At 45.5% G+C, this 230686-nt stretch carries 191 protein-coding genes, 2 tRNA genes and 1 riboswitch (1 of these 194 cut by a window edge); of the genes, 114 read left to right on the plus strand and 79 right to left on the minus strand.

All coding sequences use genetic code 11. From position 1 onward, the window contains the following. The 8 genes from VJL_RS14280 to luxS all read left to right on the plus strand — a co-directional run. A partial coding sequence (locus tag VJL_RS14280) for a pyruvate carboxylase subunit B (protein ID WP_038878893.1) occupies window positions 1-1262 on the plus strand: 1262 nt, incomplete at its 5' end. A gap of 9 nt (window positions 1263-1271) precedes the next feature. Then, window positions 1272-2402 carry a sodium ion-translocating decarboxylase subunit beta gene (locus tag VJL_RS14285; RefSeq protein ID WP_038870452.1) on the plus strand — a complete coding sequence of 377 codons (1131 nt, stop codon included), beginning with the start codon at window positions 1272-1274 and terminating at the stop codon, window positions 2400-2402. Window positions 2403-2548: 146 nt separating this feature from the next. Next, complete coding sequence (locus VJL_RS14290; RefSeq protein WP_038878895.1) at window positions 2549-3499, plus strand: NADP-dependent oxidoreductase; 951 nt, start codon at window positions 2549-2551, stop codon at window positions 3497-3499. Beyond that, window positions 3493-3954: a YqaA family protein gene (locus VJL_RS14295; RefSeq protein ID WP_038870456.1), complete on the plus strand. Its 462-nt coding sequence runs from the start codon at window positions 3493-3495 to the stop codon at window positions 3952-3954. Before VJL_RS14290 ends, VJL_RS14295 begins: the two co-directional genes overlap by 7 nt. Before the next feature lie 9 nt (window positions 3955-3963). Then, complete coding sequence (locus VJL_RS14300; RefSeq protein ID WP_038870458.1) at window positions 3964-6807, plus strand: M16 family metallopeptidase; 2844 nt, start codon at window positions 3964-3966, stop codon at window positions 6805-6807. A gap of 163 nt (window positions 6808-6970) precedes the next feature. Beyond that, entirely contained in the window at window positions 6971-8539 is a 1569-nt protein-coding gene (gene gshA / locus VJL_RS14305; protein WP_038878898.1) for a glutamate--cysteine ligase, read from the plus strand. A 19-nt stretch (window positions 8540-8558) separates the two neighbouring features. Beyond that, complete coding sequence (locus VJL_RS14310; RefSeq protein WP_164492027.1) at window positions 8559-9164, plus strand: transglycosylase SLT domain-containing protein; 606 nt, start codon at window positions 8559-8561, stop codon at window positions 9162-9164. A 90-nt stretch (window positions 9165-9254) separates the two neighbouring features. Continuing rightward, window positions 9255-9773 carry an S-ribosylhomocysteine lyase gene (luxS, locus tag VJL_RS14315; protein WP_038870464.1) on the plus strand — a complete coding sequence of 173 codons (519 nt, stop codon included), beginning with the start codon at window positions 9255-9257 and terminating at the stop codon, window positions 9771-9773. Between the two features lie 93 nt (window positions 9774-9866). On the opposite strand, the gene VJL_RS14320 is transcribed toward luxS, so the two are convergent. Next, window positions 9867-11141 (minus strand): HlyC/CorC family transporter, encoded by a 1275-nt coding sequence (locus VJL_RS14320; RefSeq protein ID WP_038870466.1) that lies wholly within the window; start codon window positions 11139-11141, stop codon window positions 9867-9869. 154 nt (window positions 11142-11295) lie between these two features. Next, window positions 11296-12090, minus strand: coding sequence for a cytochrome C assembly family protein (locus tag VJL_RS14325; protein ID WP_038870467.1), 795 nt, complete (start codon window positions 12088-12090; stop codon window positions 11296-11298). A 213-nt stretch (window positions 12091-12303) separates the two neighbouring features. On the opposite strand from VJL_RS14325, the gene ffh reads away from it, so the two are divergent. The 5 genes from ffh (at window position 12304) to rplS (ending at window position 15889) form a co-directional block, all read left to right on the plus strand. Then, window positions 12304-13689: a signal recognition particle protein gene (gene ffh / locus VJL_RS14330; RefSeq protein ID WP_038870469.1), complete on the plus strand. Its 1386-nt coding sequence runs from the start codon at window positions 12304-12306 to the stop codon at window positions 13687-13689. Window positions 13690-13899: 210 nt separating this feature from the next. Then, a complete protein-coding gene (gene rpsP / locus VJL_RS14335) occupies window positions 13900-14148 on the plus strand; it encodes a 30S ribosomal protein S16 (RefSeq protein ID WP_005438039.1) in 249 nt (82 codons plus the stop codon). A 26-nt stretch (window positions 14149-14174) separates the two neighbouring features. Continuing rightward, window positions 14175-14723, plus strand: coding sequence for a ribosome maturation factor RimM (gene rimM, locus VJL_RS14340; RefSeq protein WP_038870471.1), 549 nt, complete (start codon window positions 14175-14177; stop codon window positions 14721-14723). Between the two features lie 27 nt (window positions 14724-14750). Then, entirely contained in the window at window positions 14751-15494 is a 744-nt protein-coding gene (trmD, locus tag VJL_RS14345; protein ID WP_038870473.1) for a tRNA (guanosine(37)-N1)-methyltransferase TrmD, read from the plus strand. A gap of 41 nt (window positions 15495-15535) precedes the next feature. After that, window positions 15536-15889, plus strand: a complete 354-nt coding sequence (rplS, locus tag VJL_RS14350; RefSeq protein ID WP_038870475.1) for a 50S ribosomal protein L19 — start codon at window positions 15536-15538, stop codon at window positions 15887-15889. A 325-nt stretch (window positions 15890-16214) separates the two neighbouring features. Here rplS and yacG read toward each other — a convergent pair whose 3' ends face one another. The 8 genes from yacG to nadC form a co-directional block, all read right to left on the minus strand. Beyond that, on the minus strand, window positions 16215-16409 hold the full coding sequence (yacG, locus tag VJL_RS14355; RefSeq protein ID WP_038870477.1) for a DNA gyrase inhibitor YacG: 195 nt from the start codon (window positions 16407-16409) through the stop codon (window positions 16215-16217). Window positions 16410-16473: 64 nt separating this feature from the next. Further along, complete coding sequence (gene zapD, locus VJL_RS14360) at window positions 16474-17214, minus strand: cell division protein ZapD (protein ID WP_038870479.1); 741 nt, start codon at window positions 17212-17214, stop codon at window positions 16474-16476. 27 nt (window positions 17215-17241) lie between these two features. Next, the gene (gene coaE / locus VJL_RS14365) at window positions 17242-17856 is read right to left on the minus strand and encodes a dephospho-CoA kinase (RefSeq protein WP_038870481.1); all 615 of its coding nucleotides are present in this window, start codon (window positions 17854-17856) and stop codon (window positions 17242-17244) included. After that, window positions 17857-18726 (minus strand): prepilin peptidase, encoded by an 870-nt coding sequence (locus VJL_RS14370; protein ID WP_038870483.1) that lies wholly within the window; start codon window positions 18724-18726, stop codon window positions 17857-17859. It abuts the gene before it with no gap. Window positions 18727-18797: 71 nt separating this feature from the next. Continuing rightward, window positions 18798-20021 (minus strand): type II secretion system F family protein, encoded by a 1224-nt coding sequence (locus tag VJL_RS14375; RefSeq protein ID WP_038878900.1) that lies wholly within the window; start codon window positions 20019-20021, stop codon window positions 18798-18800. A 31-nt stretch (window positions 20022-20052) separates the two neighbouring features. Further along, entirely contained in the window at window positions 20053-21738 is a 1686-nt protein-coding gene (pilB, locus tag VJL_RS14380) for a type IV-A pilus assembly ATPase PilB (RefSeq protein WP_038878901.1), read from the minus strand. Beyond that, the gene (locus tag VJL_RS14385) at window positions 21738-22142 is read right to left on the minus strand and encodes a pilin (protein ID WP_038878904.1); all 405 of its coding nucleotides are present in this window, start codon (window positions 22140-22142) and stop codon (window positions 21738-21740) included. Before VJL_RS14385 ends, pilB begins: the two co-directional genes overlap by 1 nt. Window positions 22143-22406: 264 nt before the next feature. Continuing rightward, the gene (gene nadC / locus VJL_RS14390; RefSeq protein WP_038878907.1) at window positions 22407-23294 is read right to left on the minus strand and encodes a carboxylating nicotinate-nucleotide diphosphorylase; all 888 of its coding nucleotides are present in this window, start codon (window positions 23292-23294) and stop codon (window positions 22407-22409) included. Window positions 23295-23386: 92 nt separating this feature from the next. Here nadC and ampD point away from each other — a divergent pair, with 92 nt between their 5' ends. The 5 genes from ampD (at window position 23387) to lpdA (ending at window position 31446) form a co-directional block, all read left to right on the plus strand. Further along, a complete protein-coding gene (gene ampD / locus VJL_RS14395) occupies window positions 23387-23938 on the plus strand; it encodes a 1,6-anhydro-N-acetylmuramyl-L-alanine amidase AmpD (protein WP_038870491.1) in 552 nt (183 codons plus the stop codon). 403 nt (window positions 23939-24341) lie between these two features. Next, a complete protein-coding gene (gene pdhR, locus VJL_RS14400; protein ID WP_038870493.1) occupies window positions 24342-25109 on the plus strand; it encodes a pyruvate dehydrogenase complex transcriptional repressor PdhR in 768 nt (255 codons plus the stop codon). A gap of 55 nt (window positions 25110-25164) precedes the next feature. Next, window positions 25165-27828, plus strand: a complete 2664-nt coding sequence (gene aceE / locus VJL_RS14405) for a pyruvate dehydrogenase (acetyl-transferring), homodimeric type (protein WP_038870495.1) — start codon at window positions 25165-25167, stop codon at window positions 27826-27828. 30 nt (window positions 27829-27858) lie between these two features. Continuing rightward, entirely contained in the window at window positions 27859-29772 is a 1914-nt protein-coding gene (gene aceF, locus VJL_RS14410) for a pyruvate dehydrogenase complex dihydrolipoyllysine-residue acetyltransferase (protein ID WP_038878909.1), read from the plus strand. Between the two features lie 243 nt (window positions 29773-30015). Further along, window positions 30016-31446 (plus strand): dihydrolipoyl dehydrogenase, encoded by a 1431-nt coding sequence (gene lpdA / locus VJL_RS14415; RefSeq protein ID WP_038878912.1) that lies wholly within the window; start codon window positions 30016-30018, stop codon window positions 31444-31446. Window positions 31447-31737: 291 nt separating this feature from the next. Here the strand turns inward: lpdA and opaR are convergent, their stop codons facing one another. Further along, window positions 31738-32355 carry a transcriptional regulator OpaR gene (opaR, locus tag VJL_RS14420; RefSeq protein ID WP_038870500.1) on the minus strand — a complete coding sequence of 206 codons (618 nt, stop codon included), beginning with the start codon at window positions 32353-32355 and terminating at the stop codon, window positions 31738-31740. Between the two features lie 320 nt (window positions 32356-32675). On the opposite strand from opaR, the gene hpt reads away from it, so the two are divergent. Beyond that, window positions 32676-33206: a hypoxanthine phosphoribosyltransferase gene (gene hpt / locus VJL_RS14425; protein WP_038870502.1), complete on the plus strand. Its 531-nt coding sequence runs from the start codon at window positions 32676-32678 to the stop codon at window positions 33204-33206. Between the two features lie 87 nt (window positions 33207-33293). On the opposite strand, the gene can is transcribed toward hpt, so the two are convergent. Continuing rightward, window positions 33294-33965, minus strand: coding sequence for a carbonate dehydratase (gene can / locus VJL_RS14430; protein WP_038870504.1), 672 nt, complete (start codon window positions 33963-33965; stop codon window positions 33294-33296). A 281-nt stretch (window positions 33966-34246) separates the two neighbouring features. Here can and VJL_RS14435 point away from each other — a divergent pair, with 281 nt between their 5' ends. The 4 genes from VJL_RS14435 to VJL_RS14450 all read left to right on the plus strand — a co-directional run bounded on the left by VJL_RS14435 (window position 34247) and on the right by VJL_RS14450 (window position 38931). Beyond that, window positions 34247-35917 carry a SulP family inorganic anion transporter gene (locus VJL_RS14435; RefSeq protein WP_038870506.1) on the plus strand — a complete coding sequence of 557 codons (1671 nt, stop codon included), beginning with the start codon at window positions 34247-34249 and terminating at the stop codon, window positions 35915-35917. A 253-nt stretch (window positions 35918-36170) separates the two neighbouring features. Continuing rightward, a complete protein-coding gene (locus VJL_RS14440) occupies window positions 36171-37088 on the plus strand; it encodes an ABC transporter ATP-binding protein (protein ID WP_038879226.1) in 918 nt (305 codons plus the stop codon). Next, window positions 37088-37858, plus strand: a complete 771-nt coding sequence (locus tag VJL_RS14445) for an ABC transporter permease (RefSeq protein WP_038870509.1) — start codon at window positions 37088-37090, stop codon at window positions 37856-37858. Before VJL_RS14440 ends, VJL_RS14445 begins: the two co-directional genes overlap by 1 nt. Before the next feature lie 143 nt (window positions 37859-38001). Continuing rightward, window positions 38002-38931, plus strand: a complete 930-nt coding sequence (locus tag VJL_RS14450) for a Kdo(2)-lipid IV(A) acyltransferase (protein ID WP_038878915.1) — start codon at window positions 38002-38004, stop codon at window positions 38929-38931. Window positions 38932-38985: 54 nt separating this feature from the next. Here the strand turns inward: VJL_RS14450 and panC are convergent, their stop codons facing one another. The 7 genes from panC to sfsA all read right to left on the minus strand — a co-directional run bounded on the left by panC (window position 38986) and on the right by sfsA (window position 44921). Further along, a complete protein-coding gene (panC, locus tag VJL_RS14455; RefSeq protein ID WP_038870512.1) occupies window positions 38986-39888 on the minus strand; it encodes a pantoate--beta-alanine ligase in 903 nt (300 codons plus the stop codon). A gap of 11 nt (window positions 39889-39899) precedes the next feature. Beyond that, window positions 39900-40694 (minus strand): 3-methyl-2-oxobutanoate hydroxymethyltransferase, encoded by a 795-nt coding sequence (gene panB / locus VJL_RS14460; protein WP_038878919.1) that lies wholly within the window; start codon window positions 40692-40694, stop codon window positions 39900-39902. A 24-nt stretch (window positions 40695-40718) separates the two neighbouring features. After that, window positions 40719-41204, minus strand: a complete 486-nt coding sequence (folK, locus tag VJL_RS14465; protein ID WP_038870514.1) for a 2-amino-4-hydroxy-6-hydroxymethyldihydropteridine diphosphokinase — start codon at window positions 41202-41204, stop codon at window positions 40719-40721. After that, window positions 41201-42568: a polynucleotide adenylyltransferase PcnB gene (gene pcnB / locus VJL_RS14470; RefSeq protein ID WP_038870516.1), complete on the minus strand. Its 1368-nt coding sequence runs from the start codon at window positions 42566-42568 to the stop codon at window positions 41201-41203. The genes folK and pcnB overlap by 4 nt, the downstream gene beginning before the upstream one ends. Before the next feature lie 101 nt (window positions 42569-42669). Next, window positions 42670-43533, minus strand: a complete 864-nt coding sequence (gluQRS, locus tag VJL_RS14475; RefSeq protein ID WP_038878922.1) for a tRNA glutamyl-Q(34) synthetase GluQRS — start codon at window positions 43531-43533, stop codon at window positions 42670-42672. Between the two features lie 88 nt (window positions 43534-43621). Next, window positions 43622-44068: an RNA polymerase-binding protein DksA gene (gene dksA / locus VJL_RS14480; RefSeq protein WP_010450149.1), complete on the minus strand. Its 447-nt coding sequence runs from the start codon at window positions 44066-44068 to the stop codon at window positions 43622-43624. Window positions 44069-44204: 136 nt separating this feature from the next. Continuing rightward, the gene (gene sfsA / locus VJL_RS14485; protein ID WP_038870521.1) at window positions 44205-44921 is read right to left on the minus strand and encodes a DNA/RNA nuclease SfsA; all 717 of its coding nucleotides are present in this window, start codon (window positions 44919-44921) and stop codon (window positions 44205-44207) included. 67 nt (window positions 44922-44988) lie between these two features. Between sfsA and hrpB the strand changes: the two genes are divergently transcribed. From hrpB to VJL_RS14535, 10 genes are all read left to right on the plus strand, one after another. Then, entirely contained in the window at window positions 44989-47457 is a 2469-nt protein-coding gene (gene hrpB / locus VJL_RS14490; RefSeq protein WP_038878923.1) for an ATP-dependent helicase HrpB, read from the plus strand. After that, window positions 47450-49840, plus strand: a complete 2391-nt coding sequence (gene mrcB, locus VJL_RS14495; RefSeq protein ID WP_038878924.1) for a penicillin-binding protein 1B — start codon at window positions 47450-47452, stop codon at window positions 49838-49840. The genes hrpB and mrcB overlap by 8 nt, the downstream gene beginning before the upstream one ends. Before the next feature lie 87 nt (window positions 49841-49927). Continuing rightward, window positions 49928-52243, plus strand: a complete 2316-nt coding sequence (locus VJL_RS14500; RefSeq protein ID WP_038878927.1) for a patatin-like phospholipase family protein — start codon at window positions 49928-49930, stop codon at window positions 52241-52243. A 269-nt stretch (window positions 52244-52512) separates the two neighbouring features. Continuing rightward, entirely contained in the window at window positions 52513-55101 is a 2589-nt protein-coding gene (gene acnB / locus VJL_RS14505; RefSeq protein WP_038870528.1) for a bifunctional aconitate hydratase 2/2-methylisocitrate dehydratase, read from the plus strand. 305 nt (window positions 55102-55406) lie between these two features. Next, window positions 55407-55775 carry a YacL family protein gene (locus VJL_RS14510; protein ID WP_038865812.1) on the plus strand — a complete coding sequence of 123 codons (369 nt, stop codon included), beginning with the start codon at window positions 55407-55409 and terminating at the stop codon, window positions 55773-55775. Window positions 55776-55963: 188 nt separating this feature from the next. Next, the gene (locus tag VJL_RS14515) at window positions 55964-56302 is read left to right on the plus strand and encodes a P-II family nitrogen regulator (RefSeq protein ID WP_005439398.1); all 339 of its coding nucleotides are present in this window, start codon (window positions 55964-55966) and stop codon (window positions 56300-56302) included. Between the two features lie 25 nt (window positions 56303-56327). Continuing rightward, a complete protein-coding gene (locus tag VJL_RS14520; RefSeq protein ID WP_038878929.1) occupies window positions 56328-57557 on the plus strand; it encodes an ammonium transporter in 1230 nt (409 codons plus the stop codon). 151 nt (window positions 57558-57708) lie between these two features. Then, window positions 57709-58722 (plus strand): Fe(3+) ABC transporter substrate-binding protein, encoded by a 1014-nt coding sequence (locus VJL_RS14525; RefSeq protein ID WP_038878931.1) that lies wholly within the window; start codon window positions 57709-57711, stop codon window positions 58720-58722. A 99-nt stretch (window positions 58723-58821) separates the two neighbouring features. Continuing rightward, window positions 58822-60447, plus strand: coding sequence for an ABC transporter permease (locus tag VJL_RS14530; protein ID WP_038878933.1), 1626 nt, complete (start codon window positions 58822-58824; stop codon window positions 60445-60447). Beyond that, a complete protein-coding gene (locus VJL_RS14535) occupies window positions 60447-61478 on the plus strand; it encodes an ABC transporter ATP-binding protein (protein ID WP_038878935.1) in 1032 nt (343 codons plus the stop codon). Before VJL_RS14530 ends, VJL_RS14535 begins: the two co-directional genes overlap by 1 nt. Before the next feature lie 93 nt (window positions 61479-61571). Here VJL_RS14535 and VJL_RS14540 read toward each other — a convergent pair whose 3' ends face one another. From VJL_RS14540 to hemL, 14 genes are all read right to left on the minus strand, one after another. Then, complete coding sequence (locus VJL_RS14540) at window positions 61572-62984, minus strand: phosphoglucomutase/phosphomannomutase family protein (RefSeq protein WP_038878937.1); 1413 nt, start codon at window positions 62982-62984, stop codon at window positions 61572-61574. A gap of 126 nt (window positions 62985-63110) precedes the next feature. Next, on the minus strand, window positions 63111-65519 hold the full coding sequence (locus VJL_RS14545) for a glycoside hydrolase family 94 protein (protein WP_038878940.1): 2409 nt from the start codon (window positions 65517-65519) through the stop codon (window positions 63111-63113). 84 nt (window positions 65520-65603) lie between these two features. Further along, the gene (locus VJL_RS14550; RefSeq protein ID WP_038878942.1) at window positions 65604-67523 is read right to left on the minus strand and encodes a beta-N-acetylhexosaminidase; all 1920 of its coding nucleotides are present in this window, start codon (window positions 67521-67523) and stop codon (window positions 65604-65606) included. Between the two features lie 8 nt (window positions 67524-67531). Next, window positions 67532-68422: a glucosamine kinase nucleotide-binding domain-containing protein gene (locus tag VJL_RS14555; protein ID WP_038878943.1), complete on the minus strand. Its 891-nt coding sequence runs from the start codon at window positions 68420-68422 to the stop codon at window positions 67532-67534. Between the two features lie 2 nt (window positions 68423-68424). Next, complete coding sequence (locus tag VJL_RS14560) at window positions 68425-70164, minus strand: glycoside hydrolase family 9 protein (RefSeq protein ID WP_038878945.1); 1740 nt, start codon at window positions 70162-70164, stop codon at window positions 68425-68427. 72 nt (window positions 70165-70236) lie between these two features. Further along, a complete protein-coding gene (locus VJL_RS14565; RefSeq protein ID WP_038878947.1) occupies window positions 70237-71232 on the minus strand; it encodes an ABC transporter ATP-binding protein in 996 nt (331 codons plus the stop codon). A 49-nt stretch (window positions 71233-71281) separates the two neighbouring features. After that, a complete protein-coding gene (locus tag VJL_RS14570; protein ID WP_005386550.1) occupies window positions 71282-72265 on the minus strand; it encodes an ABC transporter ATP-binding protein in 984 nt (327 codons plus the stop codon). A 2-nt stretch (window positions 72266-72267) separates the two neighbouring features. Next, a complete protein-coding gene (locus VJL_RS14575; protein WP_038878949.1) occupies window positions 72268-73293 on the minus strand; it encodes an ABC transporter permease in 1026 nt (341 codons plus the stop codon). 2 nt (window positions 73294-73295) lie between these two features. Further along, complete coding sequence (locus VJL_RS14580; RefSeq protein WP_038865841.1) at window positions 73296-74282, minus strand: ABC transporter permease; 987 nt, start codon at window positions 74280-74282, stop codon at window positions 73296-73298. A 170-nt stretch (window positions 74283-74452) separates the two neighbouring features. Next, the gene (locus VJL_RS14585) at window positions 74453-76135 is read right to left on the minus strand and encodes an ABC transporter substrate-binding protein (protein WP_038865843.1); all 1683 of its coding nucleotides are present in this window, start codon (window positions 76133-76135) and stop codon (window positions 74453-74455) included. Window positions 76136-76952: 817 nt separating this feature from the next. After that, on the minus strand, window positions 76953-80339 hold the full coding sequence (locus VJL_RS14590; RefSeq protein WP_038878951.1) for a response regulator: 3387 nt from the start codon (window positions 80337-80339) through the stop codon (window positions 76953-76955). Window positions 80340-80568: 229 nt separating this feature from the next. Beyond that, window positions 80569-81594 carry a 16S rRNA (guanine(1207)-N(2))-methyltransferase RsmC gene (rsmC, locus tag VJL_RS14595; protein WP_038878952.1) on the minus strand — a complete coding sequence of 342 codons (1026 nt, stop codon included), beginning with the start codon at window positions 81592-81594 and terminating at the stop codon, window positions 80569-80571. A 76-nt stretch (window positions 81595-81670) separates the two neighbouring features. Then, window positions 81671-82756 carry an AI-2E family transporter gene (locus tag VJL_RS14600; protein ID WP_038865847.1) on the minus strand — a complete coding sequence of 362 codons (1086 nt, stop codon included), beginning with the start codon at window positions 82754-82756 and terminating at the stop codon, window positions 81671-81673. A 359-nt stretch (window positions 82757-83115) separates the two neighbouring features. After that, the gene (gene hemL, locus VJL_RS14605) at window positions 83116-84411 is read right to left on the minus strand and encodes a glutamate-1-semialdehyde 2,1-aminomutase (RefSeq protein ID WP_038865849.1); all 1296 of its coding nucleotides are present in this window, start codon (window positions 84409-84411) and stop codon (window positions 83116-83118) included. A 246-nt stretch (window positions 84412-84657) separates the two neighbouring features. Between hemL and erpA the strand changes: the two genes are divergently transcribed. The 3 genes from erpA (at window position 84658) to VJL_RS14620 (ending at window position 89373) form a co-directional block, all read left to right on the plus strand. Then, the gene (erpA, locus tag VJL_RS14610) at window positions 84658-84999 is read left to right on the plus strand and encodes an iron-sulfur cluster insertion protein ErpA (RefSeq protein ID WP_005439421.1); all 342 of its coding nucleotides are present in this window, start codon (window positions 84658-84660) and stop codon (window positions 84997-84999) included. Window positions 85000-85113: 114 nt separating this feature from the next. After that, window positions 85114-86229 carry an efflux RND transporter periplasmic adaptor subunit gene (locus tag VJL_RS14615; protein ID WP_038878953.1) on the plus strand — a complete coding sequence of 372 codons (1116 nt, stop codon included), beginning with the start codon at window positions 85114-85116 and terminating at the stop codon, window positions 86227-86229. 9 nt (window positions 86230-86238) lie between these two features. After that, the gene (locus VJL_RS14620; protein WP_038878954.1) at window positions 86239-89373 is read left to right on the plus strand and encodes an efflux RND transporter permease subunit; all 3135 of its coding nucleotides are present in this window, start codon (window positions 86239-86241) and stop codon (window positions 89371-89373) included. Between the two features lie 42 nt (window positions 89374-89415). On the opposite strand, the gene shyC is transcribed toward VJL_RS14620, so the two are convergent. Beyond that, window positions 89416-90705, minus strand: coding sequence for a peptidoglycan DD-endopeptidase ShyC (shyC, locus tag VJL_RS14625; protein WP_038878955.1), 1290 nt, complete (start codon window positions 90703-90705; stop codon window positions 89416-89418). A gap of 130 nt (window positions 90706-90835) precedes the next feature. On the opposite strand from shyC, the gene tyrS reads away from it, so the two are divergent. Then, window positions 90836-92023, plus strand: a complete 1188-nt coding sequence (tyrS, locus tag VJL_RS14630) for a tyrosine--tRNA ligase (RefSeq protein WP_038865855.1) — start codon at window positions 90836-90838, stop codon at window positions 92021-92023. 421 nt (window positions 92024-92444) lie between these two features. Beyond that, window positions 92445-93290 carry a magnesium transporter gene (locus VJL_RS14635; RefSeq protein WP_038878956.1) on the plus strand — a complete coding sequence of 282 codons (846 nt, stop codon included), beginning with the start codon at window positions 92445-92447 and terminating at the stop codon, window positions 93288-93290. On the opposite strand, the gene dacB is transcribed toward VJL_RS14635, so the two are convergent. After that, window positions 93269-94693, minus strand: a complete 1425-nt coding sequence (gene dacB, locus VJL_RS14640) for a serine-type D-Ala-D-Ala carboxypeptidase (protein ID WP_038878957.1) — start codon at window positions 94691-94693, stop codon at window positions 93269-93271. The two genes, VJL_RS14635 and dacB, sit on opposite strands and share 22 nt — an antisense overlap. A 117-nt stretch (window positions 94694-94810) precedes the next feature. Continuing rightward, a complete protein-coding gene (locus VJL_RS14645) occupies window positions 94811-95815 on the minus strand; it encodes a porin (protein WP_038865862.1) in 1005 nt (334 codons plus the stop codon). A gap of 535 nt (window positions 95816-96350) precedes the next feature. On the opposite strand from VJL_RS14645, the gene greA reads away from it, so the two are divergent. After that, a complete protein-coding gene (gene greA / locus VJL_RS14650) occupies window positions 96351-96824 on the plus strand; it encodes a transcription elongation factor GreA (RefSeq protein WP_038865864.1) in 474 nt (157 codons plus the stop codon). Window positions 96825-96903: 79 nt separating this feature from the next. Here the strand turns inward: greA and yhbY are convergent, their stop codons facing one another. Continuing rightward, window positions 96904-97200 carry a ribosome assembly RNA-binding protein YhbY gene (yhbY, locus tag VJL_RS14655; protein ID WP_005380066.1) on the minus strand — a complete coding sequence of 99 codons (297 nt, stop codon included), beginning with the start codon at window positions 97198-97200 and terminating at the stop codon, window positions 96904-96906. A 138-nt stretch (window positions 97201-97338) separates the two neighbouring features. Between yhbY and rlmE the strand changes: the two genes are divergently transcribed. From rlmE to vmrA, 17 genes are all read left to right on the plus strand, one after another. Further along, window positions 97339-97968, plus strand: a complete 630-nt coding sequence (gene rlmE / locus VJL_RS14660; protein WP_038878958.1) for a 23S rRNA (uridine(2552)-2'-O)-methyltransferase RlmE — start codon at window positions 97339-97341, stop codon at window positions 97966-97968. Between the two features lie 108 nt (window positions 97969-98076). Continuing rightward, a complete protein-coding gene (ftsH, locus tag VJL_RS14665; protein ID WP_038865868.1) occupies window positions 98077-100056 on the plus strand; it encodes an ATP-dependent zinc metalloprotease FtsH in 1980 nt (659 codons plus the stop codon). A gap of 69 nt (window positions 100057-100125) precedes the next feature. Next, window positions 100126-100956 (plus strand): dihydropteroate synthase, encoded by an 831-nt coding sequence (gene folP / locus VJL_RS14670; RefSeq protein WP_038878960.1) that lies wholly within the window; start codon window positions 100126-100128, stop codon window positions 100954-100956. A gap of 19 nt (window positions 100957-100975) precedes the next feature. Continuing rightward, window positions 100976-102316, plus strand: a complete 1341-nt coding sequence (gene glmM, locus VJL_RS14675; RefSeq protein ID WP_038878962.1) for a phosphoglucosamine mutase — start codon at window positions 100976-100978, stop codon at window positions 102314-102316. A 223-nt stretch (window positions 102317-102539) separates the two neighbouring features. Further along, the gene (secG, locus tag VJL_RS14680; protein ID WP_010649836.1) at window positions 102540-102878 is read left to right on the plus strand and encodes a preprotein translocase subunit SecG; all 339 of its coding nucleotides are present in this window, start codon (window positions 102540-102542) and stop codon (window positions 102876-102878) included. Window positions 102879-102895: 17 nt separating this feature from the next. Then, window positions 102896-102979, plus strand: a tRNA-Leu gene (locus tag VJL_RS14685). A gap of 56 nt (window positions 102980-103035) precedes the next feature. Beyond that, a tRNA-Met gene (locus VJL_RS14690) sits at window positions 103036-103112 on the plus strand. Window positions 103113-103339: 227 nt separating this feature from the next. Beyond that, window positions 103340-103795, plus strand: coding sequence for a ribosome maturation factor RimP (rimP, locus tag VJL_RS14695; RefSeq protein ID WP_038865875.1), 456 nt, complete (start codon window positions 103340-103342; stop codon window positions 103793-103795). A gap of 36 nt (window positions 103796-103831) precedes the next feature. Beyond that, window positions 103832-105319 carry a transcription termination factor NusA gene (gene nusA / locus VJL_RS14700; RefSeq protein WP_038865878.1) on the plus strand — a complete coding sequence of 496 codons (1488 nt, stop codon included), beginning with the start codon at window positions 103832-103834 and terminating at the stop codon, window positions 105317-105319. Window positions 105320-105340: 21 nt separating this feature from the next. Continuing rightward, the gene (infB, locus tag VJL_RS14705; RefSeq protein WP_038865880.1) at window positions 105341-108025 is read left to right on the plus strand and encodes a translation initiation factor IF-2; all 2685 of its coding nucleotides are present in this window, start codon (window positions 105341-105343) and stop codon (window positions 108023-108025) included. 109 nt (window positions 108026-108134) lie between these two features. Beyond that, complete coding sequence (gene rbfA / locus VJL_RS14710; protein ID WP_005449148.1) at window positions 108135-108542, plus strand: 30S ribosome-binding factor RbfA; 408 nt, start codon at window positions 108135-108137, stop codon at window positions 108540-108542. Further along, a complete protein-coding gene (truB, locus tag VJL_RS14715; RefSeq protein ID WP_038878964.1) occupies window positions 108542-109486 on the plus strand; it encodes a tRNA pseudouridine(55) synthase TruB in 945 nt (314 codons plus the stop codon). Before rbfA ends, truB begins: the two co-directional genes overlap by 1 nt. 150 nt (window positions 109487-109636) lie before the next feature. Beyond that, window positions 109637-109906, plus strand: coding sequence for a 30S ribosomal protein S15 (gene rpsO / locus VJL_RS14720; protein WP_005380094.1), 270 nt, complete (start codon window positions 109637-109639; stop codon window positions 109904-109906). A gap of 319 nt (window positions 109907-110225) precedes the next feature. After that, window positions 110226-112358 (plus strand): polyribonucleotide nucleotidyltransferase, encoded by a 2133-nt coding sequence (gene pnp / locus VJL_RS14725; protein WP_038865885.1) that lies wholly within the window; start codon window positions 110226-110228, stop codon window positions 112356-112358. A gap of 184 nt (window positions 112359-112542) precedes the next feature. Further along, the gene (gene nlpI / locus VJL_RS14730; RefSeq protein ID WP_038878965.1) at window positions 112543-113466 is read left to right on the plus strand and encodes a lipoprotein NlpI; all 924 of its coding nucleotides are present in this window, start codon (window positions 112543-112545) and stop codon (window positions 113464-113466) included. Between the two features lie 97 nt (window positions 113467-113563). After that, window positions 113564-113977, plus strand: a complete 414-nt coding sequence (locus VJL_RS14735; protein WP_038865889.1) for a MarR family winged helix-turn-helix transcriptional regulator — start codon at window positions 113564-113566, stop codon at window positions 113975-113977. A 57-nt stretch (window positions 113978-114034) separates the two neighbouring features. Further along, window positions 114035-115381, plus strand: coding sequence for a sodium-coupled multidrug efflux MATE transporter VmrA (vmrA, locus tag VJL_RS14740; protein WP_038878966.1), 1347 nt, complete (start codon window positions 114035-114037; stop codon window positions 115379-115381). A gap of 71 nt (window positions 115382-115452) precedes the next feature. Here the strand turns inward: vmrA and VJL_RS14745 are convergent, their stop codons facing one another. From VJL_RS14745 to VJL_RS14755, 3 genes are all read right to left on the minus strand, one after another. Continuing rightward, the gene (locus VJL_RS14745) at window positions 115453-116331 is read right to left on the minus strand and encodes a U32 family peptidase (protein ID WP_038866052.1); all 879 of its coding nucleotides are present in this window, start codon (window positions 116329-116331) and stop codon (window positions 115453-115455) included. A gap of 20 nt (window positions 116332-116351) precedes the next feature. Beyond that, complete coding sequence (ubiU, locus tag VJL_RS14750) at window positions 116352-117365, minus strand: ubiquinone anaerobic biosynthesis protein UbiU (protein ID WP_038878968.1); 1014 nt, start codon at window positions 117363-117365, stop codon at window positions 116352-116354. 149 nt (window positions 117366-117514) lie between these two features. Further along, a complete protein-coding gene (locus VJL_RS14755; RefSeq protein WP_038865896.1) occupies window positions 117515-119554 on the minus strand; it encodes a sensor domain-containing protein in 2040 nt (679 codons plus the stop codon). 266 nt (window positions 119555-119820) lie between these two features. Here VJL_RS14755 and ubiT point away from each other — a divergent pair, with 266 nt between their 5' ends. Together ubiT and VJL_RS14765 are read left to right on the plus strand one after the other, a co-directional pair. Beyond that, window positions 119821-120348 carry a ubiquinone anaerobic biosynthesis accessory factor UbiT gene (gene ubiT / locus VJL_RS14760; protein WP_005431915.1) on the plus strand — a complete coding sequence of 176 codons (528 nt, stop codon included), beginning with the start codon at window positions 119821-119823 and terminating at the stop codon, window positions 120346-120348. After that, window positions 120332-120835, plus strand: coding sequence for a GNAT family N-acetyltransferase (locus VJL_RS14765; RefSeq protein WP_038878970.1), 504 nt, complete (start codon window positions 120332-120334; stop codon window positions 120833-120835). The genes ubiT and VJL_RS14765 overlap by 17 nt, the downstream gene beginning before the upstream one ends. An 86-nt stretch (window positions 120836-120921) precedes the next feature. On the opposite strand, the gene VJL_RS14770 is transcribed toward VJL_RS14765, so the two are convergent. After that, window positions 120922-121374 (minus strand): DUF2541 family protein, encoded by a 453-nt coding sequence (locus VJL_RS14770; RefSeq protein WP_038865900.1) that lies wholly within the window; start codon window positions 121372-121374, stop codon window positions 120922-120924. Between the two features lie 63 nt (window positions 121375-121437). On the opposite strand from VJL_RS14770, the gene VJL_RS14775 reads away from it, so the two are divergent. From VJL_RS14775 to deoD, 10 genes are all read left to right on the plus strand, one after another. Then, entirely contained in the window at window positions 121438-121836 is a 399-nt protein-coding gene (locus tag VJL_RS14775) for a DNA polymerase III subunit psi (protein ID WP_038878972.1), read from the plus strand. Between the two features lie 12 nt (window positions 121837-121848). Then, window positions 121849-122304: a ribosomal protein S18-alanine N-acetyltransferase gene (gene rimI, locus VJL_RS14780; protein WP_038878974.1), complete on the plus strand. Its 456-nt coding sequence runs from the start codon at window positions 121849-121851 to the stop codon at window positions 122302-122304. Between the two features lie 303 nt (window positions 122305-122607). Beyond that, complete coding sequence (gene prfC / locus VJL_RS14785; RefSeq protein WP_038865904.1) at window positions 122608-124197, plus strand: peptide chain release factor 3; 1590 nt, start codon at window positions 122608-122610, stop codon at window positions 124195-124197. Window positions 124198-124317: 120 nt separating this feature from the next. Next, window positions 124318-124485, plus strand: a complete 168-nt coding sequence (locus VJL_RS29525) for a DUF5363 family protein (RefSeq protein ID WP_158001440.1) — start codon at window positions 124318-124320, stop codon at window positions 124483-124485. Next, entirely contained in the window at window positions 124472-125245 is a 774-nt protein-coding gene (locus VJL_RS14790; protein WP_038878976.1) for a TatD family hydrolase, read from the plus strand. The genes VJL_RS29525 and VJL_RS14790 overlap by 14 nt, the downstream gene beginning before the upstream one ends. A 204-nt stretch (window positions 125246-125449) precedes the next feature. Next, window positions 125450-126733 (plus strand): NupC/NupG family nucleoside CNT transporter, encoded by a 1284-nt coding sequence (locus VJL_RS14795; RefSeq protein WP_038865906.1) that lies wholly within the window; start codon window positions 125450-125452, stop codon window positions 126731-126733. Window positions 126734-127313: 580 nt separating this feature from the next. Then, entirely contained in the window at window positions 127314-128090 is a 777-nt protein-coding gene (gene deoC, locus VJL_RS14800; RefSeq protein WP_038865907.1) for a deoxyribose-phosphate aldolase, read from the plus strand. Window positions 128091-128189: 99 nt separating this feature from the next. Beyond that, on the plus strand, window positions 128190-129518 hold the full coding sequence (gene deoA, locus VJL_RS14805; RefSeq protein WP_038865909.1) for a thymidine phosphorylase: 1329 nt from the start codon (window positions 128190-128192) through the stop codon (window positions 129516-129518). A gap of 68 nt (window positions 129519-129586) precedes the next feature. Beyond that, window positions 129587-130807 carry a phosphopentomutase gene (locus VJL_RS14810; protein ID WP_038878980.1) on the plus strand — a complete coding sequence of 407 codons (1221 nt, stop codon included), beginning with the start codon at window positions 129587-129589 and terminating at the stop codon, window positions 130805-130807. 145 nt (window positions 130808-130952) lie between these two features. Next, on the plus strand, window positions 130953-131672 hold the full coding sequence (gene deoD / locus VJL_RS14815; protein WP_038865914.1) for a purine-nucleoside phosphorylase: 720 nt from the start codon (window positions 130953-130955) through the stop codon (window positions 131670-131672). A gap of 90 nt (window positions 131673-131762) precedes the next feature. On the opposite strand, the gene VJL_RS14820 is transcribed toward deoD, so the two are convergent. Beyond that, the gene (locus VJL_RS14820) at window positions 131763-132368 is read right to left on the minus strand and encodes a YtjB family periplasmic protein (protein WP_038878983.1); all 606 of its coding nucleotides are present in this window, start codon (window positions 132366-132368) and stop codon (window positions 131763-131765) included. Window positions 132369-132459: 91 nt separating this feature from the next. Between VJL_RS14820 and serB the strand changes: the two genes are divergently transcribed. Further along, window positions 132460-133440 carry a phosphoserine phosphatase gene (gene serB, locus VJL_RS14825; RefSeq protein ID WP_038865916.1) on the plus strand — a complete coding sequence of 327 codons (981 nt, stop codon included), beginning with the start codon at window positions 132460-132462 and terminating at the stop codon, window positions 133438-133440. A 56-nt stretch (window positions 133441-133496) separates the two neighbouring features. On the opposite strand, the gene VJL_RS14830 is transcribed toward serB, so the two are convergent. Continuing rightward, the gene (locus tag VJL_RS14830; protein ID WP_038865919.1) at window positions 133497-135845 is read right to left on the minus strand and encodes a PilZ domain-containing protein; all 2349 of its coding nucleotides are present in this window, start codon (window positions 135843-135845) and stop codon (window positions 133497-133499) included. Window positions 135846-135996: 151 nt separating this feature from the next. Between VJL_RS14830 and radA the strand changes: the two genes are divergently transcribed. Continuing rightward, window positions 135997-137376, plus strand: coding sequence for a DNA repair protein RadA (gene radA / locus VJL_RS14835; protein ID WP_038865921.1), 1380 nt, complete (start codon window positions 135997-135999; stop codon window positions 137374-137376). A 217-nt stretch (window positions 137377-137593) separates the two neighbouring features. Beyond that, a complete protein-coding gene (gene fusA, locus VJL_RS14840; RefSeq protein ID WP_038878985.1) occupies window positions 137594-139681 on the plus strand; it encodes an elongation factor G in 2088 nt (695 codons plus the stop codon). Window positions 139682-139798: 117 nt separating this feature from the next. Here fusA and VJL_RS14845 read toward each other — a convergent pair whose 3' ends face one another. Further along, on the minus strand, window positions 139799-140725 hold the full coding sequence (locus VJL_RS14845; RefSeq protein ID WP_038878988.1) for a LysR substrate-binding domain-containing protein: 927 nt from the start codon (window positions 140723-140725) through the stop codon (window positions 139799-139801). 97 nt (window positions 140726-140822) lie between these two features. On the opposite strand from VJL_RS14845, the gene VJL_RS14850 reads away from it, so the two are divergent. Beyond that, complete coding sequence (locus VJL_RS14850) at window positions 140823-141032, plus strand: DUF1127 domain-containing protein (RefSeq protein ID WP_038878990.1); 210 nt, start codon at window positions 140823-140825, stop codon at window positions 141030-141032. 63 nt (window positions 141033-141095) lie between these two features. Here VJL_RS14850 and VJL_RS14855 read toward each other — a convergent pair whose 3' ends face one another. The 8 genes from VJL_RS14855 to VJL_RS14890 form a co-directional block, all read right to left on the minus strand. Then, window positions 141096-141947: a hypothetical protein gene (locus tag VJL_RS14855; RefSeq protein ID WP_038865928.1), complete on the minus strand. Its 852-nt coding sequence runs from the start codon at window positions 141945-141947 to the stop codon at window positions 141096-141098. Between the two features lie 3 nt (window positions 141948-141950). Next, a complete protein-coding gene (locus VJL_RS14860) occupies window positions 141951-144341 on the minus strand; it encodes a fimbria/pilus outer membrane usher protein (RefSeq protein ID WP_038878992.1) in 2391 nt (796 codons plus the stop codon). A gap of 10 nt (window positions 144342-144351) precedes the next feature. Then, window positions 144352-145035: a fimbrial biogenesis chaperone gene (locus tag VJL_RS14865; RefSeq protein ID WP_038878994.1), complete on the minus strand. Its 684-nt coding sequence runs from the start codon at window positions 145033-145035 to the stop codon at window positions 144352-144354. Window positions 145036-145130: 95 nt separating this feature from the next. Beyond that, the gene (locus VJL_RS14870; protein WP_038865931.1) at window positions 145131-145724 is read right to left on the minus strand and encodes a hypothetical protein; all 594 of its coding nucleotides are present in this window, start codon (window positions 145722-145724) and stop codon (window positions 145131-145133) included. Between the two features lie 206 nt (window positions 145725-145930). Next, on the minus strand, window positions 145931-146566 hold the full coding sequence (locus VJL_RS14875) for a response regulator transcription factor (RefSeq protein ID WP_038865932.1): 636 nt from the start codon (window positions 146564-146566) through the stop codon (window positions 145931-145933). 332 nt (window positions 146567-146898) lie between these two features. Then, the gene (locus VJL_RS14880) at window positions 146899-148590 is read right to left on the minus strand and encodes an AMP-binding protein (RefSeq protein WP_038865934.1); all 1692 of its coding nucleotides are present in this window, start codon (window positions 148588-148590) and stop codon (window positions 146899-146901) included. Window positions 148591-148743: 153 nt separating this feature from the next. Beyond that, entirely contained in the window at window positions 148744-149559 is an 816-nt protein-coding gene (locus tag VJL_RS14885; RefSeq protein ID WP_038878997.1) for a transglycosylase SLT domain-containing protein, read from the minus strand. An 11-nt stretch (window positions 149560-149570) separates the two neighbouring features. Further along, window positions 149571-150434, minus strand: a complete 864-nt coding sequence (locus VJL_RS14890; protein WP_038878998.1) for a LysR family transcriptional regulator — start codon at window positions 150432-150434, stop codon at window positions 149571-149573. Window positions 150435-150766: 332 nt separating this feature from the next. Here VJL_RS14890 and VJL_RS14895 point away from each other — a divergent pair, with 332 nt between their 5' ends. From VJL_RS14895 to VJL_RS14960, 14 genes are read left to right on the plus strand one after another with little or no spacing between them, the layout of a single operon-like run. After that, window positions 150767-150970, plus strand: a complete 204-nt coding sequence (locus tag VJL_RS14895) for a Flp family type IVb pilin (protein WP_038879001.1) — start codon at window positions 150767-150769, stop codon at window positions 150968-150970. Between the two features lie 18 nt (window positions 150971-150988). Continuing rightward, window positions 150989-151432 (plus strand): A24 family peptidase, encoded by a 444-nt coding sequence (locus VJL_RS14900; protein ID WP_038879004.1) that lies wholly within the window; start codon window positions 150989-150991, stop codon window positions 151430-151432. Between the two features lie 16 nt (window positions 151433-151448). After that, the gene (cpaB, locus tag VJL_RS14905) at window positions 151449-152294 is read left to right on the plus strand and encodes a Flp pilus assembly protein CpaB (RefSeq protein WP_038865943.1); all 846 of its coding nucleotides are present in this window, start codon (window positions 151449-151451) and stop codon (window positions 152292-152294) included. Next, window positions 152294-153643 (plus strand): type II and III secretion system protein family protein, encoded by a 1350-nt coding sequence (locus tag VJL_RS14910; RefSeq protein WP_050568850.1) that lies wholly within the window; start codon window positions 152294-152296, stop codon window positions 153641-153643. The genes cpaB and VJL_RS14910 overlap by 1 nt, the downstream gene beginning before the upstream one ends. Next, on the plus strand, window positions 153640-154116 hold the full coding sequence (locus tag VJL_RS14915; RefSeq protein ID WP_038865944.1) for a hypothetical protein: 477 nt from the start codon (window positions 153640-153642) through the stop codon (window positions 154114-154116). Before VJL_RS14910 ends, VJL_RS14915 begins: the two co-directional genes overlap by 4 nt. Then, window positions 154116-155351, plus strand: coding sequence for a CpaE/TadZ family protein (locus VJL_RS14920; RefSeq protein WP_038879007.1), 1236 nt, complete (start codon window positions 154116-154118; stop codon window positions 155349-155351). Before VJL_RS14915 ends, VJL_RS14920 begins: the two co-directional genes overlap by 1 nt. Next, window positions 155348-156625, plus strand: coding sequence for a TadA family conjugal transfer-associated ATPase (locus tag VJL_RS14925; protein ID WP_038879009.1), 1278 nt, complete (start codon window positions 155348-155350; stop codon window positions 156623-156625). The genes VJL_RS14920 and VJL_RS14925 overlap by 4 nt, the downstream gene beginning before the upstream one ends. Then, a complete protein-coding gene (locus tag VJL_RS14930) occupies window positions 156625-157527 on the plus strand; it encodes a type II secretion system F family protein (protein WP_038879232.1) in 903 nt (300 codons plus the stop codon). The genes VJL_RS14925 and VJL_RS14930 overlap by 1 nt, the downstream gene beginning before the upstream one ends. Continuing rightward, window positions 157524-158384, plus strand: a complete 861-nt coding sequence (locus VJL_RS14935) for a type II secretion system F family protein (RefSeq protein WP_038879011.1) — start codon at window positions 157524-157526, stop codon at window positions 158382-158384. Before VJL_RS14930 ends, VJL_RS14935 begins: the two co-directional genes overlap by 4 nt. Next, window positions 158384-159082: a tetratricopeptide repeat protein gene (locus tag VJL_RS14940; RefSeq protein ID WP_038879013.1), complete on the plus strand. Its 699-nt coding sequence runs from the start codon at window positions 158384-158386 to the stop codon at window positions 159080-159082. The genes VJL_RS14935 and VJL_RS14940 overlap by 1 nt, the downstream gene beginning before the upstream one ends. A gap of 14 nt (window positions 159083-159096) precedes the next feature. After that, the gene (locus VJL_RS14945; protein ID WP_038879016.1) at window positions 159097-159582 is read left to right on the plus strand and encodes a TadE family protein; all 486 of its coding nucleotides are present in this window, start codon (window positions 159097-159099) and stop codon (window positions 159580-159582) included. After that, the gene (tadF, locus tag VJL_RS14950; RefSeq protein ID WP_038865953.1) at window positions 159582-160106 is read left to right on the plus strand and encodes a tight adherence pilus pseudopilin TadF; all 525 of its coding nucleotides are present in this window, start codon (window positions 159582-159584) and stop codon (window positions 160104-160106) included. Before VJL_RS14945 ends, tadF begins: the two co-directional genes overlap by 1 nt. A gap of 2 nt (window positions 160107-160108) precedes the next feature. Beyond that, the gene (locus tag VJL_RS14955; protein ID WP_050568851.1) at window positions 160109-161617 is read left to right on the plus strand and encodes a pilus assembly protein; all 1509 of its coding nucleotides are present in this window, start codon (window positions 160109-160111) and stop codon (window positions 161615-161617) included. Between the two features lie 5 nt (window positions 161618-161622). Further along, entirely contained in the window at window positions 161623-162306 is a 684-nt protein-coding gene (locus VJL_RS14960) for an OmpA family protein (RefSeq protein ID WP_038879019.1), read from the plus strand. 88 nt (window positions 162307-162394) lie between these two features. On the opposite strand, the gene chrA is transcribed toward VJL_RS14960, so the two are convergent. After that, window positions 162395-163534, minus strand: coding sequence for a chromate efflux transporter (gene chrA, locus VJL_RS14965; RefSeq protein WP_038879022.1), 1140 nt, complete (start codon window positions 163532-163534; stop codon window positions 162395-162397). Between the two features lie 112 nt (window positions 163535-163646). On the opposite strand from chrA, the gene VJL_RS14970 reads away from it, so the two are divergent. Then, on the plus strand, window positions 163647-164564 hold the full coding sequence (locus VJL_RS14970; RefSeq protein ID WP_038879238.1) for a LysR family transcriptional regulator: 918 nt from the start codon (window positions 163647-163649) through the stop codon (window positions 164562-164564). A 52-nt stretch (window positions 164565-164616) separates the two neighbouring features. Here the strand turns inward: VJL_RS14970 and VJL_RS14975 are convergent, their stop codons facing one another. The 5 genes from VJL_RS14975 to mrdA form a co-directional block, all read right to left on the minus strand. Next, a complete protein-coding gene (locus tag VJL_RS14975) occupies window positions 164617-166059 on the minus strand; it encodes an amino acid permease (protein WP_038879024.1) in 1443 nt (480 codons plus the stop codon). A gap of 203 nt (window positions 166060-166262) precedes the next feature. After that, a complete protein-coding gene (locus VJL_RS14980; RefSeq protein WP_009707487.1) occupies window positions 166263-166712 on the minus strand; it encodes a beta-galactosidase subunit beta in 450 nt (149 codons plus the stop codon). Between the two features lie 3 nt (window positions 166713-166715). Continuing rightward, on the minus strand, window positions 166716-169814 hold the full coding sequence (gene ebgA, locus VJL_RS14985; RefSeq protein WP_038879027.1) for a beta-galactosidase subunit alpha: 3099 nt from the start codon (window positions 169812-169814) through the stop codon (window positions 166716-166718). Window positions 169815-170155: 341 nt separating this feature from the next. Next, window positions 170156-171142 carry a transcriptional regulator EbgR gene (ebgR, locus tag VJL_RS14990; protein ID WP_038879030.1) on the minus strand — a complete coding sequence of 329 codons (987 nt, stop codon included), beginning with the start codon at window positions 171140-171142 and terminating at the stop codon, window positions 170156-170158. 241 nt (window positions 171143-171383) lie between these two features. Beyond that, window positions 171384-173282 carry a penicillin-binding protein 2 gene (mrdA, locus tag VJL_RS14995; RefSeq protein ID WP_038879032.1) on the minus strand — a complete coding sequence of 633 codons (1899 nt, stop codon included), beginning with the start codon at window positions 173280-173282 and terminating at the stop codon, window positions 171384-171386. A gap of 456 nt (window positions 173283-173738) precedes the next feature. Between mrdA and galE the strand changes: the two genes are divergently transcribed. From galE to galM, 4 genes are all read left to right on the plus strand, one after another. Next, window positions 173739-174758: a UDP-glucose 4-epimerase GalE gene (gene galE, locus VJL_RS15000; RefSeq protein WP_038879035.1), complete on the plus strand. Its 1020-nt coding sequence runs from the start codon at window positions 173739-173741 to the stop codon at window positions 174756-174758. 95 nt (window positions 174759-174853) lie between these two features. After that, window positions 174854-175906 carry a UDP-glucose--hexose-1-phosphate uridylyltransferase gene (locus VJL_RS15005; RefSeq protein WP_038879038.1) on the plus strand — a complete coding sequence of 351 codons (1053 nt, stop codon included), beginning with the start codon at window positions 174854-174856 and terminating at the stop codon, window positions 175904-175906. A gap of 228 nt (window positions 175907-176134) precedes the next feature. Then, a complete protein-coding gene (gene galK, locus VJL_RS15010) occupies window positions 176135-177295 on the plus strand; it encodes a galactokinase (protein ID WP_038879040.1) in 1161 nt (386 codons plus the stop codon). A 52-nt stretch (window positions 177296-177347) separates the two neighbouring features. Then, a complete protein-coding gene (gene galM / locus VJL_RS15015; protein WP_038879042.1) occupies window positions 177348-178406 on the plus strand; it encodes a galactose-1-epimerase in 1059 nt (352 codons plus the stop codon). 182 nt (window positions 178407-178588) lie between these two features. On the opposite strand, the gene VJL_RS15020 is transcribed toward galM, so the two are convergent. Then, window positions 178589-179587 (minus strand): substrate-binding domain-containing protein, encoded by a 999-nt coding sequence (locus tag VJL_RS15020; RefSeq protein WP_005427398.1) that lies wholly within the window; start codon window positions 179585-179587, stop codon window positions 178589-178591. A 259-nt stretch (window positions 179588-179846) separates the two neighbouring features. Next, complete coding sequence (gene ptsG / locus VJL_RS15025; RefSeq protein WP_038879045.1) at window positions 179847-181256, minus strand: PTS glucose transporter subunit IIBC; 1410 nt, start codon at window positions 181254-181256, stop codon at window positions 179847-179849. 380 nt (window positions 181257-181636) lie between these two features. Between ptsG and VJL_RS15030 the strand changes: the two genes are divergently transcribed. The 3 genes from VJL_RS15030 (at window position 181637) to VJL_RS15040 (ending at window position 184602) form a co-directional block, all read left to right on the plus strand. Further along, window positions 181637-183406 (plus strand): SgrR family transcriptional regulator, encoded by a 1770-nt coding sequence (locus VJL_RS15030; RefSeq protein WP_038879048.1) that lies wholly within the window; start codon window positions 181637-181639, stop codon window positions 183404-183406. Window positions 183407-183527: 121 nt separating this feature from the next. Beyond that, complete coding sequence (locus VJL_RS15035) at window positions 183528-183860, plus strand: tRNA-binding protein (RefSeq protein WP_005436572.1); 333 nt, start codon at window positions 183528-183530, stop codon at window positions 183858-183860. Window positions 183861-184005: 145 nt separating this feature from the next. Beyond that, complete coding sequence (locus VJL_RS15040; protein ID WP_005436574.1) at window positions 184006-184602, plus strand: outer membrane beta-barrel protein; 597 nt, start codon at window positions 184006-184008, stop codon at window positions 184600-184602. 40 nt (window positions 184603-184642) lie between these two features. On the opposite strand, the gene VJL_RS15045 is transcribed toward VJL_RS15040, so the two are convergent. Beyond that, window positions 184643-185194 (minus strand): gamma-glutamylcyclotransferase family protein, encoded by a 552-nt coding sequence (locus VJL_RS15045; protein WP_038879051.1) that lies wholly within the window; start codon window positions 185192-185194, stop codon window positions 184643-184645. A 200-nt stretch (window positions 185195-185394) separates the two neighbouring features. Between VJL_RS15045 and VJL_RS15050 the strand changes: the two genes are divergently transcribed. Beyond that, entirely contained in the window at window positions 185395-186579 is a 1185-nt protein-coding gene (locus VJL_RS15050; RefSeq protein WP_038879240.1) for an NnrS family protein, read from the plus strand. A 320-nt stretch (window positions 186580-186899) separates the two neighbouring features. Here the strand turns inward: VJL_RS15050 and mltC are convergent, their stop codons facing one another. The 5 genes from mltC to VJL_RS15075 form a co-directional block, all read right to left on the minus strand. Further along, window positions 186900-188012, minus strand: coding sequence for a membrane-bound lytic murein transglycosylase MltC (mltC, locus tag VJL_RS15055; protein ID WP_038879054.1), 1113 nt, complete (start codon window positions 188010-188012; stop codon window positions 186900-186902). Window positions 188013-188190: 178 nt separating this feature from the next. Then, window positions 188191-189750, minus strand: a complete 1560-nt coding sequence (gene glpD, locus VJL_RS15060; RefSeq protein WP_038879056.1) for a glycerol-3-phosphate dehydrogenase — start codon at window positions 189748-189750, stop codon at window positions 188191-188193. A 179-nt stretch (window positions 189751-189929) separates the two neighbouring features. After that, window positions 189930-190721, minus strand: coding sequence for a DeoR/GlpR family transcriptional regulator (locus tag VJL_RS15065; RefSeq protein ID WP_038879059.1), 792 nt, complete (start codon window positions 190719-190721; stop codon window positions 189930-189932). A gap of 190 nt (window positions 190722-190911) precedes the next feature. Further along, window positions 190912-192429: a glycerol kinase GlpK gene (glpK, locus tag VJL_RS15070; protein WP_038879061.1), complete on the minus strand. Its 1518-nt coding sequence runs from the start codon at window positions 192427-192429 to the stop codon at window positions 190912-190914. Between the two features lie 58 nt (window positions 192430-192487). Beyond that, the gene (locus tag VJL_RS15075) at window positions 192488-193342 is read right to left on the minus strand and encodes an MIP/aquaporin family protein (RefSeq protein WP_005436583.1); all 855 of its coding nucleotides are present in this window, start codon (window positions 193340-193342) and stop codon (window positions 192488-192490) included. 869 nt (window positions 193343-194211) lie between these two features. On the opposite strand from VJL_RS15075, the gene glpT reads away from it, so the two are divergent. The 4 genes from glpT (at window position 194212) to VJL_RS15095 (ending at window position 198086) form a co-directional block, all read left to right on the plus strand. Then, the gene (glpT, locus tag VJL_RS15080) at window positions 194212-195579 is read left to right on the plus strand and encodes a glycerol-3-phosphate transporter (RefSeq protein WP_038879065.1); all 1368 of its coding nucleotides are present in this window, start codon (window positions 194212-194214) and stop codon (window positions 195577-195579) included. Between the two features lie 53 nt (window positions 195580-195632). Continuing rightward, window positions 195633-196688: a glycerophosphodiester phosphodiesterase gene (gene glpQ / locus VJL_RS15085; RefSeq protein WP_038879068.1), complete on the plus strand. Its 1056-nt coding sequence runs from the start codon at window positions 195633-195635 to the stop codon at window positions 196686-196688. A gap of 483 nt (window positions 196689-197171) precedes the next feature. Further along, window positions 197172-197438, plus strand: coding sequence for a YqaE/Pmp3 family membrane protein (locus VJL_RS15090; protein ID WP_038879070.1), 267 nt, complete (start codon window positions 197172-197174; stop codon window positions 197436-197438). Next, window positions 197439-198086, plus strand: coding sequence for a hypothetical protein (locus VJL_RS15095; RefSeq protein ID WP_038879072.1), 648 nt, complete (start codon window positions 197439-197441; stop codon window positions 198084-198086). A 238-nt stretch (window positions 198087-198324) separates the two neighbouring features. Here the strand turns inward: VJL_RS15095 and dapD are convergent, their stop codons facing one another. The 5 genes from dapD to VJL_RS15120 form a co-directional block, all read right to left on the minus strand. Then, on the minus strand, window positions 198325-199356 hold the full coding sequence (gene dapD / locus VJL_RS15100; RefSeq protein WP_005391708.1) for a 2,3,4,5-tetrahydropyridine-2,6-dicarboxylate N-succinyltransferase: 1032 nt from the start codon (window positions 199354-199356) through the stop codon (window positions 198325-198327). A 289-nt stretch (window positions 199357-199645) separates the two neighbouring features. Beyond that, window positions 199646-200629: a GGGtGRT protein gene (locus VJL_RS15105; RefSeq protein WP_038879079.1), complete on the minus strand. Its 984-nt coding sequence runs from the start codon at window positions 200627-200629 to the stop codon at window positions 199646-199648. 23 nt (window positions 200630-200652) lie between these two features. Next, window positions 200653-201345, minus strand: coding sequence for an iron-sulfur cluster assembly scaffold protein (locus VJL_RS15110; protein ID WP_005386501.1), 693 nt, complete (start codon window positions 201343-201345; stop codon window positions 200653-200655). Window positions 201346-201605: 260 nt separating this feature from the next. Next, window positions 201606-201680, minus strand: a riboswitch (Fluoride riboswitch). A gap of 156 nt (window positions 201681-201836) precedes the next feature. Beyond that, window positions 201837-202136: a YebG family protein gene (locus VJL_RS15115; RefSeq protein WP_038879081.1), complete on the minus strand. Its 300-nt coding sequence runs from the start codon at window positions 202134-202136 to the stop codon at window positions 201837-201839. A 165-nt stretch (window positions 202137-202301) separates the two neighbouring features. Further along, window positions 202302-203219, minus strand: coding sequence for a LysR family transcriptional regulator (locus VJL_RS15120; protein WP_005427361.1), 918 nt, complete (start codon window positions 203217-203219; stop codon window positions 202302-202304). Window positions 203220-203331: 112 nt separating this feature from the next. Here VJL_RS15120 and VJL_RS15125 point away from each other — a divergent pair, with 112 nt between their 5' ends. The 7 genes from VJL_RS15125 to VJL_RS15150 all read left to right on the plus strand — a co-directional run bounded on the left by VJL_RS15125 (window position 203332) and on the right by VJL_RS15150 (window position 215543). Further along, the gene (locus VJL_RS15125) at window positions 203332-204306 is read left to right on the plus strand and encodes a TDT family transporter (protein ID WP_038879083.1); all 975 of its coding nucleotides are present in this window, start codon (window positions 203332-203334) and stop codon (window positions 204304-204306) included. Between the two features lie 348 nt (window positions 204307-204654). Further along, window positions 204655-204903, plus strand: coding sequence for a GlsB/YeaQ/YmgE family stress response membrane protein (locus tag VJL_RS15130; RefSeq protein WP_005436595.1), 249 nt, complete (start codon window positions 204655-204657; stop codon window positions 204901-204903). Window positions 204904-204925: 22 nt separating this feature from the next. Then, window positions 204926-205204 (plus strand): hypothetical protein, encoded by a 279-nt coding sequence (locus VJL_RS29075; RefSeq protein WP_146075866.1) that lies wholly within the window; start codon window positions 204926-204928, stop codon window positions 205202-205204. A 232-nt stretch (window positions 205205-205436) separates the two neighbouring features. After that, the gene (recC, locus tag VJL_RS15135) at window positions 205437-208910 is read left to right on the plus strand and encodes an exodeoxyribonuclease V subunit gamma (protein WP_038879242.1); all 3474 of its coding nucleotides are present in this window, start codon (window positions 205437-205439) and stop codon (window positions 208908-208910) included. A gap of 290 nt (window positions 208911-209200) precedes the next feature. Continuing rightward, window positions 209201-212839 (plus strand): exodeoxyribonuclease V subunit beta, encoded by a 3639-nt coding sequence (recB, locus tag VJL_RS15140; protein ID WP_038879086.1) that lies wholly within the window; start codon window positions 209201-209203, stop codon window positions 212837-212839. Continuing rightward, on the plus strand, window positions 212839-214998 hold the full coding sequence (gene recD, locus VJL_RS15145; protein ID WP_038879089.1) for an exodeoxyribonuclease V subunit alpha: 2160 nt from the start codon (window positions 212839-212841) through the stop codon (window positions 214996-214998). The genes recB and recD overlap by 1 nt, the downstream gene beginning before the upstream one ends. A gap of 161 nt (window positions 214999-215159) precedes the next feature. Further along, window positions 215160-215543, plus strand: a complete 384-nt coding sequence (locus VJL_RS15150; protein ID WP_038879092.1) for a hypothetical protein — start codon at window positions 215160-215162, stop codon at window positions 215541-215543. 436 nt (window positions 215544-215979) lie between these two features. On the opposite strand, the gene VJL_RS15160 is transcribed toward VJL_RS15150, so the two are convergent. Both VJL_RS15160 and argA read right to left on the minus strand, forming a co-directional pair. Then, entirely contained in the window at window positions 215980-216165 is a 186-nt protein-coding gene (locus VJL_RS15160) for a hypothetical protein (protein WP_005427310.1), read from the minus strand. Between the two features lie 253 nt (window positions 216166-216418). Then, window positions 216419-217756, minus strand: a complete 1338-nt coding sequence (gene argA, locus VJL_RS15165; RefSeq protein ID WP_038864618.1) for an amino-acid N-acetyltransferase — start codon at window positions 217754-217756, stop codon at window positions 216419-216421. Window positions 217757-217920: 164 nt separating this feature from the next. On the opposite strand from argA, the gene VJL_RS15170 reads away from it, so the two are divergent. From VJL_RS15170 to csdE, 4 genes are all read left to right on the plus strand, one after another. After that, window positions 217921-218376 carry a DUF2850 domain-containing protein gene (locus VJL_RS15170; RefSeq protein WP_038864621.1) on the plus strand — a complete coding sequence of 152 codons (456 nt, stop codon included), beginning with the start codon at window positions 217921-217923 and terminating at the stop codon, window positions 218374-218376. A 283-nt stretch (window positions 218377-218659) separates the two neighbouring features. Continuing rightward, the gene (gene mltA, locus VJL_RS15175) at window positions 218660-219772 is read left to right on the plus strand and encodes a murein transglycosylase A (protein WP_038879096.1); all 1113 of its coding nucleotides are present in this window, start codon (window positions 218660-218662) and stop codon (window positions 219770-219772) included. Between the two features lie 102 nt (window positions 219773-219874). Then, a complete protein-coding gene (gene tcdA, locus VJL_RS15180; protein ID WP_038879098.1) occupies window positions 219875-220684 on the plus strand; it encodes a tRNA cyclic N6-threonylcarbamoyladenosine(37) synthase TcdA in 810 nt (269 codons plus the stop codon). Window positions 220685-220704: 20 nt separating this feature from the next. Then, on the plus strand, window positions 220705-221133 hold the full coding sequence (csdE, locus tag VJL_RS15185) for a cysteine desulfurase sulfur acceptor subunit CsdE (RefSeq protein WP_038879100.1): 429 nt from the start codon (window positions 220705-220707) through the stop codon (window positions 221131-221133). 366 nt (window positions 221134-221499) lie between these two features. Here csdE and csdA read toward each other — a convergent pair whose 3' ends face one another. From csdA to VJL_RS15205, 4 genes are all read right to left on the minus strand, one after another. Then, window positions 221500-222711, minus strand: coding sequence for a cysteine desulfurase CsdA (csdA, locus tag VJL_RS15190; RefSeq protein ID WP_038879102.1), 1212 nt, complete (start codon window positions 222709-222711; stop codon window positions 221500-221502). Beyond that, window positions 222711-223310, minus strand: a complete 600-nt coding sequence (locus tag VJL_RS15195; protein WP_005436618.1) for a DJ-1 family glyoxalase III — start codon at window positions 223308-223310, stop codon at window positions 222711-222713. The genes csdA and VJL_RS15195 overlap by 1 nt, the downstream gene beginning before the upstream one ends. Continuing rightward, entirely contained in the window at window positions 223307-224197 is an 891-nt protein-coding gene (panE, locus tag VJL_RS15200; RefSeq protein ID WP_038879104.1) for a 2-dehydropantoate 2-reductase, read from the minus strand. Before panE ends, VJL_RS15195 begins: the two co-directional genes overlap by 4 nt. Before the next feature lie 107 nt (window positions 224198-224304). Next, window positions 224305-225102 (minus strand): nucleoside-specific channel-forming Tsx family protein, encoded by a 798-nt coding sequence (locus VJL_RS15205; protein WP_038864630.1) that lies wholly within the window; start codon window positions 225100-225102, stop codon window positions 224305-224307. Between the two features lie 323 nt (window positions 225103-225425). Here VJL_RS15205 and VJL_RS15210 point away from each other — a divergent pair, with 323 nt between their 5' ends. From VJL_RS15210 to VJL_RS15225, 4 genes are read left to right on the plus strand one after another with little or no spacing between them, the layout of a single operon-like run. Next, on the plus strand, window positions 225426-226022 hold the full coding sequence (locus VJL_RS15210) for an LON peptidase substrate-binding domain-containing protein (RefSeq protein WP_038864631.1): 597 nt from the start codon (window positions 225426-225428) through the stop codon (window positions 226020-226022). Further along, window positions 226019-227377: a DUF4397 domain-containing protein gene (locus VJL_RS15215; RefSeq protein ID WP_038879106.1), complete on the plus strand. Its 1359-nt coding sequence runs from the start codon at window positions 226019-226021 to the stop codon at window positions 227375-227377. The genes VJL_RS15210 and VJL_RS15215 overlap by 4 nt, the downstream gene beginning before the upstream one ends. Before the next feature lie 46 nt (window positions 227378-227423). Continuing rightward, window positions 227424-228008, plus strand: a complete 585-nt coding sequence (locus VJL_RS15220; RefSeq protein ID WP_038864633.1) for an RNA polymerase sigma factor — start codon at window positions 227424-227426, stop codon at window positions 228006-228008. Then, window positions 228005-228667 carry a ChrR family anti-sigma-E factor gene (locus VJL_RS15225; protein ID WP_038864634.1) on the plus strand — a complete coding sequence of 221 codons (663 nt, stop codon included), beginning with the start codon at window positions 228005-228007 and terminating at the stop codon, window positions 228665-228667. Before VJL_RS15220 ends, VJL_RS15225 begins: the two co-directional genes overlap by 4 nt. A gap of 63 nt (window positions 228668-228730) precedes the next feature. Here the strand turns inward: VJL_RS15225 and VJL_RS15230 are convergent, their stop codons facing one another. Both VJL_RS15230 and VJL_RS15235 read right to left on the minus strand, forming a co-directional pair. Further along, window positions 228731-230083 (minus strand): AmpG family muropeptide MFS transporter, encoded by a 1353-nt coding sequence (locus VJL_RS15230; RefSeq protein ID WP_038879109.1) that lies wholly within the window; start codon window positions 230081-230083, stop codon window positions 228731-228733. Between the two features lie 71 nt (window positions 230084-230154). Further along, window positions 230155-230686 carry the 3' portion of a peptidylprolyl isomerase gene (locus VJL_RS15235; protein WP_038864639.1) on the minus strand. 14 nt of this gene lie beyond the right edge of the window, so 532 of the gene's 546 nt are visible here — the last part of the coding sequence; the start codon falls outside the window, past its right edge — the gene reads right to left on this strand; the stop codon is at window positions 230155-230157.

Below are 230686 nucleotides of genomic sequence, written 5' to 3' on the forward strand. Positions count from 1 at the left end.
TGTCTGGTTTGCTCAAGCCTTATGAAGCAGAAGAGCTGATCACTCGCATCAAAGCATCCTGTGATGTGCCACTAGCGCTTCACTGTCATGCAACGACGGGGTTATCAACCGCGACTGCTGTGAAGGCCGTAGAAGCCGGAATTGATATCCTTGATACCGCGATCTCTTCAATGAGTTGTACTTATGGCCATACGCCGACAGAAACTGTGGTAGCGATGTTGCAAGGTACAGAGCGTGATACCAACTTAAAACTGGACCAAATTGAGCCTATTGCGGCTTACTTCCGTGAAGTGCGCAAGAAGTACGCGAAATGGGAAGGGCAATTGAAAGGGGTGGATTCTCGTATCCTCATTGCTCAGGTTCCTGGTGGCATGTTAACCAACATGGAAGGCCAACTTAAAGAACAAGGGGCGGCAGACCGTCTTGATGAAGTTCTGGAAGAGATCCCACGCGTGCGTGAAGATCTTGGCTTTATTCCCCTAGTAACACCAACCTCACAGATTGTCGGCACCCAAGCCGTTATTAACGTGCTGACAGGTGAACGTTATAAGAGCATCACGAAAGAAACCGCAGGCTTATTAAAAGGTGAATACGGTGCAGCACCTGCCGCATTGAACGCCGATCTGCAAGCAAAAGTTCTTGATGGAAAAGAGGCGATCACGTGTCGTCCTGCTGATCTATTGAAACCTGAAATGGAGACGCTTACTGTCGATTTGATGGAGAAAGCACAGTCTGATGGTATCAAGTTGGCAAGTGAGCGTGTGGATGACGTATTGACGTATGCTTTGTTCCCTCAAGTTGGTCTCAAATTCCTTAAGAACCGTGACAACCCAGATGCGTTTGAACCTGCTCCAACGCTAGAGTCAGCGAAACCAGCAGCTCCGGTAACTCCAGTAGCAACCGGTGGTGTTGAGACTTATAGCGTTCGTGTGGATGGCCAAGTGTACGAAGTGGAAGTCGGCCCACAAGGACAGCTGGCGTCTGTTACTCCAAATGTTTCAGCAGCTCCAGTACAACCAAGTGCTCCCGTAGCTCCAGTAAATACTTCTGCGGAAGCAGTACCGGCACCGCTTGCCGGTAACATCTTTAAAGTGAATGTTCAGCCAGGCGCTGAAGTTTCTGAAGGGGATGTTCTGCTTATCTTAGAAGCGATGAAGATGGAAACCGAAGTTCGCGCGGCTCGTGGTGGCGTAGTGCAAGAGCTGAATGTGAAAGAAGGTGATGCCGTTACTGTTGGTTCACCGCTTCTGAGCTTAGCATAAGGGAGTATCATGGACGGATTGATGACCTTATGGTCAGAAACAGGGATCGCGAACTTTGAGTTCGGCCAAATCTGTATGATGTTGGTTGGTTGTGCACTGCTGTTTTTGGCGATCAAAAAAGGCTTTGAGCCATTGTTGCTATTGCCTATTGGTTTTGGTGCCATCTTGGCTAACATTCCAAATGCAGGCTTTACTGACCCAGGTGGCTTGCTTTACTACGTGTATTACATCGGGATCGAATCAGGTGTCTTCCCACTCTTGATCTTCATGGGTGTCGGTGCGATGACGGACTTTGGTGCCTTAATTGCGAACCCGAAAACGTTGTGGTTAGGGGCCGCTGCTCAGTTTGGTATTTTTGCGACACTATTTGGCGCGATTTTACTTAACTACGTTCCTGGTATGGAATTCTCCATGGCTGATGCATCGTCTATCGCCATCATTGGTGGTGCAGATGGACCTACGGCGATTTTCTTAGCAAGTAAACTGTCTCCGGACCTACTTGGTGCGATCGCCGTTGCGGCATACAGCTACATGGCGTTGGTGCCGATTATTCAGCCTCCGATCATGAAAGCACTTACGACCAAAGAAGAGCGTCAAATTAAAATGGCTCAACTGCGTCATGTCGGTAAGTGGGAAAAAGTACTGTTCCCACTTGCTGTGTTGCTGATGACAATTCTATTCCTGCCATCGGCTACACCTTTGGTTGGTATGTTCTGTTTAGGCAATTTGATGCGCGAAGCGGGTGTAGTGGATCGTTTATCCAAAACCGCTCAAAACGAGCTGATCAACATCGTGACCATCTTCTTAGGTCTTGGTGTCGGCTCTAAACTGCAAGCTGAACAGTTTTTGAATCTAGAAACACTTGGCATTCTGGGTTTAGGCGCAGTGGCATTCAGTATAGGTACTGGTGCAGGTGTTCTGATGGCGAAGCTTCTCAACAAGTTCTCGAAAGAAGACATCAACCCACTTATCGGTGCTGCGGGTGTTTCTGCGGTACCAATGGCAGCTCGTGTTGTGAACAAAGTTGGCTTAGAAGCGAACCCACAAAACTTCCTGTTGATGCATGCGATGGGGCCAAACGTAGCCGGTGTACTTGGTTCCGCAGTCGCGGCTGGTATCTTGTTAGCGCTAGTAGGCTAATCGTCTTGTTCGATTTTTGGTGGATACGCTACGACATAGAATTATCCACCAATTTACAAATTGACGATTAACTTCGGTAAACAAAATGGTTTATAGTCAAAGGGATGCTTTCGCATCCCTTTTTGTTTTCTCGCAGGGAATGGGCTATGGAACACAAACAGATAGTGATTACTAAGTTTGGCGATGCAGACGTTCTCGCCATTCAAACCGCACCAACACCCTCACCTCAAAAGGGTGAAATCCTCATAAAAGTCGCCTATTCAGGCATTAATCCTATCGACGTGAAAACGCGCGCGGGGTTAGGTTGGGCGGCCGCACAAAATAAAGATAACCTTCCTTGGGTTCCGGGGTATGACGTTTCTGGCAAAGTGGCGTCTTGTGGGAAAGGGACATCACGTTTTGAAGTCGGGGACGAGGTTGCTGGTTTCATTGGATTTCCAGCTCGTGGTGGTGGTTACAGCCAATACCTTTGTGTTCCTGAGTCAGCTCTCAGCCGTATTCCCAATTCAGTGACTTTAGAAGCTGCGGCTGCACTTCCTCTGGCAGGGCAAACGGCGGCTCAAGCATTAAGCAAGGCTAATGTTACTGAAGGCGACCGAGTGTTGATTCTCGCTGGTGCAGGTGGTGTTGGCCACATAGCGGTACAAATCGCCGTAGCAACCAAAGCCGAAGTCTTTACCACCTGCAGTGAGCGGAATTTAGACTACCTCGCGACGCTGGGAGCACATGCAGTGAACTATCAATTTGCGCCAGTGTCAGAACGTGTTGAAGATGTGGATGTGTTGATCGATCTTGTCGGTGGTGACGCCGCTTTAGATGCTCTGAAATGTTTGACTGATAACGCCCGAGTGATCACCGTTCCGACCATAACGGCTGAGTTGATTTGTGAGAAAGCAAAACTGCTTGGTTTTGATGCTAGTGGCATGCTGGTGGAGCCGGATCGTGAGCAGCTCGACACCTTACTTTATATGGTGGGGGTTGGTCTGCTAAAAACAGAAATTCAACATGTTTATCCGATGGACGAGGTTGTGGATGCCCACCGACAAGTTGAATCCGGACGGACACGAGGCAAGGTATTGCTTGATATGACATGCTAGAGGCATTTAATGCAGCCTTTGAAAATTTAGCACTATGGTTTTCTGACTCCGCATTATGGGTGTTGTTCATTACTGGATTTCTTAGCGCTACCCTCTTGCCGGGGGGCTCTGAAGCTGGATTGATCGCGACCCTCTCGTTAAACCAGTATTCCGCTACTTCCATCATTATTGTCGCCACGATTGGTAACACGCTTGGTGGATTGACCAACTATTGGCTTGGGCTTTGGATTCCAAATAAGACAAAAGATGAAAAACACGGCCATACGGCACTTAAATGGCTGTCCAAGTATGGATATTGGGGATTGTTCTTTAGCTGGTTACCAGTGATTGGTGACCCGCTATGTTTAGCGGCAGGATGGTTAAGGATGAAATTTCTGCCGTGTATGGTTTTGATATTTTTAGGCAAAGCAGCAAGGTACTCCTTGTTAGCCGCCATCTATCTCGGTTTATTTTAAGGAAAGCGCATGAGAATGTTTTGGGTAAGCGCGTGCTCACTGTTGGTGATCACGGGCTGTGCATCAAACGCCCCAGTATCATCATTGCCTGATGGGGTTACTTTCGTCGAAGCGTCGAAAGCAGAAGAAGGCAAAGTTAAAATTCCATACCAGAAGTATCAACTAGACAACGGTTTAACGGTGATTCTGGCACCAGAGGATTCCGATCCACTTGTGCACGTTGATGTGACATACCATGTTGGTTCTGCACGAGAAGAAATTGGTAAATCTGGTTTTGCTCACTTCTTCGAACACATGATGTTTCAAGGTTCAGAGAACGTTGGTGACCAGCAACACTTTAAGATCATTACTGAAGCGGGTGGTACTTTAAATGGTACAACTAACCGTGATCGCACTAACTACTTTGAAACTGTCCCAGCTAACCAACTTGAGAAAATGCTGTGGTTAGAATCGGACCGCATGGGCTTTTTGCTTGATGCCGTTTCGCAACACAAGTTCGAGATCCAGCGCTCAACAGTAAAAAATGAACGAGCCCAGCGCTACGACAACCGTCCGTATGGTTTGATTTGGGAGCGTATGGCTGAAGCGCTTTATCCTGAAGGTCATCCATATTCATGGCAAACCATTGGCTATGTGGAAGATCTCGATCGTGTTGACGTGAACGATCTGAAAGCCTTCTTCTTGCGTTGGTACGGTCCAAACAATGCTGTGGTGACGATTGGTGGCGATATTGATGTTGAACAGACGCTTGAGTGGGTGAACAAATACTTTGGCTCTATCCCTCGCGGCCCTGAGGTCGATAATGCGCCGAAACAACCAGCGAAGCTGGCAGAGAGTAAGTTCATCACGCTGGAGGACCGAATCCAACAGCCAATGGTAATGATTGCTTGGCCAACCACTTACAGCGGTGAAGCAAGCCAAACTTCGTTAGACACACTTTCTAGCGTATTAGGCAGCGGCACCAACAGTGTGCTCTACCAAGATTTAGTGAAGACACAAAAAGCAGTGGATGCGGGTGCATTCCATGATTGTGCTGAGCTGTCTTGTAACTTCTATGTTTACGCGATGGGCGATTCTGGTGACAAAGGGGACCTGTCAAAGCTTTATGATGAATTAATGGTATCGCTGAACAAGTTTGCGAAAGATGGCGTGACAAAAGACCGTCTTGACCAACTAAAAGGTCAAGAAGAAGCGAATGCGATCTTTGCACTGGAAAGCGTTAAAGGCAAGGTGACGCAACTTGCTTCCAACCAAACGTTCTTTGGCCAGCCTGATTTGATTGAGAAACAGCTTGAGCAGATCCGTGCAGTAACACCAGAATCAGTAGAAAAAGCTTACAGCGACTTTATCCAAGGGAAGAACAAAGTTACTTTGAGTGTGGTGCCAAGAGGGAAAACAGAATTGGCAGTGAAACCTGCTACATTTGTCACCCCAAAACGCACATTACCTGAATACCAAAAGATCACGGATGACCAGTTAGCCTACCGTCGTGCGACTGACAACTTCGATCGTTCTGTTCAGCCTCCGGTTGGTGCTCCAGTCGAAGCAACCATGCCCAAGCTTTACGACATCCATTTCAATAATGGTTCAGAGTTACTTGGTACGGTGAGCAATGAAACGCCAACTATGATGATGCAGTTCAGTCTCCCGGCAGGGACGCGTTTTGTTGAAGAAGGCAAGGAAGGTCTGGCACAGCTGACCGCTGCGATGCTGCAAGAAGGCACAACGCAACACAGTGTGGAAGAGATTCAAGCTGAGCTTGATAAATTAGGTAGTGTTATCTCTGTTGATGCGACGGGCTATACGACTGACATCAGTGTGTCCACACTAGAGAAAAACCTAGCACCAACGCTCAAGATTGTTGAAGAGATGTTGTTGTCGCCTGCATTTAAAGAAGAAGACTTTGAACGAGTGAAAATGCAAGCGTTAGAAGGCTTAGTTTACGAACATCAAAAACCAAGCTGGATGGCCGCGCAAGCCAGCCGCCAAGTTTTGTACGGTGATTCAACTTTTGCTCGTCCAAAAGAAGGCACCAAGGCCGGAGTAAAGGCGCTAACACTAGACGATGTTCGAGACTTCTACGCGAAGCACTATACACCGCAAGGAGCGCAGATCATTGCGGTGGGCGATATCGATAAAGCAGACGTAGAAAAACAACTGACGTTTTGGTCTAACTGGAAAGCAGAAGCAGCACCGTTGTATTCTCCGCAAAAAGTAAACCCTTTGGGTAAGCAACAAATTCACCTAGTGGATAAGCCTGGAGCGCCACAAAGTGTCGTGATGCTCGTACGCCAAGGTATGCCTTACGATGCGACTGGTGATTTTTACCTAGGTCAGCTAGCGAACTTTAATTTGGCGGGTAACTTCAATAGCCGTATCAACCAAAACCTTCGTGAAGACAAAGGCTACACTTATGGTGCTTATGGTTATTTCTCCGGTAATGCGGAAACTGGCTCGGTTGTTTTCACTGCACAAGTGCGTGCGGATTCAACGGTTGCGTCTATTATCGAGATGGAGAATGAGTTGAACGAGTTCTCACAATCGGGCATGACTGACGATGAATTGAAATTTATGCGCCAAGCGGTCGGTCAAAAAGATGCGCTGAAATATGAGACGCCAACACAGAAAGCGAAACTCATCAGTGATATTTTGAAATACGACTTGGATAAAGACTATTTACAGCAACGAAACGCTATTGTTGAGAAAGTTGATAAGCAGACTCTCAACGCTCTAGCCGAAAAATGGTTTGACCCGAACGACTATCAAATCGTGGTTGTCGGGGATGCAAAATCCCTTCGCCCTCAACTAGAAAAGTTAGGGAAAGACGTGGAAGAGCTTGAAATCATTCGATAGAGTACACATTTAATAGCGGAGAGGAGACTCTCCGCTATTCGTTTCTAACTAGATAAATGACTTTTTGATGGGTTATTTATCTAGATGGATTATATATCAATAACTTAGCTTTCACTTGCCACGCTTGGCGAGTGTCCTGCTCCCAATATAAGCGAACCTCATTTTGACTGATTTTGCTGCGCGACTAAAACAAGTTGCATCAAACCCAGAAGTATTTAAGCAGTTTGGACGCGGTGTTGAGCGAGAAACTTTGCGCTATCGTCAGGATGGACACCTAGCAACAACACCTCATCCAGAGGGTTTGGGCTCAGCGTTCACAAACAAATGGATCACGACAGACTTTTCAGAATCTCTACTGGAATTCATTACGCCTGTATCACATGATATCCCTGAATTGATCGGGCAGTTGAAAGACATCCATCACTTCACTCAAACCAAAATGGGTGAAGAGAAAATGTGGCCACTTTCGATGCCATGTTATGTAGGCACTGAAGATGATATTCAGCTAGCTCAATATGGCTCATCAAACTCAGCAAAAATGAAAACGCTTTACCGTGAAGGTTTAAAACGCCGCTACGGTAGCTTAATGCAAATTATCTCGGGGGTGCACTTCAACTTCTCTTTCCCTGAATCGTTCTGGGATGCACTACATGGAGAGCAAGATGAAGAAGCTCGCCAAGAAACGAAATCCGCAGCGTACTTTGCTCTAATCCGTAACTACTACCGTTTTGGTTGGATGATCCCGTACTTCTTTGGAGCGTCACCAGCATTGTGTGGCTCGTTCATTCAAGGACGTGAAACTGATCTGCCATTTGAGAAAATTGGCGGGACGCTTTTCTTACCAAAAGCAACCTCTCTGCGTCTGAGTGATCTCGGTTACACCAACAGCGCGCAAAGCGTGCTTAAGATTGGCTTTAACAGCATTGAACAGTATCTTGAAGGCTTAAGTGACGCTATTCGTCGTCCATCGGATGAGTTTGCAGAGATTGGTGTGAAAGTGGATGGCGAATACCGTCAATTGAACTCAAACATTCTGCAAATTGAGAACGAGCTATACGCTCCAATTCGTCCTAAGCGTGTCACGCAAAGTGGTGAAAAACCATCTGAAGCTCTGACACGAGCGGGTGTTGAATACATTGAAGTCCGTTCTTTAGACGTAAACCCATTCAGTGCGGTTGGCGTGAGTGAGGAACAAGTTCGATTCTTGGACCTATTCCTAACATGGGCAGCGCTTTCTGACTCTGACCCTATGGATAACTGCGAGCTTGAATGCTGGCGTGATAACTGGAACAAAGTTATTGTTTCTGGTCGTGAGAAAGGTTTGATGCTGCAAATCGGTTGCCAAGGCGAGCGTTTATCTCTGCAAGATTGGGCGCACAGTGTATTCGCTGATCTTCGTCAGATTGCGGTTGAAATGGACACCGCGACTGGTGGTAATGCGTACCAAGCGGTTTGCGACAAACTGGAGTCTTGGATTGACGAGCCTGAGCTTACTATCTCTGGTCAATTGCTTGAGCTGACCAAAGAGCACGGCGGTTTGGGTAAAGTGGGTTGTGCGCTTGGTATGAAGTTCCGCGAAGAAAATCTAGCACATAGCTATGAGCAATACTCGGCAGATGCGATGGAAACTGAAGTCGCGACATCGGTAGAGAAACAAAAACAAGCAGAGCAAAGTGACACGTTATCCTTTGATGACTTCTTAGAAGATTACTTTGCTTATCTAAAACAATAATCAGCAGTAAGGGCAGGGATTGGACATTAAGCCGTTAGTGGTGTCTGTGCTTGGAAGCGTAATGTTAGCCGGTTGTGCGACAGCGCCCCCAAAGCAACAAGACAACCTATGTGAAATATTCCGAGAAAAATCTGGTTGGTATGAAGATGCCAAAGACATGGAAGAAGAGTGGGGTACGCCGATAAACGTGGCGATGGCGATCATCAAGCAAGAAAGTAGCTTTCGTCATGACGCTCGACCACCAAAGGATTACGTTCTCGGCTTTATTCCATGGGGGCGCGTAAGTAGCGCTTACGGTTATGCTCAAGCTCAAGACCCTGCTTGGGAAGATTTTCAAGATGCGACGGGTCAAGGTGGTTCACGTACTAACTTCGACGACTCAATGATGTTTGTCGGTTGGTATACCCATGAGACTCGTCGTCAATTAGGCATCTCATTGTGGGATCCTTACAAGCAGTACCTTGCTTATCATGAAGGACGTGGTGGATATAAGCGCGGAACCTATAATAGCAAGCCAAGCTTGTTAAAGGTTGCAAGACGCGTTGAGCAAACCGCAAAGACTTATGGCTGGCAGCTGAAGCAATGTCGTCAGGAACTAGAAGACAACAGCAGCTGGTTCTTTTAACCCCCTAACGAATTCATTTGGACTGGGGGAATGAATAGAAATCAATGCCAATACTCTTGAGTATTGGTCGTTACAATCAGGAGAGATGTAATGCCTTTATTAGACAGTTTTACCGTAGACCACACTCGCATGAATGCACCTGCAGTACGAGTGGCTAAAACGATGCAAACCCCTAAAGGGGATACCATCACGGTATTCGACTTGCGCTTTACTGCCCCGAACAAAGACATCCTTTCTGAGCGAGGAATTCACACGCTAGAGCACTTGTATGCGGGCTTTATGCGCAATCATCTAAATGGTGAAAGTGTTGAGATTATTGATATTTCACCAATGGGCTGTCGTACAGGTTTTTACATGAGTCTAATCGGTACGCCTTCAGAGCAGCAAGTGGCTGACGCTTGGATTGCAGCAATGGAAGACGTATTGAAAGTAGAAAACCAAAACAAGATTCCTGAGCTGAACGAGTACCAATGTGGTACAGCGGCAATGCACTCTCTGGATGAAGCGAAGCAAATTGCAAAGAACATTCTAGAAGCGGGGGTTGCGGTGAATAAGAATGATGAGCTGGCACTACCAGAATCAATGCTGAAAGAGCTACGTATCGACTAACTTAGCTTTTCGTTCAGATAGCTGAAAACATAAGAGCCTGACAGTGTCAGGCTCTTTTTCTTTGCGATTTAAGGCGTGATATTTTGTTCACACTTAGCTGTTTTTCTTCAGCTTTGGATACACTTTTACAAGCTTGATACGGTTCTCTTCTACTTGAACAATTTCCATTGGGTGCCCAGAAACTTGCACACTCAAATGGCTTTGAGGAATATCTTCCAGATGTTCAAGGATCAAGCCATTGAGGGTTCTTGGTCCGTCAGTTGGCAGTTTCCACTTCAAACCTTTGTTGATGTCTCGAATATTTGCACTGCCCTCAATTAAGAAGCTACCATCACCTTGCGGTGTGATCTCTTCGGACAAGCTCGGTGCGATTGATGTGGTAAACTCACCAACGATCTCTTCCAGAATATCTTCTAACGTCACTAGTCCGTTAATGTCGCCATACTCATCGACAATCAAACCGATACGCTGTTTATTACGTTGAAACTTCAACATCTGTACGTTCAGTGGCGTGCCTTCAGGAATGTAGTACACCTCATCGGCTGCGCGTAGCAGTGTCTCTTTGTTGAACTCGTTCTTCTCTAGCATTAAGCGATAAGCTTCACGCAGACGCAGCATACCAACCACTTCATCAATCTGGTCACGGTACAGCACAATACGGCCATGAGGAGAGTGAGTCAGCTGACGAACGATAGATTTCCAATCGTCATTGATGTCGATGCCAGTGATCTCATTACGAGGCACCATGATGTCATTCACTGTGACGTGCTCTAGGTCCAAAATAGACACCAGCATGTCTTGGTGACGACGAGGAATGAGGCCGCCAGCTTCATTTACCACGGTACGCAACTCTTCTGAGCTAAGGTGGTCTTCTGTGGTGTGATCGGCTTTTACGCCGAGTAAACGGATAAAGCCGTTAGTAATAAAGTTCACCAACATGACGAGTGGTGACAGTACCTTCATTAAAATAGTAAGAAGGATGCTGCTCGCATAAGAGACGCGCTCCGGATAGAGCGATGCGATCGTTTTCGGTGTCACCTCTGCAAAAACCAGCACCACCATAGTGAGAGCACCAGTTGCAATTGCGACCCCTAAATCGCCATACAAACGCATACCTAAAATGGTTGCGATAGCGGAAGCGAGGATATTAACGAGGTTGTTGCCGATAAGGATCAGGCCAATAAGGCGATCTGGGCGGTCGAGAAGCTTTTCGACTCGCTTCGCCCCTTTATGCCCATTATTGGCTAAGTGCTTTAAGCGGTAACGGTTCAAAGACATCATCCCTGTTTCTGAACCGGAGAAATAACCTGATATGACGATAAGACACGCGAGTAGCGCAAATAAGATACCCGTAGATATGTCGTCCAAAACGCAGCAGTTCCTTTTATGTGTTTGGTTAATTTATGACCGAGCTAGGTCATGAAGTCAATGGAATAAGGGGTACTCTATTTTATTTGCTCGGCAATATAAAGGATAAGGAGCACAAGGCTCCTTATTAATTGCATTTAATCGATGGAAAGTATCAACTTAAGATGATCTCTTTCACGAAGCGACTACCAAAGTACGCCAAGGTCAACAAAGTCGCACCTGCAACCGCAAACCAAGTCACTTTTTTGCCTCGCCACCCTTTACGGTAGTGACCCCAAAGCAGAATTGAGTACACAATCCAAGCGATGAAAGAAAGGATTCCCTTGTGGGCTTTACCTTGAGCAAACATATCTTGTACAAACACAAAACCAGTAATCAGCGTTGCCGTGAGCAACAAGTTACCAATCAAGATAATTTTGAATAGCTGACGCTCTACCATCATGAGTGGCGGTAAGTTTGGATTGATTGCGAGTGATTTTTTCGTTTTAAGTTTGTGATCAAGCCAAGCTAACTGGAGTGCGTAGAGTGCACCAATGGTCAACGTGGCGTAAGAGAAGAGTGCGAACGATATGTGAATAAGTAACTTAGGATCATTTTCTAAATGTCTAATAAATGTGCTTGGTAAAAACGTTGCTGCAGATAAATTGATAGCAGCAAAACTGTATACCACAGGCAACAAGAACCATAAGCGATTCTTAAGCATTGCCACACTCATGACCAAAGAAATAATAAAACTTATTAGCGAAGCAACATTAAGAATACTGAGGTTTTGCCCTGAGCCGTCAAATATCAGGTCACTCAGAATCCAAGCATGAAAAACAAGCGCACATGCCGCACTGGCAAATACGGTTTTGACTTTGATTCCTGACTGCTGAGAGAGTCCAGGTATGATGGTCGCTATCGCCAAAACGTAAAGTATGGCGGCCGCGATGGCAATTAAGCTATCCATGAATCCTAAGAGTTATTGTGCACGATGCTAAAAATTATACCTTGCATTACTCTTTGGGGCTACGGTAGATCCTTCATCAATCACGAGAGATGAGATATTGAAATTAACAAGTTAGCCCTCAAGTTAATGATAAGAGCAGTGTTCGGGTATGACTGTGACGTTGGCTAAGGTATACTCACACTAATTAATCGCCATTTTAGCGAAGAGACAAAGATGTTTGAGAATTTAACGGATCGATTATCCAAAACGCTGAAAAATATCAGTGGCAAAGGTCGTCTGACCGAAGACAACATTAAAGAAACCCTACGTGAAGTGCGCATGGCGCTTTTGGAAGCGGACGTTGCCCTTCCTGTTGTGCGTGAGTTTGTTAACCGCGTTAAAGAAAAAGCGGTGGGCGTAGAAGTTTCTAAATCGCTGACTCCGGGTCAGGAATTCATCAAGATCGTTCAAGCAGAGCTTGAAGGTGTAATGGGTGAATCTAACGAAGCCCTAAATCTAGCAGCGCAGCCGCCAGCCGTTCTTTTAATGGCGGGCCTACAAGGTGCGGGTAAAACCACATCGGTAGGTAAGCTTTCTAAGCTTCTAAAAGAGCGTGATAAGAAGAAAGTCTTGGTTGTGTCGGCCGACGTTTACCGTCCTGCGGCAATCAAACAGCTAGAAACTCTAGCATCAGACATCGGCGTCGACTTCTTCCCATCGTCACCAGATCAAAAACCACTTGATATTGCGAATGCCGCGATCGACCACGCGAAGAAGAAATTCTATGACGTGCTTATTGTCGATACCGCAGGTCGTTTGGCTATCGATGAAGAAATGATGGGTGAGATTAAAGATCTTCACTCTGCTATTAACCCGGTCGAGACACTGTTCGTTGTTGATGCAATGACAGGTCAAGATGCGGCGAACACAGCGAAAGCATTCGGTGATGCGCTACCGCTAACCGGTGTGATTCTGACTAAAGTGGATGGTGATGCACGTGGTGGTGCGGCGCTATCGGTTCGTCATATCACGGGTAAGCCAATTAAATTCCTCGGTGTGGGTGAAAAGACTGACGCACTAGAACCATTCCACCCAGATCGTATTGCATCGCGTATTCTAGGCATGGGTGATGTACTGTCTCTGATTGAAGACCTACAACGCAATGTCGACCAAGACAAAGCAGAAAAACTAGCGAAAAAGTTCAAAGAGAAGAAAGGTTTTGACCTTGAAGACTTCCGTGAGCAGCTAGGTCAAATGCAAAACATGGGTGGCATGATGGGCATGCTAGACAAATTGCCAGGTATGTCTCAATTGCCGTCAGACGTGAAAGACAAAGTTGATGACAAGATGTTCAAGCAAATGGAAGCGATCATCAGCTCAATGACAATGAAAGAACGTCAACGCCCGGAAATCATCAAAGGCTCACGTAAAAAACGTATCGCAGCAGGCTCGGGTGTTCAGGTACAAGACGTTAACCGTCTGCTTAAGCAGTTTACCCAAATGCAAAAGATGATGAAGAAAATGCAAAAGGGCGGCATGAAAGGCATGATGCGCAACATGCAAGGCATGATGGGCGGCGGTATGGGTGGAGGCGGTGGCTTCAATCCATTTGGTCGTTAAACGATTGCCTAGACTTTAGTTTCAGGGTGTTAGCTACATCACAAACTTGAATTTCAATTTATGTTGGTGAAAAAGTAACTAAATACCTTGCATTGCTTCGGGATAAGAGTAAAATTCCGGAGCTTTATTTTGGCACGAGACCCCAGATTGTTCAGTTTTATGGATGATTATTGGGGTTAATTTTATTTTTGAGAAAGCAAAGAGGACGACATGGTAACCATTCGTTTGGCACGTCACGGCGCTAAAAAGCGTCCATTTTATCAAATCGTAGTAGCGGACAGCCGCAACGCTGCAACTGGCCGTTTCATCGAGAAAGTTGGTTTCTTCAACCCAACTGCTAAAGGTCAAGAAGAAGGTCTACGTCTAGACCTAGACCGCGTTAACCATTGGGTTGGTCAAGGCGCGTCTCTATCTGACCGCGTTGCTAAGCTAGTTAAAGACGCTCAAAAAGCGGCTTAATTCTTTTAAGAAGTAGAAACTAGTTTATGTCGATGAAAGGTAAAGAAACGATGAGCAACGAGAAGATTGTTGTAGGCAAGTTTGGTGCTACTTACGGCATTCGTGGTTGGCTTAAAGTTTTTTCCTACACAGACAATGCTGAAAGCATTTTCGATTACAGCCCTTGGTTTGTTAACCAAAAGGGTACGTGGGTTGAGTACAAAGTAGAAAGCTGGAAGCGTCATGGTCAAGGCTATGTATGCAAGCTAGCAGGGTTGGACGTTCGCGAAGACGCGCAGCTGATGACCAACTTTGAAATTGCTATTGACCCTGCGGTACTACCTGAATTGTCAGAAGAAGAATTCTACTGGCGTGAATTGTTTGGGATGCAAGTGGTAACCACTAAAGGTTACGATCTGGGTGTCGTTAATGACATTCTAGAAACTGGCTCAAACGATGTTCTGGTTGTTAAAGCAAATCTAAAAGATGCTTTCGGGCAGAAGGAACGATTAATCCCGTTCCTTGAAGAGCAAGTGATCATTAAAGTTGATCGCACAGCTCAACGGATCGAAGTTGACTGGGATCCTGGATTCTAATCTCCAAAACTACAGAGCGAGATAAACATGTGGGTTGGCGTTATTAGCCTTTTTCCTGAAATGTTCCGTTCTGTTACTGAATTTGGAGTAACAGGTCAAGCGGTTAAAAAAGGTCTTTTGTCAATTGAGACTTGGAATCCTCGCGATTTCACTCACGACAAACATCGCACTGTCGATGACCGACCTTACGGTGGTGGTCCTGGTATGTTAATGATGGTTCAGCCTTTGCGCGATGCCATTCATACCGCGAAAGCAGCCTCACCGGGTAAGACGAAAGTCATTTACCTTTCTCCTCAAGGTCGCAAGCTCGACCAAAAGGGAGTGGAAGAACTGGCAACGAATGAGAATTTACTTCTGATTTGTGGCCGTTACGAAGGGGTAGATGAGCGTATCATTCAATCTGAAGTCGACGAAGAATGGTCGATTGGAGATTTTGTGATGACGGGTGGTGAAATACCAGCCATGACACTGATCGATTCAGTCTCTCGGTTTGTTCCGGGTGTACTAGGCGATTTTGCGTCAGCAGAAGAAGATTCTTTTGCAAATGGTTTGTTAGATTGCCCTCACTATACGCGTCCTGAAATGTTGGATGATAAAGAAGTGCCAGCGGTACTGATGTCAGGCAACCATAAGGATATTCGTCAATGGCGACTAAAACAGTCGCTGGGCCGAACTTGGCTAAGAAGACCAGAGCTCCTGGAAAACCTAGCTCTGACTGACGAACAGGAACAATTACTTGCTGAGTTCATTACTGAACATAACGCAAAGTAACCTAATTTATTTAGTATCAGTTTATTCTAGGAATTTAAAAAATGAGTAACATCATCAAAGCTCTTGAAGAAGAGCAAATGAAATCAGACCTGCCTAAATTTGCACCAGGTGACACTGTTGTAGTTCAGGTTAAAGTTAAAGAAGGTGAGCGTGAGCGTCTACAGGCTTTCGAAGGCGTTGTAATCGCAATCCGTAACCGTGGTCTACACTCTGCTTTCACTGTACGTAAGATCTCTAACGGTGAAGGTGTTGAGCGTACGTTCCAAACACACTCTCCAATCGTTGATAGCATCGAAGTTAAACGCCGTGGTGCAGTACGTCGTGCCAAGTTGTACTACCTACGTGAGCGTTCTGGTAAGTCTGCTCGTATCAAAGAGAAACTTGCTAAGAAGTAATGCTATAACTAGCGTTCTCATAGTAAACGGAGCCCAATTGGGCTCCGTTTTTTTATGCGAGGAAAAAGACGCTGGGTTTAGGGAGTGGACGTTGTCCTTCGAGAATCGGGAACGCTACGAGATTCGAGAGCTTCTCGCTTTAGGAACTGAGAGGTGTAGCTAGTGCAAGAAGTATGGCCTCGAAAGGTTGTTGGCAGAGCTTGTCCTTAGAAAGACAAAATGAACCGAATCCCGAAAAATAAAAAGGGCTGATGTTCCACATCAACCCCTCTCTCTATTCTCGAAGTGTAGAGTTTTCGTTTCTCGACTCTAGCCTCTCAATTCTTTAGTACTGGTCTTCAGACCATCCATCGCTGTCCGACATATCCGGTGCGCCAGCAATGGCGTTTTCTTCGTCAGCCCATTCGCCAAAATCAATCATTTGGCATTTCTTGCTACAAAAAGGGCGGTGAGGGCTTTGCTCTCCCCATTCTACGTCTGCACCGCATTGTGGGCATGGCACGATAGTAATTTTAGACATGATTAAAGAGTCCCATTATGTTGAGGTGTCAAAGGGGGTATAGAAATAATAGTGTGCGTTGGTTTTAGCTACAAACCGCGAGTTCAAACTCAACGTCTTGCGTGCAAGCTTGTCCGCTTTCAAACGACATAAACTTAATCGCGAAGCGGTTCTTATGGCCTGAAATCATCGGATAGACGCCATATTCCATAGGGATGTGTAAACGAAGGATATTCGCTTCATCAGCGTCGCTTTGGAAGAAGCCTGCACGAGCGATTTGTGCTTTGAAGTGGCCTGTTTCGCGAGTCAGTTTTAGCCATAAAGCGAGTGCATCGGACAACGGCTTTAAGCTCTCTTGCCATTGGGCTGCATCGTGCTTTTTGCGTTCGATAGGAAGGTGTAACCAATAATGCAAGGCTGGCAAATCAAAACAGCAAGAACCACCAGGAAGATTAAAGCGCTGGCGAATTGAGCTTAAAAAACGATCTTCTTTCAACGCTTGGCCGAAACGTTCAGCAGTCATCAGTTGGCTATGAACCACATCGATCTCTTTTAGTAGCTCACTTAACGCTTGCTGATCGACGCCTTCAACGTTCAGCCAATTTCGGTAGGCTAAACGTTGTTTCTCAAGATCTTTTGCCAACTCACTTTTCAATTGAATCTGCTCAAAGATTTCAACCATGTCGAAAAGCGCACGGAAGAACAACTGATATTGGTGATTATCGGCAAAACCAGAGGCTAGGTGAGCCTGACGCAGCAAAGACTCAACTCTCAGATAGATGCGAGTTTTCTCATTTAACGGATGTTCAAATTTGTGCGTGGTCATCGACATAAGCCTTGGTGAGTTTCATTCCTATTTTCGCAGATTTTTCTTACACATGGCTAGGTACTTTTCGTGTAAATCTGTGATTTGAAGCAAAAGATCAGGGTCGTTTGGGTTATTTCTCACCACATCATTCGCAATCGCGAGTCTTTGCGCTTGTGTTGCTTGTGAGGCTAAGATCGCACGAGCTTGATCTTCACTTACATTATCACGTTTTACCGTTCTTGCGATTTGAGTTTCCGGTTCAACATCAACCACAAGGACTCGATCACACAGGCTATCAAGCTTGTTTTCGATTAAGAGCGGAACAACCAGTAGCGCATACTCGGACTCCACTTGCTCTAAATCTTCGATCATTTTTTCGCGGATCATCGGATGTAGTAGGGCGTTTAGCCACGCTTTCTCGTCCGGATTAGAGAAAATTTGCTCTCTTAATTTTGCTCTATCAAGTGTCTGATCATCGCGAACAATATCCGCACCAAAGTGTTCAACGATGGCATTAAGTCCGGGAGTTCCCGGCTCAACAACTTCGCGAGCCACGATATCAGCATCGACAATATCAATTTTGAACTGCTGTTTGAATAAGTTTGCAACGGTGGTTTTACCGCTTGCAATGCCGCCTGTTAGGCCAATAACAAAAGCCATTTACACTCCTAGAATCGACGTGAAGTACCAGTTCAGAATCTGGTTACCCCAAATAAGGCTCACCCAACCTGCAATCGCAAGGTAAGGGCCAAAGGGGAACGCTTTTTCGATACCCTGTTTTTGTAAACGCAGTTGTATCAGGCCGAAAATAACGCCCACAACCGACGACAGTAAAATGATCATCGGCAGTGATTGCCAGCCTAACCATGCACCAAGGGCAGCAAGCAGTTTGAAGTCACCATAGCCCATGCCCTCTTTGCCAGTCAGAAGCTTAAATACCCAGTAAACACTCCAAAGACACAAGTAACCAGCCATCGCGCCAATGATGGCGTCTTGCAGGTTAACAGGACTAACGCCAGACAATGCAAGTGCAATACCTGCCCACATTAATGGCAGCGTTAGTTGGTCTGGTAGCAACATAGTATCGAGGTCGATAAACGTGGCGGCAATCAATACAAAGGTAAAGAAAACCAGCGCAACAGTGAAGTAACTAAAACCGAAGTGAAACGCGATAAAACCCGAACCAAAAGCAGTAAGCAATTCGATGAGAGGGTAGCGAGCACTAATCGAGGATTTACAGTTATGGCATTTTCCTTTCAGAAGCAGCCAGCTAATGACAGGAATGTTGTCACGAATGCGGATCGGCGTTCCGCACTGTTGGCAGGAAGAACGAGGGACACTTAAGGTCAGTGTTTCCTTCGGTGCTTCAATTTTGTATTCAGGGAATGATTCAGCGCACTCGCGTCGCCATTCTAGTTCCATGATCTTGGGTAAGCGGTAAATAACCACGTTGAGGAAACTACCCACGATCAAACCAAAAATTGTGGCAAATACAACGAATAGCCATGGGTAGTACTGGAATACTTCCATATCTGTCTCTTGAACGATGAATCAAATAGCAAAGTGCTGTTTTGATGGGATTAATTTGCTAAAGCAACATTCTATCCCAATACGCTCATTAAGTTAAAGATTGGTAAGTACATTGCTGTGACCAATCCGCCAACGACGACCCCAAGAAAAACAATGATCAACGGCTCTAAAATTTTACTCAGATTGTCGACGGTGTTATCCACTTCAAACTCATAGATCGCGGCAATTTTGTTGAGCATATCGTCTAAACGTCCGGATTCTTCACCGATCATTACCATTTGCAGCACCAATTCTGGGAATACGTTGCAATTGCGCATTGCGATGTACATTGGCATACCCGCTGCGGTATCTCGGTAGACCTCTTCGATGGCAAGTTGATAATGCATATTACCGGATGTTTTAGAGGTGGTTTTTAAGCTTGTCAAAATGGGGATACCGGCGGTAAAACTGGTTGCAAGAGTACGGCTGAATTTCGCAATCGCCGCTTTGGATAAGACGGGGCCGAGTATAGGAAATCTTAAGCTCGATCGAGCCAACAATAATCGGAAAGAATCCGAACGTTTAGCCATGATACGGGAGGAAATAAATAAGCTTAATGCACTGAGCCCAATAAAAGGCCCCCAATTTTGTGTCCATGCCGAAAGATTTAAGACCATTTGAGTAAATGCAGGCAGGTCGGCGCCAAAGCCAACAAACATCTTTTCGAACTCAGGTATCACTTTGGTGAGCATGAGGTAGGAGACCCCTAGCGCGACCAAAACTACCATCGCCGGATAGATGAGTGCTTTGATAACTTTTGCTTTCAATTGTTCGCTTTTTTCTCGGTAAGTCGCCAGACGTTCAAATACCTGAGGTAAGTTACCTGACTGCTCACCGGTTGCGATTAAATCAGTATAGAGTGGGTCAAAATGCGTGCTGGCGGTGCGCATGGCTTTGGACATTGGCGTACCTGCTTCTACTGCTCGTGTTACGCTCATCAGTATTGATTTCATCTCAGCTTTTCTATGGTTTTCTGAGACAAGCTTCAGAGCTTGAACGATGGGAACGCCGGTCATTAACATGGTAGCGATTTGACGGGTAAATACCGTAATGTCTTTGCCTTTGACTTGATGACTCAGTTTCGTGATAAAAGAAATACTGCCTTTCTTAAGCTTCTTAATTTTAATGTGTTGAGCATCCAGGCGTTCTCGCACTTCAATTTCTGTCATGGCTAACACTTGTCCGGAGGTTTTCTTCCCTGAGCTGTTCGTGCCTTTCCAGCGGAAACTTTTAAGTTGTGGGGCGTTAGTTTTCATAGAGTCGATGATTGCCTAATAAACGTAAAGATCAGAAGTAGAGAACGCGTTGCAATTCGCTAAAGCTGGTGATGCCTTGTTTGAGTTTTTCTATACCGGACATTTGTAAGGTGTGCATGCCGTTTTTGATAGCAAGTTTTTCTAATTCATGAACGGATGCGCCTTTGATTAGTGCTTCGGAAAGCGTCTCGTCAAAGCGCATCACTTCATAAATGCCGGTTCGACCAGAATAACCTTGGGTACATTCGTTACAGCCATCTGGGTTCGCTTGAAAGATGTTTTCCGTGGAGTGGATGCCAATATGTTGCAGTTGTGCATTCGGCTCTTGAGGTTGTTTGCACTGAGGGCATAGCTTTCTTGCCAAGCGTTGAGCGATGATCAAGCTCAATGATGAAGCAAGGTTAAAGCTCTCAACCCCCATATTGGATAAGCGAATCACGGTTTCAGCGGCAGAGTTGGTGTGCAGAGTAGACAGAACTAAGTGGCCAGTTTGTGAGGCTTTAATAGCGATTTCTGCCGTGTCTAGATCGCGGATCTCACCCACCATGACCACATCAGGATCCTGACGTAAGAAAGAACGAAGTGCTTCAGAAAAACCAAAGCCAATTTTGGGCTGGACTTGCACTTGGTTGATGCCAGGCAGGTTAATTTCAACGGGGTCTTCCGCTGTAGAGATATTGATCTCTGTTTTGTTTAGAAGACTTAAGCCTGTATAGAGCGAGACGGTTTTGCCACTTCCCGTCGGGCCTGTCATTAAAATCATGCCTTGTGGCCGTTTTAGCGCATCCAGATAAAGTTGCTTCTGCTCATCGCTGTAACCCAAGCGGTCAATATTTAGTGAGGCGGAGCTGCTGTCGAGCAAACGCAGTACTATTTTTTCGCCGAATAGCGTTGGTAGTGTCGATACGCGCATATCAATTGCAGTATCTTGGTTTAGCTTAAGCTTGATACGACCATCTTGCGGTAAGCGTCGCTCGGCGATATCGAGTTTGGATAAGATTTTAATACGCGCCGATAAACGGCGACTTAAATGACTCGGTGGTTGTTGGCTTTCAACGAGAATACCATCACAACGTAAGCGCACGCGATACATGTTTTCGTAGGGTTCAAAGTGAATATCCGAAGCGCCTTTACGCACGGCATCCAACAAAATCTGATTAATGTAACGACTGACAGGTGCTTCGTCTTGGCTGAGGTCTTCGATGTTGTCGATTTCATCTGCACCAATATCAACCAGACCTGCCAGTTCATCTTGGTTGATCTCTTTTAATCCGGACTTTTCTTGTCCTAGTGCTCGACCATATAAGCGCCTAATTGCCGCACTGAGTTCACGAAAATCCGCAAGAACAAGCTCAACCTGTAGTCCTGTCGCAAAACGAAAGTCATCTTCAGCCTGAAGATTAGTCGGATCAGCCACCGCCAATATCAAAGTAGAAGAACTGCGATTAAGTGGCAGAGCATTATGGCGAGTGATCAGATCACGTAAGCCCAGCGTTTGGCATAACGAAGCGTATTCGTATTGATTGAGAGAGGTGCAAGAAAGCCCAAAAACAGAGCTTAGGTGCTCCGTCAATTCATGAGATTGGAAAAAACCAGAATTGAGCAAAGCCTCCGGCATTGAAATGCCAGAAGCTTTAGCTTGCTCAAGTAACGATTCTTCTTGGGAGAAGGTTAGTATTCCCGCTTGACGAAGAACCGTTGAGAGGTTGGTTAGCACTATTTACAGCCAGTTACTAAGTCTGCAGCGTCACCTGTAGCATCACAGATCCAACCAGCATTCGCGTCTCTAGTTATTGTAATTTTAGCGCCACTAATGTTTGTTAATGACAACTCAATTTGTCCTGCTTTTGGTGCAAGTGTCCCCAAACTTGTTGAGCCAGAGGATATTCCCAAGTCTCCTAAGTTAGTCGAGGTTGTGATATCCCCATTTTCTTGGTAGTAAAGCTCTGCTGGTGTAATTAAAGACTTCATTGTTGCAACGGCAGATGCGACTTCGCTTTTCTTTACATAATCTTTATATGCAGGGATAGCTACAGCTGACAAAACACCAATAATTGCTACCACAATCATCAATTCAATCAGCGTAAAACCTTGCTGCTTCTTCTGTTTATTCGTTTTCATTTTGTTTCCTTAAGAGAAATTTAGTTAATGCTTATGCATGGAGCAGAAGAGTAAAAAGAGTAGAAACAAGTGGAAACTAGCAAGGGGATGCCTTCCGAGTGAGGTAAAAATCTTTAGGTTGAAGTTGCATATTGCATGCAAGGTTTTGCGAGGGGTGTTATTTTTTTAGTGGATAAAAATAAAGAGCCTTGCGGCCCTCTATTTAGTGAATCAGATTACAACATGCTGACTTTTCGGAAGTTAATATTGTTGTCGGTACTCTATTTACTTAAAGCGCATCGAAAGGTCCATCGCTTTTAGGTGCTTAGTCAAAGCACCCACCGAGATGTAATCTACGCCAGTTTCTGCGTATTCAGCGATGGTTTCTAAGGTTACATTACCTGAGTTTTCTAATGCCGCACGACCTGCGTTGATGTCTACCGCTTCACGCATCATGTCGGTAGTGAAGTTGTCTAGCATGATGATGTCGGCACCTGCTTCAATTGCTTCATTTAGCTCATCCAAGCTTTCGGTTTCTACTTCAACTGGTTTACCAGGGTTCAACTCTTTTGCTGTCGTGATCGCTTGAGTAATACCACCACAAGCAATGATGTGGTTTTCTTTAATTAGGTAAGCATCGAATACACCAATACGATGGTTGAAACCGCCACCACAAGCTACTGCGTATTTAAGCGCGCTACGTAAACCTGGAATCGTTTTACGTGTATCTAATAGACGGCACTCTGTATGAGCAACTTTTTCTGCGTACTCAGCGGTAATGGTCGCGCAACCTGAAAGGGTTTGAATAAAGTTCATTGCGTTGCGCTCGCCAGTGAGCAAATCACGAGCAGGGCCAGTCAATGTACACAGTGTCTGATTTGGTTCTACCTTGTCACCATCTTTGACATGCCATTCGATGGTCACTTTGCTACCCAGTTGTTTGAATACTTCATCTGCCCACGCTTGGCCACAAAACACACCGTGTTCACGAGTGATGATGGTTGCAGTGTTAATCGCGTCAGCTGGGATAAGCGATGCGGTGATGTCTTTATCGACATCCAATGTACCACCTAGATCTTCTTTTAGGGTATCGGCTACAGCGCGAGTGATTTCTAATGGAAGTTGTTGCTTAAGATATTCTAGGCGTTCTTGGCTGTTGTGTGTGTTCTTCATCGCAAATCTAGTCTTGAAAGGGAGATGGCAACGAATGATACTCTCCGGTGTCAATAATTTCAGCAGTTAATTTGCAAAGTAGAGAGGTTGATATGTGCCTAAAAATCGAGAATGGTTGGTTGACGCAAGCGAAGCATGTCCCTTCGCCATTTTTTGATGCTCGTTCAGACAAAGAAGATATCTCTCTGCTGGTGGTGCACAACATCAGCTTGCCTCCGGGTCAATTTGGTGGATGTTATATAGAGGACTTTTTTACCGGTAATCTTGACCCCAATGCCCATCCATTTTTTGAAGTAATTCACAAAATGGGCGTTTCGGCACATTGTTTAATTAAGCGTGATGGCGAGATTGTTCAGTTTGTTTCTTTTTTAGACAGAGCTTGGCATGCCGGACAATCTAGCTTCGCTGGCCGTGAACGTTGTAATGACTATTCAATTGGTATTGAGTTGGAAGGCACCGAGTTTGTTGCGTACACAGAAGAGCAATATCAATCACTTACTGCATTGACCCAATCCGTTATGCATTCCTACCCAAAAATTACCTTGCCGAGAATTACGGGGCATCAGTATATCGCTCCCTTGAGAAAAGCCGATCCTGGGCTAAGCTTTGACTGGGCCAAGTTCAGACAACAAGTACAAAGTTAACTTGTAGCAAAAGTGTAAATTCAAAAAACAGAAATAAATAAGGCATACACTCAGGTATGCCTTTTTTTGATACAAGAAATATGAAGGCTTGTTAAAAGTTAACGACATTTTGGGGCGTTAAAACGGTTCGTGACGAAAAAATGACCCGGTTTTTTTGTCATTTTTGTTTTTGTTGATCAAATTTACTGGCACGAAGACTTCCCATCTGTTTTGTTTATGTAATTGGTCATACCAATTTTATTGCTGTTTTAATGGTCGATTGTTATCAAAGTGTTGGTTGTAAGTCCGTTCTATGATTTAGGTCAACTTTTGGCTGGACAGTCACGTTTTAATTATGTTAATTTCTGCACCAACTTAAAATTGGTATTACCAATTACCTGCAAGAGTAGAAGAACAATAAATTATGGCTTATCAAAGGATTCGTCAGCCAAAACTCTCTGATGTTATTGAACAAGAGTTAGAAAGGTTGATTGTGGAAGGAACACTCTCTCCGGGGCAGCAATTGCCACCAGAGCGCGAACTCGCAAAGCAGTTCGATGTGTCTCGTCCATCTGTCCGTGAAGCCATTCAGCGTTTGGAAGCGAAACGTCTGCTTACTCGTCGTCAAGGCGGTGGCACATTCGTAAGTGAAAACATCTGGAAGAGTTTCTCAGACCCTTTGCTGAATTTGTTATCTACCCACTCAGAGACGCAATTGGACTTGCTTGAATCGCGCCATGCGATGGAAGGCATTTCAGCGTACTTTGCAGCATTACGTGGTACCGATGAAGATTTTGCTCGTATTCAGGCATGCTTGAATCAAATCAGCGAAGAGCAAAAGGGCGGCAACGTTGAAGCAGAAGCGGCAGCAGTAATGCAATTTTTGATTGCATTAACCGAAGCAGCGCATAACGTCGTTCTCCTTCATATTGTTCGTAGCCTTGCGCCTTTGCTTGAGCAGAATGTTCTACAGAATCTAAAGCTCTTACATCGCCGCGATGAAGTGGTCGATAAAGTAAGTAAACACAGAGCTAATATCGTGGATGCGATTGTTTCTGGTCAGCCTGAAAAGGCGCGTGAAATGTCTCACTCACATTTAGCTTATATCGAAGAAACATTGTTGGATTTGACTCGAGAAGAGTCTCGACGAGAGCGTTCTCTGCGTCGAATTCAGCAAGGTAACGATTCTTAATACAAGAACCGCTTACTTAAATAAGTAGATCCAACCAACAGAAGGATAGATCGCCATGTCTGACATGAAGCATGACGTAGATGCACTGGAAACTCAAGATTGGCTACAAGCCCTTGAATCAGTTGTTCGTGAAGAAGGTGTAGAACGTGCACAGTTTCTACTAGAAACCGTTCTAGAAAAAGCACGTCTAGACGGCGTTGATATGCCAACTGGCATCAACACAAACTACATCAACACTATTCCAGCAGCACAAGAACCAGCTTACCCTGGTGATGTAACTCTTGAGCGTCGTATTCGTTCGATTATTCGCTGGAACGCAATCATGATCGTATTGCGTGCTTCTAAGAAAGACCTAGACCTTGGTGGTCACATGGCTTCTTACCAGTCAGCAGCAGCATTCTACGAAGTTTGTTTCAACCACTTCTTCCGTGCTCCAAACGAGACGGACGGTGGCGATCTAGTTTACTACCAAGGCCACATCTCACCGGGCATCTACTCTCGTGCGTTCGTTGAAGGCCGTCTAACTGAAGAGCAGCTAGACAACTTCCGTCAAGAAGTAGACGGTAAAGGTGTACCTTCATACCCACACCCTAAGTTGATGCCTGAGTTCTGGCAATTCCCAACAGTATCTATGGGTCTAGGTCCAATCTCTGCTATTTACCAAGCACGTTTCCTTAAGTACCTGAACGGCCGTGGCCTTAAAGATACTTCTGCTCAACGTGTATACGCTTTCCTAGGCGACGGTGAGATGGATGAGCCAGAATCACGTGGTGCAATTTCTTTCGCTGCGCGTGAGAAGCTAGACAACCTATGTTTCCTAATCAACTGTAACCTTCAGCGTCTAGATGGCCCTGTAATGGGTAACGGTAAGATCATTCAAGAACTTGAAGGTCTATTCAAAGGCGCAGGTTGGAACGTAGTTAAAGTTATCTGGGGTAACAACTGGGATGCACTACTAGCTAAAGATACGACTGGTAAGCTACTACAGCTTATGAACGAAACGATCGATGGCGACTACCAAACATTCAAATCTAAAGATGGCGCATACGTACGTGAGCACTTCTTTGGTAAGTACCCTGAGACTGCTGCACTAGTTGCAGACATGACTGATGACCAAATCTTCGAACTGAAGCGTGGTGGTCACGATTCTTCTAAACTGTTTGCTGCATTCAACAATGCAAAAGAGACAGGTGGTAAGCCAACGGTAATCCTAGCTAAGACTGTTAAAGGTTACGGCATGGGTGAAGCGGCTGAAGGTAAGAACATCGCTCACGGTGTTAAGAAGATGGACATGACTCACGTACAATACCTACGTGATCGTCTAGGTCTACAAGACATCCTTTCTGATGAGAAAGTAGCTGAACTGCCTTACCTAAAACTGGAAGAAGGTTCTGCTGAGTACGAATACCTACATGCTCGTCGTAAAGCACTGAAAGGTTACACGCCACAGCGTCTACCTAAGTTCACACAAGAGTTCAAAGTACCAGAGCTAGAAGAGTTTGCTCCTCTACTTGGTGCTCAGAAGCGTGAAATCTCAACGACTATGGCTTACGTACGTACGTTGAACATCCTGCTTAAAGACAAGAACATCGGTAAGAACATCGTTCCTATCATCTGTGATGAAGCGCGTACGTTCGGTATGGAAGGTCTATTCCGTCAAGTGGGTATCTACAACCCAGACGGTCAAGAATACACACCTGAAGATAAAGGCATCGTTTCTTACTACAAAGAAGCAACGTCAGGTCAAGTTCTTCAAGAAGGTATCAACGAACTAGGTTCAATGGCATCTTGGGTTGCTGCTGCTACTTCTTACAGCACAAACGATCTGCCAATGATCCCGTTCTACATCTACTACTCAATGTTCGGTTTCCAACGTATTGGTGACATGGCATGGCTAGCAGGTGACCAACAAGCTCGTGGCTTCCTACTAGGTGCTACAGCTGGTCGTACAACACTGAACGGTGAAGGTCTACAGCACGAAGATGGTCACTCGCACATTCAAGCGAACACTATCCCGAACTGTATCTCTTACGACCCAACATTCGCTTACGAGCTAGCAGTAATCATGCAAGATGGTATCCGTCGTATGTACGGTCCTGAGCAAGAAAACATTTACTACTACCTAACAGTAATGAATGAAAACTACGCAATGCCAGCAATGCCAGAAGGCGCTGAAGAAGGCATCCGTAAAGGTATTTACAAGCTTGAGTCTCACGAAGGTGCTAAGGGTAAAGTTCAGCTAATGAGCTCTGGTACTATCATGAACGAAGTACGTAAAGCAGCGACTATCCTAAGTGAAGAGTACGGCGTAGCATCTGACGTGTTCTCTGTAACTTCATTCAACGAGCTAACTCGTGATGGTCAAAATGCAGAGCGTTACAACATGCTTCACCCAGAAGCTGAAGCGAAAGTACCTTACATCACTACTGTTCTTGGTAACGAACCAGCAATCGCTGCGACGGATTACATGAAGAACTACGCTGAGCAAGTGCGTGCGTTCATGCCAACTGAGTCATACAAAGTTCTTGGTACTGACGGCTTCGGTCGTTCAGACAGCCGTGAGAACCTACGTCGTCACTTCGAAGTTAACGCGGGCTACGTAGTAGTTGCTGCACTAACTGAACTAGCGAAACGTGGTGATGTTGAGAAGTCTGTTGTTGCTGAAGCAATTGCTAAGTTCAACATCGACACTGAAAAAACAAACCCACTTTACGCTTAATACAGCGCTTAACTAGAAGGTAAATAAGCAATGGCAATCGAAATTAATGTACCTGACATCGGTGCGGATGAGGTTGAAGTTACTGAGATTCTTGTAAGCGTTGGCGACAAGGTTGAAGAAGAACAGTCTCTGATCACTGTTGAAGGCGACAAAGCTTCTATGGAAGTTCCAGCGTCTCAAGCAGGTATTGTAAAAGAAATCAAAGTTGCAGAAGGCGATTCAGTAACAACTGGTTCTCTTATCATGATTTTCGAAGCCGAGGGTGCAGCTGACGCTGCACCTGCTCCTGCGGCAGAAGCGGCTCCAGCAGCAGCTCCAGCTCCAGCAGCAGCGGCAGCAGAACTAAAAGAAGTTCACGTTCCTGATATCGGTGGCGACGAAGTAGAAGTTACTGAGATCATGGTTAAAGTGGGCGATGCAGTAGAAGAAGAGCAATCACTTCTAACTGTAGAAGGCGACAAAGCTTCTATGGAAGTACCAGCACCATTTGCAGGTACGGTTAAAGAGATCAAGATTGCTGAAGGCGATTCAGTAACAACTGGCTCTCTTGTGATGGTATTTGAGGTAGCTGGCTCAGGCGCAGCGGCTCCAGCTCCTGCAGCGGTTGAAGCGCCAGCAGCACCTGCGGCGGCTCCTGCGGTAGCAGCGGACAAAGAAGTTAACGTTCCAGATATCGGCGGTGACGAAGTAGAAGTTACTGAGATCATGGTTAAAGTTGGCGATACAGTAGAAGAAGAGCAATCTCTAATTACTGTAGAAGGCGACAAAGCTTCTATGGAAGTACCTGCACCATTCGCAGGTACAGTTAAAGAGATCAAGATTGCTGAAGGCGATTCAGTAACGACTGGCTCTCTAATCATGACTTTCGTTGTGGCCGGCACCCCGGTTGAAGGCGCAGCACCTGCTCCTGCTCAAGCGGCGGCACCTGTAGCTGCAGCTCCTGCGGCAGCATCTGCTCCAGCAGTAAAAGCTGAAGCTCCTGCAGCAAATGATTTCCAAGAGAACGGTGACTACGCACACGCATCTCCAGTTGTTCGTCGTCTAGCTCGTGAATTTGGCGTTAACCTATCTAAGGTTAAAGGTACTGGTCGTAAGAGCCGTATCCTGAAAGAAGACGTTCAAGCTTACGTTAAAGATGCGCTTAAGCGTCTTGAGTCTGGCGCAGGTGCAGCAGCATCTGGTAAAGGCGACGGCGCTGCACTTGGTCTACTTCCTTGGCCAAAAGTTGACTTCAGCAAGTTCGGCGAAACTGAAGTTCAGAAGCTTTCTAAGATCAAGAAGATCTCTGGTGCAAACCTACACCGTAACTGGGTAATGATCCCTCACGTTACACAGTGGGATAACGCAGACATCACTGAGCTAGAAGCATTCCGTAAAGAACAGAACGCAATCGAAGCGAAGAAAGACACTGGTATGAAGATCACTCCTCTTGTGTTCATCATGAAAGCGGTAGCGAAAGCACTAGAAGCATTCCCAGCGTTTAACTCTTCACTTTCTGAAGATGGCGAAAGCATCATTCTTAAGAAGTACGTGAACGTAGGTATCGCAGTCGATACGCCAAACGGCCTTGTTGTTCCTGTATTTAAAGACGTGAACAAGAAAGGCATCTACGAGCTATCTGAAGAATTGATGGTAGTATCGAAGAAAGCACGTGCTGGTAAGCTAACTGCAGCTGATATGCAAGGCGGTTGTTTCACAATCTCTAGCCTTGGCGGTATCGGCGGTACAGCGTTTACACCAATCGTAAACGCGCCAGAAGTTGGTATCCTAGGTGTATCTAAATCTGAAATGAAGCCAGTGTGGAACGGTAAAGAGTTCGAACCACGTCTACAGCTTCCACTGTCTCTATCATACGACCACCGTGTGATCGATGGTGCGGAAGGTGCACGCTTCATTACTTTCTTAAACGGTGCACTATCAGACATTCGTCGTCTAGTACTGTAATTGAGAAAGTAATAGTTAAGGTGACTTTCGGGTCACCTTAATTCTTTATATAAAAGACTATTTTTAGACGACAATTTCTTCCATCGTTCAGAAACTGAAAGATGAATTGTTGTCTAGCTCACAGGCTAACTTAAAGCTGCTTTCACACTGTTAACATCTCTGTAAAATATTGACCGTTTGAAAGCCTAATAATTTAAGAACATCTACTCAGCCTGTTAGGGATAATGACTACAAGAGGTCACAATGAGCAAAGAAATTAAAGCCCAAGTTGTTGTACTTGGTTCTGGTCCTGCTGGTTACTCAGCTGCATTCCGTTGTGCGGATTTAGGTCTAGAAACAGTACTAGTTGAACGTTACAGCACTCTTGGCGGTGTATGTCTAAACGTTGGTTGTATTCCATCTAAAGCACTTCTTCACGTTTCAAAAGTTATCGAAGAAGCGAAAGCGATGGCTGAGCACGGTGTTGTGTTTGGCGAACCACAAACAGACATCAGCAAAATCCGTATCTGGAAAGAGAAAGTTGTAAACCAACTGACAGGTGGTCTTAGCGGTATGGCTAAGATGCGTAACGTAACGGTTGTTAACGGTTTCGGTAAGTTCACTGGTCCTAACAGCATCCTAGTTGAAGGCGAAGGTGAAGCAACAACAGTTAACTTCGACAACGCAATCATCGCTGCGGGTTCTCGTCCAATCAAACTGCCATTCATCCCTCATGAAGACCCACGTATTTGGGATTCAACGGATGCGCTAGAGCTGAAAGAAGTACCAGAAAAACTGCTTATCATGGGCGGTGGTATCATCGGTCTAGAAATGGGTACGGTTTACCACTCTCTAGGTTCTAAAGTAGATGTAGTAGAGATGTTTGACCAAGTTATCCCAGCGGCGGATAAAGACATCGTTAAAGTCTTCACTAAGCGTATTAAAGACAAGTTCAAGCTAATGCTTGAGACTAAAGTAACCGCAGTTGAAGCGAAAGAAGACGGTATCTACGTTTCAATGGAAGGCAAAAAAGCGCCAGCAGAAGCTGAGCGTTACGATGCAGTTCTTGTGGCTATCGGTCGTGTACCAAACGGTGCACTTATCGATGCTGAAAAAGCAGGTATTGAAGTGGACGAGCGCGGCTTTATCAACGTTGATAAGCAAATGCGTACTAACGTTCCTCACATCCACGCGATCGGTGACGTTGTTGGTCAACCAATGCTTGCTCACAAAGGTGTGCATGAAGGCCACGTAGCCGCAGAAGTTATCTCTGGTAAGAAGCACTACTTCGATCCTAAAGTTATTCCTTCAATCGCTTACACTGAGCCAGAAGTGGCATGGGTTGGTAAGACTGAGAAAGAAGCGAAATCAGAAGGCATCAACTACGAAGTGGCGACATTCCCATGGGCAGCATCAGGTCGTGCAATCGCGTCTGACTGTGCAGACGGTATGACTAAGCTAATCTTCGATAAAGAAACTCACCGCGTAATCGGTGGTGCTATCGTTGGTACTAACGGTGGTGAACTACTTGGTGAAATCGGCCTAGCGATCGAGATGGGTTGTGATGCGGAAGATATCGCACTTACTATCCACGCTCACCCAACTCTACACGAGTCTGTGGGTCTAGCTGCTGAAGTATTTGAAGGTTCAATCACTGACCTGCCAAACAAAAAAGCAGTTAAAAAGAAAAAATAATTTTTCTTGAATGCTGAATGATAAAAACCGCTGATTCGTCAGCGGTTTTTTTGTGCGCGGAGCTTGAGAGGCGAGAACGGGCTGTTCTATGTAACGCTGCGCTTCGAGAGTCGCGAACGCTTCGCTCTAAAAATCGAGAGGTGTTCGTTGGAAGGTTAATCGAAGGCAATTGTATCTAAACCGAGTTGGCAGAGTTTGTTCCCAGAAAGACAAAATATTTCCCGTTTCCCGAAAACGAAAAAAGGCCAATACCTAAGTATCAGCCTTTGCTTTTTTAAGCCTAATTATTTTTTAGTGATGTTCACGGTTGTAGATGCATAGCATATCTAAATATGCGCTTACTAGGTTCGTTAGCTCTGCTTCGCTCTTAGAGCGGTTTGCTTGAACGAAAATAGAGTAACAAATACCGTGGAACAGATTCGCCAAGTGTTCCGGTTCATGTTGGTCACAAACTTCCCCACGTTCAATTGCTTTAATGAACATGTTTTGCACCAACAGTTGGTTAGTGCGGTTAGTTGTCACGAACAATGGCCATACTTCATCACGTGTTGATGCGCTCCATTCGAACCATACTTTTAGCCAGTGGCAATCTTGGCTAACAAGTTCGATCATTGCGTTTGTGATGTTGGCGATGTTTTCACGTGCGTGAAGGTCTAAGTCGATGTTATCCGATAGGAAGTTTGAGAACTGACGTACAACGTGGTTCAGTACTTCATCAACCAAATCTTCACGAGTTGGGAAGTAATTAAATACTGTTGCAACAGAAACTTGTGCAATCTCAGCAATGTCTGCGTGACCACCACGGCCAATGCCGCGACGAGCAAACACTTCAAGAGCGATTTCCATTAGTTGCTGTTTACGTTTTAAAGGGGAAAGCCTAGTGCGAGGTCTCTTAGCTATTGAGTCCATATTCTTTTCCTTGCCATTGAGTTGATATTATTTGGGGGTAACCCCCTAATTGATTATTTTAATAGTTGCTTAAAGCATTGATGAGTGTAATGGTGCATATGTGCAAGGTCAACATCTGATGCCCAATTTATAGACAGTAATGTCATTATTGATGATTCATTCAACTAGATAAATCCGAAAACTAAGACTTTCATCCAAGAATTCAATGGAATGGGATGCGACTTTCCACCTACTGAGTGGGGTGTTACACTACACGCCGCAAGATAAGGTGATCGTTTGCGTACGACCAACCTCAACCCACAAAGAAAATTGAGCACAGTATGAAACATACAATAGAAGTGATGATTTCTGAGCAAGAAGTTCAGGATCGAATTCGTGAATTAGGTAAGCAAATTACAGAACATTACCAAGGCAGTGAAGATCTGGTATTGGTTGGTTTGCTACGTGGTTCATTTGTATTTATGGCTGACTTAGCACGTGCTATCGAACTGACTCACCAAGTCGATTTTATGACCGCTTCTAGCTACGGTAACACGATGGAAAGCTCACGTGATGTACGTATCTTGAAAGACCTTGATGACGACATTAAAGGCAAAGATGTACTGATCGTAGAAGACATCATTGATACAGGTAACACGTTAAACAAAATCAGTGAAATCCTGTCTCTACGTGAACCAAAATCTATCGCTATCTGTACGCTGCTTGATAAGCCATCTCGCCGTGAAGTAGAAGTTCCGGTTGATTGGGCTGGTTTCTCTATTCCAGATGAGTTTGTTGTTGGTGTTGGTATTGATTACGCTCAGAAATATCGTCACCTACCATTTATTGGTAAAGTGGTTCCGCAGGAATAATTTCTGTCGCCAGTTTTAGAATTAAAAAAAACGCCCATCTGAAATGGGCGTTTTTTATTTATCTTGTTGACGATTTATTTGTGACGATTAATCACGACATAACAATTTGTTGTCATCGTTAAGAATGGTCGAGAGCGCTTTTTGGTAAGACGCTTCCACGGTCTCTTTTGAATTTGAACGAATACCTAAGTACTCAAGACGACCATCTTCAATGCCGTACACCACTCCATGAATTTCAACATCCTGACCGCGTTCCCATGCGTTTTGCATGATGGTTGAGTTACCCAAGTTATATACTTGCTCGGCTACGTTGATTTCACCTAGTTTATCGGCGCGATCGTCAAGAGGCATTTGGTCAAGGTAAGCGCGGTGCTTAAAGTAAAGGTCACGGATGTGAAGTAACCAGTTGTTGATAAGGCCGAGTTGAGGGTTATCAATTGCGGCATTCACGCCACCACAACCATAATGACCACAAACGATGATGTGCTTTACTTTGAGTACGTCAACGGCGTATTGCACGACAGAGAGGCAGTTTAGGTCGGTGTGGATGACCTGGTTAGCAACGTTTCGGTGAACAAATAACTCGCCTGAGAAAAGTCCCGTTAGTCGCTCTGCTGGAACGCGACTGTCTGAACAACCAATCCAAAGAAAGTCTGGTTTCTGACCTTCCGCTAGTTTTGCGAAATATTCTGGACGATCAGATTTTATTTCTTCTGACCATTTCGAGTTATTTTCGAATAATTGTTTAATTTCCGGCATCTGACATCTACTTCCCTAAAATTAAAAAAACCAACCACTCCCTAGTGCTTACTAAGCGATCAGCGCTGTAACTATACACAATGTTACAATTTCGATCCCGTTAAATATTCATTCAAGATGACTCATCTGACTAGTTCTCGCTGTGAAAATCATAAAATATGCAGCCATCATTCAGTAAGCAAATAAGCCCAATTTGGTCGTGGCTTTTTTTCGTTTATTTCTTTAGCGAAATATTTGTTAGATTGATGGCATTTTGTCTTTTTAATGCAGGGAGCAAATTCGTGTTCGGTAGTCGCTTTAAGGATATCAACCTCAAAGGGGATCTGTTTGGTGGTGTCACAACGGCCATCATTTCACTTCCTCTCGCATTAGCATTTGGTGTGGCTTCAGGAGCTGGTGCAGAAGCTGGTTTATGGGGCGCGATCATGGTGGGGTTATTTGCTTCACTGTTTGGTGGTTCCAATACACTTATTTCTGAGCCAACCGGTCCCATGACGGTGATCATGACAGCGGTATTAACCAGTATGATGGCCAAATACCCAGAAACGGGCATGGCCATGACCTTTACCGTGGTGATGATGGCGGGCGCGTTCCAAATTGTGCTCGGTACATTAAAGCTTGGTAAATACGTAACGTTAATGCCATACAGTGTTATCTCCGGCTTTATGTCGGGTATTGGTGTTATTCTCATTATCTTGCAGTTGTCGCCTTTACTTGGCCATGCTGCGCCATCTGGCGGTGTGATAGGGACACTATCGGCTCTGCCAGATACGATTTCTAATCTTAAGTTCAGCGAACTGTTTTTAGGTTTGTTGACGTTGGGTATTTTGTTCTTCTTCCCTAAGCAATATCGCAGATACGTGCCAGCGCAGCTGGTGGCTCTTGTGGCGGTAACGTTACTTTCTGTCCTTGTCTTTGATGCCGATGATATTCGCCGAATTGGTGAAATCCCAGCAGGTTTACCTTCTTTGGTGGTGCCACATATCGATCCTGCGATGTTTACCGAAATGGTCATCGATGCATTGGTATTGGGTACGTTAGGTTGTATTGATACCTTATTGACAGCGGTTATTGGTGACTCACTCACGCGTAAAGAGCATGATTCAGACAAGGAACTGCGTGGCCAAGGTTTGGCGAACATGATTTCTGGGCTGTTTGGCGCTCTGCCAGGTGCGGGGGCGACGATGGGAACGGTGACCAACATCCAAGTTGGCGCTCGCTCACCGTTATCCGGTGTGATTCGTGCGCTGATTCTCGCGCTGGTGGTGTTGGTCGCTAGCGGTTTGACTGAACCCATTCCGATGGCTGTATTAGCCGGTATTGCGGTTTATGTTGGCTTTAATATTCTGGATTGGAGCTTTATCCAACGTGCCCATAAGGTGAGCTTTCCGGGGATGGCGGTCATGTATGGCGTCATGCTGCTGACAGTATTTGTCGATTTGATTGTGGCTGTAGGGCTAGGGGTATTTATTTCTAATATCATCATCATTGAACGCTTGAGTCGTGAGCAAGCACGCCAAGTTAAAGCCATCAGTGATGCTGATGAAGACGATGTACCACTGACCGATAGCGAAAGAGGCTTGTTGGACAGAGCTAATGGTAAAGTGTTGTTCTTCTATCTGTCCGGTCCGATGATCTTTAGTGTTTCTAAAGCGATCTCTCGTCAACACTCGAGCATTTCTGACTATGAAGTCATGATCCTCGACTTAACAGATGTCCCTATGATTGATGTGACGGTCGGCTTGGCTTTGGAAAACGCCATTAAAGATGCTTTAGACGCGAACTGTGAAGTGTACTTGTTGTGTCCTAACCAACGTACTCGTGAGCAACTAGAGAAATTCCATGTGATTGATTTAGTGCCGGATGCGAATACATACAAGTTCCGCTATGAAGCGCTCAATGCGGCTATCAGGCATGTTGAAACTGATGAGCATCAAATGCTGACGCTTTAATCAACAGTCTCTTTTAACTAAGCGCTGCTGGGGTTCTGGGAGCGCTTTTTTATTGTTTTTAGATTGAGTGATTAAGAATCATAAAAGATAGGTATTTCTAATTTTATAGAAAGGTTTATTTGTATTCATCGTTATTCAACGATAAACTAATTCAACTTTAGTGCAATACCGATAGTCGGTTATGACGCCGACAGCAGTTTCCCCATTTGGTATTGGCATTCACGATTCATCAACAGATGGCAAGTATTACGCAATGTACGCATTAGAAATTGAACAGCTTCGCAAGACCTATGCGGGCGGATTTGAAGCGTTGAAGGGCATCAGCTTACAAGTAAAGAAAGGTGACTTTTACGCACTTCTTGGGCCGAATGGGGCTGGTAAATCAACCACCATTGGCATTATCTCTTCTTTAGTCAACAAGACATCTGGCACCACCAAGGTGTTTGGGTATGACATTGATACACATCTTGAATTGGCGAAGCAAAACCTAGGTTTGGTTCCTCAAGAATTCAACTTCAACCAATTTGAAACTGTTGAACAGATTGTCATGCAGCAAGCGGGTTATTATGGGGTTTCAAAAGCGCTAGCTAAAGAGCGTGCGGAAAAGTACCTGACCAAACTCGACTTATGGGAGAAACGTAAGGAACGTGCGCGTAACTTGTCTGGTGGTATGAAGCGTCGTTTGATGATTGCGCGAGCTCTAATGCACGAGCCTCAATTGCTGATCCTTGATGAACCAACTGCAGGGGTGGATATTGAACTGCGTCGTTCAATGTGGGACTTCTTAAAGGAGATCAACCAAGAGCAGGGCATTACCATCATATTGACTACGCATTACTTGGAAGAAGCAGAAATGCTGTGTCGTAATATCGGTATCATTAACAAAGGTGAACTGATTGAAAATACGACCATGAAGGCGTTGTTGGGTAAATTGACGGTAGAAACTTTTATCCTAGATATTGAGTTCGACGGTGAAGTGCCAGCACTTCAAGGGGTAAGTAGCCAATCGATGGTCAATGGTTCATTGGAAATCGAATTAGATAAGAGCCAAGGGTTGAACTCGGTGTTTAACCAATTATCTGATCTAGGCGTAAAAGTGCTGTCTATGCGCAACAAAGCGAACCGTTTGGAAGAGCTGTTTGTCAGTATCGTACGTGGAGGTAACCAATAATGTACCAATTGTATTGGACGGCTTTTTGTAGCCTAGTTACAAAAGAAGTGAACCGTTTTACGCGTATTTGGGTGCAAACTTTGGTACCACCTGCGATTACGATGACGTTGTATTTCATTATTTTCGGTAACTTGATTGGCTCTCGCATCGGTGACATGAACGGCTTTAGTTATATGGAATACATTGTTCCGGGTTTGATCATGATGTCGGTGATCACGAACTCATACTCGAATGTGGCTTCCTCTTTCTTTAGTTCCAAATTCCAAAGAAACATCGAGGAATTGTTAGTGGCGCCAGTGCCGAACTACATCATCATTCTCGGCTTTGTGATGGGCGGCGTCGTACGTGGCCTATTAGTCGGAACGATTGTCACGTTTGTTTCGCTCTTCTTTGTTGATTTGCAAGTCGATCACTGGGGCATCATCATTGCGACCGTCTTTATGACGTCAGTGGTATTTTCACTTGGTGGCTTAATTAATGCGGTTTATGCGAAAACGTTTGATGATATCTCGATTATCCCTACGTTCGTTCTGACTCCGCTGACTTATCTTGGCGGTGTGTTTTACTCCATCAGTCTATTACCTGAATTTTGGCAAGGGGTGTCTAAGCTGAATCCAATCGTCTACATGGTGAACGCTTTCCGTTATGGTTTCCTTGGTGTGTCTGATGTGGGTATCGTTACGTCGTTTAGCGTATTGATCGTCTTTGTGGTTGCGCTCTACGCTGTGGCTCACTATCTAGTGACTAAGGGGATTGGGTTAAGAAGTTAACCTTAACAACACATTCAAAGGGCAGCCATGAGAGCTGCCCTTTCTTAATGCACACCAATACATTCCCATACAATTTTTCGACTTTTAACATGCTAGGTTTGATTCATTTGTTGTAAATGCATTTGCTGTAAATGAGTGAAGCCATGAATATTGTCCCCTCTCCATCTTTCTCTTTTAAATTGCTTGTTCCTAAATATTGGTCTGTTTGGTTCGCCTTTGGTCTGTTGGCGCTGATTGTCAATCTGCTTCCATACTCAGCCTTACGTTTGTTAGGTAGGGGCATTGGTTCGCTTGCGATGCTGGCCATGAAGCGCCGTAAAGGCATTGCAAAGCAAAATTTAAAACTCTGCTTTCCCGAATACAGCGCTCAAGAATGCGATGAACTGGTAAAGACAAACTTTAAATACACAGGGATGGCGCTGATCGAGACCGGAATGGCTTGGTTTTGGCCTGAGTGGCGAGTGAAGCGTCTAGCCAAAGTGGTTGGAAAAGAGCGTTTACTGGAACAAGAGAAAAATGGGCGTGGTGTACTGGTGGTTTGCAGTCATCACCTAAATTTGGAAATGACGGCGCGTATTTTTAGTCAATTTGCCAAAGGCTATGGTGTTTATCGACCGAATTCAAACCCTGTTTATGAGTTTGTTCAGCATCGAGGACGCACGCGTTGCGGCCATCAAATGATTGATCGGAAAGACGTTAAATCAATGCTTAAAGTGCTGAAAAACGGTCAGCGACTGTGGTATTTACCTGACCATGATTACGGAGTTAAAAATTCGGTCTTCGCCCCGTTTTTCGCTGTTGAGCAAGCCGCGAGTACTGCAGGATCGAGTGTGCTTATTGATGCGACAAAATGTGCAGTGATGTCAGGGGTTACGGTCAGTGAACATTCTCACTACACGCTCTATATTGGTGAAGATCTCAGTGGACGTTTCGAGCGCCGTAATCCAGTCAAAGCGGCAAGTATCTTAAATCAAGAACTTGAAGGCATGATAAGAAGAGACGTGCCAGCTTGGATGTGGCTGCATAAGCGGTTTAAAACTCGTCCGGAAGGTTTGAGTGGCGTTTATGCGTAAGAGGGATACAAAAAAGGTCGGCTTAGTGCTGACCTTTTTATTTGCGAATTTCGTTTATTCAGCGTTTGCTGAATTCGCTTCGCTAGATTCTTCTTCTTTAGCTTCTACCGCCATATCAACAGTTTGGTTGTCGATGAGGCGTGCTTTACCTAAGAAGGCAGACATCAGGATCACGGCTTGAGTGGTCTCTGTTGTGATTGCTTGAAGTGTGCGAGCATCACGAATGAAGATTTCATCTGGCTGCAAACCGGCAGCGCGTAATTGATCATTCGCATCTTCAATCACTGAAGCGTAATCGTCACGACCACCACGCATCGCGCTACTGATCCAGCGCATAGTACGTGCTAAAACAGGTGCGCGTTGACGCTCATCAATCGTTAGCAGGCCATTGCGAGAGCTCATTGCAAGGCCGTCCATTTCACGAACGGTTGCGACACCTACGATTTCGATGTCCATTGCTAGATCATCAACCATCTTACGAATAACAGCAAGCTGTTGGAAATCTTTCTCACCAAAGCAAGCTACATCAGGTTGAACGATGTTGAATAACTTATTTACGATAGTCGTCACGCCACGGAAATGGCCCGGACGAGAAGCGCCTTCAAGAATCGTAGAAAGCCCAGGCACATCGACAAAAGTCTGTTTATCTAAGCCTTCAGGGTAAATGGTCTCTGGTGTCGGTGTGAATACCAACTCGACGCCTTCGCCGCTTAGCTTGCTAAGATCTTCTTCAAGTGTACGAGGGTAGTTATTTAAATCGTCTGCACGTTCAAACTGCATCGGGTTGACAAAGATGCTTACCACAACGACATCGGCGTACTCGCGTGCTTTACGAACCAGTGTTAGATGGCCTTCGTGTAGGTTGCCCATGGTTGGGACAAACGCAACTTTACGACCTTCACGTTTGAACGTCTTGATCTGTTCACGAATGGCTGAGATTTCTGCAAAAGTGTGCATGCATTTATCCTCTAGGCAATAGTATGAGCGTCGTCTGGGAACACTGCGCTTTCAACGTCTTCCATGTATTTTGCCACAGCTGTACGCATATCGCCTGTTTCAGCAAGGAAGTTTTTTGAGAACTTTGGCATGTAGTTCGCCGAAATTCCGAACATATCGTGCATAACTAGGATTTGACCGTCCGTTACGTTACCTGCACCGATGCCAATTACTGGTACATCAAGTACTTGAGTAATACGAGCTGCCAATTCAGCTGGAACACACTCGAGTAAAACAATTTGAGCGCCGGCTTCTTGCAGTGCTAATGCATCTTTTACCATACGATCGGCTTTTTCTTGATCGCGACCTTGCACTTTGTAACCACCAAAGATGTTTACAGATTGTGGTGTTAGGCCCAAGTGTGCACAGACTGGTACCGCGCGTTCCGTTAGCATTTTTACGGTATCTACTAACCAGTCGCCGCCTTCAATTTTTACCATATTTGCGCCAGCACGCATGAGTACTGCTGCGTTCTCACACGCTTGCTCTGGCGTTGCGTAGCTCATGAATGGCATATCAGCCATCAAAAGACAATTCGGGCTACCAGCGCGTACACAGCGAGTGTGATAAGCAATATCTTCAACAGTAACAGGTAACGTGTCAGTCTTACCTTGCAGAACCATGCCTAGAGAGTCACCTACCAGTAAAACTGGCATTTCTTGGCTTTCGAAAAGTTGGGCAAAGCTTGCATCGTATGCAGTTGAAGTAGCAAATTTACGACCTTCTTGCTTCCACTTAATCAGGTCGTTAATGGTCATTTTTTTCATTGTTTTATCCTCACTAGGAGTTGGCTATGACTGCCAAATATTGAGGCCGTTGCGATCTACTTTTTCAAGTAGTGACGACACCTCGATCCCGTCTGGGAGTTGTAAACTTGGTGCAATTTCCGCAAGAGGGTAGAGTACGAACTCGCGCTCTCTCATTCCATAATGTGGAACTGTCAGTCTTTCGGAATCAATCACCTCATTGCCGTATAACACGATGTCGAGATCCAAGGTTCTTGGTCCCCAACGCTCGTCTTTACGGACACGCCCTTGCTCTTGCTCTATTGCTTGGGTGCAATCGAGCAGTTCAAGTGGCGTCAAATTGGTTTTAATTGCCACAACCGCATTGATGTAATCCGGCTGGTTTTGCGGACCCATTGGTGTGCTGCTGTATAGCGAAGAAGCTTGAATAAACTCTGTTTTAGGCAGGGTCTTCAGTGCTTCAATCGCTAATTTAGCTTGGCTGACGGGATCAGCCAAGTTACTGCCTACCGCAATGTACGCTGTGATCATGAGTTTGGTTTACTCTTTTTCTTGCGATAGGTTTTACGACGTCGTTGGCCTGTTTTTGGTGCTTGGCCATCTAGGTCTGCAGCCATGGCTTGGCGCATTTCTCGGCCAGCATTTTGGAAAGTTTCCCACCACTTAGCAAGCTTCTGAGTGTCGCCGCCTTCAATTTCACCGCGCATTTCAAGAAAATCAAAGCCAGCTCTAAATTTATTGAGCTCCATCAGGCGGAAAGCACGTTTACCATTGCGACGTGGAAGACGTAATTGCAGCTGCCAAATCTCGCGTATGGTCGCGGTATGACGGCGCGGAATGGCGATTGAACGTACTTGGTCATCAAGAATGATGTTGCTTGCTTCCATGATGGCATCGTAATGGCACAGATTACGCTGTTCCATGAGTTTGTCTGCCATTGCACACAGTGGGTACCACAGCATTGCAGCAAACATAAAGGCAGGGTTAATACGCTTACCTTCTTCGATGCGCATATCGGTTGAATCTAACACTAAATCAAGCATTTGCTCAGTGTGAGATTCATAATCTTCAGTGAAGTGCTCTGAAATTGCAGGGAACAACTGTTGGAATAAGTTGTATTCACGCAATAAATGGTAGGTTTCTAGCCCATACCCAGACTGAAGCAGTTTCAGTGATTCCTCGAACAGACGTGCCGATGGAATATCACGTAGTAGTGGTGCCATCTCTTCGATTGGTGCCGCGGTATCTTCTTCGATATCGAAGTCCAATTTCACCGCAAAGCGAACTGCACGCAGCATACGTACTGGGTCTTCGCGGTAACGGGTTTCTGGGTCACCAATCAGGCGAATAAGGCGATCTTCTAGATCTTCAATACCACGCGCATAATCGTGAATTGAGTAGTCTGCGATGTTGTAGTACATCGAGTTAATCGTGAAGTCGCGACGTTCGGCATCTTCATCTACGGTGCCGTATACGTTGTCGCGAAGTAGCATCCCTTCTTTCGATTGCTGGGAGATACTTTTGTTCTGTTGCTCTTGGTGGTGACCACGGAACGTTGCAACTTCGATGATGTCTCGACCAAACATAATGTGTGCGAGACGGAAGCGACGACCGATCAAACGGCAGTTTCTAAATAACTGTTTGATCTGCTCTGGTGTCGCGTTCGTTGCAATATCAAAGTCTTTTGGTTTTTGTCCAAGCAGTAAGTCTCGAACCCCGCCACCTACAAGATAAGCATCGAAACCGGCACCGTTCAGTCGGTATAGCACTTTCAGTGCATTGTCACTGATATGCTTACGCGAGATGTTGTGCTCTTCACGAGTAATTACATTAAGAGCGAGTTCTGGGATCATGGCAGATTCGCTTGGTGTATAGTCGTTTGTATTCATGTGCATCTGGCAATAACTGGGTTTAATCCAATCTTGCTTTGGTTAGTTTCTACGCCTCGAGGGCCAATTTTGCGGCTAATGATAGCCTACGCAGTGCCATTTGAGAATCACGGTGTGATCTCGATCTCTGCTGGAAGCTGTTCTAAGTGCCAATTTTCGCAACCCCAACGCAGTATTTCTTCAAGGTTTGCGCCTTTTACATCGTCAGGTATATCAAAGCCTAAAAATGTCATGGCATGCAGCAGAGCTGGCTTCGGATTGTCGACATCAATAGCCGTCGCATGGTTTTGTTTTGACAGCTTATTACCGTTTGAATCCATCGCTAACGGTAAGTGTAAATAGCTTACTTCTGGTTGCCCAAGTATTTGGTATAAGCTGATTTGACGACCTGTGGGCTCAATTAAATCCGCACCACGAACGACTTCGGTAACCCCTTGGTCGATGTCATCTAATACTACCGCAAGATTATAGGCAAATAATCCATCTCGACGCTTAATAATGAAATCTTCATTTACTAGAGCTTCTGGAATCGTCATGGTGCCTTGTTTCTTATCGAGAAAATCAGCGATAGGTTTGGTCATTTTTAGGCGAATCGCGCCTTCTTTCAAGCCTTTATCTCGACATGTTCCCGGATAATAGCCGCCGTGTTCTTTAATTTGCTTGCGAGTACATTGGCAATAATAAGCGTCGCCATTCTTTAACCAAGCATCGATTTGTGTTTGGTATAAGTGATGACGTTCGCTTTGGTATACGACGTTGCCGTCCCAGTGCAAATGGTAAGCGCGTAGTGCACTTAGAATCTCGTCAGAAGCTCCCGGCATTTCTCTGGGTGGATCAAGGTCTTCGATACGTACCAACCAATCTCCGTGATTGGCTTTCGCTTGAAAGTAGCTGCCGAGCGCAGCTACTAACGATCCAAAATGTAATGGCCCAGAAGGGGATGGTGCGAATCGACCTACATAGCGTGTCATGCGTGTATCTCGAAATTATTCTAATAAAGCTAAGCCAAAACAAAAAGGGAGCCTGAGCTCCCTTTCAATAATCATCATGCTTGGTTGATTAACCTTGCATTTGTTTCTCTTTGATCTCTGCAAGTGTTTTACAGTCGATACAAAGGTCTGCGGTTGGACGCGCTTCAAGGCGACGAACACCAATTTCAACACCACATGATTCACAGAAGCCGAAATCTTCTTCAGTGATTTTATCTAGTGTTTTTTCGATCTTCTTGATCAGGCGACGCTCACGGTCACGGTTACGCAGTTCTAAGCTGAACTCTTCCTCTTGAGAAGCACGGTCAACTGGATCTGGGAAGTTTGCTGCTTCGTCCTGCATATGGTGTACAGTGCGATCGACTTCTTCCCTGAGCTGATTACGCCAAGCTGTTAAGATTTTCGTAAAGTGTTCAACCTGTTCTGGTGACATGTACTCTTCACCAGGCTTTTCCTGATATGGCTCCACACCGGCAATGGCTAGGATGCCTATCGTTTTCTTCTTTGATTCTGGCATACAGCATCTCCTACTTACACCTAGTCAACTGCTTTGCAGTCAATTTAAGGCGGGTATCTATAGCAAAAAGAGGCGGTGCAGGCAATTACTGAATTGCAAACTTATCGTCATTGTGAAGATGACATCATTTTTTCTCTTAATTGATAAATTCAATAGCAGAGATTAGCTTGACTTCAGTATTGCTCAGTTCAGCTTTGTAGCAGAGAACTTCCACTCCAGCGTCTTGTGCTTGTTTTAGTAAAGTTGAATATTTCGCGTCTATATGGTGCGCCGCAGATACTTTTTCAATACCTGAATGTAAAACAGTGAATAAAAGTATGGCTCTACTTCCAGTTTGTGCCATTTCTGTGAGCTCTCGCAGGTGCTTTTGTCCTCGAGTAGTCACGGCATCAGGGAAATAGCCTTGGCCGGATGCGCTTTCTTCATCCAACAGCGTGACGCTTTTCACTTCTATATAACACTTTGATTTGTCACTTGCGCTGAGCAAGATATCAATTCGACTATTTTCATTGCCATATTTCACTTCAGTTTGAAGTTTGTCATACCCACACAGTTCTGAAATGACATTATTTTCAATTGCTTCTACGGCAAGTTGGTTAGCTCGAGCGGTGTTAATACAGATTTTATGGCCCTGTTGTGTTTCACTGAGCTCCCAACTATTGGGATATTTGCGCTTAGGGTTATCAGAAGTGGAGTACCAAACTTTGTTGCCTGGTGTGGCGCAGCCTGTCATTGCACCAGTATTGGCACAGTGGATAGTGCGAACTTCGCCGTTATCCAATTCGATATCGGCAAGAAAGCGTTTGTAGCGTTTGAGCAGAGTCGCTGACTCTAGAGTAGGTTCGAAATGCATTTTGCTTCTTTAGGGGGGACTGTTTTTATGTACAATGTTGCCAACATTACAACACAAGGTATTTCCTTTGTCACAATTGCCGATTGAAGCCGTGATGCCGCAATTACTTGCTGCGGTTAATCATCAACATCAAGTGATCTTAAAAGCTGCGCCGGGTGCCGGTAAGTCGACATTCTTTCCTCTAAAGCTTCTTCAAAGCCAAACCGTCACGGGCAAAATCATCATGCTAGAACCAAGACGTTTAGCGGCTCGTAATATTGCGCGTTATCTAGCACAGCAGTTGGGGGAACAAGTTGGAGATCGAGTTGGTTATCGTGTACGTGGTGAGACGAAGGTAAGTAAAAATACGCAACTTGAAATTGTAACGGAAGGGATCATGACTCGGATGATCCAAAATGACCCAGAGTTAGATGGCATCGACCTGCTGATCTTTGATGAGTTTCATGAGCGAAGTATTCATGCTGATACGGCATTGGCCTTTAGTTTAGAGGTTCAAGAAGCGTTGAGAGACGACCTCAAGCTGGTAGTGATGTCAGCTACGCTTGACCAAGATGCCTTACAAAGCTTGTTGCCAGAGGCTGAATATATTGAGTCTGAAGGGCGAAGTTTTGAGGTGGAAACACGTTATTTACCTCTGGGTACAAATGATCATTTGCCCACATCAATGGCAAGGACGATTGAAAGTCTAATTCAGAAAGAAACAGGGTCGTTGCTCGCTTTTCTGCCCGGCGTTGGGGCAATTAAGCAGGTCGCGGAACGTCTGTCACATCTTCCTAATTCTGTGGAAGTTTGCCCTTTATATGGTCAATTGAGCTTTGCCGAGCAACAAAAAGCCATTGCTCCCGCTTCTGGAGGTAAACGCAAAGTCGTGCTCGCGACTAACATTGCTGAAACTTCTTTGACCATTGAAGGCATTCGATTGGTCGTCGATTCTGGATTAGAACGTGTGGCGCGTTTTGATTTGAAGAATGGACTTACGCGCTTGGAGCAAGTGCGAGTGGCACAATCGTCTGCGATTCAACGTGCTGGTCGTGCAGGGCGTATTGAAGAGGGCATTTGCGTCCGATTGTATTCGGAAAGCCAATTCAAGCAGCAACCGCAAGTTCCCCAACCAGAAATCCTGCACTCAGATTTAGCAAGCTTGGTCATGGAACTATCATTCTGGGGAGCAGGGGATATCGCAGAACTTAAATGGTTGAATATTCCTTCTTCAGCATCGCTTGCTCAGGCTAAACAGCTGTTGATTTCTTTAGGGTTACTTACCGAGCAAGGCCAACTCACTTCTGCAGGTAAAACGGCCCACGCTCTTGGTGTAGAGCCGCGCTCAGCAGCAATGATGATTCAAGCACAGCAGTGCAGTGAAAAAATGCTAAATACCGCTTTGGCTGCGGTCGCCCTAATTGAAGAGCCCGAGCGCAATGTGACTAACATCGCGCATAGCCTACATCGCTGGGTAAGTGGTACACATGCAAAGAAAGCTATATTGCACAAGCGATCTCAAGCGCTGGCGCACAAACTGGATACAGTATTCAGCCTACCTGATGTTGATGAGCGAGTGCTAGCGTTAGTATTGAGCTTAGCTTTCCCCGATCGCATTGCGCAGCAGCGTGTTAACCAATATGGTCGTTTTACTTTGTCGAACGGGCATGGTGCTGAGTGTCGACCAGAAGAGACACTCGGTGGTTGTGATTACTTAGTTGCGATTGATTTGATGCGCTCGCATTCTAACTCAAGCCAAATTAACCTAGCTTGTGACTTAGATATCAACGCATTACAAGAAACGTTCGAGCACCTTTTCACGACGGCTGAGCTGGTTGATTGGGATGAGAAAAAAGGCCGTTTGATTGCCGAACGCCAAATCAAACTTGGTCAACTGGTGATTAAGCGTGAAGCCTTGCCGAGTCCGGGTAAAGAAAAAATGACACAAGCTTTACTCACTTATGTCCGCCGTCAGGGCTTACAGAGTCTAAACTGGACGTCGGCAGCGGAAAATTTGTTAGAACGTATTCGCTGCGCAGTGGAATGGTTACCTGAGCAAGCTTGGCCAAGTTTTGATGAGACCAGTTTGCTTAATGGCCTAGAAGAGTGGCTAGAGCCGTACATGAGCACGGTTTCATCGGCGAAAAATTTGGCGAAAGTGAACCTAGTGGAAGCGTTGAACGCTCGATTAGGTTGGCCGTTGAATCAACAGATTGATGAGTGGTTGCCAGAAGATTATCGCTTACCAACAGGTTCGAAAAAGCGCATTCGTTACCAATTTGGTCATGAGCCTGTGCTGTCAGTGCGTATGCAAGAAGTGTTTGGAGAGAGCACTTCTCCAACGGTGGCACAAGGTCGCAAGCGATTGGTGTTAGAGTTACTTTCTCCAGCACAACGGCCTCTTCAGGTGACAACGGATTTAGCTGCCTTTTGGGCAGGAAGCTACAAAGAAGTGCAAAAAGAGATGAAAGGCCGATATCCAAAACACGTTTGGCCTGATGATCCTGCCACTCATGTAGCGACAACAAAAACAAAAAGACAATTGAATAATGACTGATACAAAAAAGCCCGGTGCAAAAAGAGCACCAGCGAAGAAAACAACGTCAAGTAAAACGACTGCCACTAAGAAAAGCGGTGCGAAGCGACCGAGAAAACCGCCATCGAAGAAGCCAAGTAATGGCAAGCGGTCTTGGCTTAAAATCATTTGGTCATTCAGTTGGAAGGCGGGTATTGCGTTGGCCGCAGTATTGCTTTTCGTCGGGATTTATTTAGATAGTGTGGTGAAAGATCGTTTCGATGGGCAGTTATTTGATTTGCCAACGGTCGTGTACGCTCGCATTCTCAATTTGAATCCGGGTGAAAACATAACCATCAAAGAAATGCGTAACGAGCTAGATGTTTTGAATTACCGTAAGGTTAGTCAACCGCGTTATCCTGGCGAATACTCTTCCTCTTCCACTCGTATTGAGCTCATCCGTCGTCCTTTTGAATTTGCTGATGGCCCTGAGCCTGATCGTCACGTGATGTTGCATTTCTCAAGCAGCGGCTTAACGCGCATTCAATCTCTCGAATCAAAAGGAGATTTAGGTTACTTGCGTATTGAACCTAAGATGTTGGGTATGCTGGAGAAAGATCAAAACGAACAACGATTGTTCCTACGTCGTGATCAATTCCCTGAAATTCTTGTCGATGCACTTCTTGCGACCGAAGATCGTGATTTCTACCAGCATGATGGAGTCTCTCCTTTGGCGATTGGTCGTGCACTTGTTGCCAACATCAAGGCAGGCCGTACCGTACAAGGTGGCAGTACGCTGACCCAGCAGTTAGCAAAAAACTTATTCTTAACTCGTGATAAAACGTTATGGCGTAAAGTTCGTGAAGCGTATATCGCACTGATTTTGGATTATCGATACAGCAAAGATCGAATTCTTGAGGCTTACCTCAACGAAGTTTATCTCGGTCAAAGTGGCGGGGATGCGATTCATGGCTTTGCTTTGGCATCACGATACTACTTTGGACAACCAATCCAGGAGCTTCGTATCGACCAACTTGCGATGCTGGTGGGTATGGTTAAAGGGCCATCTTACTACAATCCAATTCGTTACCCTGAGCGCACGAAAACACGTCGTGATCTAGTTTTACGCCTCTTGATGCAACAAGACATGCTGACTTCTGAACAGTATGAACAAGCAGTCAATCGTCCGTTAGATACGCAAAGTAAACCTCGTATAGCAAGCCGTCAGCCCGCTTATTTCCAGCAACTGAATATTGAGCTGAAAGAAAAAGTGGGTGATAACTTCAAAGCTGAAACGGGGTTACGTTTGTTTACGTCTCTCGATCCTGTTTCGCAAAGTAAGCTAGAACAAGCGATTGCGAAAAAGGTACCTGAGTTGGCTAAGCGAGCAGGTAAAGAACTTGAAGCTGCAGCGGTTGCGGTTGACCGTCATAGTGGCGAGATTCGTGCCATGGTTGGTGGTAAGCGTGTCGGCTACGAGGGCTTTAACCGAGCATTGAATGCGAGTCGTCCAATTGGTTCGTTAGTGAAGCCTGCAATTTACTTGACGGCATTAGAGCAACCAGAGAAATACAACCTCGCTACCACACTTCACGATACGCCGTTAAGTTTGAAAGGCAGTAAGGGTAGCGTTTGGTCGCCACGTAATTTCGACCGTAAATTCCGTGGTGATGTGCCTCTATACCTAGCACTAGCGAAATCTCTTAATGTGCCAACCGTTCGTTTGGGGATGGAACTCGGTATTCCTGAGGTTTCTGATACGCTAGAACGTCTCGGCGTTGATAAAAATGAGATCCGCCCAGTGCCATCTATGTTCTTAGGTTCTTTCTCTCTGACGCCATTTGAAGTCGCACAGATGTACCAGACGGTAACAAACTCGGGTAAACGCGCGAAACTGTCAGCATTGCGTTCGGTTATCGATATGGATGGTAATGTGATTTATCAATCACTGCCTCGTTCGGCTCAGGCTGTTGATCAGCAAGCGGCATGGCTAACTACATACGCAATGAAGCAAGGTGTTGCACAAGGAACTGGCCGTTTCTTACAAAGCCAATTCTCATGGGCGGCGTTAGCAGGTAAAACGGGCACCAGTAATGACAGCCGTGATAGTTGGTTTGTCGGTGTTGATGGTCGGGAAGTGACAACCGTTTGGCTGGGGCGCGATGATAATAAATCTACCAAGTTGACGGGTTCAAGCGGTGCTCTGCGTGTTTACGCTGAATATTTGCAGCAACGTATTCCTGAGCGACTGGAATTGCCATGGCCAAAAGAAGTGACGACATTGGGTTTCCAAAAAGCGGCGAATGGTGCGTTGGAACTGAACTGTCGTAGCGAATATAAGTTGCCAGTGTGGGATAAAACAGGCCAAATAAAACAGCAGTGCGAGAAAAAATCGAACTGGTTGAATAATTTATTTGATTGGTAAGGCTACCAAAAACGCTATCACTGACTTGTTTCATTGGTCGATTCTTAGTAAAAGTAGTTGATCAATATTCAGTAAAGGAAGATGTGAATGTTCAAAAAGATGTCCAATAGCCCGTTAGTGCATGGTTTTGCGCTTTGGGTCTGCTCCTTTTTGATTGCCACACCTTCCTTTGCTAAACATCTCGAAGAGGACGGCTCTCGTCCTAAAATTGCGGTGGTTCTCGCTGGTGGTGGTGCGAAAGGCGCTGCGCATATTGGTGTGCTTAAAGCCCTTGAAGAGATGAACATTCCCGTTGATATCATTACCGGCACAAGCATGGGCGCTTATGTCGGTGGTTTGTACGCGACGGGTATGAGTGCTGATGAAATTGAGAGTTTTATCTACAGCGTGGATTGGAACAGCGGTTACCGAGATCGCGTTGATCGCAGCCAACGTCGCGTTCGCGACAAAGAATACGAAGACCGCTACCAAATAACGACAGATCTTGGTCTGAGGTTTGGTGAGGTGCGTTCCCCAACTGGTGTTGTGCAAGGGCAGAACATGTTGCGCATTCTGCGCGAAACGACGGGCAATCTAGGACGCTTTGACTCTTTTGACCAACTTGCTATCCCTTATCGTTCTGTCGCGACTGACATCGTCGAGCTTGATGAAGTCGTGCTCGATAACGGTTACTTAGTTGATGCGATGATGGCGAGCATGTCGGTACCGGGCGCGCTTCCTCCATACGAGCTCAACGGTCATATGCTGGTGGATGGTGGCGTTGTCAATAACATGCCTGTCGACGTAGCGCGCGCGATGGGAGCGGATATAGTCATTGCGGTCGACATCAGTACAGATTATAAAAACAAAGAAGACTTCACCGGCTTGTTTGCGGTTGCGGATCAGTTGTCGAATTATTTGGTGCGTCGTAGCACTCAAGAGCAAGCGGAAACTCTGAAAGATGATGATGTTTACATTCGTCCAGATGTTGGGCAAATGGAAACCGTAGAATTTGAAAAGATGCCGAGTGCATTTCAAGCTGGCTACGACATCACTAAAAAACTCAAATCCAAGCTTGAATCCTTGAGTGTCTCTAACGCGGAATACCAAAAATATATCGAGCACAAACAAGACGTTCGTAAAGGATTAGAATATGGTGATGAGCGGGTTGTTGATCAAATTGTTATTGTCAATAACACCCACTACAGTGATGTCTTACTGACCAACCGACTCGAGCTTGATACTGGTCGTCCTCTCAAAACGGCTGAAATCGAAAAAGCAGTCGAAAATCTTTATGCCTTAGATCGCTTTGAACTGATTACTTACCATTTCGAAGAGATTGAAGGTGTTAACCTACTTGTCTTTGAAGTGAATGAGAAGTCTTGGGGACCAAACTACCTGAACTTCCGCTTTTTCTTAGAAGATGACTTTAATACTGACAGCCAATATGGCATTGGTATCTCGTCGAACTTCACTAATCTAAATTCACATGGTGCCGAGCTAACGCTGAATGTTGACATGGGTACGGATAAGTTGATTGAAGCCGAGCTTTATTCACCGGTATTGTCGAGTCAGGAGTTGTTTGTTTCGGGTAAATTGAATTACAACAACGAAAACCGAAACTGGCCTTTTAGTGATTTAGAAAACCCAGATATAGGTTCGGTTTACGATTTTCTTCCCGTCTCGTATACCGAGTTCATAACGGAACTTGCTGCGGGTGTACAACCGACGTTATGGCAAGAGTTCCGTGTTGGTGGGCGTTATACCAAAGGGCAAATAGAGGCCTCAACGCTCGCATCTGCCGGGACTTTTGATTACGAGCGTTTGGGGGTGTTTGCTAACTACCGTCTAGATACCTTAGACGACTTTGCTTTTCCCACGCATGGTATGTTGATTGATTTGGATTACCTGGTGTCTCATGACAAGAGCCCTGAGGATTTTCGTCAAACCAATACTAATGGTGATATCGAAGATACTGTGTATGAGATCACGGCACGTTTCAAAGGCGCAGTGACGCACAGTCGTCATACTTTAGTCGGACAGGCGGAATACAGCTTTGTAGAAAGCAAAAACTCCTCGATCCCGTTAGACCCACGTGAACTTGGTGGTTTCTTGAATCTATCTGGTATCCCACGTAATAGCCTGATTGGGCAGAACTTATTCTATACCAGCTTGGTGTATCGTTATAAATGGATGGATAACGACTTCGGGCTGTTTGAAGCGCCAGTGTACCTAGGCGCATCACTTGAACACGGTGGTGTTTGGTCAGATAACGATCTGAAGCTTAATGAAGCGCCACTGTATAATGCCGCATCGATTTTCTTTGGTGTTGATTCACCAGTAGGACCAATCATGTTGGCATACGGTCGTACAGAGCAAGATTTAGATGCTGTGTACCTGATCGTTGGAACATCATTTAAATAACCGGGAAAAGGACAGCAATATCTCCGCATATTTAGCCAAAATAAACAGGACTTTAGTCGTAAGTTGCTATGTTGGTCAAAATGATGAGATTTTAATTTAAGGTTAAATTTGCTATCCTTTCGCCCACAGTTTGGCCTCTGCGGCGCTGTTTCTCAATCAAGAATTGAATGAAAACAAGGGCAATGGAGAGCCAAGTTTCCAAGGATGTTCACTCCTTTACTTTTAAAAACAGTAATAAGAAGGAGGAACCGCAATGAGAGGAAAAAGTCGTGCTTGAAGCCTACCGTAAACACGTCGAAGAGCGTGCTGCCGAAGGAGTTGTTCCTAAACCGCTAGACGCAGAACAAGTTGCTGGACTTGTTGAACTTCTGAAAAATCCCCCGCAAGGTGAAGAAGCCTTTATTCTTGACCTGCTAGAGAACCGTATCCCACCGGGCGTAGACGAAGCGGCTTATGTTAAAGCTGGCTTTTTGACTGCGGTTGCTAAAGGCGAAGTATCGTCTCCACTTGTTAGCCGTGAAAAGGCAGCAGAATTACTAGGTACGATGCAAGGTGGTTATAACATCGCTCCGCTCGTCGAGTTTTTAGATGATGATGTTCTTGCGGCTATCGCAGCAAAAGCACTGTCTCATACCCTGTTAATGTTTGATGCTTTCTATGATGTTGAAGAAAAAGCGAAAGCGGGCAACACGTTCGCTCAACAAGTCCTTCAATCTTGGGCGGAAGCCGAGTGGTTTACAACGAAAGAGAAAGTAGCGGAAAAAATCACGGTTAAAGTCTTTAAGGTAACCGGTGAAACTAACACCGATGACCTGTCTCCAGCTCCAGATGCTTGGTCTCGTCCAGATATTCCAGTGCACGCGAAAGCGATGCTCAAGATGGAACGTGATGGCATCAACCCGGATCAACCTGGCAGCGTTGGTCCAATCAACCAAATTGAAGAACTGCAAAAAGACGGCATTCCACTAGCATACGTAGGTGATGTTGTTGGTACGGGTTCTTCGCGTAAATCAGCGACCAACTCAGTATTATGGTTTATGGGCGAAGATATCCCATTTGTACCAAACAAGCGTACTGGTGGTATCTGTCTAGGCGGTAAGATTGCGCCTATCTTCTACAATACGATGGAAGATTCAGGAGCGTTACCAATTGAACTAAACGTACAAGACATGAATATGGGCGATGTGATCGACATTTACCCGTACGAAGGTGTGGTTCGTAAAGAAGGTTCTGAGATCTCAAGCTTTGAACTGAGTAAAGTGCTGCTTGATGAGGTACGTGCTGGTGGTCGTATTCCATTGATCATCGGTCGTGGTCTAACGAGCCGTGCTCGAGTAGCTCTTGGTCTTGAAGAGACAGATTTGTTTGCTAAACCCGTTGATCCAACTGCTTCTGACAAAGGTTATACATTAGCTCAGAAGATGGTCGGTAAAGCATGTGGCGTAGAAGGTGTGCGTGCTGGTCAATATTGTGAGCCTAAGATGACAACGGTAGGTTCTCAGGATACGACTGGCCCTATGACGCGTGATGAGCTAAAAGATCTTGCGTGTCTTGGTTTCTCAGCGGATCTCGTGATGCAGTCATTCTGTCATACGTCAGCATATCCGAAACCAGTCGACGTGAACACGCACCACACACTACCTGATTTCATTATGAACCGTGGCGGTGTATCGCTTCGTCCAGGCGATGGTGTTATCCACTCATGGCTGAACCGTATGCTTCTGCCAGATACTGTTGGTACTGGTGGTGATTCGCATACTCGTTTCCCTCTGGGTATTTCATTCCCAGCAGGTTCAGGTCTAGTGGCATTTGCAGCAGCAACAGGCGTTATGCCTCTTGATATGCCTGAATCAATCTTGGTGCGCTTTAAGGGTGAAATGCAGCCAGGTATCACGCTACGTGATCTTGTACACGCCATTCCTCTATACGGTATCAAACAAGGTCTGCTAACAGTAGAGAAAGCGGGTAAGATCAACGAATTCTCAGGCCGTGTCCTAGAAATTGAAGGTGTTGAGCACTTATCTGTGGAACAAGCATTTGAACTTTCAGATGCATCGGCAGAGCGCTCAGCAGCGGGTTGTACTGTGAAGCTTTCTCAAGAGTCGATTGATGAATACCTAAACTCGAACATCACTATGCTGAAATGGATGATTTCGGAAGGTTACGGTGACCGTCGTACAATCGAACGTCGTATTACTGCGATGGAAGAGTGGTTAGCAAACCCAGAGTTGATGGAAGCAGATTCAGACGCTGAATACGCACATGTGATTGAAATCGATCTAGCGGAAATCAACGAACCAATTCTTTGTGCACCTAACGATCCAGATGATGCGCGTCTTCTGTCTGACGTTCAGGGTACTCAGATTGATGAAGTATTTATCGGTTCTTGTATGACGAACATTGGTCACTTCCGTGCAGCAGGTAAATTGCTCGACAAGTTTAACGGCCAGCTTGATACTCGCTTATGGGTAGCACCACCAACCAAGATGGACCGTGACCAACTAACTGAAGAAGGTTACTACGGTATTTATGGCCGTGCCGGCGTTCGTATTGAAACGCCAGGGTGCTCGCTATGTATGGGTAACCAGGCTCGTGTTGCGGATAAAGCAACGGTAATGTCGACGTCTACTCGTAACTTCCCGAATCGTCTAGGTACTGGTGCGAACGTTTATCTATCCTCGGCTGAACTTGCAGCGGTTGGTGCGATTCTAGGTAAGATTCCAACTAAGGAAGAATACCTGTCTTACATGGACCAGATTGATGCGACAGCAGCAGACACATACCGCTACTTGAATTTCCACAAGATGGAACAGTACACCAAGAAAGCAGATGATGTGATCTTCCAAGAGCCTGCATAATCTTAGCAAGTTTTGTTAATACTTGAATAAGCGCTCACCGATTGGTGGGCGCTTTTTTTGTGGAACGCTGCGCTTCGAAAAGAGAGAATGCTTCGCTCTAGGAATCGGGAAGTAAGCGCTAGAATATTAAAGATAAACGTGTGAGCTCAAAACACGTTGATAGTCTTTGTCCCTCAAAAGATAAAATGAAACCGTCTCTCGTCTCTCGTCTCTCGTCTCTCGTCTCTCGTCTCTCGTCTCTCGCTTCTCCCATCCAACATCTCCCTGTATACTCCGCACCAAATTGATACGAAAAGGCGATCACGATGGAATTTGAATTCATCCGCAACACATTGATGGGCGAATACTATGTCAAATGCAGCATGGGGCATGAGATTGTGGGTCGTTGGTTGCAAGAAGAAATAGGCAAAGACCCAGCAAAAATTGCTCAGGTAGAAGCTTTAATTAATCAGGCATTTTCTTCGCCATCTCAAGAGCATAGATTAACCGGTGCAGAGATCAGTTTGATGATCCACGGTGATGAGGTGCTAGTGCAAGAAAACGCGCTTGGCCATGAGTATGAAGTGGAAATGGAAAGCGAGTTTGATTTCTACGATGCAGAGAGTACAGCCAGCTGTGGTATAGAAGATTTTTGTGCCTTGATAGAGCAATGGAAAGACTTTTTGAACATTTAATGCACAGTTTTGGGTAGTCTAATTAGGATTGCCTTATATTTGTGAAAAGGGTGCACCGATATGGTGCGCCCTTTTTGTTTATAAGTTTGTTAATTTCACTAATTCTATAAAAATCAATGGGATAAAAAGTTGGCACGCCGCTTGGATTAATATGAATGTTTCAGGATGAAAGCTGCGGAGAAGATTCAATGAAAATCATTAATGCCATTATAAAACCTTTTAAGTTAGACGATGTACGCGAAGCATTGGCTGATGTCGGTATTGAAGGGATGACAGTATCAGAGGTTAAAGGTTTTGGTCGTCAGAAAGGCCACACGGAGCTATACCGTGGCGCCGAGTATCAAGTCGACTTTCTACCAAAAGTAAAACTAGAAATCGCTACCCATGCAGACAATGTGGAGCGCGTGGTAGAAGCCATCACTAAAGCGGCGCAAACCGGCAAGATTGGTGACGGTAAGATTTTTGTCTACGACTTAAACCAAGCGGTGCGTATACGTACTGGCGAAATGGACGCAGAAGCACTTTAAGAATTCAAGGGATTGGAGAACTATCATGGAATTAACAACAACGGTAACTGAATTACGTTACGCACTCGACACCTTTTTCTTCCTCATTTCCGGTGCGTTGGTCATGTGGATGGCAGCAGGTTTTGCCATGCTAGAAGCGGGCTTAGTTCGCTCTAAAAATACAACAGAAATTCTAACTAAAAACATCTGTCTTTACGCGATCGCTTGTACCATGTTCCTATTGGTTGGCTACAACATTATGTATGTCGATAACGGTGAAGGCGGTTGGTTACCATCATTTGGTGCACTAATTGGCACACAAGGTGAAGGTGCTGACCACTCTCTAGAATCGGACTTCTTCTTCCAGGTCGTATTTGTAGCAACAGCAATGTCAGTGGTTTCTGGCGCGGTTGCAGAGCGTATGAAGCTTTGGTCTTTCCTAATTTTCTCAGCGGTACTGACTGCATTTATTTACCCAATGGAAGGTTACTGGACTTGGGGTGGTGGCTTCCTATCAGAAGCAGGCTTTAGTGACTTTGCGGGATCAGGTATCGTACACATGGCGGGTGCTTCAGCAGCATTAGCTGGCGTACTATTACTGGGTGCACGTAAAGGTAAATACGGTAAAAATGGCGAAATCTACCCAATCCCAGGTTCAAACATGCCTCTTGCTACATTGGGTACGTTTATCCTTTGGTTCGGTTGGTTCGGTTTCAACGGCGGTTCTCAACTTATGGTTTCGGATTTTGAGAACGCGACTGCAGTTGGTCAAATTTTCCTAAACACCAACGCTGCAGCTGCAGCAGGTGCAATTGCCGCACTATTTGTATGTAAAACAACTTGGGGTAAAGCAGACCTAACGATGATTTTGAACGGTGCGTTAGCTGGTCTTGTTGCTATCACGGCTGACCCTCTATCTCCATCACCGCTTTATGCTGTGGCGATTGGTGCGGTATCAGGCGCGCTAGTAGTATTCAGCATCATCGGTTTGGATAAGATTAAGATTGATGATCCAGTAGGTGCTATCTCAGTTCACGGTGTGTGTGGTTTCTTCGGCCTAATGGTTGTGCCACTGAGCAACGGTGATGCAACGTTTGGTGTACAGCTTCTAGGTGCGGCAGTTATCTTTGCTTGGGTATTTGGTGCAAGCCTAGTGGTATGGGCAATCCTGAAAGCGACAGTCGGTATCCGCGTATCGGAAGACGAAGAGTTAGAAGGTATGGATATGCACGACTGTGGTGTTGGTGCTTACCCAGAATTCGTGACTGTGAAATAACACTCACAATGTAATAAATAGTTACAAACTTAACATTAAAAAACCTGCTCCAATGAGCAGGTTTTTTTATTGATTAATTGTTTTCTTATTGAACATGCATATAATAACGCAACTGATAAACGTTATCATTAGCATGGTAAAGGATTAAACAATGAAAAAACTGCTAACTCTTTCAGCGATTACTTGCGCTACTCTGGCTCCAACGGCAATGGCTGCTGAAGAAGTGAACGTGTACTCTTACCGTCAACCTTTCCTAGTTGAACCTATGTTCAACGAGTTCACTAAAGAAACTGGCATTAAAGTAAACGTGAAGTTTGCGAAAAAAGGTCTAGCAGAGAAGTTGGCTCAAGAAGGCGAATACAGCCCAGCTGACGTAATCCTTACTACAGATATCAGCCGTCTAGCTGAACTGACAAACAAAGGTCTGGTTCAAAAGGTAGACAGCAAAATCATCGAAGAAAACGTACCAGCACAGTACCAAGACAAAGAAAACGAGTGGTTTGCTCTGACTCTACGTACTCGTAACGTTTACTCTTCACGTGACCGTGTTGGCAAACTAGGTGACGACTTCAACTACGCTGACCTAGCAAAGCCTGAGTTCAAAGGCAAAATCTGTACTCGTAGCGGTAAGCACCCTTACAACGTATCTCTAGTATCTTCTATGATCGCTCACCACGGTGAAGCTGAGACTAAAGAGTGGCTAGAAGGCGTAAAAGCGAACCTAGCTCGTAAGCCTCAAGGTAACGACCGTGCTCAAGTTAAAGCAATCAAAGAAGGTCTATGTGACGTTTCTCTAGGTAACAGCTACTACCTAGGTAAGATGGTTAACGACAAAGAGCAAAAAGCTTGGGCAGACGCGGTATACATCAACTTCCCTAACCAAGAGACAACAGGTACGCACGTGAACATCTCTGGTATGGCGATGGCGAAGTTCTCTCCAAACAAAGACAACGCTGTGAAGCTTATGGAGTTCCTAACGGGTGACAAAGCGCAGCAAATGTACGCAGAAGTAAACTACGAGTACCCAGTGAAGGAAGGTGTTAAGCGTTCTGAGCTTGTGGAATCTTGGGGTGACTACAAAGCAGATACGATTTCTCTAGATGATATTGCTTCTCACCATGAAGCAGCAATCAAGCTACTAGATGAAGTGAAATTTGACCTTTAATTCCATGTGGGGGTATAACTGTACCCCCATTTAATTAAAGGATATGAGATGTATTTGCAGCTGCATTTGTATTTCATACAGCCTTGCAGTATTTAGGCAATGAAGAATAAATATTCTCTATGGAAAACCAGTAGTGGGGCTATCACCTTGTTACTGGTTTTGCCGATCTTAGCGATCTTCTATACCGCCATTGGCGAAACGGATGACCTGTTCACACACTTGATGTCGACGGTCATGCCTACCTACATCTATAACACCGTAGTTTTGACTGCTGGTGTGATGCTCCTTTCTTTGATTCTCGGTATTCCAAGTGCTTGGTTTATGGCGATGTGTAAGCTACCAACCGAGAAATGGTTACAGTGGGCCTTAGTTCTACCACTTGCGATGCCGGGTTATATCATTGGTTACATTTTTACGGACTGGTTCGATTTTGCTGGGCCAATTCAAATCTTCTTACGTGATATAACGGGATGGGGCCCAGGTGAGTATTGGTTCCCTGATATTCGGACCTTAGGTGGTGCGACCTTCGTTCTTTCTCTTGTTCTTTACCCATACGTTTACTTGCTTTGTCGTGCTGCATTTATGGAGCAGAACGTTTCCCTACTGCAGAGTGCTCGCTTGTTAAAATGCTCCCCTTGGGAAAGCTTTTGGCGTATCTCTTTACCGCTTGTAAGACCCTCTATCGCTGTTGGTTTGTCTCTGGTCGCGATGGAAACCATCGGTGACTTCGGAACCGTCAGCTATTTTGCAGTGAACACGCTTACTACGGCGGTTTACGATACTTGGCTTGGGTATTCGAACCTCAATGCAGCGGCGAAAATCTCAGCAATGATGTTGATGATTGTAGTGTTGTTATTGAGTGCAGAGCGCTACAGCCGTCGTAAGCAGAAGCTGTTCCAAAGTCAGTTTAATAGCCATGAAGACTTTCGTTATGAGCTACGAGGTTGGCGAAAGTGGGGCGCATTAATTTGGTGTTGGGGCTTGGTGGCAATCGCGTTTATCTTCCCATTGCTACAGTTACTTGATTACGCCATCACTTACTTTGCACAAAGTTGGACGCCGGAGTTTCGTGAATACGCATGGAACAGTTTGGTGGTGTCAGTCGTGGCTGCAATCATTGGTGTTGCGATTGCGTTGACTGTGAACTTCAGTCAACGCGTAAATGGCGGCCGCTCTAGCTTGGCGTTTATGCGTTTGTCTTCGTTGGGCTATGCCGTCCCCGGTACGGTACTGGCTATCGGTGTGATGGTTGCTGTGTTGTTTATGGATCACCGTGTTAACGATATTGCGAAAGCGATGGAATGGGGTAGACCTGGGCTTATTTTCTCTGGTTCTATGTTTGCGCTGATTTTCGCGATGGTTGTACGTTTCTCGGCTGTTGCAATTGGCAGTGTGGAAAGTAACTTAAATAAGATCTCTCCATCGTTGGATATGGCTTCCCGTACCATGGGCTGTACGCCAAATACCATGCTTTGGCGAGTGCATTTCCCGTTGGTTAAACGTGGTGCCCTAATTGCTGGTTTGTTGGTGTTTATTGAGTCAATGAAAGAGCTCAATGCTGCATTACTATTGCGACCATTTAACTTTGAAACCTTAGCGACGTATGTATACAACTTCGCTTCGGATGAGCATTTAGAACTTGCTGCTCTGCCAGCAGTACTACTGGTCCTTGTTGGGTTAATCCCGCTTGTAGTTGTTAACCGTTCACTGGAGCAAAGTCACTGATGAGCTGCGCATTATCCATTAAAAACCTAACTTGTCAGTATGACGACCAGACTGTCCTTGAATCACTTTCTCTCGAAGTTGAGCAAGGTGAGATTGTCTGCCTACTTGGCGCGAGTGGCTGCGGTAAGACAACGCTTTTGAAAGCGATTGCTGGCCTGCTTCCTTTGAGTTCAGGTCAAATGAGTTTGAACTGTCTTACGATTGATGACGGTAAAAACTGGCTACCACCAGAGCAGCGTAATATCGGTATGATCTTCCAAGATTACGCTTTGTTCCCGCACCTGACAGTCGCTGAGAACATTGCTTTTGGTTTGAAGAACGAATCGGCGCAGCAAAAGCTGATGAAAGTCGAAGAGATGCTCAGCTTGATTCACCTTAAAGGTTACGGTGACCGTTATCCTCACCAACTTTCTGGCGGCCAACAGCAACGTGTGGCGATTGCTCGTTCATTGGCTTACAAACCAGACCTTCTGTTGTTGGATGAACCGTTTTCCAATATTGATACCCAAGTTCGTCATGAACTGATCCGTGAGATCCGTAAAATCTTCAAAGAACAGGGGGTTACCGCGATTTTTGTCACCCATAGCCGTGAAGAAGCTTTTGCTTTTGCCGATAAGATGGCAGTGATGAACCATGGTGTGATTGAGCAGTACGGCACGGCATCTGAACTTTACTACCAGCCTTCGAGCAAATTTGTTGCGGACTTCTTAGGTGGTGGTAGCTACCTTGTTGCGAAGAGAATTTCCGACAATGAATATCAAACCCACCTAGGTGTGGTGGAAGCCAATGCTCAGCAGGAAATCCAAGTAGATGATGAGTGTGCATTACTGCTTCGTCCTCAACATGTTCAAATTACTGCGGATGAAGAGAGTGCAATCAAAGTACTTGAACAGCACTTTATGGGGGATCACTGTCGCTACGTGATAGATGTCAATGGTGACCGACTGTTGGCTACTTCAGCTCAGGCGTTGAATGTCGGGGATAGTGTGATAGTAAAAGTTGAAACCCAAGGTGTATTAGCTTTCGCGTAATGTTTACATCTATAAAATAAAAAGGCCCGGCGCTGATGCCGGGCAAGTGTTCTTCACCTATAGGATTGTGCTCAAAGCGAGCACAAGGTTCAGTTATAAAGACAAGAAGTCCTTAAACTGTTGAAGAACACGTTCTGCAGTGTCCTTATCTTGCATTTCTGCAAAAATTCGTAGTAGTGGCTCAGTACCTGAGAAGCGAGCAATAATCCAACCGCCGTTCTTGAAGTACACTTTCGCACCGTCTTCGTAGCTGACTTTCTCGATCTCAAATTCAAACTCAGGCAACTGCTTCTCAACATAAATCTTGTTGAATAGCACTTCTTTTTGCGCAGGTTTGAACTTGCAATCGCCTTCTGCCATGTAGGCATATCCGTATTTGCCGTAGATTTCATCCAGTAACTCAGACAGTTTCTTACCAGTGACTGAAATCATTTCTACTAATAGGCTTGATGCAAATACACCATCTTTGCCTTTAATATGGCCACGAATAGTTAAGCCGCCAGAGCTTTCACCGCCAATTAGTGAGTCGTCAGCTTCCATTTGAGAGCTGATGTGCTTAAAGCCTACAGGTACTTCAAAGCACTTCTCACCGTGGTCTTCCGCAACTTTGTCTAACAAGTGTGTTGTTGCGATATTACGCACTACTGAACCGGTCCAACCTTTGTATTCGAGCAAGTAGTAGTAAAGCAGTAGTAGCACTTCATTCGGGTGAATAAAGTTGCCTTTCTCGTCGATAATACCAAGACGGTCCGCATCACCATCGGTACCAATACCGATGTCATAGCCTTCTTGCTCGACAAGGTGCATCAAGCGGTAAAGGGTTGCTGCACTTGGTGATGGCATTAAGCCGCCAAAGTCAGGGTTCTTACCGTCGTTGATTACGTCTACTTCACAGCGGCCATTAATCAATACGGTTTGCAGCGCATTTTTAGCAACACCAAACATCGGGTCGACCAAAACGCGAAGGTTCGCTTTTTTGATGGCTTCAATGTCGATAAAGTCGATGATCGAATCGACGAACTCGTTCATCGGGTTAATAATATCAATCAGTTTGTCTTGTACTGCCTGATCAAAATCGACGCTTTTCACATCTTGTGCTGTAAGCGTTGCGATTTGAGACTCAATTTTTTCTGTGATGATTTCATCGGCATCACGCCCACCTTCGATGAAGACTTTGATGCCGTTATAATCCGCAGGGTTGTGTGAGGCTGTAATACACGCAGAGTATGCACAGCCCATCTCTTTTGCTTTAAACATCACGATAGGCGTCGGCACGAACTTATCGATAAAGCTAACTACGATGCCATTTGCCGCCAAAACTTCAGCAAACCAGCGACCAGCTTTATCAGAAAGAAAACGGCGGTCATAACCGATAATAAAGCCGCGATCAGCAACGGACTCAGCGTTGGTAATGTTTGCGACTGCTTGAGCAACCAAACGTACATTATCTTTAGTGAACTCCTCACCGATAAATGCACGCCAGCCGCCTGTACCAAATTTGATCATGATTCGATCCTCGATAAGAGCGGCGTCCCACCGCTTCTTAAATCTTTGCTAGCGAACCGATGCACTTATCGAATTCAAGTGCATCGGATAAATCAAAAGGGGAGAAGCTCTCCCCCAAAGAGATGATTAACCTAGAGTAACGATAACTTCGTTTACTGAACCTTCCGCTTGAACTGGTACAGAGGCACCATTTACTGCTTCACCGTTCACAGTAATCGACTTAACGCCTTTGCTTACTGAGTCTGGGTTAACGACTTTGATGTTGTACGTTGCACCTAGCCATTGGCGAGTCACTTCGAAACCTGGCCAGTTCGTTGGGATACATGGATCGATAGTCAGACCATCAAAGCCTGTTCGCACACCAAGGATAAAGTTGGTAACTGCGAAGTATGCCCAGCCAGATGTACCTGTTAACCATGGGTGGTTTGCACGACCGTGGTCTTGGTGGTCACGACCCATGATGAACTGCACGTATGAGTAAGGTTCTGCAATACGTTTTTCGATGATGTCGTTTTGGTTGTATGGGTTAAGTGCATCGTAGAATTTCATTGCACGATCACCACGACCCAGTTTCGCTTCAGCTACCCAAGCCCATGGGTTTGGATGCGAGAAGATTGCACCGTTCTCTTTTACGCCTTGGTAAACACGAGTCACGAAACCGATGTCATCGTTCGGCGTTGCAAATGATGGTGAGTTTAGATGCAGGCCGTACTCAGAGAACAGGTTCTCATCGACTGCGTCCATCGCTTTTTCACCGCGCTCTTGAGAAACCGCACCAGAAAGTACAGCAAGCGTGTTTGACTCGAGGTGCACTCGGCCTTCCGCTTGTTGCGCTGTACCGATCTTGTCACCATTCTTCGTCAGACCACGGATGTACCAACCGCCTTCGTCGTCCCAAAGATGTGTTTCACACGCTTCACGTACGTTTGCCGCCATTTCCGTGTATTTCTCAACATCCGTTTCTTTGCCTAGGTATTTCGCTAGGTCGATAAACTCTTGCAATGCCCAGAAGTGAAGGAACGATACCATTGAAGATTCGCCACCACCGAGGTTCAGACAGTCGTTCCAGTCTGCGCGCAGACCTTTACAGATACCCGTTTGACCGACGTATTCAGCCGAGAAGTCTAGTGCTGCTTTCATATGGTCATAAACGCTTGCATCGCCGCCATCTGCGTAAGGGATCACCTCGTCGAAGAAGCTGTGCTCACCCGTTTCCATCACGTACTTACAGATGGTTGGAACTAGCCATAGGTGATCATCTGAACACGTGTCTTCGATGCCGTGGATCTTGTCTTCATCAGAAGGCGTTGGAACGACGGTTGGAGATTTAGATGGCTTAACATCAGCTTTCTCAGGATCGAACCAGTCTGGATCGAACAGGTGCAGACCGTAACCTGCTTTCACTTGGCCACGAAGTAGGTCAACAAGACGCTTGCGGGTCATTGCTGGGTTGGCGTGAGGAACAGAAATCGCATCTTGCGCTGTATCGCGGTAGCCAAGACCAGTACGACCACCCACTTCGATGAACGAAGCAAAGCGAGACCACACCACACAAGTTTCTGCTTGGTATAGGGTCCAAGCGTTGATCATGGTATCTAGACCTTCGTTTGGTGATTTCACTTGGAATTTATTACAACGCTCATCCCAGTGTGCTTTGATGCCCGCAAATGCATTGTCTACTTCAGCGAGATCTTGGTATTTAGCGCGAAGGCGGTCGCCATTGCCTTTACCGATACCTAGAATGTATGCGAAACGAACTTCTTCACCTGGTTGGATAGTAAATTGCTTGTGTAGAGAGCCACAGTGGTTGTAACACGTTTGTGCGGTGTTAAAACATTTACCTTGTTCTACTGCTAGCGGGTTTGCTTCGTCGCGGTATAGACCTAGGAAGCTGTCACGTTGGCCGTCGTATGAATCTGGGTCAAACGTTGAAGCTAGGTAGTAGAAACCTTCGAAATCGTTGGTGTTATAGTACAAGTCGTATTCAATCACACCTTCATTGTAAGACGTGCCTGCAGAGTACAGAGACATCTGGTGGTTTTGGTTGTCTGATTGAATATGGCTGAACGAAAATTCTACAAACGAGAATGCACTGATTGTGCGCGGCTTGTCTGAAGTGTTCTTGATAACCACATCCCAAACTTCAGCGTCTTCGCCTTTTGGTACGAATAGGGTTTTCGTTGCTGTAATACCGTTGTATTCACATTTGAACTTAGAGTAAGACAAGCCATGGCGAACTTCGTAGTTTGCTTCGTCTAGGCTTTTCGCAACTGGTTGCCAAGAGATTGACCAGTAATCACCTGTCTCATCATCACGTAAGTAAACGTAGTGCCCAGGACGATCGAATGTCGCGTTTGGACGGAATTTAGTAACACGGTTGTATTCTGGAGAGTTATAGAACGAGTAGCCGCCTGCGTTGTGCGAGATAACGGTACAGAACTTCTCAGTACCGAGGTAGTTAGTCCATGGCGCTGGTACGTCAGGGCGAGTGATGACGTATTCGCGATTCTCGTTATCGAAATAGCCGTATTTCATTTGTGTATTTCCTTTTTACAATACTGCGTTTGCAGTCAAATTTAATAATTCTTTAAGCAAGATGTATTGTCATCTAGCTTGGTATTACTTCCACGGTTTACGGTAATTCACTCCCTGCAAATCAAGCAGAGGAAGGTGCCCTTTCAAACGTGATAAATAGTCGGTCCAATCGCGGTGTTGTTTTTCAGTCCAACATGCTTCTGCCATGGCTGTTAAGCGAGGGAAAATCATGTAGTCCATACGCGATGGGTTGTTGATGATTTCGCACCACAAGGCAGTTTGAATGCCCCAAATGCGCTTTCTGATTGGGTCATCAGCAGGGACTTCTGCTAATGGCTCATAGTTGTATGCTTTCTCTAATGGCAATGGGTTTGCCCAGTCAACACCTGGCTCTTCTGGTGCATAGTCTTGGGTCATGTCGAGGTAGGTGGTTTGTGCTGGTTGCAGCACTACATCAAAACCTTGGCGAGCGCAGTTCAATGCAGCTTCTTCGCTTAGCCATGAGTAGATCACTGTATCTTTACTCACTTTGTTGCCGTGTTGGGCTTCTTCCCAACCTACCATTCGTTTGCCTAATTTTCGTAGCTTGTCTTCTGCATGACGTAAGAAGTGCCCTTGTAGCTCTTTGTAATCGGTATAACCCAATTGCTCCATAAGAGCTTGGCAAGAAGGGCTCTTAGACCACACGCCATTAGGAACTTCGTCTGCCCCAATATGGACATAAGGCGCTGGGAATAGAGCTGCTACTTCTTCAAGTACTTTGTCGATAAACTCGTAACTACCCGGCAGAGCAGGGTTGATGACATTATCGTTATAGTGCTGAATGCTGCGATATTCGGTTTTGTCTTCCGCTTCAACAAGTAGGTGTGGCAGAGATTTGATTGCTGCGCGGCAATGCCCAGGAACGTCAATCTCAGGGATGATAGTGATGCCACGCTGTGCTGCAAAAGCCACCACGTCTTTAATTTGCTCTTGAGTGTAGAAACCGCCGTAACGCTGAGTTAAATGGGTGTATTGCGGTTCGATGGTTTCATCGATACCACGCCAAGCGCCAATGTCTGTTAGTTGAGGTAAGGACTTAATCTCGATACGCCAACCTTCATCGTCCGTTAGGTGCCAATGGAAGGTATTGAATTTGTAATGTGCCAACAAATTGATGAGGCGTTTTACTTGTTCTACCGAGTGGAAATGACGAGCGCAGTCCAACATCATGCCACGGTAGCGAAAGCGAGGACTGTCTTTGATAGAGCAGCACACCACTTCCATAGTGTTGGCACTCTCGTCTCGTTTTAGTAGTTGCAATAAGGTCGCACAAGCATGGGTAAAGCCAGACGAAGACCCAGCCTCAATCTTGATCGACTCTTCAGATACTTTAAGTCTGTAAGTACCTTCGTCCAGTGTTGGGTTACTTTTGAATAAGATTTTCCCACTGTTAGAAGAAGACAATTTGAATTGGTGAATGCGTTCAAGCTCTTCCAGCAACCATGCTTTTGCTGAATTCGCTAAATCTGTGTATATCGCGACACCAACTTGCTCATCGAAGCTAAACGACAGGTCACTCACTTCAATATGGTTGGGCTTTGGTAATAAAGGCTGTGCATGCGTTAAGCTTGCTGGAATATCACTGCGTTCGCGATAAGGTGAGGCCAAAACGATAGGAGTAACATCAACTTGTGCGCGTTGTGGATTTCCGTCAACGACAAAGTCAATCATGGCTTCATTAAATCCATCCGAGTAATAACGGAATGGGTTTGAACCAATACTGAATTCACAGTAATAGTGATGGTTGGCAGCCAGTACCATACCTTCCGGTTTAAGTGTGCAAAAGCTACCAATTTGAGTCAGTTGACCATTTGAAACGCTGTCTGGAAGAATATAGCGGTCGAAAGCGAAAGTCAGGCTCCAATTGTTTAGGTCTTGGTCGCTCAAATTGTGAAAGGTGAGCCCAAAACGGCAGTTTTGTTTTTGCTCAGAAAGGACCACTAGATCAACACGATATTCCATGCTCACTCCTACTCAACACTCACGGCGTAAAGGTTATGCTCTGGTTTACCAGCAAACATAATAGCGCCTTCAATCGCATCAAATTGAGGCTCTACCACCCATTGTTGAACGGGCGGTGACAGCCAATGCAGGATGCGTTCAGCAATACTGCCCATTAAGCAAATACGAGTCGCCCCGCGTTTGTTTAACGCAACCAGAAACATCTCAATATCGGCAGCGGTCTGCTTAAGCATTTCAATCGCTAGTGCATCACCTTGTTCTGCATGTTGGAAAATTGCTGGAGAAAATTGACCGTAATCGCGAGGTAGAGCTTGTTTAGACCATGCCACTACGTTGTCGATGTCATTTTCAAAATGAGCCATGACATGCGCTGCTAGAGGTGTTTTTTCACGGATGCCATCTTCTGCTAGCAAGACTTGTTGAATCAGGCGTAATCCCATTACTGCGCCGCCGCCTTGGTCGGAGATCGGGAACTCACGTCCACCAACAACGTGCTGCTCAAGGCCTTTCAGGAAAATACCGCAAGAACCGGTTCCAGCAATCATGATTGCGCCATCTTTACCGCTGTGCGCGCCAATACAAGCACCGTAAGCATCAGTGTTGAGTGTCATACTGGCAAATGGGTGTTCCAAAGCCATGAATGCTTGCCAAGAGGTTTTGTGTTCAGCTCCCGCAAGAGCTAAGCCAACGTGCATAGAGGCAAAGTCTTGCTGAGTTAGGCCGCCTTGCTGCGCTGCTGAAGCTATTGATTCAAGAATGGATGCCATTGCGACTTCCGCTCCCAGCATGATGTTTGCACTGCCGCTTTTCGCTTCACCAATGAAGTTACCTTGCGCGTCTTTGATACGGGCTCGGCATGAAGTGCCGCCGCCGTCAATACCTACAAAATACATCCCCATGGTTATTGCTCCTTAATTTCTTGAGAGTTCGCTAAAGTCGAAATGTGCTGAGCCTGACTCATTACTGCGAGTAGGTACCAAGCGCCATGCGGGATCCATTGTTCTCCCCAACGCCAGTTCTGAAGCATGTCGTCTTTCTGTGCTGGTGGATTAAATGCAATGTCTTCCTCATCTTCGAAACCGCCGGTGATGCCGTTGCACACGCCACCTTTTGCATTGAAGAAACCATATTGAGGAAGGTAGTCCGGATTGTTACGACCATGACCGTCCAACATGCACATGTCGTACGGGTTCAGCCCCACAATCCAGTTGATAGAATCTTGTGCGAGTTTAGAAAGCTGTTGCTTTAGAATTTCTGACTCAATAAATGGTTGTGCCAAATACGCCATGGTTGCCAGTGAACCTAAGCGAGCATTCTCACCTTGCCACCAGTAACCCGATTCATTGTTGTGTGCCACAAAGAACGCATCACGCTTCGCTTCGTCTACGCCTTTTACATATTGGCGTGGGTAACCAAATGGGTTCTTCACTCTATTGGTGATAGAGACTTCAAACTCACAGGCTTGAGTTATGATTTGTTTTGCTACTGAAGCGCGCTCAGAGTCGTCTTCAATCGCCAAGTATTCACATAGTGCGATAACAGGAAGCCCTGCTTCTGCCGCATGGAAGTAAGGGCGGCTGCCATCATGATTGGCAGCCCAAAAATGTTGAATGTGCTCATCACTCATTTGACGAGCAGAAAGACGATTTGCCCATACGCGGCTGTCTTCTAGGTAGCGTGTTTCTTTGGTGGTCTTGAATAGCTCAACGGCTGCAAGCAATGCGCAGTATTCATCGATGATGTTCTCTTCATCATCGTTTAGATATTGGGTGTTGTGCTCTTTTAAGTGCCAGTAGCCGTTTTCTGCTGCATTACGGTATTTTTGTTGGTCGAACTCACCGTGAAACTCCAGACGTGCTGCTGAAGCTAATGCCGCAATGCTAACGCCAGCACCTTGTCGGTAACCGGCTTGGTAGTCATCAAACTTATGACCAAGTTGGGTTTCGTAGGCGCAGATTTCACGTTGAGCTGTGTCTTTACTCCACTTGTCGAACACGGTCATGTAGAAGAAGCCTTTTTCGTTTTGCATACGAACAAGGAAGTCTGCACCGAACAGGGCTTCTTCAATAAGGCGAGTAGAAGTGAATTTAGCCAGTTTGTCGTTGCCTTCAAGCAGAGACAAACCTTTCAATATGTTCCACACCACCATTGGTGTCTGCTGTGGGTTTAGGTAGTTTGCGTATGACAAATGACTCAGATATTTACTGACATCGCCTGAAGCGTCATACCAACCGCCGTGAACATCTGCGGTTTCGTCGGAATTTAGCAGTGGAACTTGACGATCTTGTTGATCAAAAATGCCACCACAACGTTGAGACTTAAAGTAGTGGACCACGTCAGATAGTGTTTGATCGAGAAGAATATGTTCACCAATTTCAAAGTGAGATGAACGCAAATGATCGAAACGAAGGTAGTAGTTACCGGGAGTATTAAATGAAGAAAAGTCTACAAGATAGAAATGACCTTGATGCCAGCTCGCTACTTTGCCTTGCTTTTCCACTGTTAGCGTAGCGACAGTTTGGTGGCTGTCCGCACAAACCAATAAAGCAGTATAAGAAGACAGACGTGGTTGGCTTGTCTGGATGATCGCTTTTTTAGGGCCCAGACGCTCGTAACCAATGTGGTTAGTCAGTAGCAGCATTCAAGTTTCTCCGGGAAACAATAAAATATAAAGGGAAAAAGGGGCCAGGTTTATACCTGACCCTCGTTATGATTAATCTTCAAATAAGTAACAACGAACAAAGTGGTTGTCAGATAGCTGAGTTACAGCAGGCAGTCGCTCACGACATTTGTCTGTGGCATGAACACAGCGTCCTGCGAATGGACAACCAACTGATTCTGGCGTCCAAAGTGGGATTTCGCCTTTGTTGCCTTTCAACTTCTCGTGGATTGACTTTGATGGATCAGGAACGGCAGAAACCAGTAGTTGCGTGTATGGGTGTTGAGGATCGTGAATGATTTCCTCTGTGTCACCCCACTCAACCATGTGGCCGACGTACATAACCGCAAGATCTTCAGCGATGTAACGCGCTGTCGCGATGTCGTGCGTGATGTAAAGAAGAGACATTTGTTTCTCAAATTTCATCTCTTCCATCAGGTTAAGAACACCGGCACGGATTGATACGTCAAGCATTGATGTTGGTTCGTCAGCCAGTACCACTTCTGCTCCAACCGCAATATTACGAGCCAAGTTCACGCGCTGACGTTGACCGCCAGAGAGTTGATGTGGGAACTTTTGCGCCGTTTCTTTTGGTGGAATCAGACCAACTTGTTCTAGTAGGTTGTACACGCGCTCTTCCAACTCTTTTTTGTTGCCCGGTGATACCTTCTTGTGGATCAGAAGTGGGCGAGCAATATGGTGGAAGATGTTGTGTGTAGGGTTTAGCGAGCCAAACGGGTCTTGCCATACCATTTGCACACCTTCACGGTAAGTCATCAAATCGTGACGAGAGGTGATGTCTTGAATATCACGACCTTTGTACTCGATGATGCCATCGGTTGGTGCGTACATTTTAGCAATCATTTTTGCAGTAGTAGACTTACCTGAACCAGACTCACCTACCACTGACAAGCCGCGGCTCTTGTACATTTTGAAAGATACGTCGTTGATTGCACGCATCTTAGATTGTTTGATTGAGTTACTGTTTAAAGGGAAGTCCTTAACGACATTTTTACCTTCAATCAGCAGTTCGCCGAATTGTTTGCTCATAATTCTCTCCAGTGTAATTTTTGTTCTTAGCTAGCGTTATTTTTTGTTGTTAAACCTTAGCTTGAGCAATGGTGTCGCCGTACAAATGACAATTTGAGAGACGACCTGGTTCAATTTGACGTAGTTGCGTTGGTACTCGTGTACATGCTTCATGTACGCGGTCGCAACGAGCTTGGAAGCGGCAACCTTGTGGCACTTCTAGCAAGTTCAGCGGGTTACCCGGAATACCAGTCAATTTGGTCTTTGGACCAGTTAGTGGAGGGAAAGAGCTACCCAAACCTTTGGTGTAAGGGTGGTAAGGACTCTCCAGAATCTGCTTAGAAGGTGCAACTTCAATTAATTCACCTGAGTACATGATGCCGATACGGTCAGAGAACTCGACCATCAAAGACAAATCATGCGTGATGAACAGGATTGAGAAACCAAACTCTTCTTTAAGCGCGTAAATCTTTTGTAGAATTTCACGTTGAACTACTACATCTAGTGCGGTAGTTGGTTCATCCATGATGATCATTTTTGGATTCAGAGCCAAAGCGATTGCGATTACTAGACGCTGACGCATACCACCAGAGAACTGGTGTGGGTAGTCGCTTAAGCGGCTTGGGTGGATATCAACGATTTCCAGCAGACCTTCAGCTCGTGTTTTTGCTTGAGCACGCGTCATATTGGTATGACGCATGATGACGTCGCAGAACTGTTCTTCCATAGTAAGAACAGGGTTCAAAGCGTTCATCGCACTCTGGAATACCATCGACATTTCGCTCCAACGGAACGCTTGCATCCGGTCATCACTGTACTGGAGGATATCTTCGCCATTGAAAATAACCTCACCACCAGTGATAAACGCAGGCGGCTTATGAAGGCGCATTAGCGAGAAGGCAACAGTCGATTTACCACAGCCTGATTCACCAGCTAGGCCGAATACTTCGCCGGGTGCGATGTCAAAGCTGACGTTGTTACAGGCGCGGACATCGCCCGCATCTGTAATGTAGTCTACGCATAGGTTACGGATAGAAATTAGTGGTGCAGTCATGATTATTTATCTCCGCTCCATAGTGCATTTTGTGGTGCCAGTTCAGGCTCACGCTCTTTCTTGTCTTTTGCTGCTAGTTTCTTCCAGCGCTTCATGCCTTTGTGAGAGCGAAGCTGCGGGTTCGCAATTTCATCAACGGCGAAGTTAAGTAGAGCAAGACCTGTAACCAGTAACGTTAGTGCAATACAAGGAGCTAGAACTTCCCACCATGCGCCGATTAACATCGCCGATGAGGTTTGCACGTTGTACAGCATGATGCCCCAACTGATGGTGTTCGCATCGCCCAGACCTAGGAACGAGATTACAGCTTCCGTGTTGATTGCTAGCATTACTGAACCGATGAAGCTTGCACCTACGATTGGGATAAGGTTTGGTAGAATCTCAACGAAGATGATACGAAGAGATGACTCACCAAGAACCTCAGCCGCTTTAACAAATTCTTTTTCACGCAAGGCCATGGTTTGAGCTCGAACCACACGTGCACCCCAAGCCCAGGAGGTACCGGCAATGATTAATGCAATGGTGAGTGGCCCAGCCTCCCCGATAAAGGCGGCAAGTACGAACAGTAATGGCAGTTGTGGGATAACTAGCATGATGTTCATGGCAGCACTTAATACGTCATCAACACGGCCACCAAAGTAACCTGCTGAGATACCGATAACTGTTGCTAGGAAACACACGATAATACCCGCACCGAAACCAACACCTAGAGATACTCGCGCGCCGTATGCCACTTGAGACCAAATGTCACGACCCATGCGAGACGTACCTAGAACGTGGTCCGCTTTTTTCGACATGATAAGCGTACGACGGTCGTCGGCTAGATTTTTAGCAACCCAGCCATCAGGGTTGTTTTGCGCTTGTTTTACAACAAAGCCAGGGTATTCATGTGGGTTACCCGTGCGTTTGTCAGGAGCGTGTTGAGTAATTAAAGGAGCAGCCACTGCAACAAAGATAAACAAAGCGATAATGGCTAAACCAACACGTGCGAACGCGTTACCTAAAATCAGTTTAAATAGTTCTTTCATGATTATTTGCCTCCCTTACGTAGGCGAGGGTCTAGAATCATGTACAGCATGTCAGCCATTAAGTTGAAGCACAGCATGAACATTGTCATGATAATTAGCTGACCTTGAAGTACTTGGTAGTCACGTGCGTGAATTGCGTTTAGAAGCACCGTGCCTAGGCCTGGGTAGTTGAAGATCATCTCGATGATAAGCTGACCACCGATTGCCATACCTAGAGACATTGAAAGTGCTGTAACACTTGGTAGTAGCGCGTTACGTGCAGCGTAGTTAAATACAACACGGTTTTGGCTTAGACCCTTACCTTTTGCCATCGTGATGTAGTCTTCAGCAAGAAGGTTGATCATGTTGTTACGCATATTTACTAGGAAGCCACCAATCTGAACAATCGTTGCACAGAACAATGGAAGAACCGCGTGATAACCAACGTCCTTTATGAATTCCCAACTTGTCCAGTCAGGAATGGTACCCGGTGTGTAAGCGTAACCAGATGGGAACCATTTAAGACCGATTGCAAAAATAAACAGCGCTAGCATCGCGATAACCATTTGCGGGATTGCTTGGATAATCAGCGTTCCAGGCGTTACAAATGCATCGTATTTGCTACCACGTTTCCATGCTGCAAAGATACCCAGTACAGATGCAATAGAGAATGAAAGCACAACTGCCGTACCAGCTAGGAATAGTGACCAACCAAATGCACTGCCTAGTAGAGAGTTAACTGAAAGCGGGTAGAACTGGATAGAAGTACCTAGCTCCCAGCTTAGAATGTTTTTAATGTACGACAGGTATTGAACATAAATTGGACCATCTACGAAACCTAACAGCTCTTTCATTGCTGCGATTCGCTCTGGTGTTACCTGTACTGATGCGTTAGCAAACATCATGGTAACTGGGTCACCAGGCATTGCTCGCGGAATAATGAAGTTTAACGTCGCTGCAACCAAGAGCGCGACAAGATAGAACGACAAACGTCTTAAAAAATAACCCATAACTCACACCTTACTCACCCAGATTTTTTCCCTGTTTCTGGTTTCAGGTCGCTCCTAGCGAAATTTAGAGCGAAAAATCCCCTGACGACGAGCGCCATATGTTGGTTTGGTCACAAGGGGATTTTTATAGGCGGCACACGGGATGTGTGCCGCTAGAAATGAACTTCTACTTATTTAACTGGTTTTAGATCCAATACGTGAAGTAGACGTTCTGGGATACCAGCCCAAATGTTTGGACGGCCCTTAGGATTTTCTTCGTTCCACCAACCAGTGAAGCGAGTTGTGTTGTATTGGTACATGTAAGCACCAGACAATACAGGAATAGTCACTTGGTCTTGAGCGATGATTTGCTGGATACCGTGAGCGATTTCTAGCTGTTCTTGCTTATCAGCTGTTTTGTAGAAGCTGTTAAGTAGGCCATCTAGCTTATCGTTCTTGTAGAAGTGCATCGCGAAACGAGGCATACCGTCGCCAGACTGAAGTGCTGAGTTGTAAGCACTGTTCCAGTAAGTGTATGGGTCTGCACCGTGGAAGTAGTTGGTGTACGCAACATCGTAAGTACCTTCAAGCATAGCTTGGTTGTACACAGAGAAATCTGGTGTACGAGCACGTGCTTTGATACCGACTTCTGCAAGTTGCTCAACAGCAAGCTGTACAGTGTTGTTGAAGTCAGTCCAACCGTTTGGAGATTGGATTAGAAGCTCGAAAGACTTACCTGATGGAGTGTCAACAAAACCATCTTTGTTTACGTCTTTGAAGCCAGCTTTAGCTAGAAGCTTCTTAGCGCCTTCAGCGTTGTATGAGTTGTAAGCTTTGAACTTGTCATGAGTCTTTTCGTCAGACCAAGCTTCGAATGCGTAGCCAAGGCCAGATGCGAAGTCGTTCACAGTACCGCCGCCGTAGAAAGCGATATCAATGATAGTTTGACGGTCAAGAGCCATAGAGAATGCACGACGGAAGTCAACGTTAGTTAGTGCTTCGTTTTTCGCTGCATCTGGGTTCTTGAAGTTTACAACGAATGCCTGTGTACCTGCTGGCGGGTACCAGTAGTGGTGTTTAGGGCTCGCTGCTGCGTAAGTACGGTCGATATCTGGAACGAATGAAGAAGTCCAGTCCATCTCACCGTTTACAACTTTACCTAGGAATTGGTCGTTGTTTGCGATTTGTGGAACACGTAGACAGTCAACGTCTAGGTTCGCTGCATCCCAGTAGTTCGGGTTTTCACACTGGATGTACAGCTGAGGAGTGAAAGTGTCGATCACTGTGAATGGGCCAGAACCTACTGGATTTTCGTTAGTGAATGTTGATGGATCTTTCACTTTGCTCCATACGTGCTTAGGTACAACTGGTACTTTAGCAATTTCGTAAGGAACGTTTGAGTTTGCTTCGCTTAGACGGAACTTAACTTTGTAATCGTTAACTTTTTCTACGCCAGTTACCCAAGAGTTGATACCAGATTGGTCTAGCTCTGGCTTCTCTTTAACTAGGTTGAAAGAGTAAACAACGTCATCAGCGGTAAACGCTTCGCCGTCAGACCATTTTACGCCTTTACGGATATCGAAAGTTACGCTCATTAGGTCGTCAGACATTTGGAAGTTTTCTGCTAGACGGAATACCGGTGTGTTACCGTGCATTTCGTTGAAAACAACTAGAGGCTCGTAAATAAAGTCAGTAGTTGTGTGCAGGTTAGTTGCACCCAAGAAAGGGTTAAAGTTACGAACAAAAGTTGTAAACTCTTTAGGGTGGATAGTCAGTTCACTGCGCTCAGCGGCTGTAGCTACTGATGCAAAACCTGTAGTAGCCGTTGCAATAATTGCTGTTGCTAGTGCTGTTTTTTTAATATTGGCAAGCATAGCTGTTCCTTACTATTTGCTTTCATTTCACTAATGGAATTGAATGTCATCAATTGATAAACACTCTCCAAGGCCCACCTCTTCACTACACTTCAAATTGTGTCGCTCTAAGAGTGGCCTGTAGGCCTTAGGCAGGACTAAGAAAACACCTTATCCATAAAATAATCAAACTCGATTCCCGTTAAAAACGTTAAAAACTAAGCCAACTACGTTACAAACGTCATTTTGTTCGTTTTTAAGTCTCTGTAGGCTAAAAAACAAACGTTGATATGTGTCGCAGTTTATATCCGCACAAATACTGTGTGTTAGTGGTTGCTTACTTCATAGGTCTTTTATTGTATGTTTGTTTTGCATTCTCTTTGCTTTGGCGATCTGGCTCACACACGAAAATTTTGTTAATTAACTAGGTGAAATTTAATCTGCCGTTCTGTTGTGATTGACTTCGCAATCTCCGTTAATTGTTGGTCAATTTTCCCTTTAAAAGTAAAAAACAGCCCATTTCGGCGATGAAATTTGGCGGCTGATTATGCTTTTTTTATGGGGGAAAGGAAGTGTTTTTTCTGCGTATTTGTTCGAAATGACACGATGCTATTTGCCGTCGCTCAACCCAGAAAAAACTTGGTTTAATCGTCTTTTAAAAATGATTCTGATATGTTGCTTCCAAGTCTTATAGGAAGGACTGAGGTGGGAAAGTGGTTCATTATTGAGTGGTGAATGAGGTGAATACATTTGAGCATTGCTGTGGAAGCTAGGGTGGCTGCTTTTACTATCAAAAAAAGCCCTGCGCGAGGCAGGGCTTGAATTAAAATAGGCATGCTTAGCTCGTGAGGAGCCTTTGCAGTTTGTCCCGCTGTGCTTCGATGTAAGCACGTTCTGGGCTTTGTTCTTTACAGTGCTCAAGAATAAACTCTATCGAGTTTAAAACGGTTCTCCAGCGTGGTGTTTTTGGCAGAGTTTCGATGCGCATGTATTTATCAAGTGTTCGAGTCTGTAATGTACTGCGGTCTAGGTAAACACGCCAAAAGCCACTTTGCTCAGCGAAAGCAAACTTGGTTTCTCCTGTAACGGACTCCCAGTATTCTAAAGCATGTGTCATCGCATCAACCAGTACTTCACGCATCAACTCTTGTTTATCTTTCTTATTGCCTAATGCTTTGTCGGCAAGACGAGTAAACTCTCCGCCCAGCTCTTTCAGTTTTTGTAGTTGATCTTTGTCTCCATCGAACGCATAGCATGAAAGAACTTCTACTGCGGTTTCCAGATTATGAATACGTGCTGCGTTTGCTCCACCACCAACGTTAAAGATGTACATAACGTCTAAACCAGAGCCTTCTGGCAGTTTGAGAATGTCTGCTTCAATGTTTTGACGGATATCTTCGATGTAGATATCAATCTTGCCACAGTAGTGTGGTTGCTTGACGGTTAAGAATTTTGGCGCAATGAGTTCATCAGCTGATGAGCGTTTTAACTGTTCTAGGCTGCGTTTGAAGAGTTTACAAGCCGCCTCGTTGGCAAAGCGAATTCGTTGGTCTTCTCGCAAACAGATGATGGCCTCTGGAGCAGATTCAAGTTGCTCTAACAAACGTCCTTGTGTTTCAAGTAAACTGGCTTCGACTTCTGCGCGTTGACGCAGCTCAGATTCAAGCAACTTGTTTTCCATGTGACGCATTTCGGCTTTGCTTGCTGTCAAATGCGCTTGGATTCGAGCGGCTAGTTCTTGTTTATTAAATGGTTTGGACAAGTAATCATTTGCACCAGCCTCGAAGCCTCTTACACGATCTTCTGTCTGGCTTAATGCCGTTAACATGATGATCGGCAGTTCTGCGTGGTCGTAAGTGTTACGTAACTCGCTACATACCTGGTAGCCACTCATGCCTGGCATCATGATATCCAATAGCAACAGCTCTGGTTTCTCTTGTTCAATTAACGCTAGCGTATCAGGGCCATCTGAAATCGTACGCACTCGATAGCCTTCCAATCGTAAGAAGCTCTCTAAAACGCGTAAGTTTACTGGTTCATCATCTGCGACGTAGAGTAGTGGACCATCCGGGTTTTCTGGCAGAGATAAGTCGTCGGTGTTTTCCAAATTTGCTTCAGGGATTTGGAAGTGACCACGAGCCGCCAGAGTTTGTGTTGCTTTTATTTCCTCTTCTGTTGCAAGAGGTAAAGTGAAGCTAAAGGTTGTTCCTACCATTGGTTGACTACTTACATACAGTGAGCCGCCCATCAACTCGATAAGCTGACGGCTAATGGATAGGCCGAGTCCTGCACCCTGACGGTAACGACTTGCATCTTGGCCCGCCTGAATGAGCGGTTCAAAGATGTGCTCCAAATGTTCCGCTGGGATACCTTGGCCAGTATCAACGACTTGGACGCGCACCTGATCGTCCACCACATTTGCGGAGATGACAATTTTACCTTCTGAGGTGTACTTAATTGCGTTACCAATCAAATTGTAAAGCACTTGCTCTATACGTTGTGGATCGGCAGAGACCGCTTTTAAGTCCGCAGGGACTTGGTTAATGATGCGGATTGTTTTGTTACCTAACAGGTGGCCAGAGAGTTCCAGTACCAAACGTGTTGCACTTGCTAAGCTTACCGCTGATTTTTGGATATCCATGCTGCCATAGCGCATCTTATGATAATCCAATAAATCATCAACGAGATTTGCCAAGCGCTGACCACTCTTAATAATGATGTCTAGCTGGTATTTTTGGCTCGCAGGAATCACACCGTTTGCGCCAGATACCAATGTCTCTGCAATCCCCACCATGCCGTGTAGCGGTGTCCGCAATTCGTGAGACGTAGTTGCTAAGAATTCATCTTTGAGTTTGTCTGCTAATTGCAACTCCTCGTTTTGCTTTTGAATCAACTTAATGTTGCTCTCAAGCTCTTCGTTTTGTTGTTTAATCGTTTGAATCTTTTCTCGAATTGAGCGCTGCATACGTTCAAAGCTGATCGCAAGACGCCCGATCTCATCTTTTCGCTGAGTATTAAAGGTCGTCTCATCTAAGTCACCAGCAGACACTTTCTCTGCTGCCCAAGTAAGCTTGAGTAGCGGCGAAGTGATGAAATTAGATAAGTAATGTGAAGCGATAACGACTAATACAATTGCAATCAACATCGCAATCACAAACAGTTTCTCAAGCTGATGGACACGGGCAAACGCTTCTTTTTCAGGAAGCTGTACGACTAGCGCCCAAGTTAGACCACGAGTTTCAATGGGTGCAAACGCCGCGATCATCTCTTCACCTAAGCGGTTGCTGTAAGTGCCTACTTCGGTTTCGCCCGCGAGTGCTTTGTCGATAATTTCTAGGCTGTTTTGGATGTTGTCTTGCTTGGTGTTAATTGTACGAGGTTTGTGATCACTGCCAACCAACAAAGTCTCAATAGAAGAATCACGGTTAATTTCTGCAATTAGCTTTGTAATGCCATTGTTTGGTAGTCGGAACATGGCATAGCTGTGCAGGTAACCTTGCTGAACAATCGGCGCACCTAGCCAGGCGACTTGCTTACCGTTTTCGATCTCAAAGTCAGAAAACACAACAGGTGTGTAATCTTCATTGACTTTACGACGCGCATTAACGTCCTCCGACAGACGTTTGAATGTTCGGCCCAAGGCGCTGTCTTTATAGCTGCCAGTCAGTAAGTTTGTGCCGTAATTGTCATCTTTATTGATTGAATAAGTCACGTTACCGTCAATGTCGACCAACAAGATGTCGTTGAAGTCAGAGCGCTTTAACAGTTCTAGATACGCCCAGTGGTAGCGTTTATGTAATAGGCGATAACGCTCACTACCAACATAGTTAGAGGACTCTGGCAAAATTGAAGTTTTTATCTGGTCGCCACTGCCTTGGATATAACGTTGCTGTGCGTTCTCTCTTGCTTCGTCAATATCATGCCCTAGGCGACTGAATGCATTGACTAAACCATAGAATCGACCACCACTGGCATACGCCAATTCTGAGCGAACAAAGCCCATGACCTCAGTTTCTTGAGCCGCAAAGTAGTCGATGATCTGTTGTTGCTTCGTGTCACGCACAGAAAGTAGGTGTGAGGTACTTTGTTCTTGAAGATCTTTACTGTGTGACTGCAGGAAGAAAATCGCAGTGATCGTCAAAGGCGTGATACTAAGAACCAAAAACGCGGTCATTAGCGTGCTTTGCAGGCGCTTAAATTTCTGCTTTTTGTAGAATTTAAACATGAATAAGATTACAACTCATAAAAGGGCAGCGACCAAATTACTAGGGCTTGCCAAGGTTCTCGTTAAAAACGGATAAGAAGTTAGATTCGATAGAATTAACAAAATTAACGAGTTTTTTTTCTTTGACAAGAAAGTTGATTGCAAAGCGTGGGGAGTGACGCAGTTTTTCGAAGAGTTGAATGAAATTTAAGTAAGAAGTGCGCAGGATTTCACCTGCGCAATAGAGAGGCTAAGGTTTTTTCGCGTAGTAAATCGAGAACTTATTGGTCTTATTTAGCGTCTCGCAATTATTGAATGTTTGCTCAATAATTGGGGGGTATTTCAAGAAGCTGTTTGCAACGATGATCATTTCACCACCTCGTGTCATGTAGTGTGGTGCTTGTCCAAGTAAGGTTTCGGCAGCGTTATAGTTGGTGTCTAAACCACTATGGAATGGTGGGTTACTAATGATAAAACGGTAGTCTTTAGCCGTGTCTGAATAGATATCTGAGGCAAAAACACGACCTGATAACCCGTTCGCTTCGAGTGTTGCTTGGCTTGAAGTGATGGCATACGCGTTGATGTCACACATTTCAATCGCAATTTCTGGATTGGCTTTCGCCATAAATGCGCCTAAAACACCTGCACCACAACCGAAGTCGAGCACTTTACCTGACAGGTTTGGCAACGTTTCTAAAAGTAATTGGCTACCCAAGTCAAACTCACCATGGCTGAATACACCTGGAAGGCTTTTTACTTCAACGGATTGTTCTCCAAGAGTAATGGTATAAGATTTAAACCATTCTGCTTGATCAAACGGCTTTGGCTCGCTCAAGCATGTTCCCCAGTAAAATGAACAACGACGAGCCGTGTCGTACTTCTTCACAGGACCATAGTCTTTAAACATTTTCTCAATGCTTTTCACGCCGGAGCGATTTTCGCCGACGACCACGATCTCAGTGTTGATGCCTAGCTTCGCCATTAACATAGCGAGTAGGTACTCCGCCTCTGGCTTTGCTTTTGGCCAGTAAAGTAACACCATGTCTGCCTGCGTATCGGCATCAAACTCTGAACCAAAATGGCTTTTGATTTTTTCAGAAGTACTGATTTGACGGTAATAGCTGTAGTTTGAAGTGAATACTTCAACAGACTCACAGTGATCCACCAGTTCCAGTGGAAATAAGTCTTCTACTTCACCAGCAACTAAAACGTGTTTTCCGTTAAAATACTCGAGTTGACGCTGAGCTATTTGGCTTGGAGCGATATAAGCAGACATAAATTTGGTTCATCAGAAATAATTAGGGCCAGATTTTCGCATAATCTGGCCCAAGCTTGAAGTGAATAAGCGGTTGTTAGCTATTGTCTTGTTGGTTGAGGAAGTCTTTAAACTCTTCTTCGTAGATATTGAATAGAACCATGGTCACGGCAAAGATCAGTGGACCGTAAATAAGGCCAATTAAACCAAATAGATGCAGACCACCCAGCAGCGAGAAGAAGATCATTAGCGTGTTCATGCCTGCGCTGCCTTGCATTAGCAATGGACGTAATAGGTTATCGATCGAACCAACGACAACGATACTCCACACCGTCAAGAAGATTGCCCAAGTGGTGTCACCAGTCAGGAACAAGTAGGCTGCTGCTGGAATCCAGATCAGTGCGGTACCGACCACTGGAATGAAAGAGGCGAAGCCCATCATGGTGCCCCAGAATAAGCCCGGGAAACCAGCAAGCCACATACCGATACCGCCAGCGAAACCTTGCGCTATTGCGGTTAAGAACGAGCCCATAACTGCAGATTTCGATACTTGCTCAATTTCGGTCAGTATTTTGTCTTCTTGGCTACGAGAGAGCGGCAGAATATGGCGCATCGCCGAGATGATCTTGTCGTGGTCACGCAGTAGGAAGAACAAAACGAACAACATTAGGAAGAAATCCATTAGGAAGTTCGTTGCATCACCGAGGATTTTTGCGCTAATAGCTACAAGGTTTGAACCAAATGATGTGGCGAATTGACCAATCTTCTCTGCGATAGCTTGAGGTTCTATTTTATCGAAAGGTAAGTACTCATTAACCAGTGCTAAACCTTTGACTACCCAAGGGTGTTGGAAGATATCTTGGATTCCACCATTGGTCACCCACTTATAGGTGTTTTGAGAAAAGACGGAACCTTGCTGAACGATAGCAGCAAAGACAAACAACAATGGAATCACAATAATAAAGGTTAGAACCACACAAGAGAGTAGCGAGACCAAGTTTTTATGGTTAGGCATTTTGCTCTCAAACCACTCATGTATTGGGAACATAAGTAGCGAGATGATAAAGGCCATTACGATTGAGTTTACATAGGGCTCAACCAATAAATAGCAGGCAAAAGCAGCGGCGAGTAGTGCAACAACTAACACTCGGTGACTCGACGTGATTTTTACATTGTTCGGCATGGGATTAATCCAACTTACGGATGATGTTACGGCTAGCGCTCTATACCACAGCGTCAAACCTTTATTACTTTGCACCGACGATTCTTTCAAGCTTATGACATAGCCGAATTGGGAAGGTGCAACGGACCTTGTTATAATGACCACAAATCAGGCAGTTATCAATCAAGAGATAGAAAAATGGGTTGTTGTAACGGTGACAAGAAGTGTCAGAGTGAAAAGAAAACTAAGCGTATTCCGTGGTTTGGTATCGTTCTTGGCGTGTTAGCTATCTTAGTGATTTTTAACTGGCAAGCGTAATGCAGGCAATAAAAAAGGACCGTGAAGGTCCTTTTTAGTATTGATGTTCTGGGGAGAAAAGCTTACTTCGCTTCTTCTGCCAGAATTGCAAAACAGCGATCTGCCGCTTCTAATGTTGCATCGATCTCTTTTGAGCCGTGTGCAAGAGAAGTGAAGCTTGCTTCGAATGCCGATGGCGCTAGGTATACGCCGTGTTTTAGCATTAGGTGGAAGAAACGTTTGAAGCGCTCAACATCGCACTTAGTCACGTCTTCGTAGCACGTTACGGTTTCTTGGTCAGTGAAGAAGAAGCCAAACATACCGCCCACTTGGTTTACTACCAATGGCACGCCGTGTTTGTCGGCAAGTTCTTTGAAGCCTTGTGCAAGTTGCTTAGTTTTTGCTGCTAGGCGCTTTTCGTTCCCTTCTTCTTTTAGAAGGTTCAAACATGCAAAGCCTGCTGCCATTGCAACTGGGTTACCAGAAAGCGTGCCTGCTTGGTAAACAGGGCCTGTTGGCGCTACGTATTGCATGACTTCTTTACGACCACCAAAAGCGCCCACTGGCATACCACCACCGATAACCTTACCTAGTGTCGTTAGGTCTGGTTTGATGTTGTAGTGTGCTTGCGCGCCACCAAGAGCAACACGGAAACCTGTCATTACTTCATCAAATATCAGTAGTGCACCTTCTTGGTCACAGATTTCGCGTAGACCTTCATGGAAGCCTTCTACTGGTGGAATACAGTTCATGTTGCCCGCAACTGGCTCAACGATGATACAAGCGATTTCGCCTTTGTTTGCAGCGAACAGTTCACGGACTGAATCTAGATCGTTGAATGTTGCCGTTAACGTATGCTTAGCAAAATCTGCAGGAACGCCAGGAGAGCTTGGTTGGCCTAGAGTTAGTGCGCCAGAGCCCGCTTTTACTAGCAAGCTGTCAGCGTGGCCGTGGTAACAACCTTCAAATTTCATGATCTTGTCACGGCCTGTGAAGCCACGAGCAAGACGGATAGCACTCATGGTAGCTTCTGTGCCAGAGCTCACCATGCGGATTTGTTCCATTGATGGCACGAGCTCAGACACAAGTTCAGCCATTGCGATTTCCATCTCAGTTGGCGCACCAAAACTTAGACCGCGTTGTGCTGCATCGATAACTGCTTGACGGATAACTGCGTGGTTATGACCTAGAATCATAGGACCCCAAGAGCCAACGTAATCAATGTACGCTTTACCATCGGCATCAAAAATCAGGGCACCGTCTGCTCGTTCGATAAATAGCGGAGAACCGCCAACGCCGTTGAATGCACGAACTGGTGAGTTCACACCGCCAGGAATGGTTTGCTGAGCCTTTTGATATAGCTCTGATGATTTGGTCATGGGGTTATCCTCTTTTGATTGCTCGGACCAAGTGGAGCGCATTGTACCTAGCTAATTTCAAGTTAGAAACGTTTTGGGTAATTTATGTGTAGTCTGGCGTTGTAATCTTACATATCAGCATCGGATATAAAGAATCGGCGGTGAATACTTGAACGAGTTGGTCAGGTATTGGATAATCGCTCTAATTAGCATAAATTTGACGTCTTGCTTCAGGCTTGACGCATTACACGAGTGAGAGAGGTCTTCGTGAGCGAAGTAAACGTACCATTGTCTTTTTCTGATGCCGCGGCATCTCGCGTTCAAACGTTGATTGCGGAAGAAGAAAACCCAGCGCTGAAATTACGCGTATACATTACTGGTGGCGGCTGTAGTGGTTTCCAATACGGTTTCACATTTGATGAGAACGTAAATGAAGGCGACACAACAATCGTAAACAGCGGTGTAACACTGGTTGTAGACCCAATGAGCCTGCAATACCTAATCGGTGGCGTGGTTGATTACACAGAAGGTTTAGAAGGAGCTCGCTTCTTCGTCAATAACCCAAATGCGACGACAACTTGTGGTTGTGGTGCATCATTCAGTGTTTAATTAACACGACAACAGGCAGCCAATTGGCTGCCTGAGTTTTACGTAGCAGGAAGTCACGTAAACGCACTCCCAGTTCCAAAGAGAGCTGCGAGCTAAAAATAAAAAGGACTTTGTATGTCTGGATCTTCTTTTGGACGTCGTATTGTAGAGCGTCCATGGCTAGTCTCTCTAACGCTTGTGATCGCTTTAGCTGCTTGGCTCGCAATGGGTCAACTTAAAGCAAAAGACGAAACGGTTTCTCCTTCAAACTCTCAATCTGAAGACACACCTGTTGCTAAGGTGATGTTCAACTCTTTTACCGCCCAACCAACCAGCAAAACCATTGAACTGTACGGTCGCACTGCACCAAATCGACAAGCTCGCCTAGGGGCTGAAGTCGCAGGTAAGATCATCAGTTTGAATGTGCAAAAAGGGCAAAGCGTGAAACAAGGGCAGGTGATTGCCAATATTGATGAACGTGACCTCGATATTCAGCTCAAACGCGCTAAAGCGATGCTGCGTGTTAAAGAAAAAGAGTTTAAAGCCGCAGAGTCTCTGAGAAATCGAGGCTTACAGGGTGAAGTTGCGTTTGCCACAGCACAAGCTGCCTTGGTTGATGCTCGAGCAAGCCTAAGTAACGTTGAAACTGCACTCAAAAACACCAAAGTAAGAGCGCCTTTCGATGGCATTCTTGACCATAGATTCGTTGAAGTTGGTGACTTTGTTGGTGTTGGCGATCCGATTGCTACCGTTATTGACCTTGAAAAGTTAGTCATCGAGGCGGATGTGAGCGAGCGTCACATTCAGTATTTAAAAGAAGGCCAAGTCGCTGACGTTCGCACTATCAACAACGTCCACCACCAAGGCACAATTCTTTATATCGGACGTGTGTCTTCGACTTCAACCAATACGTTCCCCATTGAGATCGAAATTGATAACCGTGAGAGTGCAATGCCTGCGGGGATCAGTGCCGAAGTTGTGTTGTCTTTGAGCGAAGTGTTGGCCGTAAAAGTAACCGCAGCGATGCTCGCGCTCGATGAAGAAGGCAACCTTGGCATCAAGACACTGCGTGATCAGCATGTCAACTTTGTACCTATTCAACTTGTGAAAGCCGAAAAAGATGGCGTTTGGCTGTCTGGATTGGGCGACCAAGTTGATATCATTGTGCTCGGACAAGGTTTTGCGCGTGATGGTGATTTAGTGATGGCGACGAAGGTGGATGATGCCATCGAAGCCGCGAATCAGCAGTAAGGAGGCAATATGTTTGCTTTGATTGATGCTGCGTTATCGCGTGCACGTACCATGCTCACCTTGTTGGTGATGATTTTGATTGCAGGTGTGATCACCTACATCACGATCCCCAAAGAGTCGAGTCCCGACATCACTATCCCAATCATTTATGTTTCTGTTGGGCATCAGGGGATTTCACCAACAGATGCAGAACGCTTATTGGTACGCCCAATAGAGCAAGAGTTGCGTTCGATTGAAGGCGTAAAAGAAATGACCGCTGTGGCTTCAGAAGGTCATGCCTCTGTGACGTTAGAGTTCAGTGTAGGCGTCGATCTTGCTGAAGCAATGGCCGATGTGCGTGATGCTGTCGATCTAGCTAAGCCGAAGTTGCCAGAAGACAGCGATGAACCGACCGTAAATGAAGTCACATTTGCCTCTGAAGAACCAGTACTTACGGTTGTGCTTTACGGGACTGTACCAGAACGTACAACCGTACAAATTGCCCGTGTACTTCGCGATAAATTAGAAAGCTATCGTCAGGTGCTAGAAGTCGATATTGCGGGAGATCGGGAGGACATTGTAGAGATCGTCGTCGATCCATTGCTGATGGAAAGCTACGGTTTGGATCAAGCGGATATCTACAACTTGATCGCGTTAAACAACCGTGTCGTAGCAGCAGGTTTTGTCGATACGGGATATGGTCGTTTCTCAGTTAAAGTCCCTTCTGTTTTTGATTCTTTAAAAGACGTCTTAGAGTTGCCAATTAAAGTTAATGGCAAAGAGGTGATTACCTTTGGAGATGTGGCGACGGTGCGTAGGGCGTTTCGTGATCCTGAGAGTTTTGCTCGCTTAGATGGTAATCCTGCTGTTGTTCTCAACGTCAAAAAGCGCGCGGGTGAAAACATCATTGAGACAGTTGAGTTAGTCAAACAAGTAATGCTCGAGGCACAAAAGCGTTCAGAGTGGCCGAATAACCTACAAGTCAAATACACGTGGGATCAGTCTAATGACGTCAAACTGATGCTCAACGATCTGCAAAACAACATTCTCTCGGCAATCATTCTTGTGGTGATTGTTATCATTGCAATTCTTGGGGTTCGAACGGCGTTGCTTGTTGGGATCTCTATTCCGGGTTCTTTCCTGACGGGGTTATTAGTTCTGTCGGTATTTGGCTTAACGGTCAACATTGTTGTGTTGTTTGCTCTCATCATGGCAGTCGGCATGCTCGTTGATGGGGCAATTGTCGTGACAGAGTTTGCCGATAGGCGGATGCAAGAGGGTATACCACGTAAAGAAGCCTATCGTGATGCTGCAAAACGTATGGCATGGCCGATTACAGCTTCTACGGCCACCACTCTCGCCGCATTTGCTCCATTACTCTTTTGGCCAGATATTACTGGCGAGTTCATGAAGTATTTACCATTAACCTTAATTGCAACCTTGACTGCTTCTCTTGTAATGGCGTTGTTATTTGTGCCGGTTATAGGCGGAATCATCGGTAAGCCTCAAGCTGTTAACCAGAAAAGCCAGCAAGAGATGGTTGACTTGCACAACGGAGAGTTTGAGAAAGCGACGGGCATTACAAAGCTTTACTATCGTACGTTGTCGATTGCGATTAAGCACCCACTTAAAGTGTTACTTAGTGCGATATTGCTTGCGGGTGGAGTCGGTTTTACTTACAGCAAAGCTGGCTTAGGTGCGGAGTTTTTTCCAGAGGTAGATCCTGCATTCTTTACCGTCAAGGTGCGTTCTTACGGTGATTTATCGATCAACGAAAAAGACGTCGTGATGAAAGAGATCGAAAAAGTCATGCTAGGACACGATGAGTTTGAGAGTGTCTATACGCGTACCGGAACGGATTCAAATGATGGTGATGAGATTGGTCAGATTCAGATTACGCCTGTCGATTGGCAATATCGTCGCAAAGTGAAAGACATCATTGAAGAGCTCAAACAGACTACTAATCAATTCTCAGGTGTAGAGTTGGAGTACAAATTCCCCGATGCTGGTCCGCCAGTAGAGCATGATCTCGTCATTGAAATGTCGGCACAAAACTCAAGCATTGATCAGTTAGACAGTGCGGCCAAAATGGTTCGTTACTGGGCTGATCGCAATCCCGCTTTAACTAACTTGAGTGATACCACTAATAAAGAGGGGATTGACTGGCAGATTGATATTCGCAGGGACGATGCTTCTCGCTTTGCCGCTGATGCGACTTTGGTTGGTAATACTGTCCAGTTTGTGACTAACGGTTTGAAGATTGGTGATTATCTGCCCGATGATGCCGATGAAGAAGTCGATATCTTAGTGCGTTATCCGCAAGAGAAGCGGGATATCGGTCGGTTTGACCAATTACGTGTAAAAACGGCGGCCGGCTTAGTGCCGATCACGAACTTTGCGCAGATTAAGCCAGACCACAAGCAAGATACAATTCGACGTGTTGATGGCCGACGCGTAGTGAACATCAAAGCAGACATGGTTGAAGGCTATAACCTTGCTCTTGAATTACCAAAGATAGCTGCAGAAGTAGAGCAGCTGGGCTTGCCTGCTGGTATTGAGTTTAAAATTCGCGGTCAAAACGAGGAGCAAGAAAACTCTTCTGCGTTTTTAAAAAGTGCCTTTATGGTTGCACTAGGTGTGATGGCGTTGATTTTGATTACTCAATTCAACAGCTTCTACCAAGCATTTTTGATTTTAAGTGCTGTGCTGTTCTCTACGGTTGGTGTGTTTGCTGGCTTGCTCATCTTCCAAAAACCGTTCGGCATCATTATGTCGGGTATTGGGGTGATTGCGTTGGCTGGTATTGTTGTAAACAACAACATCGTATTGATCGACACCTATAACCAAATGCGTAAACGTGGTCTAGAAAAGTCAGACGCGATATTACGGACTGGGGTTCAGCGCTTGCGCCCTGTGTTGCTTACCACAGTGACGACCATATTAGGTTTGTTGCCAATGGTGTTAGAAATGAACATCGATTTGGTGAATCAAAAAGTTGAATTTGGCGCACCAAGTACCCAGTGGTGGTCACAATTAGCAACCGCAGTTGCTGGTGGCTTGGCATTTGCGACCGTGCTGACTTTGGTTTTAACGCCTTGCCTGCTAATGCTTGGACGTGAGCATAATATTGATGATTCTCAAACAGAAACAAAAGAGGCAGCCTAGGCTGCCTCTTGGTGATTCAATTTTTACTCGCATCACTCAACATTATTTCATTGCGAGTAACTTACTGTAACGGTCAAGCTTCGCCATGCTGATTTTCGCGTTAGCCATAAAGGTTTGCTTTGCTTTCCCCGTCAAAGATTTCGATTGCGGCAATTTTACCGTCCTTGCGTTCTTGTGTACGCCGTTTACTAAGAACTCATAATGCAGGTGAGGTCCGGTTACTCGTCCAGTACCACCTAGAGTACCAATCGTTTGTCCTTGTTTAACACGTTGACCTGTCTTCACCATACGTTTGGTTAAGTGTAAGTACTTAGTCACATAGGTATTGCTGTGTTTAATGAAGACGTAGTTACCATTGAATTTGTTGTAAGCCGACTTAAGCACTACGCCGTTGCCCGCAGCCCAAATTGGAGTACCAACTGGTGCTGCATAGTCTGTACCACGGTGAGGGCGAACTTTCCCGGTTACTGGGTGAAGGCGACGAGGGTTGAAGTTTGAGGTTACACGGCGGAAATCCAGAGGCGCACGTAAGAAGGCCTTTTTCATTGCTCGACCATTTTCGTCGAAGTACTTACCACTCTTCTCATCTAAAATCGCGGTGAAGGTGTCACCTTGGTTTTTAAAGACTGCGGCGATGATCTTACCACGTCCAATGACTTCGCCCTCGACGACCTCTTCTTGATAAAGTACTCGGAAGATGTCGTTTTTACGAATATCCAGCGCAAAGTCGATATCCCAACCAAAGATTCCCGCCAGCTCCATGATTTGATTTGCATTCAATCCCGATGAAATACCAGCATTCCAGAAGTTAGATTTAATCGTCGCTTCGGCGTAGTTGTATTGATAGTCGACTTCTTTTTTGTCGACTTCAGAGACGTATTTACTTCCCTGCAACTTGATACGGAAAGTTTCAAAAGCATTCAATGTACGTTTTAGCTGTATAAAATCGTTATTTTCATCAAAACCAAATTGCAATCGGTCTCCGGGACGAAGCCGAGTAAGCTGCGCTTTGATCTCTTTATCTGAAGTGATGAGTTCGTGAAGAAGACGAGGGGAGAGCCCTACACGATTAAACAGGACGGCAGCGCTTTCGCCATTTTTGACTTTGTAGGTTTCCCAACGCAAAACAGAAGGAAGATTAGAAGAGGCGCTGCGCTCGGGAGATTCTACAGAAATTGGTACCGAATAGTGCTCACCAACTTTGAGTCGGCTTTGCTGCGGGTCGAGGTCTTGCGGATCAGGCAAAAAGAATAGTGCAAAGATGATGAGGGCACTAAAAAAGCCGATCAATACTTTGTGCAAGAGTGGGAGTCTGACAAAAATCGAATGCATAAGGTACTTGATTGCTAAATTAAACGTAAAAATTGACAACTACCTAGTCTAACGTGTTTCAAAATGCATCGCTATTCAAGTAAGATGTTCAGCTATTATATTTTTGCCAAATCTGTGGGAGTGAACAAGAATGGCGAGCATTGAAGCTGCATTAGCCGAGATTAAGCGCGGTGTTGAAGAGCTGATTCCAGAAGAAGAGCTGATCGCGAAACTAAAAGAAGGCCGTCCTCTACGTATTAAACTCGGTGCCGATCCAACAGCACCTGACATCCACCTAGGCCATACGGTTATTTTCAATAAGCTTCGCTTGTTCCAAGAGCTAGGTCATGAAGTGACGTTCCTAATCGGTGACTTCACTGCAATGGTTGGCGACCCAACAGGTAAGAACACAACGCGTCCTCCACTTAGCCGTGAAGACGTATTGCGCAATGCAGAGACATACAAAGAGCAAGTATTTAAGATTCTTGATCCGGCTAAGACTAAGATTCAGTTCAACTCTGAGTGGCTATCTGAGCTTGGTGCCGAGGGTATGATTCGTCTAGCGGCAAACCAAACGGTTGCACGTATGCTAGAACGTGACGATTTTAAAAAGCGTTACGCAGGTGGTCAGCCAATCGCTATTCATGAGTTTATGTACCCACTACTGCAAGGTTGGGACTCAGTAGCAATGGAAACAGACGTTGAGCTTGGTGGTACTGACCAGAAGTTCAACCTACTAATGGGTCGTGAACTGCAAAAATCTCACGGTCAAAAACCACAAGTGGTATTAATGATGCCACTGCTTGTTGGTCTAGACGGTGAGAAGAAGATGTCTAAATCTTCTGGTAACTACATTGGTATTAGCGAAGCGCCAAGCGAAATGTTTGGTAAGATCATGTCTATCTCTGACGATCTAATGTGGAGCTACTACGAGCTACTGTCTTTCCGTCCATTGGAAGAAATTGCACAGTTCAAAGCTGATGTGGAAGCAGGTAAGAACCCTCGTGATATCAAAGTACTGCTAGCGAAAGAAATCATTGCTCGTTTCCATAGTGAAGCGGATGCTGATGCGGCAGAGCAAGAATTCGTGAACCGTTTTGCTAAGAACCAAATTCCAGATGAAATGCCTGAGTTTGATTTTGAAGCGGGCACACCAGTAGCAAACCTACTGAAAGAAGCAGGTCTATGTGCTTCAACTTCTGAAGCAATGCGCATGGTTAAACAAGGCGCAGCTAAGATTGAAGGCGAGAAAGTTGCTGATGCGAAGTTTGCGCCAGAATCTGGAACTTACGTATTCCAAGTTGGCAAACGCAAATTTGCACGTATTACTATTAAGTAATCAATAACTGCCCAAAATGAAAGCGCCTACTCGGCGCTTTTTTTGTATTAAAATTTAGTGAAATCGTGTGACATTGACTGTAAAAACAGATGAACTTTGTTACTATACGCGCGCTGCAAAATGAGCAGCTTTATCGGAGATTTACATGAACAATACCGACCATCCTCCCAGTTGCTGGGTGAGTAAGATTAAGGGAGCGAAATAACCTGCTTCGGTATTGGCGATCTCCGCCTTACCTGAGTGGTAAGGCATCTTTTCTATTTTTCCTTCTTGTTATTTCCTTCAACTAATTCTGAACAGACAGTGCAATTGCATTGATGTCTTCACGCATCTTGATTTTGTTATATAGAAAGCAAGTGCGCGAACAACCTTTTGCGTGCGTTGTCGATGGTCGTTACCAATGCCAATCGGGAGATTCGCCATGACGGTAATGAACAACACTTTTATTGAAACAACACCAAACTTCTCAGAGGTTGAAATTGGTGCCGCTCGTAATGCATTTCTGCAATATGAGCAGGAGCAACAGCTACACTTATTGACCGTAATGCCTATCGACGAAGCCGTCGGTATTTTACAGCACTGCTCGGTTGGTTATGTGAACAGCCTAATTGCTCAACTAGAACAAGCAGGGTATGACAAACGAGCGAGACATTATGCGCACCAGCTAGGGCTGCATATGTCAGAGGTTGATACACCGGACGGTTATTTATCGACGAGTGTTATCGAGCATGTGAAGCAGCGTATTGGCTGGATCATTGCCCTTGCATTACTTGGTATTGTCTCTGGACTTATCATCGCTCAATACGAGGACACACTAAGCCAATTGGTTTTGCTGGCTGTATACATGCCTGTGATTGCTGCTGCTGGTGGTAATACAGGAACGCAGGCGGCTACGTTAGTTATCCGAGCTCTTGCAACTGGGGAGCTTAAGAAGCGTCAATGGCTTGCAGTGCTTTGGAAAGAAAGCCGCGTCGCTTTATGTATCGCGTTTACGATTTCTATCGTGATGATTGGCAGAATTATCCTGTTTAGCGGTAATCAATCAACGGGCGGTTTTGAGCTTGAAACCATCGCATTTGCTATTGCAGTCGCTCTGTTTATTCAGGTGACGATTTCGACGACATTAGGTGGGCTACTGCCTATTATTGCTCGAGCATTTAAACTGGACCCTGCCGTTTTGGTGAGCCCAGTTTTAGCATCAATTGTTGATATCTCAGGTATGTGGATTTACTTTACCGTTGTTAACTACTTCTTAGGTATTGCCTGACTGAAGCTGATAATGTCTTGATAGAAGAGTTTTTCAAAACGCGTAATAGGGGCGACGACAGGTTTGTTATCGTCCCTTTTTTCTGGGAAATAATCCGATACAAACTGAACAAACACAGTGTTTGGTTTACCATTCTTATCTAACCCATACCCTGCCATATTGTAAGTCCCGTATAACGAGCCACTCTTTGCTATCAACTGCCCTTTGATCGGTGCTTTACGCATACTTTTTCGGTACTGCAAAGTCCCAGACTCACCTGACTTTGGCATGATGGCGATTAGGTTGAGTTCCTTCTCATGCTGCCAAATGTAACGCAGGATTGCCGCCATAGAGGTCGCTGAGATTCGGTTGTTACGTGATAAGCCAGAGCCATCTTCTAGTCTTGCATTACGAATATCGACTCCAGTATTGGCAAAAATAATTTGCTTGATCGCTTCTGTACCATTAGCGAAGCTTCCCGCCTGGACAAAAAACTTCGCGCCCAATGTTTTGGTCAGTGTATCGGCAATAAGGTTATCAGAGCGTTTAAGCATTTGATCCAACAATTGAGGTAAAGGCTTCGATCTATGTATCGCGAGCAATTTACGCTGCTTTTCTGGAGGCGTGCCGATACGGATATTGCCTTTCAAGCTGATTCCAACTTGTTTAAGCAACTTCTCTAATTTTTTGCTGGTGTAACTTTCTGGGTCTTGTACGGCAAATTTAAGAGGTAACGGTTTGTCCCCTCGGTCAACGAGGCAGCCGTTAAGTTCATAATGGTTGTCGGGCTTGGCAATTAGGTCTAAATCGCAATGACGGCTCTTTTGGACGCTTCTAGACACGGTTTTTACACTAGTGCTGACATTAATTGGTTGATGTTCAGGAACATAAACCCGTGTTGAACCGTTTTTCTTGGTGTAGATGGAAGCTTGAACACAGTTGTCATTTAGAGTGATCGCCGATGCTGGCGCACTATAACAAACCCCTAGAATGTCCCACGGCCAACCGACCGCGCGGTTATATCCAGTAAAGGCACTATTATCAAGCCATAGGTCGCCTTTGATTTGCGTTAAACCGTTTTTCTTTGCGCGAGTCAGTAGATTTTTGAGATCGTCAGTCAACAACGTTGGATCACCAGAAAAATGAATGACGGCGTCCGAGCTAGAGCTTTCTAGGGTAGTGCGAAAAGCAAAGTTGTTTCCCAATTCAAGTTTCGCAGCCAAAGCGGTGACGACTTTTAGCGTGCTAGCTGGCGGGAAATATTGGTCGGTTGGATTAATACCGGTTAGCTCGCTTTGGTCGTTGAGTTTTTCAGCAATCAAGCTGACACGGGAGCCTTCTGGCAAAACCTCTTTATGAGGATAAGCCATAGATGTAAGTGGGGCGAGACTAGAAAAAAGTAATAAAGACCAACGTAAGCGCATAATGACAGTTCGTGAGGTTAGTTATGCAATTGAGTATATACCGAAAAATTGCAGAATTCTGGATATAAAAAATGCCCGCATAGTGCGAGCATTTTATCTTCAAGTCTTAAGACTGAATTAGAAGTCGTAACGTAGGCCTAGAGCTAGCTCGTCTTCTGCGTCAGCTTTAGTCGCTTTGTGGTTAGCGAATTCAGTTGAACCCATTTTATCGCCAGCATCAATTAGGTTGAAGTTGTACGATACGTAACCACGGAAGTTAGGCTTGAAGTAGTAAGACGCGTCGATAGCGAAGTTGTTCGCTGAAGTATCGCCGTTTGTCTCTGCGTTGTTGTACGTAGAAGTGAACACAGTTTGACCTAGAGTGTAAGCACCCGCTAGTTCGTAACCTGTGTAGTCTACAGTGTTTTTGAAGTCAGCTTCTTTTTCGCCGTCAGTGAATACACCAGCGAAGTATAGATCGCTCATAGTGTAAGAAGCAGCAAGCATGTATTCGTTAGCGTCAGCTTGATCTGCGTAACCAGCACCTAGGTCAAGACCAGTGTCACCTAGAGTGTAGATTGCAGATAGAGAGTAGCCATCTTCGCCGTTGTCTTTGTATGCGCCGTTTTCTTCTACACGGTCAGCAAAACGGTAGCTAGCTTTAACTGCTAGGTTTTCGAATTGGCCTTTGTAAGAGAACATGTTGTCTGAACGGTCAGCCGCAGCTAGTTTGTCAGCAGCTGTGTTACCAGCGTAAGCCATGATATCTGTGAAGTCAGTGATAACGCCTAGCGCACCGTCATTCTTACCGTAAGTAACTTCACCGAAAGCACCGCCTAGACCAGCGTATGCGTAACGAGTGTCTAGATTGCTGTTGCCGTCTACGCCGCCTTCTTCAGCTGTAGTGAACTCACCTTCCCAGAAACCAACACCGTATAGGTTGTCGTTGATTGCTTGAGTACCAAGGAAGTTTAGACGGATGCGAGAGTTATCCGCTACGTCGCCATCTTTCATAGATAGACGTGCTTCAGCACGGCCGCCCATTTCTAGAGAAGTGCCGTCTTGGTTGTAAAGTTCAGCTGCGTTAACGCCAGTTGCCATAGCTGCTGCAGATACAGAAAGAGCAATTAGAGTCTTTTTCATCTTATTTGTCCTAGTTAGCTGTCCATAATCATTGTTTTATGGGGGAGAGGTTATCTCTCACAAGCTGTTGTTGTGCGTATAGTTTCACTCGTGAGAATCGCCCACATTCGAAAAAGCTATGACGTAACAGCTTGCCGGACATGTTTTACTGCTAAAGTTTCCTTATGAGTTAGTAAAATGATATAAATCCAACTAATGAACAGTGTTCAATTGTTTGGGTTTTTAGTGTAAGTTGTTGTATTTAAACGGTTAGGTTGAGGCTAACATTGGTCTGACATTGATTTGTTTTTATCTTTTTTGATGTTTTTAGTGTAATGAACAGTGTTGTTTTCCAATAAACTGCGATGATGGTTAAATCTAAAAACAATTCATGACGAGGTATTTCTTTCGCTGTCACGCTGTGAAATCGAATTAGGGTGATTTCATATCGGAGTTTGTTTAAACTAACTGAAACAAATCTTCGAACGCACTACCTAGCCATTTGGTTGGGTGGGCTTTTTTTGTCCAAAGACACCTTTGGCCTTGAGGTTATATAATGGAAAAAGTTCCAATGACAATGCGTGGCGAACAATTGCTACGCACAGAACTCGATCGTCTACTAAAGCTTCGCCCACAGATTTCAGAAGCAATCGCAGAAGCACGCGAACTTGGTGACTTGAAGGAAAATGCAGAATACCACGCGGCTCGAGAAGAGCAGGGTATCTGTGAAGCACAAATCCGTGACATCGAATACAAACTGTCTGTGGCTCAGGTTATCGACGTAACCAAGATGGACAACACAGGCAAAGTGATTTTTGGTTCAACAGTGACTTTGATCGATTGCGATACAGAAGAAGAAAAAACTTACCAAATTGTTGGTGATGACGAAGCTGATATTAAATCGGGTCGAATCTCTGTTAGTTCTCCAATTGCTCGTGGTTTGATTGGTAAGATGGAAGGCGACGAAGTCGTTATTCAAACCCCAGGTGGTGCGAAAGACTTCGAAATCGATAGCGTAGAATACGTGTAATCACTCGATATGTCTTATCGTTAGATGCAAAAAAGGTCGCCATTGGCGACCTTTTCTTCTTCCATAGGGTAAGTTGAGATTACTTACGAGGAATTTCGATTTTACGCTCTTCAGATTGGCGGTATAGCACAAGTACTTTACCAATAGTCTGAACTTTTTCAGCGCCCGTCTCACGTACGATAGCGTCGATGATTAGCTGTTTTGTCTCACGGTCTTCTGATGCAACTTTCACTTTGATCAGTTCGTGATGGTTTAGAGCGATTTCAATTTCTGCTAGCACGGCTTCTGTAAGTCCATTTGCGCCCATTAGCACAACAGGTTTTAAACTGTGAGCCAGGCCTTTAAGGTGCTGCTTTTGTTTGGTGCTTAGGTTCATTACGCGGCCAATTTTCTTTAAAATAAGGGTTGAAAAAAGCTATTTTAACGCCATCTATTGCTGAAGACTATAATTTATTGAGCAATAGGTTGAGCCTATTAGAACAATAGCTCCTATTTACGCCTTGTTGGGATTAAAATGAGTAAACAAAAACATTCGGCTAGTTCTGGTCGTTGGTTGAAAGAACACTTTGATGATAAATACGCTAACGAAGCTCGTAAAAAAGGCTATCGTTCTCGTGCTTACTTCAAAATTGATGAGATCCAAACGAAAGATAAATTGTTGAAACCTGGTATGACTGTCGTCGATTTAGGCGCGGCTCCGGGGGGCTGGTCTCAATATGCTGCTAAGATATTAGGTGACGAAGGACAAATCATTGCGTGTGACTTATTACCAATGGATCCAATCGCTGGTGTAAGCTTCTTACAAGGTGACTTTCGTGACGATGCGGTATTAGAAGCGTTGTTGGAAAGAATCCAACCTTCGATGGTAGACGTAGTAATGTCTGATATGGCGCCTAATATTGCAGGCAACAACTCAGTAGATCAGCCGCGAGCTATGTATTTAGTTGAATTGGCTTTAGATATGTGTCGACAAGTTCTAGCACCTAATGGTAGCTTTGTCGTAAAGGTTTTCCAGGGTGAAGGCTTCGACGAGTACGTTAAAGAAGTCCGAAACATGTTTAAAGCCGTAAAAATCAGAAAACCAGACTCATCGCGAGCTCGCTCACGAGAAGTCTTCGTTGTAGCCACTGGTTACAAAGGTTAACTATTTCGCTCGTTTAGAGCATGGTTAACACTATAGCTACAGCTAATAAACTGTAGTACCCTACCTTTAATTACAATTAGTTATCGAGAGGCTGACACCTTGAGTGACATGGCAAAAAATTTAATTCTGTGGCTTGTTATCGCTGTCGTGTTGATGTCGGTATTCCAGAGCTTTGGCCCTGGAGAGAGCAACGGCAGAACCGTGGACTACACCACGTTTGTACAGGAAGTTGGCCAAGGCCAGATTCAAGAAGCAACTTTTAAAGACGGTGAGATTAGTTTCGTTCGTCGTGGCGGTGGTGCCAAAATGGTCACCTACATGCCAGTGTATGATCAGAAGCTTCTAGATGACCTAATCAACCAAAATGTGAAAGTACAAGGTACGCCTCCTGAAGAGCAGAGCTTACTTGGTACTATCTTTATTTCTTGGTTCCCAATGATCTTACTGATTGGTGTGTGGATTTTCTTCATGCGTCAAATGCAAGGCGGCGGCGGTAAAGGCGCAATGTCCTTCGGTAAGAGTAAAGCTCGTATGATGAGCGAAGAACAAATCAAGACAACTTTTGCTGATGTCGCAGGCTGTGATGAAGCAAAAGAAGATGTTAAAGAACTGGTGGACTATCTGCGTGACCCAAGCCGTTTCCAGAAGTTGGGCGGTAAGATTCCAACGGGTGTTCTAATGGTTGGTCCTCCGGGTACTGGTAAAACGCTATTAGCGAAAGCCATTGCAGGTGAGGCAAAAGTACCATTCTTTACTATCTCAGGTTCTGACTTCGTAGAAATGTTTGTTGGTGTTGGTGCATCTCGTGTGCGTGACATGTTCGAACAAGCAAAGAAAGCCGCACCTTGTATCATCTTTATTGATGAAATCGATGCGGTAGGTCGTCAGCGTGGTGCTGGTGTTGGTGGTGGTCACGATGAACGTGAGCAAACACTTAACCAAATGCTAGTAGAAATGGATGGTTTCGAAGGTAACGAAGGTATCATCGTTATCGCTGCGACTAACCGTCCAGATGTATTGGACCCAGCGTTGCTACGTCCAGGCCGTTTTGACCGTCAAGTTGTGGTTGGTCTACCTGATGTACGTGGTCGTGAACAGATCCTTAAAGTACACATGCGTAAAGTACCTCTTGCTGGCGATGTAGAGCCTTCTCTCATTGCACGTGGTACGCCTGGTTTCTCTGGTGCTGATCTTGCTAACTTGGTCAACGAAGCTGCACTGTTTGCTGCTCGTGGCAACAAACGCAATGTATCTATGGTTGAGTTTGAACTAGCAAAAGACAAAATCATGATGGGTGCAGAGCGCCGTTCAATGGTGATGTCTGAAGAGACGAAAGAGTCTACGGCTTACCACGAAGCTGGTCACGCTATTGTTGGTCGTCTCGTGCCTGAACATGATCCAGTGTATAAAGTATCTATCATTCCACGCGGACGTGCGCTTGGTGTGACAATGTACTTACCAGAGCAAGACCGCGTAAGCATGAACCGTCAACATCTTGAGTCGATGATTTCTAGTTTGTATGGTGGTCGACTGGCTGAAGAGCTTATTTACGGCAAAGAGAAAGTATCAACTGGTGCATCCAACGATATTGAACGTGCAACAGATATTGCTCGTAAGATGGTGACACAGTGGGGCTTCTCTGAAAAATTAGGTCCGCTTCTTTATGCAGAAGACGAAGGTGAAGTATTCCTTGGCCGTAGTGTGACGCAGACTAAACACATGTCTGATGATACAGCGAAGCTTATCGATGACGAAGTCCGTAAGATCATCGACCGCAACTACGATCGTGCGAAGCAAATTTTGGAAGATAACATGGACATCATGCATGCGATGAAAGACGCGCTAATGAAGTATGAAACCATTGATGCTGGCCAAATTGACGACCTGATGGAACGTAAAGAAGATATTCGTGAGCCTGCTGGTTGGGGGGATAAACCTACTAATAAACCAGAAGACGACGATAAGCCTCAAGCGAAGCCTGAAGTAAAAGCGGAAGAGAAGTCTGTTGAGCCTACTAAACCAGTAGAGCAATCAACGACTCAAGAAGCGACTTCAAGCGAAGTGCCAGAAAAGAAAGACTCTGAATAAAGAGTAGTCTTTGATAATAAACCCCGAGTTAAGCTCGGGGTTTTTGTTTATGTTGTAATTATTAAAGCTATGATCATTAAAGCAAATAATAAATCCCTCAACCTATCCCATCCTCACGTGATGGCGATTCTCAATGTCACGCCGGATTCATTCTCTGATGGTGGCAAGTTTAATAATCTTGATTCTGCTTTGATCCAAGCTGAGAAAATGATTAAGGCTGGAGTGAGCATTATTGACATCGGTGGCGAATCAACACGTCCCGGAGCGCCAGACGTTACATTAGAAGAAGAGTTGCAACGTGTTATTCCTGTGATCAAAGCTATCCGTGAAAAGCACGATGTTTGGATTTCTGTTGATACCAGTAAAGCTGAAGTGATGCGTCAAGCGATTGAGGCTGGTGCAGATCTCATTAATGATGTTCGCGCCCTTCAAGAGCCGGGAGCGTTAGAGGTGGCTGCTGCATCAAACTTACCAATCTGTTTGATGCACATGAAAGGGCAACCTCGAACCATGCAAGCCAACCCTCACTATGATGATTTGATGAGTGATGTGGCTGAATTTCTGCATGAACGTATTACCACGTGCGAATCGGTAGGGATCGAAAAGTCACAACTTATTCTTGATCCTGGTTTTGGTTTTGGCAAAACCATAGAACACAATTATCATATGCTTGCTCATCTCGACAAGTTTCATGAGTTTGGTTTACCTATATTGGCTGGGATTTCGCGTAAGTCCATGATTTTTAAATTATTGGATAAGCCAGCGAGCGAGTGTGCTAACGCAAGCGTTGTCTGTGCGACTTTGGCAGCGATGAAAGGTGCACAGATCATTCGAGTTCATGATTTTGAAGAAACCATTGAAGCAATGAAAATTGTCGAGATGACGAAAAATAATATCTAAAAGAATTAAGGAAAGTTTTATGTCTGATAAAAGACGTTACTTTGGTACCGACGGTGTGCGCGGGAAAGTAGGACAATACCCAATTACCCCTGATTTCGTACTTAAGCTTGGCTGGGCTGCTGGTCGTGTACTAGCAAAACAAGGTACTAAGAAAGTGATCATCGGTAAAGATACGCGTATTTCTGGTTATATGCTTGAATCTGCACTGGAAGCCGGCCTTGCTGCTGCGGGGTTAAAAGCGACCTTTACTGGTCCGATGCCAACACCGGCGGTGGCATACCTAACGCAAACCTTCCGCGCGGAAGCGGGGATTGTTATTTCTGCTTCACACAACCCTTATTACGACAACGGTATCAAGTTCTTCTCGTCTGAAGGTACTAAATTACCAGATGATATCGAGCTTGCTATTGAAGCTGAGTTAGATAAAGACATCGAGTGTGTCGAGTCTGCTGAGCTAGGTAAAGCGACACGTCTAAATGATGCTGCTGGTCGTTACATTGAATTTTGTAAGAGCACATTCCCATCGGAGCTTAGCCTAGCAAGTCTTAAGATTGTCGTTGACTGTGCACACGGTGCGACTTACCACATCGCTCCTAACGTATTTAAAGAGTTAGGTGCAGAAGTGATCGCAATGGGTGTAGAGCCAAACGGCACTAACATCAACGCTGAAGTTGGCGCGACTGACGTTCGTGCTTTACAAAAGCGCGTTGTAGAAGAGCAAGCTCATCTCGGCTTGGCGTTCGATGGTGACGGTGACCGTATTATCATGGTTGACCATCTAGGCAACAAGATTGACGGTGACCAAATCGCTTACATCATCGCACGTGATGCTCTGCGTCGTGGTGAGCTAAAAGGTGGTGTCGTTGGTACGCTAATGACAAACCTAGGCATGGAAAATGGTTTGAAACAATTAGGCATTCCATTTGTGCGTGCAGCAGTGGGTGACCGTTATGTCATGGAACAGCTACTTGCTAAAGGCTGGAAAATTGGCGCGGAAAATTCAGGTCACGTTATCTTGCTAGACAAAGTAACTACGGGTGATGCTATCGTGGCTGCACTGCAAGTGATTGCGTCTGTAGTTGGCAGTGATATGTCGTTGCACGATTTGTCGCAAGGTATGACACTTTACCCTCAAGTGCTTGAGAATGTTCGTTTTGCTGGTGATAACAATCCACTTGAAGAGCAAGCCGTACTAGACTCTGTAGCGGCGGTTGAAGCGGAGTTAGGCGATAAGGGCCGTGTGTTGCTTCGTAAGTCAGGCACCGAGCCATTGATCCGTGTTATGGTGGAAGGTGAGGATGCAGATCTTGTTCAAAGCTCTGCGCTTAAGATTGCGGAAGCTGTAAAAGCGAGTTGTTAATCATTGCTTTAATGCCTTTTGCGAGAGAAAAGGGCAACTTTTGCCCTTTTTTTGAGCGCTTAATGCGTTGGTGCTGATTTTTTGCTAATTTTCCCTTGTCAGCGTTACTGGCTTTCGCTAGTATTGCTCCGCCTCCCGTTAGGAGGTCGCTAGCCTTGTTCTAAAATGAAAGTATTATTTTTGAACGGCGCTGGCTCAACAATTTGGAACATAGGTGGAAAAAATGTTTTCAGTTCTACTTGTGATTTACCTGTTGGCGGCGCTTGGTGTGATTGGCCTTGTGTTGATTCAACAAGGTAAAGGCGCAGATATGGGAGCCTCGTTCGGTGCAGGTGCTTCAAACACAGTGTTTGGCGCAAGCGGCTCAGGTAATTTCTTAACCCGAACAACTGCTATTTTAGCAACCGTATTTTTTATCATTAGCTTGCTACTTGGTCGTATGTCTACGCACAAGACTGAGTCACAATGGGTAGACCCAACGTTAGGTCAACCAGTTGTAGAACAAGTTAAAGATGCAGCGAGTGAAGTTCCAGCACCTACTGGTGATGAGATTCCTCAATAAGCTGTAAAAGTTTATGAGCCGAGATGGTGAAATTGGTAGACACGCTAGCATGAGGTGCTAGTGCCTTTGGTGTGAGGGTTCGAGTCCCTCTCTCGGCACCATGAATTTACAAACTTGTAAATCACTTGTTTGAGGGTATAATGCTCAGCAAGTCGGACGCGGGGTGGAGCAGCTTGGTAGCTCGTCGGGCTCATAACCCGAAGGTCGTCGGTTCAAATCCGGCCCCCGCAACCAATCTCTTCTTTCATTGGAAAGAATGATGCGATTGGCAAGTTTGCACAGTGCTAACCACACTGTGAGTTAAGAAAAGCATTTTTGGCTATTCTTAACGTATCAGGGTCCAGCAGCATAAAACCCCGACTTTCGGGGTTTTTTGTTATCTGAGTTTTTATAATCTCTCAGATACTGCTTGGTTTTTTGATTGGGCTCTGAGCCCTTTTTTTGTTTCTGGAGTGGTTAAAATGACTGGTTTAGAAAGACAACTTACTGAAATGCTTGAAGCTCCAGTAGAGGCATCAGGCTACGAGTTGGTTGGATTAGAATTTATTCGTGCGGGTGCGCACTCAACGTTACGTATTTACATCGACCATGAAAATGGCATCAATGTAGATGCCTGTGCAGAAGTTAGCCATCAGGTAAGTGCAGTATTAGACGTTGAAGATCCAATTTCTGTTGCTTACAGCCTAGAAGTTTCTTCTCCAGGCTTAGAAAGACCACTTTTCAAAGCAGCACATTACGAGCAATTTATTGGTCACGAGGTCAGCATCGTATTGAAAATGGCTGTTGCCAACCGCCGCAAGTGGGCAGGTACTATCCACAGCGTTGATGGTGAGACAATAGCGGTTACTGTTGAAGGGCAACAAGAAGAGTTTGCTCTAAGTAACATTTCAAAAGCTAACCTGATCCCTAAATTTTAGTTCCCTAAAAAAGTTTAAGCTTAGAGGCTAAATACAATGAGTAAAGAAATTTTAGCGGTAGCAGAAGCGGTATCGAATGAAAAAGCGGTACCTCGTGAGCGTATCTTTGAAGCTCTTGAGATTGCTCTAGCAACTTCTACTAAGAAAAAGTACGAGATCGAAATCGACGTACGTGTTGCTATTGACCGTAAAACGGGCGAATTCGAAACATTTCGTCGTTGGTTGATCGTAGAAGATGTTGAAAATCCAACAAAAGAAATCTCACTAGAAGCTGCACAGTATGAAGATCCAGAACTTCAACTAGGCGACTTTGTTGAAGATGATATCCCTTCAGTTACTTTTGACCGTATTACGACACAAACGGCTAAGCAAGTTATCGTACAGAAAGTACGTGAAGCTGAGCGTGCACAAATCGTTGAACAGTTCATTGACAACGAAGGTGACCTTATCACTGGCGTTGTTAAGAAAGTAAACCGTGAAACTGTCGTAATGGACCTTGGTAACAACGCTGAAGCGGTAATCCTACGTGATGACCAACTTCCTCGTGAAAACTTCCGTCCAGGTGACCGTGTTCGTGGTCTTCTGTACAAAGTAGCTCCAGAAGCTCGTGGTTTCCAACTGTTCATCACGCGTTCTAAGCCTGAAATGCTGGCAGAACTATTCCGTGTTGAAGTGCCTGAGATCGCTGAAGAGATCATCGAGCTTAAAGGTGCGGCACGTGATCCTGGTTCTCGCGCTAAGATCGCGGTTAAAACAAACGATAAACGCATTGACCCAGTGGGCGCTTGTGTTGGTATGCGTGGTGCACGTGTACAAGCAGTATCTGGCGAACTTGGTGGTGAGCGTATCGATATCGTTCTTTGGGATGATAACCCAGCACAGTTTGTTATCAATGCAATGGCGCCAGCTGACGTAGCATCAATCATTGTTGATGAAGATGCACACTCAATGGACATCGCAGTTGAAGCAGATAACCTAGCTCAAGCTATCGGTCGTGCAGGTCAGAACGTTCGTCTAGCGTCTCAACTAACTGGTTGGGAACTGAATGTAATGACTGTTGCAGATCTTCAGAAAAAACACGCTGAAGAATCTCAAGCATCAATCGAGAACTTCATGAAGTATCTAGACATTGAAGAAGACTTCGCTCAACTGCTTGTTGAAGAAGGTTTCTCAACGCTAGAAGAAATCGCATACGTACCAGTTAACGAACTGCTTGACGTAGACGGTCTTAACGAAGAACTTGTTGAAGAACTACGTAGCCGTGCTAAAGACGCACTAACCACTATCGCACTAGCACAAGAAGAGTCATTTGAAGGTCTTGAGCCGGCTGAAGACCTACTAGGTCTTGAAGGTCTAGAGCGTGAAATGGCGTTCAAACTAGCAGCGAAAGGTGTTGCAACACTAGAAGATCTAGCCGACCAAGGTATCGACGATTTAGAAGGTATTGAAGGCCTGACAGAAGAACGCGCAGGTGAGCTTATCATGGCTGCACGTAACATCTGTTGGTTCGGCGAAGAAGCATAATATCAGCAAGGAGGAAGCGGCATGACACAATTAACAGTTAAAGCTCTGAGTGAAGAGATTGGTACTCCAGTCGACCGCTTAATGGAACAACTTGCTGACGCTGGCATGAACAAAGCGAGTTCTGACCATGTATCGGATGAAGAGAAGCAAAAGCTTCTCTCTCACCTGAAGAAAGAGCACGGCGATACGTCGGGCGAATCTGAACCTACTAGACTGACGCTTCAGCGTAAGACTCGCAGCACACTAAGTGTTGCAGCAGGTGGCGGCAAAAGTAAGGATGTTCAAGTAGAAGTGCGTAAGAAGCGCACGTATGTGAAGCGCAGCACTATCGAAGACGATGCAAAACGTGAGGCTGAGGAAGCAGCAAAGCGTGAAGCTGAAGAGCTTGCGAAGCGTGAGGCAGAAGAACAAGCCAAACGTGAAGCTGCAGAGAAAGCACAGCGCGAAGCCGAAGAGAAAGTGAAACGTGAAGCGGATGCAAAACGTGACGCTGAAGAAAAGGCAAAACGCGCACAAGCTGAAAAGGCTAAGAAAGACATGAATGCAAAAAATGCGGATGTTAATACGCAAGCGAAGAAAGAAGCTGACGAGCTAAAGCGTCGTCAGGAAGAAGAAGCCCAACGTAAAGCTGAGCAAGAAGCAGCTAAGCTTGTTGAAGAAGCTCGTAAACTTGCAGAAGAAAACGAAGCTCGTTGGTCTGAAGAAGAGTCTAAGAAGAAAGAACTTGAAAACTCTGACTACCACGTAACCACTTCTACGTACGCTCGTGAAGCTGAAGATGCAGCTGACCGTAAAGAAGAAGGCGGTGCTCGTCGTAAGAAGAAGAAACCAGCTAGAGAAGAGCAGTCACGTGGTGGTCGTAACCAACGTGGTGGTAAGGGCCGTAACAAAGGCAAACTTGCTAAGCCAACTTCAATGCAACACGGTTTCGATAAGTCTGCTACTGTAGCAAAACAAGACGTAGTAATTGGCGAAACAATCGTTCTTTCTGAACTTGCTAACAAGATGTCGGTTAAAGCGACAGAAGTTATCAAAGTGATGATGAAGATGGGCGCTATGGCGACTATCAACCAAGTGATCGACCAAGAAACAGCACAACTTGTTGCTGAAGAAATGGGTCACAAGGTCGTTCTTCGTAAAGAGAACGAACTGGAAGAAGCAGTACTATCTGATCGCGACACTAACGCAGAAGCAGTACCTCGCGCTCCAGTTGTAACTATCATGGGTCACGTTGACCACGGTAAAACGTCAACACTTGACTACATCCGTCGTACACACGTTGCTTCAGGCGAAGCGGGTGGTATCACACAGCACATCGGTGCTTACCACGTTGAAACTGACAACGGTATGATCACGTTCCTTGATACTCCTGGACACGCAGCGTTTACTGCAATGCGTGCTCGTGGTGCTCAAGCGACAGATATCGTTGTTCTTGTTGTAGCAGCAGACGATGGCGTAATGCCACAAACAGTTGAAGCGATTCAGCACGCGAAAGCGGCTGGTGTTCCTCTGATTGTTGCTGTGAACAAGATCGATAAAGAAGACGCGAACCCAGATAACGTTAAGAATGAGCTAGCTCAATACGACGTAATCCCTGAGGAGTGGGGCGGTGAGAACATGTTTGTTCACATCTCTGCTAAACAGGGTACAAATATCGATGGTCTTCTAGAAGCTATCCTTCTTCAGTCTGAAGTTCTTGAACTTACGGCTGTAGCTGAAGGCATGGCGTCTGGTGTTGTTGTTGAATCTCGCCTAGATAAAGGTCGTGGTCCAGTTGCAACCGTACTTGTTCAATCAGGTACGCTAAACAAAGGCGATATCGTTCTTTGTGGCCAAGAATACGGTCGTGTTCGTGCAATGCGTGACGAACTAGGTCAAGAAATCACTCAAGCTGGTCCATCTATCCCTGTAGAGATCCTAGGTCTTTCAGGCGTACCATCTTCAGGTGATGAAGCAACAGTAGTACGTGACGAGCGTAAAGCACGTGAAGTAGCAAACTACCGTGCTGGTAAGTTCCGTGAAGTGAAACTTGCTCGTCAGCAGAAATCTAAACTAGAGAACATGTTCTCTAACATGACTGCTGGTGAAGTTGCTGAACTAAACGTAGTACTAAAAGCAGACGTACAAGGTTCTGTAGAAGCGATTGCAGACTCACTACTGAAACTGTCTACTGACGAAGTGAAAGTGAACATCGTTGGTTCTGGTGTTGGTGGTATTACTGAAACTGATGCAGTACTTGCAGAAGCTTCTAACGCAATCATCCTTGGCTTTAACGTTCGTGCTGATGCTTCTGCTCGTCGTGCGATTGAAGCAGCAAGCGTTGATCTACGTTACTACTCAATCATTTACCAATTGATTGACGAAGTTAAACAAGCAATGGGCGGTATGCTTGCTCCAGAATTCAAGCAAGAAATCATTGGTCTTGCTGAAGTACGTGACGTATTTAAGTCACCGAAACTGGGTGCAATCGCTGGTTGTATGGTTACTGAAGGTCTGATTAAGCGTAACAACCCAATCCGCGTTCTACGCGACAACGTTGTTATCTACGAAGGTGAGCTAGAATCACTTCGTCGCTTTAAAGATGACGTTCAAGAAGTTAAGAATGGCTACGAGTGTGGTATCGGCGTTAAGAACTACAACGACGTTCGCGTTGGCGACCAGATCGAAGTATTCGAAATCGTTGAAATCAAACGTACTCTAGACTAATTGACTAAAATTACTAAACGTCTGAAAGACAAATAGTAATTGGTTGTTGAATACACCATGGGGGGCTGGCTTGACCATCCCCCCATTCTTTCTATTTAAGAGAATGAATATGTCAAAAGAATTTAGCCGCACGCAGCGCGTATCACAGCAGCTGCAAAAAGAACTTGCGATGATTCTTCAACGTGAAGTTCGTGACTCTCGCCTAGGCATGGTTACGATTTCTGATGTAGAAGTATCACGCGATCTTGCTTACGCAAAAGTATTCGTTACTTTCCTATGTGTGGGTGAGCAAACGCCAGAATCATGCCTAGCAGCACTACGTGAGCACGAAGTGCACATTCGCATGATGCTTGGTAAGCGTATTCGCCTACGTCTAACGCCTGAAATCCGTTTCTACTACGACAACACACTAGTAGAAGGTATGCGTATGTCGAACCTAGTGTCTGAAGTTGTGAGCGAAGATAAACGTAAACAGCAAGATTCAGGTCGCGAAGAAGATCAGGCAGGGGAAGAGTAATGGCTCGTCGTCGTAAAGGTCGTCCAATTAATGGCGTTATCTTGTTGGACAAACCAACAGGTATTTCTTCAAATGATGCACTGCAAAAAGTAAAACGTATTTTCTTTGCTGAAAAAGCAGGTCATACGGGTGCATTGGACCCACTAGCGACGGGCATGTTGCCAATCTGCTTAGGCGAAGCAACTAAGTTCTCTCAGTTCTTGTTGGATTCAGACAAGCGCTACCGCGTAATCGCAAAGTTGGGTGAGCGTACTGATACGTCTGACTCTGATGGCGAAGTGGTAGAGACGCGTCCAGTTGACGTGAACCTTGAGAAGTTAGAAGCGTGCATCGACACGTTCCGTGGTGAATCAGACCAAGTACCTTCAATGTTCTCTGCATTGAAGTACCAAGGTAAACCATTGTATGAGTACGCGCGTAAAGGTATCGAAGTACCACGTGAGTCTCGTAAGATCATGGTATACGAAATTGTGCTTCACCGTTTTGAAGGCGATGAAGTTGAGATGGAAGTACATTGTTCTAAAGGCACGTACATCCGTACTATCGTTGATGATCTTGGTGAAATGCTTGGTTGTGGTGCGCACGTGACGATGCTGCGTCGTACGGGTGTTGCTAAGTACCCATATGAGAAAATGGTGACGTTAGAGCACTTAAACGAACTTCTGGAGCAAGCTCATCGCGATGAAGTTGCGCCAAAAGAGCTGCTTGATCCGTTATTGCTACCAATGGATACTGCGGTTGAAGATTTACCAGAAGTAAACCTCAATGCAGAGCTTACCAATCTTGTTCAGCATGGTATGCCTGTACAGGTGTTCGGCGCACCTGCTGGTACGCCACTTCGCATGACTTCAGGTGAAGAGAAACTTTTCATCGGAGTCGCTGAACTAAACGATGACGGAAAAGTGGCACCAAAGCGTTTAGTGGTTTTCCGTGACGAAGCATAAGCTCACCAATGAATTGAAAATACCGGCGAAATCGCCGGTATTTTTGTATTGCGCGGATAAGGAAACTTCCCTATAATTCGCGCTTCGCGTAGCGGCTGAATCAGAGATTGGCTGCTACAACTTTAAACTTACTCTTATTAGGAGAGAATTATGTCTCTGAATGCAGAAACTAAAGCAGCAATCGTTGCAGAATACGCACAAGGCGAAGGCGACACTGGTTCACCAGAAGTTCAAGTAGCTCTACTTACAGCTTCTATCAACCACCTACAAGGTCACTTCAAAGCACACAAAGGCGATCACCACAGCCGTCGTGGTCTTCTACGTATGGTTTCTCGTCGTCGTAAGCTTCTAGATTACCTAAAAGGTAAAAATCTAGCTCGCTACCAAGACCTAATCAAGCGTCTAGGCCTACGTCGCTAATAAGCGACTGCATAGCAGTTTGTCTAAAAGGGGCTTTATGCCCCTTTTTTGTTGCCCGTTACTTATTTTGGCTGCTATAACTTAGCCAAATCAAACTTATGCCGTTATACTACACGCGGCTAAATCTCGTTTTGAGATTTTCACTAAGCTCATCGTATTACAGTCAACCAAGTCGACCAAAAGGTCGCGACTATTAAAAGTGTACTTCAGTCTGACTCAGTCCATTTTTACTAGTCGCGATTCGTAATACCTTGAGTGTCAATTAACACACTCTGAGGCGCCTTTATTCGTAAAGAACGCTCGGAAACAAGGAATAACAATGTTCGAAAAACCAGTTGTTAAAACGTTCCAGTACGGTAACCACACAGTTACTCTAGAAACTGGCGTTATCGCACGTCAAGCTACGGCTGCAGTAATGGTTACAATGGACGATACAGCAGTATTCGTTTCAGTTGTAGGTAAGAAAGAAGCGGTTGCAGGCCAAGATTTCTTCCCACTAACAGTAAACTACCAAGAGCGTACTTACGCGGCAGGTAAAATCCCTGGTGGTTTCTTCAAGCGTGAAGGCCGTCCTTCTGAAGGCGAAACGCTAACAGCTCGTCTAATTGACCGCCCAATTCGTCCACTATTCCCTGATGCATTCAAAAACGAAGTTCAGGTTATCGCGACAGTAATGTCTGTAAACCCAGACGTTCAGCCAGATATCGTAACAATGATCGGTACTTCTGCTGCGCTTGCTATCTCTGGTATCCCGTTCAACGGTCCTATCGGTGCTGCGCGTGTTGGTCACGTTGATGGCCAACTTGTTCTAAACCCAAGCAACACAGAGCTAGATGCATCTAAGCTAGACCTAGTGGTTGCAGGTACAGAATCTGCGGTACTAATGGTTGAATCAGAAGCAGACAACCTAACTGAAGAAGAAATGCTAGCTGCGGTTGTTTACGGTCACGACCAACAACAAGTTGTTATCAACGCGATTAACGAATTCAAAGCTGAAGTTGCTACTCCGGCTTGGGATTGGGTTGCTCCTGAAGAGAACACTGCGCTTAACAACAAGATTGCTGAGCTAGCAGAAGCGAAACTTGTTGAAGCTTACCAAATCACAGAAAAGATGGCTCGTTACGACCGCATTCACGAAATCGCGGCAGAAGTAAACGAAGTGCTACTTGCTGAAGATCCAGAAGCGAACACTAAAGAAATCCACACTATCTTCCACGATCTAGAGAAGACAGTTGTACGTCGTAGCATCATCGCTGGTAACCCACGTATCGATGGTCGTGAGAAAGACATGGTTCGTGCGCTAGACGTACGTACTGGCGTTCTTCCACGTACCCACGGTAGCGCGCTATTCACTCGTGGTGAAACTCAGGCGATCGTTACAGCGACTCTAGGTACACAACGTGACGCTCAAATCATTGATGAGCTAACTGGTGAGCGTAAAGATCACTTCCTACTACACTACAACTTCCCTCCATACTGTGTAGGTGAAACAGGTTTTGTAGGTTCTCCAAAGCGTCGTGAAATCGGCCACGGTAAACTGGCTAAGCGTGGTATCGCTGCAGTAATGCCATCTGTAGATGAGTTCCCATACACAGTACGTGTTGTATCAGAAATCACAGAATCTAACGGTTCTTCATCAATGGCTTCTGTATGTGGTACTTCTCTTGCTCTTATGGATGCAGGTGTGCCAATCAAGTCTTCTGTTGCGGGTATCGCAATGGGTCTTGTTAAAGAAGGTGACGATTTCGTTGTTCTTTCTGACATCCTTGGTGACGAAGACCACCTAGGCGACATGGACTTTAAAGTAGCAGGTACTCAATCTGGTATCACTGCACTTCAAATGGACATCAAGATAGAAGGTATCACCAAAGAGATCATGCAAATTGCGCTTAACCAAGCTCAAGGTGCACGTAAGCACATCCTATCTGTAATGGATGAAGCAATCTCTGGTGCTCGTGAAGACATCTCTGAATTTGCTCCTCGCATTCATACAATGAAGATCAGCTCAGAGAAGATCAAAGACGTTATCGGTAAAGGTGGTGCAGTTATCCGTGCTCTAACGGAAGAAACTGGTACAACTATCGAAATCGAAGACGACGGTACTATCAAGATTGCAGCAACTGAAGGTGCTGCAGCGAAAGAAGCTATCCGCCGTATCGAAGAGATCACTGCTGAAGTTGAAGTAGGCCGTATCTACACTGGTAAAGTAGCTCGTCTAGCAGACTTTGGTGCATTCGTTACTATCCTTCCAGGTAAAGATGGTCTAGTACATATCTCACAAATCGCTGAGAAGCGTGTTGAGAAAGTGTCTGACTACCTAGCTGAAGGTCAAGAAGTTCAAGTTAAAGTTCTTGAAATCGACCGTCAAGGCCGTGTACGTCTAAGCATGAAAGAAGCAGTAGAGAAGCCAGCAGAAGAGGCGTCTGACGCATCTGAAGCGAAAGGTGAGTAATCTTAGTTTCGACTTTTGGTCTTTTATTAGCTTAAGAGCCTGAAAGCATGCTATAAAAGGGGAGCATTTTCGCTCCCTTTTTTTTTGGTTTGTTTCGAAGTATTTACCCTCAAATGAGGTTAACTATCCTATAGTGCATAAAAGAGAAACAAACCCAGAGCGGTCCAAACAGGAGTACTAATTAGTGAAATGGTTTCAAACCGCAAGTTTATGTGTTGCTATCGCGCTGACCGGTTGTGCTAATACATCTCAACAATCATCGGAGAAATGGATCTATCCACCGATGGCAGTTCCTCTGCAGCCGAGTGTTCAACAAGAGGTTCAGATCGCGCGTCTGTCTCAGCTTTTACAACGCCCTGATCTAAGTGATGAAGTGCGCGCAAAAATGCATTACGAACGTGGTAACTACTACGACAGCGTTGGTCTTCGTGATCTTGCTCGTTTGGACTTCAACCAGTCTCTACAATTAAACCCTGCTCAACCTGATATATTTAACTTACTTGGGGTGTACTTTACCCAGGTAGGTGAATTTGATGCGGCTTATGAAGCCTTTGACTCAACGTTAGAATTAGCACCAGAAAACTCTTACGCAGAACGTAATCGAGCCATTGCGTTGTACTACGGCGGTCGAATTGATCTTGCTTTAGAGGACATGACTAAGCACTACGAAGAGATGCCTAGTGACCCATTCCGTGCATTATGGTTATACATCATAGAAGCAGAGCAAAACCCTGAGCAAGCGAAAGCGAACTTAGAGAAACGCTACCAACGTGATCGCAGCGAAGAGTGGGGATGGGTGCTTGTTGCCATTATGCTTCGTGATGTGTCAGATGATGCCGCACTTAAAGCTATTATGGATGGCACGCGTGAAAATTACCGCCTTGCGGAGCGCCTGACAGAAACCTACTTTTATTTAGGTAAGCGCTATCAACTGGAAGGGGATGTGGCTGATGCAATTGCCTTGTATAAATTGGCGATTTCTTTCAATGTGTATGAGTATGTTGAGCATCGTTACTCTTTCCTAGAGTTGGCTCAAATATACGATAGGCTACAACAAGAACAGCTGGCTAAACTCAAAGCCGAGCAACAAAAAGAAGAAGCAAAATAACAGAAGGCCGCTCACTTAGAGCGGCTTTTTTGTGCTTGAAGATTTTGAACCTCTTCACTAAAATAGTTAGCCTTGCTAACTAAATGGATTGTACTCAATGGCATTAGAAAAAAGCTTGATTGATTTGGAACGTTTTTGTGCAAAAGCGTGGCGTGTTTATGCCAAGGAAGATCCGCTTTCTCATTTGAGCTTTAACGAGTTTGATTATCTACGAGTGATCCAGCTTTACCCAGAGGGCGTTCGAATTACGGACCTTGCTGAGGATCTTCAGGTGACAAAACCTTCCGCTTCTAACATGGTGGTTCGTTTGGAGAAAAAAGGATTAGTACAACGCATTGCTTGTAATGAAGATGCACGTTCAAAGCGTGTTCTTTTAACGGAAGAAGTCATTCAAGAAATGTCGTTAGAGCAAGTGGTTTACAAGGATATTTCTGAACAACTCGTGCGTAAACTTGATAAACAAGAAGCACAGCAACTGAAAGCGCTACTGGATAAAGCGCTCGGAAACTAAACATACATTTTATTCTTTTATCTATTTAGTTAGCCTTGCTAACTATTGGTGGTAGTCATGCAAAACTCTATATATAAACAGTTTTGGAAATACACAATTCCGACCGTTGCAGCCATGTTGGTCAACGGCTTATATCAAGTCGTAGATGGCATTTTTATCGGTCGTTATGTAGGGGCTGATGGATTAGCCGGGATCAATGTAGCCTGGCCGATCATTGGCTCGATACTTGGTATTGGTATGATGGTGGGCGTAGGTACGGGTGCACTCGCCTCTATCAAACAAGGTGAAAAAGACAGTGAAGGTGCTAAACGTATTCTTTCAACTGGTCTTTTGCTTTTAGTTGCTTTGATGCCTGTCGTAGCAACAACTTTGTTCTTCTTCGCTGATGACTTTATTCGTTGGCAAGGGGCTGAAGGGCGAGTATACGAACTTGGTTTGCAGTACCTGCACATCTTAAGCGTTGCGTGTGTGTTCTCGTTAGGTTCAATCGCAGTGCCGTTTTTGCTGCGTAACGATGATAGCCCGAACTTAGCCACCATCTTGATGGTGATTGGTGCCGTGATCAATATCGTGCTTGATTACCTATTTATTGCTTGGCTTGGTTGGGAGCTTGAGGGCGCAGCTATTGCGACTGCGTTAGCACAGATGGTGGTCACCATTCTTGGTGTGGGATACTTCTTTACTTCCAGAGCCAACATGCGTTTGTCTTTCAGTGACTTGAAGATGCAGTTTGATGTTATCCCTAAGATTGTCATGATCGGCACATCAAGCTTCTTCATGTACGCATACGGCTCAATGATGGTCGCGCTGCACAACGCGCTGTTTGCTCAGTATGGTAGCGCTCTGTTAATTGGTGCTTACGCCATCTTGGGTTATATCGTTACGGTCTACTACTTGATCGCGGAAGGCATCGCTAATGGTATGCAGCCTTTAGTGAGCTATAACCATGGCGCACGCAACCAAGACAATATTCGTAAGCTGTTGAAGGTCGCAATGGGCACGTCAGTGCTCGGTGGTGTCGCGTTTGTTATTTTGATGAACATCTTCCCGTATGAGTTTGTCTCGGTGTTCAACAATGCCGATCAAAACCTGATTGATGCGACAGTGGTCGGCATTCGCCTCCATATGTTTGCATTGTTCTTGGATGGTTTCTTAGTGGTTGCTGCGGCGTACTACCAATCGGTGAACAAAGGCAGCAAAGCCATGTTTGTGACCATTGGCAACATGGTTATCCAATTACCGTTCTTGTTTATTATGCCCAAGCTATTTGGTGTAACTGGTATTTGGATTGCATTCCCACTGTCTAACATTGCTTTGAGCTTAGTGGTGATGAGTATGTTGTGGCGTGATATTAAGAAGTTAATGAATGAGAGTTCTGTAGAGCCGAGTGTTCAAGTTTCTTAATCGAAAAACGCAAACGAAAAAGCGAGGTTAACACCTCGCTTTTTTATTGGCTTGAAAACCCTGAGAAGGGCTTAGATGTTCTTCACTTCTAAGCCAGCAAGCTGATGCCAGTAACCGTTACATTGGCGGTCTTGGATCTTGCCTGGGTTAGTGCCTTTCTCGTTTGAACGGAATTGGTCTAGTTCAGAGAAGGTACTGATACCGAGTGGGCTTAGACGAACCACATCAACCAAACCTTCCATGCTCGGGAGATCATTGACCAAGTTGTAGCAGTAACCCGATTGAGTCTGAATGCCATTTAAGTTGAAGACTTCTTGACCTTCTTGGCTGCTGACTTGGATACCTGTTGGGTACTTAATACAGCAAGTTTCGCAGTCATCTTTGGCTTTGTTTTCTGCACGAGCGGTAAAGCAGCGTGCCGAGTAAGCCAGTGGCAGGTAACCATGGCTGAAAACTTCCACTTCAAACTTATTGCGAATACCTAGTTCGTCACATTGAACCAGCGTGTTGCTGAGCCACTCACGCGATAGCTCTACTGGCATACACCAGCGGGTCATGCCCTGTTTTAGGAACAAGTTAAGCGTGTGCGCGTTGTAAGTGTTAACCGCTGGGCCAACGACGAAAGGCACTTTGTGCTCAGAAGCTAATTGAACCGCAGATACGTCGTTAGCTTCAATCGCGAAGTCACCGTTGTCGATGTACTTTTTCATAATGTTGACTTCACTTGGCGCTTCTAATAGTGCCATCGTTGAAAGCACCACTTGTTTACCAGATGTAGACAGTTCTTTCGCAATATCAAACCAGTGCGCAGGTTTCATCTCTCGACGTTTTGAACACACGGTTTCACCTAGATAGATGATGTCCGCAGAACTTGATTTTGCTTGCTCATAAAACGCTTCAATATCTTGCTTTGGCCAGAAGTACAACAGCGGACCAAGTGCGTATTTCATTGAGTTATCCATCTTAACCTCTACTGCCATTTACGGTGGTAAGCACCAAGTGTGGTTTGCGTACCTTCCGATACGTTTGCCAACGCTGCATCCCAAGCCGCTTCTACTTGGTAAGCCTCTGGGTTTGCTTGGTAACGATCAATCGCTGCACGCCATGTGCGCGTTACTTGTTCTACGTACGCAGGGCTACGTTGGCGGCCTTCAATTTTTACTGAAGCCACATTTGCCGCAAACAGCTCAGGCATCATAGAAAGGGTGTTTAAACTGGTTGGCTCTTCCAGTGCGTGGTAGCGTTTCTTCTCGCCTTCAATTTCAGCGTCGAAACGACCTTTACACAAGGTTGGGTAGCCCGCGTTTTCACCGGCGCTGTAGCGATCGATCAGGATGTCGTTAAGACGAGATTCCAGACCGTTTTCTGTTTCTTGCCAGCGAACGTATTTCGCTGGAGAACACGCACCCACGGTGTTTGGTGACTCGCCGGTCATGTAAGACGACAAGTAACAACGACCTTCTGACATGATGCACAAACTACCAAAAGCAAAGACTTCCAGCTCGACATCGCTGGTGATGTTGCGAGAAAGCTGTTTTACCTGATGGATAGACAATACGCGAGGCAGTACAACGCGCTTCACGTTGAAGTTTTGTTTGTAGAAATCAACAGCCGCAACGTTGGTCGCTGAGGCTTGCACAGATAAGTGCAATTCTAGTTCAGGGTATTTGCGAGCAGCGTATTCCAGAACCGCAATGTCAGCGACAATCAAAGCATCAACACCAAGAGCCGCTGCGTTATCGACGGCATTTGTCCAGCGATCAAAGCCATTTGGATGGGCAAAGGTGTTGAGCGCAACGTGGATCTTTTTGTTGCGGTCATGAACGTATTGCACCGCTTTTTCTAGCTTCTTGCCGTTAAAGTTAAGACCAGCAAAGTGACGAGCGTTGGTGTCGTCTTTAAAGCCGATATAGACGGCGTCTGCACCGCAATCAATCGCGGTTTTTAGCGCAGGCAAGTTACCCGCAGGACACAAGAGTTCCATATGCTCACAATTTTAGAGAATAAAAAGGTGCCCGCATTTTATGAAGAATTATGAATAGCGAAATTGACCTAAGTTAGGTTTAGCTCAATAAAGTTGAGATTTACCCCTTGAGAGTAAGGGGGAACACTCAGATTTTGTTGCAGTTGAGATCAGTTCTTATGACGGCGGTTTTGCGCAAACAACTCTTCAACTTCGTGTTTAGGTTGAGGACGGTAAAAATGGAAGCCCTGAATCGAGTTACATTGCAGGTTCGAGAGCAGTGTCGCTTGCTGGTGGGTTTCCACACCTTCGGCAACAACCGTCAAATCTAATGATTTACCAAGGTTGATGATGTTCTCAATCACCGTCACCTGTTTCGGTAGTGTATCGATGTCGTTGATAAATGCGCGGTCGATTTTTAGCTCATCGATAGGGAAGCGAGCTAAGTAGGAAAGGGAAGAGTAACCCGTTCCGAAGTCGTCGATAGACAGAGCAAAACCAAGCTTTTTGATCGCGTTAAGCATTTGCAGTGTGTGTTCGCTGTCGCTCATTACTGCACTTTCGGTGAGCTCGAAGGTAATACAACTTGGGTCAAGTTCGGTAGTGCGCAGCAGCTTTTCCATGTAGTCGATCAGTTGTGGGTTACCAAATTGCTCTGGAGAGAGGTTGATCGCCACGCGTCCCGGTAAGATGCCTTGCAGTTTCCAGCGCTTTACGGTGTTAAACACATCGCGCATTACCACACGACCAAGGTGTTCAATCAAGCCTGCACGTTCAGCTACGGGGATAAATGCGCCCGGGCTGATATAACCTTCAACCGGATGCTTCCAACGTACTAACGCTTCTGCACCGTTAATGCTGAAGTCACGGGCGTTAACTTTTGGTTGGTACCATACTTCTAAGCCGTTTTGCTGCAATGCTTTTTGTAGCTCGATCTCCAACCACAAACGCATTCGTGCTTCTTTGTTCATCTGATCGTTAAATTTAATCAGACGGTTACGACCTCGGTCTTTCGCTTCGTACATCGCGGTATCAGCATTTTGTAGCAGAATGCGCGCGTCTTGCCCGTCTTCTGGGTAACGCACACTGCCAATTGAACATGCTAGGCGTTTACTGAAATGATGCAGATCGAAAGGTTGGTTAATCAGAGAAATAATGCGCTCAGATAAAATCTCCGCCATGCGAGTGTTTTCTGGCTCAGGCAGGATGATGCCAAATTCGTCACCGCCTAAGTGACCAATGATAGCTTGATTAGGTAAAGAGCGTTTTAGGCGGGCGGAGACTTCTTGAATTACTTTGTCACCGATGTGGTGGCCAAGTGAGTCATTGATATTCTTAAAGTTATCGATGTCGAGGTAGAAAACCAGTAACGGTGTCTGGCTCTTAATAAGTTGCTCTAATCGTTTAGTAAAGCCAAAGCGATTATACAGCTTGGTCAGTGAATCAATGTGTGCGTCTTCATTGGTGGCAGAAGAGAGTAGTTTTGGCGCATCATCAGCGTCTTGGATCAATATGATTTGGGACTCGCTACCAAGAATTGCCGTAGTATCCGCATGCAATTGGACTTTACGTTCAAATCCACAACGTGCGCTGGTTAAACAAACAAAGGGCTTTTCTGATAACAGCGTGCTGATGCGATGGGTGAAAACCTTTTTGCTGTTTTCATCAATGAACAAGCGAGTAAGCTCTTCACCCAGTAATTCGTGGGGAGAGTTTAACCCTAGTAAGCGAGCTGAAGCAGGGTTTGCAGAGATGATAATGTCATCTTCAACAAGCAATAAACCGTCAGGTAAGAGCTGGGTGAGCTTGGCAAACTTGCTCTCAGATTCTTCTAAAGAGCGAACCAGAATTTGTTTTTCTGATGTATCGACGGCATGAAAAACCACAAAACGGATTTCGTTTTCTTCGTGAATCGGAGAAAGACTGAAGTGCAAACTGGTTTCGAGATCGGTTTCGTCGAGTGTGATTTCTGCTTCGACATGCTCGCCTTTGAAGGCACGCTGATAGTAGGGCGCGAGCTTTTTGTAGAACTGCTCTCCCAATACCTGACTGTCGTTAAGGCCGATGATTTCATCATGACCTAAGCCTGCAATGTCACAATAGCGATCACTTACCATTCGATAATTGTGTTTCTTATCAAGAATGGCAAAAAAGAAAGGGCTATTTGAGGTTAGCGTTGCAAACCAATGTTGTAATTGCTGGGAAGGCATTAAGGTGTTACCGATCTCCAATGAGCCTGATTATTCGTCCGTGTAATAAAAACGCTATTTTGATAACTATAACTTTGAACATACCGTTATTAAAGCGTTTATCCACGACTTAGCGTCAATAATACACGTAAGGTCAAAAAAACGACGCTAAGGTTGGTAAAACTGCCTACTTCTAAAACAAACAGTTTTATTGATACATAACAGGTACTGGTATTACTCTATTGCGTAATATAAACGACCTTATGACAAAGTAACGGATAATTAGCGTGTTAAACAAGATTCGCAGTCAACTAGTAAAGAACGCAGCATCAATTTTGCGATCTCCAGTCCAGTTATTGCCACAAACTGTTCAGAAAAAAGCCTTGTTAGAAGGCCTAAAAATGGTGTTCAAAGAAGCCCTAGAAGATGGCGATTTTGAGTTCCTTGAAGACAAGTGGCTAAAAGTTGCGATTAAAGACTTGAACTTAGCATGGTATATCAGCTACCAAGATGAAAAGTTAGTGGTAGCAGAGAAACCGGTTCAGGAAGATGTGAGTTTTAGTGGTAACCTTAACGACCTAGTACTTATTGCTGGTCGTAAAGAAGACCCTGACACGCTGTTCTTCCAACGTCGCCTTTCTATTGAAGGTGACACCGAGCTTGGCTTGGAAGTGAAAAACCTGATGGACAGTGTCGACTTAGAGCAGTTACCAAAAGCAATGCAGGTTGCACTGAACCAACTGGCTGACTTTGTTCAAAAAGGCGTTCAAGCACCAGCACAAGAAACCGGAGTAGCGAATGCTTATTCGAACTGAAGCCCCTGCGGACATTCTGACCATTGACCGCCTATTGAAACATGCTTTCCCCACTGAGGCGGAAGCCAATCTAGTGATGCGCCTACGTGAAAACGGCAAGCTCACTTTGTCGTTGGTAGCATGTACAGATGAAGGTGAAGTCATTGGTCACGCATTGTTTAGTCCTGTGACGCTAAACGGTGAAGATTTGTCTTGGCAAGGGCTTGCACCACTGGCGGTACATGAAGACTACCGTCGTCAAGGTATTGCGGCTGAAATGATTAAAGAAGGTTTCGATTCTTTACGTGATTTTGGTTACCCAGTCTGTGTGGTATTAGGTGAGCCAGAATACTACGCTCGTCAAGGTTTTGAAGCTGGTGAAGAGATGGGTTTTGACTGTGCATGGGAAGTTCCACAAGGTGCATTCCGTGTCGCTGAATTAGTAGAAGACCAGTGTGATGGTCGTTCAGGTCGTATTGATTACTCACCAGAGTTTTCTGAGTTGTAGTTTGCCGTCTATCTACTCGACTTAGAGAAACAAAGCCCGCATTAAAAAGCGGGCTTTGTTGTCGATGCGCAAAGAGAAAGCGTGGATTAATCTTGCTCTTGGATACGTTTTTTGCCCCAAACCTCGATTTTGGCTTTTTTGCTCATACCTGCGGCATTCAGAGTCATGTTACCCCAGCTTTTGTATTCCATATCCAGACGCTTAAATTTAGCATCTTCAGATCCTGGTAGAGTCCATGCGCGCGTCGACATGCCCTTGGTTAAAGTGCCGACCATGGTCTTGAGTTTTTTTTCACTGCCATCAGTCATGGTCACTTTCATGTTCTTGATGCTCATGGTGCCTTGAGTACACTTGATTTTAATCTTGCTGAATTTACGATTTTTGAAAAGACCATTTGGCTCAACCGTATCAGTTTCCGTTTGGAAGTTTACGGTTTTTTCTGCGATCAGCTCCCAACCATCGTTGCTATCCTTAGCAAAAGTAGTAAAGCTGGTGGTCGCGATGAGCAATGTGATTGCGAATGATTGGAAAAGCTTCATAACACCTCTGACTTTAAATGCGAAATTTTGGTAGGATTGCCTCGTTCAAATAGGTGACAAAAGATGTCAATTAACGAGAAACAATATTTACATGAAATGGGGATCAGCACATGGGAGCTGACTCACCCAGAAAGATTGGAAGGCTATCAGTCGCCATTATTGGATTTGCAAAGTTCTTGTAAACTCCTATTGGTATCGCCAATGTGTCCTGAAAACGAGACAGCTTTGATGTTTGAGCGTGTATTGAAGAGCATTAGACTCTCGCTCGACGATGCGCTGTATTTAGAACCGAGCCGAGTATCTTCTTTAGGCGAGCACGAGTTGGAGTGGGTATGGTTTGCTGGGTGTGAAATAGATGCAAGCGTTAATGCAAAACAACTGACTTCCCCACTACTGAAAGATATTGATGGCAACAACGAACAACGTCGCGCCTTGTGGCAGCAGATCTGTTCGTATTCGTAACGGAGCAAAAGCGTGACGATTCAAATTACGCCGATGGAAGCTAAACACTCAGATCAAGTTTGGCAAATTGAGCAGCAAGCACATTCTCACCCTTGGGCTGAATCACTGGTTCGAGATTTATCGAGTCGAGGTGCTTGTCATCATGTGATGACGGAAGATCATCAAGTATTGGGTTACTTTTATGCGCAGAATATTGTGGGTGAAGTGACCTTACTCAACATCGCGATAGCACCGCACCAACAAGGAAAAGGCTTAGGTCAGAAGCTTTTGGATGCTTTCTTTGAATACTGTGAACAAGCAAAAGCAGAGAGCGCTTGGTTGGAAGTGCGTGAAAGTAACCATCCAGCTATTCATATTTATGAACAAGCGGGCTTTAATGAAGTGGATCGTCGTTACAACTATTACCCTGCTAAAACGGGCAATGGCAAAGAAGATGCCATCATTATGAGTTACTTATTTTTGATTTAGTTTTTAGTCATTACGAATTACCTCATCAACACTTATGCTATAAATGCGTATCTGACTTCGAGGCTATTGAATATGTAATAATAATTTTTTGAATTTTTTACATCTCTTTGTGTGGAGCTAGTTTTCCATTGTTGGCGCTAGGGAATGTGAGCCCTAGGGAAAGAGAGGATGAACCGAGCAAATTGAGTTCATGTCTTTCCAGTTTGCTAGCATAGCGATAATAAGCGAGAATACCGCACAATATCGAATAGTAGATATGCTTGCCCATTTTGTGAGCATGAAAGTAATTTAGAAGATTAACTAATGTCAAATCCCCTTTTTTTAGGCGAAGTTTCTAAGCGTAGAACGTTCGCTATTATTTCTCACCCGGATGCGGGTAAAACCACCATTACTGAAAAAGTACTGTTATTCGGAAACGCAATCCAAAAAGCAGGTACGGTTAAAGGTCGTGGTAACGCACAACACGCAAAATCAGACTGGATGGAAATGGAAAAGGAACGTGGTATCTCGGTAACCACGTCTGTCATGCAGTTTCCTTTCAACGATTGTCTGGTTAACCTACTTGATACTCCTGGACACGAAGACTTCTCGGAAGATACATACCGCACACTTACGGCGGTTGACTCGTGTTTGATGGTTATCGACGCGGCGAAAGGTGTCGAGGATCGTACTCGTAAGCTGATGGAAGTTACTCGTCTGCGCGACACTCCAATCGTAACTTTTATGAACAAACTTGACCGTGACGTTCGTGACCCAATGGAAGTATTGGACGAGGTTGAAAACGAACTTGGCATGATGTGTGCGCCAATTACCTGGCCAATCGGCTGTGGTAAAGAGTTTAAAGGCGTTTACCACATTCACCGTGACGAAACGATTCTGTACGAATCTGGCCACGGTCATGAGATCCAAGAAGTTCGTATCATCAAAGGCCTAGATAACCCTGAGCTTGACGAGAAAGTGGGTGAAAGCTTGGCAGCAAGCGTTCGTGAAGAGCTTGAACTTGTAATGGGCGCTTGCCCTGAGTTTGACCAAGAAGCGTTCCTAACGGGTGAGTTAACGCCAGTTTACTTCGGTACAGCACTAGGTAACTTCGGTGTAGATCATATGCTAGAAGGTCTGACTGAGTGGGCTCCAGCACCGAAGACTCGTCAAGCGGTTGAACGTGACGTTGAAGCGACAGAAGACAAGTTCTCAGGTTTTGTATTCAAAATTCAAGCAAATATGGATCCAAAACACCGCGACCGTATCGCATTTATGCGTATCGTTTCGGGTACTTACACACAAGGCATGAAGATGAACCACGTTCGTCTAGGTAAGCAAGTGAGTATCTCGGATGCGGTTACCTTCATGGCGGGTGACCGCTCTCGTGCAGAACACGCTTACGCGGGTGACATCATTGGTCTTCACAACCACGGTACGATTCAAATTGGTGATACGTTCACTCAAGGTGAAGCGTTGAAGTTCTCAGGTATTCCAAACTTTGCACCGGAACTGTTCCGTCGTATTCGTCTAAAAGATCCATTGAAGCAGAAGCAGCTACTAAAAGGCCTGGTTCAGCTTTCTGAAGAAGGTGCGGTACAGGTATTCCGTCCACTACAAAACAACGATTTGATCGTTGGTGCGGTTGGTGTACTTCAGTTTGACGTGGTTGTGGCTCGCTTGAAGTCAGAATACAACGTTGAGGCAATCTACGAAGGCGTTAACGTGGCAACGGCGCGTTGGGTTGAGTGTGGTGATGCGAAGAAATTGGATGAGTTCCAGCGTAAGAACCAAACTAACCTAGCGTTGGATGGTGGCGATAACCTAACGTATATCGCACCAACCATGGTTAACTTAAACCTAGCGCGTGAACGTTTCCCTGATATCGATTTCCGTGCGACTCGCGAGCACTAATCGAATCTAACTCGCTTTATATTGCGTACTAGATCATAAGCCGCCGTTAGCTATACACTTAGCTAACGGCGGCTTTTTATTTGGCGCAACGCGAATTCTATTAGCTAAAAAGGAAGTGTGATGAACTGGTTTAAGAAAGGGCTCAAACGCTATGACGATTGGTGCAAAGAGATGGGGCTGACGCCTGATCAAAAGCGCAGTTGTGTGCCGTATAAACAAGACCCAGTTCATGAAGACGAGCCTGCTAAAAAAGCAGAGCAAGGGAAAGCAAACAATGAAACTGTTTGATACCCACTGCCATTTTGACTTTGACGTCTTTCAACAGGATTTTGCTCACCAAGTCGACCTTGCTCGTGAGCAAGGGGTAGAGCGTATCTTGATTCCGTCTATCGGGCCGAGTAACTGGGCTCGTATTCAAGAGCTGGCCAATCAATACTCTCATCTTTATTACGCGCTGGGTTTTCATCCCTATTTTCTACAACAAGAGTTTGAGCAGTTTGTTCCTGAGCTCGAATCTCTGCTTTCCTCACGCAACCGACAATGCGTTGCGATAGGGGAGTGTGGTTTAGACTTTGCTATCAAGGTTCCCGCCGAGCTTCAAGAGCAGGCGCTCAAATTACAGTTCAAACTGGCAAAACGATTCGAACTACCCGTTATTTTACACAGCCGAAAAGCACACAATCGTCTCATCCAAATGGTCAAAGCCGCTAAGTTGCCGAAAGGGGGTGTGTTGCATGCTTTCTCTGGCAGTTATCAACAGGCGATGGAGTGGGTTCGATTAGGTTTTCTTATCGGAGTTGGGGGCACAATTACCTACCCAAGAGCGAACAAAACACGCGACGCGATTCAAAGGTTACCACTGCAACATCTTGTACTCGAAACCGATGCTCCAGATATGCCTATACTTGGCTATCAGGGCGAACCGAATCACCCTTCAAAACTCATTTATGTCTTAAATGAGCTGTCTGCGTTGCATATAGAAAACAAGCAATCGATTGCGTCTCAGCTATGGGAAAATAGCAATTCTGCCTTCTCTATATGTGAATAAAATCTAAAGATGGTGTTTAAAAGCGAAAACGTTTTCCTTCTTATTGTGAGATAACTCACAAACGAGAGTGAATCAATGATGAATCTTATAAGAAAGTGTGAGGGTGGCATTACTTTAATTGATTCGGGATGAGTATAATTGCCCCCGCTTTATAGCTCCATTTTGTAACACGCCAATAAATAACTTATAAGGAAGTCATAAACTATGAGCCTGTTTATGAGCCTAGTCGGTATGGTAGTGCTTCTTGCTATTGCATTTGCATTTTCTAATAACCGAAAAGCTATCAACTTTAGAACTGTGGGTGGCGCATTTGCTATCCAATTTATCCTAGGTGCATTTGTTCTTTACGTACCTTGGGGCCGTGATCTACTAAACGGTTTCTCTACTGGTGTATCTAACGTTATCAACTACGGTAACGATGGTTCATCTTTCCTATTCGGTGGTCTTGTTTCTGACAAGATGTTCGAAGTATTCGGCGGCGGCGGTTTCATCTTCGCATTCCGCGTTCTTCCTACACTGATCTTCTTCTCTGCACTGATTTCAGTTCTTTACTACATTGGCGTTATGCAGTGGGTTATCAAGATTCTTGGTGGTGCACTACAGAAAGCGCTTGGCACATCTCGTGCGGAATCAATGTCAGCAGCAGCTAACATTTTCGTAGGTCAAACAGAAGCGCCTCTAGTTGTTCGTCCGTTCGTTCCAAAAATGACTCAATCTGAGCTATTCGCGGTAATGTGTGGTGGTCTAGCGTCTGTTGCTGGTGGTGTACTAGCAGGTTACGCATCTATGGGTGTTCCACTAGAATACCTAGTAGCAGCATCATTCATGGCTGCACCAGGTGGTCTACTGTTCGCTAAGATTCTTCACCCAGAGACTGATAAGCCTCACGAAGATATCGAAGAAGCAATGGACGGTGGCGACGACAAACCAGCTAACGTAATCGACGCAGCAGCGGGCGGTGCGGCTTCTGGTCTACAACTTGCGCTAAACGTAGGTGCAATGCTAATCGCATTCGTTGGTTTGATTGCTCTAGTTAACGGTATGCTAGGTGGCATCGGTGGTTGGTTCGGTATGCCTGAACTAACACTAGAACTTATCCTAGGTTACGCGTTCTCTCCACTAGCATTCCTAATCGGTGTTCCATGGGACGAAGCAGTTGTTGCTGGTTCATTCATCGGTCAGAAACTAGTAATCAACGAATTTGTTGCATACTTGAACTTCACACCTTACCTAGGTGAAGGCGCTCAAGTTGTTGCAGCTACTGGTGAAGTAATGTCTGCTAAGACAACAGCTATCATCTCATTCGCACTATGTGGCTTCGCGAACCTTTCTTCTATCGCGATTCTACTTGGTGGTCTAGGTAGCCTTGCACCAAACCGTCGTTCAGATATCGCTCGCATGGGTATTAAAGCAGTTCTTGCTGGTACGTTGTCTAACCTAATGGCAGCGACTATTGCAGGCTTCTGCCTTAGCCTTGCAGCACTATAATTAGAATCGGTTCTTAATATATAGACGCCGTTTTAAATCATGCCCTGTAGCAAGAGATTGCTGCGGGGCATTTTTCGTTTTTCAGGCCTGAAAATTTTATCGTATGTAGGTCGATGCAATTCGCTTACGCAGTCGATGGAATAGGGGCTGGGAAATTTTGAGATACAAACCGTTTGCGCTCTATTTGGTGCTACAGTTTTGCGGTGAAACTCTATAATGTAGTAATCATGAAATGGTGGTTCTGACAACCACTTAATCACAGAGTGAATATTACATACTCGATGGGCAAATGAATTGCCCTCCAATATCAGTTCCCACAAGCGTTTTATTGTGTGATGTGATATTAAAGACACCGCAATCATAGATTGTTGTGCCATAGGCCAAACTGGTACTGTGCGGTGACAAGGATAGCAATTGGTATATGATTTTTCGCAGTATATGCCGAGTCTTCAGGGAACCAAGTCCGTTCATTAATAGACTGCTTAGCTAAAATCTCACGCTGTCTCTACTTGTTGATTATAGTTAGAGAAGTGATGTGAAGCTGAGTAGTGAATTTTTTGAATATTGATCGGAGATAGAAATGAGCGATTTAAAAGCAGCAGCGCTACGTGCACTGAAACTTATGGACCTTACTACGCTAAATGATGATGACACTGATGCAAAAGTGATCTCGCTATGTCATGACGCGAAAACTGCAGTAGGCAACACAGCTGCAATCTGTATTTACCCTCGCTTTATTCCTATTGCTAAGAAGACACTTCGTGAGCAAGGTACGCCAGAAGTTCGCATTGCGACTGTAACGAACTTCCCACACGGTAACGACGATATCGACATCGCTGTTGCTGAAACAAAAGCGGCGGTTGCTTACGGTGCAGACGAAGTAGACGTAGTTTTCCCATACCGCGCTCTAATGGCGGGTAACGAGAAAGTTGGCTTCGAACTAGTTAAGCAATGTAAAGAAGCTTGTGGTGATATCCTTCTTAAAGTGATCATCGAAACAGGTGAACTAAAAGAAGAAGCGCTAATCAAGAAAGCATCTCAAATCTGTATCGAAGCAGGTGCTGACTTCATTAAAACTTCAACTGGTAAAGTGCCAGTAAACGCAACACCAGAATACGCTCGCATGATGCTTGAAGTTATTCGTGATATGGGTGTTGCAGAATCTGTTGGTTTCAAACCAGCAGGTGGTGTGCGTACTGCTGAAGATGCAGCGGCATACCTAGCAATGGCTGATGAAATCCTTGGTGACAACTGGGTTGATGCTCGTCACTACCGTTTCGGTGCGTCTAGCCTGCTAACAAACCTACTAAATACATTAGAAGTATCGGACCAAGTCGCTGATCCAACAGCGTACTAATTCCAAAAAAAGCGTCTGAACGGTAGCACCAGCTTTGGTGCTACCAAACCTCTTCTATCCTACTTTTACCATGGCTCATTATGAGCTTGGGAGGCACTAATGTATTTACCACAAGAAATCATTCGTAAAAAACGTGACGGCGAAGTTCTAACAGCCGACGAAATCAACTTCTTTATTCAAGGCGTAGCAAACAACAGTGTATCTGAAGGCCAGATCGCCGCTTTTGCTATGACAATCTTCTTCAATGAAATGACGATGCCAGAGCGTATCGCACTAACCTGTGCAATGCGTGATTCAGGTATGGTTATCGATTGGAGCCACATGAATTTTGGTGGTCCAATTGTCGATAAGCACTCTACTGGTGGTGTGGGTGACGTGACTTCTCTAATGCTTGGTCCAATGGTGGCTGCATGCGGTGGTTTCGTACCTATGATCTCTGGTCGTGGTCTTGGCCATACGGGCGGTACGCTGGATAAGCTTGAGTCTATTCCTGGCTACAACATCACACCGACAAACGACGTATTTGGTCAAGTAACCAAAGACGCAGGTGTGGCAATTATCGGTCAAACGGGTGACCTAGCACCAGCGGATAAGCGCGTTTACGCGACCCGCGATATCACAGCGACAGTAGATAATATTTCACTGATCACGGCGTCGATTTTATCGAAGAAGCTTGCTGCAGGTCTTGAATCTCTAGTGATGGACGTAAAAGTAGGTTCTGGCGCATTCATGCCAACTTACGAAGCGTCTGAAGAGCTAGCAAAATCAATCGTAGCAGTAGCAAACGGTGCTGGTACTAAGACAACCGCTATCCTAACGGACATGAACCAAGTATTGGCGTCTTCGGCGGGTAACGCAGTGGAAGTACGCGAAGCGGTTCGTTTCCTAACAGGTGAATACCGTAACCCTCGTCTACTTGAAGTAACCATGGCTTCATGTGCTGAAATGTTAGTACTTGGCAAACTGGCTGAGAACACAGAAGACGCACGTGCGAAATTGATGGAAGCACTAGATAACGGCAAAGCGGCTGAGTGCTTTGGTAAGATGATCGCCGGTCTAGGTGGCCCAGCAGATTTCGTAGAAAACTACGATAATTACCTAGAGAAAGCGGAAATCATCAAACCAGTATACGCAACTGAAACGGGCGTTGTATCTGCGATGGATACTCGTGCAATCGGCATGGCTGTGGTTTCTATGGGCGGTGGTCGTCGTGTAGCAACAGATGAAATCGACTACGCGGTTGGTTTTGATAACTTCATTCGTTTAGGCGAAGTAGCGGACAGTGACAAGCCTTTAGCGGTGATCCATGCTCGCACAGAAGAGCAGTGGGAAGAAGCGGCAAAAGCGCTTCGCAGCGCAATTAAAGTAGGCGGAGAATACACACCAACGCCAGAGGTCTACCGCCAAATCCGTGCAGAAGATCTTTAATCGAACAAGTAATTACACAAGGCCTACTCAATCATAATTAGAAGCCGAGTGGGCCTAAGGAACGAGCAATGAAAAGAGCATTTATTTTAGTACTAGACTCATTCGGTATCGGCGAAACCGCTGATGCGAAGCAATTTGGTGACGTAGGTTCGGACACGCTTGGTCATATTGCTGACCAGTGTGAACAAGGCTTAGCAAACAACGATAAACGTGAAGGCGCGCTTCGTCTTCCAAACCTATCTAAACTGGGTTTGGCAATGGCACATAAAGAGTCAACAGGTCGTTTTGCTCCTGGTCTAGATGCAGACGCAGAGATCATCGGTGCGTACGGTCACGCAGCAGAGCTTTCTTCAGGTAAAGACACGCCGTCTGGTCACTGGGAAATCGCAGGTGTTCCTGTTCTGTTTGATTGGGGTTACTTCACTGACAAAGCGAACAGCTTCCCGAAAGAGCTGACTGACCGCATTCTTGAGCGTGCTGGTCTGGACGGTTTCCTAGGTAACTGCCACGCATCGGGAACTCAAGTTCTTGACGATCTGGGTGAAGAGCACATGAAGACTGGCAAGCCAATCTTCTATACATCAGCTGACTCTGTATTCCAAATCGCATGTCATGAAGAGACATTCGGTCTAGACCGCCTACTAGAGCTTTGCCAAATTGCACGTGAAGAGCTAGAAGATTACAACATCGGTCGTGTTATCGCGCGTCCATTCGTTGGTGCAGGTAAAGGTCAATTCGAGCGTACAGGTAACCGTCGTGACCTTTCTGTTGAGCCACCATCAGCAACGGTTCTACAGAAACTCGTTGAAGAGAAGCAAGGCAAGGTGGTTTCTATCGGTAAGATTGCGGATATCTACGCAAACTGCGGTATCACGAAGAAAGTGAAAGCGACAGGTATCCCTGCCTTGTTCGAAGCAACACTAGAGCAAATCAAAGAAGCGGGTGACAATACGATCGTATTCACTAACTTCGTGGACTTCGATTCAGCTTACGGTCACCGTCGTGATGTAGCAGGTTACGCCGCGGCACTTGAGTACTTCGATGGTCGTATCAACGAAGTGCTGGATATTATGGAAGAAGACGATGTGCTTATCCTCACGGCGGATCACGGCTGTGACCCAACATGGCCAGGTACAGACCACACTCGTGAGCACATCCCAGTGATTGTTTACGGTAAGAAAGTACCAGCAGGTTCACTAGGCCGTCGTGACAGCTTTGCTGATATCGGTCAAACATTGGCAACGTACTTCGGTATTTCCCCAATGGATTACGGTAAGAACTTCCTATAATTATTTAGGTTTTGAAAACTAGGAGCATCATGCTCCTAGTTTTATGTTCGCAGCATGAAAATGTTGCTTGTCGGAAATGAGAATATTCTAGCCAAAACCGCCAACAGCAGCGCGGATCGCTAGAGACAGGTTAAGGAAAAGAAACATGGCAACTCCACATATCAACGCAGAAATGGGTGCTTTCGCAGACGTCGTTCTAATGCCGGGTGACCCACTACGTGCAAAATACATCGCAGAGACTTTCCTTGAAGATGTTGTTCAAGTGTGTGACGTTCGTAATATGTTTGGTTACACAGGCACTTACAAAGGTCGTAAGATCTCAGTAATGGGCCATGGTATGGGTATCCCATCTTGTTCAATCTACGTGACTGAGCTAATCAAAGACTTCGGCGTTAAGAAAGTGATCCGTGTAGGTAGCTGTGGCGCTGTGAACGAAGACATCAAAGTACGTGATGTTGTGATCGGTATGGGCGCATGTACAGACTCTAAAGTGAACCGCATTCGCTTCAAAGGTCATGACTTTGCCGCTATCGCTGACTACAAAATGGTTCGTGCAGCAGAAGAAGCAGCAAAAGCTCGCGGCGTAGACGTGAAAGTAGGTAACCTATTCTCTGCAGAGCTGTTCTACACGCCAGATCCAGAAATGTTCGACGTAATGGACAAGTACGGTATCGTAGGTGTGGAAATGGAAGCGGCAGGTATCTACGGCGTTGCAGCAGAGTATGGCGCGAAAGCTCTGACTATCTGTACTGTTTCTGACCACATCAAGACTGGCGAGCAAACCACATCTGAAGAGCGTCAAAATACGTTTAACGATATGATGCTGATTGCACTTGATTCAGTACTACTAGGCGATGAAGAGTAAGACGAAGGGATAGCGTTCTTTTCGCTTTAAAGCATTACAAAAACAGCCCGCATTGTGCGGGCTGTTTTTTTATCCGAGATCGAATGAGAGCTACTTTGTCAGTAACAGGTTTTCACCTTTTTTACGGCGGATTGGTTGTCTGCGTAAAATCATAATGAACAGCATGCCGCACACAAAGCTCATCAGAACCATCATGTACATGTAGCGATCGCTCTTACGGTAATGGTGATCGGAAATCGCTGTTACACTACCTGTTTCAAAGGTCACGCGAACAAAACCAATCACAGCGCCATCAGCCGATACGGGCTCGACCAATTGTTGGCGCCCGATAGAGGCTGTCGCCAGCGGTGTATCTAATCCTAGCACTTCACGTACCGAAAGCGCCTCTTCACTGGAAGCCAAACGTACACCTTGCGCATCATAGATGGTGGCATCAAATACTAAACGGTCTTGCGCAAGTTGGTTGGTTAACTTAAGTAGACTTTCTTGATCTTTATTTATGATCATTTCACTAGCGGATAACGACGCTTGCGAAATCAAAACTTTTGTCAGTGTTTCAAGCTGCTGTGCTTGAATCTTCTCGTTGCCCTTACTGATCACGACACTGTTTTTTATGGTGATAAATAGCATCACGCATAGCAGGATCAGCGCTAGGATTCGTAGGGCATTCCTCACTGAGAACAGGGATTCACTCATGCTGTTTACTCGTCCATTCAAAACAAAACAAAGACTTGCCTTTTTAGCTTGTTGAGGTAACGTTTTAGCAAAGTCACAAGGGATTATATACATGGACGCGTCAAAAAGCTTGCCTATCAGAAGGCATACGACTCTTTTAAAACGACTACCCGAAACTCGCTTTGCCACCCAGCTTGATAAAGCCAAGGCTAACTGGATTGTGTTTGGTGAACATCTTGAGCCCCGTAACTTCGAAGACATCGATTTTTTTACTGGTTTCTACAATCCAATCTTAGACACTTGGAAAGTTGGGCAGTATGAAGTTGCATTGATGGCTGGGCAACTCACTCCAGAGCACGAAATCATTTTGAAGAACCTTAACCTTGATTATGCGTCGCTTAATGAAGTGCCGGATCTCTCTACGCCAGGGCTGGTGGTTTTCGATATGGATTCGACGGCGATTCAAATCGAGTGTATTGATGAAATCGCTAAGCTGGCAGGCGTTGGTGAAGAAGTGGCAGAAGTCACCGAACGAGCCATGCAAGGGGACTTGGATTTCGAACAAAGTTTGCGTCAGCGCGTGGGTAAACTGAAAGGTTCCGATGAAGCGATTTTGGAACAAGTACGTAGCCAACTACCATTTATGCCTGACTTTGAAGCGCTGATTGCGACCTTTAAAGCATTAGGTTGGAAGACGGCGATTGCTTCCGGTGGCTTTACTTATTTTTCTGATTTCATCAAAGACAAAGTTGGCTTGGACTTTGCTCAATCGAACCAATTGGAAATTATCGATGGCAAGTTGACCGGTCAGGTACTTGGCGATGTTGTCTCTGCACAAACAAAAGCGGATATCTTGGTTGAACTTGCAGAAGAGTATGACATTGAACAACACAATACAGTGGCCGTAGGCGATGGAGCCAATGACTTGGTGATGATGTCTGCAGCAGGGCTAGGTATTGCTTATCATGCGAAACCAAAGGTCGAGCAACAAGCGCAGACATCAGTTCGATTTGCGGGGCTCGGTGGAGTGTTATGCATTCTGTCAGGCGCTTTGGTTAAGCAACAGAAAATCAGCTGGCAAGCAAAGCCATAAGCTCAAGGTTTAAGACCGACCAATAGAAAACACCGCCTATAGTTGGCGGTGTTTCTTTATTCGGTGAGTTCAAGCCTGACGACGACCTCTTCCGTGATGTCTTCAAACTCACTGTAACCGACGAGAGCAGTCAGTTCTTTTTCTAACTTGCTGGCTTGATGGACACCAAATTGAGTCAGGTCGCTCAAATCTTGGCGCAGCAAAGAGGTCATTGGATCAAAGATCGGCGCGGTTGAAATACGTGTGGCATAGAACTCGCCCATCATGCGCGCTTTCTTAATAAATTGAATGCGCTCTTTCACACTGGTGAAATCTTGGTGCAGTTTAGACTCGAGGCCCGTGATCTTGCTGCCTACCTTCATCAGGCTGATATAAATGTCTTGATGTCTTGCTTGTGCGCCATCGATACGCTTGATGGGGTCGGCAATCAATGTGCTGGAGCGACCCTTAAACAGAGGTTCTAGCGAGAACAGTTGATTGTGGCCCAAGCGAGCGTACAACTCGATGTGTTTTGGAAGTGGGAAGTTCACCCCTATCACTGGTGTTTTAACCGAAGAGGTGGCACTTTTACTAATAAAGATCGGAGTACTCAAGGTACGAGAAAGTAACACGCTGTGCAGCCTTTCTAGCAATGGGTTACTTGGTAGCACCTCTTTTTGTTGAATGAGTTTGTCTTGGTTGTGTTCAATAATGCTATTAAAGAAAGCAATCACGCGCATGGTTTTGCTGTCTTCGTCTATCACCATTTGCACACTACGGCCATCAGGACTCACTCGAATAATACGATAAGGTACCTCGGATAGGGGCAGTTTCTTATCGTAGAGCTGCAACTCACGGAAATTGATGTGAACCTCTTGCCCTGAACGCAGCGCAGTAGGTTCATCTAACCTGATGCCCAAGCCACGTTTGGAAATATCCATGGTGAAACCAGCGGCTTTTAGGTTGCCAGCATCCAATACCAACGGTGTTTTGAAACGGTAGCGAGGTTCCTTGCGACGTGATTGCGCATCGAAATAGATACCTTTAGGACTGCCAATGATCTTCCTCGGCTGACGAAATGAATTTAATGTGTTCGCAGGAACACGAGGTTTCTCCGTCAGTAGGTAATCTTGACCGGATTTATCATCAGCGATCTCTTGCAAAATACCGACATGTGTTAGTCTTTGTGAGCTTTCAGCAAGCTCAGAAGAGAACGCTGCAAGGTCATTTTTCTCTTGTTCAGAGAGTTCAAAAATTGAAATACGGAACGCACGCCAACTTGAACGTTTTGCACCTAAGTGCCAAAACAGTTGGCGTTGTTCTCTAGTCGCTTCTGGACGGAGCATTGAATAGAAGTAGGTTTTATTTTCATGCTCATGGGTAAAGGAATAAAGCACATTGGTTGTTCCTTTAACTCCAGGCGTAATAAGCGATGCCATTCTTTGCTCATGGAACAACGAACCAAATACTTGCTGATTACGTTCATCGTGCCAGTACTGCCATAACTTTTGGTTATTTGGCGTTAACATGGCTAACTTAAGTTCGCTACCTTCGAAGAACAGAGGTAGATTGCTCGTGTGCTTGAGAGCAATGTGCTCGTAACCACGAGTTCGAGCGCGAATGATTTTATCTTGGTTGTCATGACGAGCTCGTTTTGCTGCACTGTTTAGTGCTTCGTCAATCACACGAGCGATGATGTTGGTTTCCGTCAGGCGAATCGTTCTTAGGTAGCGAATCGAGTCATTTTCATAACAATCATCTACGGCCAGAACACGATAGGTCATTGGCTTTTCAATGCCAGCGACCTGAGACTTGCTCGCAAACTCAGTAAAAGTCACCTGAATGACTTCTCCCAGACTGTATTTAAAAGCGCTAGGGACTTTGAATTTCGCCCCCGAACAAGAAAGGTCGATGCTCAACCCATGGATAACTTGCTCTTTTGAACGAACGATTTCCACTTGGGACTGTACTTTTAAACGCTTCTCTTGACGTTTTAGGTCATACCCAAGGTGCACAGGCTCTGCAAGAAAAGGGCTTTTCGGATCGGTCAGCGATCGTTCTTCACTCTTACCATTATTTTTGCTCATCACACGGAAGTTATTGCGTGTGTTGACCAAAGCCTCCCACATGCCCTCGGTGTAACCACCGTACTTTTTCAGGTTCTTGTGGTAAGCGTTAAAGGCGACGTCATCCAGCCAATGTGGAATGCCATCTAATAAGTATTCACGACATTCACCTTTCACTCGACCTCGCAAATCAATGCTCTTTTTACAAGGAGCCATGACACGGTTGAGCTCCATCTTTACTAGAATTTTGGCCGATGGTGGCTCTCCTTCAGTCAATTGACCCAGGACGAAATCAAAGTCATCAGCGCCATAAACAGGGATGAGGCGTTCTGCGAGCGAGAGAATTTCAGATTGCTGCATTATTTCTGTTAAAGTATGTCGTTATTCGAATTATATCGGCTAAGCAAAGCAAAACTTGAGTATATCAATAGTTCTGCTCATATAAGGTCTGACATGGCTGTGCTTGGTCACATTTGTTGAAAAAACCGAGTGTTGAAAAAATCGAGGCATCATGGCGAAAGCAAAACGAGCGTATGTTTGTAATGATTGTGGCGCAGACTTCCCACGTTGGCAGGGGCAATGTAACGCATGTGGCGCGTGGAATACGATTACTGAAGTTCGTATTGCAGCCTCTCCGACGGTTGCGCGCAATGAACGCTTGAGTGGTTATGCTGGTTCAGCAACAGAATCGAAAGTTCAAACCTTATCGGAAATCGATTTACAAGAAGTCCCAAGATTCACCAGTGGTTTTAAAGAACTAGACCGTGTTCTAGGCGGTGGTGTTGTTCCTGGCGCTGCGATTTTGATTGGTGGTAGCCCTGGTGCGGGTAAGTCGACCTTATTACTGCAAACCATGTGCTTACTCTCTTCTCAAATGCCAACCTTGTATGTGACGGGTGAAGAGTCTTTGCAGCAAGTCGCGATGCGAGCCTCTCGCCTTGGGCTGCCGAAAGACCATCTAAAGATGTTGTCGGAAACGAACGTCGATAAAATTTGCCAAATCGCCGAGAAAGAGCAACCTCGCATTATGGTTATCGACTCGATTCAAGTTATGCACGTGTCTGACGTTCAGTCGTCACCGGGCAGTGTAGCGCAGGTACGTGAATCAGCAACGGCATTAACGAGATACGCAAAGCAAAACAATGTCGCCGTCTTTATTGTTGGTCACGTAACAAAAGATGGTACCCTTGCCGGCCCGAAAGTACTTGAGCACATTATTGACTGTTCAGTTCTGCTCGATGGTGGCACTGACAGCCGCTTCCGTACTTTGCGTAGCCATAAAAACCGTTTCGGTGCTGTGAACGAGCTTGGCGTATTTGCTATGACGGGACAGGGACTGAAAGAGGTCAATAACCCTTCGGCGATTTTCCTATCTCGTGGTGAAGAGGAAACATCGGGTTCTTCCGTTATGGTGGTGTGGGAAGGTACGCGTCCTCTATTAGTAGAGATTCAAGCGCTAGTGGACTACTCACAACTGGCAAACCCGCGTCGTGTTGCGGTTGGCCTAGAACAAAACCGCCTGTCTTTATTATTAGCGGTACTGCATAAGCATGGTGGTCTTCAAATGGCAGACCAAGATGTGTTCGTGAATGTCGTCGGTGGTGTAAAAGTGACAGAAACCAGTGCTGACCTTGCGTTAGTTATGGCGCTTTTATCGAGTTTCCGCGATCGCCCGTTACCGAAAGATGTTGTCGTGTTTGGTGAGGTTGGCTTGGCGGGTGAAATTCGGCCAGTACCAAGTGGCCAAGAGCGTTTAAATGAAGCATTTAAACACGGCTTTAAGAAAGCGATAGTGCCAGCGGCGAATATGCCTAAGGGCGGAATTCCTGGTATGCAAATCCATGGTGTGAAAAAACTCTCGGAGGCCATTGAAGCATTTGATGAGTTGTAAATGCCATCTTGTGCCCCAATTTAAGGGGTAACAATAATGTTGAACCCATCCTCATTATTCTTGAATTAAGCACACAAATTGCGAAGTTTGACTATTATTTGAGGGTGGAAAATCGACGTTAAAATTTTTTTTGTTCCAATGGCACGCAAAGGTATCCGTCTTGACAGATTGTGATATACTCTGCGCGCACTTTATACCTTATTAACAGAGTAAGACAATGACTGATTTATCAAAATACAGAAACATTGGTATTTTCGCGCACGTTGATGCGGGTAAAACTACCACAACTGAGCGTATCCTGAAGCTTACTGGTAAAATCCATAAGACTGGTGAAGTACACGACGGCGAGTCTACAACTGACTTCATGGAGCAAGAAGCTGAGCGTGGTATTACAATCCAGTCTGCAGCAGTAACTTGTGAGTGGAACGGTCACCGCCTGAACGTAATCGACACTCCTGGACACGTAGACTTTACAGTTGAAGTATACCGTTCACTTAAAGTTCTTGACGGTGGTATCGGTGTATTCTGTGGTTCTGGTGGTGTTGAGCCTCAGTCAGAAACAAACTGGCGTTACGCGAACGACTCAGAAGTTGCTCGTCTGATCTTCGTAAACAAACTAGACCGTATGGGTGCAGACTTCTTCAACGTTGTTGACCAAGTTAAGAACGTACTAGGTGCAAACCCACTAGTTATGACTCTACCAATCGGTCGTGAAGACGATTTCGTTGGTGTTGTAGACGTACTAAACCGTAAAGCTTACGTTTGGGATGACACAGGTCTACCAGAAAACTACGAAATCCAAGACGTTCCTGCGGACATGCTTGATGACCTAGAACAGTACCGTGAAGAGCTAGTTGAAACTGCTGTAGAGCAAGACGACGACCTAATGGAAGCTTACATGGAAGGCGAAGAGCCGACTATCGATCAACTAAAAGCTTGTATCCGTAAAGGTACTCGTGATCTAGCGTTCTTCCCAACGTTCTGTGGTTCTGCATTCAAAAACAAAGGCATGCAACTTATCCTTGACGCTGTTGTAGATTACCTACCAGCTCCAAACGAAGTTGATCCTCAGCCTCTAACAGATCCAGAAACTGGTGAAGCAACAGGTGAAGTAGCTACAGTAGACGCTGACGCGCCACTAAAAGCACTTGCGTTCAAGATCATGGACGACCGTTTTGGTGCACTAACATTTATCCGTATCTACTCTGGTCGCATGAAGAAGGGTGACACAATCCTTAACTCTGCAACTGGTAAGACTGAGCGTATCGGTCGTATGTGTGAGATGCAAGCTGACGAACGTAACGAACTTACTGAAGCTCAAGCTGGTGACATCATCGCTGTAGTAGGTATGAAGAACGTTCAAACTGGTCACACTCTATGTGATCCTAAGCATGAATGTACTCTAGAAGCTATGATCTTCCCAGAACCAGTAATCTCTATTGCTGTTTCTCCAAAAGACAAAGGTTCTACTGAGAAAATGGGTATCGCGATCGGTAAAATGGTTGCAGAAGATCCATCATTCCAAGTTGAGACTGATGAAGATTCAGGTGAAACTATCCTGAAAGGTATGGGTGAACTTCACCTAGATATCAAGGTAGACATCCTTAAGCGTACTTACGGCGTTGAGCTAGAAGTAGGTGCTCCACAGGTAGCTTACCGTGAAACTATCACTAAACCAGTTGAAGATAGCTACACGCACAAGAAACAGTCTGGTGGTTCTGGTCAGTTCGGTAAGATCGACTACCGTATCAAACCAGGTGAGCCAAACTCTGGCTTCACGTTCAAATCAACAGTTGTTGGTGGTAACGTACCTAAAGAATTCTGGCCTGCAGTTGAGAAAGGCTTTGCGTCAATGATGGATACTGGTGTTCTAGCTGGCTTCCCAACTCTAGACGTTGAAGTTGAACTATTCGACGGTGGTTTCCACGCAGTTGACTCATCAGCAATCGCTTACGAAATCGCAGCGAAAGGTGCATTCCGTCAGTCTATGCCTAAAGCAGGCGCGCAACTTCTTGAGCCAATCATGAACGTTGACGTGTTCACTCCAGAAGACAACGTTGGTGACGTAATCGGTGACCTTAACCGTCGTCGTGGTATGATCAAAGACCAACAAGCTGGTACTACAGGCGTTCGTATTAAAGCTGACGTTCCTCTATCAGAAATGTTCGGTTACATCGGTCACCTACGTACTATCACTTCTGGTCGTGGTCAGTTCTCTATGGAGTTCGCACACTACTCAGCATGTCCAGCAAACGTTGCTGAGCAAGTAATCGCAGAAGTTAAAGAGCGTGACGGTAAGAAGTAATTCTTAAGTTAACTCTTTAAAATCTCAAAGCCCCGCCTAGTGCGGGGCTTTTTACTATCTGTTCTCTCACTTTCTATCAACAGCACTTGTTGCTGGGCTCGTCATTAAATCTTAGTTTTATTGAGCCAAGGTTATGGTCTCAAAGTCTCTAACCGTGGTCTTTTCAAACTCAGCAATCTCTTCTTTTATCCACTGGCTAAACGATAGTGCTTTTGGTCGTTTCAGGTAACCAGTGGGAGCGCAAAGGTAATAAGCATATTTGGGTTGAATTCCTATATCGCCAATTCGAACCAGTTTACCGTCTTGAATATAACGATACGCCAAGCTGTGCTTAACCAAAGCGACACCTTGTAGAGACAGTGCACCTTCCAGTACTAAATGAGATCCACTGTATTTAAGGGTTGGCTTGGCTGACTTATGGCCTAGTGTCTCTAGCCACAAACACCAATCTAAATCTGGCCACAAATCCTCAATCAGTTCTGCTTTGTGTAAATCTTCAACCCGATAGATTCCGTGTTCCTTTTGATAAATGGGATGACAAGCCGGATAAAAAGCCTCATCCATCAACCACTGAGACTCTAAGTTTGGGTAATCGCCACGGCCGTAACGAACACACAGGTCAATCTGACTATCTTGAAATGATACCAGTTCATTGGTGGGCTCCATCAGTAGTGATAGCTCAGGGTGCCTTTGTCGAAAAGCGGTAATACGAGGAACCAACCAATGATGGGCGAAAGATGGCAAGGTTGAAATAGAGAGGTGATTCGGGTTGGGATCTTGGTTAATCAAACGCACACCTTGTTGAAGGTGATTAAACCCTCGTTCAGCTTGAGCAAAAAGCAAATTGCCCTCTGGAGTGAGAAGTATCTTACGGTGTTGGCGCACAAATAAATCGGTACCAAGAAAAGCTTCCAATTGACGTATCTGTTGGCTAATCGCTGCTGGAGTCACAAACAAGTGTGTTGCTGCAACTTTAAAGCTGCCTTCCTTTGCTGCGATATAGAAGTAATACAGTCCCTGTAATGGTGGCATCCGCTCTTTCACATTAGTTTTCCTTAACTCAATGTCAGATTCTATCGTTTGAGCATTACAGGGTAGTCGTTGATTATTAAGTGGTCAATGTGAATCAAAAGGAGGAGATATGAACAATACAGCACAAACTTGTGGGCGATGGGCCTCGAAACCACGTCAGCGTTTAGTTCAGTATATCTTTTCCAAGTTAGTCGTATGGAGAAAGAATTACCGTACACGGCGTCATCTATCAGACCTTCCAGAGCATCTTTTGGATGATATTGGTTACAACGAAAGTGAAGTACAAACGGAAATTCAGAAACCGTTTTGGCGAGATTGAACGCTAGCTAAAGAAAAAGCCAACGGGCAATTCACCGCTGGCTTTGTACTTGGTGGTTTCACTTTAAGGCATCGCTTTCACTTCTACCGTAATCGTGTCCTGGTATCTTCCCGCACGGGCAAAATCAATGTTGCCTAGCGTTACTTCGAGAGGTAAACCCCACCGCTTAGTATCTTCATTATTAGAGAAGGTATAAACCGACTTCTGGTTTACCTGGGTATGGTTAAACTTGAGGGTATAGGGAATCGTAAAGTCTGGTTCTGACTTTTGTTTTAACTCACCATACTTTTGTTTAATGACTAAGCGAACGTTTGAATTAGACAGAAGATCAAAATCAGACCGGTAGGTTCGGTTGGATTCAAGTTCACCTAACTGGAAGCGATAACCTGAATTGCCGGAGCGCTGAAGGTTGGGAGTATTCGGTGCAGAGTTAAATGCGACAAAGGCGGGTACCTTTAGTTTTACTTTTGCATTCTTGGTCTCTTCTTTTCTATCTAGTGAAATGGAGGCTTCTAGCAGGCCGGTATAATTCCCAGAGGCAGATGTTTTGGCCTCTGGGACTTTAATCCAAAACTTGGTTCTCTGGCTATTATCAAGTGGAAGTTGGAACCCTTTATTAGGAAAGTGGCTTAATTGACGAAAGTTTTTGTCTAAGATCGTCAGGGGTAGGTTTCCACTTATTGAGCTCAAGTAGCTAGATTGCTTATTGTTAACCGAGACCATGGCCATCGGAAAGCGGCAGCGTTGGATGTCTCTTGAGAGTTCAAGGTAGACGGGTATATAAGCGCCTAAATCGCGTTTAAATTCGACGTTACTTCTGTCGACATTGAGCGTCCATTTGCCACTGCATTCCGCCCAGACTGAATGGGAAAGTAGGGCAAAACCAAGCACTGAGAGTTTGATTAGGTGTTTCATTGTTTATCCCTCTTTAATAAGTAAAGTGGGTAGATAAATCAGATTTTCATTTGTATCAGGGACGTTCAGTTTCGTTGGGGAGAAGCCATCTATCATGATGGTGTAATCGCCCGGCGCAACGCCTTCTACAACAAATCTACCTGATCGGTTAGTGAAAAATTCATACGTTTTCTGTTGTCCAACTAACTGACCTTGGAATAGTTTTAATGGTTTATTCTGGCTAAGTTCAATCGTACCAATGATGGTTTTCGATGCTGCTGACCCTATTTTTATGAGGTGTCCGGTTTGAGACCCTGGAGTAATGCTGTACTCACTGTCGCCAAAGTCATACCCGACGGGCGCATCAGGCACATTGATAAATATCGTTGATAACTGGTGCCCACCAGACAATTGAACCGCATTATTTATTGTAGAAGTTGATATGGCTTCTGCGGGATCATCCGCGACAGCATTGATCTCGACGTCTGCGTTTAGTGACTCATGAACTGCGACAATCGCAACTGGGCCATTTATTGGGCGCGACCACGCCAAGTTACCGTCTGCTAATGTCAATGCCGTACTCGCGCGAACGGAAGCCGTTTGGTAACTGTCTGCGTTATCAAATTCTAGGTGGGAGACCTTGGCATCGGCAATAAATCGGTTGGCAACATAATCGCCTTCAACGGAATAGGTTTGTGAATCTGCATCGCCTTCCGCGGTCATAGCATAGCCATAGCTGCCAGTGTAATCATCGGATGGACGTTGGAATTGTGCTCGATAAGTATCGGGCTCATTCGAATAGGAAACATTGGCGTTATATTCCCCAGAAACCGAATTCCAATCCCAATCCGCGGAGAAGGTGAAGCGCGTTTCATCAATATTGTCGTTTGGGTTCTCCTCTTTTTCTACACCAGCAGAGAGCGAGAGGCTATACCATTGCCACGCAATTTCTGACGAAACTAGCCATTCAATTTCCTCTTCTTCAAAATCACGATAGTCCCCAGTTAAGATGAGATTGAGATCATCCGTAATGGTAAATACATAGTTAGAGAACACTCGTAACCCTGTCGCTGAAGGGCCAATTTGCCAAGGCAGTGAAAAATACTGATCTTGATATTCAGCACCTAAGCGAAAGTTTGGTGAGCCATAACTGTCCGTTCCCCAAAGTTGATGAGAGTAATCCAGGCTGTAAATGCTGCCAGTTTCATCATTGGGTTTGTTGTTTTGAGCGGAGGCCCTTAACCCCAAATTCCCCCAATCTGAACCAATGGTAGCGATAACACCAAGTTGTTGCCCATCTGGGTGATACAAGCCGTTTACGCCAAGCGTTAAGGTATCGCTGATACCGTAATCGTAATACCCAGACGTTACCCATTGCTCATCATCGTATTTGAAGTTGTTGTCCTCAATCGTCGAAATCAGTCCTGAGTAAAATCCAAAATCAGAGATGCCTTCACGCAGTAGGCGAGAATTGAAAAATTGGCTATAAACAATGGTGTCTGTGCGGCCTGATTGATAACTGATGTCTAACCGAACATCATTAGTGCCAGAGACCAGCGGAAGGTCATCAAGGGTGTATCGGCCTGGTGGAAGTCGGATTTCGGTGAGGAAAATATCATTGATGTAAATCTCCACATCAGCACTTTCGTTAAGCACTAAAGGTTGTGTACCACCATTTTGAATATTGCGAGTTGGTTGAAGGTCTTGATACAAACGCTCAAATGCAACGCCGCCTAACGGTGTACTAGGTAAATGACCGGCACTGGTTTGAGTCACATCACCGAAGGTTAAACGCCAAGGCGTGCTCGGTTCATCGAAGAAGAGTCTTGCCTCCCCACGATAAACGTCAGAGTCAATATCGTCGCCATCAGTAATAAAACCCGAGACGTCGATATTGGCACCACGAACCCCACCTATGTTGGCCTTCACCAACCATTCTCCTAACCATGTTTGCGTATTTTCACTGTCTGAATCGCTAAACAAAGTGTAATCAGTACTGGCATTGAAGGTGTTTTGCATGGTCCAAAATGCACTCTCTGAATATTGCGCAGGCTCGTATTTACTGCCGAAAGAAAGCAGGAAATCAGCCGCTGCGGATTCATCAATCACGAGGTTGATGCTTTGATCTGATGAATTGAATTCTGCTGCTATTCCCATCTGCTTCAATTGCTCGACCGTGACATACTCGTCTGGTAAGTTTCGGAGGGCGTCGAGCGTACCAGCATTGACTAATTGCTCAGTTGCTTGTGTCAATTGTTCTACATTGATGGAGCCAACTGTGATCCCATCCGAATACGCATCGATTTCCCCAAGGGTCCTTTCCCCCCATATCAACGGAAATGGAAATAACCAACTTTGAGCAGTTGCAGTTTGCAAGGTCAGCAAGAAGATAAGGCCTATAATGAGATTCTTCATGAAAACCTCATTAGTCTAATGTTTTTACGGTGACTTTCTTTGGTTGTCCTAACTTGCTAGGAAGGGCGTATTTCACCGTGCTCCCCGGCATTAAATAAGCACTACTCTTATTGCTCAACACTTCCCAATCGATAGTCTCGTTTGACTTGCCTCCGAAGAAATTGAATTCCATCCCGTTCATATTCAGTACGCGTTTGCCATCGTTGGTTAACGCAACTTGGTTATTTTGAATCGACGCTTTTGGAATGGATTTGCTGGATGCTGGTGAAACGAAGGCAAGGGTCGCAAACTCTAATAGCATTGAGATCGAACTGTCATCCGTCTCGTCTTCGACCTGATTTTCAAGTTCAATCTGAGTAAAGATAATTCGGTAGGTGACTGTCTGGCTGATGTTACCTTTCGGCATGTGACGGACGCGGAATGTTTGTGATTTTTGTCCATCGATTTTGGCTTGAGGTGGGAGAACTAAGAAGTCCTCTTCTGATGGCGTTAAGATTTCCTCCCCACTAGAGAAATCAGCTTGATAGACACTCACTTCAAGCAGAATGGGCTCTTCTTCTACATTTGTTACTTTATAAAGCCCTTGGGAACCCCGTCCCACATCATCAAGCTCTAAGTAAATCGGACTTACCTCATAAGCAAATAAGACAGAACTGAACAATAAAGAAAAGAGAAGAGTGGTGATCCTAGCCATAGATTTATCTCCCTATAACAAACTTGGCTCGATAACCGAGCCAAGTTTTTTTGCCTTTACCTTTAAAAGATATTATCTATAAAGATGTCGTTCGGTTAAGGCATTACTGGACCTGATGCAGCAAGGCTTACTTTGATACGACCTTTATATTTACCAGCTCGTGCAAAGCCTGAATCTTCAGGTTTCACGTAAATTGGATGCTTGTTGATCTTGTTCACCAAGTGCTCACCAACTGATGGAAGCGGAGTTGCCATTTGCTCCATGCCATGGTGGTTTTTAGTGTTCGCAACGGTTTCAGAGCCAATTTTTACTTTATAGTTAATTTTCATGCCCATATTGTGTTTAGTAACACCGCGAAGTTTGTAAGCAGTTACTGAGAAGTCCAAATCAGTACCGTAGTTACACCAAGCGCGTAAGTTACCAACTAACACTTTCTTGTTGTTGAACCCGTTATCCCACGAATCTGAGTGCACTTTGTTTGCTTTACGCAGAACATTGTTTTTCACATCTTTCTTACCGATTCGTAGTAAACAACGTTTTGGCACACGACCTTCAATACGAATCGTTTTTTGGTCAGTTTTGCTCAGCGTTGTAAAGTCTACTGGGTTGTTAAACTGAACCGCAGAAGCGCCAAAAGAAAGTGAAGCAGCAGCTGCAGCTACAGCTGAAGCAAGAAGTAACTTTTTCATAACTCAATCCCTCGTTAGTAATGAATGCATATCGTTGCATCGCTCTACTAGCTTATGAGGAGAGGAGTCTCTCAACCTCACCGACAAAGGTGAGGTGATGTTATTAGTTAGGGTGAAAAAGGGGTGAACTTGGTTCAACTCTATTTGATTACACCCTGACTAATGTTGAATTAATCAATAATCCTTTTTTATTTCTTATAGTTAGCTTAGAACTGATCTTTTGCCATCGCCATTAACTCGTAGCGAGAATGCACATCTAATTTATGCAATACGTTGGACGCATGAGTTTTGACCGTATTCACACTCACATTTGAGTGTCTTGCGATTTGCGTATTAGAGAGACCTTGAAGCATGAGTTTGCACACTTCACTCTCTCTTTTGGTAAGCAAGAATTTAGAGCTAAGCTCTTCGGCCGCGACGACAGGGTTTTCAGTCCCCTGTTGGTAGTGATGAATGGCTTTATTTAAGATGTGGCGCGGGAACCAAACATCGCCATTTGCGACCGCAGAGACGGCTTTGGGAAGCAGTTCCAGTCCATGGCAAATCTGCCCTGAGTAGCCTTTTTCTAGCCACTCTAATGAGGTTTGGGAGCTGACATTAACGGCGATCCACTTTTCATCTCGTTCGTTAGGCGCAATACCATATCGCTTAGGGCATGGCATGGTCTGTACGTCGAACAATATGATTGAGTTGAGACTGTTTTCATCCAACTGGGTGAAGCGGTCGCTATTGACGAAGTTGACGTATGGAAAGGAAACCTTAATCAAGTCGCGAATCACCCTAGAGTATGAATTATCTCGACTTAAAAGGTGTACAACAAAATGCTGAGTACTGAATTCCATGGCAAATATTCCTGTAGGTCTAGTCTTTGATTTTTTATTAACCTAGTTCTCAACGCGTTGATGTATAAAAGTATTTAACGAATAGACTGCGGCATATGATTCATGCATTTTCATATTGTTGTAAGCAAAACTACGCTAACAAATCATGTGCACCTGTATTAAAAAAGGTTAGTACCAAATGACTAGAATACAAATATCGATAAGACAATAAGTTAGGAAAATAAGCGGTGAAGCTAGAGCGGGCGGAGTATGAAAAGGTATGAAAAGAATCACCCCTGATGCGCAACTTTGTCAGCATCAGGGGTGATATTGGGGTGAGTTAGGAAGGATAATTACAAATCTTCTTCCCAAACAACGAGATCGCCTTTCGGCCAGTTGTGACCAATTTCATGATACTTTTGTTCAAGCACATGACGTTTTATCTTGAGTGTTGGTGTGAGCACGCCATTCTCTATACTCCACGGGTCTTGGATCATCAATACCCCTTTAATCTGTTCATGAGACTCTAAATCTTGGTTCATTCTCTCAATCACTTTACGAGTGGTACGAGCGTAGCGCTCTCGATCAAAGTTCGGGAAGTCATGTGGCACGACCAACAGAATCGGTGCAGGCAGACCTAAGCCGATCAAGCACATCATTTCTACACGGCTGTACTCAAAGAGCTTATTCTCAATTGGTACTGGAGCAACAAACTTACCCTTGGCGGTTTTAAAGGTGTCCTTTTTACGACCTTGAATGGTGAGGTAGCCTTCCGCATCAATAAAGCCGATATCGCCTGTATGCAGCCAACCATCGCTGTCAAATGACTCTTGAGTTGCGATGTCGTTTTTGTAATAACCCGAGAATAAGCCGTTACCACGAACCATGATTTCATCATCGTCAGCGATTTTAAGTTCAATGCCAGGGCCTGCATTACCGACCGAGCCAATCTTATCTGCGCGGAACGGATAGTTTAGTGTGCTGTAAGCGAAAGATTCGGTCATGCCCCAAGCTTCGGTAATGTTGAGGCCGACACTGCGGTACCACTCCAATAAGGCAGGAGATACTGGCGCAGAGCCACATCCCAATACACGTGCTTGATCAAGGCCAAGGCCGTCAGCCAGCTTCTTCTTAATAAGAGAGTTGACGAAAGGAATCTTCAACAGAATATTGAGTTTTTTCTGTGGCAGTTTGTCTTGAATACGTTGTTGGAACAGTGTCCATAAGCGTGGCACGGAGATAAACAGCGTAGGGCGGTGCATCTTCACGTCTTCGATAAAAGTATCGAGTGACTCTGGGAAAGCAGTCGTTACGCCACCCATGACTGACGAACCAAAGATGTATACCCGCTCAGTAATGTGCGCAAGCGGCAAGTAAGAGAACAAGCGATCGTTTTCTTGTATACCAATATGGTTGATCAGTTGTTGTACTGACCAACTGAACGCGCCATAGGTCAGCATTGCGCCTTTAGGCAGGCCAGAAGTACCAGATGTATAAACCAGAGACATTAGCTTATCATCGTAGTGCTGAGGACGCTCCTCACTCGGCTGCGCATTAGCGATCAATGCTTTAAATTGATGTTGGCACTTCGGCGCGGTATCGTAAGGTAAAGCAATGCTGATCACATCAGGCATGGCGTCAATGACTTGTTGGGTCGCGGCCGGATCATCCAACTTACCGCCTATGATCGCTTTACTTTCACTGTGTGTAAGGCAGTACTCAATGGTATCTGCACCCGCAGTCGGGAAAATAGGTACGCTGACGTAATCGCCGAGCATCATGGCAAGGTCACAGATAAACCATTCGGCACAGTTTTTTGAAACCAGCGCGACTTTATCGCCCGGCTGAATCCCCAAATTGCGCAAAGCGGTAACCAATTTTAGTGCTTGGTCGGCCACTTCGGCGTAGGTGAACTCAACAAACTGTCGGTTGATGATTTGTTTTAAGTAGACTTCATCTGGGCGCTCCGCTGCCCATTTGAGAATCATTTCATTTGGTGGTGGGAGAGCGCAAGTCTGCTCACTTAACTCGTTAGGCTGAATCATTCTCTAACTCCATGTTAATCGCAGGTTTGTTGTTGTTAATGTAATGTTAACGATAGCATGAGTATGATTATTTGGGGAGAGAAAAAACAGTAACTTGCTGTCAAGGATCACAGCTTATCGATTCTTTGGGCCAAAGTACGGTTAAGTCCATCATTAAGGTGTATTGGTGAGGTGCTTTTTATAGTGCTGATAAAGCTTCATCACTTTCGCGACATAGAGCCGAGTTTCCTCAATTGGCAGTGCTTGTGTCAGTCGAAAATAGACTTCTTCATCATTTAATTTATTCATTTCTTTAGTAAAACTTGGAATGGACTGTGTATAAGACAAGTAGCGCATTAAATTCGATAAACCGCAGTTGTAGGCCGCAATTGCGAGTAAGGTTCGACTCTTTTCTGAGTGAATAGCGTGTAAATACTCCGTTTCGAGAATATGTAAATATGCCGTGCCTATATCGATATTAAACTCAGGCTCAAACAATGCTTCTCTTTCTATCCTTCGGCCAAAATAGAGCTGCTGAGAGACTTCTAATGCTCCACCGTTTTCCATCACCTGCATCAAGCCAATTGCATCGGCATGAGATACCGCATTGGGGTTAAATGCGCTTTCCGTATGAATGACAGCAAGAATAAGAGCAGGATCAATCTGCCATTGTTTTGATGCTGCGACGATGGTGGGTAAATACTGTAACGCGGCAGGCGATGTTGGCTTTTTGATGAACGAATAAACGGTTTGGGAAGAAGGCGTATTTTTTCCTCGAAGTTCAATAACGTGATTTCTTGAACTGGTAGAGGCGGTTGGAGCAGGTTTCAGCCTGAGCTTTTTATTGTTCAATGATTGCCGATTTTGTTGAGCAACGGAGTTTTTGTCTACCGCAGTCATTTTTGCTTGAATTGGGTAAGAGGCATAAAGCAAAACAATGCTCAAGACGATGAGAAGGTAGTTTTTGAATAATGGAGAGTAGAAAGACATCTCGACTCCAGTTAAAAGTGTTTGTGCCCTTTTCTTAATTTATCGTGCAACCATTGATGGTATTTGCCGTAGTCAGAGTGTATTGGCCAAATCAACGAGGCGTACAGCTGCTTCCCAAACAACGCACTTTCGCTGGGGGCCTTTGCTAACACCCCCTGATGCATGGAGTTATCAATCGTATGTTGCGGAAGGAACGCCATGCCTTTCTTAGCAATACACAATTCCATGATGGTACTGATGTCATCGAGTATCCACATGTTGTTTTTGGCTACATTCGAAAGGTCGATCAAATCTTCGCACCCATCCAATAAGAGTAGTCGAGACTCTGTGGGCTTACCCTCTTGAATTAACTCTCGATGCACAATCCAATTGCAGTTGACGGTAAAAAGCTCATCAATATTAAAGTCTAATTTGGTGCGGTGATAAGGGTTGCAGATGGCAATATCGATTTGGTTATTATTGACGTATTGACCCAGAATTCGACTTGGTTTAGTGACGACAGTAAGTTCAATTTCAGGAAAGGCTTCTGAGAACTCAATGAGTGCACTTTTGACTTCGTTGTTAAACACCAGAGAATCAATGCCGACTCGCATATGGTATAGATCAGTTCTCAACAGGGATTCGGCGATTTGGCTCAGTTCGTTGTACTTGTTGATGATGGGCGTTGCCAGCTGATAGATCTTCTTTCCCCGTTCTGTTGGTTCAACTTGTTTGTTGCTTCTGTCTATTAGCAGATAGCCTAGCTCCTCTTCTAAGCTCTTCACCGCACCACTTACCGTCGATTGAGACTTACCTAACTTTCTTGCTCCACTGCTGAAAGAACCATGAGTGATCACGGCATGAAAAGAGATCAGATTGTCGAAGGGAAGTTTCATCGAGGTGCTTCCTCTTTCCTCTAGTCCTTAAGTTTTAGCTTAATGGGTATGAAGAAGGCTTAACTAATAATTTAGCTAAGTGTGATGTATGTCACAATTTAAGTTTGTGGTACAAAATCTTATTTTTGCCAGTCAAAGAAGAAGAGTGATAGCTAATTAACTGAACTGTAGATAGAAGTTTTTTCTGATACCTCTAAAGAATAAGGACAATTGGAATACAGAGTATTGGCAGAATCGGTAACACCGATGTTGTTCATTTTTGAGACAGTGATCCGGTGTCTACGATCAAAGTGCTAAGCAATTAGTACGAAACAAGGAAAGAGGGACAAACCATGATTACTAAACTTTATCTAGACATTACAAACTACCTAAACGAACTTAAAAATGATGAGCAGGGTGTAACTGCTATTGAGTACGGTCTAATTGGTGTTGCAATGGCGGCATTCTTGCTTCTAACTTTTAACGGTAATGGTGCATTTATTCAAGGTCTGACAACGGCATTTGGTAATATCGCCACTGATTTGACTACGCCATAGCAGTACCACAAATACTAAATGCTGTTTTTATATCTCGCACTAGCGACTGCTTGTTTTGTTGTGTCGCTTTCTGATATCAGAGAGCGAACCATCAAAAATAGTCACGTATCGGTGATTGCCGTTTTAGCGATTGCAATTGGCATTGCAGATTTTTCATTATCAAGTCTTTGGGTTTTAGGTATTTGTTGGTCTGCTTTGCTTTTCCTCCATGTAATTAGGGTACTTGGAGGAGGGGACGTAAAACTTATTGCTGCTTTTTCTTTCTCACTCCCAACTCAAAGCCTTTTAGAGGCATTGATTTTCGTTGGGATATACGGAGGGATATTGGCAGTAACCTACCTGATACTACCGCGACCATCTCACGTTACTGGAGAGGGTAAGAAATCTCAGATCGGGCTCCCCTACGGTGTTGCAATTTGTTGTGGGTTTTATACGGCACTTCTTTTGAAAACATCCGTTTAAAAAACGGGAGGGGCGTATGCGATCTCGTATAGGGATGGTTTTTGCACTGTTAGCATTACTGGTTGGAGGCATCGGACTTTACAACCATATGACTGCCCAGCCTCAACAGCAAAACCCAACCGTATCCCAACCAAGCAATTCAGATGAGCCACAGGCTCATTATGTTCAGGTCTGGCGTGCGAAGAGCAATCTAGAGCGCGGAACACCTATTGAAATCGATGATGTTCAAAAAGAGCAGATGTTGCTTAATATCGCTTTAGAAGAGGGGATTAACTCCGATATAAAGCTGGATTTCTCACCGTCTACTCTCCTTTCAAAAAACATTGAAGCTGGAAAAATCGTCTTCTCTGAATATCAAGTTAAAGAAAACGACCCTCGCTATATCGACCTTCTCATTACCGAAGGGAAAGAGCCGTATTCTTTACTGGTGAGTACTCGTAACTTGGTCAAAGGTTATATCCGTCCAGGTACTAATGTTGATGTACTTTCTGTGGGCTCCCCAAAAGAAAACTTATCCGATGAAGATACCGACGCAATTGATTTTAGTGGCGTGAACGCACAATTGATTTTGAGAAACGTCAAAGTGCTCAGTGTCGGTAATACCAAAGAGCCAGTGGACTCCCGAGTTAAATCAAATGTCTCAAGTGAAGATGATCATCAAATAGTCATCGTTGTTGAAGTCGAGCCCAGTGAGATCGCCAAGTTATCTATCGCGCAGAAAACGATGCATCTAGAGGTATACCGAAGCCATCGCTACAAAGAGCCTGTTTTCGCAGAAGTTCGTGATGTGATCGGCAATTATAGTGGCGTGACCGAGTTAAGAGGATCTTCTCGTCAATCTGCCCAAGGAGAGGAGCTGTGATGAAAACAAAAAGGATATTCTCATACGCTTGGTTTTTGGTGTTTTTATTAAGTTTTTCCGCTTTCTCTGGCGATCGTTATATCACGGTGAGTGATGGTCAACATATTGAGGTGAAAGAACCGATCTCGACCGTATTTGTCAGTGACCCTGAAATTGTCGACTACAACGTTGTAAATGAAAATACCGTCGTTGTTTTTGCCAAGGATGTCGGGCAAGCCAGATTCATCATTTACGGTAAATCGAAGAAAGTGCTGCTCTCTGACCGAATTATTGTCGATATTGATCTGTCGTTGGTCCGACGTCAAATCAAGCTTCACTACCCTGAACTCAACATCAAAGTGGAATCGGTGGGTAATCAGGTCGCAGTGAGTGGGGTTGTTGAATCGGAACAGCAACGTGATGATATTTATCGAATGGTCGCTACTTTGCTCGGAAGAGACAAAACGGAGAAGTGGGAAGAGACCCAAGTCTTGGAGTTTGAAAGTGATGCTTACGATGTTGAAGAACCTCAAAGCATGATCTTTGCTCGCAATATGACGTGGGAAGGCATATTAGAACTTATTGAGGTCGCGACGGATCAACAGGTCAATGTGAAAATATCGGTCGCTCAAGTGACAGAAACGTTCGCTCAAACTGTAGGTGTGGATTGGTCTTCTGTTGGGGCGGATGTCGGTGAGTTTTTATTCCAACAATTTGATGCTGCCGATCTCACCACTTTGATCACTGCACTTGGTAATGAAAACGTTGCCCAAGTCCTCGCCGAGCCAAACCTTACCGTTATCTCAGGAGAGTCTGCGAGCTTTCTCGTTGGTGGCGAAGTGCCCGTGATTGTTACCACCAATAATAATATCAACATTACCTTCCGAGAGTTTGGTATCAAACTCGACCTTACCGCGAAAGTCCTTCATGAGGGCAAAATTCGAATGCGCCTTATGCCTGAAGTTAGCGAAGTAGAAAGATACATTCGCTCTGCTGGGCTGGAAGTACCCCAATTTGCAACTCGAAGAGCGATGACCACGATTGAACTCGGTGATGGCGATAGTTTTGTACTTGGTGGGTTGATGAGTAGCGCCGATTTAGAAGAGCTGCAAAAAATTCCACTGCTTGGCGATATTCCTGTTCTCGGGGCTGCGTTTCGCAAAGCCTCTACAGATAGACGACGCACGGAGCTGATCATTGTTGCGACCGTTAATCTTGTCAAACCAATGAAGAAGAAAGACATCCAAATGCCCTACATGAGCAAAACGTCGACACTTCGCCGTTGGTTGAAAATTTCGGATAGTGAAGAAGGCAACAAAGGCAATGACCCAACCATTCAATTGCTGTCTCAAGGAGGGTTTATTCAATGAAAACTTTATTTGTGGCAGTGTTAAGCGCGTTATTACTTTCTGGGTGTGCTGAGCGTTATTTCAATGGACCAGGAGCGGAAGCGCTTATTTACCCTGAAACCCATATCTATCAGTTTACGGTGAAATCTACTCAACAAACGGAAGAAAAGTTGAACATGATTTTTGACACGGTTGACGAGATAGATTCAGGGGCGAGTTACCTTGTTGAATATCGAAGCAATAAGGGTAAAAAAGTGGTTTATAAATCACTTAAAGACAAGACGGCGTTGCGTTTGAGAGCGGATGAGTTTGTTGTGCGCCAAAACAGTTCGCTGTCGAATGACATCCAACTGACGATTACTTACCACGCATTAGTGACGCACCAGTGCGCACCTTCTGAGATAGAAGAGGTGAATGTCAGTCGGAATTGCTTTTCTGAAGTAGCTAGGATGAAGCAAGTCTCACACAAGGAACGTATCGTGGAGGGATTGTGATGTTTGACTTAGGAAAATCTCTCAAAGAGAGCAAACCGCAAATCATAGAAAGTGCACATGGGCCAACAGGGTGTGTACTGCTTTACCAGAGCTTAGAGTGTATGTCTCTGGTTCAAGAAATGTTCGAGTTTGAGGGGTGGAGTGCACCAACGTGCGTAAAACAGAGTTCGGTTCCTAAAGGTTTTTACTCTGAGCAAAGTGGGAATATTGTCATTCTTGAACTCACGGAGTCATCTGACATTGTCACGGATGCTCAAGCGTTAACCAACCAAATGCCGACCCACAAAGGTATTATTGTCATCGGTACAGAAGACTCCATCTGCGTCTTACGTCAGCTCAAAGAGTTAGGGTTCTATTATCTTTATTGGCCAATCAACAAGCACGAGTTTGCTGATTTCGTCATGAATGTACATCGTAATTTGCAGACTTACACAGGGGTAAGTAAACAGCGAAAAGCAAAGCGTGTTGCAGTTGTCGGAAGCAAAGGTGGGATAGGGACGTCGTTTATTGCCACTGAAATTAGCTCGAAGTTAGCCGCCAATAATATCGATAATGTGTTGGTCGACCATCAATACAATGACAGCAATATTGATGTGCTCCTTGCGCTAGATGACTTCAAATCTCGCTCCATCGACGAATACTCTGTCCCTATCCATGAGTTAGATACGGAAGGGGCATTAAGTCATCTGACCAAAGTGCGTAAAAACTTACGTTTACTTTCACTTAATAGTGACCGATCTCAGTCAGACATTTTCAGTTATAGCCAGACACTTTGCGAATTATTGAGTCGAAACACCAACTTTATGATCGAAGACTTCTCGGGAAGCGTCGACTTTCGTGTTGACCCCAATATGTTGATTGAAAATTACGACGTGGTCGTGGTGGTTTTTGAGCCTTCGGTTTCTTCCGTCCGCAATGCCAAAGCGTTACTTGAACAGCTTGAGAATAAGCAGCTTTCAATGAGCAAGCGGATCCGGATTATTACACTTGCAAATCACCACCGACCAGAGAACACGTTTGTTATCGAACAAAATGATCTCCAGAAATATCTTGGTTCTGAAGTCAATCTTGATATGGGGTATTGTCGCTCACTGGCTCACCTTCTTATTGAGGGCAAGCGCGCGCACAAACACGATCGAAATATCAATCATGCTATCGATGATCTTACTCGTTTGATCAATGGACAATCCACTCAACATGCTAGCGGTTGGCTCGCTAAATTGGGGGTAAGATGAGTTCAAATAAAGAGATCTACACGGCTTTTCGGTCACAGATTTTTGAGGCTTTAGATGTTGAAGCAATACAAAGCCTTTCTCGTTTGGAAATTGAAGGGCAAATCCGAAACGCTGTCGATGTTTTAGCGACGAACTTTGATCGTCCAGTCACGACCATGATGAAGTCAAGTTTGGTCAAAAGCATGCTGGATGAACTCTTTGGTCTTGGGCCTATTCAATCGCTGGTTGATGACCGAGCGATAACCGACATCATGGTAAATGGCCCCAATAACGTCTTTTTTGAGAAGCATGGCAAATTAGAAAAGTCGGACATTACCTTCATCGATGAAGAGCAAGTCCTGACGATAGCAAAACAAATTGCTGCGCGGATCGGACGTCGTGTGGATGAGCTTTCTCCTACCGTAGATGCGCGTCTTGAGGACGGTAGTCGTGTCAACATCGTTATCCCACCCATTGCCTTAGATGGTACCTCAATTTCGATACGTAAATTCCGCGAACAAAATATCGGGCTAGAAGAGCTTGTTGATTTTGGTTCACTGTCGATGGACATGGCGAGATTGTTATCAATTGCTTCCCGTTGCCGAATGAACATTCTGATCTCGGGTGGTACGGGTTCAGGTAAAACCACCTTATTAAATTCGCTTTCACAATACATCAGTGAAGACGAGCGTATTGTGACAATTGAGGATGCGGCAGAGCTTCGTCTAGAGCAACCCAACCTAGTTCGCCTAGAAACGAGAGCGGAGAGTGTGGAACACACGGGCTTAGTGACTCAGCGTGATTTGGTTATTAATGCGCTTCGCATGCGCCCTGATCGAATCATCCTCGGTGAGTGTCGCGGCTCAGAAGCATTTGAGATGCTCCAAGCAATGAATACGGGTCACGAAGGCTCCATGTCGACACTACATGCTAACTCGCCACGAGATGCAATATCACGCGTGGAATCCATGGTAATGATGGCGAACTTAAATCAGCCTCTCGATGCTATTCGACGCGCGATTGTGAGTGCTATTGAGCTGGTGGTTCAAGTGAACCGACTGCGTGATGGTTCAAGGAAAATAACCAGCATCTCTGAAATCGTAGGGCTCGAAGGCGATAGCGTGGTGATGGAGGAAATCTTCCGCTTTCAATACGACGAAGTGGGGTATGGTGAAGCGGTAAGAGGACGCTTTATGACCGAGGGCCTTATGCAGCGCTCCGAGCTTGTTAAGAAAGCACATTTTTACGGCTTATATGAAGAGCTAATGCAAGCCTTCCAAGGAGCAAGATCATGATGTTATGGATTGCTTTTATCTTATTTGGTATTGCCGTTTTGCTTTTAACGAGTCACCGAAGAAGCAAAATAGGGAATTACTTTCCAGAGACTGAAGTCGACGAAGATATTATTGCGGCGATTAATTTGAACGCATTGATGGAACAAAAGCGTTGGCAGAGATTCAAAAATAATTTATCTCCTGCAATAAAGGTCTTAGGACCAAGAGCAAACTTCATTATTTTTGTGTTTGTCGTTCTTTCTGCTTATTTAAGCTATTACACCATTTATGAAGTGCTAGATATTAAGTCAATGCTACTTTCTATTGGTGTTTTCACATTTTCAGTAGTTTGGGGCTATTACTGGTTGCAAAACAAACGTCGTTTGGATTTCGAGAAGAAATTTCCGGACGCATTGAACATTTTGATGAGTGCCGTAACCGCTGGTGAGAGTTTAATGCACGCTTTTTCTTTTGTTGGCGAAAACATGGAAGGAGAAGTCGGGAGAGAATTTAAAGAAATGGGGGATCGACTTAAACTGGGGGAAAATGCAGAAAAGGTGTTACTTCGCTCTTGTAAAGCATTCCCTTATCCTGAATACATCTTCTTTACCATTACGATACGCGCCAATATTAACCGTGGTGGACAACTAAAAAATGTATTGGCAAGGCTAATTCGCATTTTGGTTGATGCCAGAACGTTAGAGTCGAAAAAAATGGCGATGACCTCTGAGGCACGCATCTCCGCTAAAGTAGTCGCTGCAATACCGATCGCATTTGCATTCATGGTCAATCAAATTGACCCGAGCCACATCGACTTTATTCTAAATGACCCTCAAGGGCGAATGGTACTTTACTATGTTGTAGGTAGTGAAGTGTTAGGCTTATTCGTTGTTTGGCTTCTTGTTAAAGGAGTAAGACGATGATCTTATCACTGAGTGTTTTACTGATTATCCTGTCATTATCATTTTTAGTTTATGATTATTATTTTACTCGTAAGAAAGAAATTATATTGAGTAAATATTTGAAGTATGGAAGGAAGAAAGATACAGAGAGAAAAGTTGAATCTTTTATTGTCAAGTTTGGTGAAGGTAGTAAAAAAGATCTCGAGCAAAAATTGCTGAATGCTGGGTATTACAATAAAGGGCTAGCTAGATATTACTTTCCATTTAAAGCTATTTTATTTTTATGCAGTGTTACTTTGGTACTACTTATTGAGACTACTTTGATCAATAAAGCTTTGATGATCATTGTTTTAGGTGTCGGGGCTATTATTATCCCTGACTTACTTCTTGAAATACGTAAACGTTATTTAGTGAAAAAGGTTTCGAGAAATCTACCTTATGTCCTTGATATTATGTCAGTTTGTGTGCAGACCGGTATGACTATTGAAGCATCTTTTGCGTATTTAGCACAAGAGCTAAAAATTTTCGACAAAGATTTGTGCTATCAAATCAATAAAACATCAGAAGCTGGCAAAGTACATGGGATAGAAAAAGCATTGCATGATCTTTCCGTTCGCTTGCCTGCACCAGAAATTAACAGCTTTGTCTTAACGATTATTCAAAACCTTCACTATGGAGCTTCGGTTGCTAACGTATTAAGTGATTTAGCTGAAGATATGCGCCGGATTCAGTTACTCGAAATTGAAGAGAAAATGGGTAAATTGTCAGCCAAAATGAGCGTGCCTTTGATCCTATTGATCATGTTTCCAATCGTCATTTTTATTCTCGCTCCTGGTTTTTTACAAGTGGATTTTACGGGCTTTACTGGAGAGAAATAATGAAAAGATTAACTTTTGTCAGTGTCTCACTTTTTTTTCTCTTTGGTTGCAGTTCCACAATCGATAGTGAAGAAAGTGTGGTGCAAAACATGGAGCGTGTTGATAACCATACAGGCCTAATTAATCACTATAAAGGACATCTAGAAAAGCGACCTGAAGACGTCCAGATCATGCAGGAACTGGCAAAAGTGTATTTTGATAAGGGCGATATTGAGTCGGCTAAGTTTTATGCTGACCATTTGCTTAATCAAGGAGTGAAGAATAGCGAGCTCCTGCAATTAAGAGGTCAGATTCATAGCCAAGATGGTGAAGATTCTTTGGCTCTGAAACGTTATAAAAGCGCGATCGAAATGGGCAACGACAGCGGAGAAATCTATGTATTATCGGGCATCTCCTATTGCAATACCGACCAATTCTCTCAAGCAAAAAATGCGTTCAATCAAGCTCGTCTAAAAGGCTATAACGACGTGGCGGTAAAAAACAATTTAGCCGTAGTTTATCTTGCACAACGACAGTATGACGACGTGATATCGCTATTGGTTCCTGTTTATCAAGAGAACCCAAGTAACCAGAAAGTGCGAGCGAATTTGGCTATCGCACTGTTCAAAGTAGGGGATGTCTATCAGGCGAGAGATCTGCTTGAAGGAGCATTTACCGATTCTCAAGTAGCGCAAATCTCGAGGCAGTTACACCGGTAATAAGGGTGGGCGGTATGAAGTATTCTCGAAGAAAGGTAAAGGGCGTAACCGTAGTTGAATTTGCATTAGGAGCTGGGGTGCTTGTCCTAGTATTAGCAATGCTGTTTGAAATGGGATTTAGAATTTACGTAACCAACTTAGTTGAGTATGCGTTGAGGGAGTCAGTCAGAAATACAAAGGTGTTTGAAGGCGGAAACTCCTACGATAACTACAACCTAACATTGGATTCGGCGATGAAGGACGGAGGGGCATTATGGACGTCACTCGTTCCTGCTGAAAACTTTGAAGTGTCTGGTCGGTACTATTTGACATACGCCGATCTAATTTCAGGTACCAGTTATTCTGATGCCGAGATGGGAGAAGACGATCAAGGGTATGCAATCGCTGAAATTACGTTGACCTATAACTACACGCCAATTTTGAACGTATTTTCCAACGATGTTATCCCGATTACTAAAAGCACACTGATTAACCTAGAACATGAAGGTTGGGAGGAGTGATGATGAAAATACGATCCCGACAAAAAGGTGTTTTTGCTATTGAGCTGTTTTTTGTTTTGATTGCTCTCATTAGCATCTTTTATTTCATGACGGACATCAGTGACAAGTTATTAGCTCGTGCTCAACTTGATCGTGGGAGTTTTGCGCTAGCTAATATCCTTAAAGAGCGAAGTCGTTATTACGACGAAAGATTACCTTTAAACGCAAGTGATGAAACGGACATGCAGACACTTGCGTCACGTCTACTTGATACGACACCAGGCAGCGTCGCTATCAAAATTGAAGCATTGCACAATAAGGCGACGTTAAATGCTTTTGAAAGTAACGAGTACAAAAATCTCGGCTGTGAGGCTGCGGGTTTAGATACGAAGTCAGAGTTAGCACCCGTTGAGAATGGCGTGATTTTCTCTTTGTATCAAGTAACGCTTTGTCAGCAAGAAAACTCTTGGTTTACCCAGCTTTGGGGGAATTCAGGCGCATCCACGATGACAATCACATCCAGTTCTGTTGTGGTGGGGAGGTAACGATGAATTTCACTATTAAACAACGAGCTCCAATTCATTCAGGTCGCAATCAAAAAGGGATTGCGGCAATTTGGTTCGCACTGAGTTTAGTGCCTGTTTTTGGTATGACATTTTTTGCTGTAGAGGGGACGCGTTATATCCAAGAGACAAGTCGACTGAGAGACGCAGCGCAAACTGCTGCATTGGCTATTACGATAGACGACAAATCGAACCAAGCGGATGCATTGGCGACGATGTACATCAATGACTATGTGCGTGATATTTCCCATGTTGATATCCAAACGGTGAGGACGTACGAAGAGCCAACAGAAGACAACGATAATACAGAAAAAATTCAGTATTCCGTGCAAGCGGTTACCACTCACAACTCTTGGTTTGCCAGTAACTTAATTCCATCTTTTGAGGCTCAAGAGAAACTCGCTGGACAAGCCGTTGCAGCGAAATATCCTTTTTATTTAGGAGACAAAATCATTGATCTGGTTTTGGTGACTGACTTTTCAGGGTCGATGAACAACAGCTGGGATGGCGAAATTAAAATTGATCTCCTCAAAGATGCGGTTAAGCAAATTTCAAATCGTATCTTAGTTCCGCGAGAAGGTGAGAGTGAGGTACTGAATCGTATTGCCATCATTCCATTTAACCTGCGAGTGCAAGAGAAGATCAATGACAACCTCTACTCTACCAGTCAGTTAAGGTACAAAGGTAACTACCGCAAAAGTGTCTCTTCAGTGAAGTATGAGCAGGTAAATTGGGACTATTGGTCTCCTTACTCTGAAGAAGCTGTGGAGGAATGTGCCAACAAACGCACCGACTGCCCAAACAAAAAAAGTTGGGAGCGAGACCAAGCGAAGCGAGTCGCAGATGTGGTGAATATCAATAATAATCGCCTGGAGATTCCTGACTATGTCGGTTACTCAAAATCGGTTAGACACATGTTTGACGATAAAGTCGCGAATAACAATTTGACCTTTCACTTTAGGTCGAACAATAACAAGCTTTATAACTCCAGTATGACGCGGACTGGCCATTCGGGCTTTTATACCATTCCACTGACTGCCAACAAAACAAACCTCGACAAGGTACAAACCATGAGCTCGGGTGGGAATACTGCTGCCTATCAAGGCATGCTGCGTGGCTTGCAAATCATGGAAGATGGACGTCCAAATGGCAGTAACGAAGAAGAAACAGAGCAATACAATGACCGTCTTAAAATGCTGATAGTAATCAGTGATGGTATGGAGTTTCCTTATACACAAATCCTTCCGGGATTAGTCAATCAAGGTATGTGTGATAAGGCGCGTAAACACTTCCAAACTGAGAACGGCAATTTGTACATTGGCGTCATTGGCGTGAACTTCAGTGCATCTTCGCAAAGCGGTTTCCAAGATTGTGTGTTGAATCCGGATGAAGACATCATCGATGTAACAGAGACGGAAGACTTCATTAAGAAAATCGAAGAACTAATTCAGAAAGGATCTCGTGGTAATGGTGTATCGAGACTATATGGGTGAGAGATATGACCAAAACAATGCTAATTACAGGGATGCTGGTGGCCGGTTTCACGACCGTTAGTGCGAATGCCAGTGAAGTCAGTTCAAAAGTGACCGAATACTGCGGGACGTCATATTATGAATACTCGCACTCGATTCAGGTTGGCGACGTGACGGGTGTGGCATCGCATCGTGATGGTTATTTGCAAGTAACGGATGTGAGTAATGACCCTGCACTGAAGTGGGCGCTGATGAAGAACTCATCGTTACTTACCAATCCTAATGATTGCCTGACTTATATCTCCAATTTAGGTATTGCTCAGTTTAGCGGAGAGGTCAGCGATAAAGGTAAATTGATTGCGCGAGTGCACTTCGCCTTTGACAAGTTTAACCTTACCCCGTTGGCCAGAAATGTATTGAGCGATGTGGCTCGTCAACTTGCTCAAACGAACTATCAAGTAACAGTAGAAGGGCACACCGATTGGATTGGCACCAAAGCGTATAACCAAACCTTGGGTCATAATCGAGCCAAAAGCACCGCTCGTGAGCTGCATTATTACGGGGTGAGCGAACAGAAAACTACGCTTAAATCCTTTGGTGAATCTGAACCGATAGCAACCAACAATACCTCTTCGGGTCGTTCTAAAAACCGTAGAGCAGACGTTTACATTCCAGCGGATGAACAGGAAAAACCACCAGCAAAGGAATAGGTGTTAACTACTGACTCGATGGAATTAAAAACGCCCGCCTCCAATTGGAAGCGGGCGTTGCACTCTTGTCTTTGTCTTAGCGATGCGCTTACATCATGCCTGTTACGATGCCTGCTGTGACAAAGAACACAATCATCCAAAGCACCGACAAGTTAAGTTTCTTATGTAAGTAGAAACCAGCTATCACAAGAGCGATGTCGATTGGAGCAACGACAGCGCTGCTGAATACTGGTTGGTAAAGTGCTGCCAATAGCAAACCAACGACCGATGCGTTTACGCCGTTGATTGCACCTGACACTGCCGGTTTACCAGCCAGCGCTTGCCAGTTCTTTAGCACGCCAAGCAGCAATAAGAAGCCCGGTAAGAACACACCTAATGTTGCGACTAGCGCGCCTAGGATAGGTGCATCAGACAGCTCGTAACCAATGTAAGTCGCGAAGGTAAACATTGGCCCCGGTACTGCTTGCGCTGCGGCGTAGCCCGTTAGGAATGCGTCTTGGCTGAGTTGATCGCCAACGATGTTTTGCAGTAGCGGAAGTACCACGTGACCACCACCGAACACTAAGCTACCCGCTTGGAAGAAATCGCTAAACAATCCGATCATCGGAAGGGTGTGAGCCACAAACGGCAAACCAACTAGAAGTACTGCGAACAGCGCCAATGGTGCAATGGTTGGTTTAAAAGGTTCTGTAGGTGCTGTGGATTCTTTCTTTAGATATTGAGTGCCAATCAAGCCCGCTACTACAAGCACCAGCATTTGAGTTGCGATGCTCGGTGCAACCAATAACGCAATGGCGGTTGCCACACACAAGCCGGCAGTTAGTTTGCTTTGACAGAAGTTTTTGTACATTCCCCAAGTCGCATCTGCCACCACAACGACCGCCAGCAACTTCAAGCCGTGAACGATGTTTTGGAACAATGCGGTATCAGTGATCTGGCTGCTTACCATCGCAAGCGCCAACATGATGATCACGGAAGGCAACGTGAAGCCAAGAAACGCCATGCATGCGCCGCCTAGGCCTCCGCGTTTGTAACCCAGAGCAAAGCCAACTTGGCTAGAACCAGGGCCCGGTAAGAATTGGCTCAAAGCCACGATCTGTGCGTATTCGCTGTCATCAATCCATTTGAGCTTTTCAACGAACGTTTGGCGGAAGTAACCGATGTGCGCCGCAGGGCCACCGAAACTGATCCAACCAAGCCAAAAAAAGGTTTTAAAAATGGTAAACATGTTGAGCCTGTTAAATCTCCAATAAAACGGCATCTACTGTAAGAAATGTACTAAGATGATTCAAATTAATAGTTTTAATTTCATCTATGAATGAAATAGGATGAGGTGTTCTGTGAAAGATGATGTTCAGTGGCGCAATATCGACTTAAATCTATTGGTGACCTTTTCTTACCTATATCGCTATCGCAGTGTGAGCTTGGCGGCCGAGAAAAGCTTTGTCAGTCAGTCTGCCATGAGCCACAGCTTGTCGCGTTTGCGCGTGTTGTTTGATGACCCATTGTTTGAGCGTAAAGGTCATAAGATGGACCCAACCGAACACGCACATCATATTGCGCCGACGGTGCATCATTTATTGGACTCGATTGCCAAAGACTTACTGACGAAGTCCGCTTTTCGACCAGAAAACTACGCCGGCGTGTGCCGCATTGGTTTAACCGACTACGCCGAATTCATCTTCGCCCCACTGCTTTATGATGAAATCCGTAAGCGTGCGCCAGAAGCCCAAATAAGTTTTATCAACGTCAACCGCAGCAATTACGTGGCGATAACGGAACACGATAAATTAGATGTCATCATCGGCAGTATGCCTGTGCTCGACGATAACTTTGAGAGCCAGTACCTCTACACAGAAAAGCACGTGTGTCTGTGTGATAAGCGAGTTTTGAAAGGTGAAACACAACTGTCGATTCATGCTTTTACCAATATCGAGCAAGCCCTAGTGAGTCCTGATGGCAGCTTGAGTACACAAGTAGACAAAAAGCTTGCGGAGCATGGCTTGAGCCGAAAAGTCACCGTCGCTTCACGTAACTTTCTGACAATTCGAAACTTGCTTAAACAGCGTGAGTTGGTTGCGATTGTGCCGGAGAAAATGGCGCAAGCGGAAGGGTTCTCGGACGACTTGGTGAGCGTCCAGCCGCCGATTGCGGTGGCGGATTTTGATATCGCCATGTTGTGGCATACCAGTCGTAATAACGAGGATAAAGGGATTTGGCTGCGTCAGCTAGTGGCAGAATTGATCACAGGTAATTGATCTTATAAGGGCACCACGAGGGTGCCCTTTAAGTAACCGAGCTATAGGTCGGTTATACTTGCGTTACTGGCTCTTGCGCCTTTTCTTGCGTTGCTTGTTGTTTGATAGCTTGCTTCTTTTCAAAGCGAGAGATCCACCACCAAGCCAGAGCAGAGAAGACGGCAGTCATAAACACGTTGATGAAGAACGCACGTACCAAGTCAACGCCTGTTGGAAATGCCGACGCGGTCATACTCACCACAAAGATTGCAATTAGTACAGACACCACACTCATGCCCACTTTGCGTGAACCCATACGGAAGTCGCGCGGTGTATCATCGTGTTTTAGACGGAACACAAAGTACGCCACCATGATGAAGATTGGCGGTAGCATCGCCGTACCTGCGGTTAGGTTGATCGCTTGGTTCATCATGTCTTGCACGGATTCTGAACCAAAGCCGTTGACGATCAGCATCACCACAACGAACGCGAATTGCCACCATGCTGCACGTACTGGTACACCATGCTCGTTTAGCTCTGTGGTTTTCTCGCCGTATACACCTTTTGGAATTTCAGAGAAGTGAATTTTTACTGGTGCCGCAGTCCACATCATCATTGAGCCAAACATCGCGATGAACAAAATGATGCCAACGAAGCGGCCAACCAATACTGTTGAAATATCGAAGTATTGAGCCATACCGGTAAAGATTTCTACCATGCCGCCTGCGTATGTTAGGTCTTCTCGCGGAACGAACACGTTCACCAAAAGTGAGCCAATAGCGTACATCGCACCAATCAAGACGCCCGCCATGATGATCACTTTGATGAAGGCTTTTTGGCCGCCTTTTACATCTTTTAGGTACGCCGCTGCGGTTTCTGCACCGCCTGCTGCTTGGAAGATCCAACACATAATACCTAACGTTGCCCAGTTAATGGTTGGGCTCATTGCTTCTAGTGTGATTGGCTCTGCTGGCGTGTAAGTGTCGCCGCCCAGCGCCATTAGCGCGCCGAGAACGTAAATGCCGAATAGGGCAAACACACCGTAAGCAACCAGCTCAGAAATTTTACCTAACCAAGATGCGCCTTTGGTTGAAATTTGGGTCGCCGCTGCGAACAGAACGATCGAAATTACCGACGTGACCATTGGTGAGAAGGTGTATTCGTAACCAAGCATCGCATAAGACGCGTAAGCAATCACGTTTGGTAGCAGAGACACAAACCAAAATAGGTTCACGAACCAGTAGAGGAACGAACCTAGGTAAGCGGCTTTAGAGCCAAGCGGTTGTTTAAGCCAGTCGTACATACCTGACTCAGAGTTTTTGTTCGCCGAAACGAACTCAGCAATGATGAATACAAATGGAATGAAGTAAACGATCGTCGCGAAAAGGAAGATAGGGGCAGAGCTAAGGCCAAGCTCAATGTTGTTGTTCACGATGTTACGGACGTTAAATACCGCCGCAAATGTCATCGACAGCAAGGCGAATTTGCCAATGGTGCCGCGCATAGATTCAGACATAGAGTCCTCCGATGAATCACGTCAATTCCCTTCGTAACTCAGTGATAGTGCTATTGACCGTTTTATCATCCTTGGGCGAATACTATTCGTAATCGCGTTGGATTGCTGAGGTCTACAACTGATCTGTGATCTGAATTACTTTGGGTTTATTTAATTATTTTGTTGTTAGGCCAGACGCGTTGTCTGGCCTTGCCTGTAAGCCGTTATTTATTTAGGAAATAGCCATCTTCGATGGTCACTTTGAGCACCACTTTTCTTACTCGGTTGTCACCGTGGAAGCGGTACGCTTTATCGTTATCAAAAATTGCAACTTGGCCTTCACAAAGCTCACGAGTCTCACCTTGACCGGAGAGAAATTCGCGGTCAGTTTCATCTCGATATGCTTGCTCTAGGCGTAAATCGGATTTGTCGGCGAACTCCACTGTTTCGCGACCTTCTAGGTAGTAATGCACATCGAAGTAGCGGCGGTTACCTTCAAACAGGTCGGTTTGTTTTGTGCCGTCTTCAATCATGTAAACCAGAGAGTCACCAATCGAATACATCACGCCGTCTTTGATGTTGGCGATGTTCTCAATCGCTTCCACGCAGCGGTTCCATTTACGACCGTCGCGGTACACGACTTTGAATTGTTCTAAGTTGTCTAACACGATCATGGATTACGCCTCGTTTGCTGTTTGAGTATTAGGTTGAGTGAAGAACGCATTGTCGAAATCATGGTTTGCCATGGCTTGTGCACTGCAATCGCCTGCTTGAAGTGGCATCAGTGTTAGGCCATAGCGGAACTCGCCCATGTAAACGCGGTATGAATCAAGCACTTCGCTGCCCCATGAGTTTGAGCCCAGTCCCATCACTTGATGGTCAAGGTTGAGCGTGATGTAGCCGCTCTTTTCTAGCTCAATGGTGTGTTGCGCTTCGTGCAGGTTTTGGTTGGTGTAGAACCAAGCACTGAAGTTGATTTCTTGCTGTGGTTTCACCAACACCCCCGTGCCGTGGCGATTCGTCAGTGATGCCCAACGAACGTGTTGGCGGTTGCCGTTGTTTTGTGGGAATGGGTAGTTCTCAAACATGTCGGCTACCGTGCTGTGGTAAACATCAATCAAGTTTGCTTGGCGGCTGTCTTGGTAGTTTTCTTCAGGGCCACGACCGTAGTAACTCACTTGGTCAAAGTTGCCATTGATGCCCAAATCCAAGCCAATTACAGGGATAACGTGCGGGTAATCGCCGTAGCGTTCACCGCTCAGTTCCACATTCAAGTGACCTTGTGCGTTGATTTGGTAGCGGTAGGTACAGCGCATGCCAAAATCGAACACCGGTGGCGCAATGATGCTGGTGGTCGTGATCGAAACCGATTCATCCGTTGCTTCGACTTGTAGCGTGCGGAAGTGCTCCTGCATGATTTGTAAGTGCGCTGGGTGCCACAAACCTTCGTATTCTTGTTTGTGGTTATCAATCATTGGCTTGAAGAAGTTCAGTCTAGGCTCAGATTGAATCAGCTCTTCACCATTGACGCGCCAAGAGGTCAGTTTGCCGTTGACTTTAGAGAAGGTCAGAGTGAAGTTGTGGCCTTCAATCACATGTTCCAAGCGGCTTTCTGAGGTGGCTAACGCTTGTGTGTTATGGCTAACAAATTCGGCTTCGCTTGTTGTGTTCTCTTTCAGTTGGAATTGGTACACCGCGATGTCGTGGTTCGCTTCGCTGTACAAAGTGCGGCTGTCTTTACGCACGGTGAAGTTAATAAAGGCCTCACGTTCGTCCAGTTCTGGCAGGTTAATTGTGATTTCACGAGCGCTGTTTGCTGCAAGTTCTTCGACCTTAAACTGCACGCTGCGCAGCGTTTCACCTTCCGCTCGGATATCCGCTGTGATGGTGTAATCATCAAGGTTGGTAAACCACAATTTGTTCTCTACGGTGAAGGTGTTTGTCGTGCCTTCTACTGCTTGAATTTTCACTGGAGCGATGACTTGTTTGTACTCTTTCAAGCCCGGTCCAGGTGTTTGATCTGGGTAAATCAAACCATCCATACAGAAGTTGTAGTTATTCGGGTAGTCGCCGTAGTCGCCGCCGTATTTGTAAAACTCTTGGCCGTTTTCATGACGTGCTAATACGCCGTGATCACACCATTCCCATACATAGTGACCTTGAATGTGGTCGTGCGCATAGAACACGTTTTGGTATTCTGTTAGACCGCCAGGGCCGTTACCCATCGCGTGTGCGTATTCACAAATGATGCGTGGTTTCTCGTGTGGGTGTTCACCAAAGTGATTCATGAGCTGCGCACGTGAGTACATGGTAGAAATCACGTCGACAACTTCTGCATCGCGGTCTTCTTCGTAATGCACCAAGCGGGTGTCATCAATCGCTTTGGTTGCGTCGTACATCGCGCGGATGTTGCAGCCGTAACCGGACTCGTTCCCCAGTGACCACATGATGATAGAAGGGTGGTTCTTTTGGGCATGAACGTGGCGTTCTGCACGGTCTACAAACACACTTTCCCAAGCTGCATCGTTGGTGATGCGGCTGAGATCGCCAACGTTCGCGAAGCCGTGGGTTTCTACGTCGGTTTCTGCCATTACGAACAAGCCGTAAATGTCACACAGTTCGTAGAAGCGTGGGTCGTTAGGGTAGTGCGCGGTGCGAACTGAGTTGATGTTGTGTTGCTTCATCAAGATCAGATCTTTCTCGATGCGCTCCATGCCGACTGCACGACCTTTTAGGTGGTCGTTATCGTGGCGGTTCACACCGTGCAGCATTACGTATTGGTTGTTGATGTAGAACAGACCATCACGCACTTTGATATCGCGGAAGCCAACGCGCTGCGGGATCACCTCAATCACATTGCCTTGTGCGTCTTTTAGCGTAATGAACAGTTGGTATAGGTATGGATTTTCCGCTGTCCAATGGATTGGGTTCATTACATCAATGGCAAAGCTTGTTTGGCTGTTGTCTTGGATAGTCAGTGCATCACATTGGCCACTAGCAATCACAGTTCCTTTGTCTTGGAGCGTGTATTCCAGCGTGTAACCGGACGCAACCGCAGTAGACAGGGTTTCTAGCTCAACTTGGCAGCTTAAAGTGGCACTTTGGTAATCGTCGGCGAAATCAGTACGAACAGTCAGATCTTGAACGTGAACGTGCGCTTTTCCTACAAGATAAACATCACGGAAGATTCCCGCCGTCCACCACATGTCTTGGTCTTCAATGTAAGTCGAATCTGCCCATTGCATGACGCGCACAGACAATAAGTTTTCGCCTGGTTGAACGTAAGAAGAAATGTCGAATTCAGCGGTTAAGCGACTGCCTTTGCTAAAGCCAACGTAATGACCGTTTACGTAAACTTCGAAGTAAGTTTCAACACCATCAAATTTGATGATGGTTTGTTTGTTGTCCCATTGCTGGCCAAGCGTGAAAGTACGTTGGTATGCGCCAGTTGGGTTGTCGGTTGGGACAAACGGTACGTCGATAGGGAATGGGAAACCTTCGTCAGTGTATTGAAGGTCACCGTGGCCTTCCATTTGCCACATGTTTGGAACGGTAATGTGTCCCCAATCTTCCATTTTTTGAGAGTAAAACGCTTCAGGAACCAAAAGCGGGTTAGTGAAGTAGTTGAATGTCCATTGACCACTCAGCAGCTTAAAGCGGCTGCTCAGCTCGCGTTGGAACGTTTGTGCGTTTTTAACTGAATCGTATGAGAAGAAGTAAGCACGTGGTGCCATACGGTTCTCATGTAGATGGAGGAAGTTTTCCCAGTTGTTCACGTTTGTTCTCCCCTCGGCTTAGCTTGGTCATGTCGACGCGGTATCGTCAGCGTCGAATCTGCCCAAAAGAAATGCAGCCGATGTATTGTGAAAAGGCTTATGAGTTATCTGGGAAAGATATTAGTAAAAGTTTTACTAAAATAAATTAGTGAAAACGTTTAACTTTAACTTGATCACGTTTTAAATAGCGATCGGTGAGCAAGATGTGATCAGCATAAAGGAATAGCATCCCAAGCTTATTTTCTGGGTAAAATGAGTAAAAAATGACGGGAATTTAGATAAGAGAAATAAAAAAGCACTGAGGATTCAGTGCCTTATAAAATAAGAATAAAGAGGGATAACTACTTAGTCGTGCCGCGCAGCTTGAGTTTGCTTGGTACGTGGACTTGCAATGGCAGCGCACGACCATCGCGGTATTTTTCTACCAATAAGTTTACCCCTTGTATGCCCATCATCTCTGAGTGAATTCGCACGGTAGAGAGCGGTGGGAAGGTAAAGCGCGCGGTTGGAATGTCATTCACACTGATCAGAGCAATGTCTTGTGGAATGTTCAAACCGAACTCATGGATAGCACGTAAAACCCCAATCGCAATCGAGTCTGATGCGATAAAGAGTGCTGTCGGAAAGTCGCCTTTGGCCAACATCACTTTGGCTAAGTCGTAACCCGAGAGGCTAGAAAAATCGCCGCGGTAAATGTCATTCTCTGACACGACACCTTTTAGGTTGCCGTATTCCACAAACGCGTTTTCGCGAATGTCCGCGGTGTTTGGTTCGTCTTGTCCACCAATGAAACCAATGCGCTGGTAACCTTGTTCGACGAAGAAGTCGACGACTTGCTTACTGATGCGAGCAAGATCGATATCAACGCTGTCGTACATGCTTTCGCTGTCTGAGAAGTCGATATAACAAATGCTGTCTGCGAGGCGCTTAGGTAGTTTATTGATGATCGCTTTATCGGTTTTACCAACCAAAAGGATGCCGGTGATCTTTTGTGTTTCGACGTCAATTTCGCTGTTGTAGCAATTGGTTAGCGTAATGCCCAATCTATCACATTGGGTTTCAATCCCGTGGCGAATGGATAAATAGTAAGGATCATTCACCTCTGCTTCTTGCTTGTAGTTATACAAAGCTAAAAAGTGGTGTTTTTGTTTCGCCTCTTTGGTGGCTTTTTTTGAACTGCTGGTGCGGTATTCCAGCTTTTCAGCAATCTCTAAGATGCGGTGTTTGGTTTCTTCTTTTACGCTCAGAGTCGGATCGTCATTCAACACGCGTGAGACGGTTGCAAGTGAGACGCCCGCTTCTGTAGCGATATCTTTTAGTGTTGCCATGTTCACTTCCCGTTGGCAAAGCTCACTGTCCCAGTGAGATAAGCAATAATCCCACCATTGTAAACAGCTACTTATGGATGCACAAATTTTTAGTAAAACTGTGCGAGTGGGTGAAATAAAGTGACTACATGGAAAAGAGGTTTTTTAAGCAAACAAAAGCCCGAGCGGCTAGGACTCTCCGGTCGGGCTTTGTTGTTCACTATTGCTGCTTAACATGAGTAGCAAGGCGATAAGGTTAAACCTAAGACTTTTTACCTTTGGTTTTATCTGGTTCGACAAGCAAGTGGTCAAATACATGGCGAATGAACGGTGCCCCGACTTTTGAACCACCGTTTCCGTGCTCAATCACCACTGTCGCCACGTATTTTGGATGGTCATACGGAGCAAACGCAGTGAACAACGCGTGGTCAAGTAGGTGGTTCGCGAGCTTTTTCGAGTTATAGACCTCGTCTTTGCGCAGGCCAAATACCTGGGCTGTACCGGATTTGCCACCACTGCTGTATTCCGCGCCTTTAAATGCGCGACGACCAGAGCCATGTGCGCCATTGTTTACCAAGCGCATCGCATTGATTGGAATGTCCCAGTATTTATCTGGCACACCTTCAATTGGTGGTAGATCTTTCGGTGCGACTTCAACTTGGTTTTCAAAATCTTCACCGTGCTCAATCACCGCTCTTAGCAGATGTGGTGCTTTCATCTCGCCATGATTGATAAGGAATGAAGTGGCTTTGGCGATTTGCATCGGAGTGGCTGTCCAGTAACCTTGCCCAATACCAATCGGCACAGTATCCCCTTGATACCAAGGCGTACGGTGACGGGCAATTTTCCATTCTCGTGTCGGCATGTTAGCACTGCTCTCTTCATAGATATCAATGCCTGTCGGTAAGCCGAAGCCGAATTTGTTCATCCATTTAGAGATGCGGTCAATACCCAAATCAAATGCGGTTTGGTAGAAGAACGAGTCAACCGATTCCTCGATTGCCTTGGTAACATCCACGTTGCCGTGACCCCAACGTTTCCAATCTCGCCAAGCTTTTGAATTCGGTTTTGAACCTGGAATACGCCAAGAACCGTGATCGTTACGCACCGTACTTGGCGTGATCACATGTTCTTCAAGCCCAGCGACTGCCATAAAGGGTTTGACGGTTGAAGCGGGTGGATAGACACCTAGCGTGGTTCGGTTTACGAGCGGGTGGGCTGGATCGTTCAACAATGCGCTGTAGGCTTTGCTGGAAATGCCGTTCACAAATGGGTTTGGGTCATAACTTGGGCTAGATGCCATCGCAAGGACGCTATTATCTCTTGGATCGAGTACAACAGCGCTGCCCTGACGATTATCCAGTTGCTGATAAACATACTCTTGTAGTTCGATATCGAGGTTTAAAACGATGTCTTTCCCTGCAATTGGCGGTACGTACTTAATGGTACGAATCACGCGCCCGCGACTGTTTACTTCTACTTCTTCATAGCCTTTGGTGCCATGCAAAATGTCTTCGTAGTAACGCTCTACGCCCAGTTTTCCGATGTTCTGAGTCGCTTGGTAGTTTTGTGCTTTGCCTTCTTTGTCTAAGCGTCGTAGATCGCGGTCATTAATGTGAGAAACATAGCCTAGAACGTGTGTTAATTCCTTCCCGTAAGGGTAGTAACGTTTAAGATCTGCAGTTACAAATACACCATCAAATTCATGTTGATGCACCGAAAAACGAGCAACTTGTTTGTCGTTGAGTTCGTTCAAAATGGTGACAGAACGAAAACGGCGAGTGTGCTTGTAGCGTTTTTTGAATGACTCAATTTGTTCTGGTGTGATGTCGATGTAATGAGCGAGTTTTTCAAGCAAAGCATCGGGGTCGCCTGCTTGCTCAGGGATCATATCGAGGTTGTAAACTGGGCGGTTTTCAGCAATCAATACGCCATTGCGGTCATAGATAAGACCGCGAGTGGGCGCGATAGGAAGAATCTTAATGCGATTGTCATTAGAGCGAGTTTGGTAATCTTTGAAATGATTAACTTGCAAGTTGTAGAGGTTCGCGACTAATCCTCCCAGCAAAATAACCATGCCGAGAAAGGCAACGACGGCACGGTTTTTAAATAACCTTACTTCTTGATTATGATCTCGAAATTCATTTCGCTTGCGTAGCATGAGGGCCCTTCAGATTTGTTTTTGTTCTCAGCATGCCCCGATAAAAGGAAAAAGACGCAGATTTGAGTCTTGTTACAAAAGGTTACATTTGGGGCGAGGCTACTGTAGCGGGCTTTATCTCTTGCTTTGTAAGAGCAATGTCAGGTATCGATTGCGGAAAATCATCTTTCTTGTTTGCGTGAATTACCGTGTTTTTCTTACACTGTGTAAACGTTTGTACATGTAAGTATCATAAATCTTTCCCACTTTTCTTCTATAACCCAGCTTTCTTTATTTTTATTGATTTTGAATCGTGATGTAATTTTGTGGAAACGTTTACACTATTTTGAGTTTGATCACGGATCTGGATCGGTTTTGATTGGTAGACTTTTAGCCAGTTAAGAGATGAGCGAATTTGCTTGGTGAGCAGGCTCAACCAATTTCCAAGCATCGAGCAGCAAAAGTGGAGAAGCAAAAGTGAAAGTTCTTGTCACAGGCGGTATGGGGTACATCGGCAGTCACACATGTGTCCAGATGATTGAAGCAGGTATGGAGCCAATCATTGTCGACAACTTGTGTAATGCCAAAGTGGAAGTGTTAAGCCGCATTGAAGCGCTAACCGGTAAGCAACCGGCTTTCTACCAAGGCGACATTCGCGATGAAGCCTTTTTGGACTCAGTATTTGCCAAGCATGACATTCAAGCTGTGATTCACTTTGCTGGCCTTAAAGCGGTGGGCGAATCTGTCGCGAAACCATTGGAATACTACGACAACAATGTGAATAGCTCATTGGTGTTGGCGCGCAGCATGCGTAAAGCGGGCGTGAAAAGCATTGTATTTAGCTCATCGGCAACGGTTTACGGCGATCCTGACATTGTACCGATTACGGAAGACTCTCCAACGGGGGCTACCACTAACCCATACGGTCGCAGCAAATACATGGTGGAAGAGTGCTTGAGCGATTTGTTCAACGCAGAAAATGATTGGAGCGTGACGTTGCTGCGCTACTTCAACCCAGTTGGTGCGCATCCATCGGGCACTATGGGTGAAGACCCTCAGGGCATCCCAAACAACTTGATGCCGTTTATCGCGCAAGTGGCAGTAGGCCGCCGCGAGAAACTGTCGGTATTTGGCAATGACTACCTAACGCCGGATGGCACAGGCGTGCGTGATTATATCCACGTGATGGACTTGGCTGATGGCCATATCGCAGCGCTTAAATCGGTAGGTGAAAAAGCCGGTTTGCACATTTACAACCTAGGTACGGGCAAAGGCTCTAGTGTGCTTGAAATGGTAGAAGCATTCGCAACGGCTTGCGGCCATCCAGTGCCTTACGAGCTTTGTCCTCGTCGCCCGGGTGACATCGCAGAATGCTGGGCAAGTACAGATAAAGCGGAGCGAGACCTTGGTTGGAAAGCGACGCGCAGTGTTGCGGAAATGACGGCAGATACGTGGAACTGGCAGTCAAATAACCCGCAAGGCTATTCCCCTGCGTAATTGATGCTGCAGCGTTGTTGATTGACCGCCTAGCTGCAACTCCAATTTCATTGGGGAATGCAGATGAAAGAAATTCTAAAAGTTGAGTAAGTAAGATGTCGAATGTTGAATTTAACCCAGTGGATCACCCACACCGTCGTTACAACCCACTAACGGGTCAGTGGATTTTGGTGTCACCGCATCGTGCAAAACGCCCATGGAGTGGCGCTGATGAGAAACCTGCGATTGATGAGCTACCAAGCTACGACGAGAAGTGTTTCCTTTGCCCAACAAACGAGCGTATTTCTGGTGATGTAAACCCAGATTACCAAGGCACGTATGTGTTCCAAAATGACTTTGCAGCACTGATGGTGGACTCTCCAGATGCTCCTGAGTCAGATAACCCACTGTTCAAAACACAAGGTGTGCGCGGTTTGAGCCGAGTGATTTGTTTCTCGCCTGATCACAGCAAAACTTTGCCTGAGCTACCGGTCGACAAAATTCGTGGCGTGATTGACACATGGAATGATCAAATCGAAGAGCTGGGTAAAGACTATGTTTGGGTTCAAGCATTCGAGAACAAGGGCGAGACCATGGGTTGTTCTCAGCCTCACCCGCACGGTCAAATCTGGGCAAACAGTTTCTTGCCAAACGAAATCGAACGCAAAGAACACAACTTAAAAGCGTACTACCAAGAGCATGGTAGTAACTTGCTGGTGGATTACGTGCAAGCTGAGCTTAAAGATGGTTCACGCACAGTGGTTGAGACCGAACATTGGATTGCTGTTGTTCCTTACTGGGCGGCGTGGCCATTCGAAACCATGCTACTTCCTAAAACGCATATTCGTCGAATGAGTGAGCTAACCGATGAGCAACGCGATGACCTTGCGGTTGCTATCAAAAAGTTAACCAGCCGTTATGACAACCTATTCCAATGCTCTTTCCCTTACTCAATGGGCTGGCATTACGCGCCGTTCTTTGAAGAAGGCACCGATATCGACCATTGGCAACTGCATGCGTTGTTCTACCCGCCACTGCTACGTAGTGCAACGGTTCGTAAGTTCATGGTTGGCTATGAAATGCTGGCAGAAAGTCAACGCGACCTAACGGCAGAACAAGCGGCGCAGCGTCTGCGTGACCTAAGCGATGTGCATAACAAAGAGCAATAAACCAATTAATGAATAGCCGGAGTTATCGCTGGTTTTATCTAAAGCTCGGTCAAATTCCCTTTTATTCGGGAGGGGAGGGCTAACCCCCTCTAACTCCCCCTTGATAAGGGGGAGGACTAGACCCCCCTTATTAAGGGGGAGGATTAGACCGAGTGAATACGAAACTGGAAATCAGGATTTAACGCTGGTTACACCAATACCAAATTTATAATTTAAGAGAACGTCCCTATGTCTGATCTAATCCAAAATGTGAAAACCTCTTTTGAACAAGTGCTGGGTTACGCCCCAAGTCATATTATTCAAGCGCCTGGTCGTGTAAACCTGATTGGTGAGCACACTGATTACAACGACGGTTTTGTACTGCCATGTGCGATCAACTACCAAACCGTTGTGGCGGCAGCGAAGCGTGAAGACAACCTAGTGCGCGTGGTTTCTGTGGATTACGGCAACGCCGTGGATGAGTTCGACATCACGCAAGAAATCACCTTCCAACAAGACAAAATGTGGGCGAACTACATTCGCGGTGTGGTGAAGTGTCTGCTTGCTCGTGGTTACCAATTCTCTGGTGCGGATATTTCTGTTAGCGGTAACGTCCCTCAAGGTGCGGGTTTAAGCTCGTCTGCAGCGTTGGAAGTCGTGATCGGTCAAACGTTCAAAGTGTTGTTCAATCTAGAAATCAGCCAAGCGGAAATCGCACTAAATGGGCAGCAAGCAGAGAACGAATTCGTCGGTTGTAACTGTGGCATTATGGACCAAATGATTTCGGCAGAAGGTCGTGCAAACCACGCTATGCTATTGGACTGTCGTAGTCTAGAAACTGAAGCTGTATCGATGCCTGAAGACATGGCCGTGGTGATCATCAACTCAAACAAAAAACGTGGCTTGGTCGACAGCGAATACAACACGCGTCGTGAGCAGTGTGAAGAAGCCGCGCGTATCTTCGGTGTGAAAGCACTGCGCGATGTGACGATTGAGCAGTTTAACGAGAAAGTGTCCGAGCTGGATGAAATGGTCGCAAGACGCGCTCGTCACGTGATCACAGAAAACGATCGCACAGTAGAAGCGGCGCAAGCACTTCGCGCACACGACATGAAGCGTATGGGTGAACTGATGGCTGAGTCTCATGCTTCCATGCGTGATGATTTCGAAATCACAGTCAAAGAAATCGATACGTTAGTTGAGATGGTGAAAGAAGTGATTGGCGAGCAAGGCGGCGCGCGTATGACGGGCGGTGGCTTTGGTGGTTGTATCGTTGCAATGGTACCGCCAGCATTGGTTGACGAGGTGAAAGCAACGGTAGAAGCGAAATACCAAGCAGCAACGGGTTTGAAAGAATCCATCTACGTGTGCCAAGCGAAAAACGGTGCTGGTTTAGTCGCAGTGCTTTAAGTGAAAAATTGCTTTAAGTTCAAAGTGCTTTAAGACGCAGTAGGAGCGAGAGATGACTGAGCCATTAACTATCACGATGACACAGCAGGCCGCCTTTGATGGCGCGCCTGCCAACGTTGTCGAACTGAAAAATAACATAGGCATGAGCGTTACCTTTATGGATATTGGCGCGACATGGCTGAGTTGTCGTTTACCTTTGGCGAATGGGGAGTTGCGTGAAGTGCTTCTCGGAGTGGGGACGATGGGGAGTTTCATGCAGCAACAGGGTTACATGGGTGTCACTGTTGGTCGCTACGCAAACCGCATCGCCAATGGTCTTTTTGAAGTGAATGGCGAAGTATTTCAAGTGTCTACTAACCAAGCGGGCAACTGTCTGCATGGTGGTGAAGAAGGTTTTGATAAACGTCGTTGGAAGATTGAGTCTCACTCGAATCAGCAAGTGACGTTCTCTTTGTTGTCTGAAGATGGTGACCAAGGTTTTCCGGGCAATCTAGAAGTGCAAGTGACGTATACGTTGACTGATGATAACCAAGTGAGCATTGCGTACTTCGCTAAGACAGATAAAGTGACACCGATCAACTTGACCAACCATGCCTATTTTAATTTGTTGGGGGCAGAAGCGGACTTAGATTGTCGTTCGCATCGCTTAACCATCGTTGCAAGCCAATACTTACCAACCTCTGAGGTCGGTATTCCGCTGGGTGAATTGCAAGATGTGAAAGGCACTGGATTTGACTTTAGAAGTGAAAAACCAGTTTCAGAACACTTCTTACAAGATGAACAGCAGATTGCCGCCAAAGGGTATGACCATAGCTACTTATTTGATGCTCATCGTGATGTTTCAAAACCGGTTGCGTTGGTGGTTTCTCCTGATGAAAAAGTGCACCTGTCAGTGGTGACAAACAAGCCTGCGATGCAATTGTATACGGGCAACTGGTTAGCTGGCGCACCAAATCGTCGTGGCGGTGAATATAACGATTACGCGGGTCTGGCGTTAGAAACGCAGTTTTTACCAGATTCGCCAAACCATGCTGAGTGGATGCAGCCAAGCTGTATTCTTGAGCCTGAACAAGAGTACCGCTTCTGCACCACTTATCAGTTTGCTTTCTAGGTAGATTGAGCATTTTCGAGCTTTTGGTTTGCCGTAGGCTTTTTGCTCACAGTAGGTCAAAAGCTCATCAAAAGTTGGAAAAATAACGCTCTCTACAAACACCCCAAAAAGAAAAAGCTCTGTCACTTCGGTGGCAGAGCTTTTACTTTGTAACCTTTCTTGGCACTGACTAGCGCGATATCTTAAAGACGATCCACCGAGTTACGGCGCACTAAAGTCGGGCTAAAGATGATGGTGTCATCTTCCACTTGCTCATCACGTGATAACGCTAGCGCCAAACGCGCGGCACGCTCTGCCATCATTTCGATTGGGTAACGAATCGTGGTCAAACTTGGATTGACGAAGCGAGCAATTAAGCCATCGTCGAAGCCAACCATGGACACTTTTTCTGGTACGTCGATGCCGTTTTGGTCTAACGCTGCCAGCGCGCCTGCTGCCATGTAGTCGTTGTACGCCACCACGCCAGTGATTGCGAGTGATTTGGTCAGCAGGTTGGTCATGGCTGTTTCGCCACCGTCACTGTTTGGCTCACCATATTCGACATAGCTTTTTGATAGCTCGATATCGTGATCTTTCAGTGCCGCTTGGTAACCTTGTAAACGCTCATCGGTATCTTCGATGTCATGGGATGAGGCGATACAAGCGATCTTTGTGTGACCATGACGAATCAAATATTCCGTCGCTAAGTACGCGCCCTTGCGGTTATCAAGAGAGATACAACGCTCTGCCAATTCTGGGATATGGCGGTTGATCAACACCATGCCTTTAACTTCTTTGGCGTAGCCGATCAGTTCTTCATCTGATAAACCTTTAGAGTGAATCACAATGGCTTCACAACGGCTGTTGATCAGAAGTTCTAGCGCTTGGCGTTCGTCTTCTGGGTTGTGGTAGCCATTGCCAATCAGAATGTGTTTGCCGTTTTCACGCGCCACGTTATCTACCGACTTCACCAGTGTGCCGAAGAACGGGTCTGAGACATCACCCACAAGCACGCCCATGGTGTTGGTACTTTGGCTGACGAGTGCACGCGCCGCTGCGTTTGGACGGTAGCCCAGTTTGCTCATTGCTTGCGTCACTGCGTCGATAGAAGATTGGCTTGCTTTCGGTGATTTATTGATCACGCGAGAGACGGTCGCGACCGATACGCCGGCTTCTTTCGCGACATCCTTGATTGTTGCCATGAGGGACCTTTCTTGGGCTAAATAACGTTAATTGGAGTATTAAACACCCATTGTGTAATAAGTGCAATCAACACCATTTTTATATTGGGATGAATTTGTTCTTACTCTATGAATTTATTGAATATATGTGATGTGTAAACGTTATCTTGAGTCGGGCGTTGATTAGTCGCATGAAAACAAAAATCGCGGTCATTGATGTGACCGCGATTTGTCGTTTCTATTTTCTCTTTACAGGCCACAGAAAATGGCGCTCAGAATGCTAGTTGTTGTTCATCCAATCAACCATTTGGGTTTTGTACACATCGCTGTTGCCGCCAAAGATAGCTTGTACGCCTGTACCGACTCGCACCACACCCGCTGCACCAAGTGCTTTCAATTTCGCTTCGTCGACTTTGTCTTGCTCTGCGACTTGGATGCGCAATCGAGTGATACAAGCATCGGTGCTTAAGATGTTTTGTTTGCCGCCAAACGCGCTAACCAACTCACTGGCAAACTCTGAACTGGTGTCATTGACGGCTTTGCTGCTGTCTTGATCTTCACGACCTGGTGTTTTCAGATCGAACGTTTTAATGAACCAAGTGAACACTACGTAGTACAGCGCTGCGTATGCCAAACCTAGTGGGATGATCATCCAGCCTTTGGTCGAAATACCAAAGAAGGTCACGTAGTCGATAAGACCTGCACTAAAGCTGTAGCCATGTTTTACGCCCAGCATGATACACAGTGGGTAAGCCAGACCCGCAATGATCGCGTGAATCACGTAAAGCACAGGCGAGATGAACAAGAACGCAAACTCGATAGGCTCAGTGATACCAGTTAGGAACGACGTCAGTGCAGCTGAGATCATAATGCCCATAACTTTGGTGCGGTTCTCTGGTTTTGCTGCACGGCCAATCGCAATTGCCGCCGCAGGAAGACCAAACATCTTGAATAGGTAACCACCTGCTAGGTTGCCCGCATTTGGGTCGCCAGCGAAGAAGCGAGGGATCTCTCCGTGGAATACTTGACCAGCAGCGTTCACAAACTCACCGGCTTGAAGCTGAATAATCACATTGATCACATGGTGCAGACCAAATGGGATCAGAGCACGTTCCGCGGTGCCGTAAGCCCAGAATGCCACCAATGGGTTTTGCTCGGTTGCCCATGTGCCAAACCAATCAATACCGGAGCCAATTGGTTGCCAAATAAAGGCAATCGCAATACCCAAAAACAGCATAGAAAATGACGTGACGATCGGGACAAATCGTTTACCCGCGAAGAAGGCCAAGTAAGCTGGCATCTTAATGGTATAGAAACGGTTAAACATATACGCACCAACTGCACCGGAGATGATGCCACCGAGCACACCTGTGTCGATATGGTCCACACCCAGCACGCCAGCCATGACTTTTAGCGTCGCGACTAATACGTAATAACCAATACCTGCCGCAACCGCACCAACACCATCATTGTTGGTAAATGAGATAGCAACGCCAAGCGCAAAGATAAGCGGCAGGTTACCGAAGACCGCGCCCCCCGCTTCTGCCATCAATTCAGAAACTACGGGTGGAATGAACCCAAATTGCGCCGAGCCAATACCCAAAAGGATACCTGCCGCGGGCATTGAGGCTATAGGCAACATGAGCGCCTTACCGACCTTAGAAAGGTTGGCAAAAAAGTTAGCAAACATAAAAATACTCCAACTTGTTAGATAAAAATCTTGAGTGGCGCAGTCATGAATAAACTGTGGGAAGCGGGGAGATTAGCGATAGCATCGTGATTATGGTTTGCGGGGGTTGGAGCATAAACATAAAAACTGGTTGCTATCGCTAAAGCTTTATAAGTGGTGTGCTGAGCTAAAAATAGAGGGCCTTAACCAATTGAAGGGCACTGTCTCGATCGCTCAACCATAGGACTGCGTCAGAATCTAAGTGTATTTTGGGTAAAAATAAGGCATGAAAAAACAGAGTGAATTTTGTTTTTCTTGTTCCTGATAACTAAGTTTTTAGACCTTTTTACTTGAATGAATACATTAAACGCTAATATAAGGAACAGAATTTTAGTTTTGGAGTGCCTGTTTTGGAGAGTATTAATCTTTTTCGCTACTACGAACGTGTAGAGAGTTTTGAGCTGCGAGAGGAATACGCGGTGACGCTTGCCGAGATTGCAGACAAGATGTTCACCAGCGCAAGGCATGCCCGAGCTATTCTCAAGCAGATGAATGCGCTCAACTGGATCGCTTGGATACCCAGAGTGGGGCGTAACCAACGTTCGACCTTAATTCGTAACATCGATCGTACAGAGGTGAAGCGCTCTATCGCTCTTGAATGGATCAAAGAGAGCAAATACGACCGAGCACTTGAGTTTCTTGACTTCGACCAAGTCGTGTTTGAGCAACTGCTCAAGCAAACTTCCGGCGCCCAAGTGACAGAAGGCAAAGTCAGTGTACAACTCACCTATAACCGCTCTTTTGCTACGCTCAATCCAATCACACCGCAACGAAACAGCGAGCGTTTCTTAATTCGTCAAATTCACGCTTGCTTGGTTTCTATGACACCTGAAGGTGAGTTAGTCGGAAACATTGCGCATCATTGGCAAACCGATGAAGAGTGGCGAACTTGGACGTTTTATCTTCGTCCGTCCGTTTGCTTTCATCATGGCGGTAAAGTGGATGCAGAGCTGATGGTGAAGCTACTAAACCATTGGCAGCAGCTTCCATATTATCAAAATGAGCTCGATCACCTTGAAACGGTTTCCGTCGAGTCGCCTTATCGATTTTCCGTTCAACTTACTCGGCCAGACAAAGGCTTCGCTGCATTGTTGAGTGATCTGAAATACTCTTTACAGCCTGTCGAGCAACTCAATAACCTATCTTCCGATAGCATCGGCTGTGGCATTTTCTCTCTGGAATCGCATACGAACAATAAGCTTACCTTGTTGGCGAATGAGCGCTTCCACGGATTTCGCTCCCTCACTGATAAAGTCACCATCTGGTCGTTAAACAGTGACAAGAAGGAAGGTGCAAAGGCATCCAACTACCCACACGATTTACCTAAGACAGAGCAGTACTCGAAAAAGGTCATCACCAACTCTCCAGATGAAGAAGTGGATGAGCGCATCATTGATACCAAACACACAGCATCGAAAGATCGCGTGGAAGAAGGGTGCTTGCTTATGATTTTCAATCACAATCATTCTAACTTATCACACGCTCAGCGACGTTGGCTGAGTGATGCATTGAGTGGTGAGAACATTTGGCAGCAGTTGGAGCGCAACGAAACCACCTTCGGGGCTGAGATCGCACATAACTTTTTCCCCTTCTGGCACAACGTCAAATACCTGAGAAGTGATGAGGTAGTACTACCGAGTTCAATCCGAATCGCCTGTTATTCCCATCTTGGTATTCAACGCAGTGCGAGAGCCGCTGAGCAAATCTTGATGGAACATGGCATCAAAGTTGAAGTAAACGTTTATTCGTTTGAAGCATTTATTGAAAAAGCGTCTGGAGAGGGCTTTAGTGAAGAGATCGTCTTGAGCAGCTTTAACTTGGATGACAACCGACAAGTCTCGGCTTTACTGTTTTTCCTCAGCGATCCTGTTTTGCACGCCACGATCGGATCTGACGTCAGCGACTGGCTGGTGGTTGAGATCAACCAAATTCGACAGTTTAGCGCTCCGGAAGATTACCTCACCCAGTTAGAGCAACTTGGCTCTGTGCTGATCTATGAAGGTGTGGTTAGTCCGATGCTTCACCACCGACAAACACTTAGCTTCCAAGACATATTCAAAGGTGTAGAGATCACGGCGTGGGGTTGGCCGAAGTTGAGTGAGATTTGGTAAAGGACGATTGTAAACAGCACGATCTTTGCTCATCAAAATGCGATCTTCACCTCTTGTATTTAAAGTACTAACTGATAACGTAGAGTTTGTTTTAGTAAAATTTTACTTGAGGTTTTAATCAATGGAAACGATCGCTTACTCAGACTTCGCAAAACTAGAAATTCGCACCGGAAAAATCATCGAAGTGGCTCGTCACGAAAACGCAGATAAGCTTTACATCGTGCAGATCGACATCGGTGAGAAAACACTGCAAACCGTCACCAGCTTGGTGCCTTACTACACAGAAGAAGAGTTGATGGGGAAACAAGTGGTGGTGCTGTGTAATCTTGCGAAAGCTAAGATGCGTGGTGAAACCTCCGAGTGCATGCTGCTGTGTGCTGAAACCGATGATGAATCAGAAAGTGTTCTGCTAACGCCTGAACGCGCGATGCCAGCTGGTGTGAGAATCGTTTAGTATCTAGTCATATATTGTTTATATAACAGTTATTTATGTTTTAGATCTCATTTTATAAATGAATCAATAGAATCATATTCACCTTTATTTATAATCTCCGCGCTTTTAAAAGCTGTCTAACAGTATGAAAAATTAGGAAATTATAATGAAAAAAGTATTGCCATTATTGGCTTTAGGTGCAGTGGTTGCTTCGGCGTCGGTTCAGGCGGAAGGTAATTGGTACATTGGTGCGGATATTTTAAATTCAGACCTTAAAGTTGAAGGTGACTCGTCAAGCTCTTCAGCTACGGGTCTTGGTATTGCGGTAGGTAAAGAGCTGCAATACTCAGAAAACTTCAAACTGGCACTAGAGGGCGAATACGTCTACTACGGTAGCTTTGAAGAAAAAGCATCTGGTTCAGGTAACTGGGCAAAAGTGACTGTTGATGGTTACGGCTTCAACCTAAATGCAAAACCGAAATACCAATTCTCTGGTACTGGTTTTTATGTTGGTGCAGTTGCAGGTCTTGGTGTGATGGGTGTAGATTTTGAGTCTAAATCAAACCTTGCAAACCTTAATGTGAAAACTGACGGTAGTGATGTTGGTTTCAACTACGGTGCAGAAGTGGGTTACGAGTTCGCTTCAGGTCTAATTATCTCTGGTGGTTACCGTGTTTCTACAGTAACGATCGATGTTGAAGGCGGTGGTGATATCGACTTTGATTTCGACAGCCTATACGCTGGTGTTGATTACAAGTTCTAATCTCACACAAACAGAATATGAGAATAGCAAAAGGGAGCCACTAGGCTCCCTTTTTAATTAGGTTATCAATCAACTCATAATGATGATCTTGTACGCCCGCTAAGTTGCCGTATTTGGGCTGGTGGCGGTCGTTTTCTTTGGCATGATGCCAACCAACGGTATGGCGAACGAAGTGCTCAGCAAAGGCGTGGGAGACTTCTAAGCATCCAGCGAGGACCGTATCAACATAGCTTTGCATGATGGGACTGAGCGAGCAGGGTGGTAACGGATCGTTTTTCACATAAACCCAAATGCTGTGCTCAGAGTTAAAAGTGGCCTCTGTTTCAATCTGATCAGGACGGATTTGAATGCGATGGTAGCCACGCTCGCGTCGGTCAAAATCCGCTAGCGCTTGATCGTCGACTTCAAGCAGTACGCCATTGACTTGCCCTTCGCCTTCATTCACAACCAAGGGTGACAAAATATAGCTGTCGTCAACTTTGCCCCAATAGCGCACCAGTCCATGAGCGATGACTGGGATGGCTTCTCCCGTTTGACCCGTTAACTTACGCGAGGCGGCATTGATTAAACTGCCGTAGCCAAATATATACATCTCGATTGCTTCCCTTGCTTCGACGAAATAACTGTTATCCGTTATACCTAAACACTACCAACCAAGCAACGTGTGAAGCACAGGTTTTACCTCGAAAGGATAGTTTGATTTTATAACATGTATTTTTTATGCATGTTTGTGTTAATATCGAACGCGTAGAATTTTTGAACGGTATCAAATGGGTACTTAAGGGCATCACAATGCTGAATATCACCGATAAAAAAGTGGAAGAAAAAATCCCTGCATGGCTGCGATTAGGGTTTAGACCGTTTTTCCTGTTTGGCTCTATTTATGCTGTTGTCGCAATTGCGGTATGGGTATGGATGTTCCAAACCGGACAGCCAAGTGCATTGAGTGTTCCGGCGTTGTGGTGGCACGTTCATGAAATGTTGTTTGGTTTTTCAATGGCAATAGTAGTGGGCTTTGTGCTGACTGCAGTGCAAAACTGGACGGGCATTAACGGCACGAAACACTACACCTTGTTAGCGATATTTACATTGTGGCTTGCACCGAGAATACTGCTTTGGACACCAGCACCACTTTGGTTAACCAGCAGCATTGAAGCGCTGTTTTTGCTGTTTGTAGCGTACGAAGTGGGCATTCGTGTTTACCGTGCGAAAGGTTGGCGGAACCTGTTTTTTGTGCCGTTATTCTTGCTCGCCATCTTTGCTAACTTTGCCAGTTACGCAACGGTGAAAGGCATGCCGCCATTTACCTCGTCTGCAGTATGGCAAGCGATGCTTTGGTGGTTCACTCTGCTGCTTTCCGTCATGGGTGGACGAGTGATTCCATTTTTCACTGCTCGTCGATTTAACTTTGAAAAGGCTCAGCCGCTAATGTGGTTAGATTGGCTAGCAAACCTACCTTTGGTCATGTTGTTCGTGTTGAGCTTCTTCCCTGTGACGTTTGCGGAACTTGGTCAGCCACTTATGTTGTTTGCCGGTGTGGCGCAGTTGGTTCGATTCCTGCGCTGGAAGCCTTGGCTGACACTTAGCGAGCCGTTGGTGTGGTCTTTACATGCAGCTTACTTGTGCTTGCCTTTGAGTCTGATTCTACGTGGTAGTTGGGATAATGCGTTTGCTAATCATAACTTGATTCACCTATTTGCTATCGGAGCATTAGGAGGCTTGATCTTAGCAATGATTTCTCGAGTGACCATGGGGCACACCGGTCGCATGATTTACAAAGGCCCAAACATGAGTATCGCTTTTGCTGCCGTGATTGGCGCGGCTTTAGCAAGAAGCTTAGGCGTGATTTTTGACCCTGCAAACATGCTACTTTGGATTGATGTCAGTGCCGCCTTGTGGATTCTGGCTTTCGGTATGTTCGTATGGCGATTCGGAATGATGCTGTTGAAACCAAGAGTGGATGGTCATCCCGGATAATCACAGTTCAGAATTGATAAAAGAAGGGCTCAACCAATGGTATGAGCCCTTTTTATTTGAGCTTGCTTCCGCAAATGACCCACAATTAGTAAGGTAATTGTTAAGAATGTGAAAAACGTTGAATTCTATAGTGGGATTTGAGCGTGCTAGAAGGTGCGGACTCCGCTACTCTGTAGATGTTATTACTCGTATGCACACGAGTGATTAACTAGCCAATTGACGTTTAAGACCCATAGGAGTCTCTCGTGTAATTACATGGCCGCTTAGTTCTATCCCTCCGTGGAACTAAGCGGCGTTTTTCGTTCTGTGGCTAGATAAAATTAGATATTCCCTTCGCTAAAGTCTTTCTGGAAATACAGCACCTTTTGCAAGTAGCGTCTTGCTTCCCCTTTTGGATGTTGAGTGGTTAACGCATCATAAACCTGAGTCGGGTTAAGGCTGTTAAGCTCATTCATCGCGCGTTTTCGGTCACTATTGAAGGTAGAAAGCACGCCGCCAGTACCGCCGTTATAGGCGGAAATCATACTAAAATGCTTCGAGGTAGGGTGTTTCACATCGCGAAGATAACGGTTCTTCAAGATGTAGAAGTACGCCGCGCCTGTATCAATGTTATTGGCAGGATCGAACAAGTACTCTTTGGTTGGAATGCCCGGTTTGTTTTTCACCAAATTAAACACATCTGCCCCCGCTGTTTTGGGGATCACTTGCATCAAGCCGTAAGCACCGGCATGAGAAACCGCATAAGGATTAAAGCTACTTTCGGTTTTGATCACGGCAAAGATAAGGTCTTCTGGCAATCCATACCGTTTAGCAGCATCGCGAATCAAGCCTGCATATTGATACTCACGTTGCTCTAGGTGATCTTTCACCATATTGATTTCGACATAGTAAGCACTGCCGCGTTTGATGGCTTTCTTTTGTAGCTTATTCTCGATCAGGTAATCCGAATAACGGTTAGCACGCCATTCCCACTCTATTGGTTTACCATCTTGATCAAGCACTTGGCCAAGCAAGAAGGGTTTTCCACGCAGAGCCGCTTCTTTGTCACTAAACAATTCTGCATGAGCTGGATCGGCAGGCATGAGCAGAGTTTGAACGATGGCTTTTTGCAGCTTCTCCGTTGGGTGGTACTGAGAAATTGTCGAAACATAAATCTTACCCGTCTCGAAGTCGATGTGTGCTCGGGTGTTGTAACTGTCAAGGTACTTCACGTAACGGTGTTTGCCTGCTTCAACGAACTCATCTTCACCCCAGCGATCTTTGGCTTTTTGAGCGATGTAAGCCAGTAACTGTTTGATGTTGTCTTCGTTCGATGCGCTTGGCGGCTTTACATAAGGAGGAACGTAGTCATCACATGCGCATGGTGGTGTTTCTTCAGGAGCGACAGAACAACCACCGAGAAGGAGTAAGCTCAGGATTAGCGATTTCTTCATCGGATACCGATTAAATTAGAGGTGAGGGCAATTGCCGACTGAAGAAAATAATAAGTAAGAGTGCTAATCGCCTGAAATTAAAACTTTTTGTGCTTTCGATAGAAGCGTTTGATGCTGAGTATTCACCGGAAAAAGAAAAAGCCTGCGGGGTGCAGGCTTTGTATTAGGAGAGTCCAATTTAACTTACTTGTGAGAGGCTAACGACTTTCTGTTGCAGCTTCTCTTTTAGATATTCTGCCAGTGCGATTTTCTCCTCTTCGTTCATGTATAAACCAAGTTTCGTGCGACGCCATAAGATGTCTTCATCGGTTAGCGCCATTTCGTGATTCATCAAGTAATCAATTTCGCGTTGATATACGCCGCTTGCTTGCTCTGAGAAGCAATGACCAAGATCTTCTACGCTGCTAGTGTCTTCCATTAGGTCCCAAGTTTGTGTACCAAACTGAGTCACATAGCGCAGCAACATCGCTTCTGATGCCCATGAGTATTTCGCATGAATCATCTTCGCCAATTGCTCACGGCTACAACTGAAGTTACCGCCAGGAAGGGTTTGGTTTGCTGTCCAATCTTTACCCATTTCAGGTAGGAATGGGGCAAGTTTCTTCATTGCTGCTTCACCAAGCTTACGGTAAGTCGTGAGCTTGCCACCGAACACTGAAAGTAAAGGTGCGTGGTCGTATTCCGCGTCCAGTTCTAGTGTGTAGTCACGTGTGATCGCTTGCGGTGAGTCAGACTCATCATCACACAACGGACGTACACCACTGTAAGTCCATACCACATCTTCGCGGTTTAGCTGGTGGACAAAGTGTTGGTTAACGATATCGATCAAGTAATCGACTTCATCTTCGGAGATCGCGACTTCACGCGGATCGCCTTTGTATTCCACATCTGTGGTACCAATGATCGAGAACTTATCTAAGTAAGGGATCATAAATACGATGCGGTTATCTTTGTTTTGTAGGATGTAGGCTTGCGGCTCGTTGTGGATACGAGGAACAACGATGTGCGAGCCTTTTATCAAACGAATGTTGCGAGGGGAGGTTTGCTCTAATCCTTCATCAAAGAACTGTTTCACCCATGGGCCTGCAGCGTTAACCAGAGCTTTCGCTTTGCGTTCGAAACGTTGGTCTGTGGTGACGTCGTGAATAGTGACATGCCAAATGCCGCCTTCACGGTGTGCTTTTTCTACGCGACAGTAGTTGCGAACTTCTGCGTTATTCTCTTTTGCAGCCAGAACGTTCAACAACACCAAGCGTGCGTCATCTACCCAACAATCTGAGTATTCGAAACCGGTTTTCATTTCAGGTTTTAGTAGACCTGATTTTGCTAGGTTGACGGTTTTGCTGCTTGGAAGAGTGGTTCGTTTACCCAAGTTATCGTAAAGGAACAGGCCACAGCGGATCATCCAAGCTGGGCGTAAAAATGGACGATGAGGTAAACGGAAGCGCATTGGCAGAGCCACATGAGGCGCTTTACGTAAGATCACTTCACGCTCAGCGAGCGCTTCCGAAACCAAACGAAACTCATAGTGTTCAAGGTAACGTAATCCACCGTGGATCAGTTTTGAACTTGCAGAAGAGGTTGCCGATGCGAAGTCGTTAGCTTCGTACAAACCGACGCTTAAACCACGGCCAGCAGCATCTGCAGCAATACCTGCCCCGTTAATGCCGCCGCCGATCACGATCATGTCTAGAGTAGGGGATGAATTCGTCGTGGAAGCATTTTGTTGGATACTCATAAATTTGACCTCTTGGTGAGCGAACGAGCATTTTAGAATATGATTTTATCCTAGCTTAGGTTTCGTTTGTGGTCATTATTTATTTTCGTTTGTGAGCGTTTTGTGTGATTTGGGCACAAAAAAACCTCTGCCTAATTAAGACAGAGGTCATTTATGCGCGTAAATAGTGAGTGTAAACGCTATTCGGTTATGGCTCTTTCCATTTGCGTATCAACCACTTCGAGCGGAACTGCTGCTTCTTTTAGAATCGCGAGAATCTCTTCTGGTGGTTGTTTGTTGGTAAATACCATGTTCAATTGCGCGATATTGCCCAGTTTCACCATCGCATTACGACCAAACTTCGAATGGTCAACCGCAAGGAAAACGCTGCGGCTGTTATCGATAATCGCCTGTTTAACGCGAACTTCGTGGTAATCAAAGTCCAGCAGTGAGCCATCAAAATCGATACCACTGATACCCAAAATGCCAAAATCAAGGCGGAATTGCTTGACGAAATCGAGCGTCGCTTCTCCAACAATGCCGCCGTCACGGTTGCGAACTTCACCGCCCGCCAAAATCACTTTGATTTCTGGGTTTGGTAACAGAATGGTGGCAACATTAATATTGTTGGTCACCACGCGAAGCTGTTTGTGATTTTTATTGAGCGCACGAGCAACCGATTCTGGTGTCGTTCCGATATCAATAAACAGAGTTGCGCCATCGGGAATATGTTTAACCAACTCGTCAGCAATTACGTCCTTTTCGTTGAAGTTAAGTGCTTTGCGCGTGTTGTAGGAGGTATTCTCTGAACTAAGCGGAATCGTTGCGCCACCATGATATCGGCGTATTTTGTTTTCATCTGCTAGGTCGTTGAGATCGCGACGAATAGTTTGAGGGCTGACATTAAATTTTTCTACTAGCTCATCCGTGCTGACATAGCCTTGTTTTTTCACCAACTCAACAATCTGTTGGTGTCTTGGTATTTGCTTCACTTAGCACTCCCTTGTGCACTGGTAATCGCCAATGCTTCAAATTCGAATATAGAAACTCGCTCTATTGTGCTCGAATTGGCGCATTGTGAGAAGTCGTGGGAATAGGGAATCCGCGATCGAACGCAAAAAAAGAGCGCCAACTCGGCGCTCTTTACGATTAATCAGGGGGAAACTAATCGTTTATCAGAAATTAATCGTCTTCGTCGTGAAGCTCAGACCAGGTTTGAGCACACTTAACTGCGCGCTTCCAACCTTTGTAACGACGGTTACGTTTCTCTTCATCATCGTGTGGTTCGAATGTGCGATCGAGCACTGCTTTGTCTTGCAGTTCATCAATGCTATCCCAGAAACCAACCGCTAGACCAGCTAGGTAGGCTGCACCCAAAGCGGTCACTTCGGTCACTTGAGGACGATGAACTTCGGTATTAAGAACATCAGATTGGAACTGCATCAGGAAGTTGTTCGCCACTGCGCCGCCATCCACACGAAGATTCGCGAGTTTAATGCCCGAGTCTGCTTGCATTGCGTCTAGCACATCACGAGTTTGGTAAGCGATACCTTCCAAAGTTGCACGGATAATGTGGTTAGAGTTTACGCCACGAGTTAGACCGACAATCGTACCGCGAGCGTAAGCATCCCAATATGGTGCGCCCAGACCAGTAAACGCAGGTACAACGTAAACACCATTTGAAGTATCTACTTTGGTCGCAAAGTATTCTGAATCTTCAGCACCAGCCAGAATCTTCATTTCGTCACGTAGCCATTGAATTGAAGCACCACCCATGAATACTGCACCTTCAAGGGCGTAAGCTGGTTCACCTTTTGGACCACATGCTAGCGTAGTCAGCAGGCCATTTTTCGATGTGACCTTCTCTTGACCTGTGTTCATCAACAAGAAACAACCTGTACCGTAGGTGTTCTTCGCTTGGCCAGCTTCAACACACATCTGACCGTAAAGCGCGGCTTGTTGGTCACCTGCAATACCCGCGATTGGGATGCGAGTACCGCCTTTACCACCAATGTTAGTTTGACCGTAGATTTCTGATGAGCGTTTGACTTCTGGCATCATCGACACTGGAATACCTAATTCATCCAGCATTTTCTGATCCCAGCATAGGTCGTTAATGTTGAAAAGCATAGTGCGCGAAGCGTTGGTGTAATCGGTTACGTGAACGCGGCCTTGTGTCATTTTCCAAACCAGCCAAGTATCCACTGTACCGAATAACAACTTGCCCGCTTCCGCTTCTTCACGCGCGCCTTCAACGTTATCTAGAATCCACTTCACTTTTGTGCCAGAGAAGTAAGGGTCTAAAACCAGACCTGTATTGTCGCGAACGTAATCTTCTAGTCCGCGCGCTTTTAATTCTTCACAAATATCGGCAGTACGGCGACATTGCCACACGATCGCGTTGTAAACCGGCTTGCCTGTTTCTTTGTTCCATACAATTGTGGTTTCACGTTGGTTGGTAATACCGATACCAACAAGTTGGTCGCTACGGATACCGGTTTTTGCAAGTGCTTCAACCAAAGTAGAGCTTTGAGTTGCCCAGATTTCCATTGGGTCATGTTCAACCCAACCAGCCTCTGGATAAATCTGAGTAAATTCTCGCTGAGCGACGCTTACGATATTCGCGTCATGATCCAGAATGACAGCACGAGAGCTTGTCGTGCCTTGGTCTAGGGCAACAATGTATTTTTGCTCAGTCATGGTAAGAATCCTTTTGTTTCGTTATTTATATTTTAGTAAATGTTCGAATGAGTTGGTTTTAAGCTTGAGCTTGTTCTGCTTCTTCTTCGGTCTCGCACTGGTTAGGGATAGTACAGCCATGACCTTGTTGTGGCAGATATGCAGCAATCGCTTTCGGGTACAACCAACCACCGAAGCAAGCACCTGCGATAGGAGCAAGAATTGGAACAATAAAGTATGGGATTTCACGCGCACCGGTCAGTGCGTAATCCCAGCCGGCAAAGTAAGCAAACAGTTTAGGGCCGAAGTCACGAGCAGGGTTCATCGCAAAGCCAGTCAGTGGGCCTAAAGAACCACCGATAACCGCAATGAGAATACCGATAAGTAATGGGTTCATAGCGCCGCGAGGTGCACCGTTGTTCTCATCACCAAGAGCAAGAATGGCAAACATTAGCACTGCAGTAATCACGAATTCCACAGCAAAAGCGCCAAAGAAAGAGAGAGAAGCGTGTGGGTAAGTCGAGAAAATACCTGCTGTTGCTAATGCGTCTTGGCTGCTACGAACGAAATTGTGTGCGATTTCGTAATCAGTAAATAGGTTGCTGTACAAGCTGTAAACCAAAGCGGCAGAGCAAAATGCACCGAGCATTTGCGCAATGATATAAGGCACCACTTTCGCCTTATCGAATCCATGGAACATCGCCAGCGCGATGGTAACTGCAGGGTTGATGTGTGCACCGGATACGCCCGCAGTACAGTAAATTGCAATGGCGACGCCAAAGCCCCATACAATACTGATTTCCCATTGACCAAATTGAGCTCCGGTCAAAACGAGTGCAGCAACACAGCCTACGCCAAAAAAGATAAGTAATCCGGTACCGATAAACTCGGCCAAACATTCTCCGAGCAGTGAGGGGTGTTTGTTCGTTGTCATGTTAAGAGTCCTTTAATATTTATGCTTATCTAGCACGGTTCTATTGTGCATATATAAACGTTTGCGAAAACAAACGAGCGTTAAAAGTGATCGTTTGAGCATAAATTTGTTAATCAAACTCTTCGTTTTTGTTAATTGACGCATCTTTTGCTCAAAAAGGAAACTCGATAAAACGATTCAGAAGCTTCTACTTCTATTTTTCGGCCTAAAACTACCGATGTGAAAATCAATGCACAAACTGGTAAGAGGAGTTTTGTGAAGCTGCTTCGCGAATGGTGGGAAATTACTCAGATTACTGGTTGAAAACTACCCCTAAAGAGCTAGCTGACACTAATGATGATAAGGGGGAGGCTGATATTGATGAGCTCGTTGCTCTGAGTTAAACCACCGTTAAGAATGAAGAAGTTTATTTGTGGTTGATACGACGTCTTTTACTAGAGATTTGTTTTGAATGCGCTTTGGGATTGGTTGGCTGATGTCGATGCTAATTGTTAACGAAGTGACATTGTTGCAACACATCATGCTGGTCTTTAATTACTTAAATAGTGTGTTTTATCTCTTCAACCTCTACCTTTTATCCATTTATGTGGTCATTTGAGCGCTTGGTTTACTTAAGATAGCGATGATTTTGTTCGTTTGCGCACTTCATGCTCTATATAGACAGTAACGGAATGTGGGGGAAATGGAAGCACTGTCTAATTAAATACTTCTAGTCTACTGTATTTACTGAAATTTAATTCCTATGCAACATTTATCACAGAAATAAAAATTGTATTTCATAAAATGCATTCACTTTCGAACGAAACTCCTTTTTGCTCGTTCGCGATTTATTACTCCCTACCATCGCTCACATAATTAATGAGGTTCCTATGTTTGGAATATTCAAACCTAAGGCGCATATCGATCGCTTATCGTCCGATAAGATCGACGGCACCTATTCTCGCTTACGTTGGCAACTCTTCATCGGTATCTTCGTCGGTTACGCTGGCTATTATTTAGTGCGTAAAAACTTTAGCTTGGCGATGCCTTACCTTATTGAACAAGGTTTTAGCCGTGGTGACTTAGGTGTCGCTTTAGCTGCAGTTTCCATTGCTTACGGTTTATCAAAATTCTTAATGGGCAGTGTTTCTGACCGCTCTAACCCTCGTTATTTCTTAAGTGGCGGTCTGTTAATGTCTGCGCTTGTGATGTTCTGCTTCGGCTTTATGCCTTGGGCTACGGGCAGCATTACCGCGATGTTTATTCTATTGTTCCTAAACGGTTGGTTCCAAGGTATGGGATGGCCTGCCTGTGGTCGAACCATGGTTCACTGGTGGTCACGTAAAGAACGTGGCGAGATCGTATCGGTTTGGAACGTGGCGCATAACGTAGGTGGTGGTTTAATTGGTCCACTATTTATTCTTGGTCTTTGGGCATTTAACGACGATTGGCGCACCGCTTTCTATGTTCCTGCATTTTTTGCCACGCTCGTAGCTGTCTTTATTTGGTTCACGGTAAGAGATACACCTCAATCTTGTGGTCTTCCGCCAATTGAAGAGTATAAAGACGACTACCCAGACGATTACGACAAGTCTCATGAGAAAGAAATGAGTGCGAAGGAGATTTTCTTCAAGTATGTCTTTTCTAATAAATTGTTGTGGTCAATTGCGATCGCGAACGCGTTTGTTTACCTGATCCGCTACGGTGTGTTGGACTGGGCTCCAGTGTATTTAAAAGAAGCAAAAGACTTCTCAGTAGATAAATCTTCTTGGGCTTACTTCCTATACGAGTGGGCTGGCATTCCTGGCACGTTATTGTGTGGTTGGATTTCTGACAAAGTGTTTAAAGGTCGACGCGCCCCTGCTGGCATCTTATTTATGGTTCTTGTCACGGTTGCGGTGCTTGTTTACTGGTTTAACCCAGCAGGTAATCCAGCCGTCGATATGATGGCGCTGGTGGCTATCGGTTTCTTGATTTACGGCCCAGTGATGTTGATTGGTTTGTATGCACTAGAGCTTGCTCCTAAAAAAGCGGCGGGTACTGCCGCTGGCTTGACCGGGTTATTCGGATACTTAGGTGGCGCTGTTGCTGCGAACGCTATTCTTGGTTACACCGTTGACCACTTCGGTTGGGATGGTGGGTTCATCATTCTTGTCGGGTCTTGTATTACCTCTATTATCTGCTTGATTTACGCTTTCTTGGGTGAACGCGCTCATCACGAACAAAAAGCTCGTGAGAAAGAAGCATTGGCGTCATAAAACATTAAAGGGGCGGTGGAATACTGCTCCTTCAATAAGTTAAGGAAAGAACAATGAAAACAACGTCAATTTGCATGACGATTCTCGCTCTCGGCATTTCAGCTGGAGCGGTTGCACAACCGCTTGTTATCGCGCACCGAGGAGCATCGGGTTATCTGCCAGAACATACGTTAGAAGCAAAAGCTCTTGCGTATGCAATGAAGCCGGACTACATCGAGCAAGATGTGGTGATGACCAAAGACGATCAACTCGTCGTATTGCATGATCATTACCTCGATCGCGTGACCGATGTGGCTGAGCGATTCCCAGACCGTGCTCGTAAAGATGGTCGCTACTACGCGATTGATTTCACTTTGGAAGAAATCAAATCATTGCGAGTCACTGAAGGCTTTAACATCGATGATAAAGGTAACAAGGTTGCTGGTTATCCGACACGATTCCCAATGTGGAAATCAGATTTTACCGTTCCTACTTTTGCGGAAGAGATTGAGTTGATCCAAGGTTTAAATAAAACACTGGGTTATGACATCGGTATCTACCCAGAAATTAAAGCGCCTTGGTTCCATCGCCATGAAGGTAAAGACATCTCAAAAGCGGTGCTTAACGTTTTAAAGCAGTACGGTTACGACTCACAAGACGACAAAGTGTATCTTCAGTGTTTTGATGCGAATGAGCTTCAACGCATCAACAGTGAGCTCATGCCTGCAATGGACATGGATTTAAAGCTCGTTCAGCTCATGGCTTACACCTACTGGAACGAGACCATGGAGTACAAAGGCGACAAGGCAACACCATACAGTTATGACTGGATGTTTGAAGCCAATGGTATGAAGAAGGTCGCGGAATACGCGGAAGGGATCGGTCCTTGGAAGCCAATGTTGGTGGATGAAAAATCAACCAAGGATAACATCATCATCAAACCTTTGATGAAAGCGGCAAAAGACGCGGGCTTACAAGTACACCCTTATACTTTCCGAGCGGACCCTGGGCGTATTCCTGCTTACACCGACAGCTTCGATGGGATGATGGACATCTTCTACAATCAGGTGAAAGTGGATGGTTTGTTTACTGATTTCCCTGATAAAGCGGTGAACTTTCTGAACAAGTAAAGTTCTAAAAAACTGAGTGTTTGAAACGCTCAGTATTACGTCACACGCCATGTCGTAACAATAGGCTCTCATTGAGCAATCATTATCCCTCAACAGTGACTCTCCTGTTGGGGGATTTTTATATGTATGGAACACGATCAACACCTTTTACTTCTCTTTCATTGCTCCCGCTGTGTATGCATTCCCATTGTTCTTGATTTGCAGATGCTAAATATTCACACCACCGATATGGTTACTATACAGGGGTATTGTAAATTGGTGCCCTTTGCTAATGCCATTGTGGAGAAGACTGTGTTCCATTGGCTTAGTTTGCCCTTTCAGCTTGCCGCTTAAGTCTTGCTTCACATGTCGGTTCGTAGCTCCAAATTCTTAGGCGGCCTTTTCTTTTGAACAAAGCGATCCCGACGGCAATTCATTCGCTGATAAGCCGAGCATTAGTGCGCAATACGATCATGAATAATAAAAGACTTAATAGGACATGACATGAGACTAGTACTTGCCATTCTAATTCCTTGGCTGCAATTTTTTACTATTGGCCGTTATTGGGCGGGAGTAATTTGTTTGTTATTGCAGATTACTTTGGTTGGTTGGTTGCCCGCTGCCATTTGGTCTGTATACGCATTAGTTAATTACGAAACGGATAAAAAAATCGAGAAGCTAGCTGCAGAGAGAGATGGTCCAGAGGCGTTCTCAAATTACGCACGAAAAGCGCCAGCGTCTTCGGATCAAGATGGTGGTGGAGACGAGTAGGTGTTTCCGTCGAATAAAGGTAAGCCTTATTTCTGGGGGGGCTTACTATTGAGTTGTTTTGGGTTTGCTTCTAGTGCACAAGCAGAGCTCACGATTCAAGAAGCGGTCGATTTGTGGATCTTGGATGGCGCAGAGTTCCGTCAGATGGTGAAATGCTCTCCGCAAGCGCAGTTGAACAACGGTGTGCAGCAAATCTATTACGACTCGTCATCTTGTGTATTGAGCGAACTGGCAACTTATGCGTTGGCAAAAGAGTGTTTTGGAGATGCGAAGGCTCAGCGCGTCAATATTCTGGATGCCGCGGATAAATCGAAAGTGATGTCTTTTGATATCAACGCTGCCAGCTGTTCATTATTAGAGAAAAAAACTGGTCAAAAGAAATCGAATCCAGCGCCACCACCAAAACCATCTCTACCATCGACATCAAACTCTAAGGCTTATGTTGTTCAGCTCTACTCTGGCGTTAAGCCTCCGAACAAGGTATTTGCACAATGTGCGACTGCACCTTTATATGAGCACCATATTCACGGCTCGTACTATTTGTTTAGTGACGTGTATTTCAAATACTCGGAAGCAAAGCAATTCATGGATCACTTAAAGTACGAATGCCCTGATTTATCGATGTGGATTCGTCCGATAAAGCGCTAGTTAAGACTGATAATTAAAAAATCCCCCAACAGTTTCCTGCTGGGGGATTTTTCGTAGGGCTAATTCACTGCAATACCCAAATGACTTCAAGATGCTCCCAAAGGGCTAGTTGTCTTGGCTTTCATGCTTTGTTAACGAGCTTTGATTTAGACTGACTAGATCTTCAACTCGTTGCCGCGTCTGTAAGCCAAGTCAGCCTCGCTGAATCAAGCATCTCGAGGTTATTTGGGTATTCTTATTAGTTGTTTTTATGCAGTTCGCTGTTCAGTTCAACCGCGCTCTTGTTTGCAAGACACTCGATTTGACCTGTTACAGAGTTACGACGGAACAGTAGGTCAGACACACCAGCAAGATCGCGTGCTTTCACTACTTCTACTTCTTGACCAGCAGAATCTAGCATGCGCACTTTAGAACCAGCAGTTACGTACAGACCTGATTCGATAGTACAACGGTCACCCATTGGGAAGCCAAGACCTGCGTTCGCGCCTAGTAGAGAGTTTTCACCGATAGAAACCACCACTTTGCCGCCGCCAGAAAGCGTACCCATGATAGATGCGCCGCCGCCGATGTCAGAGCCGTTACCAACCACTACGCCAGCAGAGATACGACCTTCAACCATGCTCACGCCAGTTGTACCTGCGTTGAAGTTGATGAAGCCTTCGTGCATTACCGTTGTGCCTTCGCCAACGTGTGCGCCAAGACGTACGCGAGAAGTGTCAGCGATACGAACGCCAGTTGGTACCACGTAGTCCACCATTTTAGGGAATTTGTCTACGCAATCTACGCTTAGTGCACGACCCGCTAGGCGAGCTTCGATTTGACGCTCTGCTAGTTCAGGTAGGTCGATTGGACCTTCGTTAGTCCATGCGATGTTGTGTAGTAGACCGAAGATGCCGTCTAGTACCGTGCCGTGTGGTTGAACTAGGCGGTTAGAGATAAGTTGAAGTTTTAGGAAACCTTCAGCAACGCTTTGTGGCTGCTCGTCAGTGGCAAGAATAACCAGTACAAGTGGTTGTGCTGATTCTGCTGCTTTTGCTGCGAATGATGCGTTTGCAGCATCGCCGTTTGCTTCAAATGCTGCTGCCAGTTCTGCGCTTTGTGCTGCAGAGATCTCGATAGCTTGGTTGCCTTGCTCGTAACCTGCTACTGCTGCTAGTGCGTTAACAAGCGCTTCGCTTGGGTTAAGAACTGGGTTTGGGAAAAACGCTTCGATGATTTTGCCGTCGCGGTTTTTAGTTGCCGTACCAAAGGCTAGAGAGAAGAAAGCCATAGTTGATCTCCATGTGTTGAGTCTTGTGTCCCGTCTGTTCACTGACAAGAAATAATTAAGTTGTCAGTCATCATAAAGAGAGTGTTCGGGAGTTTAAAGAGGGGAAATGGAGAAAGTCCGTAGATGGATACCTTTTGTCTTTTTAGAGATATGTTTGTCTGATGAGAAATGTGTCGCAAATCATTGATTAACTATCAAGGCAACAAAAATAAGGGGAGGACCGAAGTCACTCCCCCTACACTGGGTTTGTTGGATTTACTGGCTTTGGATAGTAAAGCGATAAATCGACTTAGAGGCTTAGCTCACCGACCTCTACTGCAAGTGCAACCGTTGCACCTACCATTGGATTGTTGCCCATACCGATGAAGCCCATCATCGCTACGTGTGCTGGTACTGAAGAGCTACCCGCGAATTGCGCATCGGCGTGCATGCGACCCATGGTATCGGTCATACCGTAGGATGCAGGACCTGCCGCCACATTATCTGGGTGTAGAGTACGACCAGTACCACCACCTGATGCCACAGAGAAGTAAGGCATGCCTTCACGGTTACGTTCCGCTTTGTAGATACCTGCTACAGGGTGTTGGAAGCGAGTCGGGTTGGTTGAGTTACCTGTGATGCTCACATCCACTTGTTCTTTATGCATGATAGCCACGCCTTCACGTACATCGTCTGCACCGTAGCAAAGGATCTCACCACGTGGACCTTGGGAGAAACGGCGACGTTCTATTTCCACTAACTCACCAGTTTGGTAGTTGTATTGAGTACGTACGTAAGTGAAACCATTGATGCGTGAGATTAGGTAAGCGGCGTCTTTACCCAAACCATTTAGGATCACTTTCAACGGATTTTTGCGTGATTTGTTCACGTTCAGTGCGATTTTGATTGCGCCCTCTGCCGCTGCGAATGACTCATGGCCCGCAAGGAAAGCGAAACAGCCACTTTCTTCATTCAATAGACGAGCCGCCAATTCACCGTGACCGATACCCACTTGGCGTTGCTCTGCCACGCTGCCTGGTTTTGTGCAGGCTTGAAGGCCTTCACCGATGATGTTTGCAGCTTCTTCCGCTGTTTTTGCACCGCGGAAAATCGCCAAAGCAGTGCCCAGTGTGTAGGCATCTGCAGCGCTTTCAAACGCGATAGGTTGAGTGTCCATCACCAGCGCTTTAGGGTCGATATCACGATCCATACAGTATTGATAAGCCTCTTCCAGAGAAGAAAGTTGCATTTCGTCTAATGTGCGACGTACAGATTCAGTAATTGGAGTGTTCATAATCTCTTTCCTCTAGGTGGCAATTATTGTTGGCGTGGGTTAATAGTAGTTACGGCTTCGTCAAAACGACCGTAAGTCCCCGTTGCTTTGTCTGCGGCTTCTGCAGCAGATACGCCTTCGTTGATGGCTTTCATCATCTTGCCTAGGTTGAGATATTGGTAACCAATCACTTCTTTGTTTTCGTCTAGCGCGAGTTTTGTTACGTAGCCTTCAGCTAACTCCATGTAACGCACGCCTTTTGCTTTAGTTGAGTAACTAGTACCCACTTGGCTACGTTGAGTTTGACCAAGGTCTTCCAGTGCCGCACCAATTTCCAAGCCGCCTTCAGAGAAAGCAGATTGAGTACGACCGTAGACAAATTGAAGGAAGATTTCGCGCATCGCGACGTTGATAGCATCACATACCAAATCGGTATTCAGTGCTTCAAGAATGGTTTTGCCAGTTAGGATTTCTGCGGCCATCGCGGCTGATTGAGTCATGCCTGAACAGCCGATCGTTTCGATCAAAGCTTCTTCGATGATGCCGTTTTTGACGTTAAGGGTCAGTTTTGCTGCGCCTTGTTGAGGAGCACAAGCACCAACACCGTGGCTAAGACCAGAAATCGCGATAACGTCTTTTGGATTGATCATTGCGCCTTCAACAGGGATCGGTGCAGATGCATGAAGATCGCCGCGTTGAATCGGGCACATTGATTGGATTTCGTGTGAGTATTGCATAATGTTTTCCCAGTGTACGATATCCGGCATATTGGTCAGACTCAACGGCGTTGACTGCTCTTATTCGCTCCATCAGATAGAAAAACTATGTTCAGGAGGCTCACGCGTTTGTCGCCTTGTTGAGTTAACAACTATTTTGGATATCTTTTTAATTTTTGAGAAAACAGGAGCGGGGTTGGAGAAGAGTTGAATTGCTCACTACAGAACTCTTGCTTTCACAATATAGGTGAAAGCATTTCCAACAGGGCTGACCTGTTTTCGTTTCTGTAGGAGTCATTAGCTTTAAAGCGGTTCGAATCTTTCGATTCCGGTGGCACCCCATCACCGTGCCCATTTAGATTAGATCTAAGTCACACTAATCTGCAACATGAAATTTAGAGCAATTTGGGATATTAAATCGGTTCTTTATATTCTCAGAGATATATAGCGATAAATGCAACGCATAAAAAAACGCCGCATTATGTGACGTTTTTTCTAAACAAGTGAGAGGCTTATGCAGCGTCTTCTTGCTCGCTATCTTCTTCAACAGCTTCAAGCTTCTTTGCTTTTTTTGGTGCAGGTTTACGTTTTGCACCTAGAGCGTAAAGCACTTCTTCTTTGTTTTGCGCAAGGTACATTGCAAGATCTTCTTGCTTACCTTCGTCTTCTAGAAGTTCACTCTTACTTAGCAGTGAGAATAACTCGTCCGCCATATCCAGCATTTTGTCGTATGCGTCAGCTTCCGCTTTAGAGGTAAAAGTCATTTTCTCTTCTCCATTGCGTTCTACCACGTACTTGACGATTACAGCCATGGTTGGTCCTCTAAGTTAATTTGTTAAATTTTATACTGGCTTTTTATACAGTTTTTGACCAGTTAAGTCTAGCGACAAGCCTCAGAATGAGAGCCGTGTACAACTAAGTGACCAGCATTTGAACTATCTGCATTGAACTATCTCCCGTGAACGACCCATCTCGAACTAGCCATCTTTAAGATGTGGGTTCTCTGGTCGCTCCCAATCTTGGCAGAATTCAATGAATGTACGCAGGAGCGGGTTTTGATACTTCTCTTTGTGGATCAAAAGCCAGAAGCGACGCTTCATGTCCAGTGGCATGTTGAGCATTTTCACACGACCATCGCGAATTGCAGGTTCAGCAGATAGGCGTGATAAACAACCTAGGCCAAGTCCGGCAGATACCGAATTGATCAGCGCTTCGGTGGTGTTTAGCTGAAAAGCCTCATGCCAGTGTTCTAGACGCGGAGCGATGGCGCGCATAAAGAACTCTCGAGAGCCAGAACCCGCCTCACGCAGAATCCATTCCGTGTCTTCGAGCTCGTTTAGGCTGATAGGTCCTTCATCGAAGTTAGGGTAGTCCGGCGGACAAATCACACACATTTCGTCTTCACTGAATTGCGTTGATTCCAACTCTGGGTGTATGGTCTTGCCCTCGATGAGCGCGATGTCGAGTTCGTACGCGATCAACATGTCACAAATCTGGGCAGAGTTAGAGATGAATAAACTCTGCGACTGGTGATTCGTTTCATCACGAAAATCACTTAACAGGTAAGGTGCAACTTGGTTGCCGATGGTGTCACTGGCACCGATGCGAAGCAGCCCTGATAAGGTTTGGTCGCCATCGAACACACTCTCAATATCCCGAGCTCGGTTGAGGAGTTCATCCGCGAGGGGCAAAAGTTTTTGTCCTTCTTGGTTGAGAATTAAGCGGTTGTTCACCCGATCAAATAGGTGATGACCAATTTGTTTCTCTAACTCAGACAGCGCCATACTCACGGCCGCCTTAGAAAGAAACAGGCTTTCAGAAGCCGCAGTTAGCGTTTTGTGTTGAGTGATCGTAGTAAAAACTTTCAGTTGTTTAAGAGAGATATGACTAGGCATGATATTCCGTTAAGTTTATCTGAACGTTAGTTTTAAATAATTAGATATATTGGAACGAAGTGCAAGAGTAATATACACCCCATAGAAAGTTAGCCTAGATTTTGAGGTCGTAATGATTCAAAGAACAAAAGCAAAAGTAATGGGAGCACCAACCCCAATGGCGGGTCTGGCTCTTGGTATTGCGAGCTTAGGTTGGAGTTGGGAAAACTTCGCCGAATTACATGGCTATGGACAGTGGATTAGCGCAGGTATTGCAAGCGTACTGCTAGCAATCTTGGCGACTAAATTTCTTTTTCACAATCATTTGTTGAGACAAGATCTTGCGCACCCTGTGGTGGGTAGTGTCGTTCCAACTTTCGCGATGGGAACCATGGTGGCTTCAAATTCTCTAGGGCACTTTTTCCCTGTTGCAGGTGACGTGCTTTGGTTAGTGGCGGTAGCTCTACATATTGTGTTCCTAGTGAGCTTCTTGTACCACCGCGCGAAAGACTTCGAACTACACCACATGGTGCCAAGCTGGTTCGTACCACCAGTGGGTATTATCGTTGCAGACGTGTCTTTCTCAGGTAACCCAGTGCTTGCACCTATTGCACACGGTGCGTTGATCTTCGGTATGGTGGCTTACGCGGTGATGTTGCCAATGATGATCTACCGTTTCATGTTCACTCATGAAATTCCAGATGCAGCAAAACCAACCATGGCAATCATGGCGGCACCAGCAAGCCTATCGTTAGCGGGTTACTTAACCGTAACGACAACACCTTCACCAGTGATTATTGCTCTGTTGTTTGGTATCGCAGTATTGATGACTGCCATCATCTACTTAGCCTTCTTTAAATTACTAAGACTGCCATTTAGCCCAGGTTATGCAGCGTTTACTTTCCCAATGGTGATTGGTGCAACGGCTCTATTCAAAACAGCAAATTGGATGGAAGCAAATGGTCTAGCAGCGCACTATGTACAACAAGTTCGCGGTCTAGCAGGTATCGAATTGATTGTGGCAACGATTGTGGTGATTTACGTAGGTTTGCAATACATCAATAACTTACTAATCCAACCACGCTTGATGACGACACATCACGCATAAGTCTTACTCGTAAAGCAAAGTCTCTTGGTCTCTCTCGCCAAGAGGCTTTTTTTGTATCGGTAGGGTGGGATCTAAAGCCAATCTGCAGATAAAAAAATGCCACCCCAAAAGGGTGGCGGAAAATTAGATACAATTTTAATACATCAAACTTTAGTAACCGCAGCCATTGTAGCGAGAGTTCTCATGCAGAAAATGGCAATTCGAAATTTACCTCTCTTCACTATGCCTACTCAAAGTCATAACCTTTGGCTGACTTAGGCACTCGCAAATGTATAAATTACCGAGTGCTAATGTATAAAAAATATAACTTTCTAGAATGTTAACTTTCTCAATAGGAAGGATTTTTACATGGCTATCATTGCTTGGGCGGTTTTAGGGTTAGTTGCTGGTGTATTGGCTCAATGGATATTGCCGACGAGAACTTCAAATAGTTGGCTAGCAACCATCATTCTTGGTGTGCTCGGTGCATTTGTCGGTGGCTACGTAGGTTCAATGTTTGGTTTTGGTGCTGTAGGTGTGTTGAGCGTTGAGGGGATTATTACTGCGACCATCGGCGCTGTCATTTTGCTTTTTGTGTTCCGATTGCTGCGCAAATAACATGCTCAGACACGGTATCAGCATGCAGTATTCTCTCGAAGAAATCTTACACTACTTAAACGACAACCATTTTAGAGCCAGTAATAAAGCGGTCGCTGAAATCCTAGGTGTCAGCGTTTGGTCACTTATCTATAAATTGGATAAGTGTCACCCAGCAGGCTCTTGGTTAGTTGATGACAAAACTGGGCTTCCTGTCGGCTACAGTTCAAAGAACTATCACCCTCATTTGTTCCAAAGGAGGGTGATATTGTCGAGTGTGTCTGTGTTAAGGCAACATTTACTTCATCAATATGCTCGCTAGGGGGGATACACTGGTGTGAGCTATCCCTTCCTTCCAACTCCGCTGTATTTTATATATCTACCTTGAGTACTCAGTGAGGAAGGGAAGTCATTGTCTACAGCCAGTTGATTACTTGTTCAAACTTTGTCTAATCTCTAACCTTTTGTTATTTAAGCTATCGAGATCGCTCTAGGAATAAATGCGGCTGTGCTAAGCTTGCTAGCAGTTTCCATTGGCATTCGGTGCACTTACTTTGTTTACTGTCTATCACTCCAATCAGGTCGATGTTCTCAAATCACTTCTTGTTGAATTGATTCGCATCAACCCATTAGAAAACCCATTCGAAAAAGAGCAAATTCTGGTGCAGAGCCCAGGTATGTCTCAGTGGTTAAAAATGGAATTGGCGAAAGAGTTTGGTGTTGCGGCAAACCTAGAGTTTCCGCTGCCAGCGACTTTCATTTGGGACATGTTCACCCAAGTATTGGCTGATGTGCCAAAACGCAGTGCCTTCAACAAAGAAGCCATGACGTGGAAGCTGATGCACTTGCTTCCGGGTTTGTTGAACGAAGCGTCATTCGAACCTTTGGCACGTTATCTTCAAGACGACAGTGACAACTCCAAGTTGTATCAATTGGCAGAGAAAATTGCCGATATCTTTGATGGCTATTTGGTGTACCGCCCAGAATGGATTGCAAGCTGGGAAGCCGGACAAACGGTGCCTGAGCTTGAAGACGAACACCCATGGCAGCCGGTTTTGTGGCAGGCATTGTACGATCACACGGTTACTCTTGGACAATCGCCTTATCATCGTGCCAATTTGTACGAACACTTCATTGATACGCTAGAAAACTTCAACGGCAATTTTGATCATCTGCCGAAGCGTTTGTTTGTGTTTGGTATCTCTTCACTGCCACCACGTTACATGGATGCGCTAAAAGCCATTGGTGAACACATTGATGTCCATCTAATGTTTACTAACCCCTGCCGTTATTATTGGGGTGAAGTACGCGACCGTAAATTCCTAGCTCGCTTAGCAGCAAAACATCGTCAGCACGTGGTGTGGCAAGAAGACCATTCTGAAGTGCAAGGTGAGACTGAGCAGTTAAAAGGTTCACTAGAAGAAAACGTGGTGGATGAGCTGCATACCGATGTGGTGGGTAACAGTTTGTTGGCTTCGATGGGCAAACTTGGACGCGATAACATGTATCTGTTGTCGCAGCTTGAATCCCATGAGATAGAAGCTTTTGTTGATGTCGAGCGAGACAGTCTGCTCCATCAACTTCAAGCCGACATTCTTAATTTAGAAGAACACCAAGACGACGAGCAAATCGACAGCAGCCAGCACAAACAAGTGGTGAGTTTGGGTGATAAATCCGTGAGCTTGCACTCTTGCCACAGCCCAATGCGAGAAGTGGAAGTGCTACACGATCAGCTTCTGGCGATGTTCGATGCCGATCCGACACTGAAACCGCGCGATATTATTGTCATGGTGGCAGACATCAATGCCTACAGCCCTGCGATTCAGGCGGTGTTCGGCAATGCGCCGGGTGAGCGATTTATTCCTTACTCGATTTCAGACCGAACGGCCGATCAAGAAAGCCCAATTTTGGCGGCTTTCATGCAACTTGTTAATTTACCGAATACACGTTGCTTGGCTTCTGAATTACTTGAGCTGTTAGAAACGCCGGCGATTTTGAAGCGATTCGATCTCAGCGAAGATGATTTCCTTCAAGCCAAACAATGGGTGGAAGAATCTGGCATTCGCTGGGGGCTAGATAGCCATACCGGCAGCGAATTTGAACTGCCAGAAACGCGCCAAAATACATGGCAATTTGGTATCCAGCGTATGTTGTTAGGTTACGCGATGCCAGAATCTGCCGGTTTGTTTGAAGCGCAAGAAGGTAGCCTCTCGCCCTACAATGAAGTGCAAGGCATGGGCGCAGAGCTTGCTGGTAAGTTAGCCCATTTTATTCAACAAATTAGCCAATATCGCCGCAAACTTTCCCATGTTCAGTCGATTGATGCATGGCGTGAAACCTTGGTGGCGATGTTGGATGACTTCTTCTCCGTTGAGCTAGAAGGGGAAATGGCGCTCAAGTCCATTCGAGATACCTTAAGTCAATTGAAAGAACAGCTAACCGATGCGGCATTTGATGATGCCTTGTCGCCTTCTATTGTTAGCCAGTATCTACAAAACAAGCTGTCAGGAACGCGGGTCAGCCAGCGCTTCCTTGCCGGACAAGTGAACTTCTGTACTCTGATGCCGATGCGCTCGATCCCATTTAGAACCGTGTGTCTACTTGGTATGAACGATGGTGTTTACCCGCGATCAATGCCACCAGAAGGTTTTGACTTAATGACAGGGCGCACTAAACCGGGTGACCGTTCACGCCGAGACGATGACCGTTACCTATTCTTAGAAGCCGTGCTGTCTGCACAGCAAAGTTTGTACATCAGTTACGTTGGACGTTCTATCCAAGACAACACTGAGCGCGTGCCGTCTGTGCTGGTGTCGGAGTTGATGGAATATTGCCATCAGAACTACTGCCTAGATGGCGATCAAGACCAGTCTGTCGATGACTCCGGAGATAAACTACTCAACGAGTTAGTGAACGTGCATGCCATGGTGCCATTTAGCCCAAGTGCATTTCAAGGTTCTCATTCAAGCTATGCCAAAGAGTGGATTCCGGCCGCGTTGACCCAAAGCAATCAATCGCAAGGTCATGCGCGTGGCGAGTTTAACCGCGCATTGGATGATTACTTGCTTGGCGCAACCTTCCCAATCGAGTTGGACTTGGTGGAATTACAACGCTTCTGGCGTTTACCAGTTCAGTATTTCTTTAACCGCCGTTTGAAAGTGATGTTCGAGCCGCCATTGCCTGTGATGGAAGACGATGAGCCCTTTATATTAGGCGGCTTAGAAAGCTATCAAATGCGCGATGAGTTACTAGAAACCTTGCTCGAAACCGCCATTAATCAACCGTCCGCAAAAGCAGACGTACTCAAGCACTTTATGAGTGAGCAACGCGCACAGGGCAAATTACCGGTTGGCGCATTTGGTGATATCGAGTTTGAAACCAATCGCGTGCAAGCGGAAGAGCTGGTGGATAAGTTGGCGTTTTTATCCGGTGCGCCGCAAGACGATTTAGAAATCGACCTGACCTTCGATGTACTTGGTGAAGGAAAGAATATCCGTCTAACCGGTTGGCTAACTCAATGCTATCAATCTGGGTTGATTCGCTACCGCAGTGGTAAAATTCGTGCGCAGGATTACCTTGCTGCATGGATCGATCATCTTGCTATGTCTGCCTCTGGTCACGCTAGAAAGACCCACGTTATCGGTTATGACCGCAAGGAAGGTGCGGTGCATTTAGTTTACCCAGCAATGGCAGACGCTGCGCAAGCGAAACAACTACTTGCTGAATTAGTACGTCTGTTTTTTGAAGGCATGACCAAGCCATTACCATATTTCCCGAAAACAGCACTGGCGTGTGTCGAGGCGGGCTTTAGTCGTGGCCACTGGGCTGATGACGAAGAGAAATCGCTGAAGAAAATGGCGGACGCATTTAATGATGGTTACATGAGCCCAGGCGAAGGAAATAATGCGTATATTTCGCGTATTTGGTCGGCTTGGAATGATGAGCTTGCAGCAGAAGTCCGCACGCTGACCGCATTGGTTCTTCAAGGCGCAAGATTGACGGCGATGGATGCCGATGATGAAAAGTAAGTTGGGATGATTAAGGATGAAAAAGAGTAGGGTGGCCGCCAGAAAATCATTATTTTTTGTAGGGCGTTCGCTGTACGGCCACAAGGTCAGAGGGACCATGATTCGTTTGAGTGTAGCTGCCTGAAAGGCTTGGCTTATCTCGTGAGGCGCATACTAGCGGTTGAAGATCAGGATAACCGTGAGTGAGATCCCACTAACCTCTAAATATTCCAACTTGTTAGACATATAAATAGAATTTTTAACGACAGATCACAGTTCGGTCAGTCGATAATCCGGAGAGATTCAGCGTTATGGCGCAAATGTCAGTTCCAACTCCACTGCAAACCATGACTTTTCCACTGCATGGTGCAAGGTTAATTGAAGCTTCTGCGGGTACGGGTAAAACCTTTACCATCGCAGGTTTATATCTGCGACTCCTACTAGGGCATGGTACTGCTGATACGAAGCACCGCGTGCCGTTGACCGTGGATCAAATTCTGGTGGTGACCTTTACCGAAGCCGCAACGGCGGAGCTGCGTGATCGTATTCGTGCGCGTATTCACGACGCGAGGATCGCATTCGCTCGTGGGAAAAGCTCAGATCCTGTGATTCAACCTTTATTGGAAGAAATCGAGGATCATAAGCAAGCCGCTGAGATCCTTTTGCAAGCAGAGCGCCAAATGGATGAAGCCGCGGTGTACACCATTCACGGTTTCTGCCAACGCATGCTGACGCAAAACGCATTCGAATCCGGTAGTCGTTTCAATAATGAGTTTGTGACAGACGAAAGCCATCTTAAAGCGCAAGTGGTTGCCGATTACTGGCGTCGTAACTTCTATACTTTGCCATTCGCTTTGGCAGGAGAAGTGCGCCAACTATGGGGCTCGCCATCAGATCTGTTGTATGACATCAGCAACTACCTCACAGGCGCGCCGCTAAGTCTCTCTGTTCCTGCAATACAAGGTAGCCTTGCCGATTTGCATGAGCAAAACCTAAAGCAAATTGATGCTTTGAAAGCCCAATGGCGTGATAGCCAAGAGGATTTCCTCGCGCTGATTTCTGATTCTGACGTCAACAAACGCAGCTACACCAAAAAATCTCTGCCGACATGGTTAGAAGCGGTCAACGCATGGGCTGCGACAGAAACTACAGGCTATGACTATCCAGATAAGCTGGAGAAGTTCGCGCAGAATGTGTTGCTCGAGAAAACCCCGAAAGGAACTGCGGCACAGCACCCAGTGTTTGAGGCGATTGAAACTTTCCTTGCCAATCCAATCAGCTTAAAAGCGCCATTATTAGCTCATGCGATTGAGCATTGTCGCGTGATGCTGGCAAAAGCAAAAAATCAGAAGCAATGGTTGTCATTTGATGACTTGCTGACTCAGCTTTCAGCCTCGATTGATACCGATGAAACCGCACTACTGACAGAGCGTATTCGCACGCTTTATCCGGTTGCGATGATCGACGAATTCCAAGATACCGACCCACTGCAATACAGCATTTTTAGCCGCATTTATTTGGATAATCCTGAGTGTGGTTTGTTTATGATCGGTGACCCGAAACAGGCGATTTACGGTTTCCGTGGTGCGGACATCTTCACCTACATAAAGGCGCGTAACCAAGTTAGTGCTCACTACACGCTTGGTACCAACTGGCGCTCAAGTGCCGATATGGTATTGGCAGTGAACCAGATTTTTGCTCTGCCAGATAGCCCGTTTATTTATGACTCTGATATTCCATTCCATTCTGTGGAATACAGCCCAAGTGCAGACAAACGCGTTTGGACCATGGGTGGTCAAAAACAGCCTGCACTGACTTATTGGCTGCAAGAAGCGGAAGAGAAACCTCTGCCAAAAGGTGAATACCTCACCGCTATGGCAGAAGCGACGGCGAGCCAAATTCAAACCATCTTGACCGCAGCGCAACAAGGCCAAGCGTGTTTGGTCAATGGAGAAAAGCAGAATCCAGTCAAAGCGGGTGACATTGCAGTGTTGGTGCGCACGGGTAGCGAAGGTCGCATGGTCAAACAGGCGTTAGCAGACCAAGGCATTGCCAGTGTGTACCTTTCTAACCGCGATAGCGTGTTTACTAGCTCTGTGGCGCAAGACTTACAGCGTTTGCTGCAAGCGGTATTAACACCAGAAAACGACAGAGCATTGCGCGCCAGCCTAGCATCAGAATTATTCGCTCTGGATGCAGCCAGCTTAGACGCCCTCAACAACGATGAAACCGTGTGGGAAAATGTGGTTAACGAGTTCAAAGAATACCGTAAGCTTTGGGTGCAACGTGGTGTGCTACCTATGCTGCGAGCAGTGATCAGTAAACGCCATATTGCTGAGCGTCTGCTAGAAGAAGAGGCGAGCTCACAAAGCGAAAACGGTGAGCGAGTACTTACCGATCTGATGCACATTGGTGAACTATTGCAGCAAGCGAGTAACGAATTAGACAGCGACCACGGTTTGCTGCGTTGGTTAGCGCAATCCATCAGCGATGCAGAACATGGGCTAGGTGGCAGCGATGACCAAATTCAGCGTTTGGAATCAGAGCGTAACTTGGTGCAAATCGTCACCATTCACAAATCCAAAGGTCTGGAATATGACTTGGTCTTTCTGCCATTTGTGTTTGGTTACCGAGAAGCAAGTGAAGCCAAATACTACGATGCTGAGAACGATCGCACCGTTCTTGATATCACGGGTAACGATGCGTCGTTAAAACAGGCAGATAAAGAACGCCTCGCTGAAGACTTGCGCCTTATCTACGTAGCGCTAACGCGTGCCGTGTATGCCTGCTTTATTGGTGCTTCACCACTGCGTAATGGTCGCTCAACCAAAGAGCCAACCGGTGTGCATCACAGTGCGATTGGTTACTTGGTGCAAAATGGTCAAGAGGGTGGCATCAACGACCTGTTTGTTGGGCTGAAAAAGCAGCAAGAGAATCTCGATAACGTGGTGATTTGTGATCCTCCAAAGCAACACGACGAGATGTATGTTGCGGAGCAAACCGAGTTGGAAGCGTTGACAGCTAAAGAGCTGCAAAACCCAATTGATAGAAACTGGCGAATCACCAGTTACTCGGGCTTGGTTAAACAAGGTTCTCATCATGCTGAGCATGACGCGACGATTGAAATTACCGGCTTTGATATCGATTCTTCAGAAGAGCAAGATGAGGCGGAATTGGTTGAGCCAGAACGCTCTATCTTCAACTTCCCGCGTGGCGCACGTCCGGGTACTTTTCTGCACAGCTTATTTGAGGAAGTTGAGTTTACTCAGCCCGCGACAACGGAAGAGAACACCCAAATCATCCTCGGCTTGATGGAAAGTGAACAGCTTGATGAAGAGTGGCTGCCAATCCTGCAACAGTTGATTGATACCGTGCTGGCAACGCCGTTGGATAGCAAAGCCCTGCTGCTCAATCAAAAAGGTCCGGCGCAACGTTTGGTTGAGATGGAATTCTTATTGCCGATTGAAGTGTTGTCTGCACCTGCATTGAACCGCGTGATTCAACGTCATGATCCGCTGTCTGCCAAAGCGGGCGATTTGGGTTTCCAAACCGTGCAAGGCATGTTGAAAGGCTTTATTGACTTGGTGTTTGAGCACCAAGGCAAATACTACGTCCTCGACTGGAAATCGAACCACTTAGGTGATGATGTATTCCATTACCATGGCGATGCGTTGAAGTCGGCGATGGCGGATCATCGCTACGATCTGCAATACCAAATCTACGCTTTGGCGCTGCATCGTTTCTTGCGTAGCAGATTGCCAAATTATGATTATGAACAGCACTTTGGCGGCGTTTATTACCTGTTCTTGCGTGGTATGGATGGGCAAAGTGATCATGGTGTTTTTTCTGCCAAGCCAACCTTTGAATTTTTACAAGAGATGGATCATTTGATTGATGGTCAAGCACCTGACACGCGATCCAGTGAATCGGGTCAGATGGAGTTAATTTGATGAAAACCAATGATCTTCTTTCTGAGCAAAGCAGCCCTGTAGCAACACGAAATCTATTGGCAACTTTAGAATCGTTAGCAAACAAAGGTGCGATTCGCCAATTGGATTTCCAGTTCGCGCGCTTTATCTATTCGCAAGTTGAGCAACAAGCGAACAGCCAAGAACTGGCATTAATTGCTGGCGTGGTCAGTAGTGAGTTAGGGAAAGGACACATCTGCTTGCCTCTGTTTGACAGCCAAGGGCAACCAGCGGACCTTGCCAGTAAGCTTGGTCTGTTTGGAGAGTCTGCGTTAGCGCTTAATACTCAGCTGCAAGGCGTTAATTGGGTTGAGATTCTGCAAGTGTCGCCTTTGGTTGGTGTTCAAGGTGAAGCCTTGCCAATGATGTTTGATGGCGAACGGCTCTACTTGCATCGTTACTGGCACTATGAAGTGACGTTGGCGGACAAGCTCAATCAACTCAGTGCGGCTGTAAACCTACAGCCTCAAGAATTCACACGTTTGTCTGAGTTGCTGCATCATTTATTCGCTCGTCAGTATCACTTTTTGTTCAATGCATTAGCCAAAGTGGCAGAGGCAGGAACCAACAACCAAGTGCTACGCCAGCAGCTAGTCTGTGACCACTTGGATGTGGTTACTGTAGACAGTCTCGATTGGTCAGCCATTGATGCGGCAGTCTGCCAAGCGAAACAAGTTCACGATCTGCAAGTGCTGGACAAGCTTGTACCGTTATCAGCTTGTGTTAACTGGCAGAAGGTCGCGGCAGCGGTAGCACTGACGCGTCGTTTTGCGGTGATTTCCGGTGGTCCGGGGACGGGTAAAACCACTACGGTAACCAAACTGCTAGCCGCGCTGATTGAGCAAGCAGGGCAAGAGAAAAACCTCACCATCAAGCTGGTGGCGCCAACAGGTAAAGCCGCAGCACGTTTGACGGAATCTATTGGTAAAGCGATTCAAGAGTTGCCAGTTGAGCCTGAGCTTAAAGCGAAAATTCCAACCGAGTCGAGCACTTTGCATCGCCTGTTGGGCGCGATCCCAAACAGTGCAGAGTTTCGTCACAACAAACAAAATCCGCTACACCTCGATATTTTAGTGGTGGATGAAGCCTCCATGGTCGATCTGCCGATGATGTACAAAGTCGTCGATGCGCTGCCCAAGCATGCGCGTTTGATTCTACTGGGAGATAAAGACCAATTGGCGTCGGTAGAAGCAGGTGCGGTGCTTGGTGATATCTGTTCGTTCCACGCATTTGGCTTTGGCAAAGAGCAGGCGTCTGCGGTCGCGAAGTTAACAGGCTTTGACACGTTGGCGTACAGTACCAACAGTAATGCTTCGATTGCCGATAGCTTGTGCATGCTACAAAAGAGTTACCGATTCGACGCTCGATCTGGTATCGGTCAGCTAGCAAAAGCGGTCAACGCTGGCTCAGCGGCAAAAGTAGACGACGTTTGGAATCGTGATTTTGCTGATATCGAGCATTTCGCACTGAGCAGCCAAAATTACAATCAGATGATGCAGACTTTGGTTGCCGAATATGGTCGTTATTTAAAACGCATCGGACAGCAAGAGATTGACCAGAAGACTGGGGAACCAGAAACACTGACCCACAAAGCCAAAGCCGTGTTGGATACCTTTAATCAATGCCGATTATTGTGTGCCATTCGTGAAGGTGATTTTGGTGTGACAGGTTTAAACCAACGCATTGAAAAAGCACTCGCTGCACGTAAGTTGATTCAAACCCAAGACGAGCTTTGGTATCACGGCAGACCTGTAATGGTCACGCGTAACGATCATGGCTTGGGGTTGTATAACGGCGATATTGGCATTTGTATGCGAGACGACAGCGAAGGAGAGCCGCGTCTCAAAGTGTTCTTCGAACTGCCAGATGGCAGCGTGAAGTCGGTGCTGCCAAGCCGAGTCCCTGAACATGAAACCGCGTATGCGATGACCATTCATAAATCACAGGGCAGTGAGTTTGAATACACGCTAATGATACTGCCGCCAGATTTCAGTCCAATCCTCACTCGTGAGCTGATCTACACAGGTATTACTCGCGCGAAGAAACGCCTTGCGATGTACGCCGAGATGAATGTTCTCAAGCGTGGTATTAAAGTGAAAACCACTCGCGCGAGTGGGTTGGTTGAGCGACTTAGAAACTGATTTTACTCATTCAAAAATGAGAATTTTTCACGAACTGAATATGTTTTTTATGTGGCGGGTCGTAATCCCGCCATTTTTATGTCCGAGTAATTCGACCTGCATTGAACCCCATGCTTTTTCGACGATATTGTTTGAGCTTTGATGTCGCATGAGGTGTGACCGTGGATTTTTCCTGGCTTCTACATATCGCATTTATCGCTTTTTTTGTATCAGGCGCTGCGTTGTTTACTTGGTTTGTAGTGCTAGGTGTTTTTCTCGTCTTCTTTACACCCAAAAATGTAAAGCACTACGCTTTCAATGAGCGACATTTTTCTGAAGTTGAGCTAGCAATCAGTTCCGGTTTTCATTTTGGCTCTCTTATCTATGGAGTTGGTTTGATCGCTAGCGTATGTTTCCCCCTGTTGGGAAGAAAGCGAGGGCTGGCAGATATTCGGAGTGTGTGCGGACGAGGGTTTATTTATGTGTGTGTGTTTTATACAACGGTAATGTTGCTTCTGATGTTTACAGTCATTATCTCAATGATTACATGGCTATCCATCTCTTAATTATCAAAGGTAGTTCGACTTATCATGTCTTTGGTAGAGCTATCGTTTGTCGTATTTTTTATAGCTGGTGGTCTGCTCATTTTTTGGTATCTGATTGTCGGTATAATTCTTACATGTGTCACTCCTGAAGAGGTTAAGCAATACGCTTATACACGGGAGCATTATATGGAAGTTGAGCTAGCCATCAGTTCCGGTTTTCATTTTGGCTCTCTTATCTATGGCACGGGCTTGCTTGCTGCCATCGCGTTTCCTCGACTTGGTCGAAAAAGAAGACTGAGCGATGTACGCAGTCTAAGTCCTCAATGGCTGATTAAGGTTAGCTTGGTTTATTGGTTGATACTGCTAATCATTCTATTCGTTATATTCTCGACGTTATTAATTATGGCCTTTTATTGAACATACATACAAAAAGACCGAGCGCGGTGCTCGGTCTTCTTTAATTTTGTGTAAACGCATTGGTAAATGACACGCTGCGAATTTTGTATTGTTGCTGATAAGCCAAGATAAAATCTTTAATGGCGTCATTGACGGGGAATACGCAGTGGACGTCGAGCCCTTCGAGAAAATGGTTATCCGCCATATCCCAGAAGCTTTGAAGTGAGTTACAAATAATGGTTTTCATAACAGTGCTCATCTTATTCATTGTAAGAGTAACAACTGTCCTTGATGCGTCATGCAGAGCAGCCAAGCCTGCTCCGCACTTTAGGGTGATAGTTATTCACCTAGATCCATTTGCCGATTGTTTAAAATACGACCGTTTGTCGCGCAGAGTATAACCAACAGTATGTATATTGAAAAGGTTAAATTGCGACCAATGTCAATGTAAAGGTTTGCATAACTATTTAGGTTTAGGTTGAATTACGTTTCTTTAATTCTCACAGGTCTAATGCCAGAATTTTTGACTTACGCTGGAAGTTATACAGTCCTTGTTTTGCCCCCGGAAGATAATCAACGCTCACTTCATAAAAGCCTTGTTCTCTAAACCAATGAAGGCTGTGTGTGGTCAGCACAAAGATTTGATTGATGTTGTCTGATTTTGAACGGTGCTTCATGTAATTGAGTAGCAATAATCCACGGTTACCATCGCGATAATCTTGGTGAATAGCCACGCAAGCCATTTCCGCTTTTTGCTCTTCAATATATGGGTACAAAGCCGCACAACCGATGATCAAGCCGTCTTTTTCGATGATGGTGAACTTATTAATTTCTTGCTCAAGTTGCTCGCGAGATCGCCTTACTAGCACACCTTGTTCTTCTAGTGGGCGAATAAGATCTAAAATACCGCCAATATCATCGATGTCCGCTTCACGCACCTGTTCGGCACTGGCCATGACAACCTGTGTACCGATACCATCGAAAGAGAACAATTCTTGGATGAGTGCGCCATCAACTTTGTAGCTAATAAGATGGCTTCTTGGCACACCTGCACGGCAAGCAGAAATCGAACCTTTGAGAAAACGTAATGTTCCAGAGTTATAGTCGGAATCTGGTGAGGTGTCTGCCATGAGTTTCGTGATGACATGCTCTGCTTCAATAGGGAACAATTCCGCGACGGCATTACCGTTGTCATCAATAACCCCTTGCTCAGAGCAGAACCCAATCAATTTATCCGCACCAAGCTTAATCGCTAGTTGAGTCGCGACTTCTTCTGAGGGAAGGTTGAAGCATTCCCCTGTCACTGAGCTGGCGATTGGGCCGAGTAATACAATTGAGCCTTGATCGAGTGTGCGGTGGATTGCATCGGTATCGATTCGACGAATGCGCCCGCTGTGGCAATAGTCGACTCCGTCATCAACACCGAGTGGCTGAGCAATGACAAAGTTGCCGCTCACAACGTTAAGTTGGGTACCCGCCATTGGCGTGTTGTTAAGACTCATGGATAAGCGCGCGGTAATCGCCAGTTGAAGCTGTCCTGCTGCTTGCATAACTACCGAAAGCGCGGCTTCATCTGTGATTCGAACGTTTTTATGGTATGGCGTAGCAAGATCTTGTTTCTCTAGTAGTTGGTTGATCTGTGGTCTGGCACCATAAACAACGACGACTTTAATACCAAGGCTATGCATCAATGCAATATCATTGATAATGTTGCCAAAGTTTTTATCGGCAACGGCTTCGCCCCCAAGCATCAAAACCATGGTTTTTCCACGGTGTGCGTTAACATAGGGTGTGGATTGACGGAATCCTTTAACCAGAGCAGTACTACGAATTTTCACTACAGCCATTCCTTGTGTTTATTTATGCTTTAATATTGTCTTTTTATTCAATTGTTGGCAAGGTAATTTTTTGGAATAAAGCACAAACATCGTGAGCGTGATGCTTGGTTGTGTTTGGTTGATGAGGGTACAATGTTCCCGCCTAGTTCAAACACGTGAGCCTCATGTCTTCAGTTGTAAATAAGAATGCTGCGATCGCTGCTCAATCAGAGCAAAATATCTCTACAAAATCGCCACTTCGTAAATGGATTGAGCGTTCGCTTATGCTAACGGCGATCGTAGGTACGATAGTTGTATTTATGATGTATGGTGATTTGATTACTCGATATATAAACCCACCAATTTCTAAGTCAGTGATTTATGGCAAGTGGGTAGAGCAAGACGTGGCGCCATATGCTCGTGAAGAGTTTATTCTTAGTGAGCGTGGTGTAATGGTGAGAGGTTCAACCGTCGCAACGGATTTCGAATTTGATGGCGACACACTTTCTTATAAGGTTGGTTCTACAGTGCGTCGATTTGACTTTCTCGATCAGCATCATTCTGAAATGAAGTTGGATTCAAATGCCCACTATCTGCCCGTTTTTCACCTAGAAGGTCATTCGAACCTAGCTATTCGCTAGCGCTTCATATTCGTAAAATTCTTTCTATAACTGCTTGCTGAGTCTCAGTGTGAGAGGGTCAGCGTTTTTGGGGATCTTAAAATTCCTGCCACTTCTATCAGACATTGTCCGGACAATCGTTTGATTACATTGCTGTTATTATCTAGCTTCTCTATTTTTATGGATGAATTGGCAGCAACTAAAGCCTTTGCCTTATCGCTGATACACTTTGTCGCAGCTTTTCAATTGCGTCGTTTGCATTTGTTTGCCATCCTTTTGCTATCTTCTTTTATGGAAAAAACACGTGTTTAAAAAACTCCTTCCTATTGTCTCTTTAAGTCTGCTATTTGGTTGTGCGGCTGAGCCTGAACAGAACCTACTTGCTAAGCAAGATTACGATGGCGAGTTTTCGCATATCTTGAACAAAGCTGATGTCGTTGAATCCAACAAGCCGCAAGATTTCACTGAGTTCAACAAACAAGCTGAACAGGTTGTGATTAAGTCGCCTTCAATGGCAAAAATGTACCAGCCACTTTACGAGAAGTTGAGCGAATGGGCATTGCAGAGTGGTGATACGACAGCGCTCAGTGCTTACGGTATTCAAGCTGCGCAGCTTGGTGGTGGTGATAAGAAGGGCAACGTGTTGTTCACAGGCTATTTCTCTCCTGTGATGGAATTGCGTCATCAACCAAATGCAACATATAAGTACCCGGTTTATGGCAAGCCAAATTGTGGTTCAAGCTGCCCAACACGTGCAGAAATTTATAACGGAGCGTTAGACGGTCAAGGTCTGGTATTGGGTTACGCACCCAACCGTATTGATCCATTCATGATGGAAGTGCAGGGTAGCGGCTTTGTTCATTTCGAAGATGACGATACGCTGGAATACTTTGCTTACGCAGGTAAGAACAATAAAGCGTACGTGAGTATTGGCCGAATTCTAATTGAGCGTGGTGAAGTGTCACGTGAAGAGATGTCACTCAAAGCCATCAAAGACTGGGTGATGAAGAATGATGAAGCAACGGTTCGTGAGTTGTTAGAGCAAAACCCTTCTTATGTATTCTTTGCTCCACAAGCGGATGCGCCAGTAACGGGATCTGCAGGTATTCCACTATTACCAATGGCATCGGTAGCAGGCGATCGTTCGATTCTACCTATGGGTACGCCAATTTTGGCGGAAGTGCCATTGCTTAATAAAGATGGTACATGGAGTGGGGCGCACCAGCTTCGTCTTCTTATTGTGTTAGATACTGGCGGTGCGGTGAAGCAAAACCATCTTGACCTATACCACGGCATGGGACCACGTGCTGGTACCGAAGCGGGTCACTACAAGCATTTTGGTCGAGTGTGGAAGCTGGGCTTGGAAAACACGCCAACGCAAGCACCTTGGGCTTTGCCGCCAGAGAAGTTACAATAGCCGCCTAGCGAGAGGAATCACCTCTCATCATCTAGACATTTCCTCAAAGAGTGCGTATAAATCGCACTCTTTGTTTTTCTATCGATCATCTGGAACTTCAATATGCGTGAACTCGATACTCCGGCATCTGACAGCTATAACCAACGTTTTGGTGGCACTCGTCGTCTCTACGGTAACAACGAAGTAGAAATTCTTCGTGCTGCACACGTGTGTGTGATTGGTATTGGTGGTGTAGGTTCATGGGCGGTAGAAGCGCTTGCACGTACTGGTATTGGTGAGTTGACACTTATCGATATGGATGACGTGTGTGTGACCAACATTAACCGTCAAATTCATGCGATGACTGGCACGGTTGGTCAAAGCAAAATTGAAGTGATGGCAGAGCGCGTTAAGCTGATTAACCCAGAGTGTAAGGTGAATCTGATTGACGATTTCATCACACCAGATAACCAGCACGAGTACTTGAGCAAAGAGTTCGATTACGTGCTGGATGCGATCGATAGCGTAAAAGCAAAAGCCTCTCTACTGGCTTACTGTCGTAGTAACAAGATTAAAGTGATCACGACAGGCGGCGCTGGTGGTCAAATCGATCCAACCCAAATCATGGTGGCGGATCTGACCAAGACGATCCAAGATCCACTGGCGAAGAAGATCAAAGATACATTACGTCGTCATCATAACTTCCCAAAAAATCCAGCGCGTAAGTTTGGTATCGATTGTGTGTTCTCTACCGAGCAATTGAAGTACCCACAAGCCGATGGTTCAGTATGTGGCGTGAAATCGACAGCAGAAGGTCCAAAACGTATGGACTGTGCGAGTGGTTTTGGCGCGGCGACGGTCGTAACCGCAACGTTCGGTTTTGTTGCGGTATCTCGTATCGTTGAAAAGCTGATCCAAAAGCATAAGAAGTAATTCAGAGAAGAGAGCGCATCATGACTGATTTCCCTGTCTCGCCGTTTGGCACTGACATCACCAGCGAAGACATCGCCGCAACCATGCAGCAATTTAAAGGTTGGGAAGACCGCTACCGTCAGGTGATTCAATGGGGTAAAAAGCTGCCTCAAATGCCTGAAGAGCTTAAATCAGAGCAAGTAACCGTATCTGGTTGTGAAAGCCTAGTGTGGTTGGTGAGTAAAGAGCAAGAAGGTGTATGGCACTTCTGCGCTGATTCTGATGCGCGTATCGTGCGTGGTTTGATTGCCTTGGTGATAGCGGCTTACGATGGCAAAACGGCAGAGCAAATCCAAGCGTTTGATATTGATGCTTACTTTGAAAAACTGGGTTTAATTGCTCACCTAAGCCCATCGCGTGGCAATGGCTTGAAAGCGATTGTTGAGCAGATCAAAGCACAAGCTCAGTAGTTGGCGTTAGTTAAAACCGCACTAAGAACAGAATAAAGAAAAGGGTTGAAGCCAAACGGTTTCAACCCTTTTCCTATAAATCTACAGTGGTATACCCAAGTGACTTCAAGATGCAGGATTCAGAGCGTTGTCATTGATTCGAGAGCAAGGAAAACAACGCAGTGTAATAGTCAGTTCTTTCCAAGTTGTTTGACGCAGCAATCAGGTCAATGACACGCTCCCAAAGGGCGAGCTGCCTTGGCTTGTATACTTTGTTGTCGATTCTTGATTTAGATACATTAAACCTTTAAATCGCCGCCGCGTCTACAAACCAAGTCAGTCTCGCTGAACCTAGCATCTCGAGGTTACTTGGGTATATTTATATTGTTAAAGCATATCGACCGCTTTCTCGACTGCTGCAATCAGCTTCTTAACATCTTCTAACGTATTGTAGATACCAAAAGAAACACGCACCGTGCCTTTGACGTTAAGCGCATCCATCAGAGGATGAGCACAGTGATGTCCAGCGCGAACAGCGATACCTTGTTGATCAAGCAGCGTTGCAATGTCTTGGTGGTGAACGCCATCCATTACAAAAGTAAGCACTGAAGCATTCGGCTGATAACCGAGGATTTGAATGTCATCCAATTGGCTTAGTGCTTGGTAAGCCTTGTTCTGCAGAGAATGCAGATGTGCCTCTACTGCGGTTTGATCGAAGCCTTGGTACCAATCGATGGCTTTCGCTAGAGCAATCGCGCCGGCGACGTTCGGAGTACCCGCTTCAAACTTACCCGGCAAGGCAGAGAAGATGGTCTTCTCGAACGAGACTCTTTCAACCATTTTGCCGCCGCCGTGCCATGGTGGCATCGCTTCTAACAGTTCAAGCTTGCCATACAGTACGCCAATCCCAGCAGGTGCATACAGCTTGTGGCCAGAGAAGACATAAAAGTCGACATCGAGCTCTGCCAAGTTCAACTGTTCATGAACAATGCCCTGTGCACCATCGACAACGACAACTGCGCCTACCGCATGTGCCATGGCGATGACTTTCTCGATAGGTTGACGAGAGCCCGTCACATTGGTGATTTGTGCGCACGCTACGATTTTACAGCGCTCCGACAACAGTGCTTCAAACGCATTGATGTCGAATTGGCAACCAGAGGTCATCGGAACCTTAATGATTTTCGCGCCCGTTTGCTCCGCGACAATCTGCCAAGGCACGATGTTCGCGTGGTGTTCCATTTCACTGATCAGGATTTCATCACCCGCTTGGAGTGTACTACGAGCATAAGTTTGCGCGATGAGGTTTAGTGCTTCGGTTGCGCCTCGAGTCCAAATGATTTCTTTTGAACTGCTCGCCCCAATGAACTTAGCAACGGCTTCACGAGAGGCTTCAAATTGGCTGGTCGCGTTGGCTGTTAAGCTATGACTGCCACGGTGCACGTTAGCATTTTGTGCACTGTAGTAACGGCTAATCACATCGATCACGCACTGCGGTTTTTGCGTTGTAGCTGCGCTATCAAGGTAAACCAAAGGCGACTGGTTGACGTCTTGATTTAGGGCTGGGAACTGTTCGCGTACAGCGTATACGTCAAACATTATTCGTCACCGAATTCGTGATAATGCAGTGTTGGGATAGTGACTAACGGTTCTGCGACCATCCATCCATGCTCTTTACCAGAAAGTTTGATAATGATTTCCATCGCGAACTCAAGCGCGGTTCCTGGCCCCTGACTTGTCAGTAGGTTGTGATTCACATCCATGGTGACACGCTTAGCTCGCCATTTGTCTTCAGGAATATGAGATTGGAAGCTTGGGTGACATGTCATCAGGGCTTCAGGGTAAAGGTTGTGGTGTTGCAAAACCAAAGCTGGCGCTGCACAAATTGCCGCAACCAGCTTACCTTCGTACATGTGCTGTTTCAGGATCTCAATCATGATGGTGCTATCACGGAAGGTTTCTGCACCACCTACGCCCCCAGACAGAACAATCGCATCAAACTCGTCATCGGCAATATCAACTAGCTTGCAATCCGCGGTTAGTGTCACGCCTCGAGACGCTTTCATAGTCAGTGCACCATCGAAATCTGCGCTTGCGACGGTTACGTCATAGCCTGCTCGAACCATTAAGTCGATAACGGTTACCGCTTCCATTTCTTCTGTGCCCGGCGCGATAGGTACTAAGATCTTTTTATTCATTGTTCTGTCCAGCTTTGTTCAATCTGTTTGATGCGTTGATAGAGTTTGGCGTTCTCTGGCGTACTAATGTGATGCTTTTCAGCAGCTTTCAGCAAATAACCGGTAATGAAATCGATTTCGGTGCGACGTTGGTGGAAAACATCTTGTCTCATTGAAGAGTAGTTGGCTGCTGTTGCGTTCACCACTTGCATAATGGTGGTGTGAAGAGAATCAAAATCGACCTTTATCTGTTCTGTATTCATTACCTCCACCAACTCATGGGTGATGTTCGCTAACTCGGAGGCAAATCCCGGATCGGCAAGCTCACCATTCTTACATTGATGAATGGCGGTTAGAGGGTTGATAGCACAGTTGATCGCAAGCTTGGTCCACAGTGCAGCGTTGATATTTGGGTTCCAATTCACCTCTGGCAAAGCGTGATTCATCACCTCCGCTAAGAAGCCACATTGAACACCTTTAGCATTAAAGCCACCCAGTTGAGTATTTCCCTGACCAGTGTGAAGCACCTGTTCTTTAATTGGTTTGTAAGCACCGTGTGTTGTTGTTGCAACTATTAATGGGTTATCAGCAAGTTTGGCTTCGATGAGTTGTGCGGTTCCCATTCCGTTATGCATCAACATTATGATGGTGTCAGTGTTGATGTAAGGAAGAAGAGGCTCAATCGCGGTTTCAACCTGCCATGCTTTTACTGTCACGACAATCAGATCTGCATTTCGAACAGAAGGGATGTGCTGATTAGAAAAACTGATTGCTGAGTTGTCATCAAGTTGGAGCAACTGCTCGCTGTTTGAGCTTCTTCCCCACAAGGAAACATTGTGTCCAGCAAGTTTGAATTTAGTCGCCCAAAGTGAGCCAACGGCTCCTGGACCTAGGATGAGAATATTCACCAAACGCTCTCATTAAAAAGGTTTGCTGCAAGGATAATGAGGGAAAAAAGGAAAGCAAATAAAAATGGCGCCAAGAGGCGCCATTTTTGGGGAACTTATCGGTTCTATTAGAACTTGTAAGTTACAGCGAAGTAGTGACCGAAGCCAGTTGTTTTACCAGCTAGACCGTCATCTTTAAGACCGTACACGTCTTTGTAGCCTTTTAGACCGTAACCAACTGCGAAGCGATCTGAGTGCCAGTAGATACCGTTGAACATAGCACCACCGTTAGTAGTGTTAAGTGCACCGAAATCGTCATCCATACCAAATTGGTAATCGATGTAACCTTGGTAAGAAATGAATGAACCGTTCTCGAAGAAGTAGAATGGTTTGAACCAGTTAGTCGAGATTTGGAAGCCGTTCCAGTCTTTTTTGTTTGAATCGTAAGTACCGTAAAGGTTAAGACCGATTTTACCGAACCAAGGAACCATCACGTCAGAACCAAGACCCACTTTTTGAGTGTTCACGCCACCGTTTGAACCATCCCACTCCATAAGAGTAGCTACGTATAGCTCTTGAACTGGACCGAAAGATAGGTCTTTACCAGTTAGGCCATCTAGAGACATACGTGGAGCAAACTTCATGAAGATTTTTGAGTCTGCGTCAGCTTTGTCGCTGCCTGGATCAGAAGTTAGGTTGAATACATCAACGTAACCGTAAAGATCGAAGATGCCAGAGCGGCCGCCGAATTCCATTTCTAGGTAGTCGTGCGTTGATTCGCCAGGTAGTTCATCAACAGCAGCCATAAGGTTGAATTGCATCCACTTGTAATCGTTCTTGTGGATGTCGCCGTCTGAGTAGTCAGCAGCCATAACTGGAGCTGAAGTAGCCGCTAGAAGGCTAAGAGCTAAAAGTGATTTACGCATAAGGGGACTCTCTATGTTTGTAATGATTCAGAACACGCAATCTGTGCCGCGCTTTCCAATTGGCGGGAATAATAGCGATAAAAATCTCAAATGAAAGTGATAAAGGATGCAAAAATGAAGGTTTTTAGTGAGGCTTGTCACGAAATTCATTTATTTCACGGAACTTTTTGGTTGTTGCATTAGTTTGCAATAAATATGTGACGAGTGTCGTTTGCGTAAACGTTTTTATGACTTTTTAAGCCAGTCGATTAACCAACATAAATCGTTAGTGATCTGACTAATAGTCCGTTCGTATGAGTGTGGGAACCAAAGAGGACGTTTGAATGAAAGAAGTCATGTTATTCCCATTAACCTCAGTAGTTTTACCGGAAGGCAAAATGAATCTGCGTATTTTTGAGCCACGTTACACAAGAATGGTAAAAGAATGCAGCCTCCAAAACGTGGGTTTTGGTGTTTGTCTTGTCGGTAGTGAGGGGGACCCTAAAGCGGTGGGAAATGTGTCATCCATCGGAACTTTGGTCACCATCGTTGATTTTGAAACACTCAGTGATGGGCTTCTTGGTATCACCGTAGTCGGTGAAAAACGGTTTACGGTCAAGCGAATTAGAGCAGACTCAGATGGTTTGCGTCATGCAGAGGTTGAGTGGTTAGACAACTGGCAGCAGCCTTTGTCGTCGCCAGACTTCATTTACTTAAGCCATCAACTCGCTCACGTGTACGAGCAGTTTCCTCAACTAGGGACACTTTACCAACATCGTTTTTATGATGACCCGTCGTGGGTAGTGCAAAGATGGCTCGAGCTATTGCCATTGGACAGCGCTCTATTTGAACGATTGGTGAGTGCAGAGGATTGTCTTCCGGCACTCGATTTTCTTAATGATGCCATCGAAGCCCCACCTCAAAGAGAGACAAGGATATGAAAGGACTAACCAAAACTGCAGTAACGCTGGTTGCTGTGCTAGGGATTGCTGCCTGCGGCTCAGATAGCGACTCGATAGAGTATTCAAACCTTCAAGCAGTACATGCTTCCGCTGACGCGCCGTTGGCTAATGTTTGGATAAATGATGGAGCGGCGTTAACCGGCGTAGACTATGGCGTCGGGTCGGGATACGTGAAGTTACCCGAGGGCAGTAACTCTGTTCAAGTTGATGTACAGCTTCCAGGCGCTGAAACGGTAACTGTTGTACCGAAAACTTCATTAGATCTCGACTCGGACCTAAACTATACAGCATTTGTCGTGGGTGACGCTTCAGGAGCACCAAATCCTGTTGAACCTTTAATTGTTACTCGTAGCGCGACTTCGATGGCGGATGCAAATAGTTTAGATGTTCAGGTGGTACATGCCGCTTCTGGCGTCCCAGCTGTAGACCTTTATGTGACTGCACCCGGTGCAGCCTTGGCAGATTCATCACCGATTACTAATCTCGCTTATAAAGCGTCAACGGATGTGCTGAATATCCCTGCAGGCGATTACCAAGTGAGATTGGCCGTGGGTGACACAGTAGCGTTTGATTCGGGAACCATTCCTCTCCCAGCCAATGCTAATTTGACCATTGCTGCTATTAAGACTGGTGATTCAAATAGCACCTCTCCGGTGAAGTTAGTGGTATTAGATGGTTCTGGCTCTTCTATACTTGAAGATATGGGAAGCCAAGCCGAAGTGCGAGTAGGGCACTTAGTTGACGGTGCTCCGGTTGTAGACGTCCACGTTGATGGTGCTGCGTTTGCTCCGCTTGCGGATTTGGAGTTTAAACAGATTCGAGGGTACTTGGACCTTGCGCCAAAAGCTTATGATATTGATGTGTTTGTCGATGGCACAACGACGGACCCAATTATCGATGTTGACGGTTTAGAAGTGAAAGGCGGTATGGATTATAGCGTTTATGCAGTTGGTGTTGTCACTCCTGCAATTGCAATCGAACCACTGGTCGTTGAAGACATGCGTCGTGCAGTTGCAACCAGCGCAACCTTGAACGTAACGCATGCAGCTGCGAATCCTGTGGCTGAAATGGTCGATATTTATCTCACTTCTAGCGCGGGAATCGAAGGAAGTGATCCAGCAATAGCTAATTTTGCGTATAAAGAAAGTGTACAAGGCGTATACGTGACGGAAGGGTCTTATTTTGTGACGGTGACGGTTGCCGGCGACCCATCTACAGTAGCCATAGATTCTGCACCTGTAACGGTAATGAATGGCGTCGTATACCAAGTAGTCGCTATCGATGATGGCAACAATGGTGGCTTCAACCTAATCGTTGATGACATCACAGACTAAGGACGAAGGGGGAGGAGGGCACTCCTCCCAATGATTAAGGCCGATTATGATGAGTGAAAGCCCGCAGAAACTTGGGCGTAGCGATTGGAATGAATACATGGACAAGGTGAAGGCGCGGGATAAAAATGCGTTCGAATTTGTCTTTCGTTTTTATGCGCCTAAGTTAAAACAGTTCGCCTACAAGCATGTTGGAAACGAGCAAGTTGCTTTGGAGATGGTACAAGAGACCATGGCAACCGTTTGGCAGAAAGCTCATTTGTACGATGGTACAAAGAGTGCTTTATCCACATGGATTTACACCATAATTCGTAATCTCTGTTTTGATTTGCTGAGAAAGCAGAAAGGCAAAGACTTACATATTCATTCTGACGACATTTGGCCTTCAGATTATTACCCGCCTGATTTGGTTGACCATTACTCACCAGAGCAAGATATGCTCAAAGATCAGGTAGTCAAATTTTTAGACATACTGCCGAAAAACCAAAGAGAAGTACTCCAAGCGGTGTACCTTCAAGAACTGCCGCACCAACAGGTCGCTGAATTGTTCGATATACCTTTGGGCACTGTGAAGTCTCGATTGAGGTTAGCGGTTGAAAAACTGAGGCATTCGATGCATACGGAGCAATTATGAACAAACATCCAGATAACAACTTGTTAGAGGCGTACGCTTCGGGAAGCATTGATGCAGTTTCTGGTTTGGTGGTTGCCACTCACCTAGAAACCTGCTCAAAATGTCGGGCGTATGTAAACCAGTTAGAAGCGGCGCAGGCCGACGTAGTAATAGAAAGCTCGGTGATGGAATATGACGTCGAATTTGACAGTATGTTCAATGACATCATCACCGCTGAGCCAAAATCAGACAGCATTATCATAAAAGATGTTGCGCGAGTTGCCGTGGCTGGTAAAGATTTTAAGTTGCCGAAAACGCTGAGTCGTTTTTCTGATCTAGTCGGTGAATGGAAGAGTTACGGTGGTAAAGTCTACAGCGCACAGATTGATTTGGGCGAAGATGCACGTGTCAATCTTATGTACATAAGCGAAGACGTGAGAATTCCTCAGCATACACACAAAGGGCAAGAGTCAACGTTGGTTTTGCACGGTGGATTTAGTGATGAAGATGGTCACTACGAAGTGGGTGATGTACTTGTCAGAGATGCGTCTGTTAAACACAGCCCATTTACTAAAGCAGGTGAAGACTGTTTATGTTTAACCGTACTCACCGAGCCGATGATATTTACACAAGGCGTAGCAAGAATCTTTAACTTGTTTGGTAAAGGCATGTACCCTTAAACATTGCGGCAGACAAAACCAAAAAACCACCGAATCTCGGTGGTTTTTTTCAATCATTTTTCTTTAATCTCTTTGCCTTGCTTTCTCGAGTAGCTCAGTAAAGTAGTGTCTGAGTGAATAAAGCATGATCAAACTAGGCACAACCATTAATGCGGTTAGTATGAAGAAAGTCGTCCAATCATTGAGATAATCCACCAGTTCCCCGCTGAAAGAGGCGAGGGTAGTGCGACCAAAGTTGCCAAGAGATGCAAGCAAGGCGTATTGAGTTGCCGAGAAGGCTTGTCCGGTTAAGATAGTCAAGAAGGACACAAATGCAACAGTCGAGAATGCCGTTGTAAAGTTGTCGACAATGATCGTTGCCAAGTAAAGATGCTCGTTTGGACCCACTTTCGCAATCCAAGCAAACATCAGGTTACTTGCTGCCATTGCGATACCACCTATCATTAAGCCGCGTACGATACCAAACTTCACATTAAACATACTGCCGACAAAGGTGAACAACATGGTTGCGCCCCAACCAATCAATTTGGAGTAATAGCCAATTTGTTCATTGCTAAATCCAATTTCTTTGTAGAAGGCAATCGACATTCGACCTAAGAAAGCTTCACCAATCTTAAATAAGAAAACAAACAGCAATAGCGTGATAGCGACGCGAACACCATTTCGGTTAAAGAAGTCTAAGAAGGGCTCTACAACCGTTACGGTAAACCAAGCTACTACTTTAGAACCCATCACTTCTTTATGGCGTTGCTCAGCTTCAGATTGAAGTTGCTCTCGTTGGGTTTTCGGTTCACCGACCAACAGCGTAAACATCATCAGTAAAATGACAATAAACGCCATTCCGTAGTAGACACCATTCCAACCGATACTGTCTGCATTGATAAAGGCTAGATACCCAGGGAGTGAGTAACCCGTCCACCAACCAATCACCGCCATAGCAGAAGCTTGTGGCAGTTTAGATTCTTCTGTTTTTGGGAAGGTATCGATACGGAAAGCATCAATAGCAATATCTTGTGTCGCAGAAGCGGTCGCAATGCAGAGTGCTAGTAATGATGCCAACACAAGATTCTCGGCAGGGTTTACACCGGCAATAAACAGCGTCGCTACTAACACGATACTTTGGCAAAGGAATATCCAGCTTCGACGTTGCCCAAGCAAACGATGCAAAATGGGCAGTTTAAGTCGGTCTACCAGAGGAGCCCACATAAAATTGATCGCGTAAACCGCGAACACGCTACCAAAGTAACCGATAGCAGAGAGCGTCAGGCCCGCATCTTTTAGCCAGCCAGACATATTAGATCCGATAAGGACCCAAGGGAAACCACTGGAACAACCCAGCATGAAAACCCAAAGTAGGCGTTTATCGAGGTAACTTTTTACCGTTTCCAACCAAGTGATGGAAGGTAATGAAGACATAAATCAATCCGTTAAAATAGAGCCACTAAAAGAGAAAGCCCTTCGAATATTCAAAGGGCTTATGGTTTTGGCTACTTGAGTAGAGTTGCTTTGGTAATGACGATTTGCGTCTCTGGGACATCGCGCATGCGACCGATAGACTTGGTTGGCTGCTTCGCCATATTCTGAATGACGTCAAAACCTTCCGTCACTTCTCCAAATACCGCATAACCAGGTGGGCGAGCACCATAGTTTAAGAAGTCATTGTCGACGAGGTTAATAAAGAACTGACGTGTTGCAGAATCAGGTGCGTTTGTACGAGCCATAGCGATCGTTGCTCGGTCGTTGTTCAAACCGTTGTTACCCTCGTTCTTGATTGGCGCGTAAGTTTTTTGCATCTGCATGTCTTGGTTGAAGCCGCCACCTTGCGCCATAAAACCAGGGATAACACGGTGGAAAATGGTACCTTCGTAACTGCCATCTTCCACGTATTTAAGGAAGTTAGCGACAGTAATAGGTGCTTTCTCTTCATTAAGCTCAACAGTAAAGTTACCTAGTGTTGTTTCAAACGCCACTTTAGGGCCTGCAAAAACACTGCAACTTAATAGTGCCAAAGAAAGAATC

The organism is Vibrio jasicida CAIM 1864 = LMG 25398 (genome assembly GCF_000400365.1).
Lineage (GTDB): Bacteria > Pseudomonadota > Gammaproteobacteria > Enterobacterales > Vibrionaceae > Vibrio > Vibrio jasicida.

What these genes read in the sequence shown, in the direction of transcription:
- greA (WP_038865864.1), top strand. Translation starts at nt 96,351, where the DNA reads ATGGAAAAAGTTCCAATGACAATGCGTGGCGAACAATTGCTACGCACA.
- VJL_RS14370 (WP_038870483.1), bottom strand. Translation starts at nt 18,726, where the DNA reads ATGGAAGTATTCCAGTACTACCCATGGCTATTCGTTGTATTTGCCACA.
- ebgR (WP_038879030.1), bottom strand. Translation starts at nt 171,142, where the DNA reads ATGGCAACACTAAAAGATATCGCTACAGAAGCGGGCGTCTCACTTGCA.
- VJL_RS14500 (WP_038878927.1), top strand. Translation starts at nt 49,928, where the DNA reads ATGTTCAAAAAGATGTCCAATAGCCCGTTAGTGCATGGTTTTGCGCTT.
- ampD (WP_038870491.1), top strand. Translation starts at nt 23,387, where the DNA reads ATGTGCCTAAAAATCGAGAATGGTTGGTTGACGCAAGCGAAGCATGTC.
- truB (WP_038878964.1), top strand. Translation starts at nt 108,542, where the DNA reads ATGGCTCGTCGTCGTAAAGGTCGTCCAATTAATGGCGTTATCTTGTTG.
- VJL_RS14510 (WP_038865812.1), top strand. Translation starts at nt 55,407, where the DNA reads ATGGAATTTGAATTCATCCGCAACACATTGATGGGCGAATACTATGTC.
- lpdA (WP_038878912.1), top strand. Translation starts at nt 30,016, where the DNA reads ATGAGCAAAGAAATTAAAGCCCAAGTTGTTGTACTTGGTTCTGGTCCT.
- opaR (WP_038870500.1), bottom strand. Translation starts at nt 32,355, where the DNA reads ATGGACTCAATAGCTAAGAGACCTCGCACTAGGCTTTCCCCTTTAAAA.
- VJL_RS15125 (WP_038879083.1), top strand. Translation starts at nt 203,332, where the DNA reads ATGATTCAAAGAACAAAAGCAAAAGTAATGGGAGCACCAACCCCAATG.
- pcnB (WP_038870516.1), bottom strand. Translation starts at nt 42,568, where the DNA reads ATGCACATGAATACAAACGACTATACACCAAGCGAATCTGCCATGATC.
- prfC (WP_038865904.1), top strand. Translation starts at nt 122,608, where the DNA reads ATGTCAAATCCCCTTTTTTTAGGCGAAGTTTCTAAGCGTAGAACGTTC.
- VJL_RS14960 (WP_038879019.1), top strand. Translation starts at nt 161,623, where the DNA reads ATGACCAAAACAATGCTAATTACAGGGATGCTGGTGGCCGGTTTCACG.
- VJL_RS14945 (WP_038879016.1), top strand. Translation starts at nt 159,097, where the DNA reads ATGAAGTATTCTCGAAGAAAGGTAAAGGGCGTAACCGTAGTTGAATTT.
- VJL_RS15110 (WP_005386501.1), bottom strand. Translation starts at nt 201,345, where the DNA reads ATGCAATACTCACACGAAATCCAATCAATGTGCCCGATTCAACGCGGC.
- VJL_RS15020 (WP_005427398.1), bottom strand. Translation starts at nt 179,587, where the DNA reads ATGGCAACAATCAAGGATGTCGCGAAAGAAGCCGGCGTATCGGTCGCG.
- VJL_RS14935 (WP_038879011.1), top strand. Translation starts at nt 157,524, where the DNA reads ATGATCTTATCACTGAGTGTTTTACTGATTATCCTGTCATTATCATTT.
- infB (WP_038865880.1), top strand. Translation starts at nt 105,341, where the DNA reads ATGACACAATTAACAGTTAAAGCTCTGAGTGAAGAGATTGGTACTCCA.
- VJL_RS14870 (WP_038865931.1), bottom strand. Translation starts at nt 145,724, where the DNA reads ATGAAAAAGTTACTTCTTGCTTCAGCTGTAGCTGCAGCTGCTGCTTCA.
- hemL (WP_038865849.1), bottom strand. Translation starts at nt 84,411, where the DNA reads ATGACCAAATCATCAGAGCTATATCAAAAGGCTCAGCAAACCATTCCT.
- galM (WP_038879042.1), top strand. Translation starts at nt 177,348, where the DNA reads ATGACTGAGCCATTAACTATCACGATGACACAGCAGGCCGCCTTTGAT.
- VJL_RS15105 (WP_038879079.1), bottom strand. Translation starts at nt 200,629, where the DNA reads ATGAACACTCCAATTACTGAATCTGTACGTCGCACATTAGACGAAATG.
- ptsG (WP_038879045.1), bottom strand. Translation starts at nt 181,256, where the DNA reads ATGTTTGCTAACTTTTTTGCCAACCTTTCTAAGGTCGGTAAGGCGCTC.
- rbfA (WP_005449148.1), top strand. Translation starts at nt 108,135, where the DNA reads ATGTCAAAAGAATTTAGCCGCACGCAGCGCGTATCACAGCAGCTGCAA.
- sfsA (WP_038870521.1), bottom strand. Translation starts at nt 44,921, where the DNA reads ATGCATTTCGAACCTACTCTAGAGTCAGCGACTCTGCTCAAACGCTAC.
- VJL_RS14545 (WP_038878940.1), bottom strand. Translation starts at nt 65,519, where the DNA reads ATGAAATACGGCTATTTCGATAACGAGAATCGCGAATACGTCATCACT.
- zapD (WP_038870479.1), bottom strand. Translation starts at nt 17,214, where the DNA reads ATGACCACGCACAAATTTGAACATCCGTTAAATGAGAAAACTCGCATC.
- VJL_RS15160 (WP_005427310.1), bottom strand. Translation starts at nt 216,165, where the DNA reads ATGAAAACCATTATTTGTAACTCACTTCAAAGCTTCTGGGATATGGCG.
- VJL_RS14890 (WP_038878998.1), bottom strand. Translation starts at nt 150,434, where the DNA reads ATGAAACTTCCCTTCGACAATCTGATCTCTTTTCATGCCGTGATCACT.
- rimP (WP_038865875.1), top strand. Translation starts at nt 103,340, where the DNA reads ATGACTGGTTTAGAAAGACAACTTACTGAAATGCTTGAAGCTCCAGTA.
- VJL_RS15045 (WP_038879051.1), bottom strand. Translation starts at nt 185,194, where the DNA reads ATGTATATATTTGGCTACGGCAGTTTAATCAATGCCGCCTCGCGTAAG.
- VJL_RS14635 (WP_038878956.1), top strand. Translation starts at nt 92,445, where the DNA reads ATGACGGTAATGAACAACACTTTTATTGAAACAACACCAAACTTCTCA.
- glpD (WP_038879056.1), bottom strand. Translation starts at nt 189,750, where the DNA reads ATGAGTATCCAACAAAATGCTTCCACGACGAATTCATCCCCTACTCTA.
- VJL_RS14580 (WP_038865841.1), bottom strand. Translation starts at nt 74,282, where the DNA reads ATGGGTTATTTTTTAAGACGTTTGTCGTTCTATCTTGTCGCGCTCTTG.
- VJL_RS14450 (WP_038878915.1), top strand. Translation starts at nt 38,002, where the DNA reads ATGAATATTGTCCCCTCTCCATCTTTCTCTTTTAAATTGCTTGTTCCT.
- VJL_RS14445 (WP_038870509.1), top strand. Translation starts at nt 37,088, where the DNA reads ATGTACCAATTGTATTGGACGGCTTTTTGTAGCCTAGTTACAAAAGAA.
- tcdA (WP_038879098.1), top strand. Translation starts at nt 219,875, where the DNA reads ATGCGTGAACTCGATACTCCGGCATCTGACAGCTATAACCAACGTTTT.
- VJL_RS14745 (WP_038866052.1), bottom strand. Translation starts at nt 116,331, where the DNA reads ATGAAATACGCACTTGGTCCGCTGTTGTACTTCTGGCCAAAGCAAGAT.
- secG (WP_010649836.1), top strand. Translation starts at nt 102,540, where the DNA reads ATGTTTTCAGTTCTACTTGTGATTTACCTGTTGGCGGCGCTTGGTGTG.
- fusA (WP_038878985.1), top strand. Translation starts at nt 137,594, where the DNA reads ATGACTGATTTATCAAAATACAGAAACATTGGTATTTTCGCGCACGTT.
- shyC (WP_038878955.1), bottom strand. Translation starts at nt 90,705, where the DNA reads ATGCATTCGATTTTTGTCAGACTCCCACTCTTGCACAAAGTATTGATC.
- yhbY (WP_005380066.1), bottom strand. Translation starts at nt 97,200, where the DNA reads ATGAACCTAAGCACCAAACAAAAGCAGCACCTTAAAGGCCTGGCTCAC.
- radA (WP_038865921.1), top strand. Translation starts at nt 135,997, where the DNA reads ATGGCGAAAGCAAAACGAGCGTATGTTTGTAATGATTGTGGCGCAGAC.
- rimM (WP_038870471.1), top strand. Translation starts at nt 14,175, where the DNA reads ATGTCGATGAAAGGTAAAGAAACGATGAGCAACGAGAAGATTGTTGTA.
- csdA (WP_038879102.1), bottom strand. Translation starts at nt 222,711, where the DNA reads ATGTTTGACGTATACGCTGTACGCGAACAGTTCCCAGCCCTAAATCAA.
- rplS (WP_038870475.1), top strand. Translation starts at nt 15,536, where the DNA reads ATGAGTAACATCATCAAAGCTCTTGAAGAAGAGCAAATGAAATCAGAC.
- VJL_RS14325 (WP_038870467.1), bottom strand. Translation starts at nt 12,090, where the DNA reads ATGGATAGCTTAATTGCCATCGCGGCCGCCATACTTTACGTTTTGGCG.
- VJL_RS15115 (WP_038879081.1), bottom strand. Translation starts at nt 202,136, where the DNA reads ATGGCTGTAATCGTCAAGTACGTGGTAGAACGCAATGGAGAAGAGAAA.
- VJL_RS14540 (WP_038878937.1), bottom strand. Translation starts at nt 62,984, where the DNA reads ATGATCAAATTTGGTACAGGCGGCTGGCGTGCATTTATCGGTGAGGAG.
- VJL_RS14830 (WP_038865919.1), bottom strand. Translation starts at nt 135,845, where the DNA reads ATGCAGCAATCTGAAATTCTCTCGCTCGCAGAACGCCTCATCCCTGTT.
- chrA (WP_038879022.1), bottom strand. Translation starts at nt 163,534, where the DNA reads ATGTTTACCATTTTTAAAACCTTTTTTTGGCTTGGTTGGATCAGTTTC.
- VJL_RS14570 (WP_005386550.1), bottom strand. Translation starts at nt 72,265, where the DNA reads ATGACTGCACCACTAATTTCTATCCGTAACCTATGCGTAGACTACATT.
- VJL_RS14930 (WP_038879232.1), top strand. Translation starts at nt 156,625, where the DNA reads ATGTTATGGATTGCTTTTATCTTATTTGGTATTGCCGTTTTGCTTTTA.
- VJL_RS14600 (WP_038865847.1), bottom strand. Translation starts at nt 82,756, where the DNA reads ATGCCGAACAATGTAAAAATCACGTCGAGTCACCGAGTGTTAGTTGTT.
- galK (WP_038879040.1), top strand. Translation starts at nt 176,135, where the DNA reads ATGTCTGATCTAATCCAAAATGTGAAAACCTCTTTTGAACAAGTGCTG.
- VJL_RS14875 (WP_038865932.1), bottom strand. Translation starts at nt 146,566, where the DNA reads ATGGAATTCAGTACTCAGCATTTTGTTGTACACCTTTTAAGTCGAGAT.
- yacG (WP_038870477.1), bottom strand. Translation starts at nt 16,409, where the DNA reads ATGTCTAAAATTACTATCGTGCCATGCCCACAATGCGGTGCAGACGTA.
- VJL_RS14385 (WP_038878904.1), bottom strand. Translation starts at nt 22,142, where the DNA reads ATGAAAACGAATAAACAGAAGAAGCAGCAAGGTTTTACGCTGATTGAA.
- VJL_RS14560 (WP_038878945.1), bottom strand. Translation starts at nt 70,164, where the DNA reads ATGCTGCTACTGACTAACCACATTGGTTACGAGCGTCTGGGCCCTAAA.
- VJL_RS14300 (WP_038870458.1), top strand. Translation starts at nt 3,964, where the DNA reads ATGAGAATGTTTTGGGTAAGCGCGTGCTCACTGTTGGTGATCACGGGC.
- VJL_RS14765 (WP_038878970.1), top strand. Translation starts at nt 120,332, where the DNA reads ATGCTTATTCGAACTGAAGCCCCTGCGGACATTCTGACCATTGACCGC.
- VJL_RS14520 (WP_038878929.1), top strand. Translation starts at nt 56,328, where the DNA reads ATGGAATTAACAACAACGGTAACTGAATTACGTTACGCACTCGACACC.
- VJL_RS14515 (WP_005439398.1), top strand. Translation starts at nt 55,964, where the DNA reads ATGAAAATCATTAATGCCATTATAAAACCTTTTAAGTTAGACGATGTA.
- rpsP (WP_005438039.1), top strand. Translation starts at nt 13,900, where the DNA reads ATGGTAACCATTCGTTTGGCACGTCACGGCGCTAAAAAGCGTCCATTT.
- VJL_RS15220 (WP_038864633.1), top strand. Translation starts at nt 227,424, where the DNA reads ATGATGAGTGAAAGCCCGCAGAAACTTGGGCGTAGCGATTGGAATGAA.
- VJL_RS14285 (WP_038870452.1), top strand. Translation starts at nt 1,272, where the DNA reads ATGGACGGATTGATGACCTTATGGTCAGAAACAGGGATCGCGAACTTT.
- VJL_RS14790 (WP_038878976.1), top strand. Translation starts at nt 124,472, where the DNA reads ATGAAACTGTTTGATACCCACTGCCATTTTGACTTTGACGTCTTTCAA.
- VJL_RS15225 (WP_038864634.1), top strand. Translation starts at nt 228,005, where the DNA reads ATGAACAAACATCCAGATAACAACTTGTTAGAGGCGTACGCTTCGGGA.
- VJL_RS14575 (WP_038878949.1), bottom strand. Translation starts at nt 73,293, where the DNA reads ATGAAAGAACTATTTAAACTGATTTTAGGTAACGCGTTCGCACGTGTT.
- deoD (WP_038865914.1), top strand. Translation starts at nt 130,953, where the DNA reads ATGGCAACTCCACATATCAACGCAGAAATGGGTGCTTTCGCAGACGTC.
- serB (WP_038865916.1), top strand. Translation starts at nt 132,460, where the DNA reads ATGGACGCGTCAAAAAGCTTGCCTATCAGAAGGCATACGACTCTTTTA.
- VJL_RS15205 (WP_038864630.1), bottom strand. Translation starts at nt 225,102, where the DNA reads ATGCGTAAATCACTTTTAGCTCTTAGCCTTCTAGCGGCTACTTCAGCT.
- VJL_RS14810 (WP_038878980.1), top strand. Translation starts at nt 129,587, where the DNA reads ATGAAAAGAGCATTTATTTTAGTACTAGACTCATTCGGTATCGGCGAA.
- folK (WP_038870514.1), bottom strand. Translation starts at nt 41,204, where the DNA reads ATGATCACAGCGTACATTGCGGTAGGCAGTAACTTGGCTGATCCCGTC.
- VJL_RS14585 (WP_038865843.1), bottom strand. Translation starts at nt 76,135, where the DNA reads ATGCTTGCCAATATTAAAAAAACAGCACTAGCAACAGCAATTATTGCA.
- VJL_RS14820 (WP_038878983.1), bottom strand. Translation starts at nt 132,368, where the DNA reads ATGAGTGAATCCCTGTTCTCAGTGAGGAATGCCCTACGAATCCTAGCG.
- VJL_RS14555 (WP_038878943.1), bottom strand. Translation starts at nt 68,422, where the DNA reads ATGGGGATGTATTTTGTAGGTATTGACGGCGGCGGCACTTCATGCCGA.
- VJL_RS14860 (WP_038878992.1), bottom strand. Translation starts at nt 144,341, where the DNA reads ATGAAGAATCTCATTATAGGCCTTATCTTCTTGCTGACCTTGCAAACT.
- can (WP_038870504.1), bottom strand. Translation starts at nt 33,965, where the DNA reads ATGCCGGAAATTAAACAATTATTCGAAAATAACTCGAAATGGTCAGAA.
- VJL_RS14530 (WP_038878933.1), top strand. Translation starts at nt 58,822, where the DNA reads ATGAAGAATAAATATTCTCTATGGAAAACCAGTAGTGGGGCTATCACC.
- deoC (WP_038865907.1), top strand. Translation starts at nt 127,314, where the DNA reads ATGAGCGATTTAAAAGCAGCAGCGCTACGTGCACTGAAACTTATGGAC.
- VJL_RS15210 (WP_038864631.1), top strand. Translation starts at nt 225,426, where the DNA reads ATGAAAGAAGTCATGTTATTCCCATTAACCTCAGTAGTTTTACCGGAA.
- folP (WP_038878960.1), top strand. Translation starts at nt 100,126, where the DNA reads ATGATCATTAAAGCAAATAATAAATCCCTCAACCTATCCCATCCTCAC.
- ubiU (WP_038878968.1), bottom strand. Translation starts at nt 117,365, where the DNA reads ATGGAACTCTTGTGTCCTGCGGGTAACTTGCCTGCGCTAAAAACCGCG.
- cpaB (WP_038865943.1), top strand. Translation starts at nt 151,449, where the DNA reads ATGCGATCTCGTATAGGGATGGTTTTTGCACTGTTAGCATTACTGGTT.
- VJL_RS14525 (WP_038878931.1), top strand. Translation starts at nt 57,709, where the DNA reads ATGAAAAAACTGCTAACTCTTTCAGCGATTACTTGCGCTACTCTGGCT.
- VJL_RS14895 (WP_038879001.1), top strand. Translation starts at nt 150,767, where the DNA reads ATGATTACTAAACTTTATCTAGACATTACAAACTACCTAAACGAACTT.
- VJL_RS15035 (WP_005436572.1), top strand. Translation starts at nt 183,528, where the DNA reads ATGGAAACGATCGCTTACTCAGACTTCGCAAAACTAGAAATTCGCACC.
- ftsH (WP_038865868.1), top strand. Translation starts at nt 98,077, where the DNA reads ATGGCAAAAAATTTAATTCTGTGGCTTGTTATCGCTGTCGTGTTGATG.
- VJL_RS14885 (WP_038878997.1), bottom strand. Translation starts at nt 149,559, where the DNA reads ATGTCTTTCTACTCTCCATTATTCAAAAACTACCTTCTCATCGTCTTG.
- VJL_RS15230 (WP_038879109.1), bottom strand. Translation starts at nt 230,083, where the DNA reads ATGTCTTCATTACCTTCCATCACTTGGTTGGAAACGGTAAAAAGTTAC.
- dksA (WP_010450149.1), bottom strand. Translation starts at nt 44,068, where the DNA reads ATGCCAGAATCAAAGAAGAAAACGATAGGCATCCTAGCCATTGCCGGT.
- VJL_RS14375 (WP_038878900.1), bottom strand. Translation starts at nt 20,021, where the DNA reads ATGAAAACTAACGCCCCACAACTTAAAAGTTTCCGCTGGAAAGGCACG.
- mrdA (WP_038879032.1), bottom strand. Translation starts at nt 173,282, where the DNA reads ATGCTACGCAAGCGAAATGAATTTCGAGATCATAATCAAGAAGTAAGG.
- VJL_RS15215 (WP_038879106.1), top strand. Translation starts at nt 226,019, where the DNA reads ATGAAAGGACTAACCAAAACTGCAGTAACGCTGGTTGCTGTGCTAGGG.
- VJL_RS14980 (WP_009707487.1), bottom strand. Translation starts at nt 166,712, where the DNA reads ATGATCGTGTTAGACAACTTAGAACAATTCAAAGTCGTGTACCGCGAC.
- recB (WP_038879086.1), top strand. Translation starts at nt 209,201, where the DNA reads ATGGCGCAAATGTCAGTTCCAACTCCACTGCAAACCATGACTTTTCCA.
- gluQRS (WP_038878922.1), bottom strand. Translation starts at nt 43,533, where the DNA reads ATGACACGCTATGTAGGTCGATTCGCACCATCCCCTTCTGGGCCATTA.
- VJL_RS14440 (WP_038879226.1), top strand. Translation starts at nt 36,171, where the DNA reads ATGTACGCATTAGAAATTGAACAGCTTCGCAAGACCTATGCGGGCGGA.
- VJL_RS15195 (WP_005436618.1), bottom strand. Translation starts at nt 223,310, where the DNA reads ATGAATAAAAAGATCTTAGTACCTATCGCGCCGGGCACAGAAGAAATG.
- mrcB (WP_038878924.1), top strand. Translation starts at nt 47,450, where the DNA reads ATGACTGATACAAAAAAGCCCGGTGCAAAAAGAGCACCAGCGAAGAAA.
- VJL_RS14620 (WP_038878954.1), top strand. Translation starts at nt 86,239, where the DNA reads ATGTTTGCTTTGATTGATGCTGCGTTATCGCGTGCACGTACCATGCTC.
- recD (WP_038879089.1), top strand. Translation starts at nt 212,839, where the DNA reads ATGAAAACCAATGATCTTCTTTCTGAGCAAAGCAGCCCTGTAGCAACA.
- pnp (WP_038865885.1), top strand. Translation starts at nt 110,226, where the DNA reads ATGTTCGAAAAACCAGTTGTTAAAACGTTCCAGTACGGTAACCACACA.
- VJL_RS15075 (WP_005436583.1), bottom strand. Translation starts at nt 193,342, where the DNA reads ATGACAACGAACAAACACCCCTCACTGCTCGGAGAATGTTTGGCCGAG.
- rsmC (WP_038878952.1), bottom strand. Translation starts at nt 81,594, where the DNA reads ATGTCTGCTTATATCGCTCCAAGCCAAATAGCTCAGCGTCAACTCGAG.
- VJL_RS14295 (WP_038870456.1), top strand. Translation starts at nt 3,493, where the DNA reads ATGCTAGAGGCATTTAATGCAGCCTTTGAAAATTTAGCACTATGGTTT.
- panC (WP_038870512.1), bottom strand. Translation starts at nt 39,888, where the DNA reads ATGCACACTTTTGCAGAAATCTCAGCCATTCGTGAACAGATCAAGACG.
- VJL_RS14915 (WP_038865944.1), top strand. Translation starts at nt 153,640, where the DNA reads ATGAAAACTTTATTTGTGGCAGTGTTAAGCGCGTTATTACTTTCTGGG.
- nadC (WP_038878907.1), bottom strand. Translation starts at nt 23,294, where the DNA reads ATGAAGAACACACACAACAGCCAAGAACGCCTAGAATATCTTAAGCAA.
- glpT (WP_038879065.1), top strand. Translation starts at nt 194,212, where the DNA reads ATGTTTGGAATATTCAAACCTAAGGCGCATATCGATCGCTTATCGTCC.
- VJL_RS14855 (WP_038865928.1), bottom strand. Translation starts at nt 141,947, where the DNA reads ATGAAACACCTAATCAAACTCTCAGTGCTTGGTTTTGCCCTACTTTCC.
- ffh (WP_038870469.1), top strand. Translation starts at nt 12,304, where the DNA reads ATGTTTGAGAATTTAACGGATCGATTATCCAAAACGCTGAAAAATATC.
- VJL_RS14910 (WP_050568850.1), top strand. Translation starts at nt 152,294, where the DNA reads ATGAAAACAAAAAGGATATTCTCATACGCTTGGTTTTTGGTGTTTTTA.
- VJL_RS14900 (WP_038879004.1), top strand. Translation starts at nt 150,989, where the DNA reads ATGCTGTTTTTATATCTCGCACTAGCGACTGCTTGTTTTGTTGTGTCG.
- VJL_RS14290 (WP_038878895.1), top strand. Translation starts at nt 2,549, where the DNA reads ATGGAACACAAACAGATAGTGATTACTAAGTTTGGCGATGCAGACGTT.
- deoA (WP_038865909.1), top strand. Translation starts at nt 128,190, where the DNA reads ATGTATTTACCACAAGAAATCATTCGTAAAAAACGTGACGGCGAAGTT.
- VJL_RS14955 (WP_050568851.1), top strand. Translation starts at nt 160,109, where the DNA reads ATGAATTTCACTATTAAACAACGAGCTCCAATTCATTCAGGTCGCAAT.
- aceF (WP_038878909.1), top strand. Translation starts at nt 27,859, where the DNA reads ATGGCAATCGAAATTAATGTACCTGACATCGGTGCGGATGAGGTTGAA.
- vmrA (WP_038878966.1), top strand. Translation starts at nt 114,035, where the DNA reads ATGCAAAACTCTATATATAAACAGTTTTGGAAATACACAATTCCGACC.
- VJL_RS14865 (WP_038878994.1), bottom strand. Translation starts at nt 145,035, where the DNA reads ATGGCTAGGATCACCACTCTTCTCTTTTCTTTATTGTTCAGTTCTGTC.
- VJL_RS14920 (WP_038879007.1), top strand. Translation starts at nt 154,116, where the DNA reads ATGTTTGACTTAGGAAAATCTCTCAAAGAGAGCAAACCGCAAATCATA.
- VJL_RS15120 (WP_005427361.1), bottom strand. Translation starts at nt 203,219, where the DNA reads ATGCCTAGTCATATCTCTCTTAAACAACTGAAAGTTTTTACTACGATC.
- VJL_RS14615 (WP_038878953.1), top strand. Translation starts at nt 85,114, where the DNA reads ATGTCTGGATCTTCTTTTGGACGTCGTATTGTAGAGCGTCCATGGCTA.
- VJL_RS14795 (WP_038865906.1), top strand. Translation starts at nt 125,450, where the DNA reads ATGAGCCTGTTTATGAGCCTAGTCGGTATGGTAGTGCTTCTTGCTATT.
- csdE (WP_038879100.1), top strand. Translation starts at nt 220,705, where the DNA reads ATGACTGATTTCCCTGTCTCGCCGTTTGGCACTGACATCACCAGCGAA.
- VJL_RS14535 (WP_038878935.1), top strand. Translation starts at nt 60,447, where the DNA reads ATGAGCTGCGCATTATCCATTAAAAACCTAACTTGTCAGTATGACGAC.
- aceE (WP_038870495.1), top strand. Translation starts at nt 25,165, where the DNA reads ATGTCTGACATGAAGCATGACGTAGATGCACTGGAAACTCAAGATTGG.
- panB (WP_038878919.1), bottom strand. Translation starts at nt 40,694, where the DNA reads ATGAAAAAAATGACCATTAACGACCTGATTAAGTGGAAGCAAGAAGGT.
- VJL_RS14975 (WP_038879024.1), bottom strand. Translation starts at nt 166,059, where the DNA reads ATGTCTGAATCTATGCGCGGCACCATTGGCAAATTCGCCTTGCTGTCG.
- VJL_RS15005 (WP_038879038.1), top strand. Translation starts at nt 174,854, where the DNA reads ATGTCGAATGTTGAATTTAACCCAGTGGATCACCCACACCGTCGTTAC.
- luxS (WP_038870464.1), top strand. Translation starts at nt 9,255, where the DNA reads ATGCCTTTATTAGACAGTTTTACCGTAGACCACACTCGCATGAATGCA.
- dacB (WP_038878957.1), bottom strand. Translation starts at nt 94,693, where the DNA reads ATGCGCTTACGTTGGTCTTTATTACTTTTTTCTAGTCTCGCCCCACTT.
- rlmE (WP_038878958.1), top strand. Translation starts at nt 97,339, where the DNA reads ATGAGTAAACAAAAACATTCGGCTAGTTCTGGTCGTTGGTTGAAAGAA.
- VJL_RS14755 (WP_038865896.1), bottom strand. Translation starts at nt 119,554, where the DNA reads ATGCCTTCCCAGCAATTACAACATTGGTTTGCAACGCTAACCTCAAAT.
- mltC (WP_038879054.1), bottom strand. Translation starts at nt 188,012, where the DNA reads ATGAAGAAATCGCTAATCCTGAGCTTACTCCTTCTCGGTGGTTGTTCT.
- tadF (WP_038865953.1), top strand. Translation starts at nt 159,582, where the DNA reads ATGATGAAAATACGATCCCGACAAAAAGGTGTTTTTGCTATTGAGCTG.
- VJL_RS15040 (WP_005436574.1), top strand. Translation starts at nt 184,006, where the DNA reads ATGAAAAAAGTATTGCCATTATTGGCTTTAGGTGCAGTGGTTGCTTCG.
- coaE (WP_038870481.1), bottom strand. Translation starts at nt 17,856, where the DNA reads ATGGCTTTTGTTATTGGCCTAACAGGCGGCATTGCAAGCGGTAAAACC.
- trmD (WP_038870473.1), top strand. Translation starts at nt 14,751, where the DNA reads ATGTGGGTTGGCGTTATTAGCCTTTTTCCTGAAATGTTCCGTTCTGTT.
- VJL_RS14850 (WP_038878990.1), top strand. Translation starts at nt 140,823, where the DNA reads ATGAACAATACAGCACAAACTTGTGGGCGATGGGCCTCGAAACCACGT.
- glmM (WP_038878962.1), top strand. Translation starts at nt 100,976, where the DNA reads ATGTCTGATAAAAGACGTTACTTTGGTACCGACGGTGTGCGCGGGAAA.
- rpsO (WP_005380094.1), top strand. Translation starts at nt 109,637, where the DNA reads ATGTCTCTGAATGCAGAAACTAAAGCAGCAATCGTTGCAGAATACGCA.
- VJL_RS14940 (WP_038879013.1), top strand. Translation starts at nt 158,384, where the DNA reads ATGAAAAGATTAACTTTTGTCAGTGTCTCACTTTTTTTTCTCTTTGGT.
- VJL_RS14735 (WP_038865889.1), top strand. Translation starts at nt 113,564, where the DNA reads ATGGCATTAGAAAAAAGCTTGATTGATTTGGAACGTTTTTGTGCAAAA.
- VJL_RS14550 (WP_038878942.1), bottom strand. Translation starts at nt 67,523, where the DNA reads ATGGAATATCGTGTTGATCTAGTGGTCCTTTCTGAGCAAAAACAAAAC.
- tyrS (WP_038865855.1), top strand. Translation starts at nt 90,836, where the DNA reads ATGGCGAGCATTGAAGCTGCATTAGCCGAGATTAAGCGCGGTGTTGAA.
- VJL_RS14775 (WP_038878972.1), top strand. Translation starts at nt 121,438, where the DNA reads ATGTCAATTAACGAGAAACAATATTTACATGAAATGGGGATCAGCACA.
- nusA (WP_038865878.1), top strand. Translation starts at nt 103,832, where the DNA reads ATGAGTAAAGAAATTTTAGCGGTAGCAGAAGCGGTATCGAATGAAAAA.
- pdhR (WP_038870493.1), top strand. Translation starts at nt 24,342, where the DNA reads ATGGCTTATCAAAGGATTCGTCAGCCAAAACTCTCTGATGTTATTGAA.
- VJL_RS15130 (WP_005436595.1), top strand. Translation starts at nt 204,655, where the DNA reads ATGGCTATCATTGCTTGGGCGGTTTTAGGGTTAGTTGCTGGTGTATTG.
- VJL_RS15050 (WP_038879240.1), top strand. Translation starts at nt 185,395, where the DNA reads ATGCTGAATATCACCGATAAAAAAGTGGAAGAAAAAATCCCTGCATGG.
- VJL_RS15170 (WP_038864621.1), top strand. Translation starts at nt 217,921, where the DNA reads ATGTCTTCAGTTGTAAATAAGAATGCTGCGATCGCTGCTCAATCAGAG.
- VJL_RS29525 (WP_158001440.1), top strand. Translation starts at nt 124,318, where the DNA reads ATGAACTGGTTTAAGAAAGGGCTCAAACGCTATGACGATTGGTGCAAA.
- VJL_RS14925 (WP_038879009.1), top strand. Translation starts at nt 155,348, where the DNA reads ATGAGTTCAAATAAAGAGATCTACACGGCTTTTCGGTCACAGATTTTT.
- glpQ (WP_038879068.1), top strand. Translation starts at nt 195,633, where the DNA reads ATGAAAACAACGTCAATTTGCATGACGATTCTCGCTCTCGGCATTTCA.
- VJL_RS14645 (WP_038865862.1), bottom strand. Translation starts at nt 95,815, where the DNA reads ATGAAAAAGACTCTAATTGCTCTTTCTGTATCTGCAGCAGCTATGGCA.
- glpK (WP_038879061.1), bottom strand. Translation starts at nt 192,429, where the DNA reads ATGACTGAGCAAAAATACATTGTTGCCCTAGACCAAGGCACGACAAGC.
- dapD (WP_005391708.1), bottom strand. Translation starts at nt 199,356, where the DNA reads ATGGCTTTCTTCTCTCTAGCCTTTGGTACGGCAACTAAAAACCGCGAC.
- hpt (WP_038870502.1), top strand. Translation starts at nt 32,676, where the DNA reads ATGAAACATACAATAGAAGTGATGATTTCTGAGCAAGAAGTTCAGGAT.
- VJL_RS14880 (WP_038865934.1), bottom strand. Translation starts at nt 148,590, where the DNA reads ATGATTCAGCCTAACGAGTTAAGTGAGCAGACTTGCGCTCTCCCACCA.
- VJL_RS15090 (WP_038879070.1), top strand. Translation starts at nt 197,172, where the DNA reads ATGAGACTAGTACTTGCCATTCTAATTCCTTGGCTGCAATTTTTTACT.
- VJL_RS29075 (WP_146075866.1), top strand. Translation starts at nt 204,926, where the DNA reads ATGCAGTATTCTCTCGAAGAAATCTTACACTACTTAAACGACAACCAT.
- VJL_RS14565 (WP_038878947.1), bottom strand. Translation starts at nt 71,232, where the DNA reads ATGAGCAAACAATTCGGCGAACTGCTGATTGAAGGTAAAAATGTCGTT.
- VJL_RS14590 (WP_038878951.1), bottom strand. Translation starts at nt 80,339, where the DNA reads ATGTTTAAATTCTACAAAAAGCAGAAATTTAAGCGCCTGCAAAGCACG.
- VJL_RS14770 (WP_038865900.1), bottom strand. Translation starts at nt 121,374, where the DNA reads ATGAAGCTTTTCCAATCATTCGCAATCACATTGCTCATCGCGACCACC.